This is a genomic window from Vagococcus fluvialis (genome assembly GCF_003337315.1).
Classification (GTDB): domain Bacteria; phylum Bacillota; class Bacilli; order Lactobacillales; family Vagococcaceae; genus Vagococcus; species Vagococcus fluvialis.
Window position 1 is genome coordinate 57,672 of the sequence record NZ_QPJV01000002.1, and the last position, 230,686, is coordinate 288,357.

General features: G+C 32.5%; 219 protein-coding genes, 4 pseudogenes, 1 riboswitch and 2 other annotated features (2 of these 226 only partly in view). Of the genes and pseudogenes, 154 read left to right on the forward strand and 69 right to left on the reverse strand.

Annotated features, from left to right (window positions below; genetic code table 11):
* The 6 genes from DFR54_RS02080 to yfmF all read right to left on the reverse strand — a co-directional run.
* Positions 1-396 carry the 5' portion of an HdeD family acid-resistance protein gene (locus tag DFR54_RS02080; RefSeq protein WP_114288704.1) on the reverse strand. Its footprint begins 141 nt before the window's first position, so the window shows 396 of its 537 coding nt (coding positions 1-396); the start codon lies at positions 394-396; the stop codon falls past the left edge of the window.
* A gap of 92 nt (positions 397-488) precedes the next feature.
* On the reverse strand, positions 489-1,067 hold the full coding sequence (gene pgsA / locus DFR54_RS02085) for a CDP-diacylglycerol--glycerol-3-phosphate 3-phosphatidyltransferase (RefSeq protein ID WP_114288705.1): 579 nt from the start codon (positions 1,065-1,067) through the stop codon (positions 489-491).
* Between the two features lies 1 nt (position 1,068).
* On the reverse strand, positions 1,069-2,013 hold the full coding sequence (locus tag DFR54_RS02090; protein ID WP_114288706.1) for a helix-turn-helix domain-containing protein: 945 nt from the start codon (positions 2,011-2,013) through the stop codon (positions 1,069-1,071).
* Positions 2,001-2,726, reverse strand: a complete 726-nt coding sequence (gene ymfI, locus DFR54_RS02095; protein WP_114288707.1) for an elongation factor P 5-aminopentanone reductase — start codon at positions 2,724-2,726, stop codon at positions 2,001-2,003. The genes DFR54_RS02090 and ymfI overlap by 13 nt, the downstream gene beginning before the upstream one ends.
* A gap of 5 nt (positions 2,727-2,731) precedes the next feature.
* Complete coding sequence (gene yfmH / locus DFR54_RS02100; protein ID WP_114288708.1) at positions 2,732-4,027, reverse strand: EF-P 5-aminopentanol modification-associated protein YfmH; 1,296 nt, start codon at positions 4,025-4,027, stop codon at positions 2,732-2,734.
* Entirely contained in the window at positions 4,027-5,295 is a 1,269-nt protein-coding gene (gene yfmF, locus DFR54_RS02105) for an EF-P 5-aminopentanol modification-associated protein YfmF (protein WP_114288709.1), read from the reverse strand. Before yfmF ends, yfmH begins: the two co-directional genes overlap by 1 nt.
* Positions 5,296-5,598: 303 nt before the next feature.
* On the opposite strand from yfmF, the gene mscL reads away from it, so the two are divergent.
* Positions 5,599-6,036 carry a large conductance mechanosensitive channel protein MscL gene (mscL, locus tag DFR54_RS02110; RefSeq protein ID WP_114288710.1) on the forward strand — a complete coding sequence of 146 codons (438 nt, stop codon included), beginning with the start codon at positions 5,599-5,601 and terminating at the stop codon, positions 6,034-6,036.
* Between the two features lie 63 nt (positions 6,037-6,099).
* Here the strand turns inward: mscL and DFR54_RS02115 are convergent, their stop codons facing one another.
* From DFR54_RS02115 to DFR54_RS02165, 11 genes are all read right to left on the reverse strand, one after another.
* Complete coding sequence (locus DFR54_RS02115; protein ID WP_114288711.1) at positions 6,100-7,068, reverse strand: ribose-phosphate diphosphokinase; 969 nt, start codon at positions 7,066-7,068, stop codon at positions 6,100-6,102.
* Positions 7,069-7,162: 94 nt separating this feature from the next.
* On the reverse strand, positions 7,163-8,536 hold the full coding sequence (gene glmU / locus DFR54_RS02120; protein ID WP_114288712.1) for a bifunctional UDP-N-acetylglucosamine diphosphorylase/glucosamine-1-phosphate N-acetyltransferase GlmU: 1,374 nt from the start codon (positions 8,534-8,536) through the stop codon (positions 7,163-7,165).
* 104 nt (positions 8,537-8,640) lie between these two features.
* A complete protein-coding gene (gene purR, locus DFR54_RS02125; protein WP_086341829.1) occupies positions 8,641-9,468 on the reverse strand; it encodes a pur operon repressor in 828 nt (275 codons plus the stop codon).
* A gap of 132 nt (positions 9,469-9,600) precedes the next feature.
* Positions 9,601-10,422, reverse strand: coding sequence for a metal ABC transporter permease (locus DFR54_RS02130; RefSeq protein ID WP_086341830.1), 822 nt, complete (start codon positions 10,420-10,422; stop codon positions 9,601-9,603).
* Positions 10,395-11,075, reverse strand: a complete 681-nt coding sequence (locus DFR54_RS02135) for a metal ABC transporter ATP-binding protein (RefSeq protein WP_114288713.1) — start codon at positions 11,073-11,075, stop codon at positions 10,395-10,397. The genes DFR54_RS02130 and DFR54_RS02135 overlap by 28 nt, the downstream gene beginning before the upstream one ends.
* 135 nt (positions 11,076-11,210) lie before the next feature.
* Positions 11,211-12,068 carry a 4-(cytidine 5'-diphospho)-2-C-methyl-D-erythritol kinase gene (gene ispE / locus DFR54_RS02140; RefSeq protein WP_114288714.1) on the reverse strand — a complete coding sequence of 286 codons (858 nt, stop codon included), beginning with the start codon at positions 12,066-12,068 and terminating at the stop codon, positions 11,211-11,213.
* A 143-nt stretch (positions 12,069-12,211) separates the two neighbouring features.
* Positions 12,212-13,285, reverse strand: coding sequence for an ABC transporter substrate-binding protein (locus tag DFR54_RS02145; protein ID WP_114288715.1), 1,074 nt, complete (start codon positions 13,283-13,285; stop codon positions 12,212-12,214).
* Between the two features lie 13 nt (positions 13,286-13,298).
* Positions 13,299-14,120, reverse strand: a complete 822-nt coding sequence (locus tag DFR54_RS02150; RefSeq protein WP_114288716.1) for an ABC transporter permease — start codon at positions 14,118-14,120, stop codon at positions 13,299-13,301.
* A complete protein-coding gene (locus DFR54_RS02155; protein WP_086341836.1) occupies positions 14,117-14,926 on the reverse strand; it encodes an ABC transporter permease in 810 nt (269 codons plus the stop codon). The genes DFR54_RS02150 and DFR54_RS02155 overlap by 4 nt, the downstream gene beginning before the upstream one ends.
* 11 nt (positions 14,927-14,937) lie before the next feature.
* Entirely contained in the window at positions 14,938-16,026 is a 1,089-nt protein-coding gene (locus DFR54_RS02160) for an ABC transporter ATP-binding protein (RefSeq protein WP_114288717.1), read from the reverse strand.
* 14 nt (positions 16,027-16,040) lie between these two features.
* A complete protein-coding gene (locus tag DFR54_RS02165; RefSeq protein WP_114288718.1) occupies positions 16,041-16,583 on the reverse strand; it encodes a helix-turn-helix domain-containing protein in 543 nt (180 codons plus the stop codon).
* Between the two features lie 202 nt (positions 16,584-16,785).
* Between DFR54_RS02165 and DFR54_RS02170 the strand changes: the two genes are divergently transcribed.
* The 11 genes and pseudogenes from DFR54_RS02170 to DFR54_RS02225 all read left to right on the forward strand — a co-directional run bounded on the left by DFR54_RS02170 (position 16,786) and on the right by DFR54_RS02225 (position 30,179).
* Positions 16,786-17,781, forward strand: a complete 996-nt coding sequence (locus DFR54_RS02170; RefSeq protein WP_114288719.1) for a YhdH/YhfP family quinone oxidoreductase — start codon at positions 16,786-16,788, stop codon at positions 17,779-17,781.
* A gap of 304 nt (positions 17,782-18,085) precedes the next feature.
* The gene (locus DFR54_RS02175; RefSeq protein ID WP_114288720.1) at positions 18,086-18,913 is read left to right on the forward strand and encodes a pectate lyase-like adhesive domain-containing protein; all 828 of its coding nucleotides are present in this window, start codon (positions 18,086-18,088) and stop codon (positions 18,911-18,913) included.
* Between the two features lie 24 nt (positions 18,914-18,937).
* Positions 18,938-21,343 carry an isopeptide-forming domain-containing fimbrial protein gene (locus DFR54_RS02180; RefSeq protein ID WP_114288721.1) on the forward strand — a complete coding sequence of 802 codons (2,406 nt, stop codon included), beginning with the start codon at positions 18,938-18,940 and terminating at the stop codon, positions 21,341-21,343.
* Positions 21,343-21,651 carry an LPXTG cell wall anchor domain-containing protein gene (locus tag DFR54_RS02185; protein WP_170126901.1) on the forward strand — a complete coding sequence of 103 codons (309 nt, stop codon included), beginning with the start codon at positions 21,343-21,345 and terminating at the stop codon, positions 21,649-21,651. The genes DFR54_RS02180 and DFR54_RS02185 overlap by 1 nt, the downstream gene beginning before the upstream one ends.
* Positions 21,641-22,420: a WxL domain-containing protein gene (locus tag DFR54_RS02190; protein ID WP_114288723.1), complete on the forward strand. Its 780-nt coding sequence runs from the start codon at positions 21,641-21,643 to the stop codon at positions 22,418-22,420. Before DFR54_RS02185 ends, DFR54_RS02190 begins: the two co-directional genes overlap by 11 nt.
* 162 nt (positions 22,421-22,582) lie before the next feature.
* Positions 22,583-23,254: pseudogene (locus DFR54_RS13330) on the forward strand (WxL domain-containing protein).
* A gap of 136 nt (positions 23,255-23,390) precedes the next feature.
* Positions 23,391-24,494: a WxLIP family cell surface protein gene (locus DFR54_RS02205; protein ID WP_170126902.1), complete on the forward strand. Its 1,104-nt coding sequence runs from the start codon at positions 23,391-23,393 to the stop codon at positions 24,492-24,494.
* A 12-nt stretch (positions 24,495-24,506) separates the two neighbouring features.
* On the forward strand, positions 24,507-25,157 hold the full coding sequence (locus tag DFR54_RS02210; RefSeq protein WP_114288727.1) for a hypothetical protein: 651 nt from the start codon (positions 24,507-24,509) through the stop codon (positions 25,155-25,157).
* A gap of 397 nt (positions 25,158-25,554) precedes the next feature.
* Positions 25,555-26,991, forward strand: a complete 1,437-nt coding sequence (locus DFR54_RS02215; protein ID WP_114288728.1) for a helix-turn-helix domain-containing protein — start codon at positions 25,555-25,557, stop codon at positions 26,989-26,991.
* Between the two features lie 39 nt (positions 26,992-27,030).
* Positions 27,031-27,543: a recombinase family protein gene (locus tag DFR54_RS02220; RefSeq protein ID WP_114288729.1), complete on the forward strand. Its 513-nt coding sequence runs from the start codon at positions 27,031-27,033 to the stop codon at positions 27,541-27,543.
* A 176-nt stretch (positions 27,544-27,719) separates the two neighbouring features.
* Positions 27,720-30,179, forward strand: coding sequence for a collagen-binding domain-containing protein (locus tag DFR54_RS02225; protein WP_114288730.1), 2,460 nt, complete (start codon positions 27,720-27,722; stop codon positions 30,177-30,179).
* Between the two features lie 47 nt (positions 30,180-30,226).
* Here the strand turns inward: DFR54_RS02225 and DFR54_RS02230 are convergent, their stop codons facing one another.
* Positions 30,227-31,669: a M20 family metallopeptidase gene (locus tag DFR54_RS02230; RefSeq protein WP_114288731.1), complete on the reverse strand. Its 1,443-nt coding sequence runs from the start codon at positions 31,667-31,669 to the stop codon at positions 30,227-30,229.
* A 28-nt stretch (positions 31,670-31,697) separates the two neighbouring features.
* Complete coding sequence (locus DFR54_RS02235) at positions 31,698-32,984, reverse strand: anaerobic C4-dicarboxylate transporter family protein (protein WP_114288732.1); 1,287 nt, start codon at positions 32,982-32,984, stop codon at positions 31,698-31,700.
* Positions 32,985-33,539: 555 nt separating this feature from the next.
* Here DFR54_RS02235 and DFR54_RS02240 point away from each other — a divergent pair.
* The 3 genes from DFR54_RS02240 (at position 33,540) to DFR54_RS02250 (ending at position 37,049) form a co-directional block, all read left to right on the forward strand.
* Positions 33,540-34,751, forward strand: a complete 1,212-nt coding sequence (locus DFR54_RS02240) for a chloride channel protein (RefSeq protein WP_114288733.1) — start codon at positions 33,540-33,542, stop codon at positions 34,749-34,751.
* A 210-nt stretch (positions 34,752-34,961) separates the two neighbouring features.
* Positions 34,962-36,017, forward strand: coding sequence for an AEC family transporter (locus DFR54_RS02245; protein WP_114288734.1), 1,056 nt, complete (start codon positions 34,962-34,964; stop codon positions 36,015-36,017).
* Positions 36,018-36,041: 24 nt separating this feature from the next.
* Positions 36,042-37,049 (forward strand): 2-hydroxyacid dehydrogenase, encoded by a 1,008-nt coding sequence (locus DFR54_RS02250; protein WP_114288735.1) that lies wholly within the window; start codon positions 36,042-36,044, stop codon positions 37,047-37,049.
* A 53-nt stretch (positions 37,050-37,102) separates the two neighbouring features.
* On the opposite strand, the gene DFR54_RS02255 is transcribed toward DFR54_RS02250, so the two are convergent.
* The 3 genes from DFR54_RS02255 to murB all read right to left on the reverse strand — a co-directional run bounded on the left by DFR54_RS02255 (position 37,103) and on the right by murB (position 40,475).
* Positions 37,103-37,816, reverse strand: coding sequence for a response regulator (locus DFR54_RS02255; protein ID WP_114288736.1), 714 nt, complete (start codon positions 37,814-37,816; stop codon positions 37,103-37,105).
* On the reverse strand, positions 37,813-39,441 hold the full coding sequence (locus DFR54_RS02260) for an ATP-binding protein (RefSeq protein WP_114288737.1): 1,629 nt from the start codon (positions 39,439-39,441) through the stop codon (positions 37,813-37,815). The genes DFR54_RS02255 and DFR54_RS02260 overlap by 4 nt, the downstream gene beginning before the upstream one ends.
* A 131-nt stretch (positions 39,442-39,572) precedes the next feature.
* Complete coding sequence (murB, locus tag DFR54_RS02265; RefSeq protein WP_114288738.1) at positions 39,573-40,475, reverse strand: UDP-N-acetylmuramate dehydrogenase; 903 nt, start codon at positions 40,473-40,475, stop codon at positions 39,573-39,575.
* Positions 40,476-40,663: 188 nt separating this feature from the next.
* Here murB and DFR54_RS02270 point away from each other — a divergent pair, with 188 nt between their 5' ends.
* From DFR54_RS02270 to DFR54_RS02280, 3 genes are read left to right on the forward strand one after another with little or no spacing between them, the layout of a single operon-like run.
* Positions 40,664-41,422 (forward strand): exodeoxyribonuclease III, encoded by a 759-nt coding sequence (locus DFR54_RS02270; protein ID WP_114288739.1) that lies wholly within the window; start codon positions 40,664-40,666, stop codon positions 41,420-41,422.
* 16 nt (positions 41,423-41,438) lie between these two features.
* Positions 41,439-42,380, forward strand: a complete 942-nt coding sequence (locus DFR54_RS02275) for a hypothetical protein (RefSeq protein ID WP_114288740.1) — start codon at positions 41,439-41,441, stop codon at positions 42,378-42,380.
* Between the two features lie 16 nt (positions 42,381-42,396).
* Positions 42,397-42,930: a 3'-5' exonuclease gene (locus tag DFR54_RS02280; protein ID WP_086341860.1), complete on the forward strand. Its 534-nt coding sequence runs from the start codon at positions 42,397-42,399 to the stop codon at positions 42,928-42,930.
* Between the two features lie 31 nt (positions 42,931-42,961).
* Here DFR54_RS02280 and DFR54_RS02285 read toward each other — a convergent pair whose 3' ends face one another.
* The 5 genes from DFR54_RS02285 to DFR54_RS02305 all read right to left on the reverse strand — a co-directional run bounded on the left by DFR54_RS02285 (position 42,962) and on the right by DFR54_RS02305 (position 48,146).
* Positions 42,962-43,480, reverse strand: coding sequence for a GNAT family N-acetyltransferase (locus tag DFR54_RS02285; RefSeq protein WP_114288741.1), 519 nt, complete (start codon positions 43,478-43,480; stop codon positions 42,962-42,964).
* Positions 43,481-43,957 carry a tRNA (adenosine(37)-N6)-threonylcarbamoyltransferase complex ATPase subunit type 1 TsaE gene (tsaE, locus tag DFR54_RS02290; protein WP_114288742.1) on the reverse strand — a complete coding sequence of 159 codons (477 nt, stop codon included), beginning with the start codon at positions 43,955-43,957 and terminating at the stop codon, positions 43,481-43,483. It abuts the gene before it with no gap.
* A 63-nt stretch (positions 43,958-44,020) separates the two neighbouring features.
* Positions 44,021-45,013 (reverse strand): aldose epimerase family protein, encoded by a 993-nt coding sequence (locus DFR54_RS02295; protein WP_114288743.1) that lies wholly within the window; start codon positions 45,011-45,013, stop codon positions 44,021-44,023.
* 1 nt (position 45,014) lies between these two features.
* Positions 45,015-45,677 (reverse strand): beta-phosphoglucomutase, encoded by a 663-nt coding sequence (pgmB, locus tag DFR54_RS02300; protein ID WP_114288744.1) that lies wholly within the window; start codon positions 45,675-45,677, stop codon positions 45,015-45,017.
* A gap of 207 nt (positions 45,678-45,884) precedes the next feature.
* Positions 45,885-48,146, reverse strand: coding sequence for a glycoside hydrolase family 65 protein (locus DFR54_RS02305; protein ID WP_114288745.1), 2,262 nt, complete (start codon positions 48,144-48,146; stop codon positions 45,885-45,887).
* A gap of 206 nt (positions 48,147-48,352) precedes the next feature.
* Between DFR54_RS02305 and DFR54_RS02310 the strand changes: the two are divergent.
* From DFR54_RS02310 to DFR54_RS02320, 4 genes and pseudogenes are all read left to right on the forward strand, one after another.
* Positions 48,353-50,009: pseudogene (locus DFR54_RS02310) on the forward strand (PTS transporter subunit IIBC); the annotation flags it as partial.
* Complete coding sequence (locus tag DFR54_RS13515; protein WP_376716398.1) at positions 49,997-50,524, forward strand: PTS sugar transporter subunit IIA; 528 nt, start codon at positions 49,997-49,999, stop codon at positions 50,522-50,524. The pseudogene DFR54_RS02310 and the gene DFR54_RS13515, both read left to right, overlap by 13 nt.
* A 190-nt stretch (positions 50,525-50,714) precedes the next feature.
* Positions 50,715-51,524 carry an endonuclease/exonuclease/phosphatase family protein gene (locus DFR54_RS02315; protein ID WP_114288747.1) on the forward strand — a complete coding sequence of 270 codons (810 nt, stop codon included), beginning with the start codon at positions 50,715-50,717 and terminating at the stop codon, positions 51,522-51,524.
* Positions 51,525-51,545: 21 nt separating this feature from the next.
* The gene (locus DFR54_RS02320) at positions 51,546-52,457 is read left to right on the forward strand and encodes a LacI family DNA-binding transcriptional regulator (protein WP_346243191.1); all 912 of its coding nucleotides are present in this window, start codon (positions 51,546-51,548) and stop codon (positions 52,455-52,457) included.
* Between the two features lie 335 nt (positions 52,458-52,792).
* On the opposite strand, the gene DFR54_RS02325 is transcribed toward DFR54_RS02320, so the two are convergent.
* The 3 genes from DFR54_RS02325 to DFR54_RS02335 all read right to left on the reverse strand — a co-directional run bounded on the left by DFR54_RS02325 (position 52,793) and on the right by DFR54_RS02335 (position 55,240).
* Complete coding sequence (locus tag DFR54_RS02325; RefSeq protein ID WP_114288748.1) at positions 52,793-53,296, reverse strand: GNAT family N-acetyltransferase; 504 nt, start codon at positions 53,294-53,296, stop codon at positions 52,793-52,795.
* Positions 53,297-53,429: 133 nt separating this feature from the next.
* Positions 53,430-54,413, reverse strand: a complete 984-nt coding sequence (gene pta, locus DFR54_RS02330) for a phosphate acetyltransferase (RefSeq protein ID WP_086341870.1) — start codon at positions 54,411-54,413, stop codon at positions 53,430-53,432.
* A gap of 164 nt (positions 54,414-54,577) precedes the next feature.
* Positions 54,578-55,240: a uracil-DNA glycosylase gene (locus DFR54_RS02335; RefSeq protein ID WP_114288749.1), complete on the reverse strand. Its 663-nt coding sequence runs from the start codon at positions 55,238-55,240 to the stop codon at positions 54,578-54,580.
* Between the two features lie 103 nt (positions 55,241-55,343).
* Here DFR54_RS02335 and DFR54_RS02340 point away from each other — a divergent pair, with 103 nt between their 5' ends.
* The 3 genes from DFR54_RS02340 (at position 55,344) to DFR54_RS02350 (ending at position 58,852) form a co-directional block, all read left to right on the forward strand.
* Positions 55,344-56,213, forward strand: coding sequence for a Cof-type HAD-IIB family hydrolase (locus DFR54_RS02340; protein WP_114288750.1), 870 nt, complete (start codon positions 55,344-55,346; stop codon positions 56,211-56,213).
* Between the two features lie 26 nt (positions 56,214-56,239).
* A complete protein-coding gene (locus DFR54_RS02345; protein WP_126808972.1) occupies positions 56,240-56,788 on the forward strand; it encodes an LURP-one-related/scramblase family protein in 549 nt (182 codons plus the stop codon).
* Between the two features lie 117 nt (positions 56,789-56,905).
* The gene (locus tag DFR54_RS02350; protein ID WP_114288752.1) at positions 56,906-58,852 is read left to right on the forward strand and encodes a cation:proton antiporter; all 1,947 of its coding nucleotides are present in this window, start codon (positions 56,906-56,908) and stop codon (positions 58,850-58,852) included.
* Positions 58,853-59,125: 273 nt separating this feature from the next.
* Here DFR54_RS02350 and DFR54_RS02355 read toward each other — a convergent pair whose 3' ends face one another.
* Positions 59,126-59,326 (reverse strand): cold-shock protein, encoded by a 201-nt coding sequence (locus DFR54_RS02355; RefSeq protein WP_086341875.1) that lies wholly within the window; start codon positions 59,324-59,326, stop codon positions 59,126-59,128.
* 236 nt (positions 59,327-59,562) lie between these two features.
* Here DFR54_RS02355 and DFR54_RS02360 point away from each other — a divergent pair, with 236 nt between their 5' ends.
* Complete coding sequence (locus DFR54_RS02360) at positions 59,563-59,976, forward strand: DUF2871 domain-containing protein (RefSeq protein WP_114288753.1); 414 nt, start codon at positions 59,563-59,565, stop codon at positions 59,974-59,976.
* A gap of 43 nt (positions 59,977-60,019) precedes the next feature.
* On the opposite strand, the gene DFR54_RS02365 is transcribed toward DFR54_RS02360, so the two are convergent.
* Both DFR54_RS02365 and DFR54_RS02370 read right to left on the reverse strand, forming a co-directional pair.
* Positions 60,020-60,835 (reverse strand): DUF1129 domain-containing protein, encoded by an 816-nt coding sequence (locus DFR54_RS02365; protein WP_114288754.1) that lies wholly within the window; start codon positions 60,833-60,835, stop codon positions 60,020-60,022.
* Position 60,836: 1 nt separating this feature from the next.
* Complete coding sequence (locus DFR54_RS02370; protein WP_114288755.1) at positions 60,837-61,169, reverse strand: PadR family transcriptional regulator; 333 nt, start codon at positions 61,167-61,169, stop codon at positions 60,837-60,839.
* Positions 61,170-61,348: 179 nt separating this feature from the next.
* Between DFR54_RS02370 and DFR54_RS02375 the strand changes: the two genes are divergently transcribed.
* Positions 61,349-62,053: a response regulator transcription factor gene (locus DFR54_RS02375; RefSeq protein WP_086341879.1), complete on the forward strand. Its 705-nt coding sequence runs from the start codon at positions 61,349-61,351 to the stop codon at positions 62,051-62,053.
* Positions 62,031-64,187 carry a sensor histidine kinase gene (locus DFR54_RS02380; RefSeq protein WP_114288756.1) on the forward strand — a complete coding sequence of 719 codons (2,157 nt, stop codon included), beginning with the start codon at positions 62,031-62,033 and terminating at the stop codon, positions 64,185-64,187. Before DFR54_RS02375 ends, DFR54_RS02380 begins: the two co-directional genes overlap by 23 nt.
* A 40-nt stretch (positions 64,188-64,227) precedes the next feature.
* On the opposite strand, the gene DFR54_RS02385 is transcribed toward DFR54_RS02380, so the two are convergent.
* Positions 64,228-65,205, reverse strand: coding sequence for a DNA/RNA non-specific endonuclease (locus tag DFR54_RS02385; RefSeq protein WP_114288958.1), 978 nt, complete (start codon positions 65,203-65,205; stop codon positions 64,228-64,230).
* A gap of 535 nt (positions 65,206-65,740) precedes the next feature.
* Between DFR54_RS02385 and DFR54_RS02390 the strand changes: the two genes are divergently transcribed.
* The 7 genes from DFR54_RS02390 (at position 65,741) to DFR54_RS02415 (ending at position 69,101) form a co-directional block, all read left to right on the forward strand.
* Entirely contained in the window at positions 65,741-65,941 is a 201-nt protein-coding gene (locus tag DFR54_RS02390) for a helix-turn-helix transcriptional regulator (protein ID WP_086341881.1), read from the forward strand.
* Positions 65,942-65,946: 5 nt separating this feature from the next.
* On the forward strand, positions 65,947-66,456 hold the full coding sequence (locus DFR54_RS02395) for a DUF3278 domain-containing protein (RefSeq protein WP_114288757.1): 510 nt from the start codon (positions 65,947-65,949) through the stop codon (positions 66,454-66,456).
* Between the two features lie 132 nt (positions 66,457-66,588).
* Complete coding sequence (locus tag DFR54_RS02400) at positions 66,589-67,023, forward strand: LytTR family DNA-binding domain-containing protein (protein WP_114288758.1); 435 nt, start codon at positions 66,589-66,591, stop codon at positions 67,021-67,023.
* On the forward strand, positions 67,020-67,493 hold the full coding sequence (locus DFR54_RS02405; RefSeq protein ID WP_114288759.1) for a DUF3021 domain-containing protein: 474 nt from the start codon (positions 67,020-67,022) through the stop codon (positions 67,491-67,493). Before DFR54_RS02400 ends, DFR54_RS02405 begins: the two co-directional genes overlap by 4 nt.
* The gene (locus tag DFR54_RS02410; protein ID WP_114288760.1) at positions 67,477-68,127 is read left to right on the forward strand and encodes an ABC transporter ATP-binding protein; all 651 of its coding nucleotides are present in this window, start codon (positions 67,477-67,479) and stop codon (positions 68,125-68,127) included. The genes DFR54_RS02405 and DFR54_RS02410 overlap by 17 nt, the downstream gene beginning before the upstream one ends.
* The gene (locus DFR54_RS13165; protein WP_170126903.1) at positions 68,114-68,287 is read left to right on the forward strand and encodes a hypothetical protein; all 174 of its coding nucleotides are present in this window, start codon (positions 68,114-68,116) and stop codon (positions 68,285-68,287) included. Before DFR54_RS02410 ends, DFR54_RS13165 begins: the two co-directional genes overlap by 14 nt.
* 76 nt (positions 68,288-68,363) lie before the next feature.
* Complete coding sequence (locus DFR54_RS02415; protein ID WP_114288761.1) at positions 68,364-69,101, forward strand: ABC transporter permease; 738 nt, start codon at positions 68,364-68,366, stop codon at positions 69,099-69,101.
* Here the strand turns inward: DFR54_RS02415 and DFR54_RS02420 are convergent.
* Positions 69,098-70,033, reverse strand: coding sequence for a helix-turn-helix transcriptional regulator (locus DFR54_RS02420; protein ID WP_167799335.1), 936 nt, complete (start codon positions 70,031-70,033; stop codon positions 69,098-69,100). The genes DFR54_RS02415 and DFR54_RS02420 overlap by 4 nt on opposite strands.
* An 82-nt stretch (positions 70,034-70,115) precedes the next feature.
* Between DFR54_RS02420 and DFR54_RS02425 the strand changes: the two genes are divergently transcribed.
* The 10 genes from DFR54_RS02425 to DFR54_RS02470 all read left to right on the forward strand — a co-directional run bounded on the left by DFR54_RS02425 (position 70,116) and on the right by DFR54_RS02470 (position 79,035).
* Positions 70,116-70,511: a GyrI-like domain-containing protein gene (locus tag DFR54_RS02425; RefSeq protein WP_114288763.1), complete on the forward strand. Its 396-nt coding sequence runs from the start codon at positions 70,116-70,118 to the stop codon at positions 70,509-70,511.
* Positions 70,512-70,633: 122 nt separating this feature from the next.
* The gene (locus DFR54_RS02430; RefSeq protein ID WP_114288764.1) at positions 70,634-71,650 is read left to right on the forward strand and encodes an LPXTG cell wall anchor domain-containing protein; all 1,017 of its coding nucleotides are present in this window, start codon (positions 70,634-70,636) and stop codon (positions 71,648-71,650) included.
* 48 nt (positions 71,651-71,698) lie between these two features.
* Positions 71,699-71,952, forward strand: a binding site (T-box leader).
* A 56-nt stretch (positions 71,953-72,008) separates the two neighbouring features.
* Entirely contained in the window at positions 72,009-73,211 is a 1,203-nt protein-coding gene (locus tag DFR54_RS02435; protein WP_114288765.1) for a M20 family metallopeptidase, read from the forward strand.
* 82 nt (positions 73,212-73,293) lie between these two features.
* Positions 73,294-73,593, forward strand: a complete 300-nt coding sequence (locus DFR54_RS02440; RefSeq protein ID WP_114288766.1) for a nucleotide pyrophosphohydrolase — start codon at positions 73,294-73,296, stop codon at positions 73,591-73,593.
* Between the two features lie 328 nt (positions 73,594-73,921).
* A complete protein-coding gene (locus tag DFR54_RS02445; protein WP_114288767.1) occupies positions 73,922-74,530 on the forward strand; it encodes a hypothetical protein in 609 nt (202 codons plus the stop codon).
* A complete protein-coding gene (locus tag DFR54_RS02450; protein ID WP_114288768.1) occupies positions 74,496-74,804 on the forward strand; it encodes a hypothetical protein in 309 nt (102 codons plus the stop codon). The genes DFR54_RS02445 and DFR54_RS02450 overlap by 35 nt, the downstream gene beginning before the upstream one ends.
* A 153-nt stretch (positions 74,805-74,957) precedes the next feature.
* Positions 74,958-76,268 carry a glycosyltransferase family 2 protein gene (locus DFR54_RS02455; protein WP_114288769.1) on the forward strand — a complete coding sequence of 437 codons (1,311 nt, stop codon included), beginning with the start codon at positions 74,958-74,960 and terminating at the stop codon, positions 76,266-76,268.
* A gap of 15 nt (positions 76,269-76,283) precedes the next feature.
* Positions 76,284-77,396 (forward strand): glycosyl hydrolase family 8, encoded by a 1,113-nt coding sequence (locus DFR54_RS02460; RefSeq protein ID WP_114288770.1) that lies wholly within the window; start codon positions 76,284-76,286, stop codon positions 77,394-77,396.
* A 138-nt stretch (positions 77,397-77,534) separates the two neighbouring features.
* Positions 77,535-77,918, forward strand: a complete 384-nt coding sequence (locus DFR54_RS02465) for a GntR family transcriptional regulator (protein ID WP_114288771.1) — start codon at positions 77,535-77,537, stop codon at positions 77,916-77,918.
* Positions 77,911-79,035: a DUF1648 domain-containing protein gene (locus DFR54_RS02470; RefSeq protein ID WP_114288772.1), complete on the forward strand. Its 1,125-nt coding sequence runs from the start codon at positions 77,911-77,913 to the stop codon at positions 79,033-79,035. The genes DFR54_RS02465 and DFR54_RS02470 overlap by 8 nt, the downstream gene beginning before the upstream one ends.
* Before the next feature lie 47 nt (positions 79,036-79,082).
* Here DFR54_RS02470 and asnA read toward each other — a convergent pair whose 3' ends face one another.
* The gene (gene asnA, locus DFR54_RS02475) at positions 79,083-80,087 is read right to left on the reverse strand and encodes an aspartate--ammonia ligase (protein WP_114288773.1); all 1,005 of its coding nucleotides are present in this window, start codon (positions 80,085-80,087) and stop codon (positions 79,083-79,085) included.
* 163 nt (positions 80,088-80,250) lie between these two features.
* On the opposite strand from asnA, the gene DFR54_RS02480 reads away from it, so the two are divergent.
* A complete protein-coding gene (locus DFR54_RS02480; protein WP_114288774.1) occupies positions 80,251-80,829 on the forward strand; it encodes an NUDIX hydrolase in 579 nt (192 codons plus the stop codon).
* A gap of 45 nt (positions 80,830-80,874) precedes the next feature.
* On the opposite strand, the gene DFR54_RS02485 is transcribed toward DFR54_RS02480, so the two are convergent.
* Positions 80,875-81,366 (reverse strand): GNAT family N-acetyltransferase, encoded by a 492-nt coding sequence (locus DFR54_RS02485; protein WP_207028555.1) that lies wholly within the window; start codon positions 81,364-81,366, stop codon positions 80,875-80,877.
* A 369-nt stretch (positions 81,367-81,735) separates the two neighbouring features.
* Here DFR54_RS02485 and gnd point away from each other — a divergent pair, with 369 nt between their 5' ends.
* Entirely contained in the window at positions 81,736-82,635 is a 900-nt protein-coding gene (gene gnd, locus DFR54_RS02490) for a phosphogluconate dehydrogenase (NAD(+)-dependent, decarboxylating) (protein ID WP_086341908.1), read from the forward strand.
* Between the two features lie 280 nt (positions 82,636-82,915).
* On the opposite strand, the gene DFR54_RS02500 is transcribed toward gnd, so the two are convergent.
* A complete protein-coding gene (locus tag DFR54_RS02500; protein WP_114288776.1) occupies positions 82,916-83,542 on the reverse strand; it encodes a TIM44-like domain-containing protein in 627 nt (208 codons plus the stop codon).
* A 252-nt stretch (positions 83,543-83,794) separates the two neighbouring features.
* Here DFR54_RS02500 and vanC point away from each other — a divergent pair, with 252 nt between their 5' ends.
* From vanC to DFR54_RS02550, 10 genes and pseudogenes are all read left to right on the forward strand, one after another.
* Positions 83,795-84,862, forward strand: a complete 1,068-nt coding sequence (gene vanC, locus DFR54_RS02505) for a D-alanine--D-serine ligase (protein ID WP_114288777.1) — start codon at positions 83,795-83,797, stop codon at positions 84,860-84,862.
* Positions 84,825-85,379: pseudogene (gene vanXY / locus DFR54_RS02510) on the forward strand (D,D-carboxypeptidase/D,D-dipeptidase VanXY); the annotation flags it as partial. The gene vanC and the pseudogene vanXY, both read left to right, overlap by 38 nt.
* A gap of 16 nt (positions 85,380-85,395) precedes the next feature.
* Positions 85,396-87,501: a membrane-bound serine racemase VanT gene (gene vanT / locus DFR54_RS02515; RefSeq protein WP_114288779.1), complete on the forward strand. Its 2,106-nt coding sequence runs from the start codon at positions 85,396-85,398 to the stop codon at positions 87,499-87,501.
* A gap of 177 nt (positions 87,502-87,678) precedes the next feature.
* Positions 87,679-89,766 (forward strand): heavy metal translocating P-type ATPase, encoded by a 2,088-nt coding sequence (locus DFR54_RS02520; RefSeq protein ID WP_114288780.1) that lies wholly within the window; start codon positions 87,679-87,681, stop codon positions 89,764-89,766.
* Positions 89,767-89,873: 107 nt separating this feature from the next.
* Positions 89,874-90,566, forward strand: a complete 693-nt coding sequence (locus DFR54_RS02525) for an MgtC/SapB family protein (RefSeq protein WP_227259176.1) — start codon at positions 89,874-89,876, stop codon at positions 90,564-90,566.
* Positions 90,567-90,579: 13 nt separating this feature from the next.
* Positions 90,580-90,963 carry a RidA family protein gene (locus DFR54_RS02530; RefSeq protein WP_114288781.1) on the forward strand — a complete coding sequence of 128 codons (384 nt, stop codon included), beginning with the start codon at positions 90,580-90,582 and terminating at the stop codon, positions 90,961-90,963.
* Between the two features lie 239 nt (positions 90,964-91,202).
* Positions 91,203-92,030, forward strand: coding sequence for a class II fructose-bisphosphate aldolase (locus DFR54_RS02535; protein ID WP_114288782.1), 828 nt, complete (start codon positions 91,203-91,205; stop codon positions 92,028-92,030).
* Between the two features lie 18 nt (positions 92,031-92,048).
* Positions 92,049-92,741 carry a triose-phosphate isomerase gene (locus tag DFR54_RS02540; protein ID WP_114288783.1) on the forward strand — a complete coding sequence of 231 codons (693 nt, stop codon included), beginning with the start codon at positions 92,049-92,051 and terminating at the stop codon, positions 92,739-92,741.
* Positions 92,738-93,256 carry a YjbQ family protein gene (locus DFR54_RS02545; protein WP_114288784.1) on the forward strand — a complete coding sequence of 173 codons (519 nt, stop codon included), beginning with the start codon at positions 92,738-92,740 and terminating at the stop codon, positions 93,254-93,256. Before DFR54_RS02540 ends, DFR54_RS02545 begins: the two co-directional genes overlap by 4 nt.
* Positions 93,257-93,407: 151 nt before the next feature.
* Positions 93,408-94,328, forward strand: coding sequence for a sugar-binding transcriptional regulator (locus DFR54_RS02550; RefSeq protein WP_114288785.1), 921 nt, complete (start codon positions 93,408-93,410; stop codon positions 94,326-94,328).
* Between the two features lie 36 nt (positions 94,329-94,364).
* Here DFR54_RS02550 and DFR54_RS02555 read toward each other — a convergent pair whose 3' ends face one another.
* Entirely contained in the window at positions 94,365-95,255 is an 891-nt protein-coding gene (locus DFR54_RS02555) for a LysR family transcriptional regulator (RefSeq protein ID WP_114288786.1), read from the reverse strand.
* A gap of 184 nt (positions 95,256-95,439) precedes the next feature.
* Here DFR54_RS02555 and DFR54_RS02560 point away from each other — a divergent pair, with 184 nt between their 5' ends.
* The 3 genes from DFR54_RS02560 to DFR54_RS02570 are packed head-to-tail and all read left to right on the forward strand — an operon-like array spanning position 95,440 to position 99,600.
* Positions 95,440-97,107: a peptide ABC transporter substrate-binding protein gene (locus DFR54_RS02560; protein WP_114288787.1), complete on the forward strand. Its 1,668-nt coding sequence runs from the start codon at positions 95,440-95,442 to the stop codon at positions 97,105-97,107.
* 19 nt (positions 97,108-97,126) lie between these two features.
* Complete coding sequence (locus tag DFR54_RS02565) at positions 97,127-98,365, forward strand: amidohydrolase (RefSeq protein ID WP_170126904.1); 1,239 nt, start codon at positions 97,127-97,129, stop codon at positions 98,363-98,365.
* Complete coding sequence (locus tag DFR54_RS02570; protein ID WP_114288789.1) at positions 98,365-99,600, forward strand: amidohydrolase family protein; 1,236 nt, start codon at positions 98,365-98,367, stop codon at positions 99,598-99,600. Before DFR54_RS02565 ends, DFR54_RS02570 begins: the two co-directional genes overlap by 1 nt.
* 56 nt (positions 99,601-99,656) lie before the next feature.
* On the opposite strand, the gene DFR54_RS02575 is transcribed toward DFR54_RS02570, so the two are convergent.
* Entirely contained in the window at positions 99,657-100,757 is a 1,101-nt protein-coding gene (locus tag DFR54_RS02575; RefSeq protein WP_114288790.1) for a DNA alkylation repair protein, read from the reverse strand.
* A gap of 126 nt (positions 100,758-100,883) precedes the next feature.
* On the opposite strand from DFR54_RS02575, the gene DFR54_RS02580 reads away from it, so the two are divergent.
* Positions 100,884-101,072, forward strand: coding sequence for a hypothetical protein (locus DFR54_RS02580; protein WP_086341928.1), 189 nt, complete (start codon positions 100,884-100,886; stop codon positions 101,070-101,072).
* Positions 101,073-101,123: 51 nt separating this feature from the next.
* Here DFR54_RS02580 and DFR54_RS02585 read toward each other — a convergent pair whose 3' ends face one another.
* On the reverse strand, positions 101,124-101,435 hold the full coding sequence (locus DFR54_RS02585) for a hypothetical protein (RefSeq protein ID WP_114288791.1): 312 nt from the start codon (positions 101,433-101,435) through the stop codon (positions 101,124-101,126).
* A gap of 220 nt (positions 101,436-101,655) precedes the next feature.
* Between DFR54_RS02585 and DFR54_RS02590 the strand changes: the two genes are divergently transcribed.
* The 4 genes from DFR54_RS02590 to DFR54_RS02605 all read left to right on the forward strand — a co-directional run bounded on the left by DFR54_RS02590 (position 101,656) and on the right by DFR54_RS02605 (position 106,065).
* Complete coding sequence (locus tag DFR54_RS02590; RefSeq protein ID WP_114288792.1) at positions 101,656-102,246, forward strand: P-loop nucleotide/nucleoside kinase family protein; 591 nt, start codon at positions 101,656-101,658, stop codon at positions 102,244-102,246.
* A gap of 65 nt (positions 102,247-102,311) precedes the next feature.
* A complete protein-coding gene (locus tag DFR54_RS02595) occupies positions 102,312-102,950 on the forward strand; it encodes a GntR family transcriptional regulator (protein WP_086341932.1) in 639 nt (212 codons plus the stop codon).
* A 183-nt stretch (positions 102,951-103,133) separates the two neighbouring features.
* Complete coding sequence (locus tag DFR54_RS02600) at positions 103,134-104,342, forward strand: quaternary amine ABC transporter ATP-binding protein (RefSeq protein WP_114288793.1); 1,209 nt, start codon at positions 103,134-103,136, stop codon at positions 104,340-104,342.
* Positions 104,335-106,065, forward strand: coding sequence for an ABC transporter permease/substrate binding protein (locus tag DFR54_RS02605; RefSeq protein WP_114288794.1), 1,731 nt, complete (start codon positions 104,335-104,337; stop codon positions 106,063-106,065). The genes DFR54_RS02600 and DFR54_RS02605 overlap by 8 nt, the downstream gene beginning before the upstream one ends.
* A 68-nt stretch (positions 106,066-106,133) precedes the next feature.
* Here DFR54_RS02605 and DFR54_RS02610 read toward each other — a convergent pair whose 3' ends face one another.
* The gene (locus DFR54_RS02610) at positions 106,134-106,412 is read right to left on the reverse strand and encodes a hypothetical protein (protein WP_114288795.1); all 279 of its coding nucleotides are present in this window, start codon (positions 106,410-106,412) and stop codon (positions 106,134-106,136) included.
* 50 nt (positions 106,413-106,462) lie between these two features.
* Between DFR54_RS02610 and DFR54_RS02615 the strand changes: the two genes are divergently transcribed.
* The 16 genes from DFR54_RS02615 to DFR54_RS02690 all read left to right on the forward strand — a co-directional run bounded on the left by DFR54_RS02615 (position 106,463) and on the right by DFR54_RS02690 (position 126,126).
* Positions 106,463-106,984: a GNAT family N-acetyltransferase gene (locus DFR54_RS02615; protein WP_114288796.1), complete on the forward strand. Its 522-nt coding sequence runs from the start codon at positions 106,463-106,465 to the stop codon at positions 106,982-106,984.
* A gap of 360 nt (positions 106,985-107,344) precedes the next feature.
* Positions 107,345-108,559: an ABC transporter substrate-binding protein gene (locus tag DFR54_RS02620; RefSeq protein ID WP_249033358.1), complete on the forward strand. Its 1,215-nt coding sequence runs from the start codon at positions 107,345-107,347 to the stop codon at positions 108,557-108,559.
* Positions 108,560-108,622: 63 nt separating this feature from the next.
* Positions 108,623-109,573: a carbohydrate ABC transporter permease gene (locus tag DFR54_RS02625; RefSeq protein WP_227259181.1), complete on the forward strand. Its 951-nt coding sequence runs from the start codon at positions 108,623-108,625 to the stop codon at positions 109,571-109,573.
* 1 nt (position 109,574) lies between these two features.
* Positions 109,575-110,396 carry a carbohydrate ABC transporter permease gene (locus DFR54_RS02630; RefSeq protein WP_086341942.1) on the forward strand — a complete coding sequence of 274 codons (822 nt, stop codon included), beginning with the start codon at positions 109,575-109,577 and terminating at the stop codon, positions 110,394-110,396.
* A 31-nt stretch (positions 110,397-110,427) separates the two neighbouring features.
* Positions 110,428-113,376, forward strand: coding sequence for a glycoside hydrolase family 2 TIM barrel-domain containing protein (locus tag DFR54_RS02635; RefSeq protein WP_114288798.1), 2,949 nt, complete (start codon positions 110,428-110,430; stop codon positions 113,374-113,376).
* Between the two features lie 10 nt (positions 113,377-113,386).
* Entirely contained in the window at positions 113,387-115,102 is a 1,716-nt protein-coding gene (locus DFR54_RS02640) for an amylo-alpha-1,6-glucosidase (RefSeq protein WP_114288799.1), read from the forward strand.
* Positions 115,095-115,967 carry a DMT family transporter gene (locus DFR54_RS02645; RefSeq protein ID WP_114288800.1) on the forward strand — a complete coding sequence of 291 codons (873 nt, stop codon included), beginning with the start codon at positions 115,095-115,097 and terminating at the stop codon, positions 115,965-115,967. Before DFR54_RS02640 ends, DFR54_RS02645 begins: the two co-directional genes overlap by 8 nt.
* 1 nt (position 115,968) lies before the next feature.
* The gene (locus tag DFR54_RS02650) at positions 115,969-116,964 is read left to right on the forward strand and encodes a LacI family DNA-binding transcriptional regulator (protein WP_114288801.1); all 996 of its coding nucleotides are present in this window, start codon (positions 115,969-115,971) and stop codon (positions 116,962-116,964) included.
* Positions 116,965-117,041: 77 nt separating this feature from the next.
* Positions 117,042-117,359, forward strand: a complete 318-nt coding sequence (locus tag DFR54_RS02655; RefSeq protein ID WP_114288802.1) for a hypothetical protein — start codon at positions 117,042-117,044, stop codon at positions 117,357-117,359.
* A gap of 555 nt (positions 117,360-117,914) precedes the next feature.
* Entirely contained in the window at positions 117,915-119,657 is a 1,743-nt protein-coding gene (locus tag DFR54_RS02660; RefSeq protein ID WP_114288803.1) for an ABC transporter ATP-binding protein, read from the forward strand.
* Positions 119,644-121,395 carry an ABC transporter ATP-binding protein gene (locus DFR54_RS02665; RefSeq protein WP_114288804.1) on the forward strand — a complete coding sequence of 584 codons (1,752 nt, stop codon included), beginning with the start codon at positions 119,644-119,646 and terminating at the stop codon, positions 121,393-121,395. The genes DFR54_RS02660 and DFR54_RS02665 overlap by 14 nt, the downstream gene beginning before the upstream one ends.
* Positions 121,396-121,552: 157 nt before the next feature.
* Complete coding sequence (locus DFR54_RS02670) at positions 121,553-122,269, forward strand: amino acid ABC transporter permease (protein WP_114288805.1); 717 nt, start codon at positions 121,553-121,555, stop codon at positions 122,267-122,269.
* A complete protein-coding gene (locus DFR54_RS02675; protein ID WP_114288806.1) occupies positions 122,262-122,996 on the forward strand; it encodes an amino acid ABC transporter ATP-binding protein in 735 nt (244 codons plus the stop codon). Before DFR54_RS02670 ends, DFR54_RS02675 begins: the two co-directional genes overlap by 8 nt.
* A gap of 18 nt (positions 122,997-123,014) precedes the next feature.
* Entirely contained in the window at positions 123,015-123,887 is an 873-nt protein-coding gene (locus DFR54_RS02680) for a transporter substrate-binding domain-containing protein (protein WP_114288807.1), read from the forward strand.
* 21 nt (positions 123,888-123,908) lie between these two features.
* On the forward strand, positions 123,909-125,096 hold the full coding sequence (locus DFR54_RS02685; protein ID WP_114288808.1) for a M20 family metallopeptidase: 1,188 nt from the start codon (positions 123,909-123,911) through the stop codon (positions 125,094-125,096).
* A 73-nt stretch (positions 125,097-125,169) separates the two neighbouring features.
* Positions 125,170-126,126, forward strand: coding sequence for a glutathione S-transferase family protein (locus tag DFR54_RS02690; protein WP_114288809.1), 957 nt, complete (start codon positions 125,170-125,172; stop codon positions 126,124-126,126).
* Between the two features lie 37 nt (positions 126,127-126,163).
* On the opposite strand, the gene DFR54_RS02695 is transcribed toward DFR54_RS02690, so the two are convergent.
* Positions 126,164-126,928, reverse strand: coding sequence for an AAC(3) family N-acetyltransferase (locus tag DFR54_RS02695; RefSeq protein ID WP_114288810.1), 765 nt, complete (start codon positions 126,926-126,928; stop codon positions 126,164-126,166).
* Between the two features lie 15 nt (positions 126,929-126,943).
* A complete protein-coding gene (gene yaaA / locus DFR54_RS02700) occupies positions 126,944-127,690 on the reverse strand; it encodes a peroxide stress protein YaaA (protein WP_114288811.1) in 747 nt (248 codons plus the stop codon).
* Positions 127,691-127,862: 172 nt separating this feature from the next.
* Positions 127,863-127,964: riboswitch (purine riboswitch) on the forward strand.
* Between the two features lie 47 nt (positions 127,965-128,011).
* On the opposite strand from yaaA, the gene DFR54_RS02705 reads away from it, so the two are divergent.
* From DFR54_RS02705 to DFR54_RS02720, 5 genes are all read left to right on the forward strand, one after another.
* Positions 128,012-129,388 (forward strand): NCS2 family permease, encoded by a 1,377-nt coding sequence (locus DFR54_RS02705; protein WP_086341970.1) that lies wholly within the window; start codon positions 128,012-128,014, stop codon positions 129,386-129,388.
* 90 nt (positions 129,389-129,478) lie between these two features.
* Positions 129,479-130,486 carry a helix-turn-helix transcriptional regulator gene (locus DFR54_RS02710; protein ID WP_126808968.1) on the forward strand — a complete coding sequence of 336 codons (1,008 nt, stop codon included), beginning with the start codon at positions 129,479-129,481 and terminating at the stop codon, positions 130,484-130,486.
* A gap of 344 nt (positions 130,487-130,830) precedes the next feature.
* The gene (locus DFR54_RS13335) at positions 130,831-131,193 is read left to right on the forward strand and encodes a hypothetical protein (protein ID WP_227259191.1); all 363 of its coding nucleotides are present in this window, start codon (positions 130,831-130,833) and stop codon (positions 131,191-131,193) included.
* 23 nt (positions 131,194-131,216) lie between these two features.
* Positions 131,217-131,408 carry a hypothetical protein gene (locus tag DFR54_RS13340; RefSeq protein ID WP_227259192.1) on the forward strand — a complete coding sequence of 64 codons (192 nt, stop codon included), beginning with the start codon at positions 131,217-131,219 and terminating at the stop codon, positions 131,406-131,408.
* Between the two features lie 81 nt (positions 131,409-131,489).
* Positions 131,490-131,783: a hypothetical protein gene (locus DFR54_RS02720; protein WP_114288813.1), complete on the forward strand. Its 294-nt coding sequence runs from the start codon at positions 131,490-131,492 to the stop codon at positions 131,781-131,783.
* 48 nt (positions 131,784-131,831) lie between these two features.
* Here DFR54_RS02720 and DFR54_RS02725 read toward each other — a convergent pair whose 3' ends face one another.
* Positions 131,832-132,743, reverse strand: coding sequence for a DUF2268 domain-containing putative Zn-dependent protease (locus DFR54_RS02725; protein ID WP_114288814.1), 912 nt, complete (start codon positions 132,741-132,743; stop codon positions 131,832-131,834).
* A gap of 106 nt (positions 132,744-132,849) precedes the next feature.
* Here DFR54_RS02725 and DFR54_RS02730 point away from each other — a divergent pair, with 106 nt between their 5' ends.
* Positions 132,850-134,223 carry a glycoside hydrolase family 1 protein gene (locus DFR54_RS02730; protein ID WP_114288815.1) on the forward strand — a complete coding sequence of 458 codons (1,374 nt, stop codon included), beginning with the start codon at positions 132,850-132,852 and terminating at the stop codon, positions 134,221-134,223.
* Between the two features lie 9 nt (positions 134,224-134,232).
* Entirely contained in the window at positions 134,233-135,093 is an 861-nt protein-coding gene (locus DFR54_RS02735; protein ID WP_114288816.1) for an ROK family protein, read from the forward strand.
* 161 nt (positions 135,094-135,254) lie between these two features.
* Here DFR54_RS02735 and DFR54_RS02740 read toward each other — a convergent pair whose 3' ends face one another.
* Positions 135,255-135,794 carry a DUF924 family protein gene (locus tag DFR54_RS02740; RefSeq protein ID WP_114288817.1) on the reverse strand — a complete coding sequence of 180 codons (540 nt, stop codon included), beginning with the start codon at positions 135,792-135,794 and terminating at the stop codon, positions 135,255-135,257.
* 195 nt (positions 135,795-135,989) lie between these two features.
* Between DFR54_RS02740 and helD the strand changes: the two genes are divergently transcribed.
* Positions 135,990-138,140: an RNA polymerase recycling motor HelD gene (helD, locus tag DFR54_RS02745; RefSeq protein ID WP_114288818.1), complete on the forward strand. Its 2,151-nt coding sequence runs from the start codon at positions 135,990-135,992 to the stop codon at positions 138,138-138,140.
* A 36-nt stretch (positions 138,141-138,176) separates the two neighbouring features.
* On the opposite strand, the gene DFR54_RS02750 is transcribed toward helD, so the two are convergent.
* The 3 genes from DFR54_RS02750 to tyrS all read right to left on the reverse strand — a co-directional run bounded on the left by DFR54_RS02750 (position 138,177) and on the right by tyrS (position 140,103).
* Positions 138,177-138,437, reverse strand: coding sequence for a hypothetical protein (locus DFR54_RS02750; protein WP_086341979.1), 261 nt, complete (start codon positions 138,435-138,437; stop codon positions 138,177-138,179).
* Positions 138,438-138,566: 129 nt separating this feature from the next.
* The gene (locus DFR54_RS13170) at positions 138,567-138,713 is read right to left on the reverse strand and encodes a hypothetical protein (RefSeq protein WP_086341980.1); all 147 of its coding nucleotides are present in this window, start codon (positions 138,711-138,713) and stop codon (positions 138,567-138,569) included.
* Positions 138,714-138,834: 121 nt separating this feature from the next.
* The gene (gene tyrS, locus DFR54_RS02755) at positions 138,835-140,103 is read right to left on the reverse strand and encodes a tyrosine--tRNA ligase (RefSeq protein ID WP_114288819.1); all 1,269 of its coding nucleotides are present in this window, start codon (positions 140,101-140,103) and stop codon (positions 138,835-138,837) included.
* A gap of 590 nt (positions 140,104-140,693) precedes the next feature.
* Between tyrS and tyrP the strand changes: the two genes are divergently transcribed.
* The 4 genes from tyrP to DFR54_RS02775 all read left to right on the forward strand — a co-directional run bounded on the left by tyrP (position 140,694) and on the right by DFR54_RS02775 (position 145,756).
* A complete protein-coding gene (tyrP, locus tag DFR54_RS02760; RefSeq protein ID WP_114288820.1) occupies positions 140,694-142,103 on the forward strand; it encodes a tyrosine-tyramine antiporter in 1,410 nt (469 codons plus the stop codon).
* 28 nt (positions 142,104-142,131) lie between these two features.
* Positions 142,132-143,994: a tyrosine decarboxylase gene (gene tdc / locus DFR54_RS02765; protein ID WP_114288821.1), complete on the forward strand. Its 1,863-nt coding sequence runs from the start codon at positions 142,132-142,134 to the stop codon at positions 143,992-143,994.
* Positions 143,995-144,080: 86 nt separating this feature from the next.
* A complete protein-coding gene (gene nhaC, locus DFR54_RS02770; protein WP_114288822.1) occupies positions 144,081-145,463 on the forward strand; it encodes a Na+/H+ antiporter NhaC in 1,383 nt (460 codons plus the stop codon).
* Positions 145,460-145,756, forward strand: a complete 297-nt coding sequence (locus DFR54_RS02775; protein ID WP_086341985.1) for a YerC/YecD family TrpR-related protein — start codon at positions 145,460-145,462, stop codon at positions 145,754-145,756. Before nhaC ends, DFR54_RS02775 begins: the two co-directional genes overlap by 4 nt.
* Positions 145,757-145,793: 37 nt before the next feature.
* Here DFR54_RS02775 and DFR54_RS02780 read toward each other — a convergent pair whose 3' ends face one another.
* Complete coding sequence (locus DFR54_RS02780) at positions 145,794-146,369, reverse strand: TMEM175 family protein (protein WP_114288823.1); 576 nt, start codon at positions 146,367-146,369, stop codon at positions 145,794-145,796.
* 221 nt (positions 146,370-146,590) lie between these two features.
* Between DFR54_RS02780 and DFR54_RS02785 the strand changes: the two genes are divergently transcribed.
* Both DFR54_RS02785 and DFR54_RS02790 read left to right on the forward strand, forming a co-directional pair.
* A complete protein-coding gene (locus DFR54_RS02785) occupies positions 146,591-146,932 on the forward strand; it encodes a cupin domain-containing protein (protein WP_249033359.1) in 342 nt (113 codons plus the stop codon).
* On the forward strand, positions 146,916-148,550 hold the full coding sequence (locus tag DFR54_RS02790; RefSeq protein ID WP_114288824.1) for a peptide ABC transporter substrate-binding protein: 1,635 nt from the start codon (positions 146,916-146,918) through the stop codon (positions 148,548-148,550). The genes DFR54_RS02785 and DFR54_RS02790 overlap by 17 nt, the downstream gene beginning before the upstream one ends.
* A 32-nt stretch (positions 148,551-148,582) precedes the next feature.
* On the opposite strand, the gene DFR54_RS02795 is transcribed toward DFR54_RS02790, so the two are convergent.
* Positions 148,583-149,134 carry a TetR/AcrR family transcriptional regulator gene (locus DFR54_RS02795; protein ID WP_114288825.1) on the reverse strand — a complete coding sequence of 184 codons (552 nt, stop codon included), beginning with the start codon at positions 149,132-149,134 and terminating at the stop codon, positions 148,583-148,585.
* A 228-nt stretch (positions 149,135-149,362) separates the two neighbouring features.
* Between DFR54_RS02795 and DFR54_RS02800 the strand changes: the two genes are divergently transcribed.
* From DFR54_RS02800 to DFR54_RS02835, 8 genes are all read left to right on the forward strand, one after another.
* On the forward strand, positions 149,363-150,424 hold the full coding sequence (locus DFR54_RS02800; RefSeq protein WP_167799259.1) for an ABC transporter permease: 1,062 nt from the start codon (positions 149,363-149,365) through the stop codon (positions 150,422-150,424).
* 10 nt (positions 150,425-150,434) lie between these two features.
* Positions 150,435-151,112, forward strand: coding sequence for an ABC transporter ATP-binding protein (locus tag DFR54_RS02805; RefSeq protein ID WP_114288827.1), 678 nt, complete (start codon positions 150,435-150,437; stop codon positions 151,110-151,112).
* A gap of 260 nt (positions 151,113-151,372) precedes the next feature.
* Positions 151,373-153,013, forward strand: a complete 1,641-nt coding sequence (locus DFR54_RS02810; RefSeq protein ID WP_114288828.1) for a BglG family transcription antiterminator — start codon at positions 151,373-151,375, stop codon at positions 153,011-153,013.
* A gap of 4 nt (positions 153,014-153,017) precedes the next feature.
* Complete coding sequence (locus DFR54_RS02815; protein WP_114288829.1) at positions 153,018-153,449, forward strand: PTS sugar transporter subunit IIA; 432 nt, start codon at positions 153,018-153,020, stop codon at positions 153,447-153,449.
* A 5-nt stretch (positions 153,450-153,454) separates the two neighbouring features.
* Positions 153,455-153,736, forward strand: coding sequence for a PTS sugar transporter subunit IIB (locus DFR54_RS02820; RefSeq protein ID WP_114288830.1), 282 nt, complete (start codon positions 153,455-153,457; stop codon positions 153,734-153,736).
* Positions 153,737-153,738: 2 nt separating this feature from the next.
* Positions 153,739-154,989 (forward strand): PTS ascorbate transporter subunit IIC, encoded by a 1,251-nt coding sequence (gene ulaA / locus DFR54_RS02825; RefSeq protein WP_114288831.1) that lies wholly within the window; start codon positions 153,739-153,741, stop codon positions 154,987-154,989.
* Between the two features lies 1 nt (position 154,990).
* On the forward strand, positions 154,991-155,728 hold the full coding sequence (locus DFR54_RS02830; RefSeq protein ID WP_114288832.1) for a sugar isomerase domain-containing protein: 738 nt from the start codon (positions 154,991-154,993) through the stop codon (positions 155,726-155,728).
* A 172-nt stretch (positions 155,729-155,900) separates the two neighbouring features.
* On the forward strand, positions 155,901-157,763 hold the full coding sequence (locus tag DFR54_RS02835; RefSeq protein ID WP_249033360.1) for a GmrSD restriction endonuclease domain-containing protein: 1,863 nt from the start codon (positions 155,901-155,903) through the stop codon (positions 157,761-157,763).
* 499 nt (positions 157,764-158,262) lie between these two features.
* Here the strand turns inward: DFR54_RS02835 and guaA are convergent, their stop codons facing one another.
* The gene (gene guaA / locus DFR54_RS02840; RefSeq protein ID WP_170126911.1) at positions 158,263-159,792 is read right to left on the reverse strand and encodes a glutamine-hydrolyzing GMP synthase; all 1,530 of its coding nucleotides are present in this window, start codon (positions 159,790-159,792) and stop codon (positions 158,263-158,265) included.
* 59 nt (positions 159,793-159,851) lie between these two features.
* The gene (gene coaA, locus DFR54_RS02845; RefSeq protein WP_114288835.1) at positions 159,852-160,775 is read right to left on the reverse strand and encodes a type I pantothenate kinase; all 924 of its coding nucleotides are present in this window, start codon (positions 160,773-160,775) and stop codon (positions 159,852-159,854) included.
* Positions 160,776-160,978: 203 nt separating this feature from the next.
* On the opposite strand from coaA, the gene DFR54_RS02850 reads away from it, so the two are divergent.
* The 4 genes from DFR54_RS02850 (at position 160,979) to rpoC (ending at position 170,497) form a co-directional block, all read left to right on the forward strand.
* A complete protein-coding gene (locus tag DFR54_RS02850) occupies positions 160,979-161,542 on the forward strand; it encodes an SGNH/GDSL hydrolase family protein (RefSeq protein ID WP_114288836.1) in 564 nt (187 codons plus the stop codon).
* Positions 161,539-162,138, forward strand: coding sequence for a class I SAM-dependent methyltransferase (locus DFR54_RS02855; protein ID WP_114288837.1), 600 nt, complete (start codon positions 161,539-161,541; stop codon positions 162,136-162,138). Before DFR54_RS02850 ends, DFR54_RS02855 begins: the two co-directional genes overlap by 4 nt.
* Positions 162,139-163,216: 1,078 nt before the next feature.
* Positions 163,217-166,792, forward strand: coding sequence for a DNA-directed RNA polymerase subunit beta (gene rpoB / locus DFR54_RS02860; RefSeq protein ID WP_114288838.1), 3,576 nt, complete (start codon positions 163,217-163,219; stop codon positions 166,790-166,792).
* A gap of 54 nt (positions 166,793-166,846) precedes the next feature.
* Positions 166,847-170,497, forward strand: coding sequence for a DNA-directed RNA polymerase subunit beta' (rpoC, locus tag DFR54_RS02865; protein ID WP_114288839.1), 3,651 nt, complete (start codon positions 166,847-166,849; stop codon positions 170,495-170,497).
* Positions 170,498-170,569: 72 nt separating this feature from the next.
* On the opposite strand, the gene DFR54_RS02870 is transcribed toward rpoC, so the two are convergent.
* Positions 170,570-171,013 carry a prepilin peptidase gene (locus DFR54_RS02870; protein ID WP_170126905.1) on the reverse strand — a complete coding sequence of 148 codons (444 nt, stop codon included), beginning with the start codon at positions 171,011-171,013 and terminating at the stop codon, positions 170,570-170,572.
* Between the two features lie 114 nt (positions 171,014-171,127).
* On the opposite strand from DFR54_RS02870, the gene DFR54_RS02875 reads away from it, so the two are divergent.
* From DFR54_RS02875 to DFR54_RS02895, 5 genes are all read left to right on the forward strand, one after another.
* The gene (locus DFR54_RS02875; RefSeq protein ID WP_114288841.1) at positions 171,128-171,838 is read left to right on the forward strand and encodes a DUF5105 domain-containing protein; all 711 of its coding nucleotides are present in this window, start codon (positions 171,128-171,130) and stop codon (positions 171,836-171,838) included.
* A gap of 190 nt (positions 171,839-172,028) precedes the next feature.
* The gene (locus tag DFR54_RS02880) at positions 172,029-172,868 is read left to right on the forward strand and encodes a PRD domain-containing protein (RefSeq protein ID WP_114288842.1); all 840 of its coding nucleotides are present in this window, start codon (positions 172,029-172,031) and stop codon (positions 172,866-172,868) included.
* Positions 172,869-172,993: 125 nt separating this feature from the next.
* The gene (locus DFR54_RS02885; RefSeq protein WP_114288843.1) at positions 172,994-174,862 is read left to right on the forward strand and encodes a beta-glucoside-specific PTS transporter subunit IIABC; all 1,869 of its coding nucleotides are present in this window, start codon (positions 172,994-172,996) and stop codon (positions 174,860-174,862) included.
* A gap of 45 nt (positions 174,863-174,907) precedes the next feature.
* The gene (locus tag DFR54_RS02890; RefSeq protein ID WP_114288844.1) at positions 174,908-176,377 is read left to right on the forward strand and encodes a glycoside hydrolase family 1 protein; all 1,470 of its coding nucleotides are present in this window, start codon (positions 174,908-174,910) and stop codon (positions 176,375-176,377) included.
* Positions 176,378-176,517: 140 nt separating this feature from the next.
* On the forward strand, positions 176,518-177,363 hold the full coding sequence (locus DFR54_RS02895; RefSeq protein WP_114288845.1) for an HAD family hydrolase: 846 nt from the start codon (positions 176,518-176,520) through the stop codon (positions 177,361-177,363).
* 41 nt (positions 177,364-177,404) lie between these two features.
* Here DFR54_RS02895 and DFR54_RS02900 read toward each other — a convergent pair whose 3' ends face one another.
* The 6 genes from DFR54_RS02900 to serC all read right to left on the reverse strand — a co-directional run bounded on the left by DFR54_RS02900 (position 177,405) and on the right by serC (position 185,894).
* Positions 177,405-180,029 carry a YfhO family protein gene (locus DFR54_RS02900; protein WP_282957086.1) on the reverse strand — a complete coding sequence of 875 codons (2,625 nt, stop codon included), beginning with the start codon at positions 180,027-180,029 and terminating at the stop codon, positions 177,405-177,407.
* 248 nt (positions 180,030-180,277) lie between these two features.
* The gene (locus tag DFR54_RS02905; RefSeq protein ID WP_114288846.1) at positions 180,278-181,528 is read right to left on the reverse strand and encodes a glutamate-5-semialdehyde dehydrogenase; all 1,251 of its coding nucleotides are present in this window, start codon (positions 181,526-181,528) and stop codon (positions 180,278-180,280) included.
* A gap of 14 nt (positions 181,529-181,542) precedes the next feature.
* Positions 181,543-182,352: a glutamate 5-kinase gene (gene proB, locus DFR54_RS02910; RefSeq protein ID WP_114288847.1), complete on the reverse strand. Its 810-nt coding sequence runs from the start codon at positions 182,350-182,352 to the stop codon at positions 181,543-181,545.
* Between the two features lie 16 nt (positions 182,353-182,368).
* Complete coding sequence (locus DFR54_RS02915; RefSeq protein WP_114288848.1) at positions 182,369-183,616, reverse strand: DUF1015 domain-containing protein; 1,248 nt, start codon at positions 183,614-183,616, stop codon at positions 182,369-182,371.
* A gap of 10 nt (positions 183,617-183,626) precedes the next feature.
* Positions 183,627-184,808: a 3-phosphoglycerate dehydrogenase family protein gene (locus tag DFR54_RS02920; RefSeq protein WP_114288849.1), complete on the reverse strand. Its 1,182-nt coding sequence runs from the start codon at positions 184,806-184,808 to the stop codon at positions 183,627-183,629.
* A gap of 15 nt (positions 184,809-184,823) precedes the next feature.
* Entirely contained in the window at positions 184,824-185,894 is a 1,071-nt protein-coding gene (gene serC, locus DFR54_RS02925; protein WP_114288850.1) for a 3-phosphoserine/phosphohydroxythreonine transaminase, read from the reverse strand.
* Positions 185,895-186,123: 229 nt separating this feature from the next.
* Here serC and DFR54_RS02930 point away from each other — a divergent pair, with 229 nt between their 5' ends.
* The 12 genes and pseudogenes from DFR54_RS02930 to DFR54_RS02985 all read left to right on the forward strand — a co-directional run bounded on the left by DFR54_RS02930 (position 186,124) and on the right by DFR54_RS02985 (position 197,963).
* Positions 186,124-188,142: a KUP/HAK/KT family potassium transporter gene (locus DFR54_RS02930; protein ID WP_114288962.1), complete on the forward strand. Its 2,019-nt coding sequence runs from the start codon at positions 186,124-186,126 to the stop codon at positions 188,140-188,142.
* A gap of 105 nt (positions 188,143-188,247) precedes the next feature.
* The gene (locus DFR54_RS02935; RefSeq protein ID WP_114288851.1) at positions 188,248-188,772 is read left to right on the forward strand and encodes a dCTP deaminase/dUTPase family protein; all 525 of its coding nucleotides are present in this window, start codon (positions 188,248-188,250) and stop codon (positions 188,770-188,772) included.
* A gap of 98 nt (positions 188,773-188,870) precedes the next feature.
* A complete protein-coding gene (gene radA / locus DFR54_RS02940) occupies positions 188,871-190,256 on the forward strand; it encodes a DNA repair protein RadA (RefSeq protein WP_114288852.1) in 1,386 nt (461 codons plus the stop codon).
* Between the two features lie 3 nt (positions 190,257-190,259).
* Entirely contained in the window at positions 190,260-191,357 is a 1,098-nt protein-coding gene (locus DFR54_RS02945; protein ID WP_114288853.1) for a PIN/TRAM domain-containing protein, read from the forward strand.
* 107 nt (positions 191,358-191,464) lie between these two features.
* Entirely contained in the window at positions 191,465-192,928 is a 1,464-nt protein-coding gene (gene gltX / locus DFR54_RS02950; protein WP_114288854.1) for a glutamate--tRNA ligase, read from the forward strand.
* Positions 192,925-193,137: a binding site (T-box leader), on the forward strand. Its footprint overlaps the gene before it by 4 nt.
* 48 nt (positions 193,138-193,185) lie before the next feature.
* A pseudogene (gene epsC / locus DFR54_RS02955) lies at positions 193,186-193,698 on the forward strand (serine O-acetyltransferase EpsC).
* 8 nt (positions 193,699-193,706) lie between these two features.
* A complete protein-coding gene (gene cysS / locus DFR54_RS02960; protein ID WP_114288855.1) occupies positions 193,707-195,116 on the forward strand; it encodes a cysteine--tRNA ligase in 1,410 nt (469 codons plus the stop codon).
* Positions 195,116-195,523 carry a Mini-ribonuclease 3 gene (locus tag DFR54_RS02965; RefSeq protein ID WP_114288856.1) on the forward strand — a complete coding sequence of 136 codons (408 nt, stop codon included), beginning with the start codon at positions 195,116-195,118 and terminating at the stop codon, positions 195,521-195,523. The genes cysS and DFR54_RS02965 overlap by 1 nt, the downstream gene beginning before the upstream one ends.
* The gene (rlmB, locus tag DFR54_RS02970; RefSeq protein ID WP_114288857.1) at positions 195,513-196,331 is read left to right on the forward strand and encodes a 23S rRNA (guanosine(2251)-2'-O)-methyltransferase RlmB; all 819 of its coding nucleotides are present in this window, start codon (positions 195,513-195,515) and stop codon (positions 196,329-196,331) included. Before DFR54_RS02965 ends, rlmB begins: the two co-directional genes overlap by 11 nt.
* 15 nt (positions 196,332-196,346) lie before the next feature.
* A complete protein-coding gene (locus DFR54_RS02975) occupies positions 196,347-196,871 on the forward strand; it encodes an NYN domain-containing protein (RefSeq protein ID WP_086342021.1) in 525 nt (174 codons plus the stop codon).
* 99 nt (positions 196,872-196,970) lie between these two features.
* Complete coding sequence (locus DFR54_RS02980; protein ID WP_114288858.1) at positions 196,971-197,543, forward strand: sigma-70 family RNA polymerase sigma factor; 573 nt, start codon at positions 196,971-196,973, stop codon at positions 197,541-197,543.
* 159 nt (positions 197,544-197,702) lie between these two features.
* Positions 197,703-197,963, forward strand: a complete 261-nt coding sequence (locus DFR54_RS02985) for a Veg family protein (protein ID WP_086342023.1) — start codon at positions 197,703-197,705, stop codon at positions 197,961-197,963.
* 105 nt (positions 197,964-198,068) lie between these two features.
* Here the strand turns inward: DFR54_RS02985 and DFR54_RS02990 are convergent, their stop codons facing one another.
* From DFR54_RS02990 to DFR54_RS03000, 3 genes are all read right to left on the reverse strand, one after another.
* Positions 198,069-199,061: a peptidylprolyl isomerase gene (locus DFR54_RS02990; RefSeq protein ID WP_114288859.1), complete on the reverse strand. Its 993-nt coding sequence runs from the start codon at positions 199,059-199,061 to the stop codon at positions 198,069-198,071.
* 149 nt (positions 199,062-199,210) lie between these two features.
* Positions 199,211-199,588, reverse strand: a complete 378-nt coding sequence (locus tag DFR54_RS02995) for a YtxH domain-containing protein (RefSeq protein WP_114288860.1) — start codon at positions 199,586-199,588, stop codon at positions 199,211-199,213.
* On the reverse strand, positions 199,578-200,012 hold the full coding sequence (locus DFR54_RS03000) for an HIT family protein (RefSeq protein WP_114288861.1): 435 nt from the start codon (positions 200,010-200,012) through the stop codon (positions 199,578-199,580). Before DFR54_RS03000 ends, DFR54_RS02995 begins: the two co-directional genes overlap by 11 nt.
* Positions 200,013-200,148: 136 nt before the next feature.
* Here DFR54_RS03000 and DFR54_RS03005 point away from each other — a divergent pair, with 136 nt between their 5' ends.
* The 4 genes from DFR54_RS03005 to trmB all read left to right on the forward strand — a co-directional run bounded on the left by DFR54_RS03005 (position 200,149) and on the right by trmB (position 203,669).
* Positions 200,149-200,886, forward strand: coding sequence for an ABC transporter ATP-binding protein (locus DFR54_RS03005; protein WP_114288862.1), 738 nt, complete (start codon positions 200,149-200,151; stop codon positions 200,884-200,886).
* Complete coding sequence (locus DFR54_RS03010) at positions 200,886-202,112, forward strand: ABC transporter permease (protein ID WP_114288863.1); 1,227 nt, start codon at positions 200,886-200,888, stop codon at positions 202,110-202,112. Before DFR54_RS03005 ends, DFR54_RS03010 begins: the two co-directional genes overlap by 1 nt.
* Positions 202,113-202,213: 101 nt before the next feature.
* Complete coding sequence (locus DFR54_RS03015) at positions 202,214-202,993, forward strand: phosphotransferase family protein (protein WP_114288864.1); 780 nt, start codon at positions 202,214-202,216, stop codon at positions 202,991-202,993.
* Between the two features lie 22 nt (positions 202,994-203,015).
* Positions 203,016-203,669, forward strand: coding sequence for a tRNA (guanosine(46)-N7)-methyltransferase TrmB (gene trmB / locus DFR54_RS03020; RefSeq protein WP_086342030.1), 654 nt, complete (start codon positions 203,016-203,018; stop codon positions 203,667-203,669).
* Positions 203,670-203,684: 15 nt separating this feature from the next.
* Here trmB and DFR54_RS03025 read toward each other — a convergent pair whose 3' ends face one another.
* Positions 203,685-204,251 (reverse strand): LOG family protein, encoded by a 567-nt coding sequence (locus DFR54_RS03025; protein WP_114288865.1) that lies wholly within the window; start codon positions 204,249-204,251, stop codon positions 203,685-203,687.
* Positions 204,252-204,314: 63 nt separating this feature from the next.
* Between DFR54_RS03025 and DFR54_RS03030 the strand changes: the two genes are divergently transcribed.
* Positions 204,315-204,632: a MazG nucleotide pyrophosphohydrolase domain-containing protein gene (locus DFR54_RS03030; protein WP_114288866.1), complete on the forward strand. Its 318-nt coding sequence runs from the start codon at positions 204,315-204,317 to the stop codon at positions 204,630-204,632.
* A gap of 245 nt (positions 204,633-204,877) precedes the next feature.
* Here the strand turns inward: DFR54_RS03030 and DFR54_RS03035 are convergent, their stop codons facing one another.
* The gene (locus tag DFR54_RS03035) at positions 204,878-205,228 is read right to left on the reverse strand and encodes a PepSY domain-containing protein (RefSeq protein WP_086342033.1); all 351 of its coding nucleotides are present in this window, start codon (positions 205,226-205,228) and stop codon (positions 204,878-204,880) included.
* Positions 205,229-205,406: 178 nt separating this feature from the next.
* Here DFR54_RS03035 and pepA point away from each other — a divergent pair, with 178 nt between their 5' ends.
* The 8 genes from pepA to DFR54_RS03075 all read left to right on the forward strand — a co-directional run bounded on the left by pepA (position 205,407) and on the right by DFR54_RS03075 (position 210,455).
* Positions 205,407-206,483: a glutamyl aminopeptidase gene (gene pepA, locus DFR54_RS03040; RefSeq protein WP_114288867.1), complete on the forward strand. Its 1,077-nt coding sequence runs from the start codon at positions 205,407-205,409 to the stop codon at positions 206,481-206,483.
* 7 nt (positions 206,484-206,490) lie between these two features.
* On the forward strand, positions 206,491-206,802 hold the full coding sequence (locus tag DFR54_RS03045; RefSeq protein ID WP_114288868.1) for a thioredoxin family protein: 312 nt from the start codon (positions 206,491-206,493) through the stop codon (positions 206,800-206,802).
* 18 nt (positions 206,803-206,820) lie between these two features.
* Positions 206,821-207,273, forward strand: a complete 453-nt coding sequence (locus DFR54_RS03050) for a universal stress protein (RefSeq protein WP_114288963.1) — start codon at positions 206,821-206,823, stop codon at positions 207,271-207,273.
* 64 nt (positions 207,274-207,337) lie between these two features.
* On the forward strand, positions 207,338-207,967 hold the full coding sequence (ytpR, locus tag DFR54_RS03055) for a YtpR family tRNA-binding protein (protein WP_114288869.1): 630 nt from the start codon (positions 207,338-207,340) through the stop codon (positions 207,965-207,967).
* A gap of 75 nt (positions 207,968-208,042) precedes the next feature.
* Positions 208,043-208,312 carry an IreB family regulatory phosphoprotein gene (locus DFR54_RS03060; RefSeq protein ID WP_114288870.1) on the forward strand — a complete coding sequence of 90 codons (270 nt, stop codon included), beginning with the start codon at positions 208,043-208,045 and terminating at the stop codon, positions 208,310-208,312.
* Positions 208,309-208,728 (forward strand): Holliday junction resolvase RuvX, encoded by a 420-nt coding sequence (ruvX, locus tag DFR54_RS03065; RefSeq protein WP_086342038.1) that lies wholly within the window; start codon positions 208,309-208,311, stop codon positions 208,726-208,728. Before DFR54_RS03060 ends, ruvX begins: the two co-directional genes overlap by 4 nt.
* A gap of 181 nt (positions 208,729-208,909) precedes the next feature.
* The gene (locus tag DFR54_RS03070) at positions 208,910-209,260 is read left to right on the forward strand and encodes a hypothetical protein (protein ID WP_114288871.1); all 351 of its coding nucleotides are present in this window, start codon (positions 208,910-208,912) and stop codon (positions 209,258-209,260) included.
* Positions 209,244-210,455 carry a leucine-rich repeat domain-containing protein gene (locus DFR54_RS03075; protein ID WP_114288872.1) on the forward strand — a complete coding sequence of 404 codons (1,212 nt, stop codon included), beginning with the start codon at positions 209,244-209,246 and terminating at the stop codon, positions 210,453-210,455. Before DFR54_RS03070 ends, DFR54_RS03075 begins: the two co-directional genes overlap by 17 nt.
* A gap of 235 nt (positions 210,456-210,690) precedes the next feature.
* Here the strand turns inward: DFR54_RS03075 and DFR54_RS03080 are convergent, their stop codons facing one another.
* Together DFR54_RS03080 and rnhC are read right to left on the reverse strand one after the other, a co-directional pair.
* Positions 210,691-211,008 (reverse strand): DUF1292 domain-containing protein, encoded by a 318-nt coding sequence (locus DFR54_RS03080; RefSeq protein WP_086342041.1) that lies wholly within the window; start codon positions 211,006-211,008, stop codon positions 210,691-210,693.
* A 102-nt stretch (positions 211,009-211,110) separates the two neighbouring features.
* The gene (rnhC, locus tag DFR54_RS03085; RefSeq protein ID WP_114288873.1) at positions 211,111-212,037 is read right to left on the reverse strand and encodes a ribonuclease HIII; all 927 of its coding nucleotides are present in this window, start codon (positions 212,035-212,037) and stop codon (positions 211,111-211,113) included.
* A 184-nt stretch (positions 212,038-212,221) separates the two neighbouring features.
* On the opposite strand from rnhC, the gene DFR54_RS03090 reads away from it, so the two are divergent.
* The 12 genes from DFR54_RS03090 to DFR54_RS03145 all read left to right on the forward strand — a co-directional run bounded on the left by DFR54_RS03090 (position 212,222) and on the right by DFR54_RS03145 (position 223,871).
* The gene (locus DFR54_RS03090; RefSeq protein ID WP_086342043.1) at positions 212,222-212,677 is read left to right on the forward strand and encodes a cell division protein ZapA; all 456 of its coding nucleotides are present in this window, start codon (positions 212,222-212,224) and stop codon (positions 212,675-212,677) included.
* A gap of 34 nt (positions 212,678-212,711) precedes the next feature.
* Entirely contained in the window at positions 212,712-213,260 is a 549-nt protein-coding gene (locus DFR54_RS03095; RefSeq protein WP_114288874.1) for a CvpA family protein, read from the forward strand.
* A gap of 109 nt (positions 213,261-213,369) precedes the next feature.
* Positions 213,370-215,742: an endonuclease MutS2 gene (locus DFR54_RS03100; protein ID WP_114288875.1), complete on the forward strand. Its 2,373-nt coding sequence runs from the start codon at positions 213,370-213,372 to the stop codon at positions 215,740-215,742.
* A 79-nt stretch (positions 215,743-215,821) separates the two neighbouring features.
* Positions 215,822-216,133, forward strand: coding sequence for a thioredoxin (trxA, locus tag DFR54_RS03105; protein ID WP_086342046.1), 312 nt, complete (start codon positions 215,822-215,824; stop codon positions 216,131-216,133).
* 94 nt (positions 216,134-216,227) lie between these two features.
* The gene (gene uvrC, locus DFR54_RS03110; RefSeq protein ID WP_114288876.1) at positions 216,228-218,006 is read left to right on the forward strand and encodes an excinuclease ABC subunit UvrC; all 1,779 of its coding nucleotides are present in this window, start codon (positions 216,228-216,230) and stop codon (positions 218,004-218,006) included.
* A gap of 72 nt (positions 218,007-218,078) precedes the next feature.
* A complete protein-coding gene (locus DFR54_RS03115; RefSeq protein ID WP_086342048.1) occupies positions 218,079-218,375 on the forward strand; it encodes a hypothetical protein in 297 nt (98 codons plus the stop codon).
* 106 nt (positions 218,376-218,481) lie between these two features.
* Positions 218,482-219,687, forward strand: coding sequence for an NAD(P)/FAD-dependent oxidoreductase (locus DFR54_RS03120; protein ID WP_114288877.1), 1,206 nt, complete (start codon positions 218,482-218,484; stop codon positions 219,685-219,687).
* 150 nt (positions 219,688-219,837) lie between these two features.
* Positions 219,838-220,155 (forward strand): PadR family transcriptional regulator, encoded by a 318-nt coding sequence (locus DFR54_RS03125; protein WP_114288878.1) that lies wholly within the window; start codon positions 219,838-219,840, stop codon positions 220,153-220,155.
* Positions 220,152-220,841, forward strand: a complete 690-nt coding sequence (locus DFR54_RS03130; RefSeq protein WP_114288879.1) for a DUF2812 domain-containing protein — start codon at positions 220,152-220,154, stop codon at positions 220,839-220,841. The genes DFR54_RS03125 and DFR54_RS03130 overlap by 4 nt, the downstream gene beginning before the upstream one ends.
* Positions 220,842-220,852: 11 nt before the next feature.
* Complete coding sequence (locus tag DFR54_RS03135) at positions 220,853-221,755, forward strand: ABC transporter ATP-binding protein (protein ID WP_114288880.1); 903 nt, start codon at positions 220,853-220,855, stop codon at positions 221,753-221,755.
* Positions 221,748-222,992, forward strand: a complete 1,245-nt coding sequence (locus tag DFR54_RS03140; protein ID WP_114288881.1) for an ABC transporter permease — start codon at positions 221,748-221,750, stop codon at positions 222,990-222,992. The genes DFR54_RS03135 and DFR54_RS03140 overlap by 8 nt, the downstream gene beginning before the upstream one ends.
* A gap of 321 nt (positions 222,993-223,313) precedes the next feature.
* Positions 223,314-223,871 carry a cadmium resistance transporter gene (locus DFR54_RS03145; protein ID WP_114288882.1) on the forward strand — a complete coding sequence of 186 codons (558 nt, stop codon included), beginning with the start codon at positions 223,314-223,316 and terminating at the stop codon, positions 223,869-223,871.
* 47 nt (positions 223,872-223,918) lie between these two features.
* Here the strand turns inward: DFR54_RS03145 and rpsD are convergent, their stop codons facing one another.
* Complete coding sequence (gene rpsD / locus DFR54_RS03150; RefSeq protein ID WP_114288883.1) at positions 223,919-224,530, reverse strand: 30S ribosomal protein S4; 612 nt, start codon at positions 224,528-224,530, stop codon at positions 223,919-223,921.
* Between the two features lie 358 nt (positions 224,531-224,888).
* Between rpsD and DFR54_RS03155 the strand changes: the two genes are divergently transcribed.
* Positions 224,889-225,680: a formate/nitrite transporter family protein gene (locus tag DFR54_RS03155; protein ID WP_086342767.1), complete on the forward strand. Its 792-nt coding sequence runs from the start codon at positions 224,889-224,891 to the stop codon at positions 225,678-225,680.
* A gap of 81 nt (positions 225,681-225,761) precedes the next feature.
* Entirely contained in the window at positions 225,762-226,538 is a 777-nt protein-coding gene (locus DFR54_RS03160; RefSeq protein ID WP_114288884.1) for a Cof-type HAD-IIB family hydrolase, read from the forward strand.
* 169 nt (positions 226,539-226,707) lie between these two features.
* Here the strand turns inward: DFR54_RS03160 and def are convergent, their stop codons facing one another.
* The gene (gene def / locus DFR54_RS03165; protein ID WP_086342057.1) at positions 226,708-227,271 is read right to left on the reverse strand and encodes a peptide deformylase; all 564 of its coding nucleotides are present in this window, start codon (positions 227,269-227,271) and stop codon (positions 226,708-226,710) included.
* Between the two features lie 256 nt (positions 227,272-227,527).
* On the opposite strand from def, the gene rpsO reads away from it, so the two are divergent.
* The 3 genes from rpsO to DFR54_RS03180 form a co-directional block, all read left to right on the forward strand.
* Positions 227,528-227,797 carry a 30S ribosomal protein S15 gene (rpsO, locus tag DFR54_RS03170; RefSeq protein WP_086342058.1) on the forward strand — a complete coding sequence of 90 codons (270 nt, stop codon included), beginning with the start codon at positions 227,528-227,530 and terminating at the stop codon, positions 227,795-227,797.
* Between the two features lie 167 nt (positions 227,798-227,964).
* Positions 227,965-230,097 (forward strand): polyribonucleotide nucleotidyltransferase, encoded by a 2,133-nt coding sequence (gene pnp / locus DFR54_RS03175; protein ID WP_114288885.1) that lies wholly within the window; start codon positions 227,965-227,967, stop codon positions 230,095-230,097.
* 270 nt (positions 230,098-230,367) lie between these two features.
* Positions 230,368-230,686 carry the 5' end (the start) of an ROK family protein gene (locus DFR54_RS03180; RefSeq protein ID WP_114288886.1) on the forward strand. 437 nt of this gene lie beyond the right edge of the window, so only the first 319 of its 756 coding nucleotides appear in the window; the start codon lies at positions 230,368-230,370; its stop codon lies beyond the right edge, outside the window.

The window sequence follows — 230,686 nt, forward strand, 5'->3', positions numbered from 1 at the left end:
CATAAAACCGCCATAAACAAGCATAGGAAGCCAATTAACATTAACGTATTGACGTAAGCTTAAAGATTGAGTTAAACGCATAGCGCCACCAATAATAAAGCTAATACCTAAAAGAATAGGCAACATGGAAACGATTGGTTTTGCGAATAAGAAAATAAGTAGGGCACAAACAAAGTAAAAAATAGCAAAACCAGTAGTTGGGTTATAACCATCAACTTTATTTTTAAAGGCACTTAATAAATTAAAAATACCCATTACAACATTGTAAGCAATAATGATATTTAAAATAATTTTTGAAACACCTATTGGGTCTAAAGTAATAGCAATACCGAGTAAAATATACGCTGCACTACGGATTAACGTGTGTTTTTGCACTGATTTAAAAATGGAAGTCATAGCATATCAGTCCTTTTTATTTAGAATATGTATCATAAGTTAAATTTAATCTTAAATAAAGAAAAAATCAAGAGAGATCTCTTGATTTTTATCTACATAGAACCTTTAAAGACATGTTTATTTTTAGCGAAATAATCTACACCAGAGTAGATAGTAAAAATTAGACAAGTATAAAGCATAATTTGGTCTAATGGAAAGTTCATTGCAGCAAATGGCACATTGTTAATTAATAGTAAAATAATAGCAACCATTTGAGTAGCTGTTTTAATTTTTCCAGGCCAAGCAGCAGCCATAACCTCACCATCTTCAACTAAAAGTAAACGAAGACCTGTTACAGCAAGTTCACGACAAACAATAATAGCCACAATCCAAGCAGCAGCTTTTCCTTGTTCAACTAAAACAATAAAAGCAGTCATAACTAACATTTTATCAGCTAAAGGATCAGCAAATTTTCCAAAGTTAGTTACTAAATTATGTTTTCGAGCAATTTTTCCATCTAACCAGTCTGTGATACTAGCAACAGCAAAAATAATAGCAGCAACCAGTTGAGTAACTTCTAAGTTAACACCTATTATATCTAGACTTCCCCAGTTTAAAGGGACTAAGGCAACAATCATAAATATTGGAATCATTAAGATTCTTAAAACAGTTAATTGATTAGGTAAATTCATTTTAATTTTCGTCCTCTTTCTTTTCTGTTGTGGTAGTTCCTTTTTCTAATGTTATCATTTTTTTGCCATCAACGGGTGTTTTTTCGTTAAATTTAATTTCTTCCCCGTTAATAAAAATAGTCACATTTCGAGAAGCTCCAACAACAATGCTGAACGAATCCAGCTCATCAGGGACAAAAGTTTCTAATTCTTCTTTTGGTTGAATCGTATATTGATAGAAAATTTCCTGTGTTTGAGAATTTTGTAAACCAACCCAAGCGGCATTATCTAATCCTTTAAAAGCGACTTTCATTGGTTTTTCCCAATTAGCCAATTTATAAACAACTGTTTCACCATCATCTGATACTAAAGAAATATTCGTTTCTTTTTTCTTTTCTTCTGTCTTTTCGCTGTCCTTAGTTGATTCTTCCGTTTCTGATTTTTCAGTTGTAGTTGATGTTTCAAGTTTTGAACCACTATCTACAATAGTTGTTTTATTAGGTGTTGGAACAATTGGCCCTTTTTCTGAATCTAACATGATAGCCCAAACAATTGTACCAATAATTGCAGCTACAACTAAAACAAGTAAAGCAACAGGAATATATGAGGCAATTAAAGATTTTTTAGTATTTGTTTCATTGTATTTTGATTTTCTAGAGCCTTTTACAGGCATACTAAGAGCCATTGTATTAGTTAACTCTTCTTCTTCTGGTTTGCCATCAAGACGTCTTAAAAGAGGACGAGGGTTTAATCCAACAGCTTCTGCAAACTGTCTGATAAAAGTTCTCTTATAATAATCACTTGGCATGGCGTCAAAATCATTTTCTTCTATAGCTTCTAAATAACGTCGTTGTATTTTAGTAATTTTTTGTAAATCACCAATTGTTAAACCACGATCGATACGGGCTTTTTGTAATTTTTCCCCAATGGTTTCCAATGTAATGCTCCTTCTTTCTAAATTTTCCATCCACCTGTTACAGGAATAGAAGTACCAGTGATATAGCTTGCGTTTTCACTTAATAAATACAGTGCAAGACTAGCAATTTCATCTGGCAGTGCCATTCTATGTAGCGGGATTTCATCTAATAATTCTTCTTTTTCTTTTAAAGACCAGTCTGTATTCATTTGAGTGTCTACAGCGCCTGGTGCGATTGTATTAATAGTAATACCTAATGTGGCGACTTCTTTTGCATAAGCATTAGCAAAGGCAATTTGGCCACCCTTTAATGTACTATACAAAACTTCCATTGAACTGCCAATTAGACCATAGACTGAACTAATAAAAATAATTCGTCCATGTCTTGAGGTACTTAGTTTTGTTTGTAAGTTTTGGCACAGTAACATAGGTGTTTTTAAATGAGTCTGCCACATAGAATCAAACTCTTCGGGTTTTAGCTCAGTTAGTAGATTATAACTCGTTCCACCATGAGCGAAAATAAGACCATCTAATTGAAAAATAGACTGTAATATTTGATTAAGACCACTGTCTTTAGATAAATCAGCCTGAACCATAAAAAAGTCTTGTTTAGGATATTTATCTTGTAAGTCATGAATTAATTTTTCAGCTTTATCTTTTTGAGTGTGGTAATGACAATAAATAGAGTAGCCATTTTGCGCTAATTGCTTAACACAGGCACTACCAATATCTCCACTAGCTCCTGTTACTAAAACATACTTCATCTAACTCACCTTTTCTTTGGATAAATAAAGAAACGACTCAATCCTTCTGGTCTAATAAAGGCATCATGAACAGCTAATAAATCACTTAGCTCAATGCTATCAATAATTTCAGCCAAATCAAAGAGAGTAGTATCTCCAAATTTTATACTACTAAATTGGTTGGCAATGTATTCAAGTGAATCGAGAGATTGCAAATGTTTGCCCATCATTTTTCGTTTAGCTAGATTTAAGTTTCGTTCTGTTAATTCAGGGCTATCTTTTGATTTCAAAATTAAGTTAATCATTTGGTTAGCAAAACGTTCAGGTTCATTTGTGTCTGAACTGAAATCTGCAAAATGGAAACTACGGTCTAAACTAAAATCATAAGAAAATGAATCATCAATTAGTCCATCATTATACATTTGTAAATAACTCTCAGACGTATCACCAAACAATAATTGAAGCAATAATTGGACGCTAGTTTGATATTTTAAGCGTTCAAAACCATTCTCTGGAACAGTATCTAAGCCTTTTAGACCAATAATTGCTTTTGGACGACTAACAGAAAGCTCAATACTACTTTCCTTAATAATATCTTTTGCTGATTCAACAGGGAATCTGCGTTCAATTTCAGTTGCTTGAACAAATTCTTTTTGGTCTTGATTATTTTTAATAAAGGTCATTAAATTTTCAGGATCCATTTTCCCCACAATAAATAAATTCATATTGCTTGGGTGATAGAAGGTATTGTAGCAAAGGTATAGATCCTCAGCTGTGATTTTATCAATACTTTCTTCTGTTCCAGCAATATCAATATGTAAAGGATGTTTTGGATAAAGATTATTTAAAATACCAAAGAATAAGCGCCAATTTGGGTCATCTTGATACATTCTAATTTCTTGAGCAATAATCCCTTTTTCTTTATTAACAGATTCTTCTGTAAAATAAGGATCTTGAACAAAATCAATTAAGGTTTGAATGTTTTCTAAGGTATTATCTGTAGAAGAAAAAAGGTAACTTGTACGTGTAAAGCTTGTAAAAGCATTACTTGAAGCACCTTGTTTCCCAAAACGTTGGAAGACATCTTCATCTTCTTTTTCGAATAATTTATGTTCTAAGAAATGCGCAATCCCATCAGGAACAGTTGTAAATTCATTTTGACCTAAAGGAATAAACTCATTGTCAATTGAGCCATAATTAGTTGTAAATAAGCCATAAGTTTTATGGAAATCAGGTTTTGGAAGTAAGGTAACTTCTAAACCATTATCTAAAATACCTGTGTAAATAGTTTCGTTAATTGAAGGATAAAAAATCTTTTTCATTAGTCTTCTTTTTCTCCTTCCATAAAGTAAACAGCTTGTAATTTCACGTGTTTAGCAACTGTTTTAATATCCTCAATAGTCACGTCTTGAATACGTTTAACCCATTCATCTTGAGTGATATCAGCTTGAGGGACTTTAATTTTTAAGAAAGCTTGCTCTTGGAGCGCACGTTGATTGTCTAAACTTAATAAAAATTGATTAATTAGCATAACTTTTGTCTGCTCTAAGTACTCCTCAGACACTTTTCCAGTAGCCAATTCTTTTAATTGTTCGTTAACAAGACGTAATACTTTCTCTCTATTTTTCCCGTCAATACCTGTTTGAACAGTTAATAAACCTCTGAAAGGTTCCACAGAACTGCTAGCATAGTAAGCTAAACTATGTTTTTCTCTCACATTTAAAAATAGTTTCGAGTGAGGGAAACCTCCGAATAATCCGTTAAATACCATTAAGGCAAAATAAAGGTCATCGTAATAATAAATATCACAATGATAGGCTAAGTTTAATTTAGATTGAACAACAGGTAATTGCTCAGTTTTTTGACGAATCACATTGTCTAGTGATTGCTTGTAAAATAGAGGTTCTGATTCATAGGAACGATCTTCGAAACCAAAATCTTTAAAGCATCTTGCAACATACCCTTCAGCCACGTCACCAATTACAATGATATCGACTTTGTCATTAACAATCATGTGGCGGTAATAATCAGCAATAGAGCTTGCGGTTTCTTTTTCTATGTCTTCAGTACGCCCAAAACTTGGTGTTTTTTGGTTGTTAGATCTAGCAAAGAAAAGGTTTTGAAGAGAAAGAGAAGCGTAAGTTTGTTTGTCATCAAAGATAGATTCGATGTATTCGATTAAGTTTTCTTTTTCTCGTAGAAAAGTATCAGTTTCAAAATTACCATCAATAATATGTGGAGCAAAAATAATTTCTTTTAAAAATTCAGCAGCAGATTCTAAAACAGAAATGCCGCTAGGAACCAACTTATCATTAATAATATTCATTCCTAAAGTGAAGTAATGTTCATTTCCGTTTCGGCTAACACCAATACCAAAACTTGCCCCATAAAGTTCAGATAATTTTTTACTCAAGGCTGTCTGGTCTGGATAATTCAAACTATTTGTTTCCATTAGACTTGCTAAAAGTGATCGTTTGCTACTAGTTTCAGTTGTTAACGGTGCGGAGAAACGAACTAAAATACGCACGGTTTTATATTTATTAGTTGGAATAACGTGTAAATTCACGTTTTGATTTAATTCAAAAGTCATAAATCTAATCTCCTTTGTTGATCAGATAGGTATCTATATTTAATAATTAGATACACCCTTTAGAGTACCAAAAATTTAGCTCAGATGATAGGAAAAGGCTAGATTTTCTGTCAAAAAAATTAAGTTTAAGAAATCGTTAATAATTCCTTAACTAAATAAAAAAATAAAATCGAAAGAAAGTTGAAGACAAAAAAGTTTAAATAGGTTTTGTTAACTATAATAAATGAATTTTTCAAACAAAATATAGGTCTAATGAGTTAAGTTTAGGTATAATCAGTGTATACTATAAAAGGAGTGATGGAGATGTTTAAAGAGTTTAAAGAGTTTATTATGCGAGGGAACGTTCTTGACTTAGCAGTCGGGGTTATTATTGGGGGAGCGTTTACAGCAATCGTAACAGCCCTGACTACAAGTTTAATTACCCCTCTAATTGGTTTAGTGATTAGTTTAATTTTCCCTGGTTCAACTAATGTAGATGACGTAACAAAAAACTTGTCATTTAATATTAACGGTGTAGAGTTCAACTATGGTTTAGTTATCTCAGCAATTATTACATTTTTAATTACAGCATTTGTTTTATTTATGATTATTAAAGCTGCAAATAACGCTAACAAGGTTGTTCCTAAAAAGGAAGAAGAGGAAGAAGAAGTTGTTGAAGAATTAGAAACAATTGAAGTAATCCTTAGCGATATCCGTACGTTATTAGCAGAACAAAACAACAAAAAAACATCTGACGAGTAGTCAGATATATCTTCAATAAAAAAAGGTTGTGAAAGAGATAAAATCTTTCACAACCTTTTTAACTTATTTTTTTGATTCGAAAAGTGGACTTACTGGTTTATTTTCGTGAATACGTTTAATCGCATCTCCCATTAATTCACCAACACTTACAATTTCGATTTTATCTGAATATTTGTCTTCAGGTAAAAGGATAGAGTCTGTGATGATTAATTTTTCAATAGATGAGTTATCGATACGCTCGATTGCAGGTCCTGAAAGAACAGGGTGAGTACAACATGCAACAACTTCAGTAGCCCCTTTTTCTTTAAGAGCTTCTGCTGCTAGTGTAATAGTACCTGCTGTATCAATCATATCATCGATTAACACACATTTTTTACCTTTAACTTCCCCAATAATATTCATTACTTCAGCTACGTTAGCTTTTGGACGGCGTTTGTCAATAATTGCAATTGGTGATTTTAAGATTTCTGCTAATTTACGAGCACGTGTTACGCCACCGTGGTCAGGAGACACAACAACTACATCATCACCTTCATATCCGTGATCAATAAAGTAGTCTGCTAAAAGAGGAGCAGCCATTAAATGATCCACAGGAATATCAAAGAATCCTTGGATTTGAGATGCATGTAAGTCTAAAGTTAACATACGTGTTGCACCTGCTTTTTCAAGCATATCTGCCACTAATTTAGATGTAATAGGCTCACGAGAACGAGCTTTACGATCTTGACGAGCGTAACCGTAGTAAGGCATAACAACGTTAATTGTTTTAGCACTCGCACGTTTTAAGGCATCAATCATAATAAGTAATTCCATTAAATGGTCATTTACAGGGTTACTTGTTGATTGGATTAAGTAGACGTGACCACCACGAATACTTTGCTCGATATTGATTTGAATCTCACCGTCGCTGAATTGTTTCACTTCAGACTTTCCTAATTCTACTCCAACTGCATCAGCGATTTTTTTCGCTAAAGGTTTGTTTGAGTTTAATGAAAAGATTTTTAGTCTTGGATCAAAGTAATGATTAGACATGAGGACCTCCGCTTTCTTGTTTTAAACTTGTGATTATACTTCCCACTAAATAGTAGTCATTTTTAACGAATAAATCAAGTCATTTGAGCTCTTTTTATTCGTTATATGGCATTTTTTTAGCATAACCCTCCAAATTTGATTGGCGAGCGCGAGCAATTCCTAATGAGTCTTCAGGCACATCTTTAGTAATGGTCGAGCCGGCAGCAACCGCTGAGTTACGTCCAATTGTGACTGGTCCTACTAAATTGGTACCACTCCCAATAAAGGCGTGGTCTTCAATAATTGTATGGAATTTGTTTTTTCCGTCATAGTTAACAAAAACAGTTCCACAACCAACGTTAATATCTTTTCCAAGAGTAGCGTCTCCCACATAAGTTAAGTGACCAACTTTAGAGTTTTCGCCAACTGTCGCTTTTTTAATCTCAACAAAGTTTCCGATGTGAGCATTTTCTAAAATTTCAGCTTGTGGTCTAAGGTGAGCGTAAGGTCCAACATCAGCACCGTCTTTAACAATAGCTTGGTTTAGAGTTGAGGATTTGATAACTACATTATTTCCAATGTGGCTATTTGTAATATCAGAGTTGGCAGTCACAAGACAATTATCACCAATCACTGTTTTTCCGCGTAGCATAACACCTGGTTCAATCACTGTGTCATGTCCAATGACAACATCACTTTCAATATAAGTTGAACTTGGATCCACAAAAGTAACGCCATTTTTCATATGTGCTTCATTAATGCGAGCTGTCATTAGCTGACTTGCTTTTGCTAAAGCAACACGGTCATTAATTCCCATAGATTCTTCTTCTGAATCCATAATATAAGCAGTTACGATTTCACCTTGTTGTTTTAAAATACTAATAACATCAGGTAAGTAGTACTCACCTTGAGCATTATCATTACCAACTTTAGTTAACGATTCAAATAGAAATTCATTATCAAAACAGTAAGTTCCAGTATTGAATTCATTAATTAATAATTCGTCTTCTGAGGCATCTTTATGTTCAACGATTTTTTCAACTAAATTATCTGCATTTCTAACAATACGACCATAACCTGAAGCATCATGGGCAATAGCTGAAAGAATAGTTGCTTTAGCACCTGTTTCTTCATGATGAGTTATTAATTTTTCAAGGGTTTCTGATGTTAGAAGAGGTGTATCACCGCAAATAACGAGAGTTGTACCAGATTTGTCTTTTAATAAATCTGAAGTAGCTAAAACCGCATGACCTGTACCTAATTGTTCTGTTTGTAGGGCATACTGAGAACGTTCACCTAATTGCTCTTGAACCATTTCAGCACCAAATCCTACTATTGTAACAATTTCATCTACATTAATTGCTTCGATTTGTTCTATAACATGTTCTACCATTGGTTTTCCAGCAACAGGATGTAGGACTTTATATAAAGATGATTTCATACGAGAACCTTTACCTGCAGCTAAGACGATTGCGTAACGATTTTCCACTTATCTAACACTCCTTAATACTAATCTTAGTTTTCGATTTATTGTAACAAAAAAAGAGCTTATGTATCAAGCTCTTTTAACTTCTTCTTTAGACTATACCAATTTTATGGTAGTTTTGGATCGAAATAATTTCCAGGAACAACTGTAATATTTTTTGTTCTTGTATCAACATCTTTCACACAAAGTAGAGATGTATAATCATCAATCATACGACGACCACTAAACGTTGATTCAGCAAAAACTGTTACACCGACTAATTCAGCTTCAAACTCTTCGATTAAAGCTTTCATACCGTTAACAGTACCGCCGCCTTTCATAAAGTCATCAACTACAAGGACACGAGAACCGCGTTTTAAACTTCTTTTTGATAATTCCATTTTTTCAATACGCTCAGAACTACCAGATACATAATTAACGCTAACTGTTGAACCTTCAGTGATTTTAGAATCACGACGTACAATAACAAATGGCACATTTAAGTAATATGACACAGCTTGAGCAATTGGCACACCTTTAGTAGCAACAGTCATAACAGCATCAATTTCTTTTCCAACATATTGAGAAGAGATAATTTGACCAATTTGTTTTAGTAATTGAGGGTCACCAAGTAAATCTGATAGGTAGACATAACTACCAGGTAATAGACGATCTTGTTCTGACAAACGTTCGCATAATTCATCAACCATTTCTTTTGCTGTTTCAAAAGGAATTTCTGGAGTGAATATAACGCCACCAGCCGCACCAGCCATAGTTTCTAAAGTACCAAATCCACGATCTTTAAAAGTTTTTTTAATAATAGTCAAGTCTTCACTAATAGAAGATTTTGCAGACTCATATTTATTAACGAAATAAGTTAAAGGAGTGAGTTTGTGAGGGTTGTTTAGAATGTAGGCAGTCATATCAATTAAACGTTCACTTCTTTTGATTTTCATATGTTATAACTCCTTTTTAATTAAAGTAATACAAACCATTATAGTATGTTTTAGGTAAAAAACAAAGTATTTTTAGAAAAAAAAAAGAATTGTTCGCAAATAATGTTCGCAATTAAAAGCCGTAAGAAAAAATTAGGCTTTTCTCTTACGGCTTTTTTTAATCGAATCTTTTAAATTAACTAAAATAAACATGAAAATAAAGATTAATGTAATAGTAGCTCCAGGAGGCGTATCTAATTGATAAGAGCCAATCAATCCAGAAATCATCCCAATAAAACCAACGACAACACTAATTAGAATCACTTGGTTAAATGTTCGGCCTAATTTCATAGAAATGGTTCCTGGTAAAATCATAATAGCCGACACGAGTAATGCTCCAGCAATTGGAATCATTAAAGTAATTGCCACACCTGTCATTACATTAAATAAAGTAGACAACAGATTAACAGGTAGTCCGTCAACATGAGCTGTATCCTCATCAAAGGTTAAGACATACATAGGGCGTCTTAAAAAGATAAACAGAATCACAATAGCAATCATTAAAACACCTAATATTTTAACTTGGGACCAATTAATCGTAATAATAGAACCGAATAAATATTGCTGAATGTTCATTGTATTTTGTCCCTTGTTTAAATTCATTAAAACAAGAGCAGTGGCTAAACCACCAGACATTAATACTGCCGTTGAGACCTCAGAATAAGAACTGTAAAGTTTTCTGATGTACTCAAGAGCTAGGGCTGAAATAACGACAACTACTAAAGTAGTCACTGTTGGGTTTAAATTAACTAAAAAACCTAAAGCAATACCTGCTAAGGAAACGTGAGACAGGGTATCAGCTAATAAAGATTGGCGTCTTAAAACAAGGAAAACACCAAGTAAGGGAGCGATTACTGCCATAAAAGAGGCGGCAATTAAGGCTCTTATCATGAATTCATATGAAAACATCTCCATTCTGTGTCCTCCTTTCTAACTAACTGGATATGGCGATCCATGTATTCTTTAATATCATCATGGTCATGAGTAATCATTAAAATTGCTTTATTGTGAGCATGAGAAGCATGGCGAAGTAAACGGTAAAAATCACGACGACTTTTTTCATCCATTCCTGTAGTAGGCTCATCTAAGATAAATAAATCAGGATCAGCCGCAAAAATTCGAGCTAAACAAATACGTTGCTTTTGCCCACCAGATAACTCACCAACGCGTTTATGACGCATTTCCCACATACCAACAGAATTTAATGCTTTTTCTACATGATCATGGTCTGTTTTTGATAAACGTTTAAACCATTTTCCATGGGTAAATCTCCCAGATTCTACTAATTCAAGTACAGTACTTGGAAATCCAGCATTAAATGAAGCAATTTGTTGTGGGCTATATCCAACTTTTAAAGGTTGCCCATCGATATTCTTTTTAGCAATTGTAACTTCTCCTTTAGCTGGAGTAAGTAGACCAAGAGTATTTTTAATTAAAGTTGATTTTGCAGCTCCATTTTCTCCTGTTAAGATGACAAATTCCCCTGGTTTAACCTGATAAGAGATATCTTGTAAAACAGGTTCTTCACCATAATAAAAGGTTAAATCTTTAACATCGATATAATTCATTCGACCCATCCTTTCTAAAAGGTTTTATATAAAATGTAATGATTACGTTTTGAACTTTTAAAGAATAGCACGATGAGGAAAAGAAGGCAAGAAAAAAGAACGATTCTTAATTAAAAATAAGAGTCGTTCTTTTAGTTACTGATTTAATGTCCTAACTACATAAACTTCTTGGCAAAAACCTTTTAAAGAATTAGCAATATGGATAGCACGTGAATGTTTATCACATAATGCAATAACTGTAGGACCGCTTCCACTCATAACAGCAGCATCTACTCCAAAATCTAGCATCTTTTCTTTAATCATTTTCACAACAGGGAATTTTTTCATCGTGTAAGATTCTAGGGAATTACCTAAATGCTGTGTCATTTCAGTATAATTATTATCTTCAATGGCCTTTTGTAGAGCCTTAATATTTGGATGAGTTAAAGTGTCTACATCAATTTTTGAAAAAACTCTAGGTGTTGAAACACTGATTTTTGGTTTTACTAAAACAACCCATGACTGAGGAATTGGTCTCTTTAATGGTGTCACGATTTCACCAAGACCAGTTACAAGGGCAGTTTCCCCTTTTAAACAAAAAGGGATATCGGTTCCAATAGGAATGGCTAATTCAGTCATTTCTTCTAAAGTAGCTTCTAAATCAAAGAGACGATTAATTCCTCTAAAGGTAGCTGCAGCATCGCTACTACCACCACCAAGGCCAGCTGCTACAGGAATATTTTTCTGTAGATTAACATGGACACCACCTTCAAAAGCATAGCGCTTTTTCATGGCTTCAATGGCTTGGAAAATATTGTTTTTTCTATCTGTAGGTAAAAAGCCACTATTAGTTGTAATAGTAATGTCATTGCTTTCAGTTTTCGTGAAAGTTAATCGATCAGCTAAGTCAATACTAGCCATAATCATTTCAAGTTCATGATAACCGTCATTTCTTTTATATAAAACATCTAGACCGAGATTGATTTTTGCAGGGGCTTTTTCGATGATTTCCATCCGCTCATCTCCTTGCTTTTGAATATATTGTTTTTATTATACCTTAAAATAGTTACATTTTAAATTATCCGTTTTTTTATTTCTAAATAAAAAATAACTCACGTTAAAATAAAAAATAACATTTTATTTTAACGTGAGTAAATTTATTTCCGGTACATTTTAAATTCTAAAAAGCGGTCATTATAAATTTCTAAGTATTTAGAACCTAAGTCTTCATAGACTTCTAAGTTTTTCATTGTTTCTTCACTTGGATAAAATTGTTCATCATCAGTGATTTCTTTAGATAAAATGGCTTTTGCTTTTTTATTAGGTGTTGAGTAACCAATATATTCAGCATTAGCCGCCCCATTTTCTGGTTCTAACATGAAGTTGATAAAATCATAAGCGCCATCTAAATTTTTGGATGTTTTAGGAATGACAATGTTATCAAACCAAAGATTTGAACCTTCTTCTGGAATCACATAATGTAAGTGCTCATTGTTATCAAGCATTTCGCTAGCTTCACCTGAGAAAGATACGGCAGCAGCACTTTCTTCATTAATCATATACATTTTGATTTCATCAGCAACAATAGCTTTTACATTAGTTGTTAAACCTGTTAATTTTTTAGAGGCTGCTTCTAGTTCAGCATCGTTTTTACTATTAAGAGAGTTACCATCACTGTTTAAAGCAAGTCCAATAACTTCACGAGCTCCGTCGATTAACATAACATTGTTTTTTAGATGAGGTGCCCACAAGTCGTCCCAATGTTGTATCTCTTCTTCTTTAACAAATTTGTCATTATAAATAATGCCTAAAGTTCCCCAAAAATAAGGAATTGAATATTGGTTTCCCTCATCGAAATCAATATCTAAAAACTGTGAGTCGATATTGTCTAAGCCTTTAATTTTACTGTGATCAAGTTTAATGAGTAAGTCTTGTTTCATCATTTTTTGAATCATATAATCACTTGGAATGGCAATATCGTAGGCTGTTCCACCTTGTTCGATTTTAGTAATCATGGCCTCGTTTGAGTCGAAAGTTTCGTAAATAACTTTGTAGCCATATTCTTTTTCAAATTTTTTAAGTAAATCAGGATCAATATAATCTCCCCAGTTGTAAATGGTTACGACTTTTGAACTTGCTTTTCCTGAACTTTTTTCCAGATTAAAAGCAGCAATCGCAAGACATAAGATAATAGCAATAATCCCTATTATTAATGAATTTAATTTCTTCATAACTGCTTCCTTTCTATCTAGTTATTTTTTTCTTATTCTTTTTATTTGTAGCATCTTTACTAATGAAATAATAACCAATCACTAAAATCATTGAGAACAAGAACAGTAGGGTACTTAAAGCATTAATCTCTAAGCTAATCCCTTGTCTTGCTCGTGAGTAAATCTCAACTGAAAGAGTACTAAAACCATTACCTGTCACAAAGAAAGTCACGGCAAAATCATCAAGTGAATAAGTAAAAGCCATAAAGTAACCAGCAATAATACCAGGTGTGATATAAGGCAAAATAACTTGACGTAAAACTTGGAAGTTATTAGCCCCTAAATCTCTAGCAGCATCAATTAAAGATTGATTCATCTCTTGAATTTTAGGTAAGACCATCAAAACCACAATGGGAATACTAAAAGCAATGTGAGAGAGTAGCACAGAGACAAAACCTAATTTAAAACCAAACCAAGTTCCTAAAAAAGTAAATAGAATTAAGAAACTAGCACCAATAATAACGTCAGGTGAGACCATTAAGACATTGTTTAAACTAAGAACAGTATTTCTGATACCACGCTGTTTTGTATAATGAATCCCCATAGCACCAAATGTTCCGATAATTGTAGCAATTAAGGCTGAAAGAAAAGCGAGTAAAAAGGTATTAATCACAATTCCAATTAGTCTCGTATCTTCAAAAACGGTTTGGTAATGCTCAAATGTAAAACCAGTAAATGAGGTCATATTGCCACCAACATTAAAAGAATAAAAAATCAGGTAAAAAATTGGTACATAAAGAAGGATAAAAATAAGAATTAAATAGAGGTTCGACCATTTGAATTTTCTATTTGTCATTTAGTTTTACCTCCTTTTTTCTTTTCTCTTGTAAAGAACATAATAATAAACATAGTAATAATTAAAATGACACCAATAGTAGAACCCATACCCCAGTTTTGAGTCACTAAGAAATGCTGCTCAATGGCTGTACCAAGGGTAATCACGCGGTTTCCACCAATTAAACGAGTTAACATGAATAAACTTAAAGAGGGAATGAAAACTGCTTGTACACCACTTTTTACCCCGTTTAGAGAGAGTGGCAAAATCACACGTCTAAAAGTTTCAACACCATTTGCTCCTAGATCACGACTAGCTGAAATTAACGACGGATTAATTTCTTCTAAGGCATTAAAAATAGGCATAATCATAAAAGGTATTTCAATATATGTAGCCACAAAAATAAAACTGAAGTCAGTAAATAAAATTTGCTTACCACCAATGCCAATCATTTCTAAAAATGAATTCACAGTTCCATGGACACTAAAAATACCAATAAAAGCATATGCTTTTAATAGTAGATTAATCCAAGTAGGTAGGATGATTAACATTAACCAAAGTTGTTTATGTTTTAACTTAGTTAATAAGTAAGCAGTAGGATAGCTGATTAACAAAGTAAAAAGAGTAATTAAAAAGGCATAAAAAACTGAGTTAAAAGTCATTTTTAAATAAGTAGCTGAAGTTAAATATTGTTGATAGTTAGCTAGAGTAAAAGCGCCATTTGTATCAAAGAATGATTGATAAATAATTAAAATCACAGGAGCAATAACAAATAGTAACAACCAGAAAACATAAGGAATCGTATATAATTTTTTATTAACAGTCATTTCAAGCCTCCTTAATCTTCGTCGTAGCTTTCAAGTCGTGCATCAAAGTCCTCTTCTGACTCACCAAAACGCATAACATGAATATCTTCTGGCTCAAAATAAATACCAACTTCTTGTCCCTCGTCAGCACGGCGCGTTGAATGAACTGTCCACTCATTACCTTCTTTATCAATACAAAAGATTTCATAATGAACTCCTCTAAATAATAAAGAATCAACAGTTGCTACAAGTTTACCTTTATTAACGGGAACAATACTTAAATCCTCAGGACGAATCATAATTTCAATAGGCTCATTTTTACGCATCCCACTATCTACACATTCAAATGATTTGCCTACAAATTCAACTAAATTATCTTCTAACATCACACCATCAACAATGTTACTTTCTCCAATAAAGTTAGCGACAAAACGGTTAATAGGCTCATCATAAATATCTCTGGGTGTGCCACTTTGTTCGATGTTACCTTCATTTAAGACAAAGATTTCATCACTCATAGCTAAAGCTTCTTCTTGGTCATGGGTTACAAAGATGAAAGTAATACCAAGACGTTTTTGTAATTCACGTAATTCAGACTGCATAGCTGTACGTAATTTTAAATCAAGAGCTGAAAGTGGTTCATCTAGTAGTAAAATATCAGGCTCATTAACAAGAGCACGAGCGATTGCCACACGTTGTCTTTGTCCACCAGACATCTCACTGATTTGTCTTTCTTCAAAACCAGATAACTGAACCATACGAAGAGCATCTTTTACTTTTCTTTCAATATCATCTTTATTCATTTTTTTTATTTTTAAACCAAAAGCAACATTATTAAAGACATTCATATGTGGAAATAGTGCGTAATCTTGAAAAACAGTATTTACTTTTCGTTTATTAGCAGGCACTTGATTTATTTTTTTACCATCAAAATAAATATCCCCTGAAGTTGGTTCTGAAAAACCAGCAATTAATCTAAGAATGGTCGTTTTACCACAACCAGAAGGTCCTAACAAGGTGTAAAACTTACCTTGTTCAATTTCAAAACTAACCTCTTTTAAAACCACATTGTCGTCAAATTCTTTTACTACAGTATCAAAACGAATAATTGTATTACTCACTAAAGCCACCCCTTTTATAAATATGAATTTGTTGCTACTAATAGTAAACGACTAGTCCCCTCAAAATCGTTTCTAATTTGATGTTTCTTTAAAGCTTGATAGTAAATAGTTTCTCCACTATTAGCGTAGTACTTATCTGCACCAATTTCAACACATACACGCCCCTCAAGAATATACCCGAAAGTATCTGATAAAGAAGGTTCAAATTCTTTATACTCCCCATTTTTATCAAGTGAAAGAATAATAGGCTCCATTTCTTTTTCATTAGAGTCAGAAACTAGCCAGTTAATTTCATAGCCTTTTTCTTCCTCATAATAGATGGTATGATCCTCACTTTTATAGACGACTTGTTGGACTTGCTCTTTTTCATCAAAAAAGGCTTTAGGTGAAATACCTAAAACTTCTAAGATAGAAAAGAAAGTTTCCATTGAAGGTGAACTTAAATTTCGTTCAAGTTGAGAAATATAACCTTTACTAAGGTCAGTTCGCTCACCGAGTTCTTCTTGAGTCAGATTTTTTTGTATGCGTAAATTTTTTATTTTACTTCCAATATTCATAAGTATCCTCGTTTCAAAGTTTACATTTACTAAACATTAAAGCACAAAAGTTTTGTATTACTAAACTATAAGTTTACTAACAACGGAATTATACAAGAAAGATGGGGAGAATACAATAAAATTTATCTAAGAAATCAGCAAAAAAAGAGAACAAATGAGTTATACTTAAATAAGGATAATAAAAAAGAAAAGAGGCCAAAAAATGACAGTAACAACGTTTAAATCATTAGTGGTAGAAGAAGTGGAAGATACGGTTAAAGCAAGTGTTAAAACATGTACTTTAGCTGATCTGTCAGAAGGCGAAACAATTATTAAAACAAATTACTCAGGCATTAACTATAAAGATGCCTTAGCAACAATCAAAAATGGTGGCGTTATCAGAAGTTACCCGATGATTCCAGGAATTGATGCTGTAGGAGAAGTTCTTGAAACAACTGCTGCTAACTTAAAAGTTGGGGATATTGTTGTGATTACAGGAAAAGGTCTTGGGGTAACTCATACAGGTGGTTTCAGTGAAATCATCTGCGTACCTAATGACTGGCCAATTGTCTTACCAAAAACAGTTACAGAAAAAGAAGCAGCGAGTATTGGAACTGCGGGAATTACAGCCTTAGAATCAATTAGTGAGTTAGAGAGAAATGGTTTATCAGATAAAGAAGCACGTATTTTAGTGACAGGAGCTACCGGCGGTGTTGGCAGTATCGGTATTGCGATGCTAAAAAGTTTAGGCTACAAAAATATTACTGCTTTATCTCGTAAAAAGAATGAAGACTTCCTATTAAGTATCGGAGCAACATCTATCATTAGTTTAGAAGAATTTATGCCAGAAAAAATCAAACCGCTACAAAAACAAGCCTATGATTTTGTATTAGATACAGTTGGAGGAGAAATCGTATCAGCTATCCTACCTCAAATTAATTACGGTGGAGCGATCACTTTATGTGGGAATGCAAGTGGTATTAAACTATCAACAACAGTCTTACCATTCATCTTAAGAGGAATCAAAATGGTAGGTGTGGACTCTGTTCAATTACCTAATGAGAAAAAAGAAGCTATTTGGAATCGTATTGGACAAGACTTAGATAAAGAACTACTGCAAAAAATTGGAGCCGTAGAAGAACCATTAGAAAATATAGAAACTATAGTGGGAAGTTTATTAGAAGGAACTCACTCAGGAAGAACTATTATTAAAATGTAAAAAGAGCCATTTTTATAAACAAATTAAAAAGTACTTTTAGTTATTAATATAATTAAAAGTGCTTTTTTTGCGTTTTAATTTACACTATTTTTTTATTAATCTGTTTTCGAAAAGGGGGTATTAAAAAGAATGGTGAGTTTTAAAAATGCTTTTATATCAAGGGTTAAATTAAAAAGGTGGTTAAAAAAATATTTATATTTTATTTTTTTTTATTTATAAAATAAATTAAAAAAATGAGAAACGATACTGTCTTATACTTTTTGTGTAGGAAATATTTTTTTTGGGGAGAAAGGAGTTGAATGGATTGAAAAAAACTCTCATTGTATTGAAATTTTGTGTTTTAATACTCACACTTTTTATTTCAGTATCATTAAATATGGTTCATGTAAGTGCTGAAAATGAACGTATTTTACCTACTGATAGTGAACTAGAATTAGCTGATAATGCCTACTATCTTAAGAAAGGTAATTTTAATCCGAATGAAAAAGTAGTTAACGTCTCTAATTGTACTGAATTTGTTAGAGCTTATAAAGACAATACGGTTACTAAAATAAAATTAACAACGGACATTACAAGTCAAGATATATCTGTTGATGGTGTTTCAACTACGATTTTTGGTGATAATGCCGATGAGTATCGAAAAAGTTCACTAGTTATTGACGGAGGATATACTGATTCTATAACAGGAGAAACGAAGCAATATGGTTTAACGCTTATAGGTTCTAAAATGCTTAGAACAAGTAATGCACCAACAGGATTTACAGAAACAGCAGCAGATGGCAGTACTCAAAATAGGTCTATGTTTCATTTAAAAAATTTAAGTATTGCACAACCTGGAACTGAAAATGCTTATTCCTATGGATTTATAGGAGCGCCTGGCGTTGACACAACTGTTGCTGGGGAAAATGTTAATGCTCCATACTCTAAAAATTGGTATTTTAGATTTACTAATGTGAATACAGATATTGATGACAATACAACTGCTTATAGAGGGGTAGCTCGTGCAATTGTTGGCTACCAATCAGAGGTAACTTTAGCTGGTAGGGTTGAGTTGAGTGTATCTGGTGAAACATTTTATTTAGGAAGTTTAATAGTAGAACCAAAAGCTTCTTTTAAAGGAATTACAGAATAATCTAACTATTCAGTTGTGTGGTTTGTGGATAGAATTGATCCTAAAACAACAGCAGCCAATGGACAACTAACAATAGGGAAAGATTCATTTGTCTATTTAAAGAATATAACGAATGGAACAAGTTACCCAGGATTTTACGGAGATTATGGAGATGGAATTATTGATGAGGGAGCAACGTTAAACATTGATATGAAAGGAAATGCATGGAGATTCGATACTTATAATTCTACAATTAGAGTTAAAAAAGATGCAACAGTCAACTTGATTAGTAGAGGTACTGGATCAGTTCTCACATTTGGAGGAGGACCGGGACCGTTTGCGGATGGATACGGTGATCAAGTAAAAGATAATTCCTTTATCGTAGAACCTGGAGCTAATTTTTTTGCTTATGGAGAAACTGCTATAAATAGAGGAACCATTGAAACACAGAGAACTTCCACAAATAATTCTTTTGTATTAGATAGCCCAAAATCGTTTGATATTAGAAACTCTACTAATAATACAGCAAGTAACACTGGAAGTTACAGAGCAGTAAATATGTATAATTCAGCAACTGTTGCCAATGGTAGGAATAGTAATACGTTTGAGATCATGAATTCAGATGTTAGTCTATGGAAAAATGGAGCAGCTGGAGGATCTTCAAATGGGAATATTGATGGATTAGCACAGGAATCATATGTAAAAGTAGCTGGATTTAAAATGAACAGTCAAAATTCTAATACATATGCTGCATCCTTATCAACACCGTATCCTGTAGCAACTGATGCTAATTTTACTGATACTTTAGATAAGTTCAATCCTATAGTTACCAAGAGAATAACAGGTATTAATACTGCGCCTGAGGTGATTTGGTCACCAGTCACAGATGCAGATAAGTCATTAAAAGTACGAGTTTATCTAGGTGATAGACCAACTGGATATGATGAAAATGGAAATACTATTTTAGTTCCAATATATGCTACGACTGGTGAAGCATCTGTTTATTTTACTGATACGTTTGGAAACAAGTATGGACCGATTCTAACAGATAGCAATGGATATGCAAAAGTTCCTGTTGAATTTCAAAATGCTGGAGAACAAGTTACAGCACATGCTGAAAGAGGACCTGCCGAACCAAATAAATGGGTAGGAGATGAGGAGTCAGTTACTGTAATAGATGTTACTCCACCTAAACCAGCTGAGATAGAAGAAGGAACTATTACTAATAGTACTAAACAGCTGAAAGGAAAGAATGCAGAACCAGATTCAAAATTTTATATTTCAATCAATGGAGTTCGTCAAAATTTTGTAGGAAATGTAAATGAAAAAGGTTCTTGGGAATACAATTTACCTTATTATTTAGAAAAAGGTGATATTGTACAAATATTTTTAGAGGATAATGCATCTAAAATAACAGCTGACATTGAAAAACCTGCTACAAATAGTGAATCAGGAAATATAAATCCAGAAAATGATTTGAGCTACAGAGATGCAGTATTTAAGGCAGCTACTAAATATATTGTAGAAGACATTCTTCCAGATAAACCACAATTAGTTAAGACGTTTGAATCTGATTCTAGTGAGGGAATCCAAGTAGGCGATACATTAACTTACAAAATTAATGTGAAAAATAATAAAGAAAGCTCTTTTAATATGATTTGGAAACAGGTAGTTGTGACTGATGTACTTCCAGAAGGTTTATTATTCGACAAAGCAACAGCTAATATGAAAATAAATAATTTGGCAATACCTGAAACAGATTACTCATTTGACGAATCGACAAGAACACTAACAATTCCAGTTGGTAATTTGAAATCTCAAGAGTCTAGTGTGATTAGTTTTAATACTAAATTAGGATCATCTTCTGTTGGGAAAGTGATTACGAATAAAGCTAAAGCTACTGGTAATTCGCCAAGGGAAAAAGACTTTGTGGTTGGCCCAGAGGATGATAAAAACGAGAGAGCTACTTATTCAGCAGAAGGAGAAGTTTCTACTACTGAAGTATATGGGGTGATTGAGTTAGTTTCAGCTCCTAAAACGATTAACTTTGGAACGGTGTCTTATGATGCCACTGTAAAAAGAGTCGATAATGGTATCTATGATCAAGATTTAATTGTTAATGATACAAGAGCTAGAAAATCTAAATGGACGTTAGGTGCAAAACTTATTTCTCAAATGACAAATACTGATGATGAGTCTATTAAGTTAGTTGATTCCCTTCAATATGTCAATGGAGATAAAACAGTTATTTTAAGCGAGGACCTTCAAGGGATTTATCAATCAGCTGATAAACCAGCAGAAGATGAAACTGTTATTAATATTTCAGACACTTGGGGAAGCACTAAAGATTCAAATGGTATTAAGTTAGTTATTGACCCAACTAAATCAAAAATAACTAATGGGCAATATACTGGTGAAATAGAATGGCAATTGATGGAGGCGACTCCATAATGAAAAAAAGAAATATGTATCCGATACTTCTAATTATTTTTCTAGTTACTTTTGGATTACAAATACCTACTGTTGAAGCAGCTGATGGGCAAGTTTCAACACCAAGTGGGATTACTCTTATTAAAGGTGATGAGGTACCAACTCCAAAGCCAGAAGAACCTAAAAAACCAATTATTGATTCAGGAAAAGAATTTTTACCTAAAACGGGTGAAGTCGTTACCAAAGCTTCACTCTACGGTGTAAGCCTACTTATTTTAGGTTCTGTTTACTGGATTGTTTTAAGAAGGAGGAGGAAGAATGAAGAATAAATTCTTAGCAACATTAGCACTTCCCCTAGCAATTGCTCTCTTACCTGTAACTAGTTACAGTGAAACATCTGGGTTTGAGACTAATGGAAATGTCACAGTCACTCCAAGTGACAAAACAGATCCACTTGACCCAGAGAATCCACTTGAACCAGTAGACCCAGGTGAAGGGCCTTCAACAGATGGTGAATTGAGAATTGATTTTGTTTCAACAATTAACTTTGCTGATGCCAAAATCACTAAAGATAATCGTGTTTATCCAAGTTTGGCTCAATTGTTTCATTCAGACACGCCAGCAAGAGCCTCTTACATTCAAATCACAGATTTGAGAAAAGATAGCCCAGGTTGGAATTTGCAATTGAAACAAGAAGTTCAATTCAAAACGAAGGATAACATCGAACTTAGTGGTGCTAGACTTTCTTTTGATAAAGGATGGGCCAATTCAGGTGGGTTAGGAAAATCACCAACAATGTTTAGAGATGCTATCTCAATTGATGAAATTGGTAGTAGTTACCAAGTTGCTACAGCAGCAATTGGTGCAGGAAAGGGGACGTGGTTATTATCGTTTGGTGCCTCATCAGATAACAAATTAGGTCAAGATAATACCTTGACTGAACTTAAAGATGAAAAAGGAAAATCAATGATAGACTCACAGTTCAACAAAAATATGTATAGTAATTCAGCTATCAGCTTATCAGTACCAGAGAAGACAAGTATTATTCCTGGACGTTATCAAACTGAATTAACATGGATTTTACAGGCGACTCCATAAAGAAAACCTGATTAAAGATGATTGAATCAGTCAATAGACTGTCAATAATAATAAAAAATATATTAGAGGAATAACATAATGAAAGCAAAAACTTTATGTGCAGCAGTATTATCAACACTTATTTTAGGAGGAACAGTCGCATCAGCAGCACCTGGAGATCCAATGACAACAAATGGGAATGTTAATGTTGAAAATGGTAAGGTTGATCCTAAACCTGGTGTAACAGACCCAGAAAAACCAGATGAAAAATTACCAGAATTACCAGATGTAAAACCAAATCCAAATCCAGACATGGGACCTTTAGAGATCTCTCATGCACCAGTTTTACAATTTGGAAAAGTACAAACAGATACTAAAGAAGTATCAGCTTTTGCAGCAGCTAATAAATTTAAAAATGCGGCTGATGAAGAATAATCTCGTGGACCAATCTTACAATTTGGAGATTTACGTACAGACGCTAACGGATATACTGTTAACGCTAAAATGACAAAACAATTCACTCAAACTGCTGGAACAGGAGAATTAACTGGTTCAACAATCACATTTACGAACCCATGGTCTAATACAGCTGGTGGTTCTACAGGAACAACTCCTGGATTTGAAGCAACTGTAAAATTAGAATTTGATCAATCAGCATTAGTAGCAACTGCTGGAAATGCTGATAAAGCAGGTAAAGGTATGTGGACTGTTGAGTATGGTTCATCAACAAACGTTAATGCAGAAGATACAACAGCAAACTCAGTTAAATTATTAATTCCTGCATACACAGCTTCTTCAATGGCTGGTGGAGATTATCAAGCTGATATTGAATGGTCAATTACTGCTGCTCCTTAATTTTAGGAAACGTTTAATAGTTCATTTAGTAAATCAATTAAGCTGATGACATTTTCATCAGCTTAGCTTTTTTTATTAAATGTTCGAATTAATTAGGAACATGAAAAGACGAACGATATTAAAGTGGAGGAATAGTATGTACGAGAAAAAGAAGAAACAGACGATTGTAACAATGAGTTTAATGATGGTAGGGCTTCTAATGTGTTTATTACCAAGTCAGGTAGTTCATGCAGATGATAAGTTAGAAAATGTAGTTGGTTTTACCTACAAAATTGATTATCCAGACAATCAAATAGGTGGGGAAAATGGTTATTTTGATATAGAAGCCAAACCAAATACAGAGCAAACAGTTATGATAAATCTAAGTAATTCAAGTAAAAAGCCAATTACAGTTAATATTTCAGTTAATGGAACTAAAACTAACTCTAATGGAGTATTAGAATATGGTCCAGCTGATATTGAAAATGATGCTTCTTTAAAATTTCCTTTTGAAGAACAAGTATCAGCACCAGAGTCTGTAGAGATAAAAGGCGGAGAGGTTAAGCAGGTTCCTATAAAAGTAAAAATGCCTAATGAAGCTTTTGAGGGAATTATTTTAGGTGGTATTCAGATGAAACAGGCTGATAAAGAAGATGAAAAACCTCAGCAAGGAGCAACGGTTCGTAATACTTATAGTTACGTTGTTGCTATGAGATTACAAAATAATCAAACACCAATTGATCCTGAAATAAAAATTAATAAAGCAAGTGGTTCGCAATGTAATTACCGAAATTCAGTTGAAATTAACTTATCTAATATTACAGGTTCTCTTATAAAAGATACGTTATCAATTGAAAGTCAAATTACAAAAAAAGGGTCTCATGATGTTTTATATGAAAGAAAACAGACAGGAATGTCAATGGCACCTAATTCTCAAATGGACTTTTTTGTTTCAATGAATGGTGAACAAATGGTGCCAGGGAATTACCGTGCAAGAGTACTAGTAACTTCAGGAGATAAATCTTGGGAAGAAAATCTGGATTTTACTATTACTAAGGAAGATGCAGAAAAATATAATAAACGTGATGTTGGATTAGTTCAAAATCGTGGTATTGATTGGAAAATTATTCTGTTAATTGTTGCAGGTATTTTAGGTTTATTAATGGCAATTTTTGTCATTTCAAAAGTAATTAAAAATAAACAAAAACAACAAAGACGAAAATCTAGAAAAAAATCATCATCAAAAAATAAAGATAAGTAGAGGTAGAGTTTAATGGACGTATTGCAATGGGTATTTATTATTGGGATAGCAATAACCATTATCTCATTTATATTAGTTCTTTATTATTTATTCCAAATTTTATATGTAGGAAAAAATATTAGAAAACAAAATAATAATGGTAAACGAAAAAGAAAATCACTGTTAGCTAAATTAAAAGTTAAAAGAAAAAAACATATCCAAAAACTGCTAGTTTTTCTTATCTTAGGAATACTAGCAGGAGCTGGATCAGCATATGTGACTTATTATCAATCAACTAATTTATCAAAAGAAGATACGTCTAATTTAACAGATGGTTATTATTATTTACGTGATTTGAAAAATGAATTAGAAGATATGAAAGCTGGAAAAATGGATGCTGATAAAAGTAAACAAACCATTAATTATGTTGTAACTTCTCTAGCAGGATACAGTGTAAAAAAAGCAAGTACACTTAATACTGTGGAAGGACAAAGAGTTTTAAATCGGTATTATCAGTCAATGTCAGAATTAGGTATTAATATTAGTAAAAATTCAGGAAATTTAATTGAAGATCAAAAAGTATTAAATGATTCACTAACTGATATTGAAAAGGTTCAAACCTTTCAAAAAAAGGCAATGGATTTTTTTAAAGTGGATGTATCCGTTTTAGAAAAACAAAAATAAAGTATTTGATAATAAATTCAAATTTATAAAAATACAAGGTGTTTTTTCATTTTAAAAACACCTAGAAATAAAAAGTGTTCATTTAACATATTTTAAATGATTTGAAAAAAATGAGATAATAGTAAAAGGGATATATAGTAGCTGATTAGTGAAAAAATAAACAATAGAAAAGCTTTCAACAATAGGGTAAAGAAATAACGAGAGGGATTTAAAATTAATAATTTAATGAATTTTTTTTAATGAGTGTATGTTTATTCAAAAAACAATGTATATTTTAAAAATAAAATTAACTTAGATGAGTTGCATTAAAGATTTTGTAAATAAATTATGAATATTGTTTATAAACTTCTTTATGATAACCGCAAGTTATTCTAAAATTGGAGGAGATTAAACAGTAATGATTCATTTTTTCTTAGAAAAGGTAGATATACGTAAATTGGAATTACTTCGATACTTAGAAAATTCTACATCTCATCAAGCGTTGAGAGAAGTTATTATTACAGATTTAGATATTACAGAATTTCTACTAAATAAAATGGTAGAAGAATTAAATTTAGATTTTGAAAAATATGATTTAGATAATAATTTCAAATTAGAAGCTAGTAGTTTAGGTATTAAGTTACTAAAAAATAAAAAATGCCCCTCAAATCAATTGGAAATATGCCTCGTTAAAGATTCATTAACATTTTCGTTAATTGTTGCCCTTTTTTTTGAAGAATTCATCTCAATTAATCATTACGCTGAAAATAATTTCCTGAGTTACTCCACTGTTTATAACAAGTTATCAGATATTAGAACTTTTATTAGTAAGTTTGATTTTACGATTACTAAAAAAAATAAAATTAGAGGAAATGAAAGGAATATTCGTTTATTTTTTTCTTATATTTTTTCCAAAGTATCCAATCAGAGTTTACTAGTTTATTCTAATGATACTAAAGACAAATCGCTGGACCTATTAAAAGCTATAGAAATACATCGTGAAAAGCCCTTTAAGGAATCTGAGAAAATAAAATTATCCCATTATTTAAATGTAATGTTTGTTAGATTTACTCAGCATAATTACATCAATAATGATAATTTTTATGTTTATACTCAATTCCTAGAAGATAATCCTACAGTTCTTTTTTTATTAAATGAACAAGAAAAAATTAATTGTGCTATCCCTAAGAATATGCAATTGAATGAGGTAGATGAGTTGTTAGGTTACGCCGTAGCTAAAGAATTTTTAACAATAGATAACTATTTAGATAATACAATAAACCAAAATTTCAAAATCTATAGTTATAATTTTATGAGTGAAGTCAAAAATGAATTTCCAGATTTAACTATGTTTATTGATAGTAATGCTCCTCGTATAGACTTAATACATTTTAATGTCTTAAATTTTGTCATACCTCTTGATACAGAGTTAAAGACCCTAGATACCAAAGCAGTGACAAATGGTTTTCAAGATTATATTGAATTTAGTAAAAACTATTTAAATGAACAGAAAAATATCTCAGAAATTTGGGGAAATCATAGATATTTTTTTTATAAATATTTACTGATACTTATTAATGGTCAAATAACAAAACATGTTGATATTCCAATCTACTTATATGTTGATTTTTCATTTGGGAAAAAATACACTAATTTGATTATGGATATCATCAAAAAATTTACAGGTTTTCAAATTGTATTTCAAGATTATATAGATGAACAAACGGATCTTATTTTATCTGATATCTATTTTGAAAATTATTCAGATATTTATCAAATAACTTGGGAAACATCTCCTAATGCAAAAGATTGGGAAGAATTTGTAATGGAATTGGAAAAATTGAGGAAAGTATAAATTAATATAAGAAGAAAGTTTAATTCTAGGAGGATTTATATGGAGAAAATTGGTTATGTTTTTTCATCATTAGATGATACATATATTAAAGAACAAATTGAAGCAATTAAACATTTTGGAGTTAAAAAGATTATTCTTGATGAAGAAGAATTTAATGGTCTAAGAAGAGGTGATGAATTAATTGTTTATGAATTGAAAAGTTTAGGTAAATCTATCACCCAATTAGCAACATTTTTTAATTTCTTAGAGAAAAAGGAAATTAAGTTAACTGTTATTTCCAAAAATTTTGATTATCCAGATGTAAGTAACAAGCAATTCTTTAATTTAGTTGATGAACTAGCTGAAATGGAAAGTTTTATTATTAGTGAAAGAACAACGAAAGGGATTTTAAATGCAAGGCGCAGTGGAAGGGTTGGTGGACGTCCCAAAATTTCCGAAGAAACAATTGAAGAAATTAGATATCTGTATCATAATCAATCATACACTTTAAGAAAAATAGCTGAAGAGTGTAATGTATCTCTAGGAACTGCTTATAAATACATTCAAGAATAGAACAAGGGAAGAAATATCTGTAAAAGATATTTCTTTTTCTTACAAAAACAGATAAAAAGGCTTAATAAGTTCGTTTAATATGCTTTAATGAAAACAAATTGTAAAGTCGTATTGAATATAACGTATAGACCAATTGAGATGTGAAGGATGGTGACAAATTTAGGAGGTTATGGAAATTGTTTAAAAAGAGATTTAGTAGTTTGGTTTCAGTTGTCATGTTGCTAATGGGAACGGTTATTTCACCGTTAACAGTCTTTTCAAGTGGCCTAACAGATGATGGTGTTTCACAGAATTATCGAGATTATAATAGTATCATTTTTAATGATCACACTTTCTATACAGCAGATATTGAGGGATCAGCGGCAGTAGGTGGGAATATTATAGCCGAGGGTGGTTTTAGTTATGCTGCATCAGCTGGTGGTGCTCATGTGTTGATGGGACAACCAAGTTTACATCCAAATACACCTGGATTAGTATTAAATGGTGATTTTAATTTTAAATCCCCAGCTTTGGTTATTTTAGCAGGTGGTGATTTTGTCTATACTAATAATTATACTGAATCAGTAAAATTAGATATCAGAGATGATTCTCAAAAAAAATTATGGTCTCAAGAAAAAATGGATTCGTTATTTACAACATTTAAAAATGATATTAATAATGAAATTTCAAATTTAGAATCTTTTGTAACGAGTCAAACTGAAGATAAATTACATTATGCTCAAAAACAATGGGAGTCAGAATTTAGTTTATACGTGTCAGAAAGAAATGAAAAAGTTTTATTTGCTGACATGTCAAATCAAAATCATGATTTAAAAGAAATTAGAATCCCAAATATTGATGATTATGATCACGTTGTAATTTATTCAAATCAATCAGCTATTAGATTTGCTAATGGAAGTATTGCATTAGATGGAAAACCCATAGATACAGGAAAACCTCAAAATCAAGAATTATATGATTTAGCAGGGAAATTAACATGGGTTCTACCAAATATGACGGACATTAAAATATCAGGATATGGTATGATCGGTGATATTTATGCTCCTAATGCAACTGTGGATACAAAAGGTGGATCAGTTAATGGTTCATTGTATGTAAATAATCTGATTTCTAATGGTGGATTTGAAGTCCATAATTTTAGCAGTAAACCAGTTATTCCTGAAAAACCCGAAGTAACAGAACCAAGTACGACAGAACCAAGTACAACAGAACCAAGTACGACAGAGCCAAGCATAACAGAACCAAGTACAACGGAACCAAGTACAACAGAGCCAAGTACAACGGAACCAAGTACAACAGAGCCAAGTACAACGGAACCAAGTACGACAGAGCCAAGTACAACAGAGCCAAGTACAACGGAACCAAGTACGACAGAGCCAAGTACGACAGAGCCAAGTACAACAGAACCAAGTGCAACGGAGCCAAGTACAACAGAACCAAGTACGACAGAACCAAGTACAACAGAACCAAGCACGACAGAACCAACAGACCCAGTAGAACCAATCGAGCCTAGAATGGGTGAATTTAGAGCAACTAAAGTAGTTGATAAGAAAGAAGCTAAACTAGGTGGCATTTTAACTTATACAATTACAGCAGAAAATATTGTTAAAGATAGTATTTTAACTAATGTTGTTATTAGTGATGATTTACCAGCTGGATTAAGTTTAGTTAAAGATAGTGTTGAAGTAGAAATTGATGGTAAACGCGTTGAGTTTGATAAAGATAAAATAGAAACAATTGGTAACAAAGCTAAAGTAACCTTTAAAGAATTAAAAGGTGGACAAAAAATAAGTATTTCTTTAAAAGCTAAAGTAACAGATAAAGCAGTAGAGAATATTGTTAACATTGCTTTAGTCGAGGGAGAGAATCCTGAAAAAACAGGTGAACCTGTGGAACCAGCTAAACCAAAAGAAGAAGTACCTGTAAAACCAAAAGAACCAGAAGTACCAACAACTAAAGTTGGTAAACTAGAAGCTAATAAAGTAGCTGATAAAAAACAAGTTAAAGTAGGCGAAAAATTAACTTATACCATTGCAGCGAAAAACGTTGTCCCTGAAAGTAAACTTTCTAAAGTAATTATTACAGATGAATTACCAGAGAGTTTAGATTTAGTAGAAGGAAGTTTACTAGTAAAAGTTAATGGTCAAGAGTTTAAAATTAATCAAGAAGATATCGAAATTAATGGTAACCATATTAAAGTAACTTTTAAAAATGTGATTGGAAATCAAGAAATCGAAATATCTTTCCAAGCTGCCGTAAATGAAAAAGCTAAAGATAGTGTTCTTAATACAGCGTTAATAGAGGGTGAAGATGAAGTTCCAACACACCCTGTAGAACCTGTAACTCCTGAAGTTGAAGTACCAGTTGTTCCAGAAGAAAAAGAGGAGCCAGAAGTACCAACAAAACCAGAAGAAAAAGAAAAAACACCTAAAACTCCTGGGAAACCAAATGAAAGGAATCCAAAAGAACCACAAAATCCACAAGGTAAACCGGCTACAAAAAACAATCAGTTTTTACCTAAAACTGGTGAGTACTTGAACTCAAATACCTCAATTATTCAAGGGTTAACATTTATTTTAGGAGCAATGTATTTATTAGTTATGCGCCGAAAAATGAAAAGCAATGAATTAGAATAAAACAAAAGGAGCTATGACTTAGTTTGGTCATAGCTCCTTTATTTTTATTATAATCCTAAACTATTTGGTTTTACATCAGCAGGAATTGGATTGATGTATGGTGTTTGATCTGTTATAGCTTTTAATTCAGCTTTAGCTTCAGCTAAAATCTCTGGGTTTTCAATAGCTTTCATAGCTGTTGCAGCCATTACTTTAGCAGCTTGCAACATTCCTTTTTTAGCAATTGGAGTTTTTCCATTTGCTACCCATTGCCATGAATGTAGTGCAGTATTCATAACTTCTGTTGCCATAACACATTGTGCAGTTGGAACTACCCAACTAACATCACCAACATCAGTAGATCCTGGCATAACAATGTTTGTTAAAGCTTCGTTGAATGGGTAAATGTAATCAGCAAGTACTTTACCTTGGTTAGCACCTAAAACTTGTTTTTCAACAGCAGTTACAGGAGGAACCATCATGAATTTTTTCTCATCTTCTGATAATGAAGCGTACATTTCTTTAGCAAAAGCAATATCTTCATCATTAAAGTTAGGAGCGCCAACTTCAAACATTGTATCTGACATTAATTTAGATAACACTTTATTTGGCATATAGTTAGAACATGCTTTATCAAAGTGAACTTCTACTTCAGTACCAGTCATAAGAGCAGCACCTTTAGCACAGTTTACTAAACGATCATAAATATCTTTCACTTGGAAAGCTTTTGGTGCTCTAATTAGGTATAAAGATTTAGCATGAGCTTGAACAACAGATGGTTGCATACCACCACCATCAAGAATTGCATAGTGATAACGAGCTTCTGGAGTAACATGCTCACGTAAGTAGTTAGCTCCAATATTCATAATTTCCATAGCATCTAATGCGCTACGTCCCATATGAGGAGAGTTAGCAGCATGAGAAGAAACACCTTTGAATTCAAATACTGCTTGGATGTTTGCTAATGTTGGAGAACCAATAATTGCGTTATCAGTTCCTGGGTGCCAACATAAAGCCATATCTAAATCATCAAAGGCACCGGCACGAGCCATATAAGTTTTACCTGATCCACCTTCTTCAGCTGGACAGCCGTAATATCTAATTTGTGCTTCAATATTATTTTCTTTTAAGTAATCTCTAGTTGCAATAGCCGCTGCAAGTGAGGCAGTACCTAATAAGTTATGTCCGCAACCATGTCCATTTGTTGTACCTAAACTTGGGTCAGTTTCTTTAGTTGTTGCACCAGCTTTTTGGTTTAATTCAGGAAGAGCATCATACTCACCTAAGAAACCGATGATTGGGCCTTTATCTCCATAAGTACCGATGAATGCTGTATCAATCTCACCAATATTAGTTTCTACGTTAAAACCTTCTTTTTCTAAGAAAGCGATAATTGTTTTTGCTGACTCTTGTTCATGGAATTTTACTTCTGCAATATCCCAAATACGGTCACTTAGTTCAAAGTATTCATTTTGTTTGCCTTCAATTAATTTGTCAATATTTTTAATCATTATAGATAGCCTCCTGAATAGTTGTGTATTAGATAAATAATGTCATTCCGTAAGAAACAACGATTGATAATGCCGTGATTGCAAGACCTGGTACGATAAAGTTATATGTTTTAGTACGACCAGTTCTATCTAACTCACAAGCAAGTAACATAGTTGGTTGTGCTGGAATAATAAAGTTAACATTTAAACATTGAACGATGATAACTAGTAATAGTGGAGATACGCCAAGTGCTAATGCAAGTGGGAAAATAATTGCAGCAACAGCTGTTTGAGCTCCAATAATCATAGCTACAAAACTACATAGAATAATAATAACCCATGGATAATTCCCTAAAATTGCACCAAGGCTGTTTGTTAATGTCTCTTGATTACCTGGTGAACCAAAGATAGTTCCTCCAAGCCAACCACCTCCAAGTACTACTAAAGATGCAGCTAAAGCGTTCATTGTAGCAGGAGCATTTAAGATTTTTTTAGAATCAACTTTAAAGAATAAAAGATTAAGTGCAGCTGAAGCGTACATGAACATTTGAACTAAGTCTGCTGTAGCTATTTCAACATTTTCTCCGTTAACTGTATATTGTGGTAATAAACCTGGGAATAAACCAAACACGATAATACCAAGTACACAAGTTAAGAATACATAAGTTGAATATTTAGCTTTGTTGTCATGAGTAGTTACTTCGACCATTTCCTCACCAGCGATTAATGTTTCTTCATTGAAAGGAACTTTTCTGTTAACAACAAGTAAAATTAAGCTTAAAAGAACAATTGAGATAATAGTTGATGGTAAAACAATACTTAAGTAAGTACCCATTGAAATACCAAATGGCATTAATAACATAATAACGAATGCTGTTGATGATGAAGCTGGACTACAAAGTAAAGCCATATTTGAAGCAAGTACTGATGAAATTAAAGCCCCTTTAGGATTTACTTTAGATTTAATAGCTGTTTCAGCAATGATTGGCTCTAATGATAAACTGATCATCGCAGTTCCCATCCCGAAAACAAACATGAAACAAACAAGGGGAGCAACAATTGTAATGGCTTTAGGGAATTTTTTAATAATTTTAGTAGCAACAGATATCATATAATCCATACCGCCAGATGCTTGTAAGGCACCACTTGCAACTCCAATAGAGATGATAATTAAAACGGCAGTAACTGGTGGAGCAGAAGGTGGTAATTTGAAAATAAATAACATAATGAATAATGCAACAATCGAAGTTATACCTGAACCTAATGCGCCGCCTTTAACTAAACCGTAGATAATAAATGAAACCATGATGACAATTTCTAACAATAATAAAAACATACAATTCCTCCTATATTTGTTTGATAAATTTTTAATAATAAAAATAATGGACATGTCTTTAAAATATAAAAAAATAAAAAATTTAATAACAAAGCAACTAAATGTTTAAGTATTGCTTTATTTGAAAAAATAATAACATAAAAAACAAAGTCAAGTAAACAAAATATTGTCTTTTTATCGGACAATAATAGAAAATTAATGTTTTATATTAAAATAACTAGCTATATAAAATAAGTTTTTGAAAGTTTTGTTCGTAATATTAAAATATTATGTTTGTTATTTAAGTGTTTTTATTAATGAGGGTTTAATAACACGAATGTAGTTAATAGTGAAAAGATTAATTAATAAGGGATAGGGACTTTAATAACAATTGGAGAGTTATTTTGAAAAAATTCATGAAAAACGATGTTGACTTTTACTTAATTTAGAAAATAATTTAAATTGGTTTCATTTTTTCTAATCGTTTACCCATAAAGTTTGTTTGAAATCAATTTATACTAGAAGTAGAATAGATAGAGAATGATTGTTAGGGTCGAGTTGAAAAGGAGTTTATATATGATTGTTAGAAAAGAAGCGAGTATGCTTTTATTTAGCCTTATCATTGGTTGTGTTGTAGGAGCTTTAGAAGTAGGTTTTGGAAAAATTTTATTACTAGTAACTTCAATTAGAATAAATAATTTTGGCTACTGGATATTATTGTTACCTATTATTGGTTTGTTAATAGAGTGGCTATATAAAACATTTAGTCAGAAATCTCAAGAAGGTATGGGACTTATTTTTAAAGTAGGTCAGGGGGAAGAACGCGATATTCCTCTAATGCTAATTCCACTAGTTACTGTGACAACATGGTTAACGCATTTATTTGGGGGCAGTGCAGGAAGAGAAGGAGTAGCTGTTCAAATAGGTGCAGCATTGTCTTCCTGGGTATCAAAATTAAAAATATTTTCAAATCTAGATAAAGAAGAATTTTCTAAAACTGCTATTGTCATTGGAATGGCGGCAGGTTTTTCGGGATTGTTTCAAACACCTTTAGCAGCAACTTTTTTTGCTTTAGAAGTTTTAATTGTAGGGAAATTAGAAATGAAGTCTATTTTTTATACAGGGATTGCAGCCTATACATCTTATTTTGTATCCCGTGGTTTAGATTTTGAAAAATCTAGTTTTATGATTAATCACCATGTTGAGATAACGCCAATATTAGTTGTCAAATTACTTATTTTAGGATTTCTTTTTTCGTTAGTTGGTTTATTGTTTTCTGTTTCGCTAAAACAAGCTAAAGCTTATTTTACGAGATGGATGCCAAATAATTACCAAAAAATTCTTGTTGGTGGATTGATTGTTGCTATACTTGCTCTTGTTTTACATACTGGGCGTTATTCAGGTTTAGGAACTAATTTAATCGAAGCAAGCTTTCAAGGTGAAATAATTTATTCTTATGATTTTTTACTTAAAATTATGCTAACAGTCCTTACCTTGGCTGTGGGATTTCAAGGAGGGGAAGTGACACCTCTTTTTGCAATTGGAAGTTCTTTTGGAGTTGTTATGGCATCATTCATGGGTTTACCTATAGAATTTGTTGCAGCGTTAGGCTATGTGGCCGTTTTTGGTAGTGCGACGAATACATTTTTAGCCCCCATTTTAATTGGGGCAGAAGTTTTTGGGTATGAGTGGTTACCTTATTTCTTTATTACCATGTTAACTGCTTATCACTGTAACTTTAATGTTTCCATTTATGGGAAACAAAAGAATTTAAATGAATATTTATAAAAAGCTATTGCTTAGTTCGCTAAGCAATAGCTTTTTATAATGAATGATAAATAAAGTGAATGAATTCACTTACTTAAGTTACTTAAGTTTTAATTAATTACGTATTGTTACCTTTTTCACTAACAGAGTATATGATTAATTCATCAAAAGAATATGGCCTTTTCTTTTAATAATATAATTTGTGATAAAAAACACATTTGGAGGACAATGATGAATTTTGGAGAGATAATCAAAACGACTTTAACAGATATGAATATTATTAGTGCTATTACTTCAACTATTTTTATTATTTTATTAGGTTTTTTCTGTCGAAAAAAAGGGATTTTTTCAGATCAAGTAGGGAAAATATTGACTAAAGTTGTATTAACAGTAGCTTTACCAGCATTAGCTTTTAATGCATTTATGCAAGATATTGATCACGATACATTGAAACAGGGAATGAACGTTTTAATATGGGGATTACTTATTTATGTGATATTAATTTTTATTTCAAAACCATTATTTTTAAAATATAAAGGTGATAAACAAGATACTTTAAGAGTTTTAACAATATTTGGTTCGACAACTTTTTTTGGAACACCAATAGTTAGTGCAATTTATGGTCCTGTTGGCGTTATGTTTTGCTCAATTTTTAACATAGGTTACAGAGTGTTTTTATATTCATATGGCTATATAAAAATGAGTGGGCTAAAAATGGAGTTAAAAAATATTAAAACAATGTTTTTAAATCCAATTGTTTTAGCAACATTTGGTGGTTTATTCATTTGGGTATTCCAAGGTTATTTACCCCAAGTAACAGTAGCGGGTGTAGATGGTGCTATGCAACAAGTTGCTTTCTTAAGAATTGATCAAACAGCAATTTGGTTATTTAAACCCATGACTTATCTAGCAGGATTAGCATCTCCTCTTGCTTGGTTAGCGATTGGTGCAACTTTAGGTGAGGTTAGTTTTAAAGATGCCGCCACAGATAAAACATCTTGGTACTATAGTTTTGCGAAAGTAATTTTAGTTCCAGCGTTGAATATTGTTCTTTTAGCTATTTTAAGTGTAACAGGAATTCTACCAGTTAATTTCGAAGCTTTAGCAACAATCGTCATAATGATGGCAACACCAACAGCTACGGTAGCAGCAGCTTATGCGATTAGTTTTGATAAAGAGGCTATCTTAGCTTCCAATTGTTCACTTATATCAACAGTCTCTGCGGTTTTAATGACGCCAATTTGGATAGTTATTCTAGAAATTATTAGTAAATCAGGATTATTCTAAAAAATATTAAAGGGGATTATGACAATGACTTTAAAAATTGCATGCTATGGTGTTAGAGAAAATGAAGTTTCTTTCTTTGAGGATTTAAATAAATATGATTTTGAATTAACGTTAATTGAAGAGTTGTTAACATCTAATAATGCTGAAACATTTAAAAATCATGACGCAGTACTTTTGAGAGGGAACTGTACAGCGGATAGAACTAATATTGAAAAAATGGCTCAAGAAGGTATTAAATATGTATTTACTAGAACAGTAGGTTTTAATCATATTGATTTAGAAGCTGCAGAAGAGTATAACATGTCTGTTGCTAGAGTTCCTTCGTATTCACCAAATGCTATTGCTGAATTATCTTTAACACTTGCGATGATGTTACTACGTTCAACAGCCCATACAACAATGAGAACTGCTAATAAAAATTTTAAAGTAGATGGTGAAATGTTTAGTAAGGAGATTAGAAATTGTAAAGTTGGGATTATAGGTACTGGAAAAATTGGTTTAACAGAAGCAAAATTATTTAAAGGGTTAGGAGCTGAAGTTTTAGGTTATGATATTTATCCAAATGAAGCAACTAAAGACATACTAACGTATAAAGAGTTGGATGAGTTGCTTAAGGAATCTGATATTGTTAGTCTACATGTTCCTTATTTTCCTGGAAAAAACGATAAAATGGTCGATAAAAATTTTATTAATAAAATGAAAAATGGTGCGATTTTAATAAATACAGCTCGTGGAGAATTACAAGATAATGAGGCGATTTTAGAAGCGTTACAAGAGGAAAAATTAGCTGGTTTTGGGACTGATGTATTTGCTAATGAACAATCATTATTCTTCAAAGAATTTAAACCTTGGGAAACATTACCAGACCCAACAGTTCAAATGTTAGTTGATATGTATCCCCGTGTATTAGTAACTCCCCATGTAGGTTCAAATACAGATGAAGCACTATCTAATATGATTGAAACAAGCTATGAGAACTTTAACGAAGTTCTAACAACGGGTGAAACAGCTAATAAAGTTGTTTTAGTTTAATATAAAGCTGTAAGATGCGATTAACTAATCATATCTTACAGCTTTTTGTATTTTTAAAGGTAATCAAAAAGTTTTTCTTTAAAATCAGGTTTTAAAGAATATAGAGTAATAGGTCGTCCGACTTCTTGATATTCCATTTGCTCATCTAGAATGAACAATTCTAATAAAAAGGTGATATATTTTTTGGTTGAAATTCTTGATAATGTTACTTGTTTTGCTAAAGTTTCAGTAGAAAAGGGTTGTTTAAATTTTTCTATTTCTGACATTATTTTTTTAAACGTTAAGCGGGATAAGCCTTTAGGTAATTCTTTTTCAAATAGTGTCGTGTCACTAGTATTAGTTATGCCATTGAAAACATAGTCTAAGGCTGATTGATCTGTTTTTTTATTGTGATCGATAATATCATGTAATGTGTCATATTTGTTAATAGCTAATTTAAGTCTTTCGAAAGTAAAGGGTTTAATTAAATAATCAATTACTTGATAGCTTAGAGCATCATTTAAAGTAGCAGAATCATCAGCTGCAGTAATTAAGATAACTGGAATTTGAATTCCAATTTTGTTGAGTTCTTTTAACAAATCAGTACCAGACATACCAGGAAGATAAACATCTAATAAAATTAATTCAATATTCTCTGATTGAATAATTTTTAAACCTTCTTCCGTATTTCTAACATTTTTAATAGTTGTATTTGGCTTTATTTTTTCAATGAATTGTTGATTAATTGAAGCTACCATTGGATCATCTTCAATAATTAAAATTGTCATTTATATTCTCCTTTTGTAATAGGGAACTCAATATAAAATTCAGTTCCTAAATCCTTAGTTGATGAAAACTCAATTAATCCAGCTCGGCTAGTAATAGTTTTGTGAACCATATATAGACCGTATCCTCTATTAGTTGATTTTGTTGAAAATTTGTTATTGAAGATTAGATTAGCATAAGATAAATCAATACCGCATCCATTATCACTAATGGTAATGATAATAATTTCTTCTTCACTGTCAAAATTTAATGAAAGAGTTACTTCCTTAACAAATTCTAGCTTAACAGCGTCAAAGGCATTAGTTAAAACATTCCCTAAAATTTGTAATAACTCGTGGATATCAGCAGATTCTGTTAATTCAGGTAAGTAAGAGTTAGGATCTAGTATGAAGGTGATTTTTTGTTCTTGTGCTTCTCCTGCTTTTCCAAGAAGATAGCCAGCAATGGCAGCTGATTTTACTTTGTCTGTAATATAACCAACCTCTGCTTGAAAATTATTATGCAACTTGTTTATGTATCTTGAAACATCATCATATTGTTTTAATTCAATCATTCCCATAATAACTTGCATTTTATTCATGAATTCGTGAGTTTGAGCGCGTAGGGAATCAATATACTGTTCGGTACCACTTAGTTGTTGGATTAACAGTGTTAAATCAGATTGATCTCGAAAGGTCACAACAGCCCCTCTAAATTTATTTTTAGCAAAAATAGGTGAAGTGTTGACTACAATATTAAGCTGGTCGATAGATAATCTTTGGTCTTTAATTTTCTGTTTTGAAATAAAGACAGATTCAAAGAGAGCTTGATAGAGTTTCTCTGGTAAAAAATCATTTAATTTTAAATTATAAGAGGAATCTATTTTTTTTAATAATTTTTGTGCCTCTTTATTCATTAAAATGATTTGTTTATTAAGATTGATAGCTAAAATACTTTCAGTGATTTCTTGTTCCACAAGTTCTTTATCGTAAACAAGATTAGCGATTTCGTAAGGTTCTAAATTAAAAATGATTTTTTTGATTCGGTATGCCCCATAAGTTGCACCAAGTACACCAACACTTAAACCTAAAAACAAACCAATTAATAATTTAGTATGAGCCTCTTCTAGTTCAGCATCAATGGTAATAGAGCGCAGCCCAACACAGATGACACCAATAACATTCCCTTGATTGTCTTTAACAGGAGTAAAGTATCTCGTTCCTTCTCCTAAAATCCCTTCTTTAGTAGAAAAATGACTTTTGCCATCTAAGGCAAGTTTAGCATCGGGAATATTTGAAAAGGGTTTACCGATAGCTGTTTGATCGGGGTGTGATAAACGAATTAAATTTTTGTCTAAAACCACAACAAAATCAACTTGTGTGTCTTTCATGATATCTGATGCTAATTGCTGAATATCCGTTTCATTGTTAGCTGGGGTTTCTAAGGCTTGAATTATTTCTGGTTGACGAGCAACCATATCAGTAATTAATTTTATTTTTTCTTCTACTTGATGTATTTTTTGATTAACAACATAATTACGTATTAATATCCCTGAGGCAATTAATGAAATGAAAGTTGAAATCATGACGATGAAAATAATAATAGTGCGTAGAGAATAACGTTGTTCTTTTCTTGTTTGCAAAGGCATTTGTTTTCTCTCTTTCTTATGTTAATAAATTCACGTTATGCTATAATCATACAAGAATTTCATCTTGCAGAAAAGACAAAAGAACTAAAAACAACCTGAAAAATGATTATAATCACTTTCAGGTTGTTTCTTTATTTTTCTCGACCGATAATTCTAACTTCTGTTTCTAAAACAACATCAAATTCTTTAAGAATTGTTTCTTGTATGTGTTTGATTAATTCTACGTAATCAGTAGCAGTAGCATTATCAATGTTCACGATAAATCCTGCGTGTTTAGTTGAAATTTGAGCACCGCCCCATTTCAAACCTTGTAAGTTTGCATCTTGAATTAATTTACCAGTAAAGTGTCCCTCAGGTCGTTTAAAGACACTACCACAAGATGGGTATTCTAATGGTTGTTTGCTTTCTCGTAAGAAAGTAAGTTCATCCATTTTAGTTTGAATGTCTGAAAGATTTCCTTTTTCAAGAGCAAAAGTCACATTAAGGACAATTCCTTTTAGTTCTTGTAAAACACTATGGCGATAAGAGAAATTCATGTCTTCACTTTTATAAGTCACAAGAGAGCCGTCAGCTAATAGAATCTCTGCTGAATGGAAAACATCAACTAACTCACCACCATAAGCTCCAGCGTTCATATAAGCAGCTCCACCGATGCTACCAGGGATACCACAAGCAAATTCTAAACCAGTTAGCTTTTCATCACGAGCCATTTGAGTTACTTCAATTAATTTAGCTCCAGCATCAGCAGTAACAAAGGTATCGTTGATTATTACTTCATTTAACTCAGTTAACATAATAACAAAACCTTCAATACCACCGTCTTTAACGATTAGGTTACTAGCATTTCCTAAGCAAAGCCAATTAATATTTTCTTCGTTACAATAATCTACAATGTGTTTAACTTCTGCTATTGATTTAGGGAATAATAGGCAATCAGCAGGTCCACCAGTTTTTGTGTACGTAAAGTTTGATAATGGTTCATTAAATAATAGTTTGATTTCTTTTAAGTCAGTCTTTATTTTCTCAGTATTCATGTGTAATCCTCTCATCTCATCCGTAAATTCTATCCGGGCCTATTCTAACATATTTTACGTCTGATAGGCTATTTTTAATGAATTCTTCTTAGAAATGTATTCATTTTAAGTAGATTTTTTATTTTTGAACAAGACTTTGTGTGTTAGAATGTATAATAACAGTAGAAGTAGTGTGGGAGGATTAATCATTGAAATTAATTTCGTGGAATGTTAACGGCTTGAGAGCTGTTGTTAAAAAAGGATTTGAAGATATTTTTGCTGAAATTGATGCTGATGTTTTTTGTTTACAAGAAACTAAACTTCAAGAAGGTCAAATTGATTTAGAATTAGAAGGTTATCACCAATATTGGAATTATGCAGTTAAAAAAGGGTATTCTGGAACTGCTATTTTTAGTAAAAAAGAAGCTTTAAGTGTTAAGTATGGTATTGGGATAGAAGAGCATGATCAAGAAGGTCGTGTGATTACAGTTGAGTATGAAGATTTTTACTTAGTTAACTGTTATACACCAAATGCTCAAGCTGAGTTAAAACGAATTGAGTATCGTTTGAAATGGGAAGAAGATTTTTTAATGTTTTTAAAAGAGTTAGAAAAAACAAAACCAGTTATTTTATGTGGTGACTTAAATGTGGCTCATAATAATATTGATTTAAAAAATTGGAAAACGAATCGTAAAAATCCAGGATTCTCAGATCAAGAGCGCACAGCTTTTACTAACTTTTTAGCTAATGGCTTTGTAGACAGTTTTAGACATTTCTACCCAGATTTAGAAGGAGCTTATTCTTGGTGGAGTTACAGATTTAATGCAAGACAAAATAATTCGGGTTGGAGAATCGATTATTTTTGTGTGTCAGAGGCATTAGTACCTAAAATGGAGGATAGTTTTATTTTAAGTGATGTGTTTGGAAGCGACCATTGTCCTGTTGGTTTAACGTTAACAGTTAAATAAGAATAGAGGTAAAGATATGAAAAAACAAATTAAACGTCTATCAGTAATCGGACTAATAATGTTATTTTTCTCTTTATGGCCAGTTAATGGACTGGCTGAGGACGGACAGCTATTATACGACTTGAGATATGATGAATCAAAAAGTGTTTTATATGGTAAAACAAGACCAAATGCTAATGTGTATATTAATGATGTAGCAGGAAATATTGTTGCTGATGATAATGGTGAGTTTGAGATGCCAGTCCCTAAAGGGCTTAAAATCTCAACGGTTTTAATGCTTGATGCTGAGGGGGATACATCAACTGATTTACGTTTCAACTTTGAAAAAAATACCATTGAAACGGAAAGCTCTAGTGCTAAAGGTGAAAGTTCAACTCCAGCAAGCTCTTCTGAAACGAAAAAGGAAGAATCTTCAAAAGAGGAGAAAGAAAAAGAATCAGAAACCAAAGAATCTATTAAAGAACTTAAGAGTACAGAAACAACTGATTCCTCAAAAGAGAGTTCACCAAGCACTAAGCAAAGTATTTCTTCAGAAAGTTATAATCCTAGTGAGTTTAAAGAAGAAAAAAGAAGTTTAGTTTGGTTATGGACCTTACTTATTGTAGTTGGTGTTTTAGGTTTAGCTGTGGCTACTTATTTATGGTATAAGAAAAAACTAGAAAAAGAAGAAGCTGAGAAAGAAGCAAAACGCCGTAAACGTCAATCAAAAAATAAAGGCAAGCGAAAAAAAAGTTTAGATGATGATTTTGAAGATGATTTATATGCTTCTCTAAAATTAGATGAAGAACCTCGCAATGAAACTGCTAATAAAACAAGAAGTAGTAAACATTCAGAAAATAGTTTAGATGCTTTGATTGATTCAGAGATTGAGAAAAGCAAGGTAGAAACAGAACAAGTAAAAATATCTAGAACTCGAAATGGTAAGAAAAGGAAAAAGAAAAAATCAGCAAAAAATTAGAATAGAAGGTTAGAAAATGAATTTTATTGCGTATGATTTTGAAACAGCTAATCATCAAATGCATAGTGCGTGCTCCATTGCTTTAGTCATGGTCAAAGATGATGAAATAGTGGGTAGTTATTATTCATTAATCAAACCTGAAACTTCTTTTCATCCTAAAAATTGTGAGATTCATGGGATTTATCCTGATGATGTTGAATACGCACCAAGTTTTATTGAAGTTTGGCATGAGATTAACCATTATTTTAGAGAAAATAGATTGATTGTAGCTCACAATGCTGCTTTTGATAACCGAGTGCTATCTTCTTGTTTGGCTTATTATGATTTACCAGAAGCTCACTTTTTATCTCTATGTACAGTTAGGACAAGTCGTAAGTTATATAAAAATTTGCCAAATCATAAATTAAACACAGTCTCAGAATATTTAGGAATTGACTTAAAACAACATCACCACGCACTAGATGATAGTTTAGCCTGTGCGAATATTTTATTAAAACAAGCTAATTCATTTGGTGTTAAGCCGCTAAAGGAATTGGTGAAGATAGTATAAAAAAAGAAACTCCTTTTTAGGAGCTTCTTTTTTATACCAAATAACTCATTAAAACAATATCCAAATACTCATTGTCTTCTGATAAGTAACCTCGTCTAATAATACCTTCCGTTTCAAAATTAACTTTTTCATAAAGTTTTAAAGCGCGTGTATTGCGTTCTTGAACTTTTATTTCAAGTCGTTTAATAACACCAGCCTCTTTAGCCCAAGCGATAATTTCTTCAAGCATCACAGTGCCTAAACCATATCCCCAGTACTCTTTTAAAATGCTAATACCAATCTCACCAATATGTTTAAGAGGTAAGTCTAATTCCCCCATAACTGTGGCAACACCAATTAAATCATCGTGGTTAAAAGCAAGAAGAATTAATTGATTGTCTTGCTCATAGATAAAATCAATTTGTTCAGCCATTGATTCTGTATCTAGTTTTAAGGATTGTTGGTTAACTAACAGAAAAGGTGTTTCTTTATCAAGGATATTCATGACAGCTAATAGTTCTTTAGCGTCAGCGGGAGTGGCTTCTCGTAAGGTAATAGCAAGTTCACTCATCTAAATATCCCAACCTTTTTCTTTTAAGCCAAGCTTGATAGCTTCGAAGCGTGGATTGTTTTCTGTTGAAGATTCAATTCGTAATTCACGTTCGTTATCACTGATTTTATCGAGGAAAAATTCGAGGTAAGGTGTGTAAATATCTTCTTTAATTAAATGTCCCCATTCAATGATACAAACACCATCGCCTTCTAAGTATTCATCAAGACCTAAGTCAGAAGCACCTTCTGTTAAACGGTAAACATCCATATGGTACAAAGGTAATTTTCCTGTTTCATATTCTTTAATCAGAGTGTAGGTTGGACTCTTAATCATTTGCTTAATGCCAAGTCCTTCAGCAAAACCTTTTGTAAAAGTAGTTTTACCAGCTCCTAAATCACCAGTTAGTAAGAAAATGTCACCACTCTCACTAAGTGTGGCTAAATCAAAAGCTAATTTTTGAGTTGTTTCTTCATTGGGTAAATGTATAGATTTCATAGGTACCTCCTTGTCAGTCATAGTATAAAGCTAAGTAAAAGAAAAAGCCATTATAAAATGGCTTTAAGGGGAACTAATTGTATAAGTTGTTTGATAGGTTTTTGTTTCATTAGGTATTATTTCGATATTTCCCCACTCAGGGTAGTGAGTAATATCAGGAAGTTCTTGAGTTTCAAGGGCAATGCCTATTTCAGAGCTCATAGATTGACCGTTAACTTTGAAAGAATCATTAAACCCAGTTGTTGAAAAAACAACAACTGATTGTCTATTTGAATCAATAGTTAACTGACGGCCGCTAATGGAATCGGCTAAAATAATTTGTGGAGAAGTATTTTCTAACAAATACGCATCATCAATACCAGTTTTCAGCTCTTTAATAGCCTCTTTAATCACTCTAGGTGTATTAAAATCGTAACCAGTATTTTCTACAGAAATCAGTTTTCCAGTTGGAATGTTTAAATTACCTGTTTCTAATATATGAGGTGATTTGATAGTTAAAAGGTGGTCTGAAATTTTTCTTTTAGCATCTCCTGATAAGTTGAAGTAAACGTGATTTGTAGGATTTACAATGGTTACTTCTTTTGATGTGACACTAGTTGTCATAGTGACACCTGTTTGAGTCAGTTCGTATGTATTTGTCACGTGAATTGGACCAGGGTAACCAGAAAGTGTGTCTGTTAAAGAAAAAACAGCTTTAATAGATTCTTTTTCTTCAATGATTTCATAATTCCAAAACTGACACCACCAACCCTTACTACCACCATGAATATGGTGTAGATTTCCTAAATTTTTATCTAAAGAAATACCTTTCCACTTAGCGTTTTTAATCCGTCCTGCAACAGGGCCAACAAGAGCACCGAACTGAGCTTGGTCTACTAATACTTCTTCCAAAGTATCTAGGGATAACAAAATATTTTCTAGTTTACCATTTTTATCAGGAGCTAAAAATTGATGCCATCTTGCACCAAAATCTAAAAAAGAAGCTGTTAAGTCACCGTTTACTAAAGTGATAGTGGTGATGTTCGTTTTTTCATCAGTCTGAATGGAATAAGTCATCTTATTTACCTTGCCAAACAGTTGTTAAATAAGAGAAAGATAGGTGACTAGTATCTGGTACAAGAGCGATATCGTCTCCTAAATCTTTTGCTTCTCCAACGCCAATAGGTAGAGCCCCACTTGCTTTTATTGCCTGAATACCAGCCGCAGCATCTTCAATCCCAATAGCCTCTTTAATATCAATATCAACAGCTGATGCAGCAGCTAAGAAAATATCTGGTGCTGGTTTTCCAGCAGCTAAAGAAGCTGGATCAACAATGGCATCAAAGAAGTGGCTGATTTCCATTTTATCTAATAATAAAGGACCATTTTTACTAGCAGAGGCTAAAGCTATTTTAATGCCATTATTTTTCAAGTCTGTTAGTAATTCTAAAATTCCTGGATAAATATCTTTTGGTGAAATAGCTTGAATCATTTCAACATAATTTTCATTTTTTTCTTTTGCTAATTGAGCAAATTGCTCAGTATTAATGTCGTCTTGTTTATTGCCATGTTCTAAAATTAAAGCTAGAGAGTCTTCGCGGCTAACACCTTTAAGACGCTCATTAAACTCGCGATCAATTGAAATCCCTAAATCATCAGCTAATTTTTTCCAAGCTAGAAAATGATATTCAGCAGTATCTGTAATGACACCATCTAAATCAAATAAAACTCCTTTAAACATATGAAACTTCCTTTCTTAATTACAAATAAATGGTGTAACAAAAGTAGTTTCGGTGAAAATAAGTCAAAAATCACAAAAATTTGAAGAGCAATTTTCGTGATTTTTTTCTTATATCTTGAAGCTAAACGTTTTTGTTACAACCTCTTTTTATTTTAAGTTTAAATCAGGCAATAATGAAAAGCTATGACTTATCAATAAATAGCCTAATTATTGAGCAGATACGACTAATGTATCTGTCAGATTATGTGATTCTCCATAAACTTCTAAAGTCATTGGTTCACCACTTAGAAGAGTAATAGTGACGTTTAAGTCGATTAAAACATGTAATAAGCGACCACGGTAGTTAATGCGGAAAGCATATTTACTCCATTTAGTTGGTAAGAATGGTGCAAAACTTAATTTTTCTTTATAAGTTTTCATTTGAGCGAAACCTTGAACGATAGCTAACCAGCTACCAGTCATTGATGTAATGTGTAAGCCGTCTTCAGTGTCATTGTTGTAGTTATCTAAGTCAAGACGAGCTGTCCGTTGATACATCTCTACAGCTTTTTCTTCCATACCAAGTTCAGCTACTAAAATAGAGTGAATACATGGTGATAAAGAAGACTCATGAACAGTCATAGGCTCGTAGAACTCAAAGTTTTTACGTTTTTCTTCCATTGTAAATTCATCATTGAAGTAATAAACACCTTGAAGAACATCAGCTTGTTTAATAAAGCAAGAGCGTAAGATTTTATCCCATGACCAGTTTTGGTTAAGAGGAACATCTTTAGCGTCTAAATCAACAACAGGCATTAAATCTTTGTCTAAGAAAGTATCATGTTGTACAAATACACCTAATTCTTTATCTTCTGGTAAATACATATTAGCAATAATATCTTCCCAATGTTTGATTTCTTCATCTGAAATAGAAACGGTCGCATTTTCTTTGTATTTAGCATAGTTTTCTAAGGTATATTTTAAGACCCAAACAGCGATGTAGTTAGTGTACCAGTTATTATTGACGTTGTTTTCGTATTCGTTAGGACCAGTTACACCGTGCATCATGTATTTAGCATTGCGTTTTGAATAGTGAACACGGTCTGCCCAAAAACGAGAAATAGCAGTTAGAACTTCTAAACCTTCGTTTTCAATGTAAGTTGTGTCACCTGTATAGTTTGTATAGTTATAGATAGCGTAAGCGATTGAGCCATTACGGTGAATTTCTTCAAATGTAATTTCCCATTCGTTATGACACTCAACACCAGTGAAGGTGACCATTGGGTAAAGTGCCCCTTTAAGACCTTGTTGGCGAGCATTATGATGAGCTTCTGGTAATTGATTGTGACGATATTTTAATAAGTTTTTAGTCACACTTGGATCAGCTAAAGCTAAATATAAAGGAACAGCATAAGCTTCTGTATCCCAATAAGTAGCGCCGCCATATTTCTCACCAGTGAATCCTTTAGGTCCAATGTTTAATCTTTCATCTTCTCCGTAATAAGTCGAGAATAACTGGAAGAGGTTGAAACGAATACCTTGTTGAGCTTCATCGTCGCCTTCAATTACGACATCAGCGATTTCCCAACGATTTTCCCATGCTTTCATGTGAGCTGTTTTTTGTTCTTCTATAGAAGTTTCATTGACAGAGTTCATCAATTTGCGAGCTTCTTCTAATTGAGTTGTTTCTTCAATATCACGGCTTGTCACAATAATAACTTTTTTAGTTAATTCAATAGCTTCACCAGCATTTACAGTAAATATAAAGTTTTCTGAAGCCAAGAAGCTTGCAGTTTCTTTAGTACTTGTAAAGTTACCAGTTGCTGTATTTTCCATTAAAGCTGTAATTGTAAATTGTTCAATGCCAAAGTTATTTGGAATCGTACGAGTTGTAACAAAGTTTTCGCCAACAGAACGTTCTTCCCAGAACATTTCATCATAGTTACTATCTTCGTTATGAACGCTGTTATCAAGTTTAGAAACAACTTTAATCTCGCCGCTACCTTTAAGAATCTCAGCTTTCATGTTAATCACACCAAGTTCTTTAGTTGTTATACTTAAGAAACGTTCGAATGAGAATTTAACAACAGTACCTTGTACATCAATTGTAAAATGACGTGCTAATAAGCCATGTTTCATATCTAATTCTTGGTAGAAGTTAGTTACTTTTTGAGTAGCAAGATCAATTTTTTCATTGTTAATGTAAATGTCCATTGCAATAAAGTTAATAGCATTAATTACTTTACCAAAGTAGTCAGGGTAACCATTTTTCCACCAACCAACACGAGTTTTGTCTGGATACCAAACTCCTGCTATATAAGTTCCCTGATGATTGTCACCACTGAATCCTTCTTCAAAGTTCCCACGCATACCCATATAGCCATTACCTGTACTTGTTAATGATTCTTGTAAACGAATATCATTAGAATGAAGTTCATTCGTTGCTAATTTCCATGGATTAATATCGAATAATCTTTTTAAATGTTCCATTAATAATCCTCCTTGAGTCGATTTATAAATCTATCATAAACGCAATCGCTTGCGAATTCAATAGGATTAGAAATCTTGTTACCAGTAACAAGATTAAATAATGAACCGTTTACAACTTTACAAAGAGAAAAACAGCAGATATACTTTAATTGTGAAAACGATTGCGTTGTTTTTATTAATGTAAAAAGAAAGAGAGAAGATAAAAAATGAAGAAATTATTTAATTTTGAGTTTTGGCAGAAGTTTGGAAAAGCTTTAATGGTAGTTATTGCTGTTATGCCAGCAGCAGGGTTGATGATTAGTATCGGAAAAACAATTCCTTTAATTAGTCCAGAAGCAACATTTTTAGTAACAACTGGTGGGGTTATTGAAAATATTGGTTGGGCTGTTATTGGGAATCTTCACCTACTATTTGCTTTAGCAATTGGTGGGAGTTGGGCAAAAGAAAGAGCTGGTGGTGCATTTGCAGCAGGTATCTCTTTTGTTTTAATTAATAGGATTACCGGATCTATCTTTGGTGTAACTGGTGATATGTTAAATGACCCAGAAGCTTTTACTCATACTATTTTTGGCACAAAAATTATGGTTAAAGGATTCTTTACAAGTGTCTTAGAAGCACCAGCTCTTAATATGGGTGTTTTCGTAGGTATTATCGCAGGTTTTGTTGGGGCGATGGCTTATAATAAATATTATAACTACCGCAGGTTACCAGATGCTTTATCTTTCTTTAATGGAAAACGCTTTGTGCCCTTTGTTGTCATCCTTTGGTCAGTACTGGTTTCATTAGCTTTAGCGATTATTTGGCCAGTTATTCAATCAGGAATTAATAACTTTGGTTTATGGATTGCTACAAGTCAAGAAACAGCACCAATTCTAGCACCGTTTCTATATGGAACATTAGAGCGTTTATTATTACCATTTGGTTTACATCATATGTTAACGATTCCTATTAACTACACACAACTTGGTGGAACATATGAAATACTATCAGGAGCGCAAGCTGGAACTTTTGTTTACGGACAAGACCCATTATGGTTAGCTTGGGCAACAGATTTAGTTAACTTAAAAACAGGTAGTACAATGGATCAATATAACGCTGTATTAACTGGATTTACACCCGCTCGTTTTAAAGTAGGGCAAATGATTGGTGCCTCAGGTATTTTAATGGGTATGGCACTGGCTATGTATAAAAATGTTGATTCAGATAAAAAAGCGCAATACAAAGGAATGTATGTATCAGCTGCTTTAGCGGTATTTTTAACTGGTGTAACAGAACCTTTAGAGTTTATGTTTATGTTTGCGGCAATGCCTTTATATGTTGTGTATGCTTTTATTCAAGGTTTGGCCTTTGCGATGGCTGATATTGTCAGTTTAAGACTGCATTCATTTGGTAACATTGAATTGCTAACTAGATTACCGATTTCTATTAAAGCAGGACTTGGTATGGATGTGATCAATTTTGTTATTTGTGTCATTGTATTTGGTGTAGGGACATATTTTTTAGCTAACTTCTTAATTAAAAAATTCAACTATGCAACTCCAGGAAGAAATGGTAATTACGAAGTAGAAGGTACTCAAGAAAGTGAATCAACTAAAGATATTTCAGGATTATCTCAAGAAGTGATTGCGATTATTAACTTATTAGGTGGTAAAACAAATATTTCTGAAGTAGATGCGTGTATGACACGTTTAAGAGTAAGTGTTAAAGATAACCAATTAGTAGGAGCAGAAGATGCTTGGAAAAAAGCAGGAGCTATGGGGTTAATTGTTAAAGATAACGGCGTTCAAGCAGTCTACGGTCCAAAAGCAGATATTTTAAAATCAGATATCCAAGATGCTTTAGACTCAGGCGTGGAAATTCCAACAATGACTACTCAAGAAGAAGTTGTCGAAACAGAAGTAGTTACAGAATCAGCTCATGTTAGTTTTGATATCTCAAGTGTAGCCACAGGGACTTTAATTCCGATTGAAGAAGTAGAGGACGATGTATTTTCTCAAAAAATGATGGGTGAAGGATTTGCAGTTAATCCAGATGAAAATAAAGAAGTTGTTTCTCCAGTATCAGGAGTAGTTACATCAGTATTTCCAAGTTTACATGCTATCGGACTTGAAACAGCAGAAGGATTAGAAGTTCTTGTTCATATGGGGCTTGATACAGTACAGATGAAAGAAAAAGCATTTGATGTTAAAGTAGCAGTTGGAGAAACAGTAGAACAAGGTCAACTATTAGCTCATGCTAATTGGGACTTAGTAGTATCAGAAAATAAAGGAACAACTATTGTAGTTGTCTTTACAAACAGTCAAAAAACTGAAAGTTTTACTTTGAATCATACAGGAGCAGTTAACTTAGGTGACAAAGTAGGAACAATAAAAATGTAAGGAAAAGAGGTTGTAACAAAAACGTTTAGCTTCAAGGAATAAGAAGGGAATTATAAAAATTGCTTTTTAATTTTTACTGATTCACAGCTTATTTCCGAAGGAGTTGTTTTTGATACACTGTTTAAAAAAGAGACTGTGACATAATTATGTTGCAGTCTTTTCTGATTTTACATTTAAAGGAGAAAATCAAATGAAGATATTGTCATTAAACACGCACAGCTGGATTGAAACAGGACCTTTAGAAAAATTAAAGCAGATAGGTGATTTTATTATTGAACAGAAAATAGATAAAATTGCCTTACAAGAAGTTAATCAACTAATTAGTGCAAAAGAAATACATGATTTAAGTTACTTTTGCCCTAATCAAAATAAAGATAAAATCAGAGAAGATAACTTTGCTTTATTGTTAGTTGAGTATTTGAGGGGAAAAGGAATTAACTACTTTTGGAGTTGGACATGTAGTCATATTGGCTATGATATTTACGAGGAAGGCTCGGCTATCTTATCTAAAACAAGCTTTGAAGCTAAAAGTATTTTGGTATCTCCGACACATGACAAAGCAGATTACCACACAAGGCAAATTCTGTTAGCTGATTTCGAAAAGGAAGACTTACAACTAGCTAGTTGTCACTTCTCTTGGTGGACAGGTGAAGAAGAATCAGGTTTTTACTATGAATGGCAAAAATTATTAAAAGAAATAGCCAATGTGAAAGATCAAGTGTTATTATTAGGTGACTTTAATGCACCAGCTCATCTTAAAAACGAAGGCTATGAGCTAATTAAAGAGAACTTTTATGATGTTTATGAGTTGGCAAAAGTAAAGATAGGTTCTTACACAGTAGATGAAGAAATTGATGGCTGGCAAGGCAATCAAGAAAAATTACGAATTGATTTTGGTTTTATTTCAAAAGAAAAAGAAATAAAATCTTATCAAGTTGTTTTTAACGGAAAAACAGGGCCAGTTGTAAGTGATCATTTTGGTATTATGATTGATATGTAGATAGATTGAAGGAGAATTAATATGAGTGTAACAATTAAAGATGTGGCCAAAGAGGTGGGAGTAGCTCCCTCAACTGTTTCACGAACGTTAAAAGATCATCCAAGTATCTCTAATGAAACAAAGGAAAGAGTTAGAAAAGCAATGGAAAAATTAGGTTATGTACCTAATGTTTCAGCTCAAAATTTAGCGAATAAATATGTGAATACAATTGGCGTGATTTTACCTGTCACTAAATCTCAAGAAAGTAAAAATAATCCCTTTCATTTAGAGATGCTAACAGCCATGAGTGAAGAAGCTAGTCGCCAAAAAGTAACCATTGCTATCGCTTCTGGTGAAACGGAAGAAGAATTATTAAATAATGTTGAATTAATGTATCGTCAAAAAAGAGTGGATGGTTTTATTTTGCTTTATTCTAAAGAAGACGACCAAATTTTAGAGTATTTGGTAACAAAAAAAGTTCCCTTTACCATTGTAGGACAACCTTATAAATATCATAATGAATCTAATTGTGTGGATAATGACAACCAATTACTTGGTTATACAGCAACTAAGCATCTTATTGAAAAAGGTCACGAAAAAATAGTCTTTGTAACAAACAACCAAACAGAAAATTTTTCTAAAGATCGGTTATTTGGCTACGAAAAATGTATGAAAGAGCATGGTTTAGAGCCTTTTAAAGAGTTATCTTTAATTACTCCAGAAAGTTATGCTGAGTTTGATACAGTTTTTAGAGAAAATCAACCAACAGCCTGTGTTGCTATTGATGATATGTTCGCCATTAGATTGATTCAAATGATTCAGTTTTTAGGGTTTAGTGTACCAGATGATGTGTCAGTTATTAGCTTTAATAATTCTATATTTACAACATTACTTCACCCATATATTACATCAATAGATGTGAATATTTCGGAGCTTGGAAAAACAGCAGTATAAGAATTTTTACTCCAATTAAAAGAAGAAAACTCAATGAAAAAAAGAGTGATTATCCCTCATCGATTAATTGAAAACGAAACAGTTATAAGAAGAGGTTGTAACAAAAACGTTTAGCTTCAAGAAATAAGAAGGGAATCATAAAAATTGCTTTTTAATTTTTACTGATTCACAGCTTATTTCCGAAGGAGCTGTTTTTGATACACCGTTTAAAGAAGAGATTGTAACAAAGATATTTAGCTTCAAGAAATAAGAAGGGAATGTACTGAAAATTGTTCCTTCTAAAGCGAAAAAAGAACGAGTTGTGGTATTTCATCACAACTCGTTCTTTTTTATTATTATACGGCGTAAAGTTCTGAAAAAATATCGTCTTTAAATATTTTAAACTCTTCAGCTGAAATTGGATTTGGGTAACTCATAATATGCAGCGGCAAAGGATCCTCACCAGCTTGGATAGGAGGTTGAACATAGTCATGAGTATTTAAATGGAAACCAAGACGTTCGTAAAACTGAATTCTCTTTTTAGCAATTTCAGTTTCAGGATGTTCCACTTCTAGTAGAACTGGTTTTTCACTTTTTTTAATTAACTCTTTCATGACTTTGCCACCAACACCCTCGCCACGACTTAAAGGTGAAACAGCTAAATGCTCAATAAAATGAGAGGTATTTAGTTGCCAAATTGCCATAAAAGAAAGCAGCTCTCCATTATCATTTCGGTTTGTTTCGATTTCATAATTATGTTTTTCAAGCAAGGCTTTTTGATCTTCGTAACTTCTTCTTTCACTTGAGGGGAAAGAAGTGACCATCAAATCATAAATTTCATCAAATTCATTGTGTTGCATGTGTATACACTCCTGTAAATTTATCTCTAGCTAATATCCACTCTAAATCAGAAGTAGATTTTTGTAAAGTTATTCGATTATTAAAAAAGACCAGAAATTCATTGCTAAATTTCTGGTCTTCATCATATTTTTATTATTTTTCTTGTAATGCTTGTGAAGCTGTGATGATTGATAATTTGTAAACATCTTCTTCGTTACATCCACGAGAAAGGTCAGAAATAGGTTTGTTTAAACCTTGTAAGATTGGTCCAATTGCTTGGAATCCACCTAAGCGTTGAGCAATTTTGTAACCAATGTTTCCTGATTGGATTTCAGGGAATACAAAGACAGTTGTATGTCCTGCTACCTTTGAATCTGGTGCTTTTTGGTTAGCAACTGTTTGTGCGTAAGCTGCATCAAATTGTAGTTCACCATCAATATCGTATTCAGGTGCTAACTCTTGAGCAATTTTAGTTGCTTCAGCTACTTTAGTTACTTCTTCTGATTTAGCAGAACCTTTAGTTGAGAAACTTAATAATGAAACTTTAGGATCAATGCCAAATAATTCAGCAGTCTTAGCACTCTCAACAGCGATTTCAGCTAATGCTTGAGCGTCAGGGTTGATGTTGATTGCGCAGTCTGAGAAAATATATTTATCAGATTCACGGTCACCAACCATTAAGAAAGCACCGCTTGTACGGCTAACACCTGGTTTAGTTTTAACGATTTGTAAAGCTGGACGAATTGTATCACCTGTTGAGTGGATAGCACCACTTACAAGTCCATCAGCTAAGTCCATATATACTAACATTGTACCAAAGTAATTTTCATCTTTTAAAATTTGACGAGCTTGATCTTCAGTTGCTTTACCGTTACGACGAGCGATAAAAGATTCAACCATTTCGTCCATTTTGTCATATTTTTCAGGGTCAACGATTTTTAAATTATCGATGATTAAACCACGAGAACTAGCAATTTCATTGATAACACTAGGGTTACCTACTAAGATTGGTTCAACTAAATCATCTGATTTAAGACGAACTGCAGCTCCTAAAACACGCTCATCTGTTGGTTCAGGGAAAACGATTGTTACTTTTTTACCACTAATATTTTGTTTAAGTCCTTCAAATAGTTCCACTTATGAAACCCTCCACTAATTTTATTATACTTTTTTGTTCACCATTTCATCATACAACTAAATGAACAAAAAGAACAGTATATTGTCCTGTTTTTTTCGTATTTTGCTTGAAAAATTAGATTTTTAGTAGTGTTAATGAAACAGAATAACAGTCTGTTGTATTGTTATCCCCAGTGGATATTTTTTTTACTTTGTTCTGTTAATAACTTATTAATAACAGAAAATGGTTGGCTCCCGAAAAATCCGCGATAAGCAGACAATGGACTTGGATGTGGCGCCTCAATAATATAATGTTTTTCGGTGTCAATCATGGCTTTTTTACTTTGAGCAGGTTTTCCCCACAAAACAAAAATAACAGGAGATTCACGAAGATTTAGTTTTTTTATAATGGCATCTGTTAACTTTTCCCAGCCTTTGTTTTTATGTGAGTGGGCTTGTCCTTTTCTAACAGTTAAAACAGTATTTAAAAGAAGGATACCTTGAGTAGCCCAGGGAAGTAAGTAACCATCTGTTCTAGTGACACCAACATCTGATTCTAATTCTTGATAGATATTTCTAAGGGAAGGAGGTAATTTCTCTCCTGGTAAAACAGAGAAGCTTAACCCGTGAGCTTGATTTTCTCCGTGATAAGGATCTTGACCTAAAATAACGACTTGTGTTTCTTCAAAGGATGTTGCCTCTAAAGCTGTAAAAATATCTTCTTCTTTTGGAAAAATGATTTGGTTTTTATATTCTTCATCTAAGAAAAGCTCTAACTCTTTAAAATAGTCTTGTTTTATTTCATCTGCTAAGTGCTTTTCCCAATTATTTGGTAGTTGTAATCTCATTTTCTCACCTCGAAATTTAGTTTAACATAAATTAGCTAAAGTATGATTCACAAAGGAAAAAATGGTAAACTGTAGGTAACCAATTTTTTTGAGGAGGCAAACAATGATTAAAATGATTGCATCAGATATGGATGGGACGTTATTATCGTCACATTTAGCTATATCTGAAACAAATAAAGAAGCTGTATTAGAAGCTCAAGCTCAAGGTATTGAGTTTATGGTGGCAACAGGACGTGCCTATTCAGAAGCAAAACCTGCCTTAGATGACGCAGGAATAAAATGCTGTATGATTACAGGAAACGGTGCCCAAATTTTTGATGAAAATGGAGAAGCTATTGTTACCTTTTCAATTGACAAAAAAACAACAAAAGAAATTATGACTACTTTAAGAGAAAAAAATCTATACTTTGAGTTAATGACAACAAATGGTGTTTATGCAGAAAGTCAGCCACAACGTGTGGAAAACTTCGCTACATTACTTGCTAATCAAGTCCCTCATTTAACATTTAAGATGGCGATTGCTATGGCATCAACTCACTTAAATATGTTACCAGTACATTATATTAATAATTACGATGACTTATTAGTAGATGACTCTGTTGAAATCTTAAAAGTAATTGCTTTTAGTGATGAAGGCCCGAAATTACTTCGTCCAATTGCAGACGAGTTAGAGGCAAATGGTCCATTATACGTGACGGCTTCATTCCCTAATAACATTGAAATTAATCATAAAGACGCTCAAAAAGGAAATGCTGTTAAGTTAATGGCAGAAAAACGTGGTATTGGGCTAGAGGATGTTATGACAATTGGGGATAACTTTAACGATGTTTCTATGTTAAAAGTAGCAGGAGTTAGTTTTGCTATGGGAAACGCAGAGGAAGACGTAAAAAAAATAGCTAAGTATGAAGCTGATACAAATATGAATCATGGTGTTGGAAAAGCCATTTTACGAGCAATTTCTGAAAATCTTTAATCTTTAAAGAAAGAAGTTGAAAGGATATGACCACTTACTACATAGAAGAAAACTTGTTGTCTGCAAGGGTCCGAGCATTTGTAAAAGATGAAGAAGACCGTCCTGTGTTTCTGTTAGTTGGTAGTTGGGGAGTTAAGGGAGACTGTTTGTCAATTAATAACTTAGATGATAAGCGTTTAGCCAAAGTTGTACAAACAAGTTATTCTCCAAATCCTAAGTTTGATTTATATGATGATGAAAAAAAAGTTGGTAGCTTAAGACGAGTTTTTTCTCTAAAAAGAGATCGTTATTGGGTTAGCAAATTAAAGTGGTTAGCAACAGGTGAAAATCGATATAAACATTATAAAATTAGTTATTTTGGTAGTGACATTTGTACAGCTGGATTGATTAGAAAAAATAATAAAACGTATTTTAAAATAGTCATCCCAGATGAAGAAAATGCACCAATCGCTATTTGTGTACTAGCTATTTTAGATTACTGGGTTAGAAAACATGTGAAATTAGAAGAGTTATCCATCAATACACCTGTATTACTACAACCTTTAATGAATAAATGTGAAGATTTAAAAGATTAAGCATGAGAAATGTTTAATCTTTTTTTGTTTTTTTAAAAGTCTGTTTTTTTAACATGAAAAGTAGTGTACTATTATAGAATAAAAGTAAAAAGAAAGTGTACGTAAGAGGTGAGAAGTGTGATTTTTTTTGAAGAAGTACTAGCGATGTTAGGTATTATCTTGTTATCTAATGTTATAAATCGCTTTATTCCATCAATCGCTATTCCCTTAATTCAAGTAGCTTTAGGAATGATGTTAGCAATCTTCACTTCATTTGAAGCATTTGAAGTAAGTTCTGAATTTTTTATGTTATTATTTTTAGCTCCGTTACTATTTAACGATGGGATGAATGTTAATAAAAAAGCCTTATGGGAAGCAAGGAAAGCCATTTCGGTTTTATCGATTGCTTTAGTTTTTGTGACAGTCGGTCTTTTAGGAAGTGCCATACATTGGTTGATTCCTGTGATGCCTTGGGCTGGGAGTTTTGCTTTAGCTGCAGCACTTGCACCAACTGATCCAGTAGCAGTGTCAGCTTTATCTCAAAAAGTGAAGATTCCTCATAAGATGATGCACACCTTAGAGGGAGAATCGTTAATCAATGATGCTTCTGGGCTTGTATCTTTCCAATTTGCTGTAGCAGCTCTTTTGACAGGTAATTTTTCAATGGCCCAAGCAAGTGTTAGTTTTGTCTTAATTTCCCTTGGTGGTGTTTTGATAGGAGTTATTCTAAGTTTTATTGGCATGCAAATTATTAAATGGTTAAGACACCTAGGGATTGAAAACACAACGTCATTTATTTTGTTTGAGTTATTACTTCCTTTTGGAATTTTTTTAGTAGCCGAACACTTACATGCTAATGGTATTTTAGCTGTTGTTAGTGCTGGTTTAGTTTATTCTTTAAGTTACCAAAAAGTAACGCCAGAGATTGCTCAACTACATTTGATTTCTAAAAATACTTGGTCAGTTTTTTCATTTAGTTTAAATGGTCTGGTTTTTGTTCTTTTAGGAATTCAACTTCCTCATGTTATTCATGTGGTTTGGGAAAATAATAATATTAGTAACTACTTACTGATTTTCTATATTTTATGTATTACAACTATGTTATTGGGGATTCGTTTTATTTGTTTCTGGTTATTTAAAAACTTTGAAACAGCTAAAATGACTAAAAAAGAAAGATTCCAACAGTCAGCTTTATATACAATTTCAGGAGTAAGGGGAACAATTACCCTAGTCAGTGCTCTAAGTCTGCCAATCTTTTTAGGTAATGGAGATGTTTTTTTAGAAAGAGAATTACTAATCAGTATTGCAGGTGGAGTGATTGTGACAACTCTTCTTTTAGCTAACTTTACAATGTCATTGTTTGCTGAAAAAAGAGAGCGTGAAGTTAAAGAAGATAATCATGAGCAAGAAATTGAAATCTTGCGTGGCGTTGTGATGGATTTACAAAAGCAAGTCACACCTGATAACCAAAAATCCATTAGACGTGTGGTTAATCTCTACAATGAGCGAATCATTGCTTTAAATAAAGATGGTTTTTATGGTAAGCAGCAAGATGAGTTAAAAGAATTAGTTTTAAAATGGCAATTACTTGATACAGTGAAACAATTATACGATAAAGAAGTTAACTTACAAGTTGGATTTAGACATATGAGACGTTTAAATAGACTGCTTTATCAATTGACTAAGGATGATAAATATCATCACTATATGTTTTACGGTCAATTAATTCGTAAGAAAGTTAAACACATGAATTTAAGACCTGTTAGTTTGTCTGAACAACGTCGTCAACGTCGCTATTTATTAAATAGCAACCTAAATTATGTGACACGAAAACTTGAGGAATTAGAGCCAGGGGAATTCCCACAAGAAATGATTTCATTCTACCTATCACGTTATTCGCAACTTGATAGAGAGGCTAAGGGACAAGATACAAGTTCAACAGATGAGTGGATTGAATATGCCATTCAAATTGAGCGAGATAGTATCCAACATGCTTTTGAGTTAGGTGAGATGTCACGTAATGAATTGAAAGTTTATCGTGAAAATTTATCTGCTATTGAAAGTACAATCCAATTTATTGATTAAAACTAAAAACAGTTATCTCATTTAGATTGATTTGAGATAACTGTTTTTTGTAATCATTAAAAAAAACCGTAAAGTAATCCAAGTTGGATTGATTTTACGGGAAGGTTTCTAAGTTTAGAAACCTTTTATTCTAGTTATTGCAAAAAGCATTATTGCTAACGGTAGTGAGAATTATACAAGCAATCTAGTGTATAAGCAAGTAAAGATAATTAAATAAACAAAAAAAGACATCTAATAGCTAGCTACTAGATGTCTTAATAATTGAAAGTTTAATTATGCTTTTTCAATGTTAGTTGCTTGAAGTCCACGTTGTCCTTCTTCAACTTCGAAAGTCACTGCTTGACCTTCTTCTAAAGTTTTGAATCCTTCACCTTGGATAGCAGAGAAGTGTGCAAATACATCTTCACCGTTTTCTTGAGTGATGAAACCGAAACCTTTTTCAGCGTTAAACCATTTAACTGTTCCTTGTGCCATGTTTGTTTCCTCCTATTCTTACGTTATTGCAATAAATGTGATGCTAATAGGATTTAACTTAATGGACCCCATAACGCTCATATTACTACTTCCTTAGTATAACACTCTCAAATAAGTCAGTCAATAAATTCAGTTGAAGCTTGTTTTTTTATATTCTATTGTTTGAAACTTTAAAAGTGACAAAATGTCACTTTTGTATTAAGATGAAACTAATAAAGGTAAAAGGATGGGAATAAATGAGAAAATTAGCAAGAACAAGTATGACTTATATGATCGCAGGATTATTAGCAGGTGTTTTTTATAGAGAATTTGGAAGATTTAATGACTTCACTGGGAAAAGTCAATTAAATACATTACATACACATATTTTAGTCTTAGGTATGTTTTTCTTTTTAATTGTTTTATTATTAGAGAAAAATTTCCAGTTAAGTGAGCATAAAAACTATAAAAAATTCTATGCTATTTATAATAGTGGCTTAGGACTAACCTTATTGATAATGTTAGTTCACGGATGTATGACCGTTTTAGGATATGAAGATTCAGCAATGATTGCAGGTTTTGCTGGAATTGGGCATATTATTTTAACAGTTGGTTTAGGCTTTTTCTTTAATGTGTTAATTGCTCAAGTTAGTAAACAAGAAAATAAATAAAAAGATTCTACGGCACAGGACTAACCTATGCCGTAGAATTTTTTTAGTCTTTTAATTTTTTTGTTCCAAGATACATAGAACCATAAACAACGATTAAAGTAATAACAGCAAAAATAATTTTATTTGTAGAAGATAGAAATAGATGTTTAGTCATTGGTAACTTAAATAAAGTGGGGACTAAGGCAAGCATTGTCATAGATGGAATAAAATAATAAGATTCTTTTTTCTTTTTCAAAATAATCCAGCCACTAACAATTATTAAAGCAAGCCAGACAATAAATAAACTTGTCATCTCAGGCACACGAATGCTCAACCAAAAACCACCAAAGTAATTAGATAAAAAGGTTAAACCAATAAAAATAAAACCAACTAAAAAGGCAACAAAAAATTCTTTTTTCTTACCGCTATTAGGTTTAAAAGTGTAACGATTAATAAGATAAAAAACTAAACTCACAAAAATTACACTAATGACACCATTAAAGATAATTGTTAGTAGGTTAATACTTGGAATTGGATTTGTTAAAGTTGAAAATAGCGAAAAGGCAGTACTAATAGCAAATACAATAAAAACTAAAGAAAGTTTTTTCCTTACTGGTACTTTAGGTAGTTGCTTTAGCAACATATCAAGCTGTTCTTGCGGATTTTTGCCAAAGTAGTCTTCAGCAGATTCATTGTTTTTTTGCGCCTCTAGTATATCTTGTAACAACTCGATTAAGATATTTTCTATCTCAAGTTCATCATGAAAAAGTGATTTTGTTCTAAGATAGATTAAAACTTTTTCGTAGTATTCTTTATTTTCAGGAGTCAGTTGCTCTCTTAATTCATTATTTTTTTCAATTAATTTTTCTTCTTTTGTCATATTAAAACTCCTTATTAGTATTAGTTAAAATTTGGTCGACGTGTGTCGTTAAATAATCCCATTGTTCTTGAAATTCTAGTAATCTTTCCTCACCTAGTGAAGTCAGAGAGTAATATTTTCTATTTGGTCCATCAGGAGAGTCTTTGACCATTCCTACGATAGCTTCTTGTTTTTCTAGTTTTTGTAGAAGTGGATAGACAGTTCCACCTACCATATCAGTAAAACCAGCCTCTCGCAAAGCTTGGACTAGCTCATAACCATAGATTGTTTTTTCTTTAATAATAGCTAGAACACAACCTTCTAAAACGCCTTTTAATAATTGAGTTTGCTTCACATAAGCCCTCCTTAACTAGTTTGTATTACCTATTAGTGAATATAATTTATCATGAATTGGCTAGTATGTAAAGCAAACTAGTTGATTTTCTTCATAAATTATTAAGAATTTTACGTAAAAAGAATTAAAGGATATAATTTATACTAAGAGATGTACAAATAAAGGACGTAGGTGAAAAAATGAAAAAGGAAGAAACAGTTATTTTAGTGGTGGATGATGATAAAGAGATTCGTGAAGGAATAAAGATTTATCTGACACAGGATGATTATCAAGTAATTGAAGCTAAAGACGGTGTAGATGCTTTAGAGATTGTTAAAACTAAAAAAATTCATTTAATTATCATGGATGTGATGATGCCTAATTTAGATGGTATCTCAGCTACTCAAAAAATTAGAGAAACAAGTAATGTGCCGATTTTAATGTTAAGTGCTAAAAATGAAGATATTGATAAAATTAGTGGACTACATGTAGGAGCTGATGATTACTTAACAAAACCTTTTAGTCCAATGGAATTAATAGCCCGTGTGAAATCAATGCTACGTCGCTATTTTACGTTAGGTGAATTTGAACAGGAATCAAAAGAAGGTATTATTGAGTTAAATGAGCTGAGATTAGATACTCATGCTAAAACTGTTTTTGTGGAAGAAAGAGAAGTTAATTTAACTAAAACAGAATATAAAATTGTTGAATTACTAATGTCTAACCCAGGTCGTGTTTTTTCAATTGACGATATCTATGAATCAGTTTGGGAAGAACCAAGTTTTAACTCCGATAATACAGTGTCTGTTCACATTAGAAAAATTCGAGAAAAAATTGAAAGTAATCCAAAAAAACCAAAATATTTAAAGGTGGTGTGGGGGATTGGCTACAAAATGGAAAAATAGTCTCTTACTAATTTTTGCAGTGATTTTTTGTTTAGGCGGCTGGTTCACAACCTATGTTTCATCAAACCGAATGAATACAGTAGATAATATTTTTTATGAGATGAATAATAATGTGGTAGAAAGTGTTTATTTAAAAGAAAACTTAGCTGACTTTAAACCAACTAAAATTGAGGATATTTCTCCAGACCAAGTAGAAATTTATCGTCAACGCTATGGTGATTTAGGGACTCAGATTTTAGATATTAAATCTCAATACCAAGAAAGATTAGAATTAGCTGTTGAGGAGAAAACAAAAGAAACTCTACAAAAAGAAAGAGACGATAAAATAAAAGCAATTGTTGAGAATTTTACAGATGATGAGGCAGTTAAGAAAAAAATTATTGACGAAGAAATGACTTATATCAAAAAAAATAAAAAAACAATTGAAGAAGATATTAAACCCTATTTATCTGATGCGAATGAGTTATATCATTACTTTTTTAAAGATACTCAAACAGGGGACGTCTATACTAATGTAGAAGGCTTAAATAAATATTCAACTGAAACAGAAGTGAGAGAAAAACTAAAATCTCAAGCAGTAGGAAAAGTGAAAAACTTTGAATACGGAATTAATTTGTATAATTTTATTAAACCAGAAGCAACTCAGTCAGGGCTTTTTCAAACATCAGTAGCTAACTTAAAGGGAAGCTACGTTATTCCAAAAGGTTCTTTTCTTGATACTAAAATAAAAGAGCAAGAAAAAGAGGCAGAATTCTTTTCTAAGTTAATTTATGTAGGCATATTTAGTATGTTAATTGGTATCGGTATTTTATATTTCTATGTGAATTCAAAGATGCTAATAGATTTCATGAATAAAATACCACTAGATGTGGCGACTGTTGTTTTTTTAGGTTTAGGATTTATGGCAGCGGCTCAAGCCTTAGTTATCTATCCTTATAATGTAGGGAATAACTTAAGTAATATGAGAATGCTAGTTAGTCCTGTTGTAATCGGTACAGCTTGTTTGTTAATAAGTTTTGTTATGCTAAAAGTATTATGGCAAAAATTATTACCTAAATATCGTAAAGTCGATTTAAAAGAAGTTTGGCAAGACAGTGCTTCCTGTAAACTATATGAAAAAATAATTTCTATTTTTAATAAATTACCTTTTTCATCAAAAATTGTAGTTATTTTTTTAGTAGTAGTAGCTAATTTGTTTGCTCTATTTATTTTAAGACGTATGTACTTTAGTTCTTTCTACCGCATGATTTTACTTGGAGTTATGGTAGTAGTCATTCTGGTTGAAATTAGACTAGTATATTTAGCTTTAAAAAGAACGAAAAAAATTATGGAACAATCAAAAAATTGGATGGTTGAATATGACCAACCTGTTTCTCAGAATACAAGTTTAAAAGAATTAGACCGTGAATTAACACAATTAAATAAATTAATCGAAACCTCACGAAAGGATACTGTCCAAAGTGAGATGTTAAAAACAGAATTATTAACAAACGTCAGTCATGATTTAAGAACGCCATTAACTTCAATTATTACTTATGGAGATTTATTGAAACAAGAGTCACTAACAGATGATAATCGAAAAGAATATATAGAGATTATTAATAAAAAAGCGCAACGAATGAAGCATTTAATTGATGATTTATTTGAAGTTACTAAAATGAATAATGGAGAGATTATTTTAGATAAATCAGAGGTTAATTTAACTCAGTTGTTGCAACAATCAGTTTCTGAATATAGTGAAGAGTTTGAAGACCATCATTTAAAATTTATTTTTAATAAACCAGAGGAAGCTATTAATTTACCTTTAGATGGTGAGAGAATGTGGCGTGTTTTTGATAATATTTTTGGTAATGCTATTAAATACTCTATGCCCGAAACGCGTGTCTATTTGAAATTAGAAAAGCAAAATGACATGGCTAAAATTGAATTGAAGAATATTTCTCAACATGAATTGAATGAAGAAGCGGATCAGTTAATGGAGAAATTCAAACGAGGAGATAGTTCTAGACATACAGAAGGTTCTGGTTTAGGTTTAGCTATTATTAATTCCATTGTTTCTCTACATGATGGTAATATTGATATTCAAGTGGATGGTGATTTATTTAAATTAACGATATATTTACCACTACATTAAAAATAGACTGACACTTCAAGTGTCAGTCTATTTTTTTAGTTTATCTTTTCGGTGCTCTGTAGCCAGCTGCTTCTGCCTCACTAATAGTACTAAACCAAGCGGCGGGATTAGTGGTGCGACTATAATAGGTTGAACCTGGCGTGTGATAAATACCATTATTAGAGCCTTTGATTAGGCCGTTACCATTTTCATCTACAAATTGTGCCTCACCTGTATTATTCTGCTGATTTTGTTGTTCTTGGGCTTGTTGCGCTTCAAGTTCTTGTTGTTTAGCAGCCTCTAATTCAGCAGCTTGTTTTTCAGCTTCAATTTGCTTTTGTTTGGCAATTTTTTCTTTCTCAGCATCAGAAATAAAATTTTCACTGACAGTACTTGATCCGTCTGCATAGTTCAAAGTAACTCCGTCCTGAATGTTAAAAATATAAACATTAAACTTTATATCTTTATCTTTAATAGACTGAGCTTCCATTTGAACACCACGAGCAAGAAGTTCATCACCTCTGAAGATAGGTGTGATACGATATCTGACATAATTATCTTTACTACGTTCAAGGTATTCTTTAACATCCATTTCATGACGTAGCATTTCAGGAGAGTTTAGCTGTCTAGTACCAGTGATTAAATTTTTCCAGTTATCATTTTCTCCTGATAGAGCAAAGCCGATTAAGTGAGAACGATTAAATAGATAACCACCTTTAATTTCTTTGTTTTTCCAGCCAGTAGGTTTAACTTTTGAAATATCGCCTCGTTTTTCAGTAGGCATTAAACTCTTGTTTAGCATGGCATTTGCTACAGTGGCTCTGTTTAATGAATCTAAATCCCCGTATGTTTCCCAAGCTTTCTTTTTAAGACTTAGGTCTTTATCTGTAAAGTAAGGAACACCACCATTGACATCAATTGTTTGTTCCCCGTCATATTCTAAATTAGCTAAATCTGTATAATTTTTTTCAATAGCAGCAGAGATATCATCTTGTTTCTTTTTGGCCTCTTTGCTTTTTTTCGCTTCTTTTTTCAGCATATCGGTTTTATTAACAGTTAAGCCAATTAATTCAGGTGTTTCTTTTTCTTGACCATTCCATTTAAACTCAGAAATAATCTCTTTATGTTTTTTTGATTTGGTTGTAACTTTCCACGTTTTTTTATTCTCAAATTGCCATTTTTTTAATTTTTTACTTGTATCATCTTTAACAGAATATTTTTTTAAGCTCTTTTTGGTTTCTTCTTGTAATCTTTTTTTCTGCTCTTTTGTGACCTTTTCAGTTTTATCTGTTTTACTCTTCGCTTCGACAGTAGTCACAGTTGATAAAGTAATTGACATACTAAGAATTAAAGTGAAAATCAGATTGAGAGCTCTTTTTTTAACGATTTTTTCCAACACGACAACTCCTTTTAATTTGATAAATAACTAAAGTTCCCTAACAGTTTAATGTTACCATATCTCTCATTAAGAAACAGAACTTAATATCAAATTGTAATATATAATTGACAATTACTAATAATCGAGTTAAGATAAATTTAGTCACATATATATGTCATATTTAAAGAGGGAAGAAATGAATCAAATAAAAAAGTACCGTAAAATGTCAGGGATTTCCCAGACAGAGTTAGCTAAAAGAATTAAAGTGGCTAGGCAAACGATAAATTTAATTGAAAATGATAAATATAATCCGTCCTTAGATTTATGTATAAAAATTGCTAAAGAACTAGATACTGATTTAAATGCTTTGTTTTGGGATGTTGAAGATGAGGAGTAAGAAAAATGAAAAATATAAGTGATAAATGGTTGCGAAGATTTGTTGGTTTTGCAGGTGAGAGAGATGAATACCAAGAAAAAATGATTTATAAAGTCTTAGGAAATGCTAATGTATTAACTTTTTATTTACTAAGTGTAGGGATGTTAGCTAGTTTTATTTGGGATGCACTCCATGATCAGATTTCATTAGGAACTGTGATGCTGTTTTTAATTCAACAAATTAACTCTGTATATACGTTATATCATCTAAAAAAATATGAAGCTAATCAAACTGATTTTTATGATGAAGAAAGCTTTGTAGCCTATGTGAAGCAGTTAAAAAAGAAATTTTTCCTTGTAGGTATACAGTGGGGTGTTTGGATGTTTGTATGGTTACATATTATCTTTCCATTTCTCTACGGAGACCCGGTAGATATAAGTCTGTTTGATGTCGGGACGATAGTGGTATCAAGTATTTTGTTTGGTGTTCTGATGTATTATTTTACCAAAAGTAAGCTAAGATTAATAAAAGAATAAATTGAGATGATATGAGCTTTTTGCTTGTATCATTTTTTTTGCCGTTTATCACATAAAAATAACCATCTATCACTAATTTATGACAGCATACTAAAAAAAGGATAGAATATAAACAAGTTAGGAGTTGATGAAGTGAAGGTATTATTTGAGATTAATGACCGGTTTGAAGAGGATGAAATTAAAATCTATGCTAGAGCTATGACACCAATGATTCAAGAGATTTTAGATATTTGCTCTAGAGATACTAAATTGCCACTTTTGGGAATAAAAGATGAGCAGATGATTCCGATTAAAGAATCAGAGATAATCCGTTTTTTTTCTTCAGACAAAAAAACTTATTGCCATATAGGAAATGAAGAAGTCGTTGTTAAAGAGCCATTATATAAACTTGAAGACAGGTTTACTAATATGATTCGTATATCTAGTAGTGAGATGATTAATCCTGATTATATTAAAAATCTTGAGCTCTCATTTACAGGAACCATTAAAGTTAATTTTACAGATGGTAGTTTTAGTCACACATCAAGGCGTTACATGAAAGAATTTAAAAGGAGGCTAGGGATATGAGAAAAATGTTGCAACATTTAGGTGTAGGGATTACTACAGGCACTTTTATTGGGTTACTAGTTTCTTTTTTCATTTCTTTAAGTGTTGGGGAAGGTAAATTTTATCCCAGTACACCAGACTTTATGAATCAATTTAGTACTGAATTAGCAGCACTTGGTTGGAGTATTGTTTTATGGAGTGTGATTGGGATTATGTTTTCATTTGCTAGCCGAATTTACCGAAAAGATAATTGGTCGATTATTAAACAAGTAGCTGTTCATTTTAGTTGCACCTACTTGGGATTACTACTATTAAATGTTCTACTGAATTGGTTCAAGTACACGGTTAGCGATGTGATTAGATATACAATTATTTTTATTTGCATATACACAAGTATCTATATTTATTCCATGTTAAAAGTAAAACTTAGTGTTGATGAGATAAATAAAAAATTAAGTAAACGAGGTGATAAAAATGACATCAATCATTGAACTAAAAAAAATTAGTAAAACATTTGGTGAAAAAAAGGTTCTAAAAAATATTTCCCTATCAATTGAAAAGGGGGAATGTGTGGCTTTACTTGGAAAAAATGGAGCTGGGAAAAGCACCTTAATCAATTTAATCTTAAATCTTTTTTATCCAACAGAAGGGAGTATTATACTTGCTTACGAGAAAAAAGAGATTGGTTTTTTATCTCAAAGAACTCGTTTTCCAGATGATGTAACCATTAAAGAGATGCTTGATTTTGTTTCCAGTTTTTCTGACAATCCTTTATCAGAAGAAGAAATTGGAGCTATTTTACCCTTTGAAAAGGAGAAGTATAATCAGTTGGTTGCCACTTGTTCAGGAGGTGAACAACGTTTAGTAGATACCTGTTTAGCTATTATTAATCGACCTAAATTATTAATTGTAGATGAGCCAACAGCAAGCATGGATACCTCAACTAGAAATCATTTTTGGCATTTGATTAAAGAGTTAAAACAAAAAGGAACAACGATTTTATTCACAACTCACTATGTCGAAGAAGTGGATTATTGTGCTAATCGAGTGATTTTATTAGATCAGGGAGAGATTCGAGCAGATAACACGCCGTATCATTTGAGAACAAAAAGTGATTACCATTGAAAATGATGTTTACTTAGAATATAAACTTCAATTAGAAGCTTTAATCGACGAATTTCACGTAACAATAGAACCTAAAAAAGATGTAGTTGTTTGGCATTTGAAAAATGAACAAACAACAGAACTGTTAAAAAGGTTACCTTCAATTAGAAATGCCTTTTGACAATATTGAGATTACAAATACATCTTTACTTGAAACAATATTTGCCAATGAACTGGAAGAAGAGGAGGAGATATAAATGTTAGCCTTAATAAAAATCGAAGCCAAACGTATGAGTCGAGATAAGTTAACTTTTGTCATGAGTATTGGAATGCCAATCTTCTTCTACTTTGTCTTTACTTCTTTGATTCCAATTGACGAGTCTTATCAAGAAATATATTACAGAGAATATCTTATGTCTATGACAGCCTTTAGTTTGTGTAATTTTTCCTTGTTCACTTTTCCATTTGATATTATTCAAGATAGTAAAAATGGTTGGCGTATGAGATTAAACCATGTGGATTTGAGTCCAGTTAAAATTTATACAGTTAAGATGTTAAAGATGATTTTTATGTATGTTGTGGCAATTATTGCTGTCTTCTTAGTTGGCGGTATCGCTAAAGGAGTCACATTAACAGCTAAAGAATGGCTTGTATCAGGATTAGCATTACTACTAGGTGGTATACTTTTTTTAGGTATTGGCTTAATAATGACTCTATTTAAAAATGAAAAAACAGCTTCAGTCTTTGCTAATATTTATTACTTAGGGATGTCTTCATTAGGTGGTTTGTGGTTACCAACTGATCAATTCCCTAAATGGCTACAACCTATCTCAAAAGCAACACCAACCTACCAAGTTAGAGAACTAGCAGTAGGGTATATTAATACAGGAAAAATTCCTTTGAAAGCCTTAGGAATTTTAGCAGCATACAGTTTAGTTTGCATTATCCTAACAGCAGTAGTATTGAATAAAAGAAAAGTAGATATTAGGTATTAATCATATTGTTTTAAAAGGTTAGCTAAATGTTGTTTCATCATATTAACTAAAGAGAAAGGTTCTTCTAAAGTTAAAAAAGTACCAAACCCAATTAAATAGTTAATAATAAAAGGAATTTCATTTTCATGATACTGCCCCATAATATAATACTGATTGTTTTCTTTAACTAACTCAACACCTGGATATTTTTTAGAATGAAATAAATCAAGGGCTTCAACTTTTAAGTGTGCTTTAAAAGTTAGAGGCCTATTTTTTTGTGATTTTTCTAGGTACAACTCATAAATTTCATCAAAAGAAAGAGCTAATCCTTTTTCTTCTGTTATAATGACAGCTTTAATAAAATCACAGCGAAAATGTCTGAAATTCTCCTTATCTAAATCCCAAGCTAATAAGTACCAATGACCGTATTTAAAGGCCAATTGAATTGGCTGGATTAAGCGAGTTGATTCTTCATATCTGGAGTAGTTTATTTGAATCACTAATTCTTCGTAAATAGCTTGAAAGATTTCAGTGAGAAAAGGAACATGAGAAATACTTTGAGTTGTTGAGATGACAATCATTTTTTCTAGTTGATAATTAATTTTGTATTCTTCTTGTGGTGCAATAGCTAAGAGTTTGTTTTTTAAATGTTGATAAGAAGCATTAAAAGGAGATTGCTCCATTTGTTTATAAATTTGAAGGACTAAAAACAAAGAATGCCATTCATGTTGAGTTAAATATAAAGGCGGTAAACTGTTTGTGTTAATTAAGTGATAACCGCCAAATCGTCCTTTATCTACAGTAATAGGAGCTCCTAAATTTTCTAAATCAGCAATATCTCTTAAGGCAGTTCTTTTTGAAATTGAAAATTCTGTCATTAAATCATTTAAATTAAATTGTCTTTTTTGATTAATAAAAATAAGTTCTGCTATGAGGCGTTCATCTTTTTTCATTTTTTTCTCCCAATGGTGCCATAAAATGTCACCTTTTAAATTTATAATGTGAGTATAGCACACATAAAGGAGAGAGATTAACATGAAAGAAGTTGTATTAGCAGAAAAAACAATTAAGGGAAACAAAATTAGAACTAGAAATGGTAATATCGAAGAAATCATCGGTTTATGGTCACAGATTTCTGAGATGAACTTATTAGAGAATATCTATGCCGTTTATTTTAATTATGAAAGTGATCATACAGGAGAATTTGATTTTTTAATCGGTAATGAACTTTTTGATTCAGAGGAAGAAATTATTCTGAAAAAAGATAATTATTTGGCAATCGAAATCAAAGAAGCCACTCCAGAAAAAGTAGGGCAAACTTGGCAAGAGATTTGGAGAAATCAAGATATCTATGACAGACGTCTATTCACAGCAGATTTTGAAGAGTATTTGCCAACAGGGGAAGTTACTATATATTTAGCGGTAAAATGAAATGAAGATGTTCTGACACTTGGTTTTTAGTAACAAATAGTAATACACGTGTTTACTTTGTAACATTTTAGTAATATAATTGTAATATAGAGAAGGGATAAAAAGAATAAGGAGGAGCTAAAATGAAGCGCGTATTACCAATGATTTGTGCAGTTGTGCTACTTGGTGTTGGGATGATGACTGTAAATGCTGAAAACTTAAGTCAAAATGAAGAACAAGAAGTGATGGTTATTAGTGAAACTATGGATGAAAACAATAAAAAAGAAGAGCTTACGCCAAATAAAGAGCTGGTAACAGACAAAGAAAAAACAACTAATTCTACTGAAGAATCTGTCGTTAAAGAAAATACCACTTTGAAAACATTACCTAAGAATTTACATGGTGAATGGCAAGGAGAAGGCAATTTAAAAAGTATTTTTATAACTGAAGACACTTATACAGTTAATGGAACTGAATATAAAGTTAAATCATACACAGTAGAAAATAATACTTATATCCTTATTTGGGATGAAGATGCTTATATTCAAAAATATGGCAAACCAGAAACTTGGAACCCACAACCACTTATTTTTACATACAACATGGAAAAAGATGTCATTGATATAGCAGGTAATCAATTTACTAGAAAATCTACAAACACAATTGATGACAAAGATAAATATGAAAAATTTGTAGAAAAAGCAGATATTCCAGAATTTTTACAAGATAAATGGGTAGCAACAGTTGGTGGAGAAAAAATTGTTTGGACCATGACACCAAGAGCAGTCGATGTTAATGGCGTTTTGACGTATAAAATAATTGCTTATGGAATTAATGGCAATGAATACACACTGATTTGGGATAGTCAGGCCTATATTGATCAATACGGCAAACCTGGAAACTTTAATCCGCAACCTTTTGTATTTGAATATGTAGCTTCAAATGATACATTAGTTGCTCTAGATGGAACTGTTTTTTACCGAGAAACTAAAAAAACAACTGACTCTAAAAAAGAAGAAACGAAAACACCAACTTCAACAGATGATAAGAAAAAATTACCACAAACAGGAGAAAAGAAATCTGTTGTTTTAGCAGTAGTTGGTGGAATTGTTTTATTAGTAGGAGCCTTTATTTTAGTTAAAAAAATTCAAAAGAGTTGACAAAAATGAAATTATGATGAATAATACTCTTAATATATTTTAATAAACAAAAAAACTATGACAAGATAAGTACAATAAGCAGCGATTTAAAGAGAGCTCATGATGGTGTGAATTGAGTAATTGACGTTATTAGAAAATGGTCTTCGAGTTTATTTGTTAGTGAGTCTTTTAGATAAACTAACAACGTATGCCTACGATATAGGGATAGGAATCGGTTTTTGGTTCTGACTAGAGGTGAGAAAAGAGTTTTTTTCTCATAAACTAAGGTGGTAACACGTGAGCTCAAAGCTTTCGTCCTTTTATAAGGACGAAGGCTTTTTTTGTTTATCTAAAAATAAAAATTAGGAGGAATAGTATTATGGCGCAATTAGAACAAATCAAATCATTTATTGAGGACAGATTACCAACTTATCAGGAAATAGCATTAGATATTCATGCCCACCCAGAAGTAAGCAATTATGAATTTTATTCATCTGAGGCTTTGGTTAAACAGCTAAAAGCAGAAGGTTTTATTGTTGATTACGGTGTTGCAGGACATAGAACAGGGTTTGATGCGAGATATAAAGCTGAAAAACCTGGTCCAACTATTTGTTTTTTAGCAGAATATGATGCACTTCCTGGTATTGGACATGCTTGTGGTCATAATCTATTTGGAACAATTTCAGTCCTTGCAGCGAGTGCTTTAAAAGAAATCATTGAAGAAATTGGTGGCGAAATTCGAGTGTACGGAACTCCTGGTGAAGAAGGTGGAGAAAATGGTTCTGCTAAAGGCAGTTTTGTTAGAGAACACTTTTTTGATGATGTAGATGCAGCTATTTGCGTTCATCCAGGAACTTACTATTCGCAATCTTCGCCTTCACTTGCTAATGATCCTGTTGATATTAAGTTTTACGGGCGTGCTTCTCATGCAGCAGCAGCTCCTGAAAAAGGAATCAACGCATTAGATGCTGTGATTCAAGTTTATAACAGTATCAATGCTTTAAGGGAACATTTACCAAGTGATGTCAGAATTCATGGTGTGATTACAGATGGCGGTGTTGCAGCTAATGTCGTACCAGAATTTGCCTCAGCTAGATTTTATTTAAGAGCTGCCACTCGCCCGACTTTAAATGAAGTCTATGAAAAAGTGGAGAATATTGTCAAAGGAGCAGCTCTTCAAACAGGTTGTACCTATGAGTTTGGATTATTCCAAAACTCAGTTGATAATACTGTACTAACACCAATTTTTGATGAAGTTTTCTTTAAACATGTTAATGAAATTAATATTCCTGAAAAAGATATTTATATTGAAGACTTTACAGGTGTTAGTTTAGGTTCTACAGATGTTGGGAATGTGAGTCAAGTTATTCCAACAATTCAGCCAACAGTCTCTATTTCTGATGAGTATATTGCAGGACATAGTATTGAATTTAGAGAAGCTTCAAAAAGCCCTAAAGGTTTAGCTTCAATTGCGTTAGGGGCAGAATTATTAGCTCGAACAGCTCGTGATTTAATTCTTGAACCTGACACTTTAGCAGCTATAAAAGAAGAACATCAAGAGAATCTAAAAAAGCAGTTTTAGTGCATGATTACCTTTAAAAGAATATAATTAAGGAAGATGGAAACATCTTCTTTTTTTTATGAATCAAGAGGAGTAGATGCAGATGAGTACAAAAGAAACAGTCGTCAAAATTAATGCTTTTAGAGATGCTAGAAATTGGAGGAAAGCTCATAATGAAAAAGATTTAGCTTTGTCTATTTCACTAGAGGCCAATGAGTTATTAGAAATTTATCAATGGAAATCAGCAGAAGAAGGCAATCAAGACCGTGAGCATTTAAAAGAAGAAATTGCCGATGTTTTAATTTATTCTTATATGCTTGCAGATAATTTGGGTTTTGATATTGATGAAATTATTGAAGAAAAAATAATTAAAAATGGTATTAAATACCCTGTGAAGGATTAGTGGGTCAGCAATTAGTTGATTCATAGCTGATTGTTCATTAATACCACTTTTTAAATAACGTTGTTTTTAACTATAAGAATTTCTTATAAGTTATATATTATGAAAACATTAATGCAAACCGTGTGTTCCTATTGAGGATGAACGTTATTTTATTTCTGTGAAAATAAAAATAATAGTAAATTCATACAAGGATATGATACATTAGTCATTAGTGTCAAACAGTTGAAGGGGATATATAGCAATAAATGAGAGGAATAATTAATATAAAAATAAAATAAAAGATTAACTGATTGATGCTGTAGAAATTTCATTTAAGGAGTAAAGGAAAATGAAGAAATTAGACAAACACGAACAAAAGATACCTTTAGAAGTAGGTGTGTTTTTGTTGCTGGCATTATGTATGGGACAAAATATACTGTTAAATGGTGCTGTCAGTCCTGAGGCTTTTGTCTTTACTAATATTGTGGCTTTAATGGGTGTTACTTTAGGTTTATTAGGATCTTCTATTGTAATAGTAAGTCTTAATTTCATTGTTGTCGCTGTAGGAATCTTTATTCTGTTTTTTCAACCAGTTATTATGATGCTTCCTTTGAAGTTCTTTTATTGTTTTAGTATTCCAATTTATAGTTTTATAGCTTATGAAATCAGCAAATCATTACTTATGAGAAAAGGGCTGATATCAGGAAGAGAAGATATTGCAAGGTATTTACACAATACTGACTCTACAACTGGTCTTAGATCAGAAGCAGCCTTTTATAAAAAATATAAACAATACACAGAATCATTAAAAGTAAGACAAACTGATGATACCAGAAAACTTGGTTTGGCTATGTTTCAAATTGATTTTTTTGAGCAGTATATGTATCAAGATAAAGAGGCCACTAAAAAAAATTCTAGAAGAAATGGCAGAAACTTTAGTTTATACAAGATATCCTGAAGAACTATTTTTCCATTTAGATAAAGGCGTTTTTATTGTTTTAACTGTATTAAATAAAGAAACCAATGAGAAAAAAGTATGGTACAAAATGAACAAAATTACTAAAGTTCAAATGAATTTAATTCCTTATAAAGGTAGTGACGCGACACATGATATTACAGTTAAAATGGGTGAGTTGATTATTCAAGCTGATGAAGAATTAACAGTAGAACAAGTCCTAGGCCGCCTGTCTCGCCGCGTTGAAACAGATTTATCTGTTGAATATATTGCTTAAGGGGAGAAGATAGATGAATAATATAGAAACTCTGTTTTTAAAATTAAGTTATGTCGTCACTGTCTTTTTCTTTTTTGCTTCAATCGCTCTTTTTATTTCACTACTCGTGATTAAAAGTCGTGTTTGGAAGTATTTTAAAAGGAGAGATTGATTATGGGGAAAGTATTAATTATCTTTGCTTTAGTTTCTATCTGGATTTCAGTAGGTATTACGCTACTTATTCTTTTTGGAGCAGTTAAATACTTACTTAGATTATTGAAATCACCAAAACATGATTTAGGAGAGTTGTCTGAAACTCCGATGGTGACCATTATTGTACCAGCTCATAATGAAGAACTAGTCATTGGGGACACAGTAGATGCTATTTTAAATTTAAATTATCCAAAAGACAGGTTAGAAATAAAAATTGTTGCGGATAATTGTGAAGATGACACTTTTAGAGTAGCTAGTGAAGTAGTTAAAAGAAGTAAAATTAAAAATTTAAATGTTGAAGTAATTGATCGAAAAGGAACAGGTGGTAAAGCAGGCGTTTTAAATGATATCTTAGAAGTTGCTCAAGGTGAGTGGATTTGTGTTTATGATGCAGATGCCATGCCTGAGAGAAATGCCCTCTACTTTTTAGTTAAAAAAGCTTTAGAAGATAAAGAAAAATACGGAGCAGTATTTGGTAGAAATAAAACAAGAAACTACAAGCAAAATTTCTTAACACGTTGTATTAATTTAGAAATTGTAACAACACAACGAATTCACCACACTGGCCAATGGGAATTATTTAAAATTGGTCGTATTCCAGGAACCAATTTTATCATCAAAACTGACTTTGTTAAATCCATTGGTGGTTGGGATAACGGTGCTTTAACAGAAGACACTGCCATTTCCTTTAAAATTATGGAAAGCGGAAAATTGATTGCTTTAGCTCCTCACTCAGAAGCCTTCCAACAAGAACCTGAGACATTAAATGCTTATTACCATCAAAGAAAAAGATGGGCCAAAGGAAATTATGAAGTTATCTTAGAAAATTTTAAACATCTATTTGATAAAAGTAATTGGCGAATTAAACTAGAAATTCTTTATTATACGAGTACATTCTTCTGGTTCAATGCTTCTATTCTAGTTTCTAATTTTCTGTTTTTAAGTAATTTATTTGCTATTGTCGTAAAGCTATTTGATCCAAGTTTTACGATTCCTTTTACTTTTGGTGGCTCTAATAGGCAAATAGCAGCAGTTCTTTTAGTGAACTGGGCACTAATGTTTATTATTTATTTACTTCAAATTAATATTGCTTTAGTCAGCCAGTACGGGCAAGCAACAACTGAGAATATGTTATATTCAATTGCTTCTTATTTTACATACGCTCAATTTTTCATCGTTGTGGCAACAGGTGCTTATGTTTCCCTTATTGCAGATAAGATATTTAAACGAGACGGCACAAAATGGTATAAAACACAACGATTTAATGATTGATAAAGGAGATTTAAGATGAGAAAAAAACCATTAATTGTATGGAGTTTACTGACTATAGTCATCCTAATATATATCGGTATTTTATTACTAAGTATTAAGTCTAATGATGATAAATTAAAAAAAGAAGTTTATCGTGATTGGCATGATTCTTATGTGATGAAAAATGAATACGGTTCTTTTGTAAATACGTCTAACGACCCTAAAAAGCCAATTGCGTTATCTGAAAGTCAAGGTTACGGAATGTTGATTACTGCATTAGCAGGGGACTTAGGTTATGCAAAAGAATCTGATTTTAAGGCGCTTGTTTCTTATTATGAGGCGTTTAAAATAGCTGATGATAATTATTTAATGGAATGGAAACAAACGACTAAAGAGAAGAAATGGCAGTCAGAAGATCATAATAGCGCAACAGATGGAGATTTAGATATTGCTTATGCTTTATTTAGAGCTAGTAAAGTCTGGCCAGATTCAAAAGAAGACTATAGTGGAAAAGCTAAAAACATTTTAGAAAGTTTGAAAGAACATGTTTATAGTGAAAAAACTGGTGTTTTGAGTGTAGGAAACTGGGCCACAGAATCAAAACTTTATTGGAATTTATTTAGACCATCAGATGTGACACCTTACTATTTTGACAGTTTTTACAGAAAAACAAAGGATCCTATTTGGCTAGATATTAATCAAAAAAGTTTAGATTATTTAGAAATACTAAGTGATAATAACGAACATGGTTTAATACCTGACTTTGCTTGGATTGACTCAGACAAGGTTGTACCTGCAAAAGCCAAAGACGTGGCAACTAAAAATGATGGTGATTATGCTTATAATGCGTTAAGAATCCCATTACGGTTAGCTTATTCTGATAATCCAAGAGCCACTAAAATTAAAAATAAACTATTAACCTTCTTTTCAGAGCAGCAACAAGTAAAAGCAGGTTACACATTAAAAGGTGAGCCATTAGAAGATTATCCATCTATTAGCTATTCTGCGCCATTACTACTAGCAGCAGTTGGACAAGATGAATTTTCTGGGATTTACGCTGATTCTAGATGGGTAATGTATGAACCGATTGATGGAAGTAATTACTACGGAGATAGTCTAAAAGCCATGTCAGTGTTGGTTGTAGAATAAAAGAAGAAGTTGTAATAGAAGTACTTAGCTTGTTTTTGTAGAAGCTACTTCTGTTACAACTTTTTTATAACTTTCGTTATAGTTGACGTATAACGATTTTTGTTATATCTTATATATAACAAACAAGGAGGTGCTAAAATGATTATCGAAATTGATGTTGAAAGTGAAGTGCCGATTTATACCCAACTTGTTAAGCAAATTAAACGTGGTGTCATGTTAGGAAAGCTGAAACCTGGAGATAATCTACCAAGTGTTAGACGTTTAGCAGGAGATATTGGGATTAACCTTCATACAGTAAATAAAGCTTATAAAACTCTTGTTAGTGAAGGCGTTGTTGAGCAGATGAAAAAGGGGTATGCCGTCGCTTCGGTAACACCACCTAAAATTAGCTCAGAACATTTAATAGAGATGAAAAATCAAATAGAAGAGCTGTTGATTGATGCTTCTATTTTTGAGATAGATATTGAAAAAATAATGATGGAAAAAAGAGAAGAGCTAAAAGGGGAGAAACATCATGATTAGTTTATTATTTTTTATTTTTTTAAATATAAGCATTGGCCTATTAATGGGAATTACACCTTATATTAATCGTCGTGATATTCCTTTTGGCGTAAGTATTCCAGTGACAGATAAAACCAAAGAAGTTGTGAATGCTCAGAAGAAAAGCTATTTATTTATCAACTTAGGTATAGCTATTATTATTAATATAGGTATTTTTTTATACGGCCAGTTTAAGCCAAATATATCTGAAGAAAAATTAGTCTATTTATGTATTGTTAGTTTGTTTATTATGTTAGGTATTTCTTTAGTTAGCTATGTGTTAAAACATAATGAACTAAAAAAATACAAACAAACATTATCTTTAGAAATGAAACAAACTAAAAAAATAGTAGTTAATTTATCTTTTAGAGATGAAAAACTAATTTTTCCAACTAGTTATCTGGTGGGGATTAACTTAGCATTTGTATTAGTAACCGTGTTATTAACAGTTTTTAACTATCAAAATATTCCAGACAAACTAGTAACTCAGTGGGATTTTAATATGAATCCAACAACTATAACAGAAAAAACATGGGGTTCTGTTATGATGATTCCTGCTATGCAAGTCTTTATTACTATTGTGATGGCAATTAGTAATCAAGCGTATCTATCAGCGAAACAACAAATTGATGGCAAAAATCCAACAGCTTCATCAACAAAAAGTAAAAAATTTAGACGTCAATCTTCACTGTTGAATTTAGTGATTTCTATTTTGACTCAGTTATTATTTGTTGCTATTCAATTAGTCACAGTTTTTGAAAGTATCTCACCAAAAGTAGTGATGATATTATCTCTTGTCTTTACTATTTTAATTATTGGACTTGTGTTATGGTTCTCACTTTATTACGGACAATCAGGAGATAGATTAAAAACAATCGAAATAAATGAAGAAGAAGCTCCAAAAGGAAATATTGTAACAGTAGATGACGATGAAAATTGGAAGTTAGGTATGTTCTACTTTAACAAACAAGATCCGTCATTTTGGGTAGAAAAAAGAATGGGAGTAGGGATGACTTTTAACTTTGCTAAGTGGCAAAGTTGGGCGTTTCTAATCGGTGTTATAGTGTTACCTTTATTATTAGTCTTTCTATTTATGTAAAAAAGCTAGTGGAAAACATTTGATTGTTTTCTACTAGCTTTTTTTATTTATAGTAAGAAAATTTTATCTTTGCAAGCGTTAATCGTTTCTTCATCCCATAAGGATACTTGAACTTCACCGATATGAGCCTTGCCAAGTAGTAGCATACACATACGACTTTGTCCGATACCACCACCAATTGTTAGTGGTAATTCGTTATTTAGTACTTGTTGGTGGTAAAGGAAGGCTAGACGGTCATTTGCGTTAGCTTTTTCTAATTGAGCAAGTAGGGCAGTGTCATCAACACGAATTCCCATACTAGATAATTCCATGGCACATTCTAAAGGTTCATGCCAAAATAGTAAATCACCATTTAATGCCCAATCATCATAATCTGGTGCACGGTTGTCATGTGGTTCACCGTGAGTAAGTAAATCCCCAATTTGTAAAATAAAAGTAGTAGGATGCTCTTTGACATAAGCGTGCTCTCTTTCTTTTGATGTTAAATCCGGATAAAGGTCAGCTAGTTCTTGACTTGTGATAAAAGAAACGTTTGTATCAATAGTAGCTTCAACTTTTGGGTATTTAGTGTGCAAACGGCTTGAAGTTTCAGCTATAGCATTGACTAAACCTTGAACTGTTTCTTTTAAGTAATCAACTGTTCTTTGTTCTTTAGAAATCACTCTCTCCCAGTCCCATTGATCCACATAGATAGAGTGAAGGTTATCTAATTCTTCATCACGTCTAATGGCGTTCATATCAGCATAAAGGCCGTTTCCAGCATGAAAATCATATTGTTTTAAAGCCACTCTTTTCCATTTAGCTAAAGAGTGCACAACTTCGCCATTATCATTTAAAGCAGGAACATCAAATTTTACAGGACGTTCGCTACCGCTTAGATTATCATTTAAGCCAGAACGCTCATCAACAAAAAGTGGAGCAGAAACTCTTTTTAGTTTTAAACTTCCTGTTAGTGCTTCTTCAAAACAACGTTTAATAAATCCAATAGCGGTTTGTGTGTCATAGACATTTAGTGTGGATTTATAATCTTTTGGGATAATGGTTTTCTCCATAAATACAACAACTCCTAAGTAATTTTACTGACTATTGTACCATAGATAGATTGAATTATTAAAAAAATTAATCTAAAAGATAGAGATTATTGGTATTGTCTACCAATTAATGAAGAAACAGAGTATGCTTGTTAGATAGTAGATTAAATAGGAGTGATTTTAAGTGAGAGCAAGATTAATCGAGAATCTAACCAATTTTAAGCCTTACAATGAGCAAGAAGAAAAAGATAAAGCATTAATTCTTCATTTATTAAAAACAGAGTCAGATATTTTTAATCGAAGTCATCAGGAAGCACATATTTCAGCATCAGCTTGGGTTGTCAATCAAGAGAAATCTAAAGTTTTAATGGCTTATCACAATATATATGATACTTGGTCTTGGTTAGGTGGACATGCTGATGGTGACGAGGATTTACTTCACGTAGCTTTAAAAGAAGTAGAAGAAGAGAGTGGCTTAACAAAGATTAAAGCAGTTAGTGAAGGTATTTTTTCAGTGGAAGTCTTAACAGTTGATGGACATATTAAAAACAATGAATATGTTTCTTCTCATTTGCATTTGAACATCACCTATTTAATAGAAGCAGATGATAGAGAAGAGTTAGCAATCAAAGCAGATGAAAACAGTGATATTGGCTGGTTTACTTTAGAGAAGGCTGTTTTAGCATCTAATGAAAAATGGTTTAGAGATAATATTTATCGCAAACTAAATCAGAAGTTAGAAAATATAAACAAAGGACTGTGACAAGTTGAAGTCACAGTCCTTTATTGTCTGCTAATAAAAAATTTGTTATCTCTTTAATTCTTTTTCATAAATATAATCATCCATCACATAACCTTCGCCTATATCTACATATCTTTCGCCAACACGAGTGAACCCGCGATGCTCATAAACAGAAATGGCTAATTTATTTCCTTGATTCACATTTAAATGAAGAGTTTTACCTTTTCCAATTTCCTCGTACCAATTAAAAATATCACTTGAAAGACCTTTACCACGTAAGTTAGAACTTAGGTAAAGTTTACTGATATAAATTTGTTCCTCAGTTTCTTCGTAGGCTGTATAACCAACTGGCAGCTCATCTAGGTAAAGTAAAAAATAATGAGCACCGTTATCTATTTCAGATTGAATCATCTCTATGGATTGATAATTTTTAAGCATATAAGCAACTTGTTTTTCACCAATAATAGGAGTGAAAACTTCTTGCCAAATTTCTTGGACCACTTCAAAAAGAGCTGTAACTTCTTCTGGTGAGTGGACGGCTATTTTTTTTAATATCATATAAGTTCTCCTTTTTGTAAGTGGTTCTATCATATAATGAGATATCTAAAACATCAACTGCTTAACAGTTGTTTTTCTTATCTTAAAATCTGATGAGATGAGAATAATTAAGGTATTTTTTATTAAAAATCAAAAATCTGTAAAAACGTTATCATAAGATGGCTATTTGTCTTTTATGAGCATAAAAATAAAAGTTGTTTTTACCAATAAAAACCTAATAAAAGTATTAAAAACTTAATTATAAGATACAATTGAGTTATTTATCTATTAGTGATAGAATTCATCTCGTAAAAGATAAGACTAACTTATAAAAAGCTATTTTTATCGTCAAAAGAGGAGCATATTGTTCTAAATTTATTGGGGGAAGAAATGAAGATTAAAATTATTGGTTTAGGTAAAATGGGTTTAAATTTAGTAACTAATTTAGTAAATCATGAACATGAAGTTATTTGTTTTGATATCAATGAAGAGGCAAGAAATCAAGCCACGCAAATAGGCGCCATAGCTACAAGTTCTCTAGAAGAATTATTTCAAAAAGAAAAGACAGCTAATTCAGTGTACTGGTTAATGCTTCCTTCAGGTAAAATTACAGAAGACATGATTAAAATTTGTCGTGATAATTTAGAAGCAAATGATATTTTAATCGATGGTGGGAACTCTAAATTTGCAGATAGCATCCATCATTATCATTTCTTAAAAGAAAAAGAGATTCATTTCCTAGACGTAGGAACTTCAGGTGGTATGAGTGGTGCTCGTGATGGTGCATGTATGATGGTTGGCGGAGATAAGGTTATTTTTGATTCAATTGAAGAGTTATTTAAAGACTTATGTGTTGCTAATGGCTACCTATATTGCGGTGAAGCTGGAAGCGGACACTACTTAAAAATGGTTCACAATGGAATTGAGTATGGTATGATGCAAGCAATCGGTGAAGGCTTTAACTTATTACATCATTCAAGATATGATTATGACTTAGAGCAAGTAGCTCGTGTCTTTAATAATGGTTCAGTTGTTCGTAGTTGGTTAATGGAATTAACTGAAAATGCTTTAAGAGAAAACCCTACTATGGAGGGAATTAGTGGACAAGTTCCATCATCTGGTGAAGGGAAATGGACAGTGGAAGAAATGCTTGAGTTAGGTCAGTCAGCACCAGTTATCACTCAATCATTATTAACACGTTATGCTTCAATGGATACAGAAAAATACGGTGAAAAAGTAATAGCTTCACTAAGAAATCAATTTGGTGGTCACGCCATTCCAAAATCATAATAAGTAAGGGTCTGTGACTTATGTTAGTCACAGACCCTTTAATAATGATATTTTTGTCTTAAAAAAAATAATCAATAAAGAAAATAAGATTAAGGAAATAGGCTTTTGAAAAAGTCATATCTCCTTTTGGAATCAGCTTCTCATTTTTTATATATAGTCTGAATGCCTTAGTACGTTTTTTAGGTAAGGTATTATAATATACTATTCCTAAGTATAGTATTATCATAAAAAAGATAATAAAAATAATTGTTATCAAAAAATCAAACCTCCTATATAGGCATTATAAATTTTGAATGTCTCTGACAATCAGTTTATTATCAATTCTTTCAATAATCCAAATGTCTTTGAAAGTAACAGGTTTTATTTCTCCATGTGGTAACTCCCCATTGACTTCAAAATAATCAACAATCGTTCCTTCAAATAGAATTTCTTTTAAGTTTCTGTTCCGAGAGGCTTTAGAAACTTTTACTTTCTCTATTTGTATATCTGTGAGAATATTCCTTTTATTCACTCGCTGATACTCTAATAGTTTTTGTTGGTAATCTTCATATAGAGTTGGATCCATTCTGTCTTGAACGTCTTTCATATCATTACTTGTCCAAGCAGATTGAACATTTAGGAATAAAACTTTATATTCCCACTTTTCTAAGTTATCAACATCTGTATAAATTAGATTCTCTTTCCAATTAGAAATCATATTTTTTATCATCATAAAAGGGAGCAGAATAAGAGCCATTAAAAATTTTCCTAAGCTCATCTCAGAATCACTAGAGCTACTACTGCCGCCAGTACTTCCACCACCACCCGCACGTGCTTCAACTAGTATCGGATAAAAATGATAAATTATGATAACAATGATTAAGCAAATAATAAGTTTTAAAGAGATGTTTAGAATTTTTTTCCGCATGTATGTTCACTCAATCTATTCTTAGAATAGTCTTTCCATTTTTATTTAATTATATCATATGTTATTTAACCTTTTGAGTTATTATAATAAGTTTAGCTTAATAAGAGGACATCCTTTAGATAGGGTGTCCTCTTTTAGTTTCCAAAACATCATAATTTTTTAAGATATAGCTAAGAATTAGTTTAAACAAAAGAAATAGTAATGTTCTATAGTTGTTTTAAGAAGAAAGAACAACTTATGGAGGTTATATATATGAAAAGAATTGGTGTCGTTTTTGGAGGAACTTCCTCAGAGTATGAGGTGTCATTAAAGTCTACAGTAGCTGTCTTAAAAGCGTTAGAATCATTACCTTATGAAGTCATGATGATTGGTATTACAAAAGAAGGTGATTGGTTATGGTATCAAGAATCAGTCAATCTCATTGAAAATGACACATGGTTTTTAGAAGCCAGTTGTGTGCCTCTAAGTTTCGATTTTACTGGCCAAGGATTCGTTAATAAGGCAACAAATCAAGGTGTTTTAGTAGATATCGTTTTTCCAGTGTTACACGGTGGAGACGGAGAAAATGGAGCGATTCAAGGTTTATTTGAAATGATGAAACTTGCCTATGTAGGTTGTGGAGTGGGTGCTTCAAGTATTTCCATGAATAAGATGTTACTTCATGAATTTGCAAAAACAGTAGGAGTTAAAAGTACACCGAGCTTGCTAATTAACACTAAAAAAATAACTAAAGAAGTAGAAACATTTATTAATGAAGCAGGATTTCCTTTATTTGTAAAACCAAATGAAGCCGGTTCATCAAAAGGTATTAGTAAAGTAGAATCAGAAGCTGAATTAGTAAAAGCCTTAGAAGAAGCCTTTAAGTTTGATAGTAAAGTTATTCTACAAAAAGAAGTTGTAGGAATTGAGATTGGTTGTAGTGTTTTAGGAAATGAAGATTTAACAGTTGGTGCGTGTGATCAAGTTAATTTAGCTCAAGGATTTTTTGACTATGAAGAAAAATACAATTTAATTACAGCAGGTATACAAGTACCCTCAATCATAGATATCATTTTACAACAAGGAATTAAAGAACAGGCACAAAGATTATATAAAGCTTTAGGGTGTAGTGGTTTAGCTCGTATTGATTTCTTTTTAACAACAGATAATCAAATTTTATTAAACGAAATTAACACGATGCCTGGATTTACAGATCATTCAAGATATCCAATGATGATGAAGGAAATCGGCTTAAGTTTTGAGCAAATAATTGAAGAGTTAATTAAGTTAGGAGTGGAAAGACATGGAGCGAAACTATCTAAAGCTAGCGAATCCAACTAATCCAATTAGGGATTATGAACGACCAAAACAATTAGTTCAAGCTCCTTTTGCTGAAAAAGGGATGCTAATTGACCCAAAAGTAGGAGAAGCTTTAACTAAACTGATTTTAGAAAATAATCTGGGCAACAAAATTATTGTGACAGATGCTTTTAGAACAAAAGAAGTCCAAGAAGAAATATGGGTGACAACATTAAAGGAAAAGGGAGAACTCTTTACTAAAAAATATGTAGCAAAACCAGGATGTAGCGAGCATGAATTAGGACTAGCTATTGATTTAGGATTAGCTGAGGCAACTAATGATTTTATTAGACCTTCTTTTTCAAAAGGTCCTGTTGTAGAAATTTTTTTAGCTAATATGGCTAAGTATGGATTTATTTTAAGATACCCAAAAGGTAAAGAGGAAATAACTAGTATCAGTTTTGAGCCGTGGCACTTTAGATATGTTGGTGCTCCACACAGTGAAATTATGGCTCAACAAGGCTGGGTTCTTGAAGAGTATTTAGATTTTTTAGAAGAAACAGGTGAGAAAATCAATGAAGGTTAGACATCAAGGTATTGATTTATTTCGCATCATCGCAGCTTTAATGGTTGTTGCGATTCACACATTTCCCTTTAATTCCCTAAGTCCTTTTTTAGATGAAATGATAACTCTCACTCTTTTTAGAGTAGCAGTCCCTTTCTTTTTTATGACAACTGGATTTTATTTAATTGGCCCTTACGCTAATAATAAAAGCTACTATTACGGAGAAAAAATTAAACAATTTCTTTTAAAGATAAGTAAAATTTATCTACTAGTAGTGCTACTATATTTACCCCTGTCTATTTTAAACGGCACGATTTCAAGTAAAACGACTTTACTAGAGTGGTTGAAAATGCTTATATTCGATGATACTTTGTATCATCTTTGGTATTTTCCGGGGATTATTGTAGGAACACTTTTAGTTTTTTATTTATTAAAATATGTAACATTTAATCACGTTTTTTTCTTAAGTATTCCTCTTTATGTAATTGGATTATTAGGTGATAGTTGGTATGGAATCATTAAGCAAATTCCGCTATTAGCTAAAATTTATGACAAATTATTTGAGATATCTGAAATGACTAGAAATGGTTTGTTTTTTACACCTCTTTTTCTTTGTTTAGGTGCTTACCTGTACTTAGAAAGACAAAAAGAAAGAAGAGGAGTCAAAGAGTTAAGCCTCTTTTTCCTGATAACAATTGCTATGATGTTAGTGGAAAGTATTTTTCTTCATCGTTTATTTGTAGTTAGACATGATAGTATGTATCTTTTATTACCTGTAGTGATGTATTTCTTATATTTATTATTATTAAATTGGCAGCCAAAATTAAGAATTAAACAAGTTCAAAATTTATCCTTGTTAATTTATATTATTCATCCTCTAGTGATTGTTGTTGTCCACACGATTTCAAATAAATTAACCTTTATGAAATTTAGTTTACTGTATTATTTATTAGTTGCTGTAGGTAGCTATATTTTGTCTAGATTATTACTAAGTATTTTTAAGCAAAAGGATAAGATAAAAGAAACTAGTTACCGAGCAGAGCGAGAAATATCGACTAATGCTGTTAAACATAATATAAAAGAAATTAAAAAAATGATTCCTCAAAAAACAGAAATTATTGCAGTTGTGAAAGCTAATGCTTATGGAGCAGATTTAGTTGAATACGCTAAAATTCTTGAAAAAAATCAAGTGACTTTTTTTGCTGTTGCAACAATCGATGAAGGAATTAAGCTTAGAAAAGCGATGATTAAAGGTGATATCTTAGTTCTTGGATTGACTGATCCTCTTCGAGCTAAGGAATTAATAAAATATGACTTAATTCAGTCGATTGTAAGTGAAGAATATGGTCGAATGTTAAATCACAAAAAACTTAATATTAGGTGTCATGTAGAAGTGGATACAGGCATGCATAGATTAGGTGTGGAATCTGATATTGATGTAATTACTCGTTTATATCAGTTATCTTTCTTAAGAATTGAAGGTATTTATTCACATTTAGGTTCCTCAGATTCTCTGGACTCAGTATCAAAAATCAGAACAGAGAAACAATTAAGTGTGTATTGCAATTTGTTAAATGAATTAAAAGAGCGTCGAATTAATTATGGTGTGACTCATATTCAAAGTAGCTATGGTATTTTAAATTATTCTGAATATGAGTTCGATTATGTTCGAGCAGGGATTATGTTATACGGTTTTTTAAGTAGTGACGAACCAACAGCAAGACAAATTTCTTTAAAACCTGTTATGAAAATTAAAGCCAAATTGATTTCTAAACGATGGGTTAAAGCAGGAGAAATTCTTGGCTATGGTAATCAGACAGTTTTAGAAAAAGAAAGATTAATTGGTGTTATTAGTATAGGATATGCAGATGGATTACCACGCTCACTATCTAATAATGGCTTTAAAGTAGAATATCAGGATTATCTATTGCCGCAAGTTGGAAAAGTTTGTATGGACATGATGTTAATTGATTTAACTCAAGTTGAAAAAATTCAATTAAATGAAGAAGTTACGGTTATGTCTGATTTTACAGAAATAGCATTATTAGATGACACAATAACCAATGAAACCATGAGTCAATTAGGAAATAGATTAACAACTACAGTGACTTATTAGAAGGAAAGAGGTTGTGACACCGTTTAGTTTGTAAAAAAGGAACTGTGACGTATTTATGTCACAGTCCTTTCTTTTTTTTGTTCAACTATCGGGTAAGTTAGTTGACAAGAGATGAAAATATGATATGATTAACTTATAAAGTTTACGTTTGTAGTTTATAAAAGAGGAGGAATTAAAATGGAACATGAACATCACAATCATCAATCTGAAACTCATGAGGAACACAAGCATAATCAACATCATAATCATAGCAACCATTCTCATAACCATCACGAAGGACATGATCACGGGGCTATGGATCATTCGGCTCACGGTGGGGATTTTAAAAAGAAATTTTTTGTGTCCTTATTTTTAGGCATTCCAATTATCTTAATAGCTCCTATGATGGGGATTGAGTTACCATTTCAGTTTACCTTCCCAGGTTCGGAGTGGGTTGTCTTAATCTTAGGAACAATTTTATTTTTCTACGGTGGCATGCCTTTTTTAAAGGGTGCTAAAATGGAGCTTGAAATGAAAAATCCAGGAATGATGATGTTAATTTCATTAGGGATTTCAGTGGCATATTTTTATAGTGTCTATGCTTTTGTAGCCAATAATTTTTTACATAGTTCCGTTCATATTATGGATTTCTTTTGGGAGTTAGCCACGTTAATCTTAATTATGTTACTTGGTCACTGGATTGAGATGAATGCTATTAGTAACGCAGGAAATGCTTTACAAAAAATGGCAGAGTTATTACCTAATCTAGCAACAGTCATTAAAGAAGATGGTAGTACTGAAGAAGTTGCTTTACAGGAAGTTATGGTTGGTCAAAAAGTATTAGTTAAAGCTGGTGAGAAAGTACCAACAGATGGTGAAATTTTAGAAGGCCAAACCTCCATTAACGAATCGATGATTACAGGTGAATCAAAAGATGTTATTAAAAAAGTTCACGATAAAGTGATAGGAGGTTCTGTAAATGGTTCGGGAGCTATTACAATTGAAGTAACTGGAACAGGTGAATCAGGTTATTTATCTCAAGTAATGGAATTAGTAGGTAGCGCTCAAAATGAAAAATCACGTGTAGAATCTTTATCAGATAAAGTAGCTAAGTGGTTATTTTATATTGCTCTTACAGTTGGGATTGTAGCGTTTATTGTTTGGTTCATACTAACAAAAGATATTAATATTGCTTTAGAGCGAATGGTAACAGTTTTAATTATTGCCTGTCCTCATGCCCTAGGATTAGCGATTCCTTTAGTAACAGCTCGCTCAACTTCCCTTGGAGCACAAAATGGATTATTAGTTAAAGACCGTCAAGCTTTAGAAGTAGCTAAAAAAGTTGATATTATTATGATGGATAAAACTGGAACACTAACAGAAGGTAATTTTGCTGTTAACGAATTTGAAAGTTTTAGTCAAGACTATACTAAAGAAGAAGTTTTATCGCTAATGGCTGCTTTAGAGCAAACGTCAAGTCATCCACTAGCAGTAGGTGTTTTAAATAAAATGGAAGAACTTGGTTTAAGTATTCCTAAAGCAAGTAACGTAACTAACTTGCCAGGTATTGGAATGGAAGGTTTAGTTGAGGGGAAAGATGTCAAAATTGTAAGTATATCTTATATGAATCAACATGATTTACCTTTTAATGAAAAAGAATTCAATGAGCTATCTTCTCAAGGAAACTCAGTTAGTTTTTTATTAGTTAATCATGAAACAATCGGTTTGATTGCTCAAGGAGATCAAATTAAACCTGACTCAAAAGAAATGATTAATGAGCTAAAAGCACAAGGAATTAAACCTGTTATGTTAACTGGTGATAATAAACAAGTCGCTAATGTTGTGGCAAAACAATTAGGTATTGAAACAGTGCATGCAGAATTAATGCCAGAAGATAAAGAAAAAATTGTTAAAGAATACAAAGAACAAGGTTTAGTTATTATGATGGTAGGTGATGGAGTCAATGATGCACCGGGGCTTGCCAGAGCAGATATTGGTGTAGCTATTGGAGCAGGGACAGATGTAGCTATTGATTCTGCGGATGTCATTTTAGTAAAAAGTAATCCGTTTGATATTCTACACTTTCTATCACTATCAAAAAATACTCAAAGAAAAATGGTTCAAAACTTATGGTGGGGAGCAGGCTATAACATTGTAGCAATTCCACTAGCAGCTGGTATTTTAGCAAGTGTCGGTGTTATTTTAAGTCCGGCAGTTGGGGCAGTATTGATGTCTTTTAGTACAGTAATTGTAGCCATTAATGCTATGCTATTAAAAATTAAATAGTTGATAAATAAGACTATCCTAGGATAAATTGCTTTATGAAAATAAACTAGCTATAATTATTATAGCTAGTTTATTTGTTGTTACTAGTCAGGAGAGGAAGTGTTGTTGTGGGATTTCTTGAAATAGGTCAAAGGTTATTATTAGCAGTTATTATGTCGGGTGCTATTGGTTTTGATAGAGAATTTAAGAGTCGCCCAGCTGGTATGAGAACTCATATCCTTGTTTGTGTAGGAGCGACGATGATTGCCCTTTTACAAGCAGAGATTTTTTTAGATACAGTAACAATGATTGGGAAAAATCCAGAGATGGCTAGTGCTTTTCGAATCGATCAAACTAGACTAATAGCTCAAGTAGTTAGTGGTATTGGTTTTTTAGGTGCAGGAACTATAATAGTCACTAAACGAGCAGTAGCAGGGTTAACAACAGCCGCTTCACTTTGGACAGTAGCTTGTTTAGGATTAACGATTGGTATGGGATATTATGATTTAGCATTTATTGGTTTTGTTGTGATTCAGGCAACCTTATCTTTACTAAAAAAAGTTATCAATGTACCATCAATAAAAAACTTAGAAGTCAAATATGTCCACAAAGTAGAAACTAAAGAGTTTATTAACGAGTATTTTATTGAACACCAAGTAGAAGTCAAAGATACAAACGTATCAGTGGAAAATTTAAATAATCGCCGAATTTACACGAATGTTTATACAATAGAAATACCAAAAGAATATAATATTTATGAGTTGATTGAAGAACTATCAGCTCATGATAATGTTAGAAAAATAAAATTAATAGATTTATAAAGGAGTTTATCAAATGAGTCGTCATGTATATCAAGGTAAAGATGTTTCTGTTTCAGGTCCGTATTCTCATGCAGTTGATGCAGGTAGCCATATCTTTTTCTCAGGACAAGTTGCTAAAAATAGTACTACTTATATAGAGGAAACAGGGAGTATTGAAGAGCAAACGAAACAATGTTTTGCTAACTTAGAACAAGTTTTAACAGCAGCAGGTGTTAGTTTTGATGATGTAGTGAAAGTTAATGTTTATCTAACTACAATGAAAAACTTTGAGGGAATGAATCAAGTTTACCAAACAATGTTTACTGAACCATTTCCGGCTAGAACTTGTGTGGCAGTTTATGAGTTACCTTTAGGAGCAGATATTGAAATAGAATTAGTTGTTTATAAAAAGAATTAAAAGTTAAGTTCAGATTAAAAAGAGAGATTGTGCTGTAAGTTTTTACTTATAGCACAATCTTTTTTTATTTTATAAAAGAATAAATGGTCTTAAAAGCAAGTGATACCAAAGTTTCAAGGGAAGGTTAAAACGTTGATAGTGTTTTATAAATTATATTTCGTTGACAGTTTCAATTAAATTATGTTAGATTGTATTTATCAAATGTAAAACAAGTTTACAAACGGAAAGAAGATGAGAATGTGTTAGTTAATAGTAAAGACATATTAGTTAAGGCAAAAAGAGAAGGATACGCAGTACCGGCACCAAATTTTATTGATTTAGATTCAGCAAGAGTATTTGTTGAAACCGCTGAAAAATGGAGAAAACCTTTGATTCTACCTTTTGCTCAAGCTCATGAATCGATTTTATCCTTAGAAGAAGCGTCACTTATTGGTAAATACTTAGGAGAAAAATCAAGTATGCCGGTTGTTCTTCATTTAGACCACGGGGAAGATGTGGATTTTATTAAGCAAGCTATAACATTAGGTTTCACATCCGTTATGATTGATGCCTCTCAAGCAAGCTTTGAAGAGAATGTCAAAATCACTAAAGAAGTTGTGGCATTTGCTCATCAACATAATGTAACTGTTGAAGCAGAGTTAGGTCATGTTGGGGCAGGTCAGAACTATGAAAATCACGGTTTAACAGATTCTATTTACACAGAAGTAGAAGATGTATTAGCATTTATCGAGCAGACTAATATTGATTCATTAGCTATTTCTATTGGTACAGCTCATGGTCAATACAAAGGAATCCCAAAACTAAATTTTGAACGATTGGCTGAAATTTCTGAAATGACTGAAACACCTCTTGTACTTCATGGAGGATCTTCATCAGGGGATGATAATTTAGAACGCTGTGCTCTAAATGGTATCTCTAAAATTAATATTTTCACTGATTTTTTAACAGGAGCTTTCAATAAAATTAATGAGAATGAACCAAAAGATTATCTTGAAGTAAAAGTTCTTGCTAATGAAGGAATGACTGAAGTTTTAGAGCATTATTTTAAAGTATTTCATACAAAATAGATAATGGAGGAAAACATCATGAGTAGAATGATTCAAAAACCTTTTTTTGTATTTAATCCAAAATCTTATCTTTTTGGAGAAGAACTATTGGCTTTGGCCAAGGTAGCTGATGAATTAGTAGCTACTAAAGATATAAGGATGTTTATCACTGTGCCTTACGGAGATATTGATAGAATTAGTAGAAACACAAAGCATGTAATTGTAACAGCGCAACATATTTCAGGTATAAAACCAGGGCGCGGAATGGGACAGGTGCTAGCAGATTCTTTATATGAAGCTGGGGCAAGGGCAACATTTTTAAATCATGCAGAAAATCCACTGACTTTATCTGAACTAATTAATTCTATGGAAAGAGCAAAAGAATTAGGAATGACAACGATTGTTTGTGCAGATTCGGTTAAAGAAGCACAAACTATTGCAAGTCTTACACCAGATATTATTTTGTGTGAACCTACTGAATTAATAGGAACTGGAAAAACAAGTGATGATTCATATATTACAACAACAAATGAAGCTGTTAAATCGATTAATGAGGATATTTTAGTGATGCAAGCAGCTGGAATTAGTACGGCAGAGGATGTTTATCGAACTATGAGTTTAGGAGCAGACGGAACTGGTTGTACAAGTGGTATTGTGGCGGCAGAAAATCCAGAACAAATGCTAAGAGATATGGTAGATGCAGTTTTAGAAGGTGTGGAGGGAATAAAATGAAAGTAGAACATGGTAATTTAACACTAACATCAAATGGTAAAAGAGTAACTTATCATAATATAACTGATCAGGTAAGAGAATTTGTGGCCAGTACTGGCATTAAAGATGGGATATGTGCCTTATCATCACCCCACACTACTTGTTCAGTGATTTTTGAAGAGTTTGTACATGACTTTGATTGGAACGGGGATGAACTCCTCCAAGTAGATTTAAACAAAGTCTTAGAAACATGGATACCAAGACAGTTAACAGAATCAGATTATTTATATCCAGGACCAAAGCACGTAGCGTTTTTACAGGAATTAGGAGCAAAAGATCCTAATTATCCAGTAGATCCAGCAACTGTTTTAAATGCTGATGCGCATATTAAAGGGTCTTTGTTTGGTTCAAGTGAAACCTTAGTGATAAAGAATGGTGAATTACTAATTGGCTCAGTAGGGTACTTATATTTTATTGATTGGGACCAAAATAGAGAAAGAAATAGAACATGTAACATGATTGTCATGGGATTATAGTAATACTAGTAGAAGACTGCGGCATAAGGATGTCACAGTCTTCTTTTTTACCAATTAAAAGGTGTAACAAAGTAGCTGATTTCTTGAAGTTGAAGACTTCTGTTACAACCTCAATGAGGATGCTATAATAGAAAAAGAGAAGAGGTGTACCATGTCTGAAAGAATTGATTTATTAGTTAAAATAGCTAGCCTTTACTATGAAGAGGGAAAAACACAAACTGAAATTTCTCGTATTATGAATCTATCTCGTCCAACAGTGGCTTCTATGCTTCAAGAGGCAAAAGATACGGGCATTGTTAAAATTGTGATTCAACATACGAATCAGTCGACTATCAATAGACAAAATGAGTTAAAAGAAAAATATCAATTAAAAAATGTTTTGATTGCTACTGGAAATAGTCATGATGTGAAATCAGAAGTGGGGAGTTTGTGTGCCACTCTAGTGGAAGAGATGCTACCTTTAAAGAAACATATTGGTGTTAGCTGGGGAACGACAGTCTATGAATATGTCCAACATGCTAGATATTTTGATTACAAAGAACTTTCCATTGTTCCTTTAGTGGGTGGTGTTGGGAATGATAATATGAAATATCATTCAAATCATTTATCTTTTATCCTGTCCGAAAAATATAATTGCCAAGTTAATTATTTTTATGCGCCAGCTGTTGCTGAAACTGTAGAGCAAAAAGAGATGTTTCTTGATACTGAATTAGTTAAATATATTACTGACTTAGGGAAAAATGTCGACTTGGCCATTCTAGGTATTGGAAATCCAGGTGAGTCCAGTACGTATAAAAATATGGCAACTGTTACTCCGGAAGAAATTGAAGAGCTAAAAAATGGCCAAGTAATTGGGGATATAGGCTCAAGTTTTTTTGATCAAGATGGAAATGAAGTAGCAACTAGTCTATCTAAACGAATGATAGGTCTAAGTTTGGCTGATTTAACTAAAATACCTGATACAGTTATTTTGGCTTCAGGAGAAGAAAAGATTTTAGCTATAAAAGCCTTATTGAAAAATCGTATTATTGATCATTTAATTATAGATGCTAGCATTGCAGAAGCCTTATAAAAGAGAGCATGACTTATTTTGTCATGCTCTCTTTTGTTAGGCGATTTTTTTCTTTTTCATTTGATTTGTCAGTAAATCAATAAAGTGAGCAGTAACTAAAGTTAGCTCTTTGTCTTTTGAATACACCAAACCATAAGTTGATGAAATAGTAGAATCTTTAATCGATAAAACATCAATGTCGTAATTTTTTTGATTTAAGGCAGATTGTGGAACAATACTACAGCCCATATCAGCTTCAACCATCGTAAGTAATAAATCCATATCAGAACAGCCAGAGATGTTTTGACTTAGGTTAGTATAGTCTGTTAAATGCTCTAAAATCGTTTGATAGGTTCCAAGCATTTGATTACTAGGCAAAATAAGTGGTGTCATCATTCGCCTAGGAAGTGTTTCAATATGGGTTCTGTTTTTATTTGATTTAGAGCAAACAAAATAAAAAGGTTCTTCATCTAAAAGAATGTTTTCTAAATGTGTTGTATTAATAGGGAAACGAACAATAGCGAAATCAAGTTCATTTTTTCTTACCATGCGACTTAAGTGATTGGATTCATTTTGATGAATATTAAGATTAACTTGTGGATAATCTTTTTTCATTTGCTTAATAACTGGTAAGAGTAGATGGGAAGAAATTGTATTAATGCCTACATTAATAATCTCTGCTTGCTGGCTAGTTGAAGCACTCACTTTTTTCTTAGTGGCTTCTAATTGGGTGACGATTTTTTTAGCCTCTTGATAGAGAACTTCTCCTGTATGTGTCAGGGTGTGGTGCCTTTTATTACGATTAATTAATGGGACACCAACAGATTCCTCTAATGCTTTTAAAGACTGACTTAATGCTGGTTGAGCAATGTGTAATTTCTTAGCAGCCTCAGTAATGGTTTTAGATTCAGCAATTTCAATAAAATAAGTTAATTGTTTAATATCCATAAGTTTTTCCTCCAATCATAAAGAATGTCAATGATTATCATTAGTTATTAGTATTAGTCTCACTATAGAAAATATGATAAGTTAGTTTAAATTAAAAAAAAATGAGATTTCTAATATAATGCTAATTATTATAACAATAAACTGTTAAAAAGGCACGAATAGAAGCTCGAAGGAGGGGAATACAATGAAACGAGGAGTCGGAAAATTAGCTTTGGTTTCATTAATGTCACTTGCTGTACTTGCAGCCTGTGGACAAAGTAAGGGGAAAGAAGAGTCAACTAAGAGTGAGAGTGTGCCACAAGTTATTAACATTACATCAGAAGCACAAATTTCAACAATGGATCCAGCTTTAGCTGCTGATACTACATCAACTTTAGCGATGAATCAAGTCTACGAAGGTTTATACACAGTTGGAAAAGATGATGAATTTGTTTTAGGAGTTGCAAAAGAAGAGCCGGTTATTTCAGATGATTTAACAACTTATACGTTTAAATTAAGAGATGATGCCAAGTGGTCAGATGGTTCACAAGTAACGGCTGAAGATTTTGTGTATGGCTGGCAACAAATTGTAACCCCGTCAATCGGCTCACCAAATGCTGATGTTATGGTTGGTGTGATTAAAAATGCTAAAGAAATTTATGAAGATGGAGCTGATCCGAAAACATTAGGTGTTAAAGCAATAGATGAGACAACCTTAGAAGTGCAGTTAGAGCGCCCAGTTCCGTATCTAAAAAGTTTACTAACTTTTGCGATTTTTTATCCGAAAAAAGAAACATTTATTACTGAACAAGGAAAAGACTTTGCAACATCATCAGAAAAATTACTTTATAATGGACCGTTTGTTATGGAAGGTTGGGAAGCTTTCGCTGATGAGTGGACTTATAAACCAAATGCAGAATATTGGGATAAAGACACAGTCAAACTAGATTCTGCTAGTGTTCAAGTGATTAAAACGCCGTCAACAGCTGTGAATCTTTTTGAAAGTGGCGAAGTAGATGTGGTGAACAAATTAACATCAGAGTATGCTAAAAACTATAAGGACAATGCTTCGTTTTTACCAGTTGAGCAATATGTTACTTTCTTCTTGAAATTAAATGCAGAGCGAAATGGCAAGAAAACGCCTTTAGATAATAAAGATTTACGTCAAGCCATTGCTCAAAGTTTTGATAAAGAGGCTTTTGTAACGAATATCTTAGGTGATGGTTCAACACCAACAGATCACCTGATTCCAAAAGGACAAACAAAAGACCCTGCTAGTGGAGATGATTTTACGGAAGTAGCAGAAAAAACAAATACCTACTTAACTTATAATCCAGAGGGTGCTAAAAAATCTTTAGAGCTAGCTAAAAAGGATTTAGGTGATAAAATTGAGTTAGAGTTCTTAACAGATGATACAGAAGTTGCTAAAACATCAGCTGAATTTTTCTCAAATCAAATTGAAACGAATTTACCAGGTGTCAAAATTAATATAGTTCAAGTACCATTTACTGTCAGAGTAGAGCGTGATCAAAAGAAAGATTATGATATTGAACTTTCTGGCTGGGGAACTGACTACCGAGATCCGATGACAGTTATGAGAATTTTTGTAACGAATAACTCAAGTGGTGGTATTACTTATAGTAATCCGGTCTATGACCAACTAATCAATGACTCAAGAGAAAAAGATGCAGGAGATGTGGATAAACGATTTGATAACTTTATTAAAGCTGAAAATGAATTAATTAATAAAGATACTGTCATTGCGCCAATCTATAATCGTTCATTAGCCATTTTAGCCAATCAAAAGATTAAGGACATGTATTGGCATCCATTTGGCTCAACTTATTCACTTAAGTGGGCTCATGTAGAATAAGAAAGGAGTGTTTTATCTTTTGTTATTAATTAAAAATATTCGCTTAGAAACAGGTTTTAATTATGTTAATAACTTTGTTGTAAGTACTAGTACGGAAAAATTTGATGTATTAGTTGATGAAGGAAAGATTGTTAAAATTGAAAAAGAAATCGCAGTAGCAGAAGGAATGGAAGTAGTTGAGGGAAATAATCAACTACTTTTGCCTGCTATGAGAGAGATGCATATTCATATTGATAAAACTTACTTTGGAGGTGATTGGCAAGCACCAAGACCAATTACTAAAGGAATTTTCACTCGTTTTGAAGAGGAAAGTGAGTTGTTGCCAAGACAGCTAGAAACAGCTAGTCAAAGAGCTCACGCAGTGGTACAATATTATATTAAAAATGGTCACAGACACATTAGAAGTCATTGTAATGTAGATCCTTATATTGGCACAAAACATATTGAAATTACTAAAGAAGTATTAGCTAGTTATGAGGATAAAATTACTTATGAAATAGTTGCTTTTCCTCAGCATGGATTGTTACGCTCGAAGGTTTATCCTTTAATGGATCAGGCTATGGCAATGGGGGCAACTCATGTTGGAGGTGTCGATCCTTCAACTGTGGATAAAAATGTAGATAAATCATTAGCCCAAATTTTTGAGTTAGCTGTTAAATATGATAAAGGTGTGGATGTTCACCTTCATAATCGAGATACATTAGGTGAATATGAATTTAATAAATTAGCTGATTTTACACGTCAAACGGGTAAAAAAGGCTTAGTAACTATTAGTCATGCTATGGCTTTAGGAGACTTAGAGGGAGACGCATTATCTCAAATGATGAACACTTTAAGTGAGCACAATATTGATGTTACGACAACTATTCCTATTGGACTACAGCGTAGAACTATGCCAGTTTTTGATTTAACTAAGAATAATGTAAAAGTTTCCTTAGGTCATGATAGTTTAATGGATCACTGGTCACCATTTGGCACAGGAAGTACTGTTGAAAAAATGAACACTTTGGCTGAGAGATTTGGTATAAGTGATGAGTTTAGATTAAGTAGAATTTGGCGATACGCTACAGATAATTTAACACCGCTTAATGATGAAGGTGAAAAAGTCTGGCCACAACTTGGAGATAGAGCAGATTTTATTTTATTAGATGCAGAAACATCAGCACATGGAATTGCTAGAAAACGTGATATTACAAAAACAATTTTAAATGGAAAAGTTGCGTATAAAACGACTGAAAGAATTGAGGTGGGTGAGTAATGAAAAGACAACGATTAGATAATGTGACTTTTGAAATCACCCATGAAAAAGATCGAGTTGATTTAATGCAGCCAGTCACAAAATCTTTTTCCATTATTGTGGATGAACAAGGCGTTATTGAGTCAATCACCCCGACGAGTTCTATGGATAAAACAGATTTTAATGGGAATATTCGAGATATGAAAGGTTTACTTGCAACACCTACCCTAAAAGATATGCACAATCATTTGGATAAAACATATATGACACTTGGTTGGCGTGGGACGATACCTGTTGGCAATTTAAAAGAAAGATTAGCAGCTGAAGCTAATGAATTGCCGTTACTTGCAGCCTCAACAAAGGACCGCTCAAGTAAAATGATTGATTCAATGATGAGACGTGGTGTGAATCATATTAGAACTCATGTGAATATCGATCCCTATATTGGGCTTAAAAATCTAGAAGGTGTGCTAGAAGCTGTGGACAAGTATAGAGACTTAATGACATTTGAAATAATTGCTTTTCCACAACATGGCTTATTAAGAGATGGTATGAATGAGCTAATGAAAGAAGCTATGAGAAGTGGAGCAACCATGGTTGGTGGCTTAGATCCAGGTGGTATTGATAATGCTGTGGAAAAATCTTTGTATGAAGTCATGAACTTAGCCACAGAATTTGATGCTGATGTGGATATCCACTTACATGACAGAGGACATCTTGGAACGTATACTTATTCAACGTGGTTAGATCTTGTTGAAGAGAATAACTATCAAGGAAGAACTGCTATTAGCCATGGATTTTCATTAGGAGATGTAACTGAACCAGAACAAGATGAGTTAATCACACGAATTGTGGAAAACGATATGAGCATTATGTCTACAATTCCCTATGGTCAGAAAAAAGCATTTCCACCAATTGATAAAATCAGAGCAGCAGGTGGTAGTGTTTATCTTGGGTGTGATGGATTCTTTGATTCCTGGAGTTCCTATGTCTCAAGTGACTTACTAGAAAAGATTAACAATTTCTGTCAGTTAACAGGAAAAATTACCGAAACAGAAATTGCTAAAACGATTGATTTAGGAACAAGAGGACGCCAAGTTTATAATGAAGAACAAACACCTTGGTTAAAAATTGGCGAAAAAGCTAATATTGTCTTTACTGAGAGCACCTCAACAGCAGAGTTAATTGCTAGATTACCTCAAAAAAGAACTTTATTATTAAATGGTCATTGGGTGGAACCGATTATCATTTCTTAAAAACTTTATCATTCCCCCAGTTTGATAAATATGAAAGACTAATCTAAGATTTTAGATTAGTCTTTTTTGTTAAGTATAAAACATGTTTCAGCTAGTTTGAATCCATTTAAAAAGAGATAGATACGGTGCTCTCCGGGATAGTGTTTTCTAGTTGTTAAATCTTTAAAACTAATTTTTTTAGTTCCTGAAAAGGTGTTTTTATCTGTTACTCCATCAGAAATATGAAATTTTTTTAAAGCAAGTTTTCCATTAGCTTTCATATAATCAACCCCATATTCTAGGCGAATCGGAGTGCTTTCTTTAATAGTTGTTTCAATACGATAAGTGAAAAGTAATTCTTCTTCCATAGCTACTTCTGGTTGTGCTGTTTCTAGAGTGCTTGAAATAATACTAAATTCAGTTCCTGGTTCTTTGTAATCAAACAGAGCTAAAGCTTTTGGATAAGCTTGCTTGATTAAACTTCTATTGGCTCTTTTAATTATCCAATCTGTTTCAGTTGATTGATGTTGCCATTCTTTTGAAATAGCAACAACTAAATCAGGATTTTTTTTAGAAAGATCATTTAAGTGATTGGCTACAGATTTTCTAACATATAATGACGGATCATTTTTTAAGTTTTCAAGAATTGGTAGAGAGAAATCGGGAAATTCATCAAATAAATTTAATTTGACACCCCAAGGTAACACAGGACGACTACCCTCAGAAGCTAATCTTCTAACATGCTCATTAGTATCTAAACTCCATTCTAAAAGCAAATCAAAAATAGCTTGATAATCCATTAAAATAAATTCTCTAATAGCAAACTCAGAAGAAGAGTAAGGCGTTAATTGTTTTAAGTAGCCTAATGATAAATCAAAATGTTTTTTATCTAATCCAAATAAACTGACAAAATCTGGTAAAAATAGATAGTTAAAGCCTCTATTTTTTTCATGTAATTTTAAAATAATAGGTAACTGTTCTTCATAGCTTCCTACTAAATAATATTCTAATGTAGTAGCAATTTTTTTCATTCTCTCTCTTAGAGATAAGTCATCCCAAGTACCTGCTAAAATATCTTCTACAAATGAAGTTGTATTGAAACTAGATTGATAAGTAGCTACCTGATTAGCGAAATCAGATAAAAACTCTTTCGTGTAAACAGCTTTTAATTGTGACAAAATGAGTTCCTCCAGTAGGCTTTTTTAATATTATAAGAACAAACGTTCTATGTGTAAAGATAAATTTATTTAAATTTTTTAACATGTTATAATAAAAGGAGAATAAAAAAGAAGAGAGGTATTTTTATGGCAAATGATAATCCTTATATACCTAATCCACCTGTTCCTGTAAATGAGTCAGAAAAAATTGTTGAGAGTGAATTGATTCTAAAAGAAAATTTCAATAAAGAATCACTAAAAGCTCTAAATTCTGGAAATACAGAATTTATTTTACCTGATGAGGTAAAAGTGAAAGAAAAAAAGGAAAAAGAATAAAACAAAAAGCTCTCAGAAAATTTCTGGGAGCTTTTTTTATTAAAGTAATTTTTATAAGTTTTCTAAAAAGCTTTCAGTACTGCTTTTTATTTTTTCGCCTAAGTTATTAATTTTTTTTCGGCCATCTTTTATTTCTGTTACAACTTGACCAATGGCTTCTAATTCACTATCAGATAAATCTTCTACAACGTCTAGCAATTTATCATTTCCACCAAACTTCTCGTTAACAATTTTTTTAGTTTTATAGCGAGTTGCTTCGTGTTCAAATTTTTCAATAATTTTTTCTGAGAAAGTCACAGCAGCATAAACACCAGCTATTGTTGCAATACTAAATCCAATACCAATTTTTGTACTTGTTTTCATAACAATCAGTTCCCATCTATAATTATTTTTTATTATACAAAAATTGTAACATACTAATAAAAAAATGAGTAATGAAAACCTTGTTTTATAAGAAATAGTATTTTGTATTTTATTTTGTTATCGAAATTGAAATATCATTGACAAAGAAAAGGAATATGAGTTAAATTAGTATCTAATTACTTAAAAATAGGTGTTTTGTAAAAAGAAAGGTGGTATGAAAATGTCTTTAATTGTATTGATTGGAGCACAGGCAACAGGTAAGATGACTGTTGGAAAAGAGTTGGAAAAACAAATAGACGGGAAACTTTTATTTAATCATCAGACAATTGATATATTTGCTAATTATTTAGGCTATAATAGCTACACATTTGGACTGTCAGATCAAACAAGGAAAGAACTTTTCAAAGCCTTTGTTTTAAATAAAGGTGAAAATACTACTGAATCAATTATTTTTACAGTGCTAGTTGCTTTTAACCAAGAAGATGATATTCAGTTTTTAAAAGATATTGCCGCTATTTTTAAAGACGCTCAGGAAGATGTTTATTTTGTTGAGTTAGTATCTGATATCAAAATACGTCTAGAAAGAAATAAACATGCAGACCGTTTAGCTGCAAAGCCATCAAAACGTGACCTAGATTTTTCAGAAAATGAACTACTAACAAGTTTTGAGACGCATCAATTAGAGAGTAAAGAAAATCAGTTAAAAGAAACCTTTGAACCACTGGGAATTCAGTGCTTAAAAATAGATAATACAAATCTGTCACCAGTTGAGGTTAGTCAGAAAATTAAATCCCATTTTCAATTAAGCTAAATAGGTTTTGCATTTTAAAATAGTTTTTAGTAGGATGGAATTAATGTGAAAAAGGAGGCCAAAAAATGAGTGAAAAGAAAATCACTAGATTACCTAGATATCAACAAATCGCCATTGAAATTGCAGAAAGAATTGTTGATAATCGCTATCAAGTTGGGGATAAAATTCATGCCAGATCAACTTTAGCGACAACTTTTGGTGTTTCTCCTGAAACGGCACGCAAAGCAGTTAATATTTTAGTGGATTTAAATATTATGGAAGTTAAACATGGCAGTGGTGTTTTTGTAGCATCAAAAAGTAAAGCTGTGACTTACTTAGAGCAATATAAAGATGTGCAGTCTATAGAAGAGATTAAAAATGATTTGTTTAATAGTTTAGCAAGACAGAAACAAGAATTGATGGATTTTACTAAACAAGTTGACCAGTTAGTTTCACAAACCGTTAAATTAAATAAAGTTAATCCTATGCTGCCATCTGAGCTAGTTATTACAGAAGAGGCAGAGCACTTAAACACATCAATATCAGATTTGAATTTATGGCATGAAACTAGTGCTACGGTTATTGCTATTTTGCATAAGGAAGAATTAGTTTTATCTCCAGGGCCGTACGCAGTTTTAAATGCTGGAGACACTGTCTATTTTATTGGGAATGAATTTGCCACACAAAGAATGACGAACTTCTTTTATCCAAATAAAGATCATTAAAGTTGAAGCTAAGATATTTAGTTTCAAGAAAATAAGAAAGAAATCACAGAAATTGCTTTTTGAATTTTTGTGATTTCTTTTTTTGTGGATTAATTTTGACAAAGTGACCACACGATGATAACATAGTGTGGTCACTTATTTTTTCAGAAAATAACAAGAATTTACAAAAAAGGAGCGAATGACATGGTAAAAGTGCAAGTTAAACACCTAACCAAAGTTTTTGGAAAACGAAGTCAGGCCGCTTTGAAAATGGTACAAGAAGGCCGCCCAAAAACGGAAATAGTTGAGAAAACAGGCGCAACAGTTGGGGTTTATGACGCCAACTTTGATGTGAACGAAGGAGAGATCTTCGTTATTATGGGATTATCTGGAAGTGGGAAATCAACTTTAATTCGATTAATTAATCGTTTAATTGAACCAACTTCAGGTGATATATATATTGATGGCAAAGATATTGCCAAAATGGACAAAGATGAGTTAAGAGAAGTTAGACGTCGTAAAATGAGTATGGTATTCCAAAACTTTGGTTTATTCCCTCATCGAACTATTTTAGAAAATACCGAATTTGGATTAGAAGTTCGTGGTGTTTCTAAAGAAGAAAGAACAGCGTTAGCAGAAAAAGCTTTAGAAAACTCTGGCTTAATCGCTTTTAAAGACCAATATCCAGGTCAATTATCTGGTGGTATGCAACAACGTGTTGGTCTAGCAAGAGCTTTAGCCAATGACCCAGAAATTTTATTAATGGATGAAGCCTTCTCAGCTCTTGATCCTCTAATTAGAAGAGAGATGCAAGATGAGTTAATCGATCTTCAAGCAAACGTCCAAAAAACAATTATTTTTATTACTCATGATTTAAATGAGGCATTAAGAATTGGAGATAGAATTGCTCTAATGAAAGATGGTCAAATTATGCAAATCGGAACAGGAGAAGAAATTTTAACAAATCCTGCTAATGATTACGTACGAGAATTTGTGGAAGATGTAGATAGATCAAAAGTGTTAACAGCAAGTAATATTATGGTTCCAGCTCTAACAACGAATATCGAGTTAGATGGTCCAATGGTTGCTTTACAACGTATGAAGACAGAAGAAGTTAGTATGCTTTTAGCTGTTGATAAAAAACGTCAACTAAGAGGGTACATCACAGCTGATGAAGCTCACAGAGCTAGAAAACGAGGTTTATCATTAAAAGAAGTCATGACTGAAGAAATCAATACGATTCCTAAAGATATGCTAGTTAGTGATATCTTCAATGTTATTTATGATTCACCCATGCCTCTTGCAGTTGTTGAAAATGACCGTCTTTTAGGAGTAGTTATTAGAGGACGAGTTATTGAAGCTTTAGCTGGAACGACTGATTTTAATGAAGAGGAGGAAGTTTTAAATGCCTAGTTATTTATTTATAGGTCAATTGCCAGTAGCTGATTGGGTAGAGTCATTAACTGATTGGATGACTAATACATTTGCAGGTCTGTTCTCCTTTATTCAATCAATTGGACAGTCTTTAATGGATGGTATTACAAAGGGCTTATTAGTTGTCCCACCATTATTATTTATTGCCTTAATTACTTTAGCAGCCTATTTTATCTCAAACAGAAAATGGGGATTACCAACATTTACTTTAGTTGGTCTACTCTTTATTTATAATCAAGGATTATGGTCAGATTTAATGAGTACCTTAACGTTGGTATTAATTTCCAGTGTGGTTTCAATTGTAATTGGTGTTCCTTTAGGGATTTTAATGGCTAAAAGTGAAACAGCTCAAAAAATTATTACGCCAATTCTTGATTTTATGCAGACGATGCCAGGTTTTGTGTATTTAATTCCGGCTGTTGCTTTCTTTGGTATTGGAATGGTACCAGGGGTTTTTGCTTCAGTCATCTTTGCTTTACCGCCAACAGTTCGTTTTACTAATTTAGGGATTAGACAAGTACCTACTGAATTAGTAGAAGCGTCGGATTCATTTGGTGGAACAGGTTGGCAAAAATTATTTAAATTAGAATTACCTTTAGCTAAAAGTACAATCTTAGCAGGGATTAACCAAACTACTATGTTGTCACTATCAATGGTAGTAACAGCCTCAATGATTGGTGCTCCTGGTTTAGGTCGTGGAGTTTTATCAGCCTTACAAAGAGCTCAAGTAGGAAATGGTTTTGTAAACGGGGTAGCATTAGTTATCTTAGCTATTATTGTTGACCGATTTACTCAATATATTAACAAACCAAAAGAATTAAAAGAAAAAGAAGTTAGTAAAGTAAGTCCAAAGAAAAAAATAATTGGTATCACATCAATTGTTTTATTAATCTTTGGTGGCTTAGGAATTAGTTCTTTACTTTCAAAAGAAGAAAGTAAAGGAGTTGTTAACTTAGCTTACGTTGAATGGGATTCAGAAGTAGCCTCAACAAATGTTGTGGCAGAAGTATTACGTCAAATGGGTTATAAAGTAAATACAACACCCTTAGATAATGCCATTATGTGGGAATCTGTTTCTAGTGGTGAATCTGACGCCATGGTGTCAGCGTGGTTACCAAAAACTCATGAGTCACAATTAAATCAATATAAATCATCTATAGAGCCTTTAGGTGTCAACTTGGAAGGTGCTAAATTAGGATTTGTTGTACCAAGCTATATGGATGTTAATAGTATTGAAGACTTAACAGATGAAGCAGGTAAAGTAATTACAGGAATTGAACCAGGTGCTGGTACAATGACTTTAGCTGAAGATACATTAAAAGCATATCCAAATTTAAATGATTGGCAACTTCAATCATCATCATCAGGAGCAATGGTTGTTGCCCTTGATCAAGCAATAAAAAATAAAGAACCAATCGTTGTTACAGGATGGTCACCTCACTGGAAGTTCTCAAAATATGATTTGAAATATTTAGAAGACCCTAAAAAAACAATGGGTGAGGCTGAAACAATTCAAACAATGGCACGTACTGGCTTGAAAGATGATATGCCAGAAGTTTATCATGTTCTAGATAACTTTAAGTGGACAGTAGATGACATTGAGTCAGTTATGCTAGATATAAATGATGGTAAAACACCAGAAGAAGCAGCTAAAATCTGGATTGAAGCCAATCAAGAAACTGTTTCCAAATGGAAAAAATGAAAATGAAAGAGACTTGGAAAAAAACCAGGTCTCTTTTGTTTTTTTATGCATATATGTTTCGATGATTATTAGTTTTTTCTAGGAAGCCTAGTAGCTAAAAAGTTTAGTAATAAGTGAATCATCCCTGCTTGATGAGGGGCAGCTGAATCCTGTAATTGAGCCATTTCAAGTGTGATTGGCAGCTTAGCTCTTTCCTGAATCCAACCATTTTTGTATCCTGTAAATGTAATAATATTGGATTTTTCTTTTGTAAATGGTTCAAAGAATAGTTTGATAGAATTGTTATCACCTTTACTAGAAAAGATAGAAGTAAAATCGATAGGGTTGTGATTAATTAAAATAATCACTATGCTATAATTGAACCACTATTTGAAATGAAAAAGGTGACGAGATTAAAATGATTAGAGAAATAACTGTAAATGATTATAAAACTGTTGAAAAACTTATTGTTGAAGCTTTTTCAGGTAGTGAATATGGTTACCAAAATGAAGCTGAGCTAGTAGAGAAAATCAGAGTAGAGGACACCTATTTAAAAGAATTAGAGCTAGTTGAAGTTATTGAGGATAACATAGTCGGACACGCTTTACTTAGTCAAGCAGTGATTCAAAATGAAACAAAAGAAGTTATTAACAAAGGTTTAGTATTAGCACAAGTATCTGTGTTACCTACTCATCAAGGAAAAGGTATCGGTAGCAAGTTAATAAAAGTTTTGGAAGAAAAAGTCGCTAATCAGTATTCATTTATTAGTATCTTAGGGAGTCCTTCTTACTATAGTCGATTTGGTTACGAAGAAGCTGCTTATTTTGGCATTAAAGCTCCTTTTGAAGTTCCTAGTGAGTATTTTTTGATAAAAGAGATGACAAAAGGTGGCTTAGAATCTAGCCAAGGAGTACTAATGTATAGTGCAGCGTTTAATTAAATAATTGAATAGTTAAAAAAGATAAACATTTTTGTTTATCTTTTTTTATTTACTAAATTATTTTCAATATTAAAGAAGATAATATGAAAAAATATAAGGAAATAGTGAAAAATATAAGTTTGTATTACCTTAATCGTTGATATAGGTACTTTTTTAGTGAACAAACACAATTAAAAAAAGTGGATTTTTTATAACAAATAAATTCAATAAATCCTTTTATTCTCAGTGGTTAAAACTTTATTTGATATTTAATTTAGTAAAATTATTACATAAAACGTTTACATTTACTAAAACGTATCGTATGATAGGTAAAAATAAACAAAAAGGAGTTTTAACATGAAAAGAAGGAATATGTTATTGATGTCGGTAGTGTTATTAACAGGTTTATTTATTACTGGTTGTTCAAATGGTGAAAAGAGTTCTGGTAAGGATGATGGTAAGGTTAATATTCGATTTTCAACTTGGGATAGTGAAAAAGATTTAGATAACCAACAAAAATTAGTTGATAAATTTAATGAGTCTCAAGATAAAATAAATGTCACTTTAGAAGCTTATGGTGGTGAGTATGATACTAAAATTTCTGCAGGTATTGGTGCAGGAGACGCACCGGATGTTATGTATATGTGGAATTTCCCACATTATAAAGATGCCTTAGAACCTTTAGATACATTGATTGAAAATGAAGGTGCTGAATATAAAGGTAATTTTTATGAAACCTTATGGAATTACAATTCTATAGATGGCAAAACTTATGGTATTCCAATCGGATTTACAACTCATGCAGTTTATTATAATAAAGATTTATTTGATGCTAAAAAAATAGATTACCCAAAAGAGGGCTGGACGTGGGATGATTTAGAAAAAATGGCAGAAAAAATTACTGATTCAAATACAGGAGATACTGGTTTTGCTTTACCTGGTAAACCTGATCCTTATGACTTTGAAATGTTTGCCTGGGGAAATAAGGGAAGCTTTACTGATGACAAAGGGAAATTGGCAGGTCAATTAGATAGTAAACAAACGATTGAAGTATTTGATAGCTTCCAAAAAATGTTGAAGAATGAATCAGCGATTGCCACAGAAGGTAGCGGAACAACAGAAATGGAATCAGGTAAAGTTGGAATGTATGTATACGGTTCTTGGGGACTAAACACGTTAAAAGATGCGGGAATCAATTACGGTTTAGCAGAGATACCAAGTCGTAACGGAAATGAAGGTGCAAGTATCTTGAGTTCTTCAGGATTAGCGATTTCTAAAGACTCTAAAAATAAAGAAGCCGCTTTTGAATTTATTAAGTTTTGGACAAATGAAGAAGCAAACGAATATCGTTTAGAGTATGAATTACCTGTTCTAAAATCAGTAGTGGATAAACATGATTTAGAAAATGATGAATTCAAAGGTGTGTTTTATAAAATGCTACAAAAGAGCGACAAGTTTACACCAAGTTCATTTAAAGCAGAAGGTTGGAGTGATATTTCATCAGACTTATCATTGTCCTTTGAAAGAATCTTCAATCCAAGTACACTAGAAAACCCAGAAACAGTTTTAAAAGAAGTTACAAATAAATATAAATAAGAAAAAATAGAGTAGTGGGACGGGATATTTCACTACTCTTTAAACTATTGGAGGTTGAAACGAGTGGAATCAGGACAAAAGATTGCGCCCAAGAAAAAAAGAGACTTAAAAAAATGGGCACCTTACTTATTTATTTCCCCTTGGATTATAGGGTTCTTAGCCTTTACCTTAGGACCTTTAGTGTTTTCGTTGTTTATGAGTTTACATGATTGGCCAGTAACAAGAGAACCAGTTTTTGTTGGTTTTCAAAATTATATAAATATGTTTACTAAAGACCCACAATTTTATAAATCAATTATTCTAACCTTTAAATTTGCGCTTATTTTTGTACCTTTAAATATGATTATTGCCTTAATTTTAGCCATGCTTTTAACACAACATGTTAAGGGTGTTAAAATTTTTAGAACAATTTTTTATTTGCCTTCTGTTATTTCAGGAGTAGCAATTTCTATTATTTGGGGTTGGATATTTAATACTAAGTATGGAATTCTAAATTACCTGTTGAAATTAATAGGTGTTGAGGGACCTAAATGGTTAGTTGATCCTAAGTGGGCAATTATCGCAGTAGTAGTAGCTAGTGCTTGGGGTGTTGGTTCAATGATGTTGATTTTCTATACAAATATTAAAAGTATTCCTCAAGATTATTACGAGGCAGCAGTTATTGATGGGGCTTCTCCATTGAAACAATTTTTTTCAATTACCATTCCGATTATTACGCCAACAATTTTATTTAATTTAATTACGTCAACTATTACTGCCTTGCAGCAGTTAACATTGGTTATTTTATTAACAAAAGGCGGACCGCTTAAATCTACCTATTTTTACGGATTATATGTATTTGAAAATGCCTTTAAACATCAACGCCTAGGATATGCAAGTGCTAATGCTTGGATTATGTTCTTAGTTATTTTGGCTCTAACTGCTATTATTTTTAAATCATCAGATGCATGGGTATTTTATGAAGCAGAAGTGAAGAGTCAAAGTAAGAAGAAGAAAAAGAAAGGAAAGAAATAATATGAAACTATCAAAAAGTCATAAAATGTTAACGTATCTATGTTTAATATTGTTTTCAGCTTATTTCATGGCACCTTTTCTTTGGATGCTTATTACAGCGTTAAAATCCCCTGCGGAAGTTAATAGCTATCCTCCAACTTTTGTTCCAAGAGCTGCTCAATGGAAAAACTTTGCAGATGCTTGGAATTCACAACCCTTTGGTATTTATTTTAAAAACTCTATTTTAGTTACAGTTCTGACAACTATTGGACAGGTCATCTCTTGTTCATTAATTGCTTTTGGCTTTGCTAGATATGATTTTAAATTTAAAAACTTTTTATTTATGTTGTTACTTGCTTCTATGATGTTACCTTGGGACGTAACAATGATTCCTCAGTATATGTTATTCAATAAAATTCATTGGATTAATACCTTAAAACCTTTAATTGTACCAGCGTTTTTTGGTTCTCCATATTATATTTTCTTATTGAGACAATTTTTAATGAATATTCCAACAGATATTGAAAACGCAGCTCGAATTGATGGGGCTAATGATTTTCAAATTTATGCTCGTATTTTCTTTCCAATCATGAAAGCACCATTGTTTTTAATTGGGATTTTAAATATGTTAACGGTTTGGAATGATTATCTAGGACCATTAATTTTCTTACAAGATAGAAGTAAATATACATTAGCACTAGGTTTGGCTTCTTTTAAAGGTGTGAATGATTTAAATATTATACCAATTATGTGTATCACTATTTTAATGATTATTCCACCTGTTATTGCGTTCTTCTTTGCTCAAAAATACATTATTGAAGGCGTTAGTGGAGCAGTTAAATAATATATTATATCGTGAAAGTAGGTAATTTGTGATGAGAGAAATGAAGACATGGGAAAATCCAAATATACTTGGAGAAAATAAATTAACCCCATCTACTTCCTTTAATCGATTTGACAATTTAGATAAGGCTTTTTTTAATAATAATGATAAGAAAAAGGGATTTCTTAATTTAAATGGGGACTGGCATTTTGAGTTGTATCCTTACCCAGAATTAGTGTCGAAAAATATCACTGAATTAGCTAGTCGTATGAAAGATAACCCACTGATTCCAGTACCTTCAACTTGGCAGACTCAAGGATATGATCATATGCACTATACAGATGTTTTATATCCGATTCCTATTAATCCGCCTTTTGTTCCAACTGAGAATCCAACTGGTGTTTATTACAGAGAGTTTTCTTACGATGTGAAAGAAGGAAAAAAAGTTCACCTATTATTTGAGGGAGTAAGTTCTTATTATGAATGCTTTATTAATGGTGAGTTTGTAGGTTCTAATAAAGGTAGTCGTATGGAAACTGTTTTTGATGTAACCTCATTCTTAAAAGAGGACAATGATATTATTGTAAAAGTTTTAAAATGGTCTGATGGTACATATTTAGAAGATCAAGATATGTGGTGGTTGTCAGGAATATTTAGAGACGTCAGTTTGTATGAAGTTTCTGTTGATGATGTGGAAGATATTCGTATTGAAACTTTAGCAGATGAAAAATATGAAAATTTCACCTTATCTGTCTCTTTAAAAAACACCAATAATTTATTAGTAAAAGGAACTCTCTATGAAGGCCAAACGCCTATGATAGAGCTTAATCAATTTGAAAATAATCAAAGTCAAACGTTAATAGAATCTCCTAAAAAGTGGAATGCTGAGACACCTCACTTATACACTTTAATATTAGAAGTGATTGGGCAAAATACAACAGAATATATTCCTTTTAAAGTTGGTTTCAGAACAGTTGAAATAAAAGATAATCAGTTAAAAGTTAATGGAGAAACTATTTTTATTAATGGTGTTAACCGACATGATTTTATGCCAACAGGTGGAATGACCACTACTTTAGAAATTATGGAAGATGACATTCGTTTAATGAAAAAACATAACATGAATGCTGTAAGAACATCACATTATCCAAGTAAAAAAGAATTTTATGATTTATGTGATAAATATGGTTTATATGTTATTGACGAGGCTGATTTAGAATGTCACGGATTTGAAAATACTGGTGATTATAACTGGATTAGTGATAATTCTAAATGGACGAAAGCATATGTTGATAGAGGCGTTCGAATGGTGCAACGTGATTTTAACCACCCATCTATTATTATGTGGTCACTAGGTAATGAGTCAGGAGCAGGTCAAAATTTTGCTGAGATGTATCAAGCTATTAAGAAAATAGATACTCGTCCAATTCACTATGAGGGAGACCGTCAAGTTGCTTATAGTGATGTTTACTCAACTATGTATTCACGTCTAGAGAATCTGATAAAAATCGGAAGAGATACTGAGGGACAAAAACCTCATATCCACTGTGAATATGGGCATGCTATGGGAAATGGCCCTGGTGGTTTGAGAGAGTATCAAGAAGTGATGCGTCGCTATGATCGTTTGCAAGGTGGGTTTATTTGGGAATGGTATGATCATGGTATCCAAAAAGAAAGAAATGGAGGAGTTACTTATTTTTATGGCGGTGACTATGGGGATACGCCGAATAATAGTAATTTCTGTATTGATGGTTTGTTAATGCCAAATCGAGTTCCTTCACCGGCCATGGCTGAGTATAAGCAAATTATTGCTCCTGTTGAAGTAGATTATCATGATGGTATTTTAAATATTAAAAACTTGTATGATTTCGCTGATTTAGAAGGTGTAAAACTGACTTATCAATTTGTGTCTGGACAAGAAAATTTAATTCAAGAAGAGTTAATTCTCCCGTCTATTCCTCCGCAAACTAATCAAGATATAGAAATAAAACTGCCTGAATTAGTAGGTAATGCCGATATTTATTTAAATATCCAATTTACTAAAGAAATTCCTCAAATTGGAAAAGTTGAAATTTCTCATAATCAATTTTTAGTCAAAAAAATAATAGCAACTAAAGAATTAAGTGCTCAAGTAGAGTTGAAAGTGGAGAAAGCATATCCAAAGGTAGTTGTGCATTCAGGAGAAAGAGAGTTTATCTTTAATGAGATTACTGGAAAATTAGAATCAATTGTTGAAGCTGGTAAAGAATTATTAAAATCTGGTTTTGATTTTACATTATGGAGAGCTCCGATTGATAATGATATGTACAAAGTTGATGCGTGGAAAGAAACCTACTTCTTACATCAAGTTGTGGAGCAATTAGAAAGCTTTGAAATAGTAGAAAAAATAAATTCAATAGAAATCAAAGTAGTACAATACGCAAGTTCAACTAATCAAAACTGGGGATACAGAATTGAAGAAAAATTTGTATTTGAGTCTGATGGTTGCTTGAAGGTTACTTTCAAAGGAGAAACCAAATTAAGAGGCGATAGTGTTCCTGAAATGTTACCAAGAATTGGTTTTGATTTAGTTTTTGATAACTCTTTTGAAGCGGTTAGTTGGTATGGTAATGGTCCTGGAGAAAGTTACCGTGATAGTTATGCGGCTAGTTATATGGGTATTTTCAATAAAAAAGTAGAGGAAATGCATACAGATTATATTTATCCTCAAGAAAACGGAGCTAGAACAGAGGTTAATTGGAGTGAATTAACGTCATTAACGGGGAAAAAAGTTCGTTTTGATTTTGATACACCTGTAACTTTTACAAGTCATGATTACTCAAGAATGCAGTTAGAGAAAGCGAAACACACGGATGAGTTAGAACGAGGTGGAGATACTTTTGTGACTATTGATGCTATTCATTCAGGTTTAGGTAGCAATAGCTGTGGACAAGAACAATACGAAAAAGATAAAGCGAAATTTGAAGATTTTGAATTATCTTTTGTTATGACATTTGAATAGGAGAGAAGAGATGAAACTAGATATTAGGGAAATACCTTTTTCTAGGCGAGGATCTTATTTTGCTATTTCGTATTTAACACAAACTAAAAGTCTATGGATTAGAGATGTGCATGGTGGCGATGAGTCACCTAGCACTCTCTTTGAGCTTTTTATAGATGGTTCTTCAAATATTTATGAGGAAGAATTTTTAAAAAAATACGAAGTGATTGTAAATGAGACAAAACTTGTTATCAAAGAAAAAGTAAGTGATAATCGATTAGAAATAATTTATCCAACTAGTGAGCAATTACGGATAAAAAATCAAGGGTTAAAAGTAACTCTAAAAGCTGATAAGGTACGCTATGATACGTTGAATCAAATAGAGGAAAAGCGATTTGAATATATTTCTTACAAGAAAGAAACCAAATATTTATTAGATTTTTCGACAACGGCTTTTACATTAGAAGCGCCGTGGTACAGAGTTGGAAATGAATTTATTACAATTGATTTAAGCGATAACCAAGAATTATTATTTACCAATTACCAAGTTACACCGACAGAATTTATTCCATTTGAAATGGCATTTGATAGAGAACTAGAAAAAGTACAATCTGAATTTCAAAATTGGCGAGATGGTTTTGGTGGTTATGAACTATATGACAAAGGTTTTGATTTATCTACATATATTATTTGGTCAAGCATCGTTAGAGAAGATGGACTGCTAAGTGGTGAATCTATTTATATGTCTAAAAATTGGATGCAAAATATTTGGAGCTGGGATAATTGTTTTAATGCATTAGGAGTTTCTAAAGTTGAACCTGAGTTAGCGTTTAACCAATTTTTTATTTTTGTTAAACATCAACATGAATCTGGTGTCTATCCTGATTTTATTAATGACAAATTTAGATCATACAATTGTGTAAAACCTCCAATTCATGCTTGGGCATATCAATTATTAATGAATGAAAGTGATTATTTTAAAGAAGTAAATCGCTTGAAACTCATCTATAAGAGTATTGTAAAAACAACTGAATTTTGGTTAACAAGTAGAGTGAAGGAGATAGGAGAACTTCCTTATTACACCCATGGTAATGATTCAGGATGGGATAATGCTAGTATATTTCATGAAGGGTTACCTGTGATTGCTCCTGATTTGACGGCTTATCTAATTCAACAGCTAGACTTATTAAGTGATTGGGCAGAGTTGCTAGATTTAGAAACTGAAAGTAAAAAGTGGAAAGAAATTGCTGACTCTTTAACTGATAAATTAATTAAAGAGTTGTATGACAGTAATAAGAAGCAATTTATAGCTAAATCTATGATGACAGGACGAGAAATTGAACGGTATGATAGTTTGATTTTACAGTTACCAATTGTTATTTCATATCGTTTACCTAAAGTAATAAAAGAGAATTTGATTGAAAATCTAATGAGCCGATTTGAATCTGAATTTGGGTTAACAACAGAATCTTCAAAAAGTTTACTTTATCAAGTCGATGGCTATTGGTTAGGTCCTATATGGGCTCCTGAAACATATATCTTTTTTGATGCGTTACATAGAGCTGGTGAAATTGACATGTCTAAAAGAATTGCTGAAAAGTATTGTTTATTAGGTGAAACAGGTGGTATGGCGGAAAACTACAATCCAGAGACTGGTTCAGGTAATGATGACTTATCATTTACTTGGACATCTAGTGTTTTCTTAAAGTTAAGAGAGTTCGTTTTAAAGGGAAGAAGTCATGAATAGTTATATTGGAAAAATTGGATTAATGTTAGTGGCTATTATCTGGGGGACAGGGTTTGTTGCCAGTGCGCTTGCTTTAGAGAATTATTCGGCATATCAGATTTTAGCAATTCGTTTTACAATAGCATTTTTGGTTCTACTCGTATTGAATATAAAACGGTTAAAAGCTTTATCAGCAAAAACAATCAAACGAGGATCTCTTTTAGGTGTTTTCTTGTTTTTAGCTTTTGCATTTCAAACAGTGGGCTTACAATTCACAACCCCTTCAAAAAATGCTTTTTTAACTGCTGTTAACGTAGTGATTGTTCCATTTTTAGGTTATTTATTATTAAAGAAAAAGCTATCAGTAAAGAGCATAGTAGGTAGTTTTGTTACATTAATCGGAATTGCCTTATTGTCTTTAACTGGTTCAGTAGGAAGTTTTAATTTAGGAGATATCCTTACTTTAATTTGTGCAGTATTTTTTGCCCTTCAAATATTTGTAACAGACCTTTTTGTTAATGAAGAAGAAACTTGGTCTTTGATGCTTTTACAAATGGGAAGTGCTGCGATACTGTCATGGATAACCTTATTTGTAACAGGAGACACATTACCGGTATTAGAATTTAAAAGTTTAATGCCTGTATTGTATCTAGGATTAGTAAGTACGTTACTAGCTTACTTTATTCAAACCGCTTCTCAGAAATATACAACAAGTTCCCAAGCTGCAATAATTTTATCGACAGAAGCCTTTTTTGGGATGATAAGTTCGGTTATAATTTTAAGTGAGAGAGTTTCTATTAATATGCTAGTTGGAGCAGTTTTTATTTTTATAGGTATTTTAATAGTAGAACTAGAGTTCAAATTATTGGTTAAGGGAAGGAGTTAAGATGAAAAAGAAAAAAAATCCCACCATAAAAGATATTGCAGCAATCGCAGATGTTTCTCCGGCTACAGTTTCAAGAGTGCTTAACTATGATACGGCTTTAAATGTACCGAATGAGACGAGAAGACGAGTTTTTGAAGCTGCGGAAGAATTAGAGTACGAATCCCCAGGGGCAAAAAAGAGAAAAAATAAGCAATCTGTTTTCGGATTCTTTAGTACCTATTCAGCAGAAGCAGAGTTAGAGGATGTATACTACTTGGCGGTTCGAGTGGCAGTAGAAAAATATGCAACTATGAATGATATCCAAATAGAGATGATTGACAGAACTTCTAAAAAAGATATTTTAAGTAAAATAGAAGGAGTTTTATGTCTTGGCAGTTTTGAAAATGAGGATGCTGATTGGTTAAAAAATCTAGGTAAACCAGCTGTTTTTGTAGATACCTTTAGAGAGAATGATGACTTTAGTTCTGTACTGATTGATACTCGTCTAGGAACTAAGAAAGCTATGGATTGTCTGCTGGAGAATGGTCATGAAAAAATTGGCTTTATTGGTGGTATAGACATACCGGGGGAAAAAGACACCAGGCAGCTAGTCTTTGAGGAGAGACTTAACAATCTCTCTTTACTAAAAGCAGAGTGGGTTAAATTAGGTCAATACACACCTAAAGATGGTTATAGATTATTTAAGGAGTTAATGACTCAAAAAGAGCGCCCAACTGCAGTTTTTATAGCTAATGATTCTATGGCAGTTGGTTGCTATAAAGCAGCTCATGAACTTGGACTTAGAATTCCTGAGGATATTAGTTTGATTGGTTTTAATGATTTGGCTTCAGCTGAGTTTTTAATCCCTGCCTTAACAACTATCCATCTGCCTATTGATTATTTAGTGGAGGTTGCAACAACTCTTTTAAAACGCTCAATCGAGAAACCTTTACCATATCCAGTAAAAGTTGTTATCCCTCCTCGATTGATTGAGAGAGACAGTATTAGTAAAATATAATAAAAACTGTTGAAATCTTTTGAGACTTCAGCAGTTTTTTTGTTATCATGATAGAATAAACAAAAGGAGTGATAACGATGACTAATGAAACATTGATACAGTTAATGAAAAAAATCGGATCTGATAAAACTTATTTAACAGATGGTTATTACCGAATCAGAGACAATAAATCAGGTCAAAAAGAGCTAGCGTTCTTAAAACCTGATGGCTGTGGTACAACTAGTGTTAATCCGCAAATTACAGTTGAAGAAGTGGATGGAAATTGGCTAGCTGTAAAATTAATGGATATGGGAAATAATTCGACAAAATTTCTTATTAGAGACGACGCGACAAAAGAAGAACTTGATAATGAACTTGAGAAATTAATCAAAAAAATGGAAGAAGCAATTCAATAAATCTTTAAGACTGATAAAAAAATATCAGTCTTTTTTCTTTACCAAAATACGTGTAGTTGCGTTATTTTTATATAGCAAATAAACAAACAATTTCTTATTAATAAACAATTTTTTGATTCGAAATCTAAGTAAACAAATTGTTATATTTCATGTAAAGAAGTTAGAGAAAATGAAAAATAAATTAAATTAAAATTAAAAAAAGACTTTACAAGTTAATTTTTATATAGTAACTTGAAGGAGTTAAGTAAAGAGCATACAAAAAGAAAACGAAGGAAAGGAGAATGACTCATGTTAACTATTAACTTAATCAATCAAAACAATGTAAATAGAAAATGTATGGATCAACTATCTCCTTATTTCAGAGAAATTCAGTAATTAGCAAGGTCTTTTTGTGTAGAAGTCTGTCTAAATAAATGATTTTTTATGAATAAACAAGTGCCAACCGGTAAATTGTGGAGCAGTAGGATTCGACAATTTATGGGTTTTTTTGTGCGCTTTTTTACATAAAAACAGGAGATTTTAGCTCTTGTTTCAGAAGGTGAGGAATAAAAATTTATGTTAAAAACATTTTGGACTTATATTAAAAAACATCCCGTTGTATATGGAATAGCAACTTTTTTTGCATTATTATCATCGGTCTTAGCTATTATGCCAAATTTGATGATTCAACGATTTATTGACGCGATTGTTGATCAAACATTAGCCAAAGAAAATCTTTGGGTCTATCTAATAACTTTTCTAATCAGTATTATTTGTATCTATGTTGTAGATGTGATTTGGGTAATTACTCTATTTGGTCAGTCTTATCGCTATCAATCAGAGTTAAGAAAAAAAGTGTATCAAAAATTATTACACTTAAGAACACCATTTTATGAAAAGTTTCGTTCAGGAGATTTAATGACACGAATGACCAGTGACATTGATTATCTAGGCGATACTATTGGTTACGGCTTTATGTTGATAGTTTCCAATGTAACTTGGACGATTAGTGTCCTAACGATTATGATTATGACAACTTCTTGGAAAGCAGCTTTGGTCAGTGTGTTACCTTTGATCTTATTTGGTTATATTGTCTTTAAATTATGGACAAAAATTGATGTGTTGTATGAAGATAACCGAGACTCTGTGGCGAAATTAAGTAATGAAGTTCTTGAAATGGTTGACGGGGTACGTGTGATGCGTGCTTATGGTAAAAAAGATTTAGAGCAGGAGCGTTTTCAAAAAAGAACGTCGCAAGTTCTGAAAAAAGCTAATAATTTAGTTGTTTATAACGGTGTGATTGCTCAAATTGCTAAGTTACTAACAGGTTTAAGTATGGGAGTCGGTTTAACTTACAGTGGATTTTTAGTCAGCCAAGGGCAAATGACACTAGGTCAGCTAATTGCCTTCCAAATTTATTTAGGTATGTTAAGTGGTGCTGTGTGGGGCTTATCAGATATTGTTTTAGTTTACCAACAAGGAAACGTTTCATTTAGAAAAATAGAAGAGCTATTAACAGCAGAAGATACTTTAGAAAAATCAGGTTCTTTAGTTGTTGAAAAAATTGAGCAAATTGATTTTGAAGACTATATGTTTAAATACCCAACAAGTGAAGCGGTGACTCTAAAAACCATTGATTTTCATTTGGAACGTGGTGAAACTTTAGGAATTGTAGGAAAAACTGGTAGTGGGAAAACGACTTTAGTTAAACAATTACTACGTCAGTATCCAGTAGGTGAAACAGGAGCTATTCGAATTAATGGACGCTTGATTCAAGACTATGACATGAAAGCGTTAGAAGGATTAATTGGATATGTTCCACAAGAACATATTCTGTTTTCTAAAACAGTTGGCCATAATATTCATTTTGGTAATCCATTAGCTGGGGAAGAAGATATGTCTGAAGCTATTGAATCTGCTGACTTTTCAAAAGACTTAGATAGAATGTCAGAAGGTTTAGCTACTTTAATTGGAGAAAAAGGTGTTTCAATTTCTGGTGGACAAAAACAACGTGTCTCAATTGCCAGAGCTTTAATTAGACAACCAGATTTGCTAGTTTTAGATGATTCCCTTTCAGCAGTAGATGCTAAAACTGAGCGAGCAATTATTAATAATATTCAAGAGATTCGCCAAGATAAAACGAATGTGATTGTCACTCACCGTTTATCAGCTGTAGCGGAAGCGGATAAGGTATTAGTTCTTGAAGACGGTAAAATTGTAGAAGCAGGTACACCTAGTGAATTACTAGCAAATAAAGGTTGGTACTACAACCAATACATGACTCAACAAATGGAGGTGAAAGAAAATGAAAACATTTAAACGATTATTAAGTTATTTTAAACATGAACCATTAAAGTATACATTTGGTATTATATTATCCTTTGTCTCAGCTATGACGGCTATTTACGCACCCTTAATTGGTAAAGAGATGATTGATTATGTTTCTTTACAAATCAATGCTCAAGAAGCTGTTGAATTAAGCTTTTTATTTCAAAAATTTGGTTGGTTTATGATAGTGACCTTATTTAGTAGTTTATGTGGTTATGCTAGTTACTTATTGTTATCTTATGCGTCAAATGGCGTAAGTAAAACTCTACGTGACGAAGCCTTTTCTCATATGCAAAAACTACCTATTTCTTACTTTGATGATAAACCAGCTGGAAAAATCTCAGCAAGAATCGTCAATGATGTGGAGTTACTTAGAACCAACTTTTATTTGAACTTTAGTAATATGGTGATTATCAATGTTTTAACAGTTATTGCTATTTATATTGCCTTATTCTTAGTCAGTCCTGAAATTGGAACAGGTTTACTTTTCTTATTGCCATTTTTTGCAATCTGGCAGTGGATTTATATTAAACTAGCCGCACCAATTAATAAAAGATGGCGTGAAAGTGTCAGTGAGCTAAATAGTCACACCGCTGAAATTGTTCAAGGTGTATCCATTGTTCAGCTCTATCACCAAGAAGATAATATGTTAGCAGAATTTGAAGAAACTAATCAAGAATGGCTAGATACAAGAATTAAATCTATTCGACTAGATGGCAGTTTATCATGGGATTTTTCAACATTTATTAAAAATTTAGTGATGTTTGCTGTCCTAATGTTTTTAGGAACTCAATTTGTTGATGGTTTATTAGGCTTTTCTATTGGAACGATTTACGTGATTATTAATTATATCAATCATTTATTTGATCCGATTTTAACCTTAGTTCGAATGATGTCGACATTACAACAGGCTTTATCTGGCGGAAAGCGTGTTTTTGAATTATTAGATGAAGAGGTAGAAGCTGATACAACAAAAGAAATTAATTTTAAGCAAGGTGATGTTGTTTTTAATGATGTTTCCTTTGGATATAATCCTGATGTTCCTGTTTTAAAACATATTAATTTCTCTGCTAAAAAAGGAGAAACAATTGGTTTAGTAGGACATACTGGGTCGGGGAAAAGTTCGATTATTAATTTACTGTTTAGATTTTATGATCCACAAAAAGGACAAGTATTAATTGATAATCAGCCTTTAGTTGATTACAGTCGTGAAAGTATTCGTGACCATATGGGAATTGTATTACAGGAACCCTATTTATTTAGTGGGACTGTGGCAAGTAATGTGAGTATGAATGATCCACGAATAACAGATGAAATGGTGGAAGAGGCTCTTTTAAAAGTTGGTGGCAAAGAGTTAATTGCTAAACTTCCTCAAGGGATTCATGAGCCAGTTGTAGAAAAAGGGCAGTCTTTCTCGTCAGGTGAGAGACAATTAATCGCTTTTGCTAGAACTTTAGCTAGTAATCCTAAAATACTTATTTTAGATGAAGCCACGTCTCACATTGATACAGAAACAGAAGAAATTATTCAACATGCCATGGAAGTTGTAAAAGAAGGGCGAACAACCTTTATTATTGCTCACCGCTTGTCGACTATTCAAAATGCTAATCAAATTTTAGTTTTAGATGAAGGGGAAATCAAAGAGCAAGGAACTCATGAAAGTTTATTAAATATGAATCGATATTACGCTGAGATGTACCGATTACAGGCTCAAGTTTCAGCGAACTAATAAATAAGATTGTGATGTAAGTTTTAAAACTTATATCACAGTCTTATTTTTTTATTTTAATTATTTTTAATAAAACAGTTGCTTTTTCATATTATTTGAATTAATATTCATAACAAAGCGAATAAATGAATAATTAATTCAAAAGGAGGAGAATATTATGAATAATATGTTTTTGTTAGGTGTTGCAATGGATTTTGGAAAAATGATTAAATGGATTCCAACTTTTATTGACGGGATGATAGTAACAGTAGTTTTATCTTTAATGACTGTTTTTCTGGGTTCTATTCTTGGCCTAGTAGCTACATTCTTACAGCAATCTCAAAAAAAAAGTTTAAAAGCAGTAGCGAATATTTATACACAGATTATACGTGGAACACCACTACTAGTTCAGTTATACATTTGGTTATACGGTCTGCCATTAATTGGGATTTCTTTACCAATCTTGCCATTTTTAGGAGATGTTTATGGCTCAAGGGAATTTTTTACAGCAGTTGTTGCTTTATCGATTAATTCAGGTGCTTACATTTGTGAGTTACTTAGGGGAGGACTTGAGTCTATTGATAAAGGACAAATGGAGGCAGGGAGATCTCTTGGGTTAAGTCGCAAAGAAACAATGAAGTCAGTCATTATTCCCCAAGCTATTCGTGTAGTGTTACCTGGTTTGGGAAACGAATTTATAGCTATGATTAAAGAATCATCTATTGTTTCAGTTGTAGGGATTTTTGATGTGATGTATACCAGCAATATTGTTAAGGCTGCAACTTACTCAATATTTGAGCCTTTAATTATTGTGGCGATTATTTATTTTTTCCTAACTTACTCACTAACAGGCATTATGAAACAACTGGAAAAGAGGTTAAGTGTTTATGATTGAGACGATTGATTTAGAAAAAAATTATGATGAATTAGAGGTTTTGAAAGGAATTTCTACAACAATAAAAAAAGGGGAGATAGTGGCGATTATCGGTTCTTCTGGTTCAGGTAAATCAACCTTTCTAAGATGTTTAAATTTAATGGAAAAACCAACTAAAGGAGATGTCTTATTTAAAGAAAAATCTCTTATTAAAGCAAGTAAAAAAGAATCAGAAGTTGATTTATTACGTCAGGAAATAGGAATGGTATTCCAACACTTTAACTTATTTCCTAATATGACTGTTTTAGAAAATATCACGTTAGCTCCATTGAAATTAAAAAATAAGACAAAAAGTGAAGCTATTGATGAAGCAGAAGAATTGTTAAAAAAAGTTGGTTTACTAGATAAAAGAGATGTTTATCCAAATAAGTTATCAGGTGGTCAAAAACAACGGGTAGCCATTGCTAGAAGTTTGGCAATGAAACCAGAAGTAATGCTTTTTGACGAACCAACATCAGCCCTTGACCCAGAAATGGTAAAAGAAGTATTGCTCGTTATTCAAGAGTTAGCAGAAAGTGGTTTAACAACAGTGATTGTGACTCATGAAATGAATTTTGCTAAAAAAATTGCAACTCGTGTTTTATTTATTGATAAAGGTGTCATTGTTGAGGAGGGAACACCAGAAGAAATTTTTACTCAACCCAAAAAACAAAGAACGAAAGACTTTTTAGAGCAAATTACTTTTTAAAAAATGGAGGCGTTAATAATGAAAAAACAAATGAAAAAAATGATGAAAATCGGTTTGTTAAGCGTAGTTACTATTTCTCTTTTAGCTGCGTGCGGTAAAAGTGAAGGGAAAGACTCGGCTGAAGAGGGGCAATTGGGTAAAATAAAAGCTGCAGGAAAGTTAGTTTTAGGAACCTCACCTGATTTTCCACCTGCTGAATTTTACATATTAAAAGATGGAAAAAAAGAAATCGTTGGAAGTGATGTGGCGTTAGCTCAGGCAATTGCTGATGAGATAGGTGTTAAATTGGAAATTAAACCTACAGATTTTAATGGTGTACTGGCTAATATGCAAACAGGAAGTATTGACCTAGGGATTGCCTCTTTTGTGGGAACTGATGAAAGAAGCCAGGTCATGGATTTCTCAGAAGGATATCAACAAGAAGTTTCAGATGGTTTTCAAGGGTTATTAATGAAAAAAGAAACAGCAAAAAAATACAAGTCACTAGATGACATAAAGGCTGCTAAATTAATGGTAGGTGCACAAGCAGCATCGATTCAATATGAACTAGCAACTACTTTAACAACGGAGAAAAAAATCAAACAATTTGGTACAATGGATGCCGCTTTTCTAGCGTTAAATTCAGGAGATGTGGATGCTTTGACAGTATCTACCTCAAGTGCTGAACCAATGTTAGAAAGTTTTCCAGATTTAGAAATATTGCCTCAAGAAGCTTTTGATTTAGATACAAATAATAAATATTCCAAAAGTGTAGTTGGTTTTCCAAAAGGAAATGATAATGAAGCGCTGATTAAATTAGCTAACAAAGTGATAAAAGAAAACTTAGATAATGGGAATTTAGCTAAGTGGAAAGAAGAGTACAAAAAAATGTCTGTCGACGCTGTTGAATAAAATAAAAAGGAGCAGGAAAAAATGAAGGCAAAAGAAATAATGATACAAAAAATAGAATCTAATATTGAAACTTATATGGAGTTAGTTCAAACTATGTACAACAACCCAGAAATAGGAAATGAAGAATTTGAAACCATGAAACTGTTAGTTGATTACTTAGATAAAGTTGGCTTTAAAACGACTTCGGGATATGTAGTACCAACGGGATTTTTAGGAGAATACGATACGGGAAAAGAGGGTCCGACAATTGCGGTGATGTGTGAGTATGATGCGTTACCAGAAGTGGGACATGGTTGTGGGCATAATTTAATTGCTGGGATTGGTGTGGCTACAGGTGAAGCTGTCAAAGAAATTATCGATCAATTCGGCGGAAAGCTATTAGTTGTTGGAACTCCTGCTGAGGAAAATTTTGGTGGCAAGGTAAGTATGTCAGAAGCTGGTGTCTTTGATGAGGTAGATGTAGCTTTAATGGTTCATCCTGGCAGTAAGAATGGTGTAGGGGGACGTTCCACTGCATTAAATCCAATTAAATTTGAATTTTTTGGAACTAATGCTCATGCTTGTAAACCTCAGCAAGGAGCGTCTGCTTTAGATGCTGCTGTTATGAGTTATTTACAAATTAATTTACTTCGTCAGTTTGTTAATCAAAATACTTTTATTCATGGTGTTATTAAAGATGGGGGAGAGGCAGCAAATGTGATCCCTGCTTATGCTTCATTAGAATACTATTTCAGAGCTCCTACAATGAGTTATGCAAAAGAAGTGACTGAAAAAGCGATTCAAGCAGTTGATGCGATTTGTAAAGCCAATAACGTAACCTATAAAACCTCTACTTATGAATGTCCTTATGAAGACACAGTTATCAATTATAAATTAGCTGATATTTTAACTGAAAAGTATACTGAATTAGGTGTTGAAAATATTTATCCAGTGGAAGAAATTGCGGGCGGTTCAACAGATGTTGGAGCTGTTAGTTATCGCTGTCCAACAATCCAAGGAAACATAAAGATTTGCGGTGAGGAAGTTAGTGGTCATACAGTTGAAATGGCGCAAGCAACTATTTCAAAAGATGGAGAAAAAGGACTAATTAAAGCCTCTCAAGGACTTGCTTTGACTATTTTAGAGCTACTAGAAAATCCTGCTTTATTAGCTGAGGTTAAACAAGAGTTTAAAGAAACTGTGGGAAAAAATTATGATAACTTTACGTAAGCAGTTTAATTGCTGAACCAATTGCCAATCAAGTATACTGTTGTTAACTTACTTTTTAGAAGGAGATAACGATATGGGATTATTAGTAGATGGAGTTTGGCATAATGAATGGTATGATACAAAATCAACTGGTGGACGTTTTGTTAGAAAAGAGTCTCAATTTAGAAATTGGGTAACAGCTGATGGCAGTGCTGGTCCAACTGGGGAAGCTGGTTTTAAAGCAGAACCTGGACGTTATCATTTATATATTTCTTATGCATGTCCTTGGGCTAGCCGAGCACTTATTATGCGTAAATTAAAAGGATTAGAAGAGATGATTTCACTTTCAGTGGTTAATCACTATATGGGAGAGAATGGTTGGACTTTTGCTGAAGGTAAAGACATGATTCCAGATCCAGTTATCAACGCTCAATTTATGTATCAAATTTATACACACGTAGACTCTGAGTATACAGGTCGTGTGACAGTACCGGTTTTATATGACAAAAAAACTAATAAAATTGTAAACAATGAATCATCAGAAATTATGCGTATGCTAAATACTGCTTTTGATGAAGTTGGGGCAACTCCAGGAGACTATTATCCAGAACATTTAAGTGATGAAATTGATGAGATGAATGAGTTGGTCTATCATAAAATCAATAATGGTGTTTATAAAGCAGGATTTGCGACTGAGCAAGTTGTCTATGATGAGGAAGTTCAAAGTTTGTTTAACGCTTTAGATGAATTAGAAAGTCTATTAGCAAACAAAAAATATCTTGTAGGAGATATGTTAACCGAAGCTGACTGGCGTTTATTCGTTACTTTAGTCAGATTTGATACAGCTTACTATGGTCACTTCAAGTGTAATATAAGAGAGTTAAGAGAATACCCAAATTTATGGCGCTATACAAGAGAGCTTTATAATTATCCGGGAATTAAAGAAACAGTTAATTTTTATCATATTAAACATCATTATTATGAAAGCCATCCAACAGTTAACCCAACAGGCATCGTACCAAAAGGGCCAGAACTGGACTGGAGTATATAAAAAAAGTCAGACAAGAGGTTTATCTTGTCTGACTTTTTTAGGTTCTTGGTCTTGGATCAGTAAAGTAGAGAATATCTTCTCTGTATTTAATTAGTGCCTTTTGCCACATGGCTTGGGTATTAATAACGCAAGTATCTCCGTTTAATACTTTACCAGTCGTATAGTCTGTATCTTTATCTAAAATATCCAAGACTCTGTCATAACGCTGTTCAAAACCATTAAAGTCATGACGTAAAACATTCATTTGAATTGTTTCCCCGTCCTCTTTGATAATGTCATATTCATAGTTTTCAGTAAACAAATACTCTGGTAAAACCATTTCTTCAACGGCATGCATAGTTGTATTTCTCTGGAAAGGAGCCCCAAGCATAACGATTTTTCCGCCTCTTCGGTATGCCTCGCTTAAGGGCGAGTTAACGCCAACAGGTGAATGATCTTTGTAGTGGTGTTTTGTAAATTCCTCAGCATCTTTTCCCCAAACAGCTAAACTATGAGTTGGATGTAGACTTCTAAAAACATCACTAGATAAGCGCATGGTCTCAGGAATAATCCCAATGCAAACAGGTGTATTTAAGGCATCAAACACAGGAGTATCAATGTCCACATTTTTGTAACTAAAGGTTGGGATAATTAATGTTCCTTCAGAAACAGTTTCTTTTAAAGCTTCAATGACAGCTTCTGGACCACCTTCAATTTGATCTTCACCACGTAAACCATTATAAGATGAATGGACTACAATGATATCATCTTTTTTTACGCCAAGGTGACGTAAATCTTGAATAATTTGTTTTGGATTTAGCATAATTTTATTCTCCTTTTATTCTTCATAAAGAAAAACGATTTTTGATAAATCAGAATGTTCTTTAGAATATTTATAGTGAGGATGATCAAAGTTTTTTACTTCCTCAATAGTTGTTACATTGTTTTCAGCTAAATAGCGAACCATTTCGCCACGAGCCATTTTAGCTAATGTTGCTTTAACTTTTAATTTTCCATCTATTATATGAGAAAAACTGACTTCTATTAATTGGTCTTCAGGTTTTAAATAAGGTGTTAAACACTTAGAATATTCTTTTGAAGCAAGATTAATGACAGGTCCTTTATCAAACTCTAAAGCTTCGTAAAGTTTTTTGTTCCAAAACGTGTAAAGGTTTTTGGATTTTTCTACAGGTAGTGGAGCTTGCATTTCAAGACGGTAGGGAATAATACCATCGAATGGTTTTAAGATACCGTAAAAACCTGAAAGAATGCGCACATGATTTTGTAGATAATCTAGTGCAGGCTCTGTGAATAAATCTGGAGCCATATATTGATACTGCAATCCTTTGTAACTCATTATTGCAGGTGAAGTAGCCTTTTTTAAATCAGCATTTTTAATACGTGTGTAGTTTTCCTCAGCAAGTTTATCATTACATTTCCATAATTTTTTAGCTTCATCATAAGAAAGTTTTTGTAAAGCTTTTAAAATTAAATCAGTATCATTTAAAAAAGTAGGCTGACTTTTAGGATAGAAAAAATCCTGTTCATCAGTCATTTGTTTTGTGGGAGAAATAATAATTTTCATAGATTACCGGCCTTTCTTTATTATCTTTATTCTAGCTTAATCAAACAATAAAAGAAAGAAAAGGGATGTTAAAAAAAAGAAAGAAGCTAGTTTGAATAAAATGTTAACTATTTTGTTGATTATAAATAAATTCGTTCGCTTTTTAGATTGAAAAATAACAAAAAAATTGTTATGATAGCTTGGTAAGAAAACTCATATAATTTCAGAAATATGGTCTGAAAGTTTCTACAAGTTACCCGTAAAGTAACTTACTATGGCAAAGGTATTGTTTTTCCTTCTGCCATCAACATGGATTTTCATAAAAAGAAGGAGAAGTGACAAATGAAAAAGAAATTAGATCAATTTTTTGGTATCACAGCATCAGGTTCAACTATCAAACGTGAATTAACAGGTGGGTTAACAGCATACTTAGCCATGTCTTATGTTATTTTTGTTAACCCGATTATTTTAGGACAAGCAGGTATGCCACAAGATGCGGTCTTTATGTCGACGATTATTTCTTCGGCAGTAGCGATGTTAATTATGGGACTTTGGGCGAGATTCCCTTTAGGACTTGCTCCATGTATGTCGATGAATGCTTTTTTTGCCTACTCAGTTGTTTTACAAATGGGAAAAACATGGCAAGAGGCATTAGCTAGTGTATTAGTTGCTTCGGTTTTATTTTTAATTTTAGCTTTATCAGGTGCTAGGTCAAAAATTATTAAAGCTATTCCAATGACGGTTAAACATGCGGGAACAGTTGGATTAGGAATTTTTATTGCCTTTGTAAGTTTTAAAAATTCAGGTATTATTGTTCCTGATGAAGGAATGTTTATTACTTTTGGAGGATTCCACAATCCTAATGTTATTATTGCTTTCTTTGGTATTATTACAGCAGCTTTCTTTTTAGTTCGTAAAAATCAATATGCTGTCTTTTTAGGAATGATTGGTGCAGCTTTATGTGGTTTGTTCATTCGTTTTGGTGCATCAATGGATTGGTTTAATTTAAGTCAAGAGGTCTTAGCGACATTACCGCAACTGCCACAAGGCTCTCCAGTTGTGTTACCAGTTGAGCCGATGAATGCTATGATGAATGAAACATTTATGGTAGCAGTTAAAAACTTAGACAAAATGCTGTCATTAGATTCAATTATTGTTATTTTAACTTTTTTATTTTTGGATTTCTTTGGAACAGCGACAACTCTTTCAGCAGCTGCTACTCAAGTGTCAGATATTAAACGTGAAAACTTTGAAGATAACAAACGTATTTACAGTGCGGATGCTTTAGGAACTTTCTTTGGTTCTTTATTTGGTACATCAAGTTTATCTACTTATATTGAGTCAGTATCAGGTATTATTGCTGGTGCAAGAACTGGTTTAATGAGTGTCGTAGTAGCAATTTTATTCTTACTATCAGCATTTTTCTACCCAATGTTATCTCTTGTAACAGCAGCGGTAACAACACCAGCTATGGTTGTCATTGGTATTTTTATGATGCAAAATATTACGAAAATCAAATGGGATGAAGGATTTGAGGATATCATTCCAGCCTTTTTAACAATTGTCATGATGCCTTTAACTGGTTCAATCGCTTTAGGTCTAGTGCTAGGGTTCTTATCTTATGAAGTCTGTATGATTTTTGCAGGGCGTACAAAAGAAATTCCAAAAGTTATGCATTTTATTACGATTATCTCAATTGCTTATTTATTTACAGTATAAGAGTAAAATTATTTACAAAGCTCATCAATTAATTTTGATGGGCTTTTGTTTTATCTCCCTTATAATGAGAAAGAGAAGAAGTAAAAGAAGTTGTACCAAAATTTGAACGCTCAGCAGAGATTGCTACTTATATTCATGAGATTAATGAGTGGTAAAAAAGTAAATAAATATGAACTAATGGAAAAGTTTGATAAGAAGGAATCAACTGTCCAAAGAGATATTGCTAAAATTGAAAGTTTATTAGAAGATGAAGTTTACGGTATGGTACCAAAAGATAAAATGAGAATTGAGAGAGATGGAAAAGGAAATTACCAGCTCCTCAAAGAAAATGGTCATTTACTTAACAATGAACTAACAGATATGGAAATTTTAATGGTTCTAAAAATTCTAGTATCAACTCGTATTATGATTCAAAGTGAGATGAAAAATATTACTTCTAAATTGATTGGTTTAAGTAATAATCAAGGTAGATTAAAAAAAGCAATTGCGAATGAGTTATTGCATTATAAAGAGATTTCTGATGAAGCATTGACAGATAAAGTTACGTTGATTAGTGATGCAATTGTGAATAACCAATTAGTTGAATTTGAATACACTAAAAATAATGAAACAAAAACCTTTCAACGGATTCCATCAAGCATTTATTTTTCAGATCTTTATTTTTTTATGATTTCAGCGTCTGAAACTGCTCAAGATGACCGAGAGTTTGAGATGCTAAATAAGTTTAGAATTAATAACATGAAAAATCTAAGAGTATTATCTTCTAATCATAAAACGAAATACATAGATAAATTTGAAGCAGGTATTTTAAGAAACCAAACTAATTTACCTTTTTTAGGGAATCCTATAAAGATGGTGATTGATTTTTATTATGACCCTGTTTATGTCTTGAACAGATTTCCAAATGCGAAGATTATAAAAGTTAATGAGGATGACAGTTTTCGGATTGAGATGAATGTGAATGATGGTTATGGAACTAAAATGTGGTTATCCAGTCAAAGTCATATGGTTAAAGTAATTTCACCAAAACACATGAGAGATTATTTGATACAGGATATGTTAGAAACTTTAAAATTATATGAAATAGAATTATTATAACTTTTGTTATTAGACGGTCATATAATGACTGCCGCATAAGATATAATATAGCTAACTATAAAAAATTATAGGTTGTTATTAAATAACTCATTAACTACTTAAAAATATCTTTTAAAATTGAGAGATTGATTCCCCATTAATCTAAACTGATTTTATCTGATTAAGTTATTCCCACAAATACTTAATCAGGATATCAATAAGTACTAGATGGTTATTTGAAACAAGAATAGAAAAGATAAAGCCTTTCATCTAAAAGCTGATAAAAGGCTTGTTTTTTTGTGTACATATTATCTGAAAGTCGCTATACTACAGGTTATATGAATCTAAAAGGATGTTAGGGATTAATGATACAAAAACAAAATAATGTAATGATATTAACTTTGTGCGCTTTGGCAATTTGTTTAAATGTCGCAGTTGGCTCATTGATGACACATTTACAAATGCCATTTTTATTTTTAGATGCAATTGGTACGATTTTTATTGCTTTTAATTTTTCTTTGAAATACGCAATTTTAACAGGGCTTTCCACAAATTTATTACTAGCAGTTCTTTTTGGACCACTAGCAATTCCTTTTAGTTTGGTTAGTATGACAGTAGCCCTAGTTGCAAATCTTTGTGCTAAAAAAGAAGTAACTTATGAAAGAGCAATAATCATTGGTATTTTACTTGCAGCAATCGGTGCTTTAGTTAGGCACCTATTAGGGTAGTATTATTTGGAGGCTTTGAAGGCTTGCAAAGAAAGCCTAGTGATTTATTAGTCATTACATTGAAAGCATCAGGTAGAAAACTTCTAATTGCTTCTTATTGGGGAGCTTTTACTGATAGCTTTTTTGATAAGATATTTTCTTGTTTATTAGTTGTGTGGTTAGGAAAAAGACCACAACTTAAGCGCTACTTTGCTTTAAATAAAAATAGCCTTTAAAGGGTATTTTTTAACTTTATTTTGTAAGCGTATTCAAAAGTGCTATACTTTTATTAATAGAAGAAAATAGGAGGCTAAAGAATGACAAAAAAAGAACGACTTGCATTTGTTAAGAAGAAATCAAAACAAAAGAGGTTTATTATGGAATTTTGTAAACCATTTAGTTTAGAATTATTTGATGAGGATCCTTTATTGAAAAAAGAACTTAATGTTGTACTTTTCAATGAGGAGCAAACGAAGCTTGAATTGTTCTTAAGAGATGGGATAAGTGTTGAACTGGTGGCTCAGCATATGGAAAAAACATTAGGTATCTCAGTTGATGGAATCCGTACAATAGAAAAGGGAAATAGTATTTCTAATTTACTTTTAGCATAAATACAAAGATTGAGGCGAATACTTTGTTGTATTTGACCTCAATCTTTTTTAGAAATTAAAGATATTTGATTTTTCGATAATGATATTTGTTGGTGTTACAGTGGCTTCCGCAATAGTTGCGTTAGTATTTTTTAGATATTCTTTTACTAAATGATAGCCTATTGTATAACCAGCGTTACGAGAGACTCCAACAGGAGAAAATCCTTGTAATTTTGCTACTTCATCTCCATACATATAAGCGGCAACTTGCTCAAATCCTTTGACATGACGACCGTCTCTCATGACTTCAATCGTATAGGACATTTCTTCCTCATCATAGTCTTGAATCCAAGGACCACGATACTCTATTCCGTAAAGTTCCTCAGCAAAAACCTCAGCTAAGCCTTCGATAACTAAATAATCTTCTACACTAACATTGCCATGGTTAAATGCTTCATAAGTAAAACGAATATTGTGGTTAAATTCATGTGCTAGTGCAGATTTTAAACGAGTTTTATTAAACTTATTAGGAAGAACAATTAACAAAATATATCCTGGAATACCGCCAAAACCACTATAGCCAAGACTTTCCATGAGAATGCTATTTTCAGAATCACCAAGCAAAATATTAAGAGTTACTTCTGATAAGGGAATAGAATAATTAATCTGATCAAACAGCTTAAGTGAGTCTTGAATGACTTGATTAGCCTCTTCAAAAATATGAGTTTCTTTTAGTAACGGAATATATTCTTCTATTAAACTAAAATCTTTCTTAGGTGTCCATATTCCAAGCGTTTCTGAGGCCATCAAACTATCGTATCCACCAATATTTTTAGGCGTTAGTGGCGTATTTAGATAATTCCACATAGGTTCAATAGGTTTCATTAACTCATAACGAAAAGAATTTTCTGTTATGGTAGAAGAAAATCCTTTTTGATAAAAATTTAAGGTATCAACTAAATGTAATGTTATTTGATTCATGTGTTTTCACTCCTTTTTTTGTAGTATAATGGTTGACGTAAGGTGAAGTGCAAGCGGTATCTTCATTTAAAGTTATTCTAACGACTAAATATAAGGAGTTTTGACTATGCTAACATTTCCAAAAGATTTTTTATGGGGCTCAGCAGCCTCAGCACCACAAACTGAAGGTCATGCTTTAGATGGTGGAAAAACAGCAACAACATGGGATAAGTGGTTTGAATTAAATCCAGAAAAATTTAATGAAAATCAAGGACCAGAAGTGACTTCAAATGTCTATGAGCATTACAAAGAAGATATTCAAAGAATGAAAGAAATTGGTATGAATTCATACCGAACATCTATTTCTTGGGCTAGATTATTACCTGATGGTAAAACACTTAATAAAGAAGCTGTTGCTTTTTATAGAAGTTACTTCCAAGAATTAAGAGATAATGACATCGAGCCCATTATGAACTTATTCCATTTTGATATGCCTTGGTGGTTAATGGAAAAAGGTGGTTGGGAAACTCGTGAATCTGTGGATGCTTTTGCTTTCTACGCAAAAACTGCTTTTGAAGAGTTCGGAGATTTGATTAAGAGATGGGCTACCTTCAATGAGCCTTTAGTTCATATTGAGTGTGGTTACTTATATGGTTTCCATTACCCAGCAATCGTTGATTTCAAAAAAGCCATTCAAGTAGGCTATCACACATTAATGGCTCATGTAAAAGCTGTTGAAGCCTTTAAACAAGGTGGTTTTGAAGGTGAAATCGGAATTATTTTAAACGTGACACCAACTTATGCTAGAAGTAATGAACCAGCAGATATGGAAGCTAAAAGAAAAGCTGATTTATTAATCATCAAGAGCTTTTTAGATCCTTGTGTCTTAGGTGAAATACCAGCTGAGTTAAGTCAAATGATTAAAGAAAATGACTTAACACCAGTTACAGTTGAAACAGATAAAGAAGCAATTAAAAATAATTTAGTTGATTACATTGGCATTAACTATTATCAACCAATGCGTGTAAAAGCGCCTGTTAGTGTTCAAACACCGGCACAAACGCCAGCAGATTTCTTTTCTTCTTATGATTGGCCAGAAAAAAGAATTAATCCTTACCGCGGATGGGAAATTTATCCAGAAGCATTATATGATGTAGCCATGATGATGAAAAATGATTATAACAATATTCCTTGGTACGTTTCTGAAAATGGTATGGGTGTTGCCGATGAGGAAAGATTCTTAGATGAGAATGGTATGATTCAAGATGATTACCGTATTGATTTCATGAAAGAACATTTAACGCAACTTCACAGAGGAATTCAAGAGGGAAGTAGTTGTTTTGGTTACCATACTTGGACTTTTGTTGATTGTTGGTCATGGTTAAATGGTTACCGAAATAGATATGGATTTTACCGTGTTGACTTAGATAACAATCTAGAGAGAAGTTTGAAAAAAAGCGGTTTATGGTATAATGATTTAAGTAAAAATAACGGTTTCTAGGAGGCTTTTATGGGATTAGCGGTTTTTGATATTGGTGGCTCAGCTGTCAAATATGGTTTTTGGAATGAAGAAACATTAACACAACAAGGTCAATTTAAAACACCAGAAACATTTGAAGAAATGAAAGAAAACTTAAAAAAAGTGATTACGTCATTTGAGGGTGAAGTTGAGGGTGTTGCAATGAGTGCACCTGGAGCAGCTAATGATGTGAAACGAGAAATTGAAGGTATCAGCGCTGTACCTTATTTACATAACAGACCAATTTATGATGAATTAGAAAGCTATTTATCTTTACCAGTTACCATTGAAAATGATGCTAACTGTGCCGGGATTGCAGAAATTGAATTAGGTGCCGGAAAAGATAACCAACATGTTGCCTTTGTTGTTTTAGGAACTGGTGTTGGTGGCTCAGTCTTTATTAATCGTCAAATTTATAAGGGAGCACATTTATTTGGTGGCGAATTTGGTTTAATGACTAACCGCACAGATAGAACCTTCAGTTCAAATGGAACGATTGTTAAAGTGGCTGATAAATATCAACGTTTAACAGCAGAGGTTGTTAATGGGAAAGATATTTTTGAAAAAATCGATCAAGGTGATCCATTAGCTTTAAAATTATTAAATGATATGTATGATAATGTAGCTAATGCGCTTTATAATATCCAAGTATCCATGGATCCTGAGTTAGTGATTATTGGTGGTGGGGTTTCTGCAAGACCAGAAATTGCTGATGAAATTAAAATGAGACTGAAATGGTTATTAGATGAACAAGGAGTAAGTTCAATTTTACCAGAAGTGCGTACATGCCATTTTGCTAATGACGCTAACTTAATTGGAGCAGCAATGAACTTTTATAATAAACAAAAATAAGGTTGTCACAGAAGTGTTTAGCTTCAATAAATAAGAAAGAAATCACGAAAATTGCTTTTCAAATTTTTGTGATTTTTTGCTTATTTCTGCCGAAGCTACTTCTGTGACACCGTTTATTCGCAATGAAAGGAAGTATAATTCACTTCTGAGACAACCTTCTTTTAGAATGATGAGTTAGGTTCTTTTAAAAATTGAATTTCTTCTGGCGTAGAGACACGTCCTAAAGTCTCATTTCGATGAGGGTAACGACCAAATTTTTTAATAATATCAAAATGACGGTGCTCGAAATCTAGATTATTTTCCAATCCAGGTTCTGAGAATAATTCAACGGCTTTTTCATGAATAGCAACAGATTCTGAATGCATGAATGGCATGTAAATGAATGCCTTTTCTTCAATAGAAAGTTGATTGAAATCTTCTTGAAGTAAAGCTTCTTGAGCTAAAATCAAAGCAAGATTGTCGTAAGCAAATGCTTCTTTTGTATCACGAAACATATTACGTGAAAATTGATCGAGAACAATAATTTCTGCTAAACGTCCCTGAATGCTAGAGCGCCACATATAGGTTTCACCTAAAGCGATTTTGTGATGAATCTCTTTAAATTCTGCAGTAATTCTTTTATCTAACTCATCACTTTTTTTGAAATGATCTTCAGGTGATAATTCTTTAAACCAAAAATTTAATATTGTTTCAGGTGTCATAGTCAAATCTCCTTTATAATTAGTACTTTAAGAGTAACACATAAATAAAAAGAAAAAAGCCAGACAAATCATAAAAAATTTGTTTGGCTTTTCCTATACGTTAATTATACCTCAAATAGAAAAATATTAATAGACTGTATTTTTTATGCTAAAAAGGATAAGATAGATACTCAATTATAAAGGAGTGGATTTTTTATGACTATTCACCAACAAGAACAGGAACATTTAACTTTAACTTATAATAAGTTAAAACAAGCGCAACAAGAGATTAACGCCAGCTTAAATGAAGAAAACGAAGCTGCTCGTGATGAAATGAAACATAGTGGGGATGATATTCGCCTTAACTATGATAACTGGGGTGACAGATTAGAGACTTTGGCAGCCATTGAAATGAAAAATCGTGAGTTAGACCAACGAAGATTTTCTATTGATGTGATGTGTAAAAATCAAGAAAAGGTTAATCGTTTACTAGAGTCACCCTATTTTGGAAAGATTGATGTTACTTTTTCAGATGAAGAAGACCAAGAATCTTTTTACTTAGGAATAAATGGTTTTGCAGATGAGTTTCATAATAATTTGATTTATGATTGGAGATCACCAATTGCTGAATTATTTTACAATAATGAGTTAGGGAAATCTTCTTATGAAGCAAACAAGCAAATGATAGAGGTAGATATTAATAATCGCCGCCAATTAGTCACAGAAAAAGATGAACTAAAATTAGTATTTGATACGGCAGTGGCGATTGATGATGAAGTTTTACTATCAGTTCTTGAAAAAGAAGCAACTGAAACCATGCAAGACATTACATCCTCTATTCAAAAAGAACAAAATGATATTATTCGTGATGAAACTCACTCAGCTATTTTAGTTAATGGAATAGCAGGAAGCGGGAAAACATCAGTTGTTATGCAACGTATTGCCTATTTATTATATCGCAATCGCCAAGTTGTTAACTCTGATAATGTGTTGATTTTATCACCTAATGAAGAATTTATTCAGTATATCTCAGATGTTTTACCCAGTTTAGGAGAGAAAAATCCTTTAAACATGACATTTAGAAAACTGATTAATAAGTTATATCCTTTTAAAGTTGAATCAGAAGCAGCTTTATTTGAGCGTATTAGTCAGGTTAGAGCAACGAAACAAAATGAAATTTTAAGAAGCCGTGAGTTTACAGAGTTTATTAAAGAAAAAGGCAGTCAGATTTTACTTGGAGAAAAAATACCTTTTAATCTATTAACCAATCATAACGACGTTGCTATTTCTAAAGCTGAAATTATCAAATTATTCGAAGAAACACCAACTAATTTACCATTAGTGGAAAGAATTCAAGGAACTAAAGTAAAACTGGAAAGTTACTGGGATGAGTATTTAAGAAAAGAGTCACTGAAACCAAGTGTTCAAGAAGAAATGCAACACCTATCAGAAGAAGATCAACTAGCCTATATTGGTAAAATGATTCCTGATGACCCTAATAAATTAGCCTTCTATACGAAAAAAATTCTTGAGAAAAAATCTGCTGCTGTCACAAAAGGTATTCGCCAATTAAGATGGCTTGATATTTCACATCTAATGACCGTCCTATATAAATCATTTACAGGACAAGATTTAGTTAGAGAAACGTCATCTTTAGATTATGTCGTGACTTATTTACTGATTAAACACTTATATGTGGAAAAATTGCCAGTCTTTAAAGTTGAATTTTTATTAGTAGATGAAATTCAAGATTATACGCCTGCTCAATTAATTTTATTAAGTGAGTTATTTACTCGCGGAAAAATCACAGTAGTAGGAGATGAAAACCAAGCAATTTTTAACTCCCATATATCTTTTGCTGAAATGGAAGAAATTCTTAAAGGTTATCATAATAAAATAGAGACGTATCATTTACAAAAAAGTTATCGCTCAAGTGGGGCTATTACTGAAACTTTTAATGAATTAATTGCTTCAAATCGCCAAGTAGAGCCTGTACAGCCAAAAGGTGAGCCAGTTGTTAAAACTAAAATTAAGAGCAATCAAGACTTTAAAGTTTTAGTTGAAAACAAGTTAGCTGAAAAAGAAGTATCAGCAGTGACGATTATTACTAAAACAAGTCATGAAAGAAGAGAAGTCTTAGCTTTATTTGACGAGAATTTAATTAGGCAGAAAAAAATCGTGGTCTTATCTATTATGCTTGCTAAGGGATTAGAGTTTGACCATGTCATTCTTTATGATGTTTCTGACAAAAACTATGTGTCAGAACAAGATAAACGTTTGTTGTATACAGCTGTTTCTCGTGGGATGAAGAGTTTGACGATTACATACAAAACTCAATTAACTTTATTTTTAAGTAAAAAAGAGTAGAGGAGCAAAATTGCTTCTCTACCCTTTTTATTATTTTTAATACCCAGTTTCAGTATTTTTCTTTACTTCTGTAAGCTCTGTATTTAAGGCATCATACTTTTTAGCTAAGTCATCAATCTGTTTGTCAGCTTTTGTATTAGCATCTAGTAATTTTTTGTTTTCATCAGTTAACTTTTTATTTAAAGTAGTCACTTCGTTTAGTTCTTTTTTAGTTTGTTGTACTTTACTGATACTAAAAGCACTGGTTAAAAATAACAAACCTAGAGCAGTGATGACTAATATTTTTTTGATATCCATTTTGTAGTCCTCCTTCTTGAAGAGTTTACTTATTATACCTTTATTTCCTGTTAGGATTCAAAGAAAAAGTATGGAAAATGAAAAAATCTTAATCCATCATCATAATGGATTAAGATTTTAAGACAAAAGTTAGTTAGATGTATTCTTTTTATTTTTTAAGAATTTTTCGCGCATCTCTTTTAATTGTGCTTTTTTGTCCATTTTCTCAGGTAAGTTTTTTTCGTGATATTTAGTCACAGCAGCTTTACCTTTCGTATCTAATTGATATTTTCCCATAATGAATCACCTCATGCTCTAATATACCTTATTTTTTCATAAGGTGCACGAAATCCCTATATAAAAATAAAAAAGGTATTAAGCTAAGTAAAAAAAACTTAGCTTAAATACCTTTTTTTGATTATTTAAATGTTACTAATGTGTAATTTTTTTTACCTTTTCTAACAATCATAAAGGTTTCGTTGATCGCTGAAGCAGGATTAATTTCAATTGAAGTGTCAGTAACTTTATCTCCATTAATTGAAATAGCACCATTTTCAACATCTTCACGGGCTTGACGTTTAGATGGTTCAATAGCAGTTTCAACTAACCAGTCTACAATATTAGTAGCTTCTTTTTTAGCTGTCACATTAGGCATATTTTTAAAACCATCTTCGATTTGATGAGCAGTTAATTGTTTAACATCCCCTGAGAATAACGCTTCAGTGATAGTTAAAGCATCAGCTAAGGCTTCTTTTCCGTGAACAAATAAAGTCATCTCACGGGCTAATGTTTTTTGCGCTTCACGTTTATGAGGTTCTGTTTCAACTTTTTTAGCTAAGTCATCAATCTCTTCTTGTGTTAAGAAAGTAAAGAATTTTAAGTATCTCACAACATCACGATCATCTTGATTCAACCAAAATTGGTAAAATTCATAAGGAGACGTTTTTTCTGGATCTAACCAAATAGCACCGCCAGCAGTTTTACCAAATTTAGTTCCATCAGCTTTTAGCATTAAAGGAATTGTTAAACCGAATGCTTTAGCTTCAGCACCTTCTTTTTTACGAATTAAATCTAAACCAGCCGTGATATTTCCCCATTGGTCAGCTCCACCAATTTGAAGGCGAACATCATGATGACGGAATAAATGTAGATAATCCATTGATTGAAGGATTTGGTAAGTAAATTCAGTAAATGAAATTCCAGTATCTAAACGACTTGAAACAATATCTTTAGCTAGCATAGTATTGATATTGAAATTTTTACCGTAATCTCTTAGAAAATCTAAAAGAGTTAAATCATGTGTCCAATCATAGTTATTAACCATTGTTAATTCTTGTTCATTGTCTTCATCAAAGAATAGACGCTTCATTTGATTGGTTAAACAATCAACATTATGTTGAACTTGTTCCATAGATTGTAATTGACGTTCACTAGTTCGACCACTAGGATCCCCAATGGTTCCAGTTGCTCCACCAATTAAGATGTAAGGATGATGTCCCAATAACTGGAATCTTTTTAACATCATAAATGGAATTAAATGCCCAATATGCATACTATCCCCAGTAGGATCAACACCGCAGTAAAGAGAAATTTTATTATTTTCTACATAATCTCTTAATCCTTCAGCATCTGTTTGTTGATTAATAGCATCACGCCATAATAACTCATCAATAATATTTGTACTCATTTGATATCACCCTTTCTTTAGGTAAAACAAGAAATACTTATTTGAAAAAGAAACGGACCGTTTTGATTCATCTACTCAAACAAACTAATACTGTGGTACCACCCAATCGTCTAAAAAGACGCCCTAATTTAGTTGAATGAAAGACAATTCCTATCTGTTTGCTCAAATATTCTCGATCGTAGTCATTTAATAATTAGAATCCTAAAATAAAAGCTGTTTTTTGTCAAACTTGCCTAAAAAAATATTACTAAAAAATGATGAGAGTAAAATTAAAGTTTTGTCATTATACTTAAATTTAAAAATAGTTATATCTCTGTGAATACCAATAAAACCTTGTTAAATAAGATATTTTTATTAGTTTTTTAAGTTAACGATTACAAGCTTTAACGCGTTAAAGCTTGTTTGAATCTATGGTTTTTGCTCATTTTTCTCTCATAAAAATTTTATTTCTTTAATGAAAAATAGATTGTGAGGTTCTATACTAGGCTCCGTTGAAAGAACTTCAAAAGTTTCTTTTAGATGACTAATTAGGCCTAATGAAATCATTGATTACTTTGAAGGGAAGATAATTGTATTAGGGGGAATCAGCAATGAGTCAAGGGAATAAAAAATTATCCTTAGTAGGATTAATTGGGATTACCATGGCATTCTTTGGAACAGTTCGTAGTGTTCCAACACTCGCATCAACAGGTTGGACACAAATATTTTACATGTTAATTGCAGCATGTGCCTTTGCTTTACCAATCGCATTAATGTCTGCAGAATTATCAACAGCTTGGCCAGAAGAAGGTGGCCCTCAAGTTTGGGTAAAAAATGCTTTAGGTGAGAAGTGGGGATTTGTTACTTCTTGGCTACTATGGGTTCAAATGTTTTTTGGAATGGTTATGGTAGCTTCTACAGTAGGTGTTCTTTTAGGTTATGTCATTAACAAACCGGAACTTGGAAACAATAGTTACTTTATCTTAGCAATGATTTTAATATCTTATTGGACAATCACATTACTTAACTTAAAATTCGATATGGTTAAAATCGCTGGTGACTGGGGAGCTGTCATTGGTGTTTACATTCCATTCTTAGCTTTAGTTATTTTAGGTGTTGCTTATACAATTAAAAATGGAATCAATCCAGCAGGTTACTTAGCTGACTTTTCAGCCGATAAATTATTACCAGATTTAAGCGATTTAGGTAGTTTACCGACGTTAACAGGTATTATCTTTATCTTTGCCGGTGTTGAAATTTCATCTGTTCACGCCAACAATATTGATAATCCTAAGAAAAATTATCCAATTGCAGTAATTGTATCAGTTTTAGTTTTAGTATTCTTTAACTTAGTTGCAGGACTTACTGTTGCCAATTCAGTGCCAGCAGGTGAAATGAATTTAGCCAATATTACACAACCATTTGTCATTATGACAGAAGATTTAGGTGTTCCACCAATCTTTAATAATATTATTTCTTTAATGATTTTAATTGGGGTTTTAGTTCAATTAAGTGCTTGGGTTCTTGGACCAAGTAAATCAATGATTAAAGTGGCTGATGAAGGTAACCTACCTCCATTCTTCCAAAAAAGAAACAAACAAGGTATTCCAATTAATATTGTTTTAGTACAAGCAACAGTTATTTCAATTGTTTCTTTACTATACGCAGTAATACCTGATGTAAGTGCAGCCTTTTTAATTATTACAATTACAACAACGATTCTTTATTGTATCGTTTACCTTTTAATCGCTATCTCAGCAATTAAATTACGTTACAAAATGCCAGAAATTGTTAGACCTTTTAGATTAGGTGCTAAAGGAAATGGCTTAATGTGGTTTGTTTCTGGGATTTCAATTTTAAGTGTTATCTTAACGATTGCTGTAAGTTTAATTCCACCAGCTTCAGTTGGAGAAAATCAACATGTTGCTTACATTATCTATCAAGTAGTAGCAACACTAGTTATGGTAGGAATTGCACTTATTATCTTTAAAAACAAAAAAGAATCTTGGAAAAAGAAATAACTAATTATCACGTAAGGGGAAGATTACAATGACAGAAAAAAATATTATTGATCCAACAAATACTAATTTAAAAGCATTATTCCTTGGGGATAAAGGGGAAAATGTTGATATCTATAAAAGAATTTTAAACCGTATGATTGATGAGCATGTTGGTTGGAGACAAAACTACATGCCACAAGATTTACCAGTTATTACCCCACAAGATCGCCGCGAAGAATCATTCCAAGCAACTGTGGATAATATGGAACAAGTTTTTAACGTATTAAGTTCTCGTTTACGTACAGACTCACTACCTTGGCATTCAGCAGGTCGTTTCTGGGGACATATGAACTCTGAAACTCTATTACCATCAATTATTGCTTATAATGCCGCAATGCTTTGGAATGGTAACAACGTAGCTTACGAATCTTCACCAGCAACATCAAAAATGGAAGAAGAAGTAGGATTAGACTTTGCTACTTTAATGAGTTATAAAAATGGTTGGGGACACATTGCTTGTGATGGATCAATTGCTAACTTAGAAGGTATTTGGTACGCTCGTAACTTTAAATCAGCTCCACTTGCTATTAAAGAAGTGATTCCTGAAGCTGTTGAAGGTAAATCAGAGTGGGAATTATTAAATATGTCAGTTGATGAAGTGTTAGATATTTTAGATGCTCATCAAGATAAATATGACGAAATCAAAGAAAGAACAGCTAGAAGTGGTAAAGGCTTAGAAAAATTAGGTAAATGGATTGTTCCACAAACAAAACACTATTCATGGTTAAAATCAGCTGATATTATTGGTGTTGGTTTAGATCAAGTGATTGCAGCAGATGTGGATCATGAATACCGTATGGATGTAGAAAAATTAGAAGAAACAATTAGAAACTTAGCAGCAGAAGGTATTCCAACATTAGGTGTTGTAGCTGTTGTTGGTTCAACTGAAGAAGGCCAAATTGACCGTGTTGACCAAATTGTTGCTTTACGAGAAAAATTAGCTAAAGAAGGTATTTACTTCTATATTCATGTGGATGCAGCTTACGGTGGATATGGTCGTTCAATCTTCTTAGATGAAAATGATGAATTCATTCCATTTGAAAAAATTAATGACGTTTACGCAGCAAATAACATTTTCCAAGGTGAAAATCATTGGCTAACAAGAGAAGTTTACGAATCATTTAAAGCCATTGAAAGCTGTGAAACTGTTACAATCGACCCTCATAAAATGGGTTATGTACCATATTCAGCTGGTGGGGTTGTTATCCGTGACGTACGTATGCGTGACATGATTTCTTACTTTGCAACTTATGTATTTAAAAAAGGTGCTGACATTCCAGCTTTACTTGGAGCTTATATTTTAGAAGGTTCAAAAGCAGGAGCAACTGCTGCGGCTGTATGGGCAGCCCATAGAACATTACCACTTAACGTAACTGGATTTGGTAAATTAATCGGTGCAAGTATTGAAGGAGCTTTCAGATTCTATAACTTTATTGATGGATTAGAATTTGATGTTAATGGTAAAACAATCGAAATGCATGCTTTAACTCGTCCAGATTTTAACATGGTTGATTACGTGTTTAATGAAAAAGGAAATACAGATTTAGAAAAAATGAACGAACTTAACGAAGAGTTCTACAGCTATGCATCATATGCTAAAGGTGGTACATATCATAACGAATTTATCACATCACATACTGATTTTGCTGTTCCTGATTATGGAAATAGCCCATTAGAATTTGTTAAAGGCTTAGGTTTTTCAAATGCAGAATGGGAAAAAGAACAAAAAGTAACTATTTTAAGAGCATCAGCAATGTCACCATATGCTTATGATGAAAAAGTATTTGCTGAGTATTCTGAAAAAATTAAAGCAGCTATTCAAAGTAAACTAGAAGCTATTTACGCTGAATAATCTGACATACTGGGAAAACCAATGTAGAAATTGATTTGCATTGGTTTTTACCGGTTGTATGAGAAAGAGATAGAAAGAGGCAGACTATGGAAAAAGAAGTCACATTTAAAGAAGCATGTTCTTTATTAATCATGGTGTTACTGACTATTGGTTTTAGTATTATTGGTTTCAATTTACCTGCTCATGTGGGAATATTAGGAGCAATTTTCATCTTAGTTCTTTTTATGATCTATAAGAAAATGACTTGGGATGATTTACATGAAGGTATTATCTCAGGAATCAAACCAGGTTTAATTCCAATTATTTTATTTATTTTAATAGGCTCTTTAATCAGTATTTGGATTGCATCAGGAACGATACCGACTATTATGGTTTATGGTTTTTCATTCCTACACCCAAGTTTCTTTTTAGGAGCAGTCTTCTTAATCTGCGGCATTGTGGGTGCAGCAGTTGGAAGTTCTTTTACGACAGTTTCTACTATAGGCATTGCTTTTATAGGCATGGGTCAAATGATGGGCTTTTCTTTACCACTCATTGCAGGAGCCATTGTTTCAGGCGCTTTTTTAGGCAATGTAGTGTCACCTTTATCAGATACAGCAAATCTAGCAGCGGCTACTGCTAATATTGATATTTTTACTCATTTAAAAAACGAGTTGAAAACAACATTACCTGCGGCCGTTGTATCTCTTTTATTTTTTACTTTCATGAGTCGAAGCGGCAACGGAAATGCGCACCTCTCTGAAATCAATGTGTTAAACGATGTTTTAAAGGAGTCATTTGCTATTACACCAATTATGTTATTACCAGTTATCTTATTATTTGTTTGTGCATGGAAAAAAATACCAGCCATTCCATCATTATTATTTAACATTGTCTTTTCTTTAATCCTTTTAAAAGTGTATCAACCAGGAACAACAATTAGTGAGATGGGAGCTTGGATTCAAGACGGATATGTGGCAGCAACAGGCAACGAGGTTATTGATACTTTATTATCTCGTGGTGGAATTCAAAGTATGATGTGGTCAGTATCCTTAATTCTACTAGCTTTATCATTAGGTGGTTTGTTGATAAAAACACATGTAATTGATATAATACTCAAGCAAATGGAAAGTAGTTTAAACACACCAGTTAAGTTAATCGTCGCAACTGCCTTAACAGCTATTGGCGTTAATATCTTAATTGGTGAACAATACTTATCCATTATCTTGCCAGGAGAAGCTTATAAGGGAAGCTTCAAAAAGCAAAACATACCGTTAACTTATTTATCTAGAACCTTGTGTGATGCAGGAAGTACCATTAATCCACTGGTTCCTTGGGGCGTTAGTGCGGTATTTATATCAAGTGCTTTAGGTGTCGCTACACTGGAGTATTTACCATTTGCAGTTTTTTGTTATACATTACCACTATTATCAATTATTTTTAGTTTTTTTATCAAAACAGGTGAGAAAACAAAGGGGAGAAAAATATGAGAATTGATAAACTATCTAAAGAAGAAACAAGACACTTTTTTGACACTATTTTACTACTAGATGATGTAGATGAATGCTACGCTTTTTTTGATGATCTAATGACTTTAAAAGAGATGAAAGTTTTTGTGACTAGATTAACAGTTGCGGAGATGTTACTTGAGGGAAAAACTTACCAAGAAATCGAGAAAAAAACACAAGCAAGTACAGCGATTATTTCCAGAGTGAAACGTTCCATAGAAGAGGGAAATGGTTCTTATGAAATACTAAGAGACAGACTAAATAGTCAGCAGTAAAAAAAGACAACTGATTTTTATTAATCAGTTGTCTTTTTTATCTAGAAGAAGTTGTGTGTTTCTTTTTATACGGTAAAATCCATGGCAATAAACAAATACTATTAATGATGATAATAAGTTCTGGGCGAGTAAAGATACCAAGAATGATCGAAATAATAATGATAACCATAGTAATTAGAGTTTTGTTTTTAAAGAATGAAATAGTTTGTTTGCTTTTACTAGAATTAGTTCTCATAAGAGCCAAACATAAGAAAAAGAAACATGTATCAGCGATAAGTAAAACAATAGCATAAGCTATTTGAGGTGTTAATTCATGAGGATAGCTGCTTACCCATGATGTAGCAAAAGGAAAAAGAGTTAGAGATAAAATAAAAATGTTATTTGCCCATAACACAACGCCATCTATCTTTTTAACAGCATGGACTAATTGATGATGATTATTCCAATAGATAGCTAAAATAAAGAAACTAACAAAATAAATTAAAAATTGATTTTTTAAAGCAAGTAAAGCAGAAAAAGAACTATCTTTAGGTAAATCCAAATTCAAAACTAAAACAGTCATCACAATAGCAATAATGGCATCAGTAAAGGCTTCAAAACGACTTTTTGACATATAAACACTCCTCTTATTTTTTACAAGTAAATCATACTATAACAATTAAAAAAATTGGTAGAATAATACTCTGAAAATTTGAAAATATTGAGAGAATAAATGTTGTACTTAGTTTATTTAAAGAGTATTTAAAATAGTGATGGAATTTTCTGAAAATTCTGTTGACTATTACACTAACATTAAGGATAATGGTTTTTAATCTGAAAGAGGAGGAAAACAAAATGAAGGTTGTAAGTAAAACAGAAGAGATGATGACTATTTTCTTTAATGAAGAAAATCAAGTAAATAATCGGGTATCAATGGGGTTAATTAAATTAAAACCAGGACAGAAAATTCCAGATGAAGGATTTTCTCGCCATGAACAAGATGAGTATTCCTACGTGATTAAAGGAAATGTTCACACTATTTTAGAAGATGGATCGGATATTGCAGCAACTGTTGGGGACGCTCAATTAATTGAAGCTAATGAAGGTCATATTAATTACAATGATGGAGACGAAGAAGCTGAAGTTGTTTGGGTGCTAGTGGAAAGAGAGGTAGAAGTCGATGAAGAAACTCAGTAAATTTTTTTTAGTAGGAAGTCTAATGGCTACATTTCTTAGTGGATGTTCTACCGCCAAAGAAACTAAAGAAGTTAAAAAAGAAAGCACCTCTTTAAATATGATGTTAAATTCTGAGTTGACTTCACTTAACACAGCAGCAATCTTAAACACACCAGATGCTATTATTCATACAGGAGTCTTTGAGGGATTATATGAGTTAAATGAAAATGAAGAAATCGTGCCAGCAGCTGCAAAAGAAATGCCAAAAATTTCAGAAGATGGCTTAGTTTATACAATTACCTTACGAGAAGAAGGAAAATGGAGTAATGGGGATCCTGTTACTGCCAAAGATTTTGAATATGCATGGAAGGAATTTATTAATCCAGAAAATGCTTATGTTTATAACTTTTTGATGTCAGAAACAATAAAAAATGCCTCAGAAATTAGTTTAGGAGAAAAAGCAATTGATGAGCTAGGTGTAAAAACTTTAGATGATTATACTTTAGAAGTCACTCTAAAAGAACCAAAACCATTTTTTACATCTTTATTAGCTTTTCCAGCTTTTTTCCCCCAGCATAAAGAAACCGTAGAAACGTATAAAAAAGAGTATGGAACAACATCAGAGAAAGTAGTTTTCAATGGTCCATTTATCATTAAAGACTGGGATCAGGCAAAGTCTAATTTTGTTTTAGAAAAGAATGAAGATTATTGGAATAAAGAAATTGTTAAAGCTGATGAAATTAACTTTGAAGTAATTAAAGAGCCTTCTACAGCTTTTAATTTATTTGAAAGTGGTCAGTTAGATATTGCTAATTTATCTGGCGAAATGGCCAATCAAAATAAAGACAATCCTAACTTCAAAGCCTATCCATCATCAACAATGAACTACATTCGCCTAAATCAAGAAAGACAAAAGAAAAAAACACCATTAGCTAATTTAAATCTAAGAAAAGCTTTAGCTCTTTCTGTGGATAAAGAAACTTTAGTTAATAACATTATTGCAGATGGTTCAACTGTTTTAAATGGCGCTATTACAAAAGATTTTGTAAGTAATCCTGTGACTAAAAAAGATTTCAGGGAAGAGGCAGGAGAGAGATTACCTTATAATTTAGAAGAAGCTAAAACTTATTTTGCAAAAGCTAAAGAAGAACTGGGAGATACGATTGAGTTGGAATTAATGACAGTCGATGAAAGTTCATATCAAAAAATGGCAGAGAGTCTTCAAGGACAATGGCAAGAAACTTTAGAGGGATTAAAAGTTACAGTTAAGTCACTACCAACAGAAACTGCTCTGAATTTAAGCTCTGAAAGTGATTATGATATGTTTTTAATTTATTGGACACCTGACTATCAAGATCCAATCTCAACTTTAAATACAATGAAATCTCCTAACAATCGTCATTATGTAAGTGAAGCATTTGATAAAGAATTAGATAATGCAGTAGTTACTTATGCTAATGATTTAGAAAAACGTTGGGACTCGTTAGTTGAAGCAGAAAAAATACTTATGGCTGATACAGCTGGAATGATTAGTCTTAGCCAAAATGCCAATGCCGTGCTACAAAATCCAGATGTAGAAGGATTAAACTATCACACATTCGCATCACCAATTTCGTTAAAACAACTGTATAAAAAATAAAAAATAGATCACTTAGTAAAAAACTAAGTGGTCTATTTTTTCATAATTCCAAAAAAGAAAATATGAATCATTTCTTTTATAGGTAATTGATTATTGTGATTTATATTATTATCTGTATACGCAGCAAGGACACGTAAAAAATGAAGTGGTACATTATCTAAATTGATTTCCTCAGTCATTTCATGCTTTAACTTATCGAAGAATTGATAAAAAGGTAAGAAGTAATTTTCTTGCCATAAAATAAAAATCTTATGACTAACTTCAGGTGGTAGTTCTTCATTTACGTCTTTCATCATTAAAGAAAAATTCATTGAATGATTCTGAATTAGAAATTCAGACATATTCACTAAAATTATTTCAGGAGAGTCAGAGCTATTTAAAAAATTATATAAATTATCACCAATTTTTTTTGTGAATTTTTGTAGCACTTGTATATAAATATCTTCCTTATTTTGAAAATGATGATAAATAGCTGGTTGGGTTATTCCCAGACCTTTAGCAATTTGCCTAGTTGAAGTTGCTAAATAACCTTGTTCCATAAAGAGAGTAGTTGCGTAATCGATGATATCTTCTTTTTTATTCATTATATGAGAACACCTTATTTCTGAGAGAAATTTCCTCTAACGTATTTTCTATAATAATAGTTTATCATAAAACTTATCACTTGATAAGTTTTAAAGCAGATGATATTGTTTACTTATCACTTGATAAGTAAATTGAGAGGAGGACCTTAATAATAGAAAATCTATTATTAAGAAACACATATGTTTTTAGCATTGAAAGAAATCAAAAAGGAAAAATCAAGATTTGTCATGATAGTTATAGTTACAGCACTAATTGCTTTTTTAGTCTATTTTTTAACAGGTTTAGCTTACGGATTAGCGAGTGCTAATACAACTTCTGTTGAGCATTGGAAAGCAGATGGAATTATTTTATCAAAAGCCTCAAATCAAAATATTTATGCTTCGACAATAGAAGAAGATGTAGTTAAGAGCTTAGATTTAAAATCTAGTGAATCATTAAACGTTGCCTCTACAGTTGTATCTGTTAACGAGAGTAAAGATCAATTTGATTTAGTTTTAATGGGGATAGAGGAAAAGGGAAAGTTAGTTTTACCAAAATTAATAGAAGGTAGACATATAAAAGGTAGTCAAGAAATAGTTTTATCTGACACTTTTAAAAAAGATTTTGATATCAAGATTGGGGATAAAATCAAAGTAATTAGTACTGGTAGAACCTTTGATGTAGTTGGTTTTACTAAAAAATCTGAGTACAACACACAAACTGTAGGCTATGTAGCATTAGAAATGGCTTCCCAAGAAATGATGATGTATAAAACTGGTGATGACAAAACAGATGCGACAGCAACTCCAACTGTTAATATGCCAAATAGGATTTCAGCGATAATAACTAATGAAAAGGTAGATAATAAACTATTAAAGAAAAATAATTTAACGTACCTAAGTAAAAAAGAATTCATTAATACAATTCCAGGTTATCAAGCTCAACTCCTAACCTTTGGATTAATGATAATATCATTGATTATTATTTCAGCAGTTATAATCTCTATTTTCATGTACATTCTAACTATGCAGAAAAAATCAATTTTTGCTATTTTGAAAATCCAAGGAATAAGTGATAGCTATATTAGTAAATCCGTTATTTATCAAACAGTAATAGTTAGTTTATTAGGAACAATTATAGGAATAGGTTTAACCTTATTAACATTTAATTTCTTACCAAATCAAGTACCTGTACAAATGAACTGGCCGATTACAGGAATAGTTAGTCTATTGTTTTTAATTTGTCCTTTATTAGGAAGTCTGTTTTCAGCTAGAAGTATATTGAAAATTGATCCACTAGATGCTTTATAGGAGGGAGAATATGTCAGTGATTGAATTAAAAAAAGTTAGTAAACAATTTAAAATTGGTGATGAAGTTCAAGAAATATTAAAACCAACAGATTTAGTCATAAATAAAAGTGAATTTAATGCCATAGTTGGTCCTAGTGGTTCAGGGAAATCTACTTTATTGACTATCATAGGAGCACTACAAAAGCCTAGTTCAGGTGATATTTATATTAATAATCAAAATCTAGTAGAATTTAATCAAAAAGAATTATCAAAATTAAGATTTTCAGAAATAGGTTTTATTCTTCAAGCATCTAACTTAGTCCCTTATCTGACTGTCAAAGAACAATTTGAATTAAAATATACTGTTGTTGGGAAAAAAATTAATCAACAAAGAATAGATGGATTACTTGATGAACTATCAATTTCCCATTTAAAAAATAAATATCCAGAAGATATATCTGGAGGGGAAAGACAACGAGTTGCTATAGGGCTTGCTTTAGTGAATGAACCCAAAGTAATTTTAGCTGATGAACCAACTGCTAGTTTAGATACTAATAGGTCATTTGAAGTTATTGATATTTTTAAAAGAATATCAAAGGAAAGTCAAACAACAATTATCATGGTAACTCATGATGTCAGAATGCTTGATGAATGTGATCGTGTATTTGAAATGAAAGATGGTGTGTTGGAAGAGAAAATAGAGAAGTAGTTGAAACTTGCTCTAAGAAGTTTTACTTTGATTAAGTAGGTATTTTGAAATAAAAAATAAACATGTTAAACTCAATATAGTAAGAACTCCAGTCAAGGTAGCCAACTTTGATTAGAGTTCTTTTTGCTTTTTTTTACAAGATTATTGTGTAATTATTTAACTACAATTAGGTGTACAGCCTAAGTTTTAAAAATCAGAAATTTATTTGGACTTCTTAGGAAGAAGAGAATGTTCTAGAATTCAAGGTGAAGGTGATGACTATGGAAAACAACTACAATTTATCAAGCGATAAGCGGAGAATGGAAATCTTAAAAAGATTGATTGAAGAAGAACACATTAGTTACCAAACATTGTCAGATGAATATTTTGTCTCTCGAAGTAGTATTGCCAATGACATTATTTATCTTAAAAAGTTATTTGCAAAAGAAGGGTTGTCACTAAGTTTTGATAACTCGGGAACCTACTTTGAAGGTAGTGAAGCTGAAAAACAGCGTGTATTAAAAAGAGCAGTGTTGAATAATATGGATGGATTAGAAAATATTGATAACTTAGTTGATTTGAGTTTGATGAATCAAGTTCATGATGTATTTGTTTCAGCAATCCGTAAGAAAAAAATTGATATGCCAGAAAGTTATATTCAAAGTATTGTCGTTTCGATTTTATTGATTATTGAAAGATCAGAGATGATGACAGACTCTTTAAGCAATAAAACAGAAGTGAATAAGTTTTTCTTAGAGTTTGATTTATATCCGTTAGTTTATGAATTACTTAAAGAATTAGAAGATGAAAAAATATATGAATTCTCACCTGAAGAAATTCAGTATTTAACTTCCTTAATAATTGGAAGCGGTCTTAAATTTTTTGTTAAAGACGAAAATATCCCATTTTCATTTAGAGGGAAAACCCGTCATTTTATTCAGAAGGTAAGTGAAGGTCTACAAAAAGATTTAACTCAAGATAAGCGTTTAGAAGAAGATTTACTTGTTCATTTGTATCAATTGGTTCTGCGAATAGAGGCTCAAAGTACAGTAGTCAATCCATTAATAAAAGATATTAAAAAGAAATATCCTACAGTTTACGGAGTTGTTTGGTTTGCTTTAAATGACTTTTCTAAATCTTATGAAGTGACATTATCAGAAGATGAGGTTGGTTTTGTAGTCATTCATATTCAAGCAGCTATTGAAAGAGTTCAAAAAGTTAAGAAGATATTATTTGTTTGTCCAAATGGAATTGGTACGAGTTCTTTTGTGTCAGCTAAGATCAGAAAAATATTACCGAATATTGATAGTATTGAAACAATTTCAACTAATGCATTAGAACATATTGAATTATCTGATGTGGACTTTATTATCTCAACAATAGATATTTCAGTGCCAGGTAAACAAGTTGTAAAGATTTCGCCAATGGTATCAGTAGATGATATGAAAAATATTATGAATCACTACATTGATTTAGTAGTTGGAGCTGATCAAGAAGAAGTAGCTAATACGGTTATTTCCTCAAGTATTGTTGAAACTATCTCAAAAAATATACTTTTTGGAAATTTCAAAGGAAAAGAAGAAGCTCTAGATTATTTAATCGAAAAACAACATTTTGAAAACAAAGAATTAAAAGGAAAATTCAGACAATCAGTTTATGACAGAGAATTAATTCAATCAACTTACTTAGACAATGGTTTTGCTATTCCACATGGAAACCCTAAATATGTAGAAAAAACAGCAATTAGTATTTTGATACTAGATAAACCAGTGCTTTGGGACAATCAAAAAGTAGATGTTATGGTCCTACTCATGATTAAAGAAGAAGATATGAAAGAAGTAGAAGCCATGATGGAGTTAGTCATGAAAGGTATCACAGATAAAGAGTGGTTCATCACAAAAATGTTAGAGATAAAGGAGTGAGAGGATGATAAACATGTTGCCAGAAGATCAAATAACAGTTGTGGAAAAAGTTAAAGATTGGCGTGAGGCAGTAGACTTAGCCAGCCAGCCACTACTAAAGAAAAATTTAATTACAAACGTCTATGTTGAAAACATGAAACAAAGTGTTCTTGATAATGGACCGTATATGGTATTAACAGATTATTTTGCCTTAATGCATGCAAAAGCGGGAGAGGGGGTTAATGAGCAATCCATGAGCTTACTTGTTACTAAAGAGGAAGTTTCAATGGAAGGAAAACCAGTCAAAATATTCTTAGTTCTAGCAGCAGAAGATAGTGAAAAGCATTTAGAAAGTTTACAACAGATTATGGCAATTTTTATGGATGATGACAATTATCAAACAATTATTAATGGTGATTTAGAAAAAATCAAACAATTATTTAATAAAGGAGAGTAATTATTATGAAAATTTTAGCAGTTTGTGGATTTGGTGTAGGTAGTTCAATGGTCTTAAAAATGACAATTGATAAAGTAGCAAAAGAGATGGGGATTCAAGCAAATGTTGAAAATACAGATTTATCAACAGCTAAAGCAACTCAAGCAGATGTTTATTTTACAAGTCAAGAATTACTAAATGATTTATCTTCATCAGTAAAAAATCCTGTTTATCCAGTGAAAAAATATATGGATAAAGAAGAAGTCAAAATGCAGTTAGAAAAATTTTTAGAAGAAAGAGGTAATTAATTATGGATTTTATAACAAATCAAATATTAAAAAATCCACCTGTTCTTTTAGGATTAATTGCGATGATTGGTTTACTTTTACAAAGAAAACCAATTGCGGAAGTCATTAAAGGAACGTTAACAGCAGCTTTTGGGATGGTTATTTTATCAGCTGGTGTCAATATGTTAGTTGGAGCTATCGCACCGATTAACACAGCCGTTCAAACGCAAATGGGTGTTTCAGTAACAGAAGGATTATCAGATGTTACATTTACTGCTGAATACGGGGGAACAGTTGGATTAGCAATGTTCTTAGGTCTTATTATTCACTTACTAATCGCTCGTTTCACACCTGTTAAAACAATTTTCTTAACAGGACATATGCTTTGGTGGTTCCCATTTATCGTAGTTGCTGGTGGAGTTGAATCAGGTATGAAAGGAACAGCTTTAATTATTTTCGGTGCTGTACTTTCAGCTTTATACTGGTCATTTATGCCATGGATTATGAGAAGATACGTATGGGATGCAACAGGTGATGAATCATTCTTAATTGGTCACCCAACAGGTATCTTATCAATTGTTTCAGGTTTTGTTGCAAAACGTGTTGGAAATAAAGAGAAATCTACAGAAGATTTAAAAGTGCCAGAAGGTTTCTCATTCTTTAGAGAAATTTCAATTACAGGTGCTTTAGTAATGTTTATTATGAATATTGTCGTAGCATTAATTGCTCCAGTTTTAGTGCCAGAAGGTGGCAATATGTTTATGTTTGCAGTTAATGCAGGTCTTAACTTTGGTGCTGGTTTACTCATTATGTTATACGGAGTCCGTTTATTAATTAACCAAATCGTGCCAGCTTTCCAAGGTATTGCAGAAAAAGTTGTCCCTGGTGCTATCCCAGCCTTTGACGTGCCAATTCTTTTCAACTACCGTCCAAATGCAGTTATCATTGGATTTATTGTAGGTATGATTACTTCAACAATCTTTGTTGTTATTGCTAACTCATTTAATGTCTTTGGCGTTTTATTAGTGCCACTTGTTATTACAAGTTTCTTTGAATTAGGTGGAGCGGCAGTGATTGGTGAGGGACAAGGTGGTTTACGCGGTTCGATTATTGGAACAACAGTAGCAGCACTTGTTATGGTTATTTTAGTCGGTGTATCTGCTATGTTATTAGGTTCAACAGTTCAAAACTGGATTATGATCTTTGGTGGTAATGACTTATCTCTATGGGGAATTTTAGCTAGAGGTTTAGGAAGTTTATTTGGAGGTTTATAATATGTTTCAATATATGGATAAAGTAACTGAGATTTTAAAAGTAGTTAAAGAAAATGAAAGTGGCGTTATTCAAGAAGCGATTGATTTAATGACTGAGGCTAACTTAAATAAACAATCTGTTTTTATCTTTGGTGCTAGTCATGCGGGCATCTTAATGGAAGAGATGTACTACAGAGCTGGTGGTATGATGACTATTAATCCAATCTTTGGTCGCGAAGTAATGTTAGATCGCTCTCCAATTACTTTTACAAGTCAAATGGAGCGTTTAGAAGGTTATGGAACGTCATTAGCTAGTACTGTAGACTTTAAAGAAAACGATGTATTAATTTTACATTCAGTATCAGGCCGAAATCCAATTATAATAGATATAGCTATTGCTGCACGTGAAAAAGGAGTTAAGTTAATAGGTTTAACAAATGTTAGCTACTCTAAATCTGTTACAAGTAGACATTCTTCGGGGAAAAGATTGTTTGAAGTAGTAGATATTGTAATTGATAATCATGGTGATATTGGGGATGCTTGCTGTGATATCAAAGGAATCGAACAAAAAGTGGGAGCTTCATCAACAGTAGTCGGAGCAAGTATTTTAAATACAATTATTGTTGAAACCTGTCAAAAATTAGTAGACAGTGGCGTGAAGTATCCACCAATCTTTTACTCAGCAAACCTTGATGGTGGAGATCAGTTAAATCAAGATTTGTATGAACAATATAAAGATTCAATTCATTATCAGTTTTAATGAGTTGTGAATAAAGGGAAGGGAACAGACGGAGAGATTCGTCTGTTTTTTTGTATGGATGATAAAGTGTAATGACTAAAAAATAATAAACATATTTTATTAAATACGTTTATAAAGTTAATGTATGATATAATAGTTTTCATAGTATATATTAGAAAGAGGCGTTATCATATTGAAAGAAAATCTCACTAGAGTAGTTACTTTAGAAGAAAAAATTGCTTATAAGAATTTAGAAAACTATGATGATGGAAGATATATTCCTAAACATTTGGATAAATTAAGTAGTGACTTAACCTTTGAAGATTTAACTCGTGCTGAAACATTAACAATTGATGATAATATATTAAAAGAATATGTTCATTATGGACAATTGCTAAATTCAAAACACTCAAATTTTCAACCTGGTGTCTTTGCTGGAAAAAATGAATATGAAGCTACTTTTTCTAAGAAATGTTACTTTCAATCGGAATTAGAATTTATCGTAGAGATATTTATATCGCATCATAATGTACATGCATTTATTGATGGTAATAAAAGAACGGCTTTAAATTTTTTTCTAGAATTATTATATAAATATACAAAATTTTATATAAAAGATGTATTACTGATTCAAGATGCACAAATTTATTACTTAATAGAAAAAATAAATAAAGAAGAATTTATACAAATTATATTAAATGAGGTGAAAAGTAAAGTGGTAAAAAGTAATACTAAATGTCATTTAGAACATTTAATTCCTCGAATCGAATTAGATAGTGAATCCGAATCTGCAAATTTTCATCAAACTACTGATAGAAAAGCAAATTTTTCATTAACTGATTTGGAGAATGGTCAGTTTTTTTATGATCAATTAAAAAAACCATATTTTCAAAGAGATACAAACGAGTGGACTGTTGAACGTGTTGAAAAATTATTAAGCACATTTTTAGAAGATGGTCTTATACCTGCAATAATCTTATGGGAAACAAATGAGGGGGATATATTAATTATTGATGGAGCACATAGAATAAGTTCGTTAATAGCATGGGTAAATAACGATTTTGGTAGGGTTAATGTATCTTCAACTAATACTCATCACGAAATATCAGATTATTTTAATAGTAAAATTGGAAATTATGAAGATATAAAAAGAAGTAAAGAAGAGAAATATAAAAATATAAAGCAAATTATTGCAAAAAAATCAGTACCTATACAATGGGTTACTGGAGATTATGAAAAAGTAAAAGAGTCATTCATAAGAATAAATGAACAAGGGGTTACATTATCAAATGATGAGAAAGAATTAATTCAAAAAGACAAGTTACCCACCTCTAAGTTATCACGAGCAATATTATCACATGGGACAGGTCAGAGTTCTAAAAATCAAACCGAAAACAGTAAAAAAATATTTGAGTATTTTTTTACACCTACTTTGATAAAAGATAATGTGTTTTATCCAATGTTTGGAGCTTTAGATGAAGAATTTGTTATTTCCAAAGTGTTCAATGTTTTAAAAATAGTGGATGAGAATTCTCAAGAAGATGATGATTTTTCAGAACAAGTATTAAGATTTGCAGAATTTTCTCAAGAGTATTTAGAAATTAGTAATAAAGTTTATTTTTATGGTGCTAATCAACATTATAAGAATTCTTCTTTATTTGGTTTTTCTTCATTTATTTTAGAATTAATGAAAGATGAAAAATTACTAATAAAATATAAAGAGAATAGAGGAGAATTTGAAGACTTTTTAACATCAAATGAGCGATTTGTTCAAACAATTTCTAGAAAAAGAAGACAATCATCAAAGGCTGTAGTTGATATATCAACTTATTATAAGACAGTACTAGAATCAATAGCGGAAAAAGATGAAGAAATTGTATTCAAAGAGTTTCCATATTTATCGAGAAGTCAAAGTGAGCAAACTGATAGACAGATTATAATAGAAGAAAAATATATTGAGTTCCTAGCTAAAATACCGAGATGTCCAATATGTAGAGGTTATATTGATGGGCAAATAACTAATGGAGAGAAACTGATACATTCGTGTTGTGAATGATTTTATCAGCGTTAGTGATGAAGTTTGTTTATTTTTATCTATAGGCAGTATGAAGAAATGAAGATAAAGATTAAGAGATGAAAATTAGAAATAAGGAGAAGACTTGATGTGTTACAGGTAATAGCTTCGCAGAGATAAGTTTAGTAAACGCTCTTAACTTTAATAAAGTATAGTTAGAAAAAATTATGTTAGTTTATTGCCTGCTATTATTTTATAAGATATAAATAGATAAAGTTAAAATTCAAAAACTCCAATAATAAAAAATTATTAAGTAATAATAGAAAGATGACAACGTCCAGTAGAAAATTAGTATGTTGAAGAATAAGGAATTATTAAGAAACTTTCTCAAATAGTAGCCATAACTTAAATAAACCCTGCTAAGGATTTTCTTGGCAGGGTTTTTGGCAGGGAACCATATTAAATTAAGTCATTTTTGTCCGTTTTACATGTCCATAAATGCTGTTAAATAGGTATTCCCCATTCATATTATGTTAGCTCTTTATTCCCACTCTACTGTTGCAGGTGGCTTACTCGTAATGTCATACACAATTCTATTAACGTGTGCCACTTCATTCACGATACGAACTGAGATTTTTTGCAATAAGTCCCAATCAATACGAGCAAAGTCAGCAGTCATTCCATCAATAGATGTAATGGCACGGATACCAACTGTGTAGTCATAAGTACGACCGTCTCCCATAACACCAACTGAACGGATACCAGGAAGTACTGTAAAGTATTGCCAGATATCGCGGTCAAGACCAGCGTTAGCAATTTCTTCACGTAAAATCGCGTCACTTTCGCGAACGATTTCTAATTTTTCTTCTGTAATTTCACCAAGAACACGGATACCTAATCCAGGACCTGGGAATGGTTGACGCCATACTAATGATTCTGGCATTCCAAGTTCAATACCTAAAGCACGAACTTCATCTTTAAATAAAGTATTTAATGGTTCGATTAATTCAAATTCCATATCATCTGGTAATCCACCAACGTTGTGATGTGATTTAATCACTTCAGCAGTATCAGTACCACTTTCGATAACGTCTGTGTATAGAGTTCCTTGAGCTAAGAAGTCAATTCCTTCTAATTTAGCCGCTTCATCATCGAATAAGTAAATAAATTCATTACCGATAATTTTACGTTTTTGTTCTGGATCAGACACACCAGCTAATTTATCTAAGAAACGTTTCTTAGCATTTACGCGGATGATGTTTAAGCCAAATTTACCAGATAGGCTATCCATAACTTGATCGCCTTCATCTTTACGTAATAAACCATGGTCTACAAAGATACATGTTAATTGGTCACCGATTGCTTTTTGTAAAAGAACCCCAACGACACTTGAATCCACTCCACCAGAAAGAGCAAGTAACACTTTTTTGTCTCCAACTTGTTCGCGGATTTTATTAATTTCTACATCAATGAAGTTTTCCATTGACCAATCACCTTTGGCACCACAAATATCAAATGCAAAATGGCGTAAAACATCATTTCCATGCTCAGAATGACGTACTTCTGGATGGAATTGAACAGCGTAAAGGCCTTTTTCACGGTTTTCCATAGCAGAAATTGGGCAGTTAGCACTTGTTGCCACTACTTCAAATCCTTCAGGTACTTCAGTCACTAAATCACCATGACTCATCCATACTTGATGATGTTCAGGTAATCCTTTAAATAATTGTGTAGATGAATCAGTAACATCCAACATTGCTTTTCCGTATTCAGGAGCCCCAGCACTTTTAACAACCCCACCTAATTTGTGAGTCATTAATTGCATACCGTAGCAGATACCTAAAATAGGAATACCTAATTCATAAATTTCAGGGTCAATTGAGAAACTTTCTTCGTCATATACACTATTTGGTCCACCGGAGAAAATAATTCCTTTTGGTGCTATTTCTTTGATTTCTTCCACAGTGATTTTGTGGCTCATTAACTCAGAGAATACTCCAAATTCTCTAATGCGGCGTGTAATTAATTGATTGTATTGGCTACCATAATCCAAAACAATGATTTTTTCCATGTCTTTAAAATCTGACGTGTTTGTCACTTGCTTCACCCTATCTTTCTTTTTTTGTGTTACTAGAATTTCCTTAAAGAGATTTCGTCGATCATGTGATTAACGGTTTTATGTAAAACAACATCAGCTCGATTTTTTGTTGGTAAGATAAATTCAGTTAGATTTTGTAAATTAACATCTTTCCAAACTTGTCTTGCAAATTGAAGAGCTTCTTCTCTAGATCCATTCGCATATTCATAATAATAATTAGTTTTGTCATCTTTTGCAAGGTCTAATAACGCTTCGAAGCGTTCTAAATACCAAGATTCGATTAATTCTGGCTCAGCATCTACAAAAACAGAGAAATCAAAGAAGTCACTGACATAGATTTGCTGATTAGCAGGTAATTGTAAAACGTTGATTCCTTCTACAATTAAAATGTCTGGTTGTGTAATTTCTTCAAACTCACCAGGAATAATATCGTAGATTTCATGAGAATATTTTGGAATCTGTAAGTTGTCCTTGCCATTTTTAACAGCATTTAGAAAATCTAGTAATAACTCCATGTCATAACTTTCAGGAAAGCCTTTTTTATCTAAGATACCGCGTTTTTCAAGTTCAGCTGTTGGGTATAAAAAGCCATCAGTTGTAATGAGTTGAACATTGCGACGTTTAAAGGTTCTTGAGAGCATCATTTGTAGTAGACGTGAAGTTGTACTTTTTCCAACTGCAACACTTCCAGCAACACCAATAATAAAAGGCGCTGGAGGAACAAATTCTTGCATGAACATTCCTTTACTTAAATGTAGCGACTCATATTCTTTCATATATATATGGATTAAATGAGTCAATGGGATATAAATATCCTGTACATCTTGTAAAGAAATACGGTCATTGAAACTTTTTATTTGTTGTAACTCCGTATCAGTCAATGGGGCAATACCGTTTCGATAAAAACTTTGCCACTCATCACGAGTTAAATGATAGTAGTTTGTTTTTTCACTCATAGTTAGACTCCTAAATAAGATTCCTGTTTTATGCTACTATAAGTCTGTGGTAAGAGAGTAGACGTGACAAGAATCATTTCTTTTTGATTGATTTTTTGGGTTGTGATAAACATGTTTACAACTCCTTAATTCATGCTATGATGTTAAAGTCCTAATGATTATATCATAAAGAAGTGTCTAGGTTAAAATAAGAGGTGTTAATCATGAAGAAAATCATTTTATTTGGAGATAGTATTACAGCAGGCTATGAAGATGGTGTAACAGATTTTCGTTTAAATGAGGAAATCGAAGCTATTTTTACAGATGTCGAGGTTATTAATGCTGGAATTCCAGGAGACACAAGTCAAGGTGCTTTAAAACGAGTTAAAAATCATGTATTAAAATATGAACCTGATATTGTGACAGTCTTTTTTGGTGCTAATGATGCTTCTAAAATCTCAGGTTTAGATATTAATTCTTATCAAGAAAATATTTTATCTTTAGTAAGATTAATTGGATCAGAAAAAGTGATTTTAATTGGTGTTCCTTATGCTAATCAAAAGTACTATAAAGAAGAACGCCCCATGTCTCACTTAGAGAGTTTTAACGAAGTAGTGAAAGAAATCGCTCAAAGACAGAAAATTAATTATATAAATTTATTAGCAGAAATGAGAAAAGAAGAACCACTTGAGTTATTACAAGATGATGGTCTACATTTTTCTAGAAAAGGATATCAACTTTTAGGGAAATTAATCAATAACGAATTAAGAAAGAAGGAAGTTAAATGAGTAATCACTATTATACAAACCAACCAGACGTCGCTCATAACCGAAAACAATGGGAATTTCCATTAAGAGGTAAAAATTTTAAATTTATTACAGATACAAATGTTTTTTCAAAAGGAACGGTCGATTTTGGTTCTCGTGTCTTAATTGATGCCTTTGATGATAGTCATCTACCAGAAGGGTCGATTTTAGATGTTGGCTGTGGTTATGGACCAATGGGATTGTCTTTAGCCCATAGCACAGGACGTTTCGTTGAGATGGTTGATGTAAATGAGCGTGCTGTAGAGTTAACAAAAGAAAATGCGGCTTTAAATGGAATCAGTCATATAAAAGCGTATCCTTCCTATATATATGATGTTGTTGAAGCTAATGATTTTGCAGCAGTCATTAGTAATCCGCCAATTAGAGCAGGTAAAAAGGTAGTTCATGAGATTATTTCTGGCTCATACGATAAATTAGTTAAAGGTGGAACCTTGACTATTGTCATTCAGAAGAAGCAAGGAGCTCCAAGTGCCCAGAAAAAAATGGAAGAAGTTTTTGGTAATGCAGAAATTGTGGCAAAAGAAAAAGGCTATTTCATAATTGTAAGTGAAAAATAATAAAAACCTAACACTGAAAAAATGAGTGTTAGGTTTTTATTTATAGAATATGTTATTTTATAAGCTTGATTAAGGTGTATAGAAGAAGTGATACAATATTGTGTTTTTTTAGTAGATTTATTAGAAAATGGCTATGTGAAAATAATATTTTTCTGTTGGAATTGTAATCGTTATCTTTTAACAAAGTCACTTGATTGATAATGGGTTGAGATGATTATTATACTTGCTCGAAAAATAACAACTATTATAAAAACGTTCAAATAAGGAAGTTAAACATAAAAAATTAATTTACACTAAAAAAGAGGATGGAAAATGAAACTGTGAAATACCTTGTAATGTAAACGATTAAGGTTGAGAAAAAAATCGAGTGTCAGATTTTACTTATCTATAAGAAAATAGTGATAACTTTTTTTAATAAGATACTATATAATAATTTATGCAGTTCCGTTTTAGTGTTTTGTACCTTTACTATTTGTTTTCTTCTTAGTTAATAAGAAGATTTTCTGTTAATTTATTTCATTTTATAAAAAGGTTTAATTTTAGAGAATTTATTTTATTGATATGGGGAATCATTAGGGGACAATAAAATAGGTGGATACCTTTATTTTTTATAAATTAATTTCTTAATAGAATTTTCCAATTTAAATGACCTGTTTAGCAGGTGATTGGTGATAGATAATTAGTTAGTGCAAAGCGGGAACTTATAGTCCTGCTATTTTTTAAGTAAGGTTTTAAAATAGCGGCCACGTTAAAATGTTTATTGAAGCGAGGGCAAGGATTAATGGGGAGGAAAGCCAGATGGGGATCTGGCTTTTTTTGTTGTTGACAAAAGATGCTAAAGGCGATAAAATGATTAGTTGCAGAAGGTTTTATTTTTACAAATAAAAAGCGGTGTGAAATATTGTCCATACCCCTTTATTATAGGAAAACAAAGATAGATCGACCATATTTTATGCGTTCAATGTCTATTTTTGGTTTTTTTTTACTTAAAAACCTTATGTTACATCACTTGTAACATAAGTTTAACATTTGTAACATAAAACTATTTTTGAAGCAAACTCAGAAGGGGTGACTTAATTTGGTTGGACACGTTGTCAAATACGGAAAACACCGAGAAAGACGCAGTTATTCAAAGATTAGTGAAGTATTGGAACTGCCAAATTTAATTGAAATTCAAACAGATTCTTACAAATGGTTCTTAGATGAAGGTTTAAGAGAAATGTTTGAAGATATTATGCCAATTACAGATTTTAGTGACAAGTTATCATTAGAATTTGTAGATTACGAAATGAAAGAACCTAAGTACACAGTAGAAGAAGCTCGTGCACATGACGCTAACTATTCAGCGCCAATCCATGTAACATTAAGACTAGACAACCAAGTAACTGGTGAAATCAAATCTCAAGAGGTATTCTTTGGAGATTTCCCATTAATGACTGAAATGGGTACATTCATCATCAATGGTGCAGAACGCGTTGTCGTATCACAGTTAGTTAGATCACCTGGTGTTTACTTTAATGGTAAAACTGAGAAAAATGGTCAACAAGGATTTGGTACAACAGTTATCCCTAACCGCGGGGCATGGTTAGAGTTAGAAACAGATGCTAAAAACTTATCTTACGCTCGTATCGACCGTACAAGAAAAATTCCATTTACAGTAGTGGTTCGTGCTTTAGGGTTTGGATCAGATTCTACTATTATGGAAATCTTCGGTGAGAGTGAAAGTTTACAAGCTACTATTGAAAAAGATATTCATAAAAACTCAGGAGATTCTCGTACAGAAGAAGCTCTTAAAGATGTTTATGAAAGATTACGTCCAGGTGAGCCAAAAACAGCTGAAAGTTCAAGAAACTTATTAAACTCTCGTTTCTTCGATCCAAAACGCTATGATTTAGCTGCTGTAGGTCGTTACAAATTAAACAAAAAATTAAACTTAAAAACACGTTTATTAAACCAAACATTAGCTGAAACTTTAGTGGATCCTGAAACAGGAGAAATTGTTGCTGAAAAAGGAACTGTTATCTCTCGTCAAGTAATGGATACATTGGAAGAACATTTAGACAATGGTATTAATAGTGTTACTTACTATCCAAGTGAAGACGGTGTTGTAACTGAACCAATGACAGTTCAAGTTATTAAAGTTTTATCTCCCAAAGACCCAGAGCGCGTTGTTAACGTAATCGGTAACGGAAACTTAGAAGATAAAGTTAAAACAGTTCGTCCTGCTGATATTATTGCAACAATGAGTTACTTCTTAAACTTACAAGAAGACATTGGTAATGTTGATGATATTGACCATTTAGGTAACCGTCGTATTCGTTCAGTTGGTGAGTTATTACAAAACCAATTCCGTATCGGTTTATCTCGTATGGAACGTGTGGTACGTGAGAGAATGTCTATCCAAGACACTGAAACATTGACTCCTCAACAATTGATTAATATCAGACCTGTTGTCGCTTCAATGAAAGAATTCTTTGGTTCTTCTCAGTTATCTCAGTTCATGGACCAAACAAACCCATTAAGTGAGTTAACTCATAAACGTCGTCTATCTGCCTTAGGGCCTGGTGGTTTAACACGTGACCGTGCCGGATATGAAGTACGTGACGTTCACTACTCTCACTACGGTCGTATGTGTCCGATTGAAACACCTGAGGGACCGAATATCGGTCTTATCAACAGTTTATCAAGTTACGCTAAAGTAAATAAATATGGATTTATCGAAACACCTTACCGTCGTGTAGACCGCGCTAATGGTAAAGTTACTGAGCATATTGATTATTTAACAGCTGACGAGGAAGACCACTACATGGTAGCTCAAGCGAACTCTCCATTAAATGAAGACGGAAGCTTTGCTGAAGAATTAGTAATGGCTCGTATCCAAAGTGAAAACTTAGAAGTTTCAATTGAAAAAGTTGACTACATGGACGTTTCTCCAAAACAAGTAGTTGCGGTAGCGACAGCATGTATTCCTTTCTTAGAAAACGATGACTCTAACCGTGCACTTATGGGAGCGAACATGCAACGTCAGGCTGTTCCATTAATTCAACCACGTTCTCCAATTGTTGGTACTGGTATGGAATATAAAGCTGCTCATGACTCAGGTGCAGCTCTTTTATGTAAACACGATGGTGTTGTTGAATATGTAGATGCTAAAGAAATCCGTGTTCGTCGTAATAACGGTGCTTTAGATAAATATAATGTGATTAAGTTCCACCGTTCAAATGCTGGTACAAGTTACAACCAACGCCCAATTGTTTCTTTAGGCGAAATCGTTGAAGCTGGAGATACTTTAGCAGATGGTTCTTCTATGGAACAAGGTGAAATGGCTTTAGGACAAAACGTTTTAGTAGCATTCATGACATGGGAAGGTTACAACTATGAGGATGCGATTATTATGAGTCGTCGTCTTGTTAAAGACGATGTTTATACATCTATTCATATTGAAGAATATGAATCAGAAGCTCGTGATACAAAACTTGGACCTGAAGAAATTACTCGTGAGTTACCAAACGTCGGAGACGACGCTCTTAAAGACTTAGACGAAATGGGTATTATCCGTATCGGTGCTGAAGTTAAAGATGGTGATTTATTAGTAGGTAAAGTAACGCCTAAAGGAGTTACTGAATTATCAGCTGAAGAGCGTTTATTACACGCTATCTTTGGTGAAAAAGCTCGTGAAGTTCGTGATACTTCATTACGTGTACCACATGGTGGTGGCGGTATTGTTCATGATGTTAAAATCTTTACTCGTGAAGCAGGAGACGAGTTAGCACCTGGTGTTAATATGTTAGTCCGTGTTTATATCGTTCAAAAACGTAAAATCAACGAAGGTGACAAGATGGCCGGTCGTCATGGTAATAAAGGGGTAGTTTCTCGTATTATGCCAGAAGAAGATATGCCGTTTCTTCCAGATGGAACACCTGTTGATATCATGTTAAACCCTCTTGGGGTACCTTCTCGTATGAATATCGGGCAAGTACTTGAGTTACACTTAGGTATGGCTGCTCGTTCATTAGGTATTCATGTAGCAACTCCGGTATTTGATGGAGCTGACGAGGACGATGTATGGGCTACTGTAGCAGAAGCAGACTTAGCTCGTGATGCTAAAACTATCCTTTATGATGGACGTACTGGTGAACCATTTGATAACCGTATTTCTGTTGGGGTTATGTACATGCTGAAACTTGCTCACATGGTTGATGACAAGCTACATGCTAGATCAATTGGACCATACTCATTAGTAACGCAACAACCACTTGGAGGTAAAGCTCAATTTGGTGGACAACGTTTTGGTGAGATGGAAGTTTGGGCTCTTGAAGCTTACGGAGCTGCTTACACATTACAAGAAATCTTAACTTACAAGTCAGATGACGTTGTAGGTCGTGTGAAAACATATGAATCAATTGTTAAAGGTGAACCTATTCAAAAACCTGGTGTACCAGAATCATTCCGAGTTCTTGTAAAAGAATTACAAGCTTTAGGATTAGATATGCGTGTATTAGATGCAGACGATCAAGAGCTTGAATTACGTGACATGGATGACGAAGATGATGATTTAATCACAGTGGATGCTTTAGCTAAATATGCTAAAGAGCAAGCTGAAAAAGAGAAATTAGAACAATCATTAAAAGATGCACAAGAAGGCAAGGAATAGATAAGACTTGACCAATAGTTATTTCTGATAGATAAAGAAACGGAGGGACATCTTTTGATCGATGTAAATAAATTCGAAAGCATGCAAATCGGCTTAGCTTCTTCTGAAAAAATAAGAAGCTGGTCATACGGTGAAGTAAAAAAACCTGAAACAATTAATTACCGTACTTTAAAACCAGAACGTGATGGTCTTTTCTGTGAACGCATTTTCGGTCCTACTAAGGACTGGGAATGTGCTTGTGGAAAATATAAACGTATTCGTTATAAGGGAATCGTTTGTGACCGTTGTGGAGTTGAGGTGACACGTTCTAAAGTTCGTCGTGAACGTATGGCTCATATTGAGTTAGCAGCACCAGTAACACACATTTGGTACTTCAAAGGAATTCCAAGTCGTATGGGTCTTGTACTTGATATGAGTCCTCGTGCCTTGGAAGAAATCATCTACTTTGCATCATATGTAGTAACAGATGCAGGAGATACTTCTTTAGAAGTGAAACAATTATTAACAGAGCGCGAATACCGCGAAAAACGTCAACAATATGGACAAGGTTTCCAAGCTGGAATGGGTGCTGAAGCAATCAAACGCCTACTGGAAAATGTTGATGCTGAAAAAGAAGTTGTTGAATTAAAAGAAGAATTAAAAACAGCACAAGGTCAAAAAAGAACTCGTGCAATCCGTCGTCTAGATATTTTAGAAGCATTTAGAACTTCTGGAAATGAACCTAACTGGATGGTAATGGACGTTGTGCCAATTATTCCTCCAGATTTACGTCCAATGGTTCAATTAGAGGGTGGACGTTTTGCAACAAGTGATTTAAATGACTTATACCGTCGTGTTATTAACCGTAATAACCGTCTAAAACGTTTATTAGACCTTAATGCACCTGGTATCATCGTTCAAAATGAGAAACGTATGTTACAAGAAGCTGTAGATGCTTTGATTGATAATGGTCGTCGTGGTCGTCCAGTTACTGGACCAGGTAACCGCCCACTTAAATCTCTATCTCATATGCTTAAAGGTAAACAAGGACGTTTCCGTCAAAACTTACTTGGAAAACGTGTTGACTATTCAGGTCGTTCGGTAATCGTTGTTGGGCCATTCCTAAAAATGTACCAATGTGGTTTACCAAAAGAAATGGCTATTGAATTATTCAAACCATTTGTGATGCATGAATTAGTTAAACGTGAAATTGCAAGTAACATTAAAAATGCTAAGCGCCAAATTGAGCGTCAAGAAGATGCTGTTTGGGACGTATTAGAAGATGTTATTAAAGAACATCCAGTATTACTTAACCGAGCACCTACATTACATAGACTTGGTATCCAAGCTTTCGAGCCTGTTTTAGTTGAAGGTCGCGCAATTCGTCTTCACCCATTAGTATGTGAGGCTTATAATGCCGACTTTGATGGGGACCAAATGGCGGTTCACGTTCCTTTAAGCGAAGAAGCACAAGCAGAAGCACGTCTTTTAATGTTAGCTGCACAAAATATCCTTAACCCTAAAGATGGTAAACCTGTTGTTACACCATCTCAAGATATGGTTCTTGGTAACTACTATTTAACAATGGAAGAGCCAGGACAAATCGGTGAAGGTATGGTATTTAGAAACTTAGACGAAGTTGTCTTAGCATGGAGAAATGGTTACGTACATTTACATTCTCGTATTGGTTTACAAACAAGCTCAATGCCTGAAAAACCATTTACTGAATGGCAACGTGATCGTATCTTAATTACAACTGCTGGTAAAGTTATCTTTAATGAAATTATGCCACCAGAATTCCCTTACTTAAATGAGCCAACTGACTACAACTTAACAGTTCAAACTCCTGATAAGTATTTTGTAGAAGCTGGAACTGATATTCCTGCCCACATTGCTGAGCAAGAAAAAATCGGACCATTCAAGAAGAAAAACTTAGGTAACATCATTGCTGAGGTCTTCAAACGCTTCAAGATTACTGAAACATCAAAAATGTTAGATAGAATGAAAGACTTAGGTTACAAACATTCTACTTACGCTGGTATGACAGTAGGGATTGCGGATATCGTTGTCTTACATGAAAAACAAGGCATGATTGAAGAAGCTCATAAACAAGTAGATGCTGTTACTAAACAATTCCGTCGTGGTTTAATCACTGATGACGAGCGTTATGAGCGCGTTATTGGTATTTGGAATGCAACAAAAGATGCTATCCAAATTAAACTGATGGAAAGTTTAGATGACCGTAACCCAATCTTTATGATGTCTGACTCTGGTGCCCGTGGTAACATTTCCAACTTTACTCAGCTTGCTGGTATGCGTGGACTTATGGCCGCACCTAATGGACGTATCATGGAGTTACCGATTGTATCTAACTTCCGTGAAGGATTAACAGTCTTAGAAATGTTTATCTCAACTCACGGTGCTCGTAAAGGTATGACGGATACGGCCCTTAAAACTGCCGATTCAGGTTACTTAACTCGTCGTTTAGTAGACGTTGCCCAAGATGTTATCATTCGTGAAACAGATTGTGGAACTGATCGTGGTTTAGATATTAAAGCAATCAGAGAAGGTAATGAAATCATTGAAACTCTTGAAGAGCGTATGTTAGGTCGTTACACACGTAAGTCTGTAATTAACCCTGAAACAGGTGCTAAAATCATTGGTGCCAATGAAATTATTACTGAAGATATTGTTAAAGAAATTACTGACGCTGGAATCGAAGAAATTTCAATCCGCTCAGTATACACATGTAATACAAAACACGGTGTATGTAAACACTGTTACGGACGTAACTTAGCTACAGGTTCTGAAGTAGAAGTTGGGGAAGCAGTTGGTACAATTGCCGCTCAATCTATCGGTGAGCCTGGTACTCAGTTAACAATGCGTACCTTCCATACGGGTGGGGTTGCTGGTGATGATATCACTCAAGGTTTACCTCGTATCCAAGAGATCTTTGAAGCACGTAATCCTAAAGGGGTTGCTGTTGTTTCTGAAGTTGCTGGAGAAGTTATTGAAATTTCTGAAGATGCAGCTGATCGTACGAAAGAAGTTATCGTTAAAGGAACTACAGATACAAGAACTTACAGCGTCCCTTATACATCACGTATGAAAGTTGCTGAAGGTGACATTATCGAACGTGGTACTCCGTTAACAGAAGGTTCTATTGAGCCAAAACAATTATTAACAATTACAGATGTGTTAACTGTTGAAAACTACTTACTTAAAGAGGTACAAAAAGTTTACCGTATGCAAGGGGTAGAAATCGGAGATAAACATATCGAAGTTATGGTTCGTCAAATGTTACGTAAAGTCCGTGTGATGGATCCAGGTGATTCAGATATCTTACCAGGTACTTTACTTGATATTAGTGAATTCAAAGAGCGTAACTACAATACATTAGTAGCCGGTGGAACACCTGCGACAGGTCGCCCAGTGTTACTAGGTATTACGAAAGCCTCTCTTGAAACAAATAGTTTCTTATCTGCAGCTTCATTCCAGGAAACAACTCGTGTGTTAACTGATGCAGCGATTCGTGGTAAGAAAGACCACTTACTTGGACTTAAAGAAAATGTTATTATCGGTAAGATTATTCCTGCCGGTACTGGTATGCCAAAATACCGTAACATGGAACCAAAAGAAGTGGGCGTTGCTAGTGAAAATGTTTATAGTATCAGTGACATTGAAGCACAAATGGCAGCAGCTGACGCATTAAAAGCAAAAGACTAAACTAGTTTAATTACTAGTTAAATTAAAGACCTGAAATGTAAGTAATGATACTTATGTTTCAGGCCTTTTTTATTAAAAAAATAAACTTGTTATGATTAAAGAAAAAGTTAAAAAAGGAACAAATGGAAGTTTTTTTAAAGGTTGTGCATAAATACTGTTAATAAGTAATAAAAAGATGATTCCTGTAGCTGATGCTAGTAGTAAAAGATAAAGTAGTTGTTCAAAAGAAATAAAATAAGCGTAAATTATTAACAACTTGATATCTCCACCACCAATAGTTTGTGGATAAAAATAAGTTAAACAAAAGAAAAAGAGAATTAGACTCATAGGAAGTAACAACTTATTAACAGAAAAAGGAAAAGTCTGTTGATAGCTTAAAAATGCGAATAAAGAAAATGGGTATAAAATTTTTGGTTCGACGGTTAGATAAAGTAAGTCAGTTATACTGAGTAAAAGGCTCATTAACCACAGCAAAAGTAAATAAGAATCTCTTGGTAAGACTAAAAAATGAAACATCATACACCTCCTTTTATATAAAATTAGTAAAAGGGAGGTTTTTCTATAAATAATCATCTTTTTTTCACTATTTTGTGATATAGTGTATTTGAATTTATTTGAGGGGATTTTAAAATGAAGAAAAAAATATATATCATCGTTAGTGCTGTTTTGTTAGTAATAACTTTAACAGGCTGTTTTAAAAAGAATATGGAAGCAGATGAGGTAGGCTCTCTTTTTGTGGAGCATTTTATTTTTCAGAAAAAAGAAGCTGAATTTAAAGAAAATTTTGTGGATGGAGAGTTATTAAGTAAGCAGTTATTACTGATGACAAGCACTTTTGAGGATACTTTTTCTAATGTGTTTGATTCTGTTGCGACTAATTTTTCACCTGAGGAGAAGAATCAGTTATCAACAGGTTTGATGAAGAGTGTGAGAGAACATAGTCATTACAAAGTTAAGACAGAAAAAATAGATAAAAATAGAATTCAAGTTGCCTATACGATACATGGTTTAGATTATTCTGATTTAGTGGAAAAAACCTTAGAAAGTATTTTTAAAGAACTGATGAAAAATCCAGAGTATTCTGATGAAAGTGGTAAAAAGGGGTTGCTTCAAGCTTTTGATCAGAGTTTAGAAAGTGCCAAACCTGTGGAAAAATCAGTTGAAGTCTCTTTAGTTTTTGAGAAAAATAAGAAAAAGTGGGAATTATCTAAAAATCAAGATAACGAGTTAGAAGAGCTGCTGTTTTCTTTTATATCAGGGACAAATGATAAAGTTCAATATGAAAAAGACATGAATCAGATGTTAGAAAGAGCGATTAAAAATGCTTCAAATTCGTTATAAAAAACAATTGTAAGGATAAAAACTTACAATTGTTTTTTTGTTTGCTTGACAACGCTTTCTGCACATGCTAATATCTAGGTACATAAAACACGCGGAGTGTAACTGATACGATCAGGCACCACCAAGTCTTTAGTAGTCGATGGAACTGCTTTAGTTTGGTGTTTTTTTGTTTCAAACGGGGAGTGATGATGTGTATTCTACAGTAAAATCGCTAAATAACAACTTAGTACTGGCTCATGATGAAAAACAAGAAGAGTATGTTTTGTTTGGAAAAGGGATAGGCTTTAAAAAGAAACCTGGGGATCCAATCGAAGAGTTATTAATTACTAAAATCTTTCATGGGAAAGATTACCAAAACATCTCTGAACTGATGGAGAGTATTTCGCCAGATGTTCTTTCAGTAACTGAATTTATTGTCGATGCTGGTGAAACGTATTTAGGGAAAAAATTAAATACTAGTCTATTAATATCGCTAGCAGATCATATTCAAAGTGCTATTAATCGTCAGAAAGATGGTATCGAGTTTGGAGATAGTTCCCTCCAATGGGAGATTCCTTTTCTATACGTAAAAGAATCTAAAATTGGGAAAAAAGCATTAGCTATTATTTCTGAAAAATTAGGTGTCGATTTACCTGAAATGGAAGCTGCTTTTATTGCTCTACATTTTGTTAATGCGCAAGATGGCTTAGAGTCAATGGATGAAACCATGTTAATTACGGAAATTACAAAGAGTATTGTTAAAACCATTCAAGCCCTATTTGAAGTATCACTGAATAAGGAAAGTATGAATTACTCAAGATTTGTGACTCATATTCGTTACTTTATGAATCGTCAAATTCATAAAGAGGAAATGACATCAAATGCTAACGATAATTTATATCAAATTATTCAAGATCAGTATCCAAAAAGTTATGCCTGTGGTTTGATGATCAGAGAGATGTTAAAAAGAGAATATAATTTAGATGTGAGTGATGATGAGATGATTTATTTAATCATTCATATTGAAAGAGTTGTATCCGAAACTAAATAACTAATAGGTGTGTAACTATTTTGGCATTAACCTAAACAAATTTTTAAAAGAGCTTTTTGTGAGCTTTTTTAGGAAATTTGTTTAGGTTTTTTCTTTACTCAAATAAAAATTAGGAGTGAATCAAAATGAGTCATCGAGAGTTAGCAGAAAAAATTATTGAAAAAATTGGTGGTACAAGCAATATTAATCAAAGTTGGCACTGTATTACCCGCTTACGTTTTAATGTAAAAGATAAAGATAAAGTCAAATTAGATGAAATTAAAGCTTTAGATGGAGTGATGGGGGCACAGTTTCAAAGTGGACAATTCCAAGTGATTATTGGTAGTGCCGTTGTTAAAGTTTATCAAGAAATTAGTGATTTAACAGATGGGAAATTAAGTAGCAGTGAAACAGGTTCAGGAAATAATGCCAAAGGATTAGATTATATATTTGATATTATTTCAGGTATTTTTACTCCGATTTTAGCAGCTATTACTGGTAGTGGCCTACTTAAAGGAATTATGGCCATTTTAGTTTTCTTTAATGTTTTATCTGGTGATAGTTCTACTTATATTGTTTTAAATGCGATTGCTGATGCGACATTCCACTTTTTACCATTCTTGGTGGCATTCTCGGCAGCTAATAAATTTAAAACTAATACTTCGATTGCAGTAGCTTTAGCTGGAGTTTTAATGTATCCAACATTCATGGCTAATGCGGCAGCTGGTGAAATCACAAGCCTTAAGTTTATTGGGATTTCAATTCCGATGAATAGCTATGCTTCATCAGTTATTCCAATTATTTTAGCTGTCTTTTTATTAAGTTATGTTGAAAGGTATGCTAAAAAAATTGTACCAGATGCACTAACAATTATCTTTGTGCCACTGATTAGTTTGCTAGTAACAGCACCAATTATGTTGGCTTTTATCGCACCTCTTGGGAACATGTTAGGTATCTATTTAGAACAATTCTTTACGATGTTGTTTAACTTTGCAGGACCTTTTGCAGGTGCACTAATGGGCGGCTTAATGCCACTAATTGTTATTACAGGTATGCATTATGCCTTTTTCCCAGGAACTTTTGCAAGTTTGGACAAGTTTGGTTACGATATTATGCTGTTACCAATGAATTTAGTAGCAAATCTTTCTCAAGCTGGAGCAACTTTAGCAGTTTTCTTTAAAACAAAAGACAAAAAAATGAAACAAGTAGCTTTCTCAGCAGTTATTCCAGCTATTTTTGGTATTACTGAACCTGCCATTTACGGGGTAACAATGAAACTGAAAAAACCGTTTTACGCAAGTATGATTGGTGGCGCAGTAGGTGGTGCGATTTTTGGAACCTTTGCCGTTAAGTCATTTAGTTTTGCAGTACCAGGTATTTTAGCGATTCCAACTTATATTGAAAAAGGATCAAATAACTTCCTCTTTGCTATTGTAGGTGTGCTATCAAGTTTTGCAGTGGCCTTTATCGCAACATTTTTATTGAAATTTGATATAGGTGATAAAGAAACTGAAGTAACAGAAGAAGTAAAAACAATCATTGAAAAAGATGAAGTTAGTAAAATTTTAGCGCCTATGACTGGTGTGGTTAAGAACTTAAAAGATTGTTCAGATGAAACATTCTCATCAGGAATTGTTGGTAAAGGGATTGGTGTAATTCCAGAAACTGGTCAAGTAGTTGCTCCTTTTAAAGGTGTTGTGACTATGACAACACCAACTAATCATGCCATTGGCGTAACATCAGAAACTGGTACTGAAATCTTGATTCATATTGGGCTTGATACAGTTAGTTTAAATGGTGAAGGATTTGAAAGATTGGTCAACGAGGGTGACAGTATTGAGGTAGGTACACCACTTTTAAATTTTGATCTAGAGTTAATTAAATCAAAAGGATTAGATTTATTTTCACCGGTGATTGTAACTAATACACCTATTTATTTAGATGTGGTTTCTTCTGTTAAGCCGGATGAAAAAATGACTGCTAGTCAGGAAGAAATATTAATTGTTGTTAACTAATAGAGTTAAAAAATAAATTAACTAAAATTATAGGAGGAATTATCAATGAAAGAATTACAAACAGGTTTTCCAAAAGGATTTTTATGGGGTGGGGCAACTGCTGCTAACCAAATTGAAGGCGCATATAACGAAGGTGGCAAGGGGATGTCAACATCAGACTATGCAGCTTACAAAGATCCTTATGCAACAGGAAAAGTTGATAACTTTACTTTTAACGTCACATCAAAAGAATTAGCCGAATACAAAGAAAATGAAGCCAATTATTTATTCCCTAAACGTTGGGGAATTGATTTTTATCATCGTTACAAAGAGGATATCGCTTTATTTGCAGAGATGGGATTCAAAACATTCCGTTTATCAATTTCATGGGTAAGAATTTTCCCAACTGGTTTAGAAAGTGAGCCAAATGAAGAAGGGTTAGCATTTTACGATAAAGTGTTTGATGAATGTGCTAAATATGGTATCGAACCATTAGTAACAATGTCTCACTATGAAATGCCAATTGCTTTAACTGAAAAATACAATGGTTGGGCAAGTCGTGAATTAATTCCTTTATTTGAAAAATATGCACGTGTTTTATTTAATCGTTACAAATCAAAAGTAAAATACTGGATTACGTTTAACGAAATGAACATGAACTTAAATAGCCTTTATACAGGTGCTGGTATTTTAGAAGATTTAATCGACCCTGATAAAAAATTAGAAGTGACTTATCAAGCAAGTCATCACCAATTTTTAGCTAGTGCCTTAGCTGTTAAAGCAGCACGTGAAATTATGCCAGAAGCTAAGATTGGTTGTATGATTAACCAAATTGAGTCTTATGCTCTAACAACAAAACCAGAAGATCAATTACAAGCCTTAAAATCAAATCAATTAAACATGTTCTATCCTGATGTTCAAGCGCGTGGAGAGTACCCAAGTTACATGGCTCGCTATTTTGCTGACAATGACATCCATGTTGTCATGGAAGCAGGAGACGCAGAGATTCTTAAAGAAGGAAAAGTAGACTACGTAGCAATTAGTTATTACATGTCACACGTAACTGAGGCTCGTGAAGACGCATCTAAGTTAGCTGGTTCATTTGATAGCCCAATTAAAAATGAGCATTTAGAGTTATCTCAATGGGATTGGCCAATTGACCCAATTGGACTACGTATTTCATTAATGAAATTATATGACCGTTATGAGTTACCGTTATTTGTTTGTGAGAATGGGCTTGGTGCAAAAGATGAGTTAACAGATGATGGTAAAGTTCATGATGATTACCGTATTGACTACATTAGAAAACACGTTGAACAAATGAAAGAAGCAATTGAAGATGGTGTTGATTTAATGGGTTACACAACTTGGGGCTGTATTGATTTAATCAGTTGTGGAACATCTCAAATGTCTAAACGTTACGGATTTATCTATGTTGACCAAGATGATGAAGGAAATGGTCCTTTAACTCGTTACCGTAAAGACTCATTTGACTGGTACAAAGAAGTTATCGCAACAAATGGCGAAACTCTTTAATTAAGTAAAGTTAGATAAATAAGGAACTGTGGGAGTATGGCAAAATAAGTCATACTCCTTTAACCATTTCAATAGTTCTTTAATTTTTATTTTAAGCTATAATAAATAGGAGTCTTTGAAAAATGAAGGGATGTAACTAAATGCAAACAATAGCTTTTTTTGATGTAGATGGAACACTTTGTAATAGTAGTGGTGAAGTATTAGCTTCTAGTCGTGAGGCGATAAATAAATTTAGAGCAGAGGGGAATTTAGCTTATATTTGTACTGGACGTTCTAAACCTGAAATTTTAGATGATATCTTAAGTGTTGGTTTTGACGGTGTAATTGGTGCTGGTGGTGGTTATATTGTTGTTAATGATGAAGTTGTTAGCCATAAAACCATGCCAAAGGATCATGTATTAGAGATTATTGAATTTTTTAAAGCTAATGATATTGGGTACTATTTAGAGTCTAATGATGGTCTATTTGGTAGTGAAAATTGTGTGAGAAAAATTCAAGAAGAAGTACGTGCTATTACAGATAGAGATGGCACTTCTTATGATGAAATCAATGAAAAGATGCAGTGGTTCTTTGAGTTAACTGGTCAGTATGATTCAAAAGATGTCGATCATGCTAATGTGAATAAGATTTCTTTTATTAATAATATCTTACCCTTTAAAGAAATTGATGAAAAATACGGTGAGTTATTCCATATGTATCACTCTACTGTTTATTTATTTGGACCTGAAAGTGGTGAGATTGCTGTTAAGGGTGTGAATAAGAAAAATGCAGTGGAATTTGTTCTAGAACACTTAGGTTTAGAGAAAGAACAAGCCATTGCTTTTGGTGACGGGGATAATGATTTATCTATGTTTGAAGCAGTGGGCTATAAAATCGCTATGGCAAATGGAACAGATAATTTAAAACAAGTGGCCAGTGAAGTGACTCTAGATGCGGATGAAAATGGGATTGAAGTTAGTCTAACTAATAAAAATTGGCTAAAATAAAAAGAGGTTGTGACGGAAGTTATTTCTGTCACAACCTTTTATTAATTTTCAGTATCTATGGTCTTTTCTTTTTTGCTAAGGAAGTAATAATAACCACTGTAGGTGATAATACCAAATCCGAATAAAAGAAGACCGATTAAAAAGCCAGGTGGTAGGAATGATAAGGTGATTTCATGATCACCTTTTGGTACATCAAAAGTTAAAAAGGCACCTTGAAAATTTTTTGTTTTAACTTTTTTACCATCAATTTTAACTGTCCAGCCTTTGTCATAAGGAATAGTTGTCATCATTACTTGATCTTCAAGTAATGAAACTGATATTTTAGCCTTACGTTTATTAACTTTAAATTCAACACCGTGAGGCGCTATCTCAGTCATAGCTTGTTGATATTTATTCGTATCCATTAAAACAACAGGTGGATCGACTAATTCAACTTCCTTAGTGCCGTATAAATCTAAAGTAAAACGTAGAGAAGTATCCTTTTCAAAGTAACCCAAGTTGTAATACTGACCAGTGATATTGATTTGAGATTTATAACTTGTTCCTTGAGAAAGTATAGTTGCTGTTGAACTTTCTAATTGACCAAAGTTTGCTGGAAAGAGACTTAAGTATGCTTGATTACCAGCAGGAACAAAAATATCATAAGTAATTGATTTAGCAATATTAGGTTTTTGTTCTTTATAAAGAACATGGTTATTATCTTTTGGAATAATATCTGTGTTATTTGATTCAACAACAGTTGGCTTTTTAAACGTAAAATAATCTTCATCTAAATTAGCTAATTGGTTGATTAGTAGCTCTTGAGCACCTAAGTTATCAGCTTTAGGGAATTTTATGTCATAAAGAGAACTATCAGTTAAAATACCTAAAGGTAGAGCATTCTTATTTTCATACAGTTGGTACTTACCTGATTTAGTGGTTGAAGTAAAACCGTACTTGTTTAATTCTTGGTCGCTAATATTATGTTTAATTCCAAATAAGCTGTCCATGAATAAGGTGTTATTTTGGTAACGAATATTGAGAGCTGTTCCTCTTGATCTAAACCCTAAATCATTTAAAAAGCTTGATGAGTGACGATTTCTAATAGAGGAGAACATACTCACACCACTATAACCATAGTTAAAACTATCATTAGATGAAATCGGTGCAAGGGACTCTAGACGGTAAAATGAATCTTTATTTGTTTTATCAGCAGTATCAACTAATTTTTTGTAGGTTGGATAGGGTTTAGAATACAGACTTCTTGAAGCGTAATTCCAATCATCTAAAATACCATTAATCATGTATGAGGTATTTAGAAAAGCTTCCCCGGAAGCCATTACTAAAAGTAAAATAGCTAGTTTTTTAGTAGATATTTTCTTTAACTGGAAGAAAATTATTGCTGTTAAATAGAGTAAGATAAACAAAATCGTAATTAAGACATGAACAGGTGTCGCAAACTCATAGCTATCTTTTGGAGAAGTGAATTTAGCGATAACAAAAATAATTGGTAGCACTAAAGCAATTCCTACAAAGTAACCACGGTCTTGTTTAGAGAATACTTCAAGACCATATCCTGCTAACATCACCACTAAAAAGGAGAATAAGAAACTAAATCTAAATAAAAACATATTTGGTGCATGGAAACCATGCCAGAATAGATTTAAAGGTTCTAAGTAAAAGCTAGCAATTAAAAGTGAAAAAAGTGCACCATAGCTAATTTTTTCTTTAAGATTAATTTTATTAGAAACAAAATAATAAATACAAAATAACAAAGGTAGTATTCCGACATAAATAAAGGGAATAGAACCATATTTAGTTGTATCAAAAACACCTATCATATTCTTAATAACTATATCCCAAAAAGCGGTAGCTTCTGTTTTTAACTTACTCATTTCAGTTAAGGTTTCACCGTTTGTAGATAAGTCCAAAACAGCTGGTAAAATCATAACCATAGAACTAATTCCTGCTAAAAAGGACGTCAGAAAGTAGGGAAGAATTCTTTTTTTATTGGCTTTAAAATCACTTATTAAACGAATGAAAAAACAAGCAACTGTGAAAACACCAATCATAAATCCAAAATAAAAATTGGAAATAAATAACAGTAAATAACTAATAAATAATAGTTTAGATTTTCCTTTTTCTAAGACACGGTTAATCCCTAGAATAATTAGCGGTAGGTAAATAAAAACATCTAACCACATAATTAGCTCTGAGTGAGCTGTAATAAAGGACATTAAAGAATAAGAAATACTTAATGTCACAACTGACCAAGGCGAAATTTTGTAAGTTTCCTTGCCATAATACCAAAATGCCCAACCGGCACAACCGATTTTTAGCATAGTTAATAAATACAGAGCATCAGGAATATTTTGATTTTTAAATAAAAAGACAAGAGGTGTGAAAATACCACCTAAGTAATAAGAAATTAGTGACCAGTAATTAAGTCCAAGAGAAGCGTTCCAAGTATAAAAAATACTTTGTTTTCCGTGAAGGACATTATTAAAACTAGCGTGAAAATTTGAAAATTGAGAGAAGGCATCACTAGCTAACACACTTCGGTCACTTCCCCAGTAAATGCCAATACTCAGATAGGCAATAAACATAATGAGAAAAGGGATTGAAAAGGCTGCGAATCCGTATTTTCCTTCTTGTTTAAAGTATTGTTTGAATCGTGAAAAGTTCAATTGTATGGTCCTCCAGTAATAAATAAATTGATTCTTTTATTCTAACATAAAATAAATCAGAGGAAATGAAAATGAGGAAAGGTCATTTAAAAATTACATTTGTAATAATTATGTACGATTGATTTAATTTAAAAAGGAGAGGTTGTGACAGAAGTGTTCAGCTTCAAGAAATAAGAAGAAGTTACTTCTTTAACACCGTTTAGTTCAGAAAAAAATGAGGATGACTTTTAAATCAACCTCATTTTCTATTAATTTCTAGTTTGACCATTTCCGTAAATAATATATTTGGAAGAGGTTAATTCATTTAAGCCCATTGGTCCTCTAGCATGAAGTTTTTGGGTACTAATCCCAATCTCCCCACCAAAACCAAACATACTACCATCTGTAAATCGTGAAGAAGCATTGACATACACAACTGCTGCATCAACTTCTTGTAAAAAGCGTTGTGAAGTTGAATAATTGTTAGTGATAATAACTTCTGAATGATGAGTAGTAAAGGTATCGATATGAGATACTGCCTCATCAAAACTTTGAACTGTTTTGATAGCTAAAATAAAATCATTAAATTCAGTGCCAAAGTCATCCTTAGTTGCCAGAACACCATCTTCTAAGTAATTAAGAGCTTGTTCATCAGCACGAAGTTCAACATGATATTCTTTTAAAGCTTGCTCCATTATTGGTAAAAAGCTAGGTAAGATATCTTCATGAACAATGACTGTTTCTGTTGAGTTACAAACAGAAGGACGTTGACACTTACCATTAATAGTAATATTAACAGCCATTTCTAAATCAGCGTCTTTGTCTACATAAATGTGACAATTACCAGATCCAGTTTCAATGACAGGAACAGAAGCAGTTTCCACAACTGTTTTAATTAAATTAGCGCCACCTCGAGGAATTAAGACATCTAAATAGCCATTTAATTGCATAAAGGCACGAGCTGTTTCTCGACTTGTATCTTCCACTAATTGAATCGCTTCTTTTGGGAAATTAGCAGTTGTTAAAGATTTTTGCATAGAGGTTACTAAAGCAAGGTTCGAATGAAAAGCTTCCTTACCACCACGTAAAATCACCGCATTACCAGATTTGAAACAAAGAGTAGCTGCATCTGTTGTAACATTTGGTCTGGCTTCATAAATCATTCCAATAACACCAAGAGGTACTCGTTGTTTTCCAATTGTTAGACCAGCTTCATTTTTCCACATTTTATCAACAAGTCCGATAGGGTCATCTAAATTTATGATGGTTTGAATGTCTTGGCACATATCAGTTAGTCTCTCACTTGTTAATAGCAAACGATCAATCATTGACTCTGGTAAGTTATTTTCTCTAGCTTGTTTAATATCTTTTTTGTTAGCTGTTAAAATTAATTCTTCATCTGCTTTAAGGCCAGAAATGATTTCTTCTAAGGCTTTATTTTTAGCAGTTGTTTCTGCAATAGCTAAAAAACGAGCGGCTTTTTTAGCTTTTTCTCCTAATTGAATTAATGGGTTAGTCATATTAAGCCTCCTATTTAATAGGTTTCACTAGCAAAGTGAGTACCAATTGTTTTACCTTCTAAAATATCAAAAATAATTTGTGGGTCACGACCATTTGCTAAAATCATTTGACTGTCATTATTGAAAACACGTTTTGCGGCTTTTAATTTACTACTCATGCCACCTGTTCCAAAACGACTACCTTCATCACCAGCTGCACTTTCTAATTCTGGAGTAATTTCAGTGATACGCTCAAAAAGTTTTGCTTCTTTATTAGTCATAGGATTAGCTGAGTAAAAACCATCAATATCTGAGAGCATAATTAATAGATCAGCTTCTGATAACTGAGCAACAATTGCTGAGAGTTGGTCATTATCGCCAAATTTAGTTAAGTGATCTAATTCATCAACTGCTACGCTATCATTTTCATTAATAATCGGAATGACTTTCATTTCTAATAATTCTTGAATAGTGTTAATAACATTTCGTCTACTCTCAGGATAATCTACAACGTCCCTTGTTAGAAGAACTTGGGCAGCAGCCTGATTGTAAGATTGGAAACGTTGGCTATAAATTTTAATTAATTCTGATTGGCCAATTGCAGCTACAGCTTGTTGTTTTGAAATGGTAGTGGGTCGTTTGTCTAAGCCTAGCTGATGAAGACCAGCGCCAATAGCACCTGAAGAAACTAAAATAACTTCATAGCCTTCATTTTTTAAAGTTGTTAATGTAAAAGCAATTTGGTCAATAGCTCTTAAGTTAATTTTTCCATTAGGTAAAATCAAAGAACTAGTTCCTACTTTTATGACTAAACGTTTCACTGACTTGATTGATTGTCGACACATAATACCATTCCTATCTTTAATTTGATTCTAAGTCATATAAGAACAATCCACTTAACAATTTTGGTTCAAACCAAGTTGACTTTGGTGGCATAATTTCATGATTGTCAGCTACTGTTAAAAGGTCATCCATTGTGGCTTCTGTTAAAGCAAAAGCAATAGAAGCTTTTGCTTGGTCTACTAATGATTCTAACTCATTTAAACCTCTGATACCACCGATAAAATCAATTTGTTGATTTGTTCTAATATCAGTAATATTAAAACATTTTTCAGCTATGTATTTTTGGAAAAGGGCAGCACTTAATAGTTTTAACGTTCCTTTTTCTTTTATTAAGTATTTTTCTTTTAAAATTAATTGTTGCCATTCGCCCTGATAATACATACTGAATTCATGACTTTTTTTAGGTTTATAAGTTTTTTTGCCTTTTGGAGCTATATAAAAATAATTAGCAATTCTTTCTAAATGTTCTTCAGTCACTGTGAGTGTCAAAATTCGATTGTAATCATAAATATGTAATTCATTTTTAGGAAATAATACCGATAAAAATGACTGATAAGGAGCATCAGGTGTGTCACCAATTTGATTTCTACGATTTAAGCCAACTTTGACAGCTGACTCTGTCCGGTGATGCCCGTCAGCAATATAAAGACTAGGAACATCTTCTTTAAACAGTTGGACAAGCTGATCAATCACTATTTGGTCGTCAATCACCCATACTTTATGTCTGACCTCATAAGAGTGAACAAAATCATATTCAACATTATGTTCTTGAATCCATTGCTGAGTAATATCGTTAATAGTTGTATTTTCTCGGTAAGTTAAAAAAATCGGACTTGTATTAGCATTGCAATAGGTAATATGTTGAATACGATCTAGTTCTTTTTCTTTTCTTGTTAATTCGTGTTTTTTGATATCACCATTTAAATAATCATCAATCGAAGTACAAGTGACTAAACCTAATTGAGAGAAACCATTCATAGTGAGCTCATATAAATATAAACAATCTTTTTTCTCTTTTTTGAGCCAGCCTTTATCTAAAAAAAGAGTTAAGTTTTCTTTTGCTTTTTCATAAACTGATAAATCGTATGGTGGTACATTAGGATCTAAATCAATTTCTGATTTATCAATATGTAAATATGAGTGCGGATTATTTTGTACTAATTCTCTAGCTTCCTCGGAATTTAAGACATCATATGGTAGGGATGCGATATCTTTAGCAAGTAGTTTGTCTGGTCGAATACCACGAAAAGATTTAATTTGTACCATTTTTATCCTCCTATAGATATGGATTTTCTATTATTCTAGTTCGTATGACTTCATTAATATTGTTTATTTTTTCTAAAATGATTAAGCTACTTTCTTCTGTTAAATCATCTAAATCAATTAATGTATAGGCTAAATCTTTATGACTTCGGTTAGTTAAATTATTAATATTTATTTGACTGTTAGCAATTTGTTGACTAATTTTACCAATCATATTGGGAACATTTTTATGGAAAATACTTAAACGATACTTAGTTTTAAAAATCATTTCAGTTGTAGGAAAATTGATAGAGTTTCTAATATTACCAGTTTCTAGAAAAAAAGATAGCGTTTTAACGGCTGATTTGGCACAATTTATTTCTGCTTCTTTTGTTGAAGCTCCAAGGTGAGGTAATACAGTAATGCCCTTTTTATTTAAAAGTTCTTTTTCTGGAAAATCTGTAATATATTTTTTAATAGTGTTAGTTTCAATAGCTTCGATAACTGCTAAATGATCAACTAAGGCACCTCTTGAAAAGTTTAGGAGAACAGCAGTGTCTTTCATGTTTTCTAACTCTTTTTTTCCAATAAAATGTTTTGTTTCTTTTAATAATGGAATATGAATGCTGATGAAGTCAGCTTCAGCGAAAATAGTGTCAACAGATAAAACTCTTTGAACTCTACGAGACATTTTCCAAGCTGTATCAACTGAAACATGAGGATCGTATCCTAAAACATTCATTCCGATTTGATAAGCATCATTTGCTACACGGGAACCAATCGCCCCTAATCCGATAACACCTAAAGTTTTATTTTCTAATTCAGTTCCAACAAACTTCTTTTTATTTGCTTCTACTTCTTGTTCTAGATTCTCATTTTTTAATGTATCTGTCCAAGTGATACCTTGTAAAATTGGGCGAGCTGAGATTAACATGCTACCAAGAACTAATTCTTTAACAGCGTTAGCATTAGCACCAGGTGTGTTAAATACAACAACCCCATTTTCAGAATATTCTTCAATCGGAATGTTGTTTGTGCCAGCACCTGCTCTAGCAACAGCCATAACACTTTTAGGTAACTGTTTATTATGAAGTGATTCACTTCGTAAAATAATTGCATCAGGATTCTTAGAATCTTGTAGAGAGTATTTACTAGTATCGAGGAGATCAAGACCTTCTTGTGCAATTTGATTATAATATTTAATTGAAAAAACCATAGTAAACGCTCCTTTTTATAATTGTTTTTCAAAAGCATGTAAAGTATCAACTAAGGAGATAATGCCTTCTTTTGGCATAGCGTTATACAGACTAGCTCTCATACCACCGATAGTGCGGTATCCCTTTAAATTGACTAGACCTTTCTTAGTTGCAAAGTTAATAAAAGCTGTGTCAGTTTCTTCATTGTTTGTTAAAAAAGGGATATTCATTATTGAACGATCATCTGGATTTACAGGTGAAAAGAACAATTTAGAATTATCTAAGTAATTATAAAGTAAAGCGGCTTTTTCTTCGTTGTACAAAGTCATAGCTTTGATTCCTCCGAAGTCTTGTAACCATTCTAGTACAAGAGACATCATATAAATACTGAATGTTGGAGGCGTGTTATAGAGAGAATTACTTTGTGACTGCTGATAAAAAGAAAGCATAGGCGATAAGTTATTATCTTCTATTAATAACTCTTTTTTTATAATAACCACTGTTACGCCAGCAGGGCCAATATTTTTTTGAGCTCCTGCATAAATTAAATCAAAATCAGTTATCTCGTAATGATTAGACAAAATATTAGAAGACATATCAGCAACTAACCTGACTTTATCTATTTGTGGAATTTTATTAAAAGCAGTTCCCTCAATCGTATTATTAGTTGTTATATGTATATAATCAAGAGCTGTCAGATTATAATCCAGAGAAATAGAAGGGATGGACTGATAGTTTGAGTCTTGACTAGAAGCTAAAATAGAGACTTCTTTATTTAATTTTTTTGCTTCAGAAATAGCTTTTTGGCTCCAAATCCCTGTATCAATAAAGCCAATTTTGTTTTTAGTACCAATGTTTAGAGGAACCATATGAAATTGTAGGCTTGCTCCACCTTGGAGAAATAAGATGTCATAATCATCAGGGACAGACATCAATTCTTTTAATAAAGTAATTGTTTTTTGATGAATGTCTAAATAGCTACTGGAACGGTGGCTCATCTCCATAACAGACATACCAGAATTATTATAATTTAGTAGATTAGATTGAGCTATTTCTAAAACTGCTTTGGGTAAAACAGCAGGACCAGCCGAAAAATTGTAAATCATATTAGACACCCTTTCAAATTTAATAAATTATATCTTATCATAAGTTTGAACATTAATAAAAGATTAAAAACATATTAATTTGTAGTTAGAAAACTATTTTATCATAATAGAGATAACAAACTTGTTGACATTTAAAAAAATGAGCATATAATCAGTTTGTTTACTGAAAAAATAACTATTAAAAACGGAGTTATAAAGCGAGAGAGAGGGAAAAGAAGTGAGTCAGAAAATGACTAAAAAAAATATGGATACCTTCAAAGTTGGAGGAGCTTTAGTTGCAATGGGAGTAGTGTACGGAGACATCGGTACTAGCCCACTTTATGTAATGAAAGCTATTATTGAAGGTAATGGTGGTTTAGCTAATGTATCAACTGATTTTATATTAGGATCAGTGTCATTAGTATTTTGGACATTAACACTGCTAACAACAGTTAAATATGTTTTGATTGCGTTAAATGCCGACAATCACGGTGAGGGAGGGATTTTTTCTCTATATACTTTAGTGAAAAAATCTGGTAAATATTTACTCTTTCCAGCCATGATAGGAGGGGCTGCACTTTTAGCTGACGGGGTGTTAACACCTGCTGTAACTGTAACAACAGCAATAGAAGGTTTGAGAGGGATTCCTCGTTTTTATGAGGCCTTTGGAGATGACCAACATATTATTGTTATTATTACGATGATTATTATTTTTGGTTTGTTTATGATTCAACGATTAGGAACTCAAAAAGTAGGAACAGCTTTTGGTCCTATTATGTTAGCCTGGTTTACGTTTCTAGGAGTTATGGGGTTAATTAACTTTACTAATGACTGGACTGTTTTAAGAGCGTTAAATCCTTATTACGCTTTTCATGTCTTAATGTCAGATGAAAATAAAATGGGTATTTTTATTTTAGGAAGTGTATTCTTAGCAACAACAGGAGCTGAAGCTCTTTATTCTGACTTAGGTCATGCTGGTAGAAAAAATATTCGTGTTAGCTGGCCATATATTAAAGTCTGTCTAACATTAAACTACTTTGGTCAAGCAGCTTGGATTATTAGTATTAAAGACAATTCAACTTATCAAAATATTGAATTGCTAAACCCATTCTTTAGAATGATGCCAAGTTCAATGACTGTGATTGGCGTTTTATTTGCCACAATGGCAGCTATTATTGCTTCACAATCACTTATTTCAGGTTCTTATACCCTAGTATCTGAAGCAATAAAATTACGTTTATTACCAAGACTAAAAATTATTTATCCAACCGATCAAAAAGGGCAATTATATATCCCAGCTGTTAATACATTACTCATGATTGGTTGTTTAGGTATTGTTGTTACCTTTAGAACATCTGCCCATATGGAATCAGCTTATGGATTAGCGATTACAATTACGATGTTAATGACAACTTTCTTGATTTTATTTTATTTACTTCAAGAAGGGGTTCCAAAAATCTTGTCATATAGTGTTTTCTTATTCTTTGCCTTAATTGAGGGAGTATTCTTTATTTCTAGTGCTACTAAATTTATGCACGGAGGATATGTGGCAGTATTAATGGCTCTAATTATTTTCAGTATTATGTTAATTTGGCATAGAGGAAATGTCATTCAAGAAAGAGAATATGACCGTGTTTCTTTATGTGATTACATGGACCAGCTAGAGTCTTTAAGTAAAGACCCAAGTTTACCTCAGTACCAAACAAATATTGTATTTTTAACATCTAAAATTAAGGGACACAGAATCGGTAAGGAAATTATGTACTCAATTTTAGATAAAAGACCTAAAAAAGCTAAAGTTTATTGGTTTGTTAATGTTTTTGTAACGGATGAACCTTACACTCAAGAGTATTATGTTGATATGATGGGGACTGACTTTATTGTTAATGTGCAACTACGTTTAGGCTTTAGAATGAATCAAGAAGTGAATGTTTATTTAAGACAAATTGTTAAAGAGTTAATGGATGAAGGCAAGTTACCAAAACAACCTCAAAAATACTCTATTATGAAGGGTCGCGAAGTGGGAGATTTTGCTTTTGTGTTAATTCGTGAAGAGTTAACTCGTGTTACCTCATTAAATACTATTGATACAATGGTTATGCAAATTAAATTAGCTATTAAGAAAATTGCTTTTGATCCAGCTAGATGGTTTGGTTTAGAATACAGTGATGTTATTTTAGAACATGTACCATTAGTGATTGGAGAGCAAAAAGAAGTCACTAAACTAAATCAAATTCAAGTGGATGATTTTGACGAAGAAGATGATTAAAGAAAAGTAGAGATAAAGCTTTTATAGTTTTATCTCCTTTTTTTTGTTATTTTAGGTATAATTAAAAGGATCATAAAAAATTATAAAAAGGAAGATGTTTAAGAAATGAAAGTACGTGGATTTGAAAAAGTATCAACTTTTGAAGATATTAATTTACCAGAAAGAGCAACTAAACACGCTGCAGGTTATGACTTTGAAGCAGCTAATGATGTAGTTATTCCATCTATTTTTAAATCAGGTATCGCAACTGCCTTAAAAGTAGCTTTAAATAAAGAAGAAGCTTTATTAGATGAGGAACTTTTAAAGCAAGTAAAACCAACATTAGTTGGCACTGGTGTTAAGGCTTATATGGGCGATGATGAATTTTTACAATTGTGTAATCGTTCAAGTAATCCATTAAAAAATTTTTTATTATTAGGTAATGGTGTCGGAATTATTGATAGTGACTACTATAATAATGAAAACAACGAAGGACATATTATGTTCCAATTTATTAATTTTGGCTTAAAAGATTTAACAATCAAAAAAGGTGAACGCATTGGGCAAGGGATTTTCTTACCATTTTTAAAAGCTGATGGAGATGAAAGTGAAAAAACAAGAACAGGTGGATTTGGTTCTTCAGGTAAATAATCTTAATCTTCATAAAAAAGTTACTTTTTTTTTAAAAGGAAGTTACCAAACTATGATAAAATAAGAAGTATTAGTTAAAGAAAAGGTGGGATGATTTTATGGCAAAGAAAAAGAAAAATGAGTTTGTTTGTCAAGAATGTGGCTATATTTCACCTAAGTATTTAGGGAGATGTCCTAATTGTGGTAATTGGAATACTCTCGTTGAAGAAATTATACAAGAGCAAGCAACTCGCCATAGTAGAGTGAGCTTAACAGGTGAATCAACAAAACCACAAAAATTAAATCAAGTAACCTTCAAAACTGAAAAAAGGGTGCAAACAGATTTAGAAGAATTAAATAGAGTTCTAGGTGGTGGCGTGGTTCCTGGCTCTATGGTGTTAATTGGGGGAGACCCTGGTATTGGTAAGTCAACCTTACTCTTACAAGTCTCACAACAATTAAGTAAAATTGATGACAATGTGCTTTATGTTTCAGGTGAGGAAAGTGCTGAGCAGATAAAAATGCGCGCTGAACGATTAGATTCTGAAAATAATAATTTTTATGTTTATGCTGAAACAGATATGGAAATTATTAAACAAACTATTGAGCAACTGCGTCCTAACTATGTAGTTATTGATTCGATTCAAACCATGATACACCCAGAAATTAAAAGTGCCGCAGGAAGTGTTAGCCAAGTAAGAGAAACAACAGCTGAGTTGATGCAGATTGCTAAGACTAACCAAATTACGATTTTTATTGTTGGGCATGTAACAAAAGAAGGCTCTCTTGCTGGACCAAGAATGTTAGAGCATATGGTAGATACAGTCCTTTATTTTGAAGGAGAGCGTCATCATACTTTCAGAATTTTAAGAGCTGTAAAAAATCGGTTTGGTTCAACGAATGAAATTGGTATTTTTGAGATGCGACAAGAAGGACTGGTTGAAGTGAAAAATCCTTCTGAAGCCTTTTTAGAAGAGCGACTAGCAGATGCCACAGGTTCTGCTATTGTCTGTTCAATGGAAGGAACGCGTCCGATATTAGCTGAGGTACAAGCTTTAATTACACCATCAGTTTTTGGAAATGCTAATAGAACCGCAGCGGGGCTTGATCGTCACCGAGTTTCACTGATTATGGCTGTTTTAGAAAAAAGATCTGGTCTTTTACTACAAAATCAAGATGCTTATCTGAAAGCAGCAGGTGGTGTGAAGTTAGATGAGCCAGCGATTGACTTAGCGATTGCTGTTAGTATTGCTTCAAGCTACAAAGATCAAGGGACCTCACCTCATGAGTGTTTCATTGGAGAGATTGGTTTGACTGGTGAAGTTAGACGAGTTAATCGTATTGATCAACGTGTTCAAGAGGCTAAAAAATTAGGTTTTAAAAAAATCTATGTACCAAAAAATAATTTACAAGGTTGGAAAGTACCAACAGGAATTGATATAATCGGAGTTTCCACAGTTTCAGAGACACTGAGAAAAGTCTTTAATCAAGAAGGGAGGAAATAACAGATGCAAAAGAAAATCTTTAATATAGTGATGGCACTGATTGGTTTTAGTTTAGGTGCTACACTTATTCCAGTTGTTTGGACGGTCTTTAAATTAGACCAAAATCAATGGCTAAATAACGATATAACAAACGGTATTATTGGTGCAATTATTTTTGTTATTATTTCTATTTTTACGTTTCGTTATGTTGGAAGTGCCATTAAAAAAGTAGAAAAATTTATAGGGGAGCAAAGCTTACAAGACATAGTCTTTGGAAGCATTGGTGTGATTGTAGGGCTACTATTAGGGGCTCTCGTATCAATACCTTTATATTCACTAAAAATTGCGTTACTGAATATTTTATTACCAGCGTTAATCATGCTTATTTTAGGTTATTTTGGTTTTAAAGTAGGAACAACCAAAACGGAAGAGTGGAAGAAACTCTTTGCACCAAGACCTAAAAAAGGTACTGAGGAGATTATTGATAAAAAATCAACTAGTAATTTCCATCAATACAAAATTTTAGATACAAGTGTGATTATTGATGGCCGTATTTATGATGTGGCTAAAACAGGATTTATTGAGGGAACACTTTTAATTCCTAATTTTGTTCTATATGAGTTACAATATATTGCAGACTCGGGAGATAGTTTAAAACGAGTTCGTGGTCGTCGTGGTTTAGATATTCTAAATGCCCTTCAAAAAGAACCGAATATTTCAGTTGAAATGTATGAAGGTGATTTTGAAGATATTCAAGAAGTTGATAGTAAATTAATTAAGCTTGCTAAAATGTTAGATGGAATTGTCGTAACAAATGATTATAATTTAAACAAAGTTAGTGAGTTTCAAAATGTGCCGGTTTTTAATATTAATGCTTTAGCTAATGCTATCAAACCAGTTGTTATTCCTGGTGAGACTATGGACGTTTTAGTGATGAAGGACGGAACAGAACGTCAGCAAGGTGTAGCTTATTTAGATGATGGGACAATGGTTGTTGTTGAAGATGGTAAACACTTTATGAATAAAAGAATCAACGTTATTGTTACAAGTGCACTACAGACAGCTGCAGGGCGTATGATTTTTGCTAAACCGTCTCATTCACAAACAACGATTAATAATTAAAATAAAAGGATTAAACTCTTGTTGTAACCTTTACTAATTCTCTATTTGAGGGTAAAATTTAGGTTAACAACAAGGAACGGAAAAATTGATGTAAGGAAGGTATTGTCATGACAAAAAAAGTACGTGTAAGATATGCACCAAGCCCAACAGGACATTTACACATTGGAAACGCAAGAACAGCATTATTTAACTATTTATATGCAAAACACCACGATGGAGATTTTATTATTCGTATTGAAGATACAGATCAAAAACGTAACATTGAAGGTGGAGAAAAAAGTCAGTTAGATAACTTATCTTGGCTAAATATTGATTGGGATGAGTCACCTGAAAAACCAGGTAAATATGGTCCTTATCGTCAGTCAGAAAGATCAGATATTTATTTACCTTTAATTGACCAACTTTTAGCAAGTAACTTAGCTTATAAATGTTACTGTACTGAAGAAGAATTAGAAGTAGAACGTGAAGCTCAAAAATCTCGTGGAGAAATTCCTCGTTACAATGGAAAATGTGCTAATCTTTCAGCTCAAGAACAAGCACAAAAAGAAGCAGAAGGTATTACACCAGTAGTTCGCTTCCGTGTACCAAAAAACAGATCATATAGCTTTAACGATTTAGTAAAAGGTAACATTACCTTTGAATCAGATAGTGTTGGTGGGGATTTCGTTATTCTTAAACGTGACGGTATGCCAACTTATAACTTTGCTGTAGCAGTTGATGATTACATGATGAAAATCACTCACGTTTTACGTGGTGATGATCACATTGCTAACACACCAAAACAATTAATGGTTTATGAAGCATTTGGTTGGGAAGCACCAATCTTTGGCCACATGACATTAATTATTAACTCAGAAACAGGTAAAAAATTAAGTAAACGTGATGAAACCATTTTACAATTCATCGAACAATATCGTGACTTAGGTTACTTACCAGAAGCAATGTTTAACTTCATTGGCTTACTTGGTTGGTCTCCAGTTGGCGAAGAAGAAATTTTCTCTCAAGAAGAGTTTATTAAAATGTTTGATGCAGATCGTTTAGGTAAATCACCAGCAGCCTTTGATAACAAAAAACTTGAGTGGATTAGTAACCAATACATGAAACAAGTTGAACGTTCTGAAATGGCAAAACTTGCTTTGCCATACTTAGTTGAAGCAAAATTAGTAGAAGAAAATCCATCAGCTGAAAAATTAGCGTGGGTAGAAGAGTTAGTTTCTCTATACCAACCTCAAATGAGCTATGCTGGAGAAATTGTTGAATTATCAAGTCTATTCTTTAACGACACACTTTCTTTAGATGATGCTGCTAAAGAAGTATTAGCAGGAGAAACTGTTCCAGAAGTTTTAGCAGCTTTTGCTAAAAATATTGCGAAATTAGAAGTCTTTGAAGCAGCTGACATTAAAGCTTGTATTAAAGCTGTTCAAAAAGAAACTGGTGTTAAAGGTAAAAACTTATTTATGCCAATTCGTGTAGCAGTCAGCGGACAAATGCATGGACCTGAGTTAGCAGAAACAATTATGCTTTTAGGAAAAGAAAAAGTATTAGATCATATTAAACAAGCGACAAACTAAATACGTTGACAAGAAGAGTAAATTTATTTTTTGATTTAGAGAGCCTGTGGGTGGTGAAAACAGGAGAAGAGATAAATTGAAGTGCCTCTTAGAGTAGTTCTGGTGAAATAAAAAGTAGCTAGAAACGAGTGATAATCGTTATGTTATCAAAAGGTAAGGAAGATTTTTTCTTACGAATAAAAGTGGAACCACGTGTAAACGTCTTTTAGTTGTTATGACTAAAAGGCGTTTTTTATTTTTATAAAGGATGTGAGTTAATGAGTATCAAAGAGGATATTCAAACAGTTAGAAAGCATGACCCCGCAGCTAAATCAAATGCAGAAGTACTGTTTACTTATCCAGGACTCCATGCTGTGTGAGCACACAGATTATCTCATTTTTTGTATCAAAAAAAATTATATTTTTTAGCCAGGTGCCATTCTCAATTTTGGCGATTTGTAACTGGAATTGAAATTCACCCAGGAGCTAAAATAGGGAAACGATTATTTATTGACCATGGTATGGGTCTTGTAATTGGTGAGACGACTATCATTGAAGATGATGTGATTTTATTTCACGGGGTTACTTTAGGTGGAACGGGTAATGAGTGTGGTAAAAGGCATCCAACTATTAGAAAAGGTGCTATGATTTCAGCGCATGCACAAGTACTTGGGCCTATTGAAATAGGTGAAAATGCAAAAATTGGTGCTTCTGCAGTTGTTTTAAAAGACATACCTAAAAATGCTACAGCAGTAGGAATTCCTGCGAAAGTAGTAAAAATAAATGAATGAGGAGAAACGTGATGAAAATTTATAATACGATGACTAGACAAAAAGAAGAATTTAAAACAATTGAACCAGGAAAAGTTCGTATGTACCTATGTGGACCAACTGTTTATAACTATATTCATGTAGGTAACGCACGAAGTACAGTTGCTTTTGATACAGTTAGACGTTATTTAGAGTATAAGGGTTATGAAGTCAATTACGTGTCTAACTTTACGGATGTAGATGACCGTATTATTAATCAAGCCATTGAAGAAGGGGTATCTACAAAAGAAATTGCTGATAAATACATTGATGCTTTTACAGAAGATACAGGCAAATTAAACGTTAAGCCAGCATGTGTTCATCCTCGTGTAATTGATCATATCGAAGAAATTATCGAATTTGTTGAAGCTTTAATTGAAAAAGGTTTTGCTTATGAGTCACAAGGAGATGTATATTACCGTGCTCGTAAATTTAAAAACTATGGTCAATTAAGTAATAAATCTCTTGATGAATTAGAAGTAGGAGCTAGTCAACGCACTGGTAGCGAACAAGATAAAAAAGAAGATCCACTTGATTTTGCTTTGTGGAAAGCTGCCAAAGAAGGAGAAGTTTCTTGGAATTCTCCTTGGGGAGCAGGACGTCCTGGGTGGCATATTGAGTGTTCTGTAATGGTTAATAAACATTTAGGAACAACGATTGATATTCATGCTGGGGGACAAGATTTAGAATTTCCTCACCATGAAAATGAAATTGCTCAAAGTGAAGCGAAAACAGGAGAAACCTTTGCTAATTATTGGATGCATAATGCTTACTTAACTGTTGGTGAGTCAGGTGAGAAAATGAGTAAATCACTTAAAAACTTTGTGACAGCTCATGAATTAATGGAAGAAGTAGATCCTGAGATTGTAAGATTTGCTTTAGCAAAAACTCATTATCGTCATCCAATGCCATTTAACGAAGTGATTATTAAAGAAGCTACAAGTAACCTATCTAAAATTAAAAGTAGTTTAAATAATACTTTATTTAGACTAGAGCAAGCGGAAAAGTCCTTAGAAGATGATCAAGATTACTTAAACGAGTTGAAACAAATTAAAGAGCAATTTGAAAAAGGTATGGATGACGACTTTAATGCGGCTAATGGTATTACAGCTGTTTATAGCTTAGTAAAATGGCTAAATGCCTATCTTGAAAAAAATAAGGTCTCACAAGTTGTCTTGGAACAATCAGTAGCCTTATTAACAACTTTAATGGCTGTTTTTGGTCTTGATTTAGGTAAAAAAGAAATGCTTGATGAAGAAATTGAAGCTCTAATTGAAGAGCGTAATGCTGCTCGTAAAAATAAAGATTTTAAACGAAGTGATGATATTAGAGATGAGTTAAAAGAAATGGGAATTATTTTAGAAGATACTTCTCAAGGAACTAGATGGAGTAGAGCATAATGAGTGAGAACAAAGATTTTTCTTTATTAAGTGGTTTGACATTGGCTTATATTGGAGACGCGATTTACGAAGTCTATATTAGAGACTTTTTAATCAGATCAGGGCAAACAAGACCAAACCAATTGCACCGCTTAGCGACACACTATGTGTCTGCTAAAGCGCAGCATTACTTAATAGAGTTAATGATGGAAGAAGATTTTCTAACAAAAGAAGAGTTAGCTATTTATAAAAGAGGACGTAATGCTAAGAGTCACACAAGCGCTAAAAACACGTCAGTCTTCATTTATAGAGCGTCAACTGGTTTTGAGTGTTTAATTGGTTATTTACATTTAACAGAGCAAAAAACGCGTTTAGATGAAGTTGTTGCTTGGTGCATTGAAAGGATAGGCGAGAAGAGTGAGAAATAAGAGAGAACCTAAGAAAGACTTTAAAAAAGATAATAAAAAAGATAACAGAAGAGACAACCGTGAAGAACGAGAACCTGTTTCTTTAGAAGATGTTGTTTTTGGACCATATCCAACAATTGAAGCTTTGCAAGCAAGAAGAGGAAATAAATTATTTATTCAAGAAGATTTAAAAAGTCATCGAATTGAAGAATTAAAAGAGTTATCTAAAGAATTTTCAGTACCAATCGTTTGGGCACCAAAAACTAAATTAGATGATATGACAAATAAAGAAAATCATCAGGGAATTGTATTAAAAATTACCCCTTACGAATATTTATCTTTAGAGGATTTATTAACTCAAACAAAACAGAAAGAAAATCGCTTTTTCTTAATTTTAGATAGTATTATGGATCCCCATAATTTAGGTTCAATTATGAGAACTGCTGACGCTGTTAATGTAGACGGTATTATTATTCCAAAACACAGAGCAGTTGGCATTACACCAGTAGTTGTTAAAACTTCTACAGGGGCTGTAGAACACGTTCCTGTAGCTCGTGTGACAAATCTAAGTCAAACCATTAAGAAACTAAAAGAAGAGAATATTTGGATTTTTGGAACAGATATGACTGGTACAGATTATACTCATTGGAATGTGGCTGGAGACATTGCTTTAGTGATTGGAAATGAAGGTAAGGGAATGAGTTCAGCTCTAAAAAAAGAAATGGATGAAATGATTACTATTCCAATTGATGGTCATGTTCAAAGTTTAAATGCTAGTGTTGCTGCTGGGCTTTTAATGTATGAAGTTCACAGAAAGCGTCGTAAGTAGCAAATGAATAGGCAAATGAAACGTCAAGTCTTATTTGTAGATGGGTATAACATGATTGGTGCTTGGCCGGTCTTAAATAAATTGAAAAAACAAGAAAAGCTAGGAGACGCAAGAGATACTTTACTTTTTATGCTTTCAAACTACGCCAAGTATGAAGGAATTGAAATTATTGTTGTTTTTGATGCACAATTAGTTCCAGGCATTCAGCAAACTTATAAAGAATATGGTCTAACGGTTATTTTTACAAAAGAGGAAGAAACTGCTGATACTTACATTGAAAGAGAAGCAAGTGGTAGAATTAATCCTTTAACCCACGTTCGAGTAGCAACAAGTGATATGGCAGAGCAATGGATTATCTTCTCAAGAGGAGCTCTCAGAGTTTCAGCAAGAGAATTATATAAAGCTATTAAAGAATCTGAAAAAAAAATATTGCTTCATGCTGAAGATTACCAGTTTGAAAATTATCGCAGAAAAAGCCCGTGGTCTAAGTCACAAATGGAAAAATTACAAAAGATATATAATGAATTAGAAGATAATTAAACACAAAGAGGAACGAGAGTTCTCTTTTGTGTTTTTTTTATTTATGTTACTATTTTCCAGTAAGAAGGAAACGTTTTCATTTAAAACAGGGGGATTTTTATGAAAGAAGAGCAAGAACTAATAAGACAAGCAAGAGAAGGATCAGAAGAAGCTTTTGAATGTATTTTTAAAAAGTATATGCCGATTGTTTTACATCAAAGGAGTAAATCTTATTTAAGGTTTTATGACTTAGATGATTGGTTGCAAGAGGGGAGAATTGTTTGCTATCAGTCCATTCATCGTTATGATTGCTATAAAAATGTGACATTTGGCTTATTTTTTAAAATTAACTTTGAAAGGTGGGTCATTAGTGCCATTCGTTTTCAAGAAGCTCAAAAAAGAAAAATTAATCAGGTAACTGATTCTCTAGATTATCAAATAGAGTTAAAAGGTGAAGGGCTTAATGGGTTTCAAGAAGATTTGAAAGCTGAAACTAGTCTAGAATATGTGTTTATTAGAGAAACCTTAGAAAATTTTTCAACATGTTTATCTGATTTTGAAAGAGATGTCTATGAATATGTATTACAAGGGGAGGATATGGATAGTATTGCTAAGCATTTAAATGTATCAAGGCAAAAGGTAGATTGTGGTTATAGTCGATTAAAGAGAAAATTGAAGAATAAATTTTCTTAGTGAATTGTCGTTTCCTTCTTACGATGTTCAAAAAAAAGATATTTAAAGAACATAAATAAATAATTAAAAAAGAATAAAATAGTTGATTATGAAATCGTGTTATGATAGAATTTGTAGTTTTTTCATTATTGTGTTACAATTATGGGAGAGGTGAGTTAGATGGCAGCGAGTATTTTAACAATTAAAGAAGAGTTGGAAAATAAAATTGGGAGTCGAATTAAGCTAGTCGCACAGACTGGAAGAAAACGACAAACAGAACGTAGTGGGATTTTATCAGAAACATACCCTTCTGTTTTTATCGTTGATTTAGATCAAGATGAGAATGCTTTTGAGAGAGTGTCGTACAGCTATGCTGACATTTTAACAAAATCAGTTGAAGTTCAGTTTTCAGAAGATGAAGACAAAGAACTAATGGGATAAAAATACTGAGCCTAATAGATACTATTCGGGCTTTTTATTTTGTCTAAAAATAAGAAAAAGCAATCGAGATAAGCTATGAACTTATCTTGATTGCTTTTTTAGTTCTTATTTAGTTGAATCTGTTTCTTCTTTTTTGTCTTCTTTTTTATCTGCTTTAGATGACTCTTCAGTTTTAACTTCTTTTTGTGGTAAGTAAGGAGTTAAGATATCTTTGAAGTCTTTGTCAGCAATTTTAACATTCGCTTTTTCTAATTCTTTACCAATAACTTCTTGTTGGAAAGTAGGGTCAGCAAGTTTAGCTTCTTCAGTTAATTTAGTTAATTCTTTTTCAAATTTTTTGTAGTCGTTACCTTTTTTCTGGTTTTTAATCATTTTCACGATGTAGTATGATTCAGCACCTGTTGTCATATCAGTTGCAGTTAAGACTTCTGATACAGCACCGTCTTCTAATTTATAAGCAGCTTCTTTTACAGTATCTGGAATAGAAACATGCTCAGGTTTTGTTGTGTAAGTAGAGTCAAAAGTAACTTTACCACCATCTGCTTTTGTTGTTTCGTCTAAAGATTTGTCTTTAGCAACATCATCAAATGATTTACCATCTTTAATTTCTTTAAGAGCAGCATTAGCAGCATCTTCTGAATCTAATTTAATGATTTGAGTATCAACGCTTGGATGGTAAGTAGCCCAAGTTTCTTTTAAGTCATCTTCTTTAATTTCCATGTGTGCTTTTAACATTTCTTTGAAAGCTAATTGAGATTTGATGCTTTCTTTGTATGTTTTAGTTGTCAAACCATTTTGTTTTAATAAGTCTTCAAAAGCTTTTTTACCACCATTTTGCTCTTGCATGTCATTGTATTGTTTGTCGATTTCTTTTGTATCAACTTTGCTACCGTATTCTTTATCAGTGATATTGTTTAAAATCATACCTGTTAAGACTTGACCAGTAGTGTTAGTGTCTTTTTTTAATTCGTTGTATAAATCTTGTTCAGTAATTTTAGCACCTTTCATTGAGGCAACCTCTTTACTACTTGAACAACCAGCTAGAGTTAAAACTCCTAAAAGAGTTACTGCAGCTATTTTAAATGCTTTGTTTTTCATTAAATAATGCACATCCTATTCATATATAATTTTTACTTGTGTCTCGTTTTACATCACGAATATTACTATAACACACTCTTGTTTTAAAAAATATGGAATTCAAAAAAAATTCATATAATAAACACATGTTTAATTAAATCAAAGGTGGGTTATATGTCTTTTTCTTCAAGGTCATTGGTTAAATTTTCTAATTCTGTGTTGATTTTGTCGATTTGTTCTTCGATGTCTTTAATACGATATTTGGATTTGAACTTGAATTTTTCAACAGATTTTTTTGTTTCATCTATAAATTCAGGAAGAAGTGTTTCAGATAAATACTGCACATTAGCTGCATGTAATTGAACTTCCTCAGCCCCGTCTTTTACATCAGTAACTAATTTGATATTGTCTTTAACTTCTTTTTCAATTTTTGCCTGTGTTTCTTTACCAGATCTTGGAGCAAGTAAAAGGGCAGTAGTCCCGCCAACAACACTACCAAAAAGAATTCCTTTTAGGAGTTTAGTAGCAGATAATTTTTTATTTGCCATTTTCTATAGCCTCCTTAATAGAGTTTGCTACCTCAGCCATTTTTTCTGTTGTATAGTTTTCAGCATTGTTCTTAAAAGTAATTGAAAAATCATCCTCAGTACTATAGCGGGGGATTAAGTGAATATGTGAATGGAACACAGTTTGGTAAGCTAGTTCTTTATTATTATTAATTAGATTTAAGCCTTTCATTTCAGGAAAAGCCTGTTCTAAACCACGAGCTATTTTAGGAATTCGAGAAAAAAGAGAGCTCGCTAAAATATCATCGTATTCAAAAAGGTCCACTACATGTTTTTTAGGAATAACTAAAGTATGTCCTTTAGTTGTTTGAGTAATATCTAAAAATGCGTAAACCTCATCATCTTCATATACTGGATAACTTGGAATTTCACGGTTAATAATTTTACAAAAAATACAGTCTGTCATTAAAAAGACCTCCTTTGATATAGAATAACTTTACCATAAACAAATAGGGAATTGAATGGCCTATTAGTCAAAAAGAGGAATTCATGAATGAAAGTTATGCTATAATTTAGCTAGAATTATTTAGGAGGATTTTTTAATGAGCTTAGAGATAAAAAATTTAACAGGTGGTTATGGCCATATACCTGTACTTAAAGATATAAATTTAACAGTTGAATCAGGAGAAATTGTTGGATTAATCGGCTTAAATGGAGCCGGAAAAAGTACAACAATTAAGCACATTATTGGTTTATTAACTGAGCAAAAGGGAGAAATCCGTGTAGATGGTAAAACCTTAAAAGAATCGCCAGAAGATTACCGTAAAACAATTGGTTATATTCCAGAAACTCCTATTTTATATGATGAATTAACCTTAAGAGAGCATATTGAAGTAACTGCTATGGCTTATGATATTCCAATGGAGGAAGCTTTTAAACGTGCTGACAACTTACTAAAAACATTTAGATTAGAAAATAAATTAGACTGGTTCCCAACTCATTTTTCAAAAGGGATGAAACAAAAAGTTATGGTTCTGTGTGCCTTTTTAACACAACCTAGTTTGTTTATTATTGATGAACCCTTTTTAGGACTAGATCCTTTAGCAATTAATTCTTTACTTGAGTTAATGGAAGAGATGAAAAATCAAGGAGCAGGAATATTAATGTCCACGCATATTTTAGCAACTGCTGAAAAATACTGTGATCGTTTTATTGTACTTCATGAAGGAAGTGTCAGAGCGGAAGGAACGATTGAAGAGTTAAGAACTGAATTTAACTTGCCAGAGTCTTCTTTAGATGATATTTATTTATCACTTACAAAAGAAGTAGGTGAGCTGTAATGCAAGAGTTTTACCATATAAGGCAATTGATTCAACGAAAAAATATGATGAAATATTTAAAATATGTTTTAAATGACCATTTTCTTTTAGTGATGCTAATTTCTTTAGGTGGCTTTGGTTTGTACTATTCAGAATTTGTTAAAACAATTGATGAGAGTTTTTATCTAGGAACACTATTTGGCATTCTTGGTTGCTCATTGACTATCTTTTTTGGTAAGTTAGCTACTTTAATTAAGGAAGCTGATAGTATTTTTTTACTACCTAAGGAAAGAGCCATGGCAGATTATTTGAAAATCAGTTTAAGACATTCAATTGTCTTACCTTTTATTGTTATTGGATTAGTAACAGGTGTGTTAATGCCGATTCTAGTCGCAACAACTACTCTAGATTTTGCCCATTTTTTACCAATTGTTTTAAATCTCTGGGGCTTAAAATTAGCTGACTTATTTATTCAGTTAGAAAGTCTATATTTAAATACTGAGAAAAAAGTACGTTTACATACTGGTTTGTTAGTTATTATTAGTTTACTGACTATGAGTATTAATGTATTAGTTATGCCGTGGTACGGGTTAGGTTTAACAGCTGTTTTCTTACTATTTATTTACAAAACAACTCAAAGTTCTTTAGCTAATAATCCTTTGAATTGGGACAAGGCGATTCAAACTGAACGCAAACGAATGAAGAAAATTTATTCTTTCATCAATTTATTTACAGATGTGCCAGGTTTATCAGCTGAGGTTAAAAGAAGAAAGTATTTTGATGGGCTTTTAAACAAAATCAAAAAAGAACAAGGTCAGACATATACTTACCTATATAGTAGAGTCTTTCTAAGAGGAACTGAATACAGTGGTTTAGTTTTTAGATTAACCATTATTGGGAGTTTAGTGTTAGTTTTTAGTGATCAACTAATATTAAGTGTGATTGTCAGCTTATTATTTATTTATTTAATTGGCTTTCAGCTACTACCGATTTATAATGAATTTGACTACATGTTAATGACGCAGCTTTATCCTGTTAATAAATCTCAAAAGACTGATGCGGTACAAAAACTGATTTTAATTGTCCTATTAGTTGTAGCGGCAATTTTTAGTATTGTTTTAGTGATTCGTTTAGAAAATAAATTACAGGCTTTAATGATTAGTGTCGCTTTATTTGCAGAGAGTACAGCTTTTGTTTACCTTTATGCAAATAACAGACTAAAAAAATTAGAGAAATCACTGATTTAAAAAGAAAGTCTATTAAGAATATGTTATACTATTCTTCGACTTCATTTTGCAAGAATGAGCTTAAGGTAACCTTAGATTAAGTGGATGGGGAGAGAATAAACATGTTTAATTTTGATAAAAACTGGAATCTCCAACCAATCAAGGGAGATACTGGTAAGGCTTATAAAGGAATGAAAGACAGTGAGAGAGTCTTTATTAAAAGGAATTCAACACCATTTTTAGCAGCTCTTTCAAGAGAGGGGATTACACCTAAATTACTTTGGACAAAACGTACAGGAGACGGAGATATACTAACAGCTCAAGAGTGGCTAGACAGCCGTCAACTAACACCAAAAGAAATGGGTGAAAATGCTGATGTCATTAGAATATTACAGCATTTACATCAATCTAAATCATTAAAATCTATGTTAGAGCGAATGGATGGAAAAGAAAGTTCAGCTTTTGATTTTTTAAGTGATTATGCACTGAATCTACCAAATGATTTGAAAAATAATTTATATTTAATGGGAGTCTTCCGTTATTTAGAAGATCATCTACCTTCATTTCATCCGGTTTATTATGCAGCTTGTCATGGTGATACGATTCATAATAATTGGTTATTATCAACTAATAATGAGGTCTATTTAGTAGACTGGGATTACTCTGTTTTAGCAGATCCTGCTCTTGATATTGGCTTGATTTTAGGTCAGTATGTTGACCGAAACTACTGGGATATGTGGTTAGAGATGTATGATCCAAAAAATGTAGATAACCTAAGTGAAAGAGTTTATTGGTATGCAGGAATGAATCTTCTACTTCAAATTAAACGCAGCTACTTAAGAAATGATCAAAAACAGGCTAACTTTCATATTGCCCAATTAAAAAACATTTATAAATATTAGAATTAACAATGGAGAGAAAAACATGAGATTACGTAACAAACCAGGAGCAAAAGAAACTATTTTACAGCATCCAAATTACATTTTAACTGACGGTAGTGACTGGAAAGGTAAATGGCAAGAACGCTTTCTAAAAGCACAACCTCTTCATATCGAAGTTGGTAGTGGCAAGGGTCAGTTTATTGTTGAAATGGCAAAAGCACATCCAGAAATCAACTACATTGGCATTGAGATGCAAACAAACGCTATTATTTCTATTTTAGAAAAACAATTAGAAGAACAACTACCAAACTTACAATTATTGTTAGTTGATGGAGCTGATTTAACTGATTATTTTTCAGATGGAGAAGTGGATCAAGTTTATTTAAACTTCTCAGATCCTTGGCCAAAGACACGTCATGAAAAACGTCGCTTAACTTATAAAACATTTTTAAGAACCTATGAAACAATCGCTAAACCAAAAGCCGAACTACATTTTAAGACAGACAACCAAAAGCTATTTGAATATTCGTTAGCAAGTGTGACTTGGTATGGCATGACTTTAAAAAAAGTTTGGCTAGATTTACATGCTAGTGATTTTGAAGGTAATATTATGACTGAATACGAAGAGAAATTCTCAAGTAAAGGGCAACCAATTTATAGATTAGAAGCCATTTTTAATGGGAAAGAAGCTGAATAATGTCAGCTTCTTTTTTTATTTGTAACTTCGTACTTGTGGTGCTTCAAATGAATCAATAAATTCTTTGATTTCAGTTAATGAATCTGAAAAAAGAAACTTATCACGGTCTTCTTTAGTCAAAAAACCAGTAGTAACCATTTGGTCAAAAAAATCAGCTAGTAAGCTATAAAAGCCATCTACATTATAAAAAATACAAGGGTTTTGATGTTCGCCAACTCGTCCCCACGAAATAACTTCAGAAATTTCTTCAAGAGTTCCTGGACCACCAGGTAAGGCAATATAAGCATCAGCTAAATCAATCATCTTTCGTTTTCTTTCATGCATATCATTGACAAGAATTAATTCATCTAGTTTGTTATGCGCTAGCTCACGCTGTTCTAAAAAATGTGGCATAACGCCAATGGAAGAACCTTGACCCTCTATAATTGTATCTGCAATAATGCCCATTAAACCAACAGCACCTCCGCCATAGACTAACCCGAAATGATTAGCTAGCATCCAGTTACCTAATTCAATTGTTTTCTCTTTATAAATTTCAGAGGTGCCTAAGCTCGCACCACAATATATAGCGATTTTTTTCATTTTTCTCCTCCTCAGACTCAATATATGATACCATAGTGAAAATAGTAAAAGGAGAAAAATTTTATGGATTTATCAAATTATCAAGAATGGGTACGTTATTTTTACAAAAAAAGAGGCTGGTATGATTTAAATCCTTTTATTCGAGTTAACTTTTTATCTGAGGAAACTGGGGAAGTAGCAAGAGCTGTTAGAGGAATTGAAATTGGCAGAGATAGACCTGATGAAAAAGAAAAGTCGGAAATTGAATTAATGGCAGACTTAAAGGAAGAACTAGGAGATGCGTTAGATAACATTTTTATTCTAGCTGATAAGTATGATATTGATTTAGAAGATATTTTAGTTAGTCATCAAGCTAAATTAATCGAACGCTTTGAAAAATAAGTTTATTTTTCTTTAAGTTATTCTTTAAAAAAAGCAAAACATTTCATCACAAAAAATTCACAACTTGAGACTATTATATAGACATACCAACAAAACAACCCTAACAAACTTTTTCATTTATTTACTCCTCCAAAGTAAATAAAACAACTCCTTTTTAGAGGTCTATCTATATGAGATAGGCCTCTTTTTTTGAAGTAAATAAAAAACTTGCTTTTACCTTGAAGGGTAAAAACAAGTTTTAGTTTTTATTGTAAACGATAAACATCTAAAATAGTTCCAGTGTATGCATCTGCAATAAATTCGTATTGAACTAATTCTCCGTCTTCAATACGAGAAATACCACCAGTGTAAGTTTTAGAGTGGACTGCAAATTTTTGAAGAGGTTCTTTTTTGAAATGAATCCAAGAGCCTTCAATGGGTCCTTCAAGTAAAAAGTCAGCTTTTACTTTCTCTAAAATATCATCTGCTGATAAAGTTTTATTTTTTTTATAGAAATAAGTAAGAGCGGCACCACCAATTGCTCCAACAGCAAGACCAATACCTATCCCAGTTGATAATCCATGTTGATAAAACTCTTTGTTTTTATTAGCTTTCATGTATGTAATCCTCCTTAAAAGAATACTTGCTTTTATTGTAGCATAAATTTAAGAAAAGTCAGAAAAAAATCTAATTTTTATGAGTTTTGGCAAAGAAGTTTTTTTGCTTAAGTGTAATTATGTTATAATTAAGTGAAGATAGAAAGCGAGGTGGATCTACTAATTTTAGTAGATAGTTATGGATGAAAAATTATTTAATCGTATTAAACGATTAACAGAAATTCAAAGTGTTAGTGGATTTGAAGAAAATATGCGTGAAGTTATGACAAAGGAAATGACTCCTTTAGTAGATAAAATAGAATACGATGGTTTAGGCGGCGTTTTTGGTATTAAGAAAAGTAAAAAAGAAAATGCTCCAAGAATTATGTTAGCTTCTCACATGGATGAAGTTGGCTTTATGCTTTCTCAAATTCTAGATAGTGGTTTATTCAGAGTTGTACCATTAGGTGGATGGAATCCATACGTGGTTTCAGCACAACGCTTTACGTTACAAACTAAAAAAGGAAACTATCCAGTTATTTCGTCATCAGTACCACCACATTTATTACGTGGAACTAATGGTCAAAAGCAAATTGATGTTTCTGATATTTTATTTGATGCAGGATTTACATCAAAAGGAGAAGCCGAAGAATTTGGTGTGAGACCGGGAGATGCGATTGTTCCTGAGTCAGAAACAATTCAAACAGCTAATGGCAAACGTATTATTAGTAAAGCGTGGGATAACCGTTATGGTTGTACCCTTGTATTGGATGTTTTAGAAGAATTAAAAGATACTGACTTACCAAATACATTAATTGCTGGTGCGAACGTTCAAGAAGAAGTTGGTTTACGTGGAGCAAAAGTTTCGACAACTAAATTTAAGCCAGATTTATTCTTTGCTGTTGACTGTTCACCAGCAGATGATTTAGAAGGCAAAAAAGATGCTAATGGTCGTTTAGATGGAGGGTTCTTATTAAGAATCTTTGACCCTGGTATGATTATGTTACGCCGTATGCGTGAGTATATTGTGGAAACAGCTGATGTTAAAGAAATTCCGTACCAAACTTTTGTTTCAAAAGGTGGAACAGATGCAGGTGCTGCACACTTAGCAAACGACGGAGTACCAAGTGCAGTTATTGGTGTTCCAGGTCGTTATATTCATACACATCAAACCATGTTTAGTGTAAAAGATTACGAAGCAGCAAAAGCTATGGTAATTGCTTTGTTAACATCACTAGATAGAGAAAAAGTAGATGGAATTATCTACGGAAAGTAGGAAGATAATGATTATTCCAAAATCTTTAGAAGAAATTGCTCACTATATTGAAACAGAAAAAACAATTTTATTTTTTACAGCAGATTGGTGTGGCGATTGTGTCTTTATCAAACCCCATTTACCTGAAATTGTAGCAGAGTTTCCAGATTTTAAATTCTTGCAAATTGATAGAGATGAGTATATTGATCTTTGTCAGCAGTGGGATGTATTTGGCATTCCAAGTTTTATAGCTGTAAATGACGGTAAAGAAATTGGCAGATTTGTAAGCAAAGACCGTAAAACAAAAGAGGAAATAACTAATTTTTTAAAAACATTATAGAAAGAGGATGAGCGTATGATGGAATCACAAGAATACACTTCCATATTAGTTGGAACAGATGGTAGCGACCAAGCAAAATTAGCATTTGAAAAAGCAATAGCTGTAGCAAAAAGAAACAATGCACGTGTAGTTGTTGCTCACATTATGGAAAATAAACTTTATGGTGGAACAATGTCATTTTCTACTTTTACGCCAGATCTACTTCAAGCACAAACAGATCAAGCAAAAATTTTACTAGATGATTATGTGAAACTAGCAAAAGATTTAGGATATGATCATGTAGAAACTGTATTAGAGTTTGGTTCTCCAAAAGTCATGATGTCAAAAGATTTACCAGAGAAGTATAAAACAGACTTAATCATGGTAGGACAATCAGGTCTAAATGCAGTAGAACGCCTAGTTATGGGGAGTGTAAGTGATCATATTATTCGTACAGCTCCGTGTGATGTTTTAATTATTAGACCAGAATAAAACACGAGAGAGTAAGTACTTTTTGTGCTTACTTTCTTTGTGTCATGAGAAGGGGAACAAAGAAATGATCGTAAGTTATAATTTAAATGGTGTAGGTGACACATTGCTACTTGTTTTAGCAGATAGTAAAGGACAAGAAGTTGAAGTAATTAGAAAAGGTGATGTTTCTTGTGTGAGTGTTAAAGAAACAAAAGAAATAGTTGCTTGGAATATTTTTCAAGCTTCACATAAAATCACTAATCTAAATGGAGAAGGTCAAATTAATTTATCTCCTTCTCAATTAACAGAGTTGAATTTAGCTGTAAAAGAAGCAGGATTTGATACAGTATTTACATTAGATAACTCACCTAAATTTGTAGTTGGACTTGTAACTGAATGTAAAAAGCATGAGGACTCAGATCATTTAAGTGTGACTAAAATTTTAGTGGATAATGATGAAGAATTACAAATTGTGTGCGGCGCTTCAAATATTCGCGAAGGACTAAAAGTTGTTGTGGCTAAAGTCGGTGCTATGATGCCAGATGGAATGATTATTTGGCCAGGTGAATTAAGAGGTGTTAAGAGTGACGGAATGGTTTGTTCAGCTCGTGAATTAAACTTGCCAAATGCTCCAGAAGTTAAAGGGATTTTAGAATTACCAGATACTTATGAAGTAGGGTCAACTTTTAATCTCTCATTAAGTGTTAATGAATAAATTAAAAAATATTGTAGTTTAATGAACTTTCTTGTAGAATGTCATTAACGACGAAAATACTAGGGGGGAACAAAGATGAGCTTTACAGATGAAACAGTTAGATTTAATTTTAACGAAGACAATAAAAAAGAAGTCAGCGAAACATTAGCGATTGTTTACCGCGCTTTAGAAGAAAAAGGTTACAATCCAATTAACCAAATCGTTGGTTATTTATTATCAGGTGACCCAGCGTATATTCCACGTTATCAAGATGCACGTAATTTAATTAGACGTCATGAACGTGACGAAATCATGGAAGAATTAGTAAAAGACTATCTTTCTCACCGTGGAATTAACACATTATGAGAAAAATGGGTTTAGATGTTGGATCAAAAACAGTGGGTGTTGCTGTAAGTGATCCACTTGGTTGGACTGCCCAAGGAATTGAAATTATCAGAATAGATGAAGCAGAAGGTGTTTTTGGGATTGAACGCGTGGCAGAGTTAGTGAAAGAATATCAAGTAACTGAATTTGTTGTGGGATTACCTAAAAATATGAATAATTCAATTGGACCAAGAGCTGAAGCGTCAATGGCTTATGGAAAACTTTTAGAAGACGAATTTGGGTTACCTGTTAACTACCAAGATGAACGCTTGACAACTGTTCAAGCTGAAAGAATGTTAGTCGAGCAGGCAAATACATCACGAGCTAAAAGAAAAAAAGTAATTGATAAAGTTGCTGCAGTCATGATACTTCAAAATTATTTAGATAAAAAAATGTAAAATAACCTTGTCGAAAGACAAGGTTATTTTTTTGTTATTAGAAGGTTAATTTGAACAAATTTTGTTTCTTATTGACAGTTATGTTGACTTTCAATAATATTAGGTTTTTCTTATTAATTGTTTAGGTTAACCTAAAAAGGAGAGAGATAATGAAAAAAGTATATTTTTATTCGGGAGTTTGTTGTTAGTTGTTTCAGCTAACACAGCGATTGTTCACGGGGAAGAAGAAATTCTATCAGGAGAGGTAACAACAATTCTTGAAACAAGTAATCAAGTAGATAGTGATATTTTTAAAGATGAAAGTAATCTTTTATATAAAATTGTAGGTGAGGGCGAAGTTCAAGTTGGTGACGGAGAAAAACCAATCCCTAATTTAGGAACAAATATCACTATACCAGATGTTGTTAATCATAATGGAGTGGCTTATCAAGTAACAGTTATTGCGCCATTTGCTTTTACAACTTATGAAGATGAAGCGGGAAATATTTCAGAAGATGGTTCTAATGTAGAGCATTTTGCCAAATACGATTAGAGAAATTAGAGACAAGGCTTTTTATAGTGCTATTTACTTAAGAACAGCAACGTTTCCTAATGGTAGTCAGTTAAGAATGATTGGGGATAACGCCTTTTCATTTTCTGGACTAACAAAATTTGATTTACCAGATACAGTTGAAACAATAGGAGTTAATGGTTTCAATTACAATAATTCTTTAGCTGAATTAAATATATCGCCTAACTCTGAACTACAATCAATTGGAGAAGGAGCTTTAAAAACGAATCCAAAACTAAAAAGAATTTATTTTCCTTCGAAATTATCATCAGTTGGTAGTGCACCATTTTCAGGCACAATAGGTCTAAGAGAAATTGAAGTAAGTGAAGCTAATCCTTATCTAGCATCATCTAATGGTGTGTTATTTGATAAAGGATTAAATACCTTAATTAGCTATCCAGCAGATAAAGATGGCAGTCAGTATCAATTGCCAGAGCCTGTTTCAAGTATTAGTGATTATGCTTTTGAATATAATGTTAATTTAAGAGATTTAAAAACAAATAACAATCTGAAAGAAATAAATGATTTTGCTTTTAAAAATATGTTGAGATTAGAAAAAATTGAATTAAAGGAAGGATTAGAAAGACTAGGAAGATTAGCATTTTTTGGAACAAATGATTTGCCAGAATTAATTATTCCAAATAGTGTGTCTAGTTACGGAAAAAATCCATTTTATGAATTAGATGGGATGAGAAAAATAGTATTTGGTAAGAATACAAATTATATTTTTCAAGGATTTTTAGGCGGTTCATTTACTAACCTAGAAGAAATTCAATTTAATAGTGAAAAATTACAAATTGAATCTGGAGCCTTCAGTTTCTTTTCAAGTACTAATCAAGAAAAATTACTATTTACAGTAGTAAGTGAAGAGGCAAAAGAAGAATTAATGACAAAACTTGGAATTAATGAAAATAATATTCGAATTATTGATTTAGTAGACCCAGTAGACCCGAAAACACCAGTAAATCCAGTAGATAAAGATTCAAAAGTAGATCAAAATAATTCTAATAAGAATAATCAAGGAAATAACTCTGACGTTAAAATAATAAATAGCCATTCAGGTAAAACAAATCAAGAGCTATTACCTAAAACTAATGAGAAAAAATCAATAATTTCATTAGTGCTTGGTCTAGGTATGTTAGGTGTTATACCAGTGATAATGAAAAGAAAAATATAATAATTCACAAAGTTGAGAGTGGGTTACCCTCTTGACTAAAAATATTTCGTTTATTTAAAAGGTATATTTTGAACTGAGTCAATAGTCATTATATAATACAAATAAAAAGAGAAATATAGCTTTTCAAAATAACGAAGTAGTTAGTCTGCAAACCTGTATTGATGACTATACAAACTTAATTTTTTTTGCGATAGCTAAATAAGAAAGAGTTGGCTTATTTAGCCAACTCTTTTTGTTATTCTTCTTCAGCTTCAAAAGCGTTGAATACTTCTTCAATCATATCCCACTCAGCTTCAGTTTCGATTTCAGTTAATCGTCCTTCAGCTTCGCCGTCTTTTTGCTCGTAAGCGTAAGCTAATAATTCAACTTCTTCGCCTTCTGGAGAGCTTGCATCATAAAGTAATACGTAATCTTTACCATATTCTTCTTGCCCATCAATTGTTAAATGAATACGGAATAGGACTTCATTTCCTTCATCATCAATTAAAGTAATTAAATCATCTGCATCGTGGTCATGAATGTGATCATGATCGTGGTTATGTGTATCTGACATTTTACATTCCTCATTTCTTTTTGTTTCACTTCACACAACATTATACAGAAAATATCATAAAAAGGCTATTAATCACCCTAGTAAACTTGAAAAAGAATTTGATTAACGAAAAGCTATTTTTTTAGCTTTTTCTGTATTGGCAAAATGTAGTTTAGCATAATTCTCAAGTAAGGATAAGCCGCCTTTTTTTAATATTTTAGCAGCTGCTTGGTCAGATTTAGTACCTGCACCTGAAGGAACAGTAAAACCAAGCTCTTTACTAGCTTTATCTAATTCATCTAAGAAAGTTGCACGGCAAATAATAGAGGCAGCTGCAACAGATAGATGATATTGTTCCCCTTTTGTTTTAAAATATAGATTTTCTGTCACAGGATTAGGCTCACGGGTTAAGTAAGAGCGATAACTTTTTTCTGTTGTAAATTGATCGATTAGAATTCCTTGAGGTTTTACAGGTTTTAATTCTTCTAATAATAAATGAATAGCTTGATTATGTAAGGCGACTTTCATACGGTTAACATTATAGTTAGGTTGAATTTCATTGTATTTTTTAGGTGTGACAATCAATTGTTTGTAAGGAACAACATGAACTAAATCTTTAGCTATCTTTCTAATCATTGGATCAGTTAACATCTTAGAATCTTTAACACCTAATTCTTTTAGAAGAGGCATATTTTCCTTAGTAACATAAGTTGCGCAGACTACAACGGGACCTAAGTAGCTACCGTTTCCAACTTCATCACTTCCAAGGACTGCCCAGTTTTGAAAGTCTTTAGGTAAATCAGCTTCTTTTTTTTGTGTTGAAGATTGCTTTTTAGGAGTAGGATTTTCCTTGCCCCATTTAGCAGATTCATTTTCTGCTTGAACACCTTGAAACAAAACTTTCCCTGAATTATAGGCAGTCACAGTAACTCCCGGTAATTTAGAAGAAAAAACAGCATAAGGTGGTGTTTTTATTTGGTAAGTTTCATAAGTGTTTTTCATTTTTTGGATAGTAGGTTTATCACATAATAAGGTAATCGACTGGCTCATAACATAACCTCTCTTTTGTTTATAATCTAAGTAATTATAGCAATAAAGTTAAAAATAAGGAAACAGAAGAAAAAGTTAAGTAGATTTTAAAGTAGAAAATTGTTATTTAGTGAAAAGTCTTATATAATTAACATTAAGATTTATCTGGGAAATGATTACTTAAAAGTAGCGAGGAGGGGACATCGTGATTCAAGATGAGATGAAACGATATAAAGCAAAAATTGCTGGTGAAACTTATACAATTATCGGTCCTGAAAGTCACTATCACATGGACATCGTTAATGACTTAGCAAATGAGCAGATTGAATTAATAGAAAAACAATCACCAAGCTTATCTCGTGAGCAAGCGGCTATTCTACTTGCCATTAATACCTTATCAGTTCAAGTGAAACAGCAAGAAATTATTCTAGACCAAAGAAAAGAAATTGAAGAGTTAAAAGAAGAGCTAAAACGTGTGGAAGAATTAGAAGAACGATTAGACCGGATTGAAGCTCGCGAAAAAGAAGCTAGGCAAGCAATCATTAAAGAAAAGAGACAAATGACTGAGGAAGAAACCCTGAATCAAATAGAAGTTCAAAAGGTGTTAAATCAGCAAGTCAAAGAAAAAATACAAAAAAACAATGGACAAAAAAGAAAATAAGTAAAAAATAATCAATTGAGTAAGGTTTGAAACGATGCTAACTATTTTAATTATAATATGTTTAGGGACAAGTTTTTATGCAGGATATAGAAGAGGATTAATGCTTCAAATCGTCTATGGTGTAGGTTATGTACTATCTTTTGTGGTAGCTCAAAAAAAATACCGAGCACTAGGAGAAAAATTAGAATTATTAATACCTTATCCAGCACCTACAGAAAAAACAACATTAGTCCTATTTGATAAAAATTTAATATTTGATCTTGATAAAGCCTTTTATGCAGGAGTAGCTTTCATGATAATTCTATTTATCGGTTGGTTAATAACAAGATTTGTAGGAATCTTTTGCTATAAATTAACCTTTATGCCAGTTATTAAACAAGGAAATGATTTAGCTGGTGGAATCGTTAATGCTTTATTTACCTTAGTAGGATTAACTTTAGTTTTAACACTACTAGCTATGTTACCAGTTGATTTTATCCAAAACTTATTTAAGAAAAGTAGTTTAGCGAGATTCTTAGTTGATTCAACACCAATTGTTTCAGGTTTAATTAAGGATTGGTGGATTACGAAAATTATCTTATAAAGGGTGGTCAAGCATCTTAACTATGATCAACATAAACAAAAAGTTTAGTTGCTTTTAGTTAAAGATCTTTACCCTCTTTTTTTGTAAAGTGAAAATAAAGGAGTACATAATGAATAAAAAAATCCTTCAAACATTAGAGTTTGATAAAGTAAAACAAGAATTAGCGCAACACATAGTCACAAAACTTGGAGAAGAGCATTTAACTCAGTTAGTTCCAATAAACGATTTTGATTTAATTGAAAGTCATTTAGTTGAGACAGAAGACGCTTTTAAAGTACTACGTTTACGCGGCGGGATCCCTATTCCCGTTTTAGAAAATGTAAAACCCCATATGAAACGAATTGAAATCGGAGCTGTTTTAAATGGCTTAGAATTAGCTCAAGTAGGGCGTGTCTTAAGTACAGTAACTGAATTACAACGTTTTTTTGATGACTTAAGAGAAAATGACATTGAATTAGAGAGACTTTATGAGTGGTCAGATAAAATGATTGCCTTACCTGATGTGGCTAAAAGCATTCGAATTTCAATTGAAGAAGATGGGAGAGTAACAGATGAAGCCTCTTCTGAATTAAAGGGAATTAGACAAGCGATTAGGCGTTCAGAACAAGGTGTAAAAGACCAGTTGGACGGAATTTTACGAGGAAGCAGTAGTAAATATTTAAGTGATAGCATTGTTACGATGAGAAATGAACGCTATGTTATTCCTGTTAAAAGTGAATATCGTAGTCAATTTGGTGGTGTGGTACATGACCAAAGTGCTTCAGGTCAAACAGTGTTTGTTGAGCCAAGACAGGTTGTTGAATTAAATAATAAATTAAGACAACATCAAATTGCAGAGCGTAAAGAAATTGAGCGTATTTTAGCTGTTCTTTCAAATGAATTAGCCCCCTTTAGACAAGATATTTTGCAAAATGCTTATGTCTTAGGGAAACTTGACTTTATTAATGCTAAAGCTGCTTATGGTAAAAGTATTAAAGGGATTGTGCCTAAATTAAGTGCAGATAAATATGTTTCTTTAAAACAAGCTAGACATCCTTTAATTGACGGTGAAAAAGTAGTTGCTAATGATATTGTTATTGGTGAGAGTTACCAAGCAATTGTTATTACAGGGCCGAATACAGGTGGTAAAACAATTACATTGAAAACGTTAGGTCTACTACAATTAATGGGACAATCAGGTTTACCAATTCCAGCAGGTGAAGAGAGTGTGATTGGTGTCTTCAATGAAGTTTATGCAGACATTGGAGATGAGCAGTCAATTGAGCAAAATTTGAGTACTTTCTCTTCTCATATGACTAACATTGTGGATATATTAAAACATTTAGACAGCGAAAGTTTAGTTTTATTTGATGAATTAGGAGCAGGAACAGACCCTCAGGAAGGTGCTGCCTTAGCTATTTCAATATTAGACCAAGTGGGACAAGTTGGGGCCTATGTTATGGCAACCACTCACTACCCAGAATTAAAAGTTTATGGCTATAATCGCCCGGGAACAATTAATGCAAGTATGGAATTTGACGTGGATACACTTAGTCCTACGTACCGTTTACTAATCGGGATACCAGGTAGAAGTAATGCTTTTGAAATCTCAAAACGTTTAGGCTTATCCACTCAAATTATTGAGCAAGCAAAACAGATTATTGATGGTGAGAGTCAAGATTTAAACGAGATGATTTCTGATTTAGAAAATCAACGGAAAATGACTGAAACTGAATACTTAGAAGTTAGACGTCATGTGGATGAGTCAGAAGAATTACATCGCGACTTAAAGACCGCTTATGAATTGTTCTTTACAGAAAGAGAAAAAGAACTAAATAAAGCAAAAGTAAAAGCTAATGAGATTATTGCTGAAGCAGAAGAAAAAGCTGAAAGTTTGATTCAAGACATTAGACAAATGCAAATAAGAAGTCAGTCAGAAAATAAAATCAAAGAACATGAATTTATTGACGTAAAATCTCAATTATCAGATTTAAAACATGAAGAAACTCACTTGGCTAAAAATAAAGTATTGAAAAAAGCCAAAGAAAAGAAAAACTTTAAACCAGGAGACGACGTATTAGTGGAATCATTTGGTCAACGAGGAACGCTGATTAGTAAGACAGGAAACAAAGAATGGCAAGTGCAACTAGGGATATTAAAAATGGCCGTTTCTGAAGATGGTATGACTTTATTACCACCTGAAAAAGAACCGACAAGACGAGTGACAGGTGTTAAAAGTGATGGCGGTGGAAGTCGAAGCTCTGTTAAAACACAACTAGATTTACGTGGTAAGAGATTTGAAGAAGCAGTATCAGAAGTCGATCAATATATTGACTCAGCTCTGTTGGCGGGTTACCCTCAAGTAACAATTGTTCATGGTAGAGGGACAGGTGCTTTGAAAAAAGGTGTTCAAGATTATTTAAAACGTCACCCACGTGTTAAAAAATATGAATATGCTCCAGCAAATCAAGGTGGAGACGGGGCTACTATTGTTAGCTTTTAAGAATCAAGCAAATGATTAGTGTTAAAGTACCCCCTTTGGTATAATTTAAATATAATAAGTATTAAGGAGAGTGTCGAATATGTTATTAGATTTAACAGATAAAAATTTTGCAGAAGAAATTAGCGAAGGTTTAGTTATGGTAGACTTCTGGGCTCCATGGTGTGGACCTTGCCGTATGCAAACACCAATCTTAGAACAAATGTCAGAAGATTATGTTGATCAAGTTAAATTTACAAAAATTAACGTTGACGAAAACCCAGCAACAAGCCAACAATTTGGTATTATGAGTATTCCAAATATGTTACTTTTCAAAGATGGAAAAGTTGTTGAAAATATTGTTGGGGTTCACCAAAAAGCTCAATTACAACCAATTATTGCTAAACATTTATAAAAGTTTAAAGCATTCAGTAGATAGTAACTACTGAATGCTTTTTTTGATGTCTCTTGGTATACTAAGACAGATAAGTCATGAAGAGGTGAAAGTTGTGAATGAAAGAATAAAAAATAAATTAGCTCTTTTACCAGATCAACCTGGGTGTTATTTGATGAAAGATAAAAATGGCACGATTATTTATGTAGGAAAAGCTAAAATTTTAAAAAATAGAGTGAGATCATATTTTACTGGTAGTCATGATACAAAAACAGAACGTCTAGTCAGTGAAATTGTTGATTTTGAATATATTGTAACAGAATCTAATACAGAAGCTTTGTTACTTGAAATTAATTTGATTCAAAAAAATATGCCTAAATATAACATCATGCTAAAAGATGATAAATCATATCCTTTCATAAAAATCACTAATGAAAAAGCACCAAGACTTTTGATTACGAGAAAGGTCTTAAAGGATAATGCTACTTATTTTGGACCTTATCCTGATGTGAGAGCAGCTAATGAAACTAAACGCTTACTAGATAGAATGTATCCTCTTAGAAAATGTAAAAATTTACCTAATGAAGTTTGCTTATATTATCATATGGGACAATGTTTAGGGCCTTGTGTTAATGAGGTTGTAGAAGAGCAGTACAAACAAATGGTAGAAGAAGTGAAACACTTTTTAAATGGCGGTGGTTATGTAGCTGTTCAAAAAGAGTTAGAGAAAAAAATGGAAAAAGCAGCAGAAGAGATGGAATTTGAAAGAGCAGCTGAATACCGAGATCAAATCAACGCCATTGAAACTGTTATGACAAAACAAAAGATGACCAATGCTGACTTTATTGACCGGGATATATTTGGTTACGCCGTTGATAAGGGATGGATGGTTGTTCAGGTGTTTTTTGTAAGACAAGGTAAATTAATTGAAAGACGTGTCTTTGATTTTCCTTTTTATAATGAAGCAGAAGAAGATTTCTTAACGTTTATAGGTCAATTTTATTTAGAGAGTCAGCATTTTATTCCAAAAGAAATTTTAATTCCAAAAGATATTTCAAAAGAAGATGTGGCAACTATTGTTCCGACTAAAATCTTACAACCACAACGGGGTGAAAAGAAAAAATTAGTCGAGTTAGCTAATAAAAATGCAGCTATTTATTTAAATGAACAATTTAGTTTGATTGAAAGAAAAGAAGAAAGAACTATTGGTGCTGTTGAAAATCTAGGTGAAATTATGAGGATACCTACCCCGTACCGTATAGAAGCCTTTGATAACTCTAACATTATGGGTACAGACCCAGTATCAGCTATGGTCGTTTATATTAATGGTAAACCAGATAAAAAAGAGTATCGAAAATTTAAAATTAAAACAGTAAAAGGTCCAGATGACTATGCTTCTATGGAAGAAGTTATTTTCAGACGTTATTCAAGAGTCTTAAAAGAATCACTGCCATTACCAGATTTGATTTTAATTGATGGTGGAAAAGGTCAAGTACATGCTGCACAAGAGGTCCTTGAAAATCAGTTGGGGTTAGATATACCAATTGCAGGATTGGCTAAAAATGATAAGCATAAAACCAGTGATTTACTCTTTGGAACAGACCTAGAACCTGTACCATTAAAAAGAAATTCATCTGAGTTCTTTTTACTACAAAGGATTCAAGATGAGGTACACCGATTTGCCATCACTTTCCATAGAAACACAAGAAGTAAAACAAGTTTTTCTTCTCAATTAGACAATATTGACGGATTAGGACCAAAAAGGAAAAAAGAATTGCTTAAAGCTTTCAAATCCGTGAAAAGTATTGCAGCAGCTACTGAGGAAGAAATCATTGCAACAGGAATGCCTAAAAACGTTGCTAAAGCAATTGTAGAACACTTCAATGAAAAATAACGTAGTTTTTTTGTTTAAGAAATGGTACAATAAAAAAGATTTTTTTAAAATTAAATTTAAAGGGGAATATCCGTGTCATTAATTATTAATATTATTGCGATTGCTACTACGTTCGCGTCTATGCTGTATTTTTACTATCACAGCAACTTAGCAAAGAAAACAGTTTTAGGTCAAAAAGTCTTAGCTTTTACTAGTCAAATTACTATGAGTGCTTTTATTTTAGGTTTAGGAGTTATTTTAATTGAATTAAATGCTTTTGGTTTATCAAGATCTAAATTTGTGGATCACTTGTTACTATATGGTGCATTTGTTGGATTAGTGAATGCTTTAAGTTTATGGTATTTTTCACGTACTTTAAAAGAGGATTAAACTGTATAAATAAAGAAATTTAACTGTAATAGTTTCAATCAATTGACATTTTTGTGAAATACTCCTATAGTGAAATAGAATTAACGTATGGAGGGAATAGGAAAAGATGAACAAGCCAAAAATTGTTATTCTTGGAGCAGGTTATGCTGGATTAAAAACAGCTAAACAATTGCAAAAGAAAAATGTCAATGCTGAAATTATTTTAGTAAACAAAAATGAGTACCACTACGAGTCAACACAATTACATGAGGTTGCTGCAGGAACAGAACCAGGAAGTAAAATTAGTTTCAATATTGCAGATGTTATTGACTCTAACAAAGTAACATTTATTCAAGATGAAGTAACTTTAATTAAAAAAGAAGAAAAGAAAGTTATTTTAGCTAAAAAAGGCGAAATCTCTTATGATTATTTAGTGATTGCTTTAGGGTTTGAATCAGAGACATTTGGTATCCCTGGAGTTAATGAATTTTCTAAACCTTTAGTAGATATTAAAACAGCAGAAGCTGCTCGTCAGTATTTAGATACTAATTTAGCTAACTATGCTAAATCAAAAAACGAAGCAGATTTATCTATTGCAGTTTGTGGAGCTGGATTTACAAGTATTGAATACTTAGGAGAAATTACTAATCGTATTCCTAAATTAGCTGAAAAATTAAATTTCCCAGCTGATAAAGTGAAAATCACTTGTATCGAAGCTATGCCAACATTATTACCAATGTTCTCAGAAAAACTAGGAACTTATGGTATTGATGTTCTTAAAAAACGTGGTGTTAACTTTATTGTTGGCACACCAATTAAAGAAATTAAAGAAAACACTGTTGTTTACGAACAAGAGGGTGAATTAAAAGAACTAACAGCCAATACTGTTATTTGGACAACTGGAGTACGTGGTAGTGCTGTTGTAGGTGAATCAGGATTTGATGAGCGTCGTGGACGTGTTGTTGTTGAATCTGATCTTTCTGTAGCTGGATTCCCAGAAGTATTTATGATTGGGGATGTTAGTGCTGTTATGGATGGTGATTCAGGTCGTCCATTCCCAACTACTGCACAAATTGCTTTACAACAAGGTGCTTACTTAGGTAATGCTCTTGCTGCTAAATTAAACAACCAATCAGTTGAAGCATTTACTTACAAACCATTAGGAACAGTTGCTTCTATTGGTAATAACGTTGGTTTAGGTAACGTTATGGGTAAAGAAGTTAAAGGTTATATTGGTTCTATTATGAAGAAAAATATTATCAATAAATCACTTGTAACAACAGGTGGAACTAAAACACTTCTTAAAAAAGGTCGTTTTGACTACTATCATTAAAAATAAATAAATATGAGAGAGTTTCTTTAAATAGAGACTCTCTCTTTTTTGTGTTGACAGAAAATAAAAAATAATATAGTATATCACTTAACGATATATCACATGATGATATATCTGTTGATGATATATTTTGAAAGAGGGGATGAAAAGGTGAATGAGCCGTTAACAGACTCTAATTATCTAATTCTTTTGGCATTATTAGAACCAAAACATGGATACGCCATTATGAAAGATATATCTGATATCACAGAGGGAAACGTATCAATCGGTCCTGCGAGTATGTATACTATTTTAAAAAAACTATTGAAAAACGAATGGATTACGTTGGAACAAGATGATGACCGGAAAAAAATCTATTTGATTACAGACTCAGGGATTAAAAAGTTAGAAGAAGAAGTTGAAAGAAGAAAATTATTTTATTTAGCTGGGGACAGATTACTTTCGGAAGCACGAGGTGGTCAGAATTGATTATTAAGGAGAAAAAGTATGTTATCTCAAAGGGTTTGGCTTTTTATGCAGAAATGGAGAGTCGAAGGTTAGAAAAAGAGTTAGCAGATGGTTGGGAAATGGATAAAATTAATTGGCTTGGTTTTTATCGGTTGAAAAAAGTAAAACCAGAAGAAGCTCAAATAGTTATTGATTTTTATCCAGGTAAGAAAAATGAAATAGATGAGTATTTAGATATTTACGAAGCGGCAGGTTGGGAAAAAGTAACAAGTTACAGAAATCGTTACTTTGTTTTTAAATCAGATGTCGGAACGGAAGCAGTTTACACAGATGAAGAAAGTTATGCCTCAAGATTAAAAAAAGAAAAATTATGGATGATTTTAAATTCTTTTTACTTTTTTATTTTCGGTTTAATAGGTCTGTTACTTATAAAGCTACCTAATATTAAAGAATGGCTATTAGAGGTTAAACCACTTTATTTTATTTTAGTGATGGTGACTGAATTAAGTTTAATGGTACCGCTAATTGTGACTGCATTAATGCTGTATTACAAAGTTATTTACGCCAAACGGCAAATTTATTATAAAGAGCCCAAGAGTTATGCTAAGAAGCAACATTTCTTTATCGATTTAATTCTAGCAGGATTAATTGGAGCTTTCTTAGGTGGTATTATTGGGTTCTTATCAGGGTACTTTGAATTATTTTAAGGAGGATTTGTATGTTAGAAGTTGAAGGTTTAACAAAAGCATTTGGAGAGATGAAAGCAGTTGATAACGTCTCGTTCCGTATACCAGATGGTAAAATTTTAGGTTTAATTGGTCAAAACGGGGCTGGTAAATCAACAACATTCCGCTTGATACTAAATTTTTTAGATCAAGATAAAGGAACGATTAGTTGGAATGGTCAACTTATTAATGAGGAAGACTACAACATCATTGGTTATCTACCTGAAGAACGTGGTTTATATCCTAAAGTAACAATCGAAGATCAATTAATTTATTTTGGTCGTTTACGCGGAAAAAGTAAAAAAGAAATTGTGCCATTAATTGATAAATGGATGGAGAAGTTTCAAGTTAAAGGTAAAAAAACTGACAAAGTAAAATCTCTATCAAAGGGAAATCAACAAAAAGTTCAGTTGATTTCAACCTTAATTCATGAGCCTAAATTAGTTATTCTAGATGAGCCTTTTAGTGGTCTGGATCCAGTGAATGCTGAATTATTAAAGCAAGGAATTATTGAATTAAAAGATCAAGGTTCATGTGTTATTTTCTCAAGTCATAACATGGAAAATGTGGAACAAATCTGCGATCATTTAGTGATGCTTAAAAATGGGAAAATGGTATTAAATGGCCGAGTTGATGAAATTCGTGAACAATTTGGTAGAACACAACTTCAAATTGAAACAACTATTTCAAAAGAAGAACTTGAAAGTATATCAGGTGTTTTAGAGGTTATTGAGAAAAGAACAAATGTCTTTAATATTCGATTAGAAGACCCAAGTGTTGGTAAAGTAATATTTGATAAAGCGCTAGAATTAACAGACTACTTGCCAGTATTTAATCAACAACCACCAACATTAGAAGAAATATTTAAATTAAAAGTAGGTGAAGAAAATGAATAAATTTTGGGTAGTCGCTTTAGAAACGTATAAAAAACAAGTTAAATCTGTTAGTTTCGTAATGATGATTTTAGCACCACTTTTATTTTTAGGAATTTCTGCTGGTAGTGGTTATTTTGGTGCTCAATTTAATAAATTAAATGAAATTGCTGTGTTTAGTGAAACAGAAGGAATTCAGGAAGCTTTTATTGAGCAAAACAAAGAGCAATTTGATTTTAATAAAAAAATCAAAACAGAAGCTGAAGCTAAAAAAGCTTTAGAAAATGAAGAAATTGATGGCTTTATTGATATAACGGTTAATGGTACGTCTGTTGAAGGAAACTATATTGGAACTAAATCTTTAGGAATGGAAAGTATTCAAAGGATTCAGCAAAGTTTAAGTCAAATTCAATTAGGCATTACAAGTGCTAGTCTTTCTTTATCTCAAGAAGAAGTTGGAAAATTAATGTCACCAGCTGCTTTTTCTGAAAAACAAGTTGAAGTGAAAGATGGTAAAATCCAAGATAGTAAAGATAATCGTCCTGTAATGATGATTGTTGGCATGGCAGTTATTTTCATGATGTACTTTATTGTCTTACTATATTCATCAATCACAGCTCAAGAAGTCGCATCAGAAAAAGGAACACGTATTATGGAAGTGATTCTTTCAAGTACAACTGCTTCAAAACATTTCTACGGTAAAATCACTGGTATTTCCTTGGTTATTTTAACTCAAGTAGGAGTATATCTTGTAACTGGTTTATTAGGATATTTCTTTGTTAAAGATATGGACATGGTTCAATCATTCTTTAAAGAGATACCCGCTAATGAATTATTAAAAGGTTTACTTGGTTATAACTTATTATACTTATTATTTGGTGTCTTAATCTATACGATATTAGCTGCTTTCCTAGGTTCTCTTGTAAGTAAAGTGGAAGACTCAGCAAAAGCGGCAGCACCAATTACTTATTTAACAATGATCGGCTTTTTAGGAAGTATGATGGTCGGTATGAGTAACCCACAAAGTATTATTATTAAAGTGATGTCATTTATTCCATTCTTATCATCATTTGGTATGCCAATCAGAATTGCTAATAATGATGTGAGTAATATGGAAGTTTTAATTTCATTAGCAATTTTAGTTGCTAGTATTGTTCTTTTATTAAGATTATCTGCAAAAGCGTATAAATCAACTGTTTTAATTTACAGTGATAAGAGTATGATGCATGTTTTTAAAGATGCTATGAAATTCTCTAAATAAATTTGTGCCAAAAATGTGCCAAATTATTTAAAAATCTTACTAAATCTCACTAAAGCAAAAAAAGAAACGCTTATTTAACAGCGTTTCTTTTTTTGCTTTATTCTTAAAGATACTGTTTACGTGGACGGTAGGAGTCGAACCTACACCATGCATATAGGAAAAAACTTTCAGCTATACGAGTATAACACCAAGTTCATCCACTAAATTTAACTTAGTCTTATTATGCCTTAAAGTCTTTAAGAAAGCTTAAAGTAATTTTGAAGAAATATCTAATAATTTAGAGTAAAATGTAAATAGTTTGAAAGAAAGTATGGTGGTAGATTGATTTCTCTAATTTTAACAAGTATTAGTTTATTTATCGCAACAAATGTAGATGATCTAATATTGTTAATTATGTTTTTTGCTCTATACAGAGTGACTCAAAAAAGAAAAGAAGTAGTGATTGGGCAGTATTTAGGAATGGGAGCCATTATTTTTATTAGTGTTATTATTAGTTATACGATTGGAAAATTGGATTTATTTGAATTGAAATGGTTAGGAGTCATCCCAATATTACTTGGAGTTAAAACGTTATTTGAAAAATCTGAAGATGAAGAGACTCTAGAGAAAAAGAATAGTGCATTAATTAGCCAAGTGGCATTTCTAACACTGCTAAATGGAACGGATAATATAGTGGTTTATGTGTCGTTGTTTAGCCCGTTGTCTGTAGGGGCAATGTTTTTAAGTATTATTATTTTTTTAATAATGACAGCTTTTTGGTGTTTAATGGCTATGAAGTTAGTTAGTCACAAAGGTGTAAGTGAAAAATTAATAAAATACAAACACTACTTAGTACCTGTTGTATTAATCTATGTTGGATTAAATATGTTATTTGGATAAAAAGAAAAAACCAAAACTTGAAATAAGTTTTGGTTTTTTTGATAATCTTAAAGTAATTTGTTGTAGAATTCTACTACGTATGACTCATCGATATCTTGAGATAACTCTTCACGTTCAGGTAAACGAGTTAAGCTACCTGATAAAGTGTCAGCATCAAAGCTAACGAATGCTGGACGGCCTAATGTAGACTCAACAGCTTCTTTAATGAATGTTACATCTTTAGATTTTTCACGAACAGAAATAACTTGTCCTGGTTCAACGCGGTATGATGGAATATCAACGCGTTTTCCGTCAACTAAGATATGACCGTGGTTTACAAATTGACGAGCTTGACGACGTGTAGTAGCTAAACCTAAACGGTAAACTACGTTGTCTAAACGTTGCTCTAGTAAGATCATGAAGTTAACACCGTGTTTACCTTCTTTGATTTGACCAGCAGCTACGAATAAGTTACGGAATTGACGCTCTGTTAATCCGTAAGTGTGACGTAATTTTTGTTTTTCAGCTAATTGTAAGCCGTACTCAGATTTTTTAACACGGCTGTTAGGTCCGTGTTGACCTGGTGCGTATGGACGACGAGCTAATTCTTTACCAGTTCCTGATAATGAAACGCCTAAACGTCTTGATAATTTCCAACTTGGGCCAGTATAACGTGACATAAATAATTCCTCCAATAAAATTCTTTTGATTTGGAGTAAAATAATTTCTTAAAAATATTAACATCCGCTTAGTTTATTTTTCAATCTTCACCCTTGCAGCCGTGGCTACTCAATTGAACCTAAAACTTAGGCAAACAAACTAATAACGAGCTGTTTATTTTTTAGCTGCATTATTTTACACAAATTATATTATACAATGAAAGAAGCTAGATAGTCAATAAAAAAAGTAATAACAAAAATTTATAGATTTTTGACGGTTTTTTTTCATTTTTAGATACAATTAAGAAGCTAATTATGATAGATTGTATAAGAATAAAATTTAAACAGACCGTTTAAATAGGAGAAAGGGAATTTGGTAATGGAATATAAATCTGATTTAATGGAGAAAATTGATGCTTCAATAGCAAAAAAAAATCAATTAATTGACGCACACTTTGGAAGGTACGCTGTAAGATCTATTTTAGCAACACTTTACTTAAGCTTAGGTTCGGCAATTGCGATTGGTTTAGGATTAAAGTTTGATGGAGGAGTTGGAAAAGCTTTATACGCTTTTGCTTTTGGTTTAGGGTTATCATTAATTATCTTCTTAAATGCTGAGCTTGGAACATCTAATATGATGTATATGTCAGTAGCTGCTTATCGTAAGAAATTATCTGTAGCAAAAGCAGCTAAAATCTTATTTGTTTGTGTGTTATTCAACTTAATTGGTGCTTTGGTCATTGCGTATCTCTTATCACTTACAGGTGCTTTTAATTCACTACCTGCGGATAATTTTTTAGTCCATATAGTAGAAGGTAAGTTTGAAAAGGGTGTTATCCAGACTTTAGTTGAAGCTATGTTTGCCAATATTATTGTTAACTTAGCTATTTTAATGTCAATGAAAGCAAAGGATGATATGGCTCGTTTTTCAATGATTTTATGTGTTATCTTCATCTTTACTTTCTTAGGGTTTGAGCACGTTATCGCTAACTTTATTTACTTCCCATTAGCTTTCTTCACATCAGGTGGAGCAGTAGCTGGTATGACAGTAGCTTCAGTTAGCACAAATATTGTTTTAGCTTTTATTGGAAACTTTATTGGTGGCGGATTAGTGATTGGTGTTACTTACGCATGGTTAAATAAAGATCAAACAGTTAAATACTTAGATTAAAATTAAAAAACAAGAGGAGAAACTTTAGACTCCTCTTGTTTTTTGTTATACTCAGACTAGTTAATTTAAGGAGGGGAAAAAATGTCCCGAAAACTAATTGTTTTTGACATAGATGGCACCTTAATTACAGACGACCACATTCTCTTAGAGGAAACGCGTCAAGCCATTCAAACATTAAAACAAAAAGGCCATATGGTTATGGTAGCAACAGGTAGAAGTTTACCAATTGCAGTAGATGTATTAGAAGAAGCGGATATTCAAGATAGCATTTTAAGTAATGGAGCAGTAGCTTTTGTAGATGGGGATCAAATTTTTGGTAATGCTCTAGATGAAAAAGCGTTAGAAAAGCTCGTTAAAATCAGTGATGAAGAAAAAATTGATTTAGTATTTAATGGTTTAACAGAAACTAAAATGAGAAATGAAGATTTTCAAGCAGAAACTAAACTTGCTATGGAAAGTTTTGGCGAAGACATGCCAGAAATTGACCGTGATTTTCATAAAAGAGAACAAGTTTATCAAATAGTTGCTTTATTAAGTGAAGAAAAAATGCCTGCTTATGAAGGTAAGTTTCCTGAATTTCGTTTTGTTAGATGGCATGAATATGGAATTGATGTGTTACCAAATAATGGTTCTAAAGCAGAAACTCTAAAACACGTTGCGAACAAATATGGTTTTGAAAGAGAAGATATTGTTGCTTTTGGTGATGGAAACAATGACATGGAAATGCTTGCTTATGTTGGTGTAGGAATTGCCATGGAAAATGCTAAGGAAGAACTAAAAGCTGTTAGTGATTTTGTCACATTGTCTAATAATGATGGCGGAATTTGCCATGGATTGAAAGAATACGGCTTAATATAAGAAAAAGGATTGTGACACAAGTGCGTCACAATCCTTTTTTACAAACTAAACGGTGTCACAGAAGTAGCTTCTTCGGAAATAAGCCGAAATTCACAAAAATTTGAAAAACAATTTTCGTGAGTTCCTTCTTATTTCTTGAAGCTGAACACTCCTGTCACAACCTTTTATATTAGCTTAATAATAAAACATCGTCTGGTGCATAGTTAGGATTTGTTTTATCAATGTGATCGTAGAACATGACACCATTAATATGGTCAATTTCATGTTGAACGACAATAGCAGCGTAGTTTCTTAAACGAATTTTATGAGATTCCCCGTCCTTATCAAAGTAAGAAATAGTCACTTTAGCATTTCTAACAACTAAGCCAGGAACGTGACGGTCTACAGATAGACAGCCTTCTCCTTCTTCAATAGCCGCTTGTTGAACTGAGTGACTTAAAATTTTAGGGTTGTACATAACTGTACTTAGAAATGGCTCATCACTATCTTCTTCCATACTTGGAATTTCAATTGCGATAATTCGCTTAGAAATAGCAAGTTGGGGAGCGGCTAATCCAACGCCACCTCTTAAACCATATTTTTCAGCAAGCTCAGGGTCTTGACTATTTTTCAAAAATTCAGTCATTTTTTCCCCAAGTTCAATATCTTCTGCTACTAAAGGGAATGAAACTTCTTTTGCCACTTCTCTAAGTGCAGGATGTCCTTCACGAACGATGTCATCCATTGTAATCATGAGTGGTTACTTCCTTTCTATATCTATTCACATTATTTTAGCATAGCTTTTCCTAATAAGTGTAATATTTGTTTCTTTAAAAGGAAAGAAATTTATTTTTTTAAGGGGAATGAGCGTCGAAAAATCTTGCTTTTAGTGTGAAAATCGTGTAAAGTACCATTGTGTGATAAAACACACCATTTCCTACAACTAGGTTTTTTGAATCACCAACGAACTACTTAGTTATAGGGCAAAATAATATTAAGAGGTGAAAGAAATGGCAATTACAAAAGAACGTAAAAACGAAATCATCAAAGAGTACGCTCGTCATGAAGGAGATACTGGTTCTCCAGAAGTACAAATTGCAGTATTAACAGCTGAAATTAATGCACTTAATGAGCATGCACAAGTACACAAAAAAGATCATCATTCATACCGTGGACTAATGAAAAAAATTGGTCACCGTCGTAACTTATTAGCTTACTTACGTAAAAATGATGTTCAAAGCTACCGTGAATTAATTAAGAGCTTAGGTTTACGTCGTTAATTTTTAAACATTTAAGAAAAGTGAGGTCTGGTTTGGATCTCGCTTTTCTTTTAAAAAAATAGCGCACAATGAAGGTGACACTACTATACAAATGTGAGGGTTTTTCCTAAAATTTTGACATTTGTTTAGTAGAACTTATCATTTGTGTGACATAAGGAGATTATAAAATGTTAAATTCTGAAAAAAGAGTTTTTGAAACAACTTGGGGCGGACGTCCTTTATCAGTTGAAATTGGTCAACTAGCTAAACAAGCAAATGGTGCTATTTTAGTAAGATATGGTGACACAGTTGTTTTATCAGCAGCAGTGGCTTCAAAACAAGCAAAAGATGTGGATTTCTTCCCATTAACAGTAAACTACGATGAAAAAATGTATGCTGTAGGTAAAGTACCAGGTGGATTCATTAAACGTGAAGCTCGACCAAGTGAAAATGCAACATTAACTGCTCGTTTAATCGACCGTCCAATTCGTCCAATGTTTGCCGAAGGTTTCAGAAATGAAGTTCAAATCACAAACGTTGTTATGAGTGTGGAACAAGATTGTCAACCAGAAATGGCTGCAATGTTAGGTTCTTCATTAGCTTTATGTGTATCAGATATTCCTTTCAATGGACCAATTGCTGGTGTTGATGTTGGTCGTGTTAATGGTGAATACATTATTAACCCAACAATTGAGCAATTAGAATCATCAGATATTGAATTAACAGTAGCTGGTACTAAAGATGCCATTAACATGGTAGAAAGTGGTGCTAAAGAAGTATCTGAGGAAGATATGTTAGGAGCACTTTTATTCGGTCATGCTGAAATTAAACGTCTAGTAGCTTTCCAAGAAGAAATTGCTAATGAAATTGGCAAAGAAAAAATGGAAATCTCACTATTACAAGTTGACGCTGACTTAGAAAAAGAAATCAATGATACTTATCAAGCTCGTATGGTTGAAGCGATTCAAACAGAAGAAAAGTTAGCTCGTGAAGATAACATTGATGCTTTAAAAGAAGAAATCAAAGCGTTCTACGAAGAAAAATTTGCAGAAGATGAAGAATTAGCTAAGTGGATGAAAGAAGTTCGTCAAATCTTAGAAGACATGGAAAAAAATGAAGTACGTCGTTTAATTACAATTGATAAAGTACGTCCAGATGGTCGTAAAATCGATGAAATTAGACCTTTAGCTTCTGAAACAGGTATTTTACCACGTGTTCATGGTTCTGGACTATTCACTCGTGGACAAACTCAAGCTTTAACTACTTGTACTTTAGCACCCCTTGGTGAACATCAAATTATTGATGGTTTAGGAGTAGAAGAAAGTAAGAGATTTATCCATCACTATAACTTCCCTCAATTCTCAGTTGGTTCAACTGGACCTAGTCGTGGACCAGGTCGTCGTGAAATTGGTCACGGTGCTTTAGGGGAAAGAGCATTAGCTCAAGTTATTCCAAGTGAAGAAGATTTCCCATACATGATTCGTTTAGTATCAGAAGTATTAGAGTCAAATGGTTCATCATCACAAGCAAGTATTTGTGGTGGAACACTAGCTTTAATGCATGCAGGTGTGCCAATTAAAGCACCAGTTGCAGGTATTGCAATGGGACTTGTTATGGATGATGATAACTACACAATTTTAACAGATATCCAAGGTATGGAAGACCACTTAGGAGACATGGACTTTAAAGTGGCTGGTACTGCAGCAGGTATTACTGCTCTTCAAATGGATATTAAAATTGAAGGAATCACAGAACAAATCCTAACAGAAGCTTTAGCTCAAGCTAAAAAAGCACGTATGGAAATCTTAGCCAACTTAACAGCAACAATTGCTGAACCAAATAAAGAGTTAAGCCCATATGCACCTAAGATTGAAATGATCCAAATTAAACCAGATAAGATTAAAACAGTTATTGGTAAAGGCGGAGAAACAATCAATAAGATTATTGAAGAAACTGAAGTTAAGATTGATATTGATCAAGAAGGTAATGTAAGTATTGCTCATTCAGATCAAGAGAAGATTAACCGTGCTATCGAAATTATTAAAGAATTAGTTCGCGAAGTAGAACTTGGTGAAGTTTACTTAGCTAAAGTAGTTCGTATTGAAAAATTCGGAGCTTTCGTTAACTTATTTGGTAATAAAGATGCCTTAGTTCATATCTCTCAATTAGCTCACGAAAGAGTAGCTAAAGTAGAAGATGTTCTTAAGATGGGTGACGAAATTTTAGTTAAAGTAACTGAAATCGACAAACAAGGACGCGTTAATGCTTCTCGTAAAGTCATGATTGAAAAACCAAAAGAAGAAAAAACTGAAGAAAAATAATAACCATAAAGCAGTGTAAGTATTAATACTTACATTGCTTTTTTGTACAACTTTCAAAAAATATTTATATTAGTAGGAGATAGCTCTGTAAAAATGTATACTCAATGTGAATAATCTAAAAAGAAAGGCTAAGGAGCACAAAATGAAATTAGTGATTGATATTGGTGGAACAAGTATTAAGTATACTCTGTGTGAAAACGGGGTTCTTAGTGAAATAAAGCAAGTTTCTTCTCCAAAATATTGGAAAGAGAGGTAAAAATTTTCAAAAATATGGCTATAGACTATAAGAATAGTTTTAACAAAATTGTATCTGCAAATATCAGTGTACCTGATATAGCAAATAATCAAACAGGTAGTAGAATTGATGGAGCTAGTTCTCTTCATTATTTACATGAAATTGAATTTATTAACACCTTAGAAAAAATATTCAATAAGTCGATTTATTTTGAAAATGATGCCAATTGCGCCAGTTTAGCTGAACTTCATTTTGGTGCTGGGAAAAATCATCAAGACATGTTGTTTTTAGTTATTGGAACAGGTATTGGCGGAACGGTTATCTATAACCGAAAAATTAAACGAGGAGCTCATG

What these genes read in the sequence shown, in the direction of transcription:
- DFR54_RS02450 (WP_114288768.1), top strand. Translation starts at nt 74,496, where the DNA reads ATGGCAGAAACTTTAGTTTATACAAGATATCCTGAAGAACTATTTTTC.
- DFR54_RS02230 (WP_114288731.1), bottom strand. Translation starts at nt 31,669, where the DNA reads ATGATTAAAAATATTGACAAATTAATTGAAGGCAAACAAAATGAATAC.
- DFR54_RS02830 (WP_114288832.1), top strand. Translation starts at nt 154,991, where the DNA reads ATGTTTCAATATATGGATAAAGTAACTGAGATTTTAAAAGTAGTTAAA.
- DFR54_RS02810 (WP_114288828.1), top strand. Translation starts at nt 151,373, where the DNA reads ATGGAAAACAACTACAATTTATCAAGCGATAAGCGGAGAATGGAAATC.
- DFR54_RS02320 (WP_346243191.1), top strand. Translation starts at nt 51,546, where the DNA reads ATGAGTGTAACAATTAAAGATGTGGCCAAAGAGGTGGGAGTAGCTCCC.
- DFR54_RS13170 (WP_086341980.1), bottom strand. Translation starts at nt 138,713, where the DNA reads ATGGGAAAATATCAATTAGATACGAAAGGTAAAGCTGCTGTGACTAAA.
- DFR54_RS02785 (WP_249033359.1), top strand. Translation starts at nt 146,591, where the DNA reads ATGAAGGTTGTAAGTAAAACAGAAGAGATGATGACTATTTTCTTTAAT.
- DFR54_RS02185 (WP_170126901.1), top strand. Translation starts at nt 21,343, where the DNA reads ATGAAAAAAAGAAATATGTATCCGATACTTCTAATTATTTTTCTAGTT.
- DFR54_RS02655 (WP_114288802.1), top strand. Translation starts at nt 117,042, where the DNA reads ATGACTAATGAAACATTGATACAGTTAATGAAAAAAATCGGATCTGAT.
- DFR54_RS02145 (WP_114288715.1), bottom strand. Translation starts at nt 13,285, where the DNA reads ATGAAGAAATTAAATTCATTAATAATAGGGATTATTGCTATTATCTTA.
- DFR54_RS02780 (WP_114288823.1), bottom strand. Translation starts at nt 146,369, where the DNA reads ATGTCAAAAAGTCGTTTTGAAGCCTTTACTGATGCCATTATTGCTATT.
- tyrS (WP_114288819.1), bottom strand. Translation starts at nt 140,103, where the DNA reads ATGAGTACAAATATTATTGATGAGTTATTATGGCGTGATGCTATTAAT.
- DFR54_RS02890 (WP_114288844.1), top strand. Translation starts at nt 174,908, where the DNA reads ATGAAAGAATTACAAACAGGTTTTCCAAAAGGATTTTTATGGGGTGGG.
- DFR54_RS03100 (WP_114288875.1), top strand. Translation starts at nt 213,370, where the DNA reads ATGAATAAAAAAATCCTTCAAACATTAGAGTTTGATAAAGTAAAACAA.
- DFR54_RS02920 (WP_114288849.1), bottom strand. Translation starts at nt 184,808, where the DNA reads ATGGTTTTTTCAATTAAATATTATAATCAAATTGCACAAGAAGGTCTT.
- DFR54_RS02545 (WP_114288784.1), top strand. Translation starts at nt 92,738, where the DNA reads ATGAAAGTAGAACATGGTAATTTAACACTAACATCAAATGGTAAAAGA.
- DFR54_RS02695 (WP_114288810.1), bottom strand. Translation starts at nt 126,928, where the DNA reads ATGCTAAATCCAAAACAAATTATTCAAGATTTACGTCACCTTGGCGTA.
- DFR54_RS02805 (WP_114288827.1), top strand. Translation starts at nt 150,435, where the DNA reads ATGTCAGTGATTGAATTAAAAAAAGTTAGTAAACAATTTAAAATTGGT.
- DFR54_RS02600 (WP_114288793.1), top strand. Translation starts at nt 103,134, where the DNA reads ATGGTAAAAGTGCAAGTTAAACACCTAACCAAAGTTTTTGGAAAACGA.
- DFR54_RS02275 (WP_114288740.1), top strand. Translation starts at nt 41,439, where the DNA reads ATGAAAAAACAAATTAAACGTCTATCAGTAATCGGACTAATAATGTTA.
- DFR54_RS02800 (WP_167799259.1), top strand. Translation starts at nt 149,363, where the DNA reads ATGATAGTTATAGTTACAGCACTAATTGCTTTTTTAGTCTATTTTTTA.
- yaaA (WP_114288811.1), bottom strand. Translation starts at nt 127,690, where the DNA reads ATGAAAATTATTATTTCTCCCACAAAACAAATGACTGATGAACAGGAT.
- DFR54_RS02130 (WP_086341830.1), bottom strand. Translation starts at nt 10,422, where the DNA reads ATGGAGATGTTTTCATATGAATTCATGATAAGAGCCTTAATTGCCGCC.
- DFR54_RS02250 (WP_114288735.1), top strand. Translation starts at nt 36,042, where the DNA reads ATGACTTTAAAAATTGCATGCTATGGTGTTAGAGAAAATGAAGTTTCT.
- DFR54_RS02205 (WP_170126902.1), top strand. Translation starts at nt 23,391, where the DNA reads ATGTACGAGAAAAAGAAGAAACAGACGATTGTAACAATGAGTTTAATG.
- DFR54_RS02635 (WP_114288798.1), top strand. Translation starts at nt 110,428, where the DNA reads ATGAGAGAAATGAAGACATGGGAAAATCCAAATATACTTGGAGAAAAT.
- DFR54_RS02930 (WP_114288962.1), top strand. Translation starts at nt 186,124, where the DNA reads ATGACTAAAAAAAATATGGATACCTTCAAAGTTGGAGGAGCTTTAGTT.
- DFR54_RS02670 (WP_114288805.1), top strand. Translation starts at nt 121,553, where the DNA reads ATGAATAATATGTTTTTGTTAGGTGTTGCAATGGATTTTGGAAAAATG.
- DFR54_RS02620 (WP_249033358.1), top strand. Translation starts at nt 107,345, where the DNA reads ATGTCGGTAGTGTTATTAACAGGTTTATTTATTACTGGTTGTTCAAAT.
- DFR54_RS02915 (WP_114288848.1), bottom strand. Translation starts at nt 183,616, where the DNA reads ATGGTACAAATTAAATCTTTTCGTGGTATTCGACCAGACAAACTACTT.
- DFR54_RS02410 (WP_114288760.1), top strand. Translation starts at nt 67,477, where the DNA reads ATGACATCAATCATTGAACTAAAAAAAATTAGTAAAACATTTGGTGAA.
- DFR54_RS03005 (WP_114288862.1), top strand. Translation starts at nt 200,149, where the DNA reads ATGAGCTTAGAGATAAAAAATTTAACAGGTGGTTATGGCCATATACCT.
- DFR54_RS02285 (WP_114288741.1), bottom strand. Translation starts at nt 43,480, where the DNA reads ATGAGTGAACTTGCTATTACCTTACGAGAAGCCACTCCCGCTGACGCT.
- DFR54_RS02460 (WP_114288770.1), top strand. Translation starts at nt 76,284, where the DNA reads ATGAGAAAAAAACCATTAATTGTATGGAGTTTACTGACTATAGTCATC.
- trxA (WP_086342046.1), top strand. Translation starts at nt 215,822, where the DNA reads ATGTTATTAGATTTAACAGATAAAAATTTTGCAGAAGAAATTAGCGAA.
- DFR54_RS02280 (WP_086341860.1), top strand. Translation starts at nt 42,397, where the DNA reads ATGAATTTTATTGCGTATGATTTTGAAACAGCTAATCATCAAATGCAT.
- DFR54_RS02735 (WP_114288816.1), top strand. Translation starts at nt 134,233, where the DNA reads ATGGGATTAGCGGTTTTTGATATTGGTGGCTCAGCTGTCAAATATGGT.
- DFR54_RS02295 (WP_114288743.1), bottom strand. Translation starts at nt 45,013, where the DNA reads ATGACTTATTCCATTCAGACTGATGAAAAAACGAACATCACCACTATC.
- DFR54_RS02395 (WP_114288757.1), top strand. Translation starts at nt 65,947, where the DNA reads ATGAAAAATATAAGTGATAAATGGTTGCGAAGATTTGTTGGTTTTGCA.
- DFR54_RS02365 (WP_114288754.1), bottom strand. Translation starts at nt 60,835, where the DNA reads ATGACAAAAGAAGAAAAATTAATTGAAAAAAATAATGAATTAAGAGAG.
- radA (WP_114288852.1), top strand. Translation starts at nt 188,871, where the DNA reads ATGGCAAAGAAAAAGAAAAATGAGTTTGTTTGTCAAGAATGTGGCTAT.
- DFR54_RS02570 (WP_114288789.1), top strand. Translation starts at nt 98,365, where the DNA reads ATGAAAAGACAACGATTAGATAATGTGACTTTTGAAATCACCCATGAA.
- pgmB (WP_114288744.1), bottom strand. Translation starts at nt 45,677, where the DNA reads ATGTTTAAAGGAGTTTTATTTGATTTAGATGGTGTCATTACAGATACT.
- DFR54_RS02190 (WP_114288723.1), top strand. Translation starts at nt 21,641, where the DNA reads ATGAAGAATAAATTCTTAGCAACATTAGCACTTCCCCTAGCAATTGCT.
- DFR54_RS02355 (WP_086341875.1), bottom strand. Translation starts at nt 59,326, where the DNA reads ATGGCACAAGGAACAGTTAAATGGTTTAACGCTGAAAAAGGTTTCGGT.
- pepA (WP_114288867.1), top strand. Translation starts at nt 205,407, where the DNA reads ATGGATGAAAAATTATTTAATCGTATTAAACGATTAACAGAAATTCAA.
- DFR54_RS02585 (WP_114288791.1), bottom strand. Translation starts at nt 101,435, where the DNA reads ATGAAAACAAGTACAAAAATTGGTATTGGATTTAGTATTGCAACAATA.
- DFR54_RS02995 (WP_114288860.1), bottom strand. Translation starts at nt 199,588, where the DNA reads ATGGCAAATAAAAAATTATCTGCTACTAAACTCCTAAAAGGAATTCTT.
- purR (WP_086341829.1), bottom strand. Translation starts at nt 9,468, where the DNA reads ATGAAAATCAAAAGAAGTGAACGTTTAATTGATATGACTGCCTACATT.
- DFR54_RS02895 (WP_114288845.1), top strand. Translation starts at nt 176,518, where the DNA reads ATGCAAACAATAGCTTTTTTTGATGTAGATGGAACACTTTGTAATAGT.
- DFR54_RS02550 (WP_114288785.1), top strand. Translation starts at nt 93,408, where the DNA reads ATGTCTGAAAGAATTGATTTATTAGTTAAAATAGCTAGCCTTTACTAT.
- DFR54_RS02630 (WP_086341942.1), top strand. Translation starts at nt 109,575, where the DNA reads ATGAAACTATCAAAAAGTCATAAAATGTTAACGTATCTATGTTTAATA.
- DFR54_RS03080 (WP_086342041.1), bottom strand. Translation starts at nt 211,008, where the DNA reads ATGTCAGATACACATAACCACGATCATGATCACATTCATGACCACGAT.
- DFR54_RS02530 (WP_114288781.1), top strand. Translation starts at nt 90,580, where the DNA reads ATGAGTCGTCATGTATATCAAGGTAAAGATGTTTCTGTTTCAGGTCCG.
- DFR54_RS02485 (WP_207028555.1), bottom strand. Translation starts at nt 81,366, where the DNA reads ATGATATTAAAAAAAATAGCCGTCCACTCACCAGAAGAAGTTACAGCT.
- guaA (WP_170126911.1), bottom strand. Translation starts at nt 159,792, where the DNA reads ATGGAAAAAATCATTGTTTTGGATTATGGTAGCCAATACAATCAATTA.
- DFR54_RS02315 (WP_114288747.1), top strand. Translation starts at nt 50,715, where the DNA reads ATGAAGATATTGTCATTAAACACGCACAGCTGGATTGAAACAGGACCT.
- DFR54_RS02665 (WP_114288804.1), top strand. Translation starts at nt 119,644, where the DNA reads ATGAAAACATTTAAACGATTATTAAGTTATTTTAAACATGAACCATTA.
- DFR54_RS02425 (WP_114288763.1), top strand. Translation starts at nt 70,116, where the DNA reads ATGAAAGAAGTTGTATTAGCAGAAAAAACAATTAAGGGAAACAAAATT.
- tdc (WP_114288821.1), top strand. Translation starts at nt 142,132, where the DNA reads ATGACAGAAAAAAATATTATTGATCCAACAAATACTAATTTAAAAGCA.
- DFR54_RS02210 (WP_114288727.1), top strand. Translation starts at nt 24,507, where the DNA reads ATGGACGTATTGCAATGGGTATTTATTATTGGGATAGCAATAACCATT.
- ytpR (WP_114288869.1), top strand. Translation starts at nt 207,338, where the DNA reads ATGATCGTAAGTTATAATTTAAATGGTGTAGGTGACACATTGCTACTT.
- DFR54_RS02905 (WP_114288846.1), bottom strand. Translation starts at nt 181,528, where the DNA reads ATGACTAACCCATTAATTCAATTAGGAGAAAAAGCTAAAAAAGCCGCT.
- trmB (WP_086342030.1), top strand. Translation starts at nt 203,016, where the DNA reads ATGAGATTACGTAACAAACCAGGAGCAAAAGAAACTATTTTACAGCAT.
- def (WP_086342057.1), bottom strand. Translation starts at nt 227,271, where the DNA reads ATGATTACAATGGATGACATCGTTCGTGAAGGACATCCTGCACTTAGA.
- DFR54_RS03045 (WP_114288868.1), top strand. Translation starts at nt 206,491, where the DNA reads ATGATTATTCCAAAATCTTTAGAAGAAATTGCTCACTATATTGAAACA.
- DFR54_RS02555 (WP_114288786.1), bottom strand. Translation starts at nt 95,255, where the DNA reads ATGGATATTAAACAATTAACTTATTTTATTGAAATTGCTGAATCTAAA.
- DFR54_RS02215 (WP_114288728.1), top strand. Translation starts at nt 25,555, where the DNA reads ATGATTCATTTTTTCTTAGAAAAGGTAGATATACGTAAATTGGAATTA.
- ulaA (WP_114288831.1), top strand. Translation starts at nt 153,739, where the DNA reads ATGGATTTTATAACAAATCAAATATTAAAAAATCCACCTGTTCTTTTA.
- DFR54_RS02660 (WP_114288803.1), top strand. Translation starts at nt 117,915, where the DNA reads ATGTTAAAAACATTTTGGACTTATATTAAAAAACATCCCGTTGTATAT.
- DFR54_RS02335 (WP_114288749.1), bottom strand. Translation starts at nt 55,240, where the DNA reads ATGAGATTACAACTACCAAATAATTGGGAAAAGCACTTAGCAGATGAA.
- yfmH (WP_114288708.1), bottom strand. Translation starts at nt 4,027, where the DNA reads ATGAAAAAGATTTTTTATCCTTCAATTAACGAAACTATTTACACAGGT.
- DFR54_RS02820 (WP_114288830.1), top strand. Translation starts at nt 153,455, where the DNA reads ATGAAAATTTTAGCAGTTTGTGGATTTGGTGTAGGTAGTTCAATGGTC.
- DFR54_RS02640 (WP_114288799.1), top strand. Translation starts at nt 113,387, where the DNA reads ATGAAACTAGATATTAGGGAAATACCTTTTTCTAGGCGAGGATCTTAT.
- DFR54_RS02115 (WP_114288711.1), bottom strand. Translation starts at nt 7,068, where the DNA reads ATGTCTAATCATTACTTTGATCCAAGACTAAAAATCTTTTCATTAAAC.
- DFR54_RS02590 (WP_114288792.1), top strand. Translation starts at nt 101,656, where the DNA reads ATGTCTTTAATTGTATTGATTGGAGCACAGGCAACAGGTAAGATGACT.
- DFR54_RS02750 (WP_086341979.1), bottom strand. Translation starts at nt 138,437, where the DNA reads ATGGATATCAAAAAAATATTAGTCATCACTGCTCTAGGTTTGTTATTT.
- DFR54_RS02245 (WP_114288734.1), top strand. Translation starts at nt 34,962, where the DNA reads ATGAATTTTGGAGAGATAATCAAAACGACTTTAACAGATATGAATATT.
- DFR54_RS02650 (WP_114288801.1), top strand. Translation starts at nt 115,969, where the DNA reads ATGAAAAAGAAAAAAAATCCCACCATAAAAGATATTGCAGCAATCGCA.
- DFR54_RS03010 (WP_114288863.1), top strand. Translation starts at nt 200,886, where the DNA reads ATGCAAGAGTTTTACCATATAAGGCAATTGATTCAACGAAAAAATATG.
- DFR54_RS02455 (WP_114288769.1), top strand. Translation starts at nt 74,958, where the DNA reads ATGGGGAAAGTATTAATTATCTTTGCTTTAGTTTCTATCTGGATTTCA.
- DFR54_RS02540 (WP_114288783.1), top strand. Translation starts at nt 92,049, where the DNA reads ATGAGTAGAATGATTCAAAAACCTTTTTTTGTATTTAATCCAAAATCT.
- gltX (WP_114288854.1), top strand. Translation starts at nt 191,465, where the DNA reads ATGACAAAAAAAGTACGTGTAAGATATGCACCAAGCCCAACAGGACAT.
- vanC (WP_114288777.1), top strand. Translation starts at nt 83,795, where the DNA reads ATGAAAAGAATTGGTGTCGTTTTTGGAGGAACTTCCTCAGAGTATGAG.
- DFR54_RS02445 (WP_114288767.1), top strand. Translation starts at nt 73,922, where the DNA reads ATGAAGAAATTAGACAAACACGAACAAAAGATACCTTTAGAAGTAGGT.
- DFR54_RS02325 (WP_114288748.1), bottom strand. Translation starts at nt 53,296, where the DNA reads ATGCAACACAATGAATTTGATGAAATTTATGATTTGATGGTCACTTCT.
- ispE (WP_114288714.1), bottom strand. Translation starts at nt 12,068, where the DNA reads ATGGAAATCATCGAAAAAGCCCCTGCAAAAATCAATCTCGGTCTAGAT.
- DFR54_RS02235 (WP_114288732.1), bottom strand. Translation starts at nt 32,984, where the DNA reads ATGTTTTTATTATTGTTAGAAATTGTCATCATGGTTTCATTTATTATC.
- DFR54_RS02775 (WP_086341985.1), top strand. Translation starts at nt 145,460, where the DNA reads ATGAGAATTGATAAACTATCTAAAGAAGAAACAAGACACTTTTTTGAC.
- DFR54_RS02690 (WP_114288809.1), top strand. Translation starts at nt 125,170, where the DNA reads ATGGGATTATTAGTAGATGGAGTTTGGCATAATGAATGGTATGATACA.
- DFR54_RS02885 (WP_114288843.1), top strand. Translation starts at nt 172,994, where the DNA reads ATGAGTCATCGAGAGTTAGCAGAAAAAATTATTGAAAAAATTGGTGGT.
- DFR54_RS02720 (WP_114288813.1), top strand. Translation starts at nt 131,490, where the DNA reads ATGACAAAAAAAGAACGACTTGCATTTGTTAAGAAGAAATCAAAACAA.
- DFR54_RS02520 (WP_114288780.1), top strand. Translation starts at nt 87,679, where the DNA reads ATGGAACATGAACATCACAATCATCAATCTGAAACTCATGAGGAACAC.
- mscL (WP_114288710.1), top strand. Translation starts at nt 5,599, where the DNA reads ATGTTTAAAGAGTTTAAAGAGTTTATTATGCGAGGGAACGTTCTTGAC.
- DFR54_RS02420 (WP_167799335.1), bottom strand. Translation starts at nt 70,033, where the DNA reads ATGAAAAAAGATGAACGCCTCATAGCAGAACTTATTTTTATTAATCAA.
- DFR54_RS02090 (WP_114288706.1), bottom strand. Translation starts at nt 2,013, where the DNA reads ATGGAAAATTTAGAAAGAAGGAGCATTACATTGGAAACCATTGGGGAA.
- DFR54_RS02470 (WP_114288772.1), top strand. Translation starts at nt 77,911, where the DNA reads ATGATTAGTTTATTATTTTTTATTTTTTTAAATATAAGCATTGGCCTA.
- DFR54_RS02385 (WP_114288958.1), bottom strand. Translation starts at nt 65,205, where the DNA reads ATGCTGAAAAAAGAAGCGAAAAAAAGCAAAGAGGCCAAAAAGAAACAA.
- pnp (WP_114288885.1), top strand. Translation starts at nt 227,965, where the DNA reads ATGTTAAATTCTGAAAAAAGAGTTTTTGAAACAACTTGGGGCGGACGT.
- DFR54_RS02875 (WP_114288841.1), top strand. Translation starts at nt 171,128, where the DNA reads ATGAAGAAAAAAATATATATCATCGTTAGTGCTGTTTTGTTAGTAATA.
- DFR54_RS03140 (WP_114288881.1), top strand. Translation starts at nt 221,748, where the DNA reads ATGAATAAATTTTGGGTAGTCGCTTTAGAAACGTATAAAAAACAAGTT.
- DFR54_RS02605 (WP_114288794.1), top strand. Translation starts at nt 104,335, where the DNA reads ATGCCTAGTTATTTATTTATAGGTCAATTGCCAGTAGCTGATTGGGTA.
- DFR54_RS02595 (WP_086341932.1), top strand. Translation starts at nt 102,312, where the DNA reads ATGAGTGAAAAGAAAATCACTAGATTACCTAGATATCAACAAATCGCC.
- DFR54_RS02980 (WP_114288858.1), top strand. Translation starts at nt 196,971, where the DNA reads ATGAAAGAAGAGCAAGAACTAATAAGACAAGCAAGAGAAGGATCAGAA.
- DFR54_RS02645 (WP_114288800.1), top strand. Translation starts at nt 115,095, where the DNA reads ATGAATAGTTATATTGGAAAAATTGGATTAATGTTAGTGGCTATTATC.
- DFR54_RS02415 (WP_114288761.1), top strand. Translation starts at nt 68,364, where the DNA reads ATGTTAGCCTTAATAAAAATCGAAGCCAAACGTATGAGTCGAGATAAG.
- DFR54_RS03000 (WP_114288861.1), bottom strand. Translation starts at nt 200,012, where the DNA reads ATGACAGACTGTATTTTTTGTAAAATTATTAACCGTGAAATTCCAAGT.
- DFR54_RS02500 (WP_114288776.1), bottom strand. Translation starts at nt 83,542, where the DNA reads ATGCGGAAAAAAATTCTAAACATCTCTTTAAAACTTATTATTTGCTTA.
- DFR54_RS02390 (WP_086341881.1), top strand. Translation starts at nt 65,741, where the DNA reads ATGAATCAAATAAAAAAGTACCGTAAAATGTCAGGGATTTCCCAGACA.
- vanT (WP_114288779.1), top strand. Translation starts at nt 85,396, where the DNA reads ATGAAGGTTAGACATCAAGGTATTGATTTATTTCGCATCATCGCAGCT.
- asnA (WP_114288773.1), bottom strand. Translation starts at nt 80,087, where the DNA reads ATGGAGAAAACCATTATCCCAAAAGATTATAAATCCACACTAAATGTC.
- tsaE (WP_114288742.1), bottom strand. Translation starts at nt 43,957, where the DNA reads ATGAAATCTATACATTTACCCAATGAAGAAACAACTCAAAAATTAGCT.
- ymfI (WP_114288707.1), bottom strand. Translation starts at nt 2,726, where the DNA reads ATGAAGTATGTTTTAGTAACAGGAGCTAGTGGAGATATTGGTAGTGCC.
- DFR54_RS02155 (WP_086341836.1), bottom strand. Translation starts at nt 14,926, where the DNA reads ATGACTGTTAATAAAAAATTATATACGATTCCTTATGTTTTCTGGTTG.
- DFR54_RS03050 (WP_114288963.1), top strand. Translation starts at nt 206,821, where the DNA reads ATGGAATCACAAGAATACACTTCCATATTAGTTGGAACAGATGGTAGC.
- DFR54_RS02680 (WP_114288807.1), top strand. Translation starts at nt 123,015, where the DNA reads ATGAAAAAACAAATGAAAAAAATGATGAAAATCGGTTTGTTAAGCGTA.
- DFR54_RS02615 (WP_114288796.1), top strand. Translation starts at nt 106,463, where the DNA reads ATGATTAGAGAAATAACTGTAAATGATTATAAAACTGTTGAAAAACTT.
- DFR54_RS02345 (WP_126808972.1), top strand. Translation starts at nt 56,240, where the DNA reads ATGACCACTTACTACATAGAAGAAAACTTGTTGTCTGCAAGGGTCCGA.
- rpsD (WP_114288883.1), bottom strand. Translation starts at nt 224,530, where the DNA reads ATGTCACGTTATACTGGCCCAAGTTGGAAATTATCAAGACGTTTAGGC.
- DFR54_RS02850 (WP_114288836.1), top strand. Translation starts at nt 160,979, where the DNA reads ATGAAGAAAATCATTTTATTTGGAGATAGTATTACAGCAGGCTATGAA.
- DFR54_RS03030 (WP_114288866.1), top strand. Translation starts at nt 204,315, where the DNA reads ATGGATTTATCAAATTATCAAGAATGGGTACGTTATTTTTACAAAAAA.
- DFR54_RS02340 (WP_114288750.1), top strand. Translation starts at nt 55,344, where the DNA reads ATGATTAAAATGATTGCATCAGATATGGATGGGACGTTATTATCGTCA.
- DFR54_RS02725 (WP_114288814.1), bottom strand. Translation starts at nt 132,743, where the DNA reads ATGAATCAAATAACATTACATTTAGTTGATACCTTAAATTTTTATCAA.
- DFR54_RS02985 (WP_086342023.1), top strand. Translation starts at nt 197,703, where the DNA reads ATGGCAGCGAGTATTTTAACAATTAAAGAAGAGTTGGAAAATAAAATT.
- ruvX (WP_086342038.1), top strand. Translation starts at nt 208,309, where the DNA reads ATGAGAAAAATGGGTTTAGATGTTGGATCAAAAACAGTGGGTGTTGCT.
- murB (WP_114288738.1), bottom strand. Translation starts at nt 40,475, where the DNA reads ATGAATACTGAGAAAATAAAGACTGACTTAAAAGAAATCAAACTATTA.
- DFR54_RS03060 (WP_114288870.1), top strand. Translation starts at nt 208,043, where the DNA reads ATGAGCTTTACAGATGAAACAGTTAGATTTAATTTTAACGAAGACAAT.
- pgsA (WP_114288705.1), bottom strand. Translation starts at nt 1,067, where the DNA reads ATGAATTTACCTAATCAATTAACTGTTTTAAGAATCTTAATGATTCCA.
- DFR54_RS02465 (WP_114288771.1), top strand. Translation starts at nt 77,535, where the DNA reads ATGATTATCGAAATTGATGTTGAAAGTGAAGTGCCGATTTATACCCAA.
- DFR54_RS03120 (WP_114288877.1), top strand. Translation starts at nt 218,482, where the DNA reads ATGAACAAGCCAAAAATTGTTATTCTTGGAGCAGGTTATGCTGGATTA.
- DFR54_RS02990 (WP_114288859.1), bottom strand. Translation starts at nt 199,061, where the DNA reads ATGAAAAACAAAGCATTTAAAATAGCTGCAGTAACTCTTTTAGGAGTT.
- DFR54_RS02430 (WP_114288764.1), top strand. Translation starts at nt 70,634, where the DNA reads ATGAAGCGCGTATTACCAATGATTTGTGCAGTTGTGCTACTTGGTGTT.
- DFR54_RS02705 (WP_086341970.1), top strand. Translation starts at nt 128,012, where the DNA reads ATGAAAAAGAAATTAGATCAATTTTTTGGTATCACAGCATCAGGTTCA.
- DFR54_RS03015 (WP_114288864.1), top strand. Translation starts at nt 202,214, where the DNA reads ATGTTTAATTTTGATAAAAACTGGAATCTCCAACCAATCAAGGGAGAT.
- DFR54_RS03160 (WP_114288884.1), top strand. Translation starts at nt 225,762, where the DNA reads ATGTCCCGAAAACTAATTGTTTTTGACATAGATGGCACCTTAATTACA.
- helD (WP_114288818.1), top strand. Translation starts at nt 135,990, where the DNA reads ATGACTATTCACCAACAAGAACAGGAACATTTAACTTTAACTTATAAT.
- DFR54_RS03035 (WP_086342033.1), bottom strand. Translation starts at nt 205,228, where the DNA reads ATGAAAGCTAATAAAAACAAAGAGTTTTATCAACATGGATTATCAACT.
- DFR54_RS02945 (WP_114288853.1), top strand. Translation starts at nt 190,260, where the DNA reads ATGCAAAAGAAAATCTTTAATATAGTGATGGCACTGATTGGTTTTAGT.
- DFR54_RS02675 (WP_114288806.1), top strand. Translation starts at nt 122,262, where the DNA reads ATGATTGAGACGATTGATTTAGAAAAAAATTATGATGAATTAGAGGTT.
- DFR54_RS02150 (WP_114288716.1), bottom strand. Translation starts at nt 14,120, where the DNA reads ATGACAAATAGAAAATTCAAATGGTCGAACCTCTATTTAATTCTTATT.
- DFR54_RS02220 (WP_114288729.1), top strand. Translation starts at nt 27,031, where the DNA reads ATGGAGAAAATTGGTTATGTTTTTTCATCATTAGATGATACATATATT.
- DFR54_RS02375 (WP_086341879.1), top strand. Translation starts at nt 61,349, where the DNA reads ATGAAAAAGGAAGAAACAGTTATTTTAGTGGTGGATGATGATAAAGAG.
- DFR54_RS02965 (WP_114288856.1), top strand. Translation starts at nt 195,116, where the DNA reads ATGAGTGAGAACAAAGATTTTTCTTTATTAAGTGGTTTGACATTGGCT.
- DFR54_RS03025 (WP_114288865.1), bottom strand. Translation starts at nt 204,251, where the DNA reads ATGAAAAAAATCGCTATATATTGTGGTGCGAGCTTAGGCACCTCTGAA.
- DFR54_RS02815 (WP_114288829.1), top strand. Translation starts at nt 153,018, where the DNA reads ATGATAAACATGTTGCCAGAAGATCAAATAACAGTTGTGGAAAAAGTT.
- DFR54_RS02795 (WP_114288825.1), bottom strand. Translation starts at nt 149,134, where the DNA reads ATGAATAAAAAAGAAGATATCATCGATTACGCAACTACTCTCTTTATG.
- DFR54_RS02405 (WP_114288759.1), top strand. Translation starts at nt 67,020, where the DNA reads ATGAGAAAAATGTTGCAACATTTAGGTGTAGGGATTACTACAGGCACT.
- DFR54_RS02730 (WP_114288815.1), top strand. Translation starts at nt 132,850, where the DNA reads ATGCTAACATTTCCAAAAGATTTTTTATGGGGCTCAGCAGCCTCAGCA.
- DFR54_RS02560 (WP_114288787.1), top strand. Translation starts at nt 95,440, where the DNA reads ATGAAACGAGGAGTCGGAAAATTAGCTTTGGTTTCATTAATGTCACTT.
- DFR54_RS02975 (WP_086342021.1), top strand. Translation starts at nt 196,347, where the DNA reads ATGAAACGTCAAGTCTTATTTGTAGATGGGTATAACATGATTGGTGCT.
- DFR54_RS03135 (WP_114288880.1), top strand. Translation starts at nt 220,853, where the DNA reads ATGTTAGAAGTTGAAGGTTTAACAAAAGCATTTGGAGAGATGAAAGCA.
- yfmF (WP_114288709.1), bottom strand. Translation starts at nt 5,295, where the DNA reads ATGACTTTTGAATTAAATCAAAACGTGAATTTACACGTTATTCCAACT.
- DFR54_RS02440 (WP_114288766.1), top strand. Translation starts at nt 73,294, where the DNA reads ATGAGTACAAAAGAAACAGTCGTCAAAATTAATGCTTTTAGAGATGCT.
- DFR54_RS02360 (WP_114288753.1), top strand. Translation starts at nt 59,563, where the DNA reads ATGAGAAAATTAGCAAGAACAAGTATGACTTATATGATCGCAGGATTA.
- nhaC (WP_114288822.1), top strand. Translation starts at nt 144,081, where the DNA reads ATGGAAAAAGAAGTCACATTTAAAGAAGCATGTTCTTTATTAATCATG.
- tyrP (WP_114288820.1), top strand. Translation starts at nt 140,694, where the DNA reads ATGAGTCAAGGGAATAAAAAATTATCCTTAGTAGGATTAATTGGGATT.
- DFR54_RS02870 (WP_170126905.1), bottom strand. Translation starts at nt 171,013, where the DNA reads ATGTTTCATTTTTTAGTCTTACCAAGAGATTCTTATTTACTTTTGCTG.
- serC (WP_114288850.1), bottom strand. Translation starts at nt 185,894, where the DNA reads ATGATTTACAATTTTTCGGCTGGTCCTGCTGTTTTACCCAAAGCAGTT.
- DFR54_RS02435 (WP_114288765.1), top strand. Translation starts at nt 72,009, where the DNA reads ATGGCGCAATTAGAACAAATCAAATCATTTATTGAGGACAGATTACCA.
- DFR54_RS02260 (WP_114288737.1), bottom strand. Translation starts at nt 39,441, where the DNA reads ATGCCTTTGCAAACAAGAAAAGAACAACGTTATTCTCTACGCACTATT.
- DFR54_RS02935 (WP_114288851.1), top strand. Translation starts at nt 188,248, where the DNA reads ATGAAAGTACGTGGATTTGAAAAAGTATCAACTTTTGAAGATATTAAT.
- DFR54_RS03155 (WP_086342767.1), top strand. Translation starts at nt 224,889, where the DNA reads ATGGAATATAAATCTGATTTAATGGAGAAAATTGATGCTTCAATAGCA.
- coaA (WP_114288835.1), bottom strand. Translation starts at nt 160,775, where the DNA reads ATGAGTGAAAAAACAAACTACTATCATTTAACTCGTGATGAGTGGCAA.
- DFR54_RS02740 (WP_114288817.1), bottom strand. Translation starts at nt 135,794, where the DNA reads ATGACACCTGAAACAATATTAAATTTTTGGTTTAAAGAATTATCACCT.
- DFR54_RS02685 (WP_114288808.1), top strand. Translation starts at nt 123,909, where the DNA reads ATGAAGGCAAAAGAAATAATGATACAAAAAATAGAATCTAATATTGAA.
- rpsO (WP_086342058.1), top strand. Translation starts at nt 227,528, where the DNA reads ATGGCAATTACAAAAGAACGTAAAAACGAAATCATCAAAGAGTACGCT.
- DFR54_RS02170 (WP_114288719.1), top strand. Translation starts at nt 16,786, where the DNA reads ATGACAGTAACAACGTTTAAATCATTAGTGGTAGAAGAAGTGGAAGAT.
- rnhC (WP_114288873.1), bottom strand. Translation starts at nt 212,037, where the DNA reads ATGAGCCAGTCGATTACCTTATTATGTGATAAACCTACTATCCAAAAA.
- DFR54_RS02165 (WP_114288718.1), bottom strand. Translation starts at nt 16,583, where the DNA reads ATGAATATTGGAAGTAAAATAAAAAATTTACGCATACAAAAAAATCTG.
- DFR54_RS02790 (WP_114288824.1), top strand. Translation starts at nt 146,916, where the DNA reads ATGAAGAAACTCAGTAAATTTTTTTTAGTAGGAAGTCTAATGGCTACA.
- DFR54_RS03095 (WP_114288874.1), top strand. Translation starts at nt 212,712, where the DNA reads ATGCTAACTATTTTAATTATAATATGTTTAGGGACAAGTTTTTATGCA.
- DFR54_RS02240 (WP_114288733.1), top strand. Translation starts at nt 33,540, where the DNA reads ATGATTGTTAGAAAAGAAGCGAGTATGCTTTTATTTAGCCTTATCATT.
- DFR54_RS02855 (WP_114288837.1), top strand. Translation starts at nt 161,539, where the DNA reads ATGAGTAATCACTATTATACAAACCAACCAGACGTCGCTCATAACCGA.
- DFR54_RS02255 (WP_114288736.1), bottom strand. Translation starts at nt 37,816, where the DNA reads ATGACAATTTTAATTATTGAAGATGATCCAATGGTAGCTTCAATTAAT.
- DFR54_RS13335 (WP_227259191.1), top strand. Translation starts at nt 130,831, where the DNA reads ATGATACAAAAACAAAATAATGTAATGATATTAACTTTGTGCGCTTTG.
- DFR54_RS02305 (WP_114288745.1), bottom strand. Translation starts at nt 48,146, where the DNA reads ATGGAACATTTAAAAAGATTATTCGATATTAATCCATGGAAATTAGCA.
- DFR54_RS02135 (WP_114288713.1), bottom strand. Translation starts at nt 11,075, where the DNA reads ATGAATTATATCGATGTTAAAGATTTAACCTTTTATTATGGTGAAGAA.
- proB (WP_114288847.1), bottom strand. Translation starts at nt 182,352, where the DNA reads ATGTGTCGACAATCAATCAAGTCAGTGAAACGTTTAGTCATAAAAGTA.
- gnd (WP_086341908.1), top strand. Translation starts at nt 81,736, where the DNA reads ATGAAGATTAAAATTATTGGTTTAGGTAAAATGGGTTTAAATTTAGTA.
- DFR54_RS02580 (WP_086341928.1), top strand. Translation starts at nt 100,884, where the DNA reads ATGGCAAATGATAATCCTTATATACCTAATCCACCTGTTCCTGTAAAT.